Raw genomic sequence first — 230686 nt, forward strand, 5'->3', positions numbered from 1 at the left:
TAAACTCTTCGGGATAACGTTTACCGCTCATGGGCACCTCTCTTTAAGTCATCTTAAATGACTCCGAGGTGTCTGTTAAACCCGTGGCGATTCAGATGACATCGCTTCCACGGGTTAGGTAGTATTGGATCTTAGCCATAAATTTAATTTTCCATTTTTCCTATTAATGCCTCTGTTCGAGCGCAATAAAACGTAAAACATACCCCAGAAAGTAACTTGCACAGGTCCGCAAAGAGCGAAGAGCGGACATTCAGCCCATTCATATCCAGGCCGCCAATGAGTCAGACAGATGGCTGTTAAATGCCGCCTCTCAATATGTGTGTGGAATTAAAGTTGATATCATTACAAGGGAGAAAACCATGTTAGTACAATCAGAGAGTTGTAAAATAGTGGGAATTGAATACTGACATCACCTGCCCAACAGATATCAGGTGATGTCAGTATTAATTTATGATAAACATCCTGTGTGATATCCGAAATATCCTTACGTATTTCACCTTCTTAACCTTGACCTAGTTTCAGGCCTCCATCACAGATAATTGTCTGTCCTGTAACAAACGTATTCGTAATTAAGAAACGAATCACTTCAGCGATATCATCAGAGTTGCCCACCCTGCCTACTGGTGTTGATCCTGCATATTCATTAAACGCAGTTGATTTATCTTCTTCTGAAAGAAAATCCCACCAGGGGGTGTCAATCACCCCCGGCGACACACCGTTAACCCTCAGTGGCCGTAATTCGGAAGCCAGGGTAGGCACAAGTGCTGCGACAGCTGCATTTGCTGCACCAATCCCCGCTGTACCGGGCATGGCGGCATGTGCAGTTACCGCACTGACAAAAGTCAGACTTCCATTCTTACGAAGATAAGGGATTGCGGCCTGGGCTGTGGCAAAATGCGCGTAAAATTTCTCCTCAAACCCGGCCCTTACGTCAGCCAGTAAAACGGATGGAAAAGGCCCGGCTCCTTTGCTGCTTCCCATTGCCAGGACGAGGTGGTCAAAACTGCCAATACAGCTGAAAGCTTCCTGCAGTTCTTCCTCGTTAGCCGCATCGAGTCTCAGTGTATGAATTTCTCCTGTCAGCGATTTTTCTGCTTCTTCCAGCCGAGCAGAACTGCGTCCTGCGATGGTGACCTTGTGACCCTTGCTGAGAAGCTGACGGGCTGTGGCAAGGCCAATCCCGGATGAACCGCCCATAATTACGATGTGTTGCTGTGACATACTGATACTCCTTTTTTAGGATATTACAGTTTGTTAACCCTGTTGTTGCATCGGGTCCTGCAGGTTGGTAAGGACGAAACTTGTAGCCCTTAATGCCGTGCGTGCGGCCATGTCAAACGCTTGTCGATGCGGATGACCGGGTAAAAACCGGTCAAAATAAAGACCTGTTTGTCCTTCGGTACTGGATGAAATGGCAAGCTGAAGAATGGCATCAGCACCTTCTTCAACGCTGCTTAGAGCCGGCATGCCGTCATTTTTAACCATAGAGGTGTTCATATAGGTAGCAGGATGCAGAGCATTAACCACGATGTTGCTGTTACCGAGTTCCAGGGCAAGGTCACAAGTAAAAAGTATCAGGGCGAGTTTGCTTTGGCAGTACGCACGTTCCCCGCTGTAATGATGAGTCAGCATGATGTTTTCAAAGTCTATTTCTTGCTGACCAGCGGAGGACACATTGACAATACGTGCTTTTTCAGCAGAGAAAAGTGCAGGCAGCAGAAGGCGGGTTAGCAGAAAACTTGCAAGATAATTCACTGCAAAACGTAGCTCGAATCCGTCAACACTTTCTGTTCGTCCCGGCCAGTTTCCCGAAACACCTATTCCTGCATTGTTTATGAGTACATCAAGTTTGGAATGCTCCTGACGGACTTCAGCCGCAAGCTGTCTGACCCCATCAAGCGAGGAAAAATCTGCGTGAAAGAAGGTGGCGTCACCGCCCTGATTACGAATAAACTGAACGACATCCTCACCGCGTTGATGGTTACGTCCATGTATGAGTATTTTATTCCCGGAGACAGCCAGTCGTTCAGCCACCTTCCGGCCAACGCCGTCCGTTGAACCTGTAATCAAGATAATTTTAGATTCATCAGTCATGGTATTTGCTCCGATAGAGAGAAACTGATGAAGAGTTTAATCATCTCAAAGACGCTAACCAGTACTGGTATTATCCTGGTATCAGCACTACCCGGGGAAAGTAAATGTCGGATGCTAAAATTGACAAACACCGCTCACGGCTCAGGGAGTTCGGGAGTTTTCTGCAGTCCCGTCGGGCCAGGTTGTCGCCCGAGCAAGTCGGGCTGCCATCGGGGTTTCGGCGGCGCACCCCGGGGCTCCGCCGTGAGGAAGTTGCGCAACTTGCCGATATAGGGAGTACTTGGTATACATGGCTTGAGCAAGGACGCGATGTACGTCCCTCGGTTGAAGTGCTTGATGCCATCTCAAGTGCTCTTCAGCTTGACCCGGCAGAAAAACATCATCTTTTTACTCTTGCAGCAATATCCTCTTCCGAGGAAAAACCAAAAACAGAGGAACATGTCCCTGATTCTTTGACAAGAATGCTTAAGGCATTGGTCGGTCAACCTGCCTATGTGCTGGGTTGTCGGTGGGATATCCTGGCCTGGAATGATGATGCTGTCCGGGTGTTTGGTGATTTTGGCAGGCTGGAGGGGGACCATCGGAATTTAATGCATATGATGTTTACCAGTCAGTCGCACCGCCAAATCCTCGCTGACTGGGACACGCTGGCTCCCCTTTCACTCGCCATGTTCAGATCTGACTGTGCTCATTATGTTGGGGATCCTGACTTTGAGAGACTTATCTCATTGCTGAAAGAAGAAAGCCCGGAGTTTCGGGCCTGGTGGCCGCGTAATGACGTTTTACAACAACCTTCGACGATCAAACGTATTACGCATCCCGATGAGGGACATCTTGCTTTTGAATACTTAAGTCTTGCTGTCGAAGGGTGTCCCGGAATGCGTTTTATAGTCTGCACGCCATGCCAGCTATGAGCGAAAAGTGGATGTAATGAATCACCACAGGTATTAACAGCATTACCGTGTGTTAATCAGCGGGGAGCATGCCATATCTTTCCCTGTCAGTTCGGTCGCCATTTATTGGCGACCGATTTGCACAAAGACTACTCTTAATTACTTCCTCAGAATCTGTCCAACGTCTATTCGATTTCCATCGGGATCAGCGAAAACAAATGCCCGAATGCCGTAATCTTTATCTTGTATGCCTTTGATAATTTTGGCACCGATATTCTGACATTGGGTATAAAGTGCATTTGCGTCATCTACAAGAAGGTGCGCGACGGGAAAGGAAGGCGCTTTGTGCTGTGGCTGCAGAGTCAAATGTAGCTCCGCGTCTTCACGCTTTAATATCATGAAGCCCACAGGGTCTCCATTTGCAAAAACATCATTGAAACTCAGTCCATTGATGTAGAACTCACTGGAAATTTTGATGTTTTTTACGGGGATTACGGCTGCTATACGACCAAATTTAACGGGATGCTGCATGATCAACCTCGTGGTTGTTAATCAATAGCATAGCGATGGGCGGTGCCGTAGCTAAGCGACTGGACGGTGCCAGGTGATTGATAAAAGTATGATATTCTCGTCATAAATGGAAATGAAACTTTGAGTGCAGTGACAAATATTCACACGTTAATTTTCTATTGTGACAGGCACAGTAGGCTATGAGCGAAGAGCGGACGTTATCAATAAATAAAAATGCATCTCCATTTAAGGAGCCACTTTAGCGGCTCCCAATCAATAACCCATAATCAATCAGTATCTAAAGAGAGTGAAGAAGATAATTCACGTAAGGCATTAGCTTGATCATTAAGAGTTTTAGCTTTTGCTTCAAAAGTTTCTACTGCGTCAGCTCCGGCCGCAAAACGCGCCGGTGGGTGTTCAAGTTCAGCAAGCTGAATCAGTGCTTCGGCCAGTTTTTGGGGATCGCCTCCCTGCTTTCCGTCCATGCCCTGCCATGCTGTTTTTGTCGCCCTGGTATCGTCGGCATAATCATTGATTGAGAGTTCGGCATACTGAGTTGAATCATTGGATAACAACTCTGTACGGAAAAATCCGGGTTCAACAAGCATGCTGTTAATGCCAAATTTTTTCACCTCCAGTGCCAATGATTCCATCCATCCCTCCACACCAAATTTAGCGGCACAATAGGCACTGCAAAAAGCGATACCGCCGATCCCGGCCGTTGAAGACAACGTAATAATCAGACCTTGTTTCTGGCTTCTCATTTCCGGTAATACCGCGCGGGTGACGTTCATTGGGCCAAAGAGGAGCGTATCAATCTGGTTGCGTACCTGCGTTTGACTAAGTTCCTCAAAAAATCCGGCAAAAAAGTTCCCGGCATTATTAACCAGAACGTCAATTTTCCCGAATGTCTGTATCGCAACGGCAACCGCTATTTCAGCATCCTCGAAACAGGTGATATCGAGTTTTAAAATCAGCAGCGAGTCGTGTTGGCCTAGCGCACGGGTCACCTTGGCCGGGTCGCGGCCGGTGGCAATAACAATATGTCCGGCAGCCAGTGCTGCCCTGGCAAGATTAAGGCCCAAACCACGACCTGCGCCGGTGATCAGCCATACTTTTTTATCTGTCATAAGGATATCTCATTAAAATCAGGGATCAGGAACAGGTAGTCAGAGACTTTATTCAAATTGAGTCATCATCATACTTCCGGCTTCATTAAGAGATAATATGCTTAATTTAGCATGAGCTTAGAAGGCAGCTTTCTTAATGGTGCCATGGAGGATGGATATCAGCCTTTGTGGTAGCGCAGTGCTTCAAGTACTAACGTAAATGCCAGAGAATGCTGCCGGCGACTGGGATAATAAAGATGATAAGCCGGTCTGCGCGGGCACCAGTCAGCAAGAACCTGAATCAACTGGCCTTCCTTAATCAGGGTATCTACTGTGTCTTCAGGCAGGTAAGCAAGGCCCAGTCCATCAACAGCCGCCTGACGCATCATACTTATGGTGCTGAAGGTGCCTCTACCCTCGATACGAACGTTGATTTCACTGCCGTCCTTGTAAAACTCCCAGGAGTAAAAGCCACTATCTGTGGGGAGCTTTAGCCGGATACAACTGTGAGTACTGAGATCCCGAGGAGTAACCGGAAGTTTTTTACCGGAAAAGTAAGAGGGTGCGCCTACCACGGCAAACTGTGAATGTGACGCAAGTGGTAAGGAAATCATGTCCTGATCAATCTGCTCACCCAGCCTGACGCCAGCGTCGTAACGCTCAGCAACAATATCCTTGAGTCCGTATTCGCTCACGATCTCTATATTCAAATCAGGATATTCAAGAAGCAGCGGAGCCAGTCTGGGCCAGAGAAGCGTTTCTGCAGCATGCTCTACAGCGGTTATCCGTATAGTGCCAGCGGGTTTTTCACGCAATTCGCCAAGTGCCGTAATTTCATTTTCTATTTCGTCAAAGTGAGGTCCGATGCGGTTGAGCAGACGTTCCCCTGCTTCCGTGACAGAGACACTTCGGGTCGTTCGCGTGAGCAGACGCAGACCCAGTTGAGCTTCGAGAGTTCTAATTGTATAACTCAGCGCAGATTGGGAGATGCCCATTTGGGCGGCTGCCTTAGTGAAACTTTTCTCGCGCGCAACCGCAATAAAAGCCTGAATATCACTGATATTCTTCCGTCGCATTGATGAATCTCTCGTGTTAAACGAAGCTGACTATACCATTTTATGATTTAATTGTTAGTCAGGCCTAATGGTATGCAGCTGATCGTATTGAAAAAGGTAATGGCCGTGCTGAAAGAAAACTTTAATGAATTGCAGATGTTTCTTGTCGTGGCGCGAGAAAGAAGTTTTACCAAGGCGGCGAGTAAGCTTGATGTTTCGCAATCGGCCATCAGCCACGCGATAAAAGCGCTGGAAGAGCGTCTGAATATCCGTCTTCTGACGCGCACCACCCGCAGCGTGACGCCAACGGAAGCAGGTGATCGCATTATCGCCTGCCTCGAGCCACGTCTGGCAGATCTTGAGCAGGAGCTGGAAACGCTGCTGCATCTGAACGGCAAGACCTCGGGGAATATCCGTCTTTCGGCGGGAGAACACTCGGCGCGCAAATTGGTGTGGCCGAAGTTGAAGCCGTTTCTGAAACAGTATCCTGAAATCAGTATCGAGCTGGTCGTCGATAACGGGTTTGTGAATATCGTCGAGGGGCGTTATGACGCGGGCATTCGTCTGGGCGAAAGCGTCGATAAGGATATGATTGCGGTAAAAATCGGCCCGGACATCCGTATGGCGGTGGTCGGCTCCCCGGCCTATTTCGCGGAGCATCCCATTCCGCAGACGCCGCATGATTTGCAGAATCATCAGTGCATTAATATGCGTTTACCGACCGCCGGTGGCGTGTATCACTGGGAGTTTGAGAAGGACAGAAAACCGCTGCGCGTTCGGGTTGAAGGGCAGCTGACGTTCAACTTGCTGTCCGAAAGAATCGATGCCTTGCAGTCCGGTTTTGGTATTGCCTGCGTGCCGGAAGATATGATTACCGATCTCGTAAAATCGGGCGAGCTGGTGCAGATTCTGGAAGAATGGTGCCCGTTTTTCCCCGGTTATTATCTTTATTACCCGAGCCGGAAACAGCATCCACCTGCTTTCGCGCTGCTGATCGATGCGCTGCGTTATTCAGAATAGATAAATCCGCGACGCCTTTTGAGTGTCGCGGATTTTTTATAAACCGGTGATATCAGACATCCAGTTTTCGCGCCGTCAGCCATTCAACCATTGCCGGGTCACGGTGTGAGAAGAAAGCGCTGGTCGCCGTGTCCATCGCGCTGATTTTAATCATTTCGTCCTGACTCAGTTCAAAATCGAGCACATTGATGTTTTCTACAATACGCTCTTTGCGCACTGATTTTGCCAGCGAAACAATGCCGCGCTGGAATACCCAACGCAGAACCACCTGCCCCACGCTTTTGCCATATTTTGCGCCAATCGCCGCTAATACCGGATTCTGGAACAGGCCATTTTTGCCTTCCGCAAACGGTGCCCAGGCTTCAGGCTGGATCCCGCGGCTCTGCATCCACGGCACCGCGTGCAGCTGCTGGTTGAACGGGTTCACTTCAATCTGGTTGACCGCAGGAACGACGTTATTAAAGGCCATCAGGTCTGCCAGACGATCCGGCTGGAAGTTACTCACGCCAATCGCGCGGATTTTCCCCGCCTGATGTAATTCTTCCATCGCGCGCCACGCGCCGTGAACGTCACCATACGGCTGATGAATCAGATATAAATCGATGTAATCCAGTTGCAGCCGGTTCAGCGACCGCTCGAACTGCGCTTTTGCGCCTTCATAGCTTGCGCCCTGTAACCACAGTTTGGTGGTGACGAAAAGCTCGTCGCGCGCAATGCCGCTTTGTTTGAGCGCGTTGCCCACCTGCGTTTCATTCTGGTAAGACGCGGCGGTATCAATCAGGCGGTATCCGGTTTCAATCGCATCGATAACGGCACGCTCACATTCTGCGGCGTCCGTCATCTGGAAGACACCAAAGCCCAGCAGGGGCATTTCAATACCGTTGTTCAGATTCACTGTTTGCATGACGTTATCCTTGAGTGTTGTGCCTGAGATAAGCATAACGCAGAGCGATTAATCGGATTAGAGGCCCTAATACGATAGGGTTCATTAGCCAAATTCATTAATTCCCGCCCGCGCCCGACTCGAAGGCCACAATGGCTTTCACCTTGTTGTTTTTCATGGCGGTATACCAGCCGGGGCCGCCGCCATACCCAATACCCGTGTTTTTAAAAATGTCTTCACGGTTAACGCCTCCTTATCTGCGTTATCAGCTGCGCACAGTTTCCAGCCAGCTGGTGACGGTTTCTGTGGTTCTTCTTTCCTGACTGCCTTCAATGACCAGCGGTTTTTCGCGTTTTGCGTCCGCCGCCAGTCGCGCGAGGACGTCTTCACTGTCGCCCTTTCCGTAGCCGCCGTGGGTAATAAACGGGATGAGTAACTTACCGGCGAGATCGTGGGTGCTCAGGAAAGTCTGCACCACCGGCGGCACGCTGGTGCCCCAGACGGGAAAGCCCAGATACACCGTCTGATAACCCGCCATGTCGGGAACGGTATTTTTTAAGGCGGGCAGCGTTCCCCGGTCGTGTTCGCTTTTGGCCTGCGCGACGGTCTGGAAATAATCTTCCGGATAAGATTTCGCGGGTTCGATTTCAAACAGATCGGTTTTCAGGCTGCGGCGGCTAACGCCCCGACCGTTGCCAGTTCGCGGCTCTGCCAGTCCAGATTGTCGCGTGCAAAAATGTCGCCGAATAAATGCGTTTGCAGGAACTGATTAATCACCGGCGCAAAATCAAACAACGGGCCCTGCACTGGCGCACCGGAGATTTTGGTCTGATTGGCGGTTCCCGTACGGCGGAGTTCTTCCCCGACCGGGATCGGGCTTACCGGTTCCTGGCCTTCAGCGTCGTGAATGCCGCGCTGTTTGCGGGCTTCGACCACTTTCATGAGTTCGGTTAATGCGTTAAGGCTGCGCGGAAAACCGGTGTACGCGTAAAGCTGTACAAGGATTTCTTTGGTTTCGTTAACGGTCAGTCCGGCATCCAGCCCCTGATTCAGCGCGACGCTGAGTTTTTCCATCTGGCTGCCTGCCATAAACGCGGCGATTAAAGGAATGGCCTGCTGACGTGCAGACAATGTTTCGGAAACGCTGGATTGCGGGTTCATTGTTGAGGCTCCTGTTGTGACGGGCGGCGCGGCAAATGACATCTGGCCGGAACCTGAGCGGTGACAGAAAAAGTGATTCTTTGCGCGCAGGCGTTTAATCGCGACTTCAACCACGTTCGCGTCGCTGTTGAAATTCCTATCCCACCCCTGTTAGGCAATCATCATTTTGGAGAGGATCTCACCCTGAAGGCGCGACGCACATCGGGACGTACTGGGTGCCGCGTTATGTCGATCAGGCAATGACCAAACTCGATACCTTCTTTGATAAAAATATCTAACCCGCCGTTTTAGTCCCTCGCGTAGTCAGTGCCATCACGGCGCTGGCTACGGTAAATACCGCGATAATCCAGCCCATCGTCCACGGCGTCCCGTCACTGAGCAGCGCCAGCAACAATGAAGAGATAATCCCGCTGCCGTACTGCAACGACCCCATCAGCGCAGAGGCAGAACCGGCAACGTTCGGCACGGCGTCCAGCGCGGCGGCTGTTGAGGTCGCGGCAATAACGCCGTTCATCGCAAAGAAAACAAATACCGCCTCCGCAATCAGGCCGATCCCGCCGATCCCCGCGCCGGTGGCCAGCGCCAGCATCAGTGCGGCCAGCATCGCAATACACACGGCGAACCTGAGCAACGTCTCCAGCGGATAACGATGCACCAGACGCCGGTTGACCATGCTCACTGCCATCAGCCCGACGATATTGATGGCAAAAAGCCAGCCGTAATGCTGCGGCTCGACGCCGAAGTAGGTGATGTAAACGAAAGGTGAGCCGGTGATAAACGCATACGCCGCGATGTAATAGAACGTCAGGCATAACGTAAAACGCATGTACTGCGTGTTGCTCAGCAATATGTAGTAATTGCGGAAAGCGCTCCTCAGCGACGCTTTCACGCGCTTTTCTTCCGGTAAGGTTTCCGGCAACCAGAAGAGGGAAATCAGCATGAGTGTGCCGAACACCGCCAGCAGCCAGAAAATAGAATGCCAGGAAGTCACTTTGATCATCTGCCCGCCCAGCAGCGGCCCGGCAATCGGGGCGATCGCCATGATAATCATCAGCGTCGAAAGCATTTGCGCCGCGCGGGTGCGGCTGAACAGGTCACGGATCATCGCCCGCGCCAGCATCGGGCCGGTGCATGCGCCCAGCGCCTGAAAGACACGCCAGAAAACAATCTGTCCGATATCCGTGGATAACGCACAACCGGCAGAACCGATGACGAACAACACCATGCCGATAAACAGCGGCAGACGACGCCCAAAATGATCGCTTACCGGCCCCCAGATCAGCTGTGCAATACAAAAACCGATTAAAAATCCGGTGATGGTCAGTTCCGCGTCGCCCTGTAAATCCTTCGCCATCAGCGGCATGGCGGGTAAATAAATGTCGGTCGATAAAGACGTGAAAGCCATTAATGCGCTGAGAATAAGTACAAACGTGAGGCCGGTCGTTTTTCCGGTAGCGATCTGCGATCGTGCCTGAGAATCAGTCATGGTGTTCCATCGGGAAATAAGGAGAGGACTTTATACTAGCGGGTTCATGGCGCGAGATAATGGCAGGGGATCGGATAGAGATTATGAGCTGTATTCATGAATGCGGGCTGTTACCGCCCCGCCAGACGCAAAAATGCCCGCTCAGGAAAACCCGGCGGGCAGAGTATTTCTACGGCTTAACGGTTGATTTCAGGCAGTTCAGTCGCGCCAGCCCATGGCCGGTGCTACGTGTTTCAGGATTGATTCAATAACATGCACATTGTAATCCACGCCCAGCTGATTCGGCACGGTCAGCAATAACGTGTCCGCTTCGGCAATCGCTTCATCCTGTTTGAGCTGATCAATCAGCCTGTCCGGCGTCGCCGCGTAGCTGCGCCCGAAAATGGCGCGGGTTTTCTCATCAAGATAACCGACTTTGTCACCGTCGTTGCCGCCTCCGCCAAAATACATGCGGTCGCGGTCATCCATCAGCGCAAAAATACTGCGGCTGACAGAAACGCGTGGCGCGCGTGTATGCCCCGCTTCGGCCCACGCTGCGCGGTACGCCCGGATTTGCGCCGCCTGCTGAATGTGGAACGGCTCGCCGGTTTCATCATCTTTCAGCGTCGAGCTTTGCAGGTTCATGCCCAGCTTCGCCGCCCAGACTGCGGTTGCATTCGAACCCGCGCCCCACCAGATGCGGTCGCGCAGACCTTCAGAATAAGGTTCAGGCCGCAGTAAACCCGGCGGATTCGGGAACATCGGCTGCGGATTTGGTTTCGCGAAACCTTCACCACGCAGCACGTCCAGGAACTTTTCCGTCGTGCGACGCGCCATATCCGCCTCGGTTTCACCTTCTTCAGGCTGATAACCAAAGTAACGCCAGCCATCAATCACCTGCTCCGGTGAACCCCGGCTGATCCCAAGCTGCAAACGCCCGCCGGAAATCAGATCTGCCGCGCTGGCGTCTTCGGCCATATACAGCGGATTTTCATAACGCATATCGATCACACCGGTGCCGATTTCAATCTTGCTGGTCTTCGCGCCAATCGCGGCCAGCAGCGGGAACGGCGAACTCAGCTGACGCGCAAAGTGATGCACGCGAAAATACGCGCCATCCGCACCCAGTTCTTCAGCGGCGACCGCCAGATCGAGAGATTGCAGCAAAGCGTCAGCCGCCGAACGGGTGCCGGATTGTGGCGATGGCGTCCAGTGACCAAATGATAAAAATCCAATATTTTTCATCGAGTATTCATCCTCATATTCAGGGAGATAATCCGCAAAGAGGCCCTTTCCGCCAGGCCGCAATAATAGATTCACTCTACGCGATCCAGGATGAGAATAAATATCATTTGTTTAACATAAGGATTCAATAAATTTGAAGGAGAGCAGACTTTTTTGCTTGTTTTTTAATAACCTGAACAAATAGTCGCCATAAAAACGCAGATGTAAAAAATCCTTTGCCAACGACATCATCACCCGTTATTATGCGCCCCGTTCACACGATTCCTCTGTAGTTCAGTCGGTAGAACGGCGGACTGTTAATCCGTATGTCACTGGTTCGAGTCCAGTCAGAGGAGCCAAATTCTTGTTTTCATGCCGCTTTACGAATCCTTATGTGCTTCCGATTCAATGAGTTAGCGTGAAAAGTCTTCCCGATGCATTTTCATTTCCCCCTCCGCATCGGGAGAATGTAGTGGTCAGATTTGGGGTCATGCGGGTTCGATGACTTAGTGCCCCCCAAATGTCCCTAAAAGACTCAAAAATCCGCAATTAAAAACCATCCGAAAAAACTTCTAAGTCTCTGACTGTCATGGTCTATACACTTAAGAAAATACCCCTTCGATTCAATGCGCATAATAAACTCCTCGGGTAATCCCGGAAGCGAGAGCTTTTTTTAATTCACGCATGACCTGCCAGAAGCGCTGACTGGATGCGCTTAACTGGTGATTTTCCCAAACCTGAATCATGATTTCGTTATTCGATACGATTCGGTGACCCGACGTCTCCAGCATATAAATCAGCAAGCGCATCATTGTTGTTCTTAAAGTAATTGCCTGGATTTTTTCCGTGAATTATTCCAAAAACAATGTTCCTCTGGATATCAACAATGATGTTATTTCCTATGCTAAAACCAAAAAGCCTCTCCTTGTTAATCATTTCTCCCTCCTTACATTCAGAAACCATAAGCAATGAACATATTTCATATGAATAATGCCCCTGATTTCAGTGAGCGCATTCTATATCCGCAAAAAGACATTCGACAACGCAAGATAAAAAACACCTATGAAAAAAAATTAACTACATACCATCGTCCTGACCAGTATAGAAGCGGGTTAAGATTTTTATTAGAAAATTCAATACCAGTTTGAATATAAAAACATCCGGATAAGCCACAGGCATAAAACTTATTGTATTCACGTAACGTTAATAAATAACAGAATCTAATTAATAATGAAATGCATATGCAGTTACCTCTTCCCGTGTAGTTTTCAACCCCGAAAAGTAGGACTGATGCATTAAATCAGAGGGAGGTAGTAGTATTTCCACGAAAAGCAGAGTGATCACTCATTTATCTTCATTTTGTTTTTTCTTATTACGGAGGGTAAATACAGTGCGTGCATATCTTTTTTACATCTTTATGCTATTATTAAGAATGTCCCCGGAGAAATGTCAAACTTTTGCCTCACTCATTAGAGAAATGACAGATGACAGAGAAATCTTTTATTGAAAACATCACCAGAGCCAGGGGTTTTGATTTAAATCTTCTCTTATACTTTGAAGCCATCTATGCCTATAAAAGTGTTTCAAAGGCGGCGAAATTGCTTTGCATCAGTCCTTCCGCTGTCAGCCAGTCGCTGACAAAACTTCGCAGTTTCTTCTCTGATCCTCTTTTTCTGCGCGAAGGTTCAGGCCTTGTGGCAACGACGGTCGCAGAAAATTTACACAACCAGTTAAGTTCCGGATTCGGACAGTTGCTCAGTAGTCTGGACTATTTCAAAGACACAGCAGCGAAAAATAAATTTGTCATTCATTCCACTCCCTATGCAGCTATGCGCATTTTGCCCAAGCTGACATCTGAGATCCTCAATGAAAAACTTAACTGTGAAATCAGCCATATAAGTACGGATGGGTTGTTAGATACGATAGAAGATGCCCTGACCTACAGAAAAGCAGATATCGTTTTTGATACCAGGCCTTATTATAACTTTTCGACCGTTGTGGAACCTTATCTTATTGAGCATACCGTTCCTATTTGCAGGAAGGATCATCCAAGATTAGGGTCAACGTTGACGTTTGATGAGATGGCGATTGAATCATCAACCTTATTAAATGCAGGTTCCGAAAATGTAAAACGCACCCAGACGGGTATCATGGACTTTTTGGGGCAGCGTAACTTCTTCTTTAGCAGCAGTTCTATCATTGTGAATGCGGCGATCGTTGAAAACTCTGACGTCGTCAGTTTCGTGCCGGTCTGGTTTGCTGAAAAATTTGCATCAAGCTTTAATATTAAAATTCTGGACTGTGATTTTTGCCCGGAACCCGTCACGATGTATATCACTTACAATAAGGCTTCCTTAAAAAGCCCACACTTTCTGGAACTTTTAGCCATACTCAATAAGCATAAAGAAATCTAAAATCCACCAAAGTGGAAAGAATAGCCTGAGTATGTCACAGGGCTATTCTCGTCCACTGCTCAGTCATCAAAATTCATATCTTGAGGGTTAATGCATTTTTTCAATTTTCTTGAGCAATACGTCTTTATCTTTAATGCGTGTGGGGTCTTTCAAATAGTTTATATACAGGTAGGTTTTTTTGGTATTGACTTTGAATCTGTAACTCAGTGACTTAATATTAAAAGAAGCATGTAATTTCAAATAGATGTTAACAGGAATGACGCAAATGATATCACTCACTTCTACCATTGACAGCAGTACGAGATAATAATGGCTTGAGAAAAATACGTTATCTGTATTGCTTTCCTGGATTAAATTATCAAATCTGGATAAGCATCCGACGGCTGCTTGTTTTTCCTGATAAAACTCTTTCAGGGAAATGGCGTCTGAAAATCGCGGATGTTCTTTCCGGCAGACAATGGCATAATCTTCTGTGAACAATCTTTTAAAGTAAATATCGTCGTGCTGAACAGACGCATAATCAAAAATGACATCCGCCTTATTATTCAATAATAATTCGATTCTGGCCTCAGGCGTATCAGGGAGAGGCTTATGCTCCAGCGAGAATGACAGGGTTTCCTGCATCACCTGGTAGGTCAAAGGGATAACGGTCGCCGCAAGATGGGGGGCACATGAAAAAATAAAATGAGTACGGTGGGAGCTATCCGCACTAGCCTGCACCTTCGGCTGGGAATTGTGAAGTCCGAGCATTTCGGTATGCAGGCGCTTAGCAAACTCTGTCGGTAAAAACCCCTTTTTATCATGAACAAACAGTTCGTCGTTATATAATACCCGCAGCTTTTTGATTGCCATATAAACGCTGGAATGTGAAATGTTTAAGGCATGAGCCGTCTGGGTCATGCTTTTCGTTTCCATCACCGTGTTAAAAATAAGGATCCTGGCAATATCTGCTTTGCTTAATTTGAGATGCATCACATTGACCTTCCGTAATCAAATAATGTCTATTTGTAGTTTTTAAATGCTCGTTGCAGATCCCTGAACTGGTCAATCCTCGCCAGATATTTTTGCTGTTCAAGGCTTCCCTTCGGTAAGATTCCGCTGGCCTGAGTCAGAAGCTCAATGGCCTGTTCTAAATCTCCTTTAAGCGCCCTGCTCTCCGCCCAGGCGGCAAGCTCTTTACTTCTGTATCCTTCAAGAGCAGAGACCTTTCTTAACATCTCCCATCCGTTAGGTTCTGAAGGATGCGCAAAGGTATAAGCCGCTAAAAGGGGATCTGCTTTCGCATACATGCCGGATTCGATTTCGGCATTTGCCAGATTTAAGATCAGCACCGGATTATTTTTAGTTGCCGCATTCGCCTTTTCCAGACGTTGTGCAGCCTGCCCGGCTTTTTTACGGGCAATATCATTATCAGTGGCAATATCCAGAAACCAGGCGTTGCCGGGTGAAGCACTCAACAGTTTTCGAATGGCCACATCGGCCTGGTCGTATTTTTTTGCCTGATAACTCTGGATAGCAGAACCGTAAAGTGCGGCTAACACCTCGTCTGCCTGCCCTGCATTTAGGGTGTTTATATACTCGTCAGCGACTGTCTGATCTTCGCTATACATCGTCAGCACTCTGACTTTTGCCAGCATAAAATCTAATGAAGATGCACGTACCACTGCGGGCATCTGATTCGCCCGGTTACGCATATCGGACAAACGACTTTCAGGGAGCGGATGCGTCAGCAACATTTCAGGAGGTTTACTTGCGAAAGAGGATTTATCGGCCAGTTTTTGTAGAAACAATGGCATTGCCTGGGGATTAAAACCGGCGCGCTGAAGTACCTGAATGCCTATCCGGTCCGCTTCCTGTTCGTTGGCCTGAGTAAAACTGATCATCCCCTGTTGTGAACCTGCAAGGGTGGAAGTCAGGGCTGCCATTCCGGCCTGCGGACTGGCAGTCGCCAGTAAAATTGCACCAAACGCACCGCCCCATGTCAGAGGAGAATTCTTTTGCTGATCCTCCATTGCCCGTGCCAGATGACGTTGCGTGACGTGTGATATTTCGTGTGCCATGACGGAGGCCAGCTGTGATTCATCCTCTGTCGTGGCAAATAATCCGGTATGCAAAACCACATTTCCGCCAAAAAAGGCGTAAGCGTTAAGCTCATTATTATTTACCAGATAGAAATGAAACGGCGTCCTGACAGATTTAGCCTGACTCACTAAATTTTGCCCCAGATGATTGAGATATTCCACCAGCAGGGGATCGTCAATAATCGGTGTCGCTGCCCGCATCTGCCGGACATAATAGTCTCCCATCTTAATTTCCTGAGCCACACTGAGCGTGCTGCCAGCGGACGTTCCCATTTCCGGAAGTGTTTCCAAAACAGGTTGCCCTGCAAAATGAGAAGCAGGATCATCCTGATAATGGAAACTGCTGACCGTAGAGGTTGACGCGAAGGCACCGCCGGTACATAAGGCACACAGTATTGTCGCGTACGCCCCTGGTTTGAATACTTTAGTTTTCATTTTTTCCTGAGATGACTATTTACGACCAAAGGAGTATAAGAAAAGCCCGTCTGACCGAATAAGCGGGATATAAATATTATTTTCTGAGTCAATAGTAAAGTAATAATAACGCATTAATTGCGGTGATACCTTTTAGTTTTACTAAATGACTTATTAAGCAATTGTGAATTAAGATCTGCTTAAATAATCAATTCGGTTTGCTTGTTAATTAAGCCGATTCCTAATTTGTTTATCGTGATACTCTGTTTTTCGGGATATAAACCCTGTTTCATATATCGTTCTAAATGAAAGCCAAGCTTACCGGACATGTTATTCATGACGCTTATTAACATCGGTATGCCAATGACAAAACCTGACTCCCCTCTTTTTGGGCAGGGCAATGCCGTCTTTCATAACAGGCTGTTTAAGACGATGACTTCTCCGCAGAAATGGAAATTATCATGAATATGCAAAAGAAAATTCTTTCATTATGTATTGCCCTGGCGCTAGGCAATAACGCCTTTGCCGCACCTGAAGTAGAAAGTAAATTAAAAGTCGATGAAAAAACATGCCCGGCTAAAGGCACTGTTTTAACGAAAGAACAAAAGGCAAAACTGCCAAAAAAATGTCTTTCGGATGATGATGATAAATTGGCATGGGGCTGGATAGCCGGAGGTTCTGCTGTCGCGGTCGCTGGCATTCTGGCCCTTGCCAGCGGCGGCGGTGGTGGCGGTGGCGACGACCATCATTCGGATCCGATTCCCGACCCAATTCCTGACCCAATTCCTGATCCAATTCCGGACCCGATTCCGGATCCGGACCCGATTCCCGATCCAGAACCTACAACGGGAACCGTTACCTATCGAAATAACGCAGTCCTGGATAAAACGGCGAAAACCATTACGTTCAACGACGTCACGTACAGCTATGTTCCGGAGGGTGGCCGTTATGTTCTGACCGCGCCGGACAACTCCGTGCTGTATATCGAAAGTGACAAGTGGCTGGTGGACGACAGAAACGATCTGATCCTCAGAGGTGACGATGCCGAGGGTTTCTACTGGATCTACGATTCGGAAGCTAAATTTGTTCATGCCGACGACCATACCAATCTCATCGAAGGTGACGGCACCAGCAACAAAATTGACAACGGTTCCAGTGCATCCGGCGCATTTACCGCAGGGACGATTGTTGATGGTAACAATACTTCTACCGTTATCAACGGCGGCTCCGGCGCGACAGACGGCGGCAAAGGCACCTACATAAACGGGAACGGCTCTGTTGTCGATAACACCGGCGGCACCACGGCCAGCGGCGAGAAATCCACCGGTATCGATATCACCGGGAATAACGACAAAGTCATTAACGGCGGTGAAAGCACCATTACCAGCGGCGGCACCGGCATCAACATTGACGGTAATTATGGCCAGGTTGATAACAAAGGCGAAACCACTGTCTCCGGCGAAGGCTCCACCGGCACTAAAATCAAAGGCGACGATGCCGTTATCAACAACAGCGGTAAAACCGATGTGACCGAAAGCGCCACCGGCACAAAAATCAACGGCAACGGCGCAGACGTCGTTAACACCGGCGAGACCACTGCCAGCGGTTCCGGCTCAGCGGGTACTGTGATCACCGGCGACGGCGCCGTCGTAGATAACTCCGGCAAAACCGACGTCACCGAAGGCGGCACCGGTACCAATATTGACGGTAAAAATGCCCGGGTAGACAACAAAGGCGAAGCCACTGTCTCCGGCGAAGGTTCCACTGGCACTCAAATCAAAGGTGATGACGCCACCGTCAACAACAGCGGTAAAACCGATGTGACCGCAGGCGGCACCGGCACCAAAATCGACGGCAACGGCGCGAACGTCGTTAACACCGGCGAGACCACTGCCGGCGGTACGGGTTCTGCGGGTACTGTGATCACCGGTGATAACGCTAAGGTCAGTGATCAGGGGTCGACAACGGTGACCGATAACGCCACCGGCATCAAAATCGACGGTAACGGCGCGGACGTCACGATCAAAGGCGACAGCACCAACCCAGCAATCATTGATGTCTCCGGCGGCGGCAAGGGCGTGGTGATTAATGGCGACGATGCCAGCATCACGATTGAAGACGCCACCGCTACTGTGGACGGCGCTGGCTCGGCCCTGGCAATTATCACGGGTGATAACGCTACCGCTAACATTGGCGGTGACATTTATGTTAAAAACGCTGCACACGGCATTGAAATCGCGGGTGATAATTCCACGGTTAATACCACGGCGAGATTCTTCGTTCAGGATTTGAATTCCATCGGGATTAATATTACCGCGGTCAACGACGGCGCAGATGAGCACACCACCTTTAACAACACCGGTGATATTAATGTCACTAAAAACGCTACCGGGGCGATGATTGCGGGTGATAAAGCCAATGTGACTTTAGGCGGAAACATTAATGTTAACTCTGTTAAAGATGATGCCGGTGTTCTGCAACTGGGAACCGGCGTTAACGTTAACGGTAATAACGCCAGCGTTCAGATTGATGGCAATGTGAATTTAACCAGCGATGCTGTCAGTGCATCCGATATTACCAAAATCGCCAGCGGCTATATGGAAGGTGTCAAGGTCACAGGGGAAAATAATGACATCACCATTAAAGGTGCCATCAATGCTAATGCAACCGGAGCCATTAAAAGCGATGGTGCTAAATATGGTCTGGATGATAAATCCGCTGTGTGGGTGGGTGTGGAAGTCACCGGCCAGAATGACCATGTAAAACTGGATGGCGGTATCAATCTGACACTGGATACCGGCAGTGCTCCTTTATATGCTGAAGGCGTGCATCTGATTGGCTTAGATGTTTCGGGTAATAACACGGTTGATCTGGCTGGAACGTCTGTTATTAAAAACACCAGTGCCCGAGTTGATAACGTTATGTTAGCTAAAGTAGAGGGTGGCGCCCTATTAAACGTTGAGGAAGGCGCGGAACTAAAATATACAGCAGCTCTGAATTCAGGTACGCCAACTGATGGTGTTGCAGGAGAGGGAGTCTTAAATGCAGCAGGAAATGGGAGTAAAATAATTAATAACGGAACACTTTCATTTGACGGGAATTTTAGCGGATTTGCCGTAAATCTCACTGACGGAGCTTCATTCGAAAACAATGGTACTCTTCAGGCTGAATTTACTAATCACAATCAATCCGCACTTGTTTCAACCGATAATGCAGGTACAACAGCAATAAATAATGGTTTGATAAAAGTTATACAAACTGTCCAGCCGGTGTCCAGCGGTTTGTCCAAACTGATGCCTATAGGATCATATAGTAGTACCACCTATGCAATGTTGGCTTTAGATCCTTCGGAGATAACAAATAGTGCCACGGGGACTATTGATCTACAAGGTGCGGGAGTATTCGGCATGGCTTCCAATCTGGGGGGCAGTGTGGCAAATGCAGGCACAATTAACCTGGATGGTTTTATCCCCGTTACTGATGGCAGCGGAAATGTGACAAATAAAACAGCCTATACACCTGACCTGTTTTACCTGCGCGGTGCCGCAATGGTTGCAGGTTCGACTTCAACCCAACCAAACAATAGTGCACAGGCAATTAACACCGGCAATATTACCGTCAATAACTCGGGGTTTGGTATGCTGGCACTTAAAGGCGGTACCGTCACCAATCAGGGCACTATCACCCTGACAGCAGATGCTACCACCGTCAGCGACGGAAGAGATTCAGGGGCAACACAACTTGTCGCCATGGGCGCTTATAAAGGCGGTACAGCCATAAACGACACCACCGGTATCATTAATATCAACACCGATATTGGCCGCGCATTCTATAACGGCGGCTCAGGCAACGTGATTGTTAACAAAGGCACGGTGAATTATATGGGCAGCGCCATTGGTAATGGTGATGTGCATATGGGCAGCACACCACAGTCACAGGTGGCCGGTTCGCCAGTGCGTGTTCAGGGCTACAGGGTGGGCACCAACGCCGACGGTTCATCGGGTAAATTCTACGGCAATAACCTGGATGTTTCTGAAGTGACCGTCGATACCGGGTTCACCGAAGGAACAGATGCCAAAACCGCTACCCTCAACGATGTTGTTGTGGGTTCTGACATCGCCGGTGCGGAAAGTATTCAGGCTGATTCTGTGGTGTGGAAGGCCGAAGGGAAAACGGACGCCAGCGGTAACGTTGACGTGACCATGACCAAAAAAGCCTATACCGATGTGGTCACCGATTCCAGCGTGAACAGCGTCGCGGGCGCACTGGAAGCGGGTTACACCAATAATGCCCTGTTCCAGAGCCTGAACCTGAAAACGGCGAAAGACGTGACCAACGCCATGAAGCAGATTTCCGGCAGCAAAGCGACGACCGCGTTTAACGAAGCGAAAGTGCTGAGTAACCGTTTCACCATGCTGGCAGACAATGCCGTGGTGAATTCGAACGGCCTGGGCTTTAACGTGGTGGCAAAAGGCGACAAACGTTCTGAACTGGGTAACAACACCCAGTACGACATGATGGCACTTAGCCAGAAACTGAGCCTGACAGACAACCAGACCCTGAAATTGCAGTACGGTATTGCGCGTCTGGACGGTAACGGCGACGTGAAATCCGCAGGTGACAACGGCCTGACCGGCGGCTACAGCCAGTTCTTCGGTCTTGAGCACGAAATGGATCTGGGTAACAACCTGAGCTGGGACAACGCCCTGCGTTATGACAACCATCAGCTCAACAGCAGCCGCTCAATCCAGTACGGCAGCGTGAATGAAGTGGCGAACGCCAACAATTCACAGCAATACATGGAAATGAAGAGCCAGTTCAGCAAGGGTTATGACCTGAGCGAGACGCTGAAATTCAAACCGTCCATCGGTGCGAAAGTGCGTCATACCCGCGATGGCGGCGTGAGTGAAACCGGGGCAAGCGACTACAACCTGAAAATGGATGCAGGCAGCGAAACCGCCGTTGACGCCATCGCCGGAATGGAACTGACCTACGCCGGTAAGAACGGCTGGGCGGCAACCGCCAGCGTGGAAGGCGGCCCTAACCTCTCCTACAGCAAAAGTGCGCGTTCTGCGTCCCTGCAGGGGGCTGCGGGTCAGCACTTTAACGTGGATGACGGTCAGAAAGGCGGCGGCGTAAACAGCCTGTCTCAGGTAGGCGTCAGCTACAGCCAGGGTAACACCTCTCTGGGGATGGATGCGTATAACTGGAAAGAAGACGGTGCGTCTGATAAAGGCCTGAACCTGAATCTGAAAGTTAAGTTCTAAGCGTCAGTTCGTTAAATGAACAAACCCTGCTGATTGCACCAGCAGGGTTTTTTTATGCGTAAATGTCACTGTCACTTCTTTTTAGTCCTCAGTAAAACGCCCTCCCCGGTAATCATTCTGCAACTCAGTCAGACAACACATCTGAGTCAGTGAATTGCTGTCGCATCACCGCTACCGCTGTTCCCGGATTAAATCCGCAGCTGAGTGAAATATACTCTTCCCTGATGCGTGCTGATTCTTTGTTATCGGCTGACAGCACCCGCAGATCATGCGCATCAGACGTGGATGCGAAAGCCGGTACGCCTCACGTTAAGCTTAACCGGGGTGTCTCAAAGGGTGTGGTGGGTATAGCACTGAAATGGCGGAGAGCCTGCCGTACAGTGTAACGAGGGGAACAGTTGCTGAGATGTCTCTTTCCAGAGATGCAGGGGCACCTGCGTAGTTTGCCCGCGTTATACCGGTAGTAGCTAATTTCCCGGCCTGTGAGCAATCCATGATAATTCCCTGACTTTACCTTGTTTCAACTACGGTGGTGTCATCATGGCCGGAGTGCACCACTCTTCAGGTATTTATGGCGACGTGATGACTGGCAATAAAGTTTTCATTGCCCTGAGTAGTTTGGATATTACGAGTTACGCATGAGTTACAGAATTACCCCCTGCTCCGTCCCGATGGACAGGGGTTCTGTTTTGACAGCAGAAAGAGTAAGCGATGAAGTTGAGACCGGAACGGTCAACAGGGGGAATGACGGGGGGCTTAAAAAATTGCGGGGCTCATGATCTGTTCTTAACCACCGACGGCTGAACAAATCATGAACCCCTGAACCTGCAATAAAATTTCACTGTATGAAATTGTGCTCGTCAATAATGCTCAGTAATAGGTGATCGTCACATCGGCTTTCGCGGTGAAATTCCCCGTAAAATCGTTATTACTGGCATCGGTGACTTTTGCCGCCGTCTGGATTATCGCCGCCTGGAAATTAGCGGTGTTCTTGCCTTTTTGTCCGACACCAAGATTTTGTTTCACGCCCATTCTCACCGTATTCCCTTCGCTGTCAAAAAGTCCGACTTCCAGACCCTGCAATTTTTCACCGTTCTGAACGCTGGTGGTGGACAATGTGTCGCGTCCTTTAATCACGGTGTAGGGTTCGTCAAACGTAAACTCCACATTATTGGTGTAGCTGCTACAGGTAAAATCCATGCCGAAGCGGACCAGCGGCCCTTTCTGAGGAAAGGTGCCGCTGCCTGTTTTGCTGATATTGCCCAGATCCACGGTCTGATGTTTATTATCCAGCGAACATGACGGCGCGGCCATGTACACACCTGTACCTAACGGCACATCAACGGTGGCGATACCGCCCAGCCCGTCGATGGTAAAGGTTAAATGCGCGCCGGGAGGAATGACGGCCTGAGACTGATATTCCATCCAGCCGAATTTAATCAGTTCTGCACGCATCGATTCGATGGCGAAATTGTATTGTTTATCGTACTTGTAGAGCGTTTTTCCCGCATTGTACTGCGCGCCGAACTGCACCAGCGTGGTGTCGTCTTTACCATTAATAATCGGATATTCCACGCCGAGACGTTTTCCGCTGGCCATTTGCGCCGCGGGATAGCTGGCAGGCGGCGTTTCTTCACTGATCTGCACGGCTTTGATGTACATCTTCATCTTTATGCCGTTATTGGTGGTTTGCGCTTCACCCGCCCAGTCCAGCGCGCTGTCATTGACCGCGCTGAGACTCAGGCTGATGGTGCCGTCAAAGTTGGCCGGGGCTTCAAACTCATTGCCATCCGACGTACAGGTCAGGCGCATATTTGGCAAAAACTGGGCGTAATCGAGCGCAAGTACCACTGTGTAATCCGGCGTGTTCTGATCGACAGCCACCGGATTTTCACGCGTGTAAGGCGAGAATGGCGCTGCACCGCCGGAATCGATATCGCAGTGTAAAACCCCCGCCTGGCTGCAAACGGGAGCCAGAAGAGTCAGTAACAACGCAGGCCATATTTTCATGTGCGGCTGTCCGTCAGAAATTCAGGGACTGATGTAACACTGGGGATTCGCCACCGAAATCGTTGATGACTGAATAGTTCAGCGAGCCGGATTTACCACTCACACCGGCAGGCAGCGCATAACGCATTTCCCCTTTAGCAGGCACCATGCTGTTCTTACCGGCGACCGGCTGCGCTTTGCCGCCTGCGGTGACCGAAAGCTCAGAGAAACTGGCGTAATACTGCGTCGGGTTTTTCGCAATCAGCCAGGTTTTACCGCCTTCACGGCTGACCTGCCATTGCAATTTGTTCAGCGTGTCAGCCGGTTTCTCTGCCAGCGTCGTCGGGCGGATAAACACTTTCAGACGGGTGCGTACGGCCACCTGTAACTGGTTGCCCTGCGCTTTACTGACCGGCGGCACTTCCTGGATCCACAGCCAGTAAACCGATTCCCGATCCTGAGGGATTTTGCCCGGCACGATAACCATGCGTAACTTCCCTTCCCTTCCGGCACCGATTTTGAATAAAGGAGGCGTGAGGATCAGCGGCAGGTTTTTATCGTTACCTTTTAAATCTTCAATCCAGGACTGAACCAGATAATCCTGTGACTTATCATCGTTGATGAGTTTAATAGAGGTTTCTTTATCACTTTCCAGCGCGACCACACGGGTCAGCGCGGGACGGACAGCGGCGGAGGCCGCGTTTGCCAGAAGTAATAAACTCATGAATACGGGAACGGCAATTTTAGTGAATTTCATCTTTATCTCTGCTTAGCGACAAACCGCATTTATTTGCTGATACCAGGGTTCAGAAGACTCTTTGGCACCTGGTAAATCGAACTGGCACTGCGCGTTATTGCCCAGGTCCACATGCAGTGTTGTACCGCCATCGGCCAGAATGCCGTTGAGATACAACAGTCCGTTATCGGCCACCATGCCGACCTGCTCCTTGCCCTGCCATGCCGCCGCTCCGAATGGCGCAGGTTTGCCGTCTGAAAGCGATAACATCACTATAGCGCGGCGGCCTACTTTCGTCTGGAAACGGCGGACAACGACCGCTCCGTGAGTCGGGATCACGTTCTGGCCACCATCAACCAGCTCAACGTTATCCGCGGCATGTCTTGTATCGAGCGACAACGGATTGTCGCGGTAAGCTGAAACGGACGGCACCACGGCACGCCCGAAACGGTTGGTGCTGACACCCGGCTGACCGTCGACGCTGATACCCGCCGCCCCCGGTGTTTCAATAATGGCAATGGTGTCGCCGAGTTGCTGGGAAAGCACCACGCCGTGGCGATAAGCCACCACGCCGCCGGAAATCCCCGCCGAATACTGACGGCTGTCCTGACTGGTGCTGGCGCTCACATTCATATTCGCCATCGAATTGCGGTAAGCTAGCGCCGCCGACGGCGAGTAACCGGTGCTGTCATGCTGCGCGGAAAGCGAATAGTTCATCGCGCTGTCGAGTTCGGTTCCCGACACCGTCGCCATTTGTGAATCACCGGAACGGTTACTGCTGTTGGTGCTAAATGACAGATTACGGCTGCGCCTGTCGCCCATATCCAGCGGCACGGAGAAATTCAGTGAGAGCTGACGGTCAGGCGCGTTCTGGCCATCATTGCCCGAATTCGCCTGATAACTGTAATTCATGCTGATGTTGACGGCTTTAATGTTGAAGCTGTAACCGAGCGTCAGTGAGGTGTCGGTTGCGCTGCTGTCGTAATAGCTGTCGCGCTGTAACGTCAGATAACCGCTGCCGAAGTCACCTAAGCCCTGATTGATGGTCGCCTGCATTTCATTTTTGCGGTGGTGCTGCGTGTCATCATCGCCCCAGCGCCAGCCCGCGTATTCGGGAAAATCCATGAAATCTGCGGTCTGGTAGCGGTAAGCCATCAGTTGCAATGAGGTGTCAGAACCGTCAAACCGGCGGGCATACAGCAACCGCAATGCACGACCACTGTCGCCGATACTTTCTGCCTCAGTGGCTGCGTTGTCGTTAACCTGCTGATGTCTTTCCAGCGCCCAGTCCAGAGAAATGCTGCCCAGCGTGCCGAGATTAAACGCGCTGCTGAGCGCCATCGACTGATAGCCTTCGCCGGTGACCACCAGATCGCTGAGTGTGAATTTATCCCAGCCATATTGCAGGCTGCCCTGAGCGACCAGCGGCTGATAAGACAAACCGTCGTCGCGATACCGCCCGGCGCTCACACTGTAACGCCAGGTGCCGGGGCGCAGCATGTTGGGCAGTGAAGTATAGGGCACCGTAAAATGCTGCTGTGAGCCGTCGCTCTCTTCAACGGTCACCTCTAAGTCGGCCCCGATTTGTCCGTTGTTAAGATCGGTAATGGCAAAACTGCCCGGCGCGACCGTCTGGCTGTAGATAATGTTGCCGCGCTGACGGATAACCACGCGGGCATTGCTGCGCGCGACGCCGCGGATCACCGGAGAATAACTGAACGTGTCGGAAGGCAGCATCTGGGCGTTAGTTTCCAGCGTGACGCCGCGTACCGGTAAAATCCCCAGTACATCGCTGGAGGTGCTGGCGTACACATCGCCTGCTGTAAAACGCGAAACCAGAGACGCAATGTCCCGTTCTGCGTAGGCGCGGTCATGGTTCTGCTCCCAGCCGGTGTCAGATTTATTGAACGTATCGAAACTGTAGAACCGCCAGCTGCCGAGATTGACGCCGGAATTGAGGCTGAGATAGGCGTTATCGCTGGTGGAGGCATCCGCGTTATTGCCGCGGTTTTCGCTGTGATACACGTAACCCGAATAGCTCATACGCAAGGCGTTGACGCCGTTATCCCACAGCGAAGGGTCAATCATCTCGCTTTGTCCGGCGACGTTCATCGCCGCCTGAGGGGCGGTTATCACCAGTTGTTGCATGGCCTCGTCATAGCTGATTTTTGCATCAGGCCATTTGGTCGCAAAATCGTAGCAGGTTTCATTACCGGCTTTGGTCAGTTCATCCAGATGATGGTCGAGCCCCATCTGGTGCAGTAAAGCCTGAGTCAGACACGGCGTGGCACTTTCATTGCCCTTAACCGTAATAAAGTCGATTTTGGTTTTAAAAAGAGTATGGCCGTTCAGCACAATATCGACCGTTTTAATACCGGCTTCGGTCTGTTCGGGATGATAAAATTGTTTAGGGATTTCCTGGGTATCTTTACGCAGGAAATCAGCATCAAAGGCACTGTCATTTTCTGCTGCATGAGAATAAACAGAAAAAAAAGCAGGCGCAAAAATGAAAAATCTTATTATCAAAAACCAATAATTTATTTTCACAGTTGGCCTGCTTAATGTCGGGGTGGTTATTCGTTATTTATTTACGGGGATACAAAAATGTTAATTAATTGTATGTGATATCCACAAATGTCTTCGCGGTAACATTCCCTGCGGTGACAGCGGGTGTGGACGTATTCGCCTTATAAGCCACTTTAAATTTCAGTGATGTATCTCCGGTAGTTAATGCCTGTGACACGGAAGACTGACCGCCGTTGATATCCACCAGCGTTGTTCCGTTATTTTCTAAAACAGCCACGCCGACGCCGGTTGCCGGGGTCGCAGCATTGGTGTTTTTCAAAATGGAATTATCAACCGTATCGGGCGTGCCGCTGAAGGCAACACGGGCGTTTTTCATCGTTGAGGTATCACAGTCTTCGAGATCAATGGTGAAGTCAGTCATACCGGCATAGCCGCCAGCCCCGGAGAAAGAATCCGGAGTAACGTTAGGAAGCGTCATCAGGCCAGATGTGCTGGCAACGTTATTAAAACCTTTCAGAGAGCAGGCTGATGCCGTCACTTTACCGGTAAAGGTAATGTCACCATCTGATGCAAGAGAAGCCAGCGGGGTCAGCCCGAGGATGATAAGAGTGAGTGCTTTAATTTTCATAGCAATATTTCCTGGAAAAGAGAGAATGACATTCCGTTAAACAGAGGACGATTGATTCACGGCATGAATAACGGCGATGGGTGGATTGTAGTGGAATAAATAATTTAGGAAATACGCAATGTTTTAATTCGGCATTAAGAAAAACGAAATACCCCTGACAAATAACATAATCTTAACTTCACAGATATTTCTGAAAAGAGAACGTGTTTTCTAAAATAATTCATTAAGAAATATGAGATTGTCATTCATTCTTTAATCCCTGCATTATTGACCATTATTTTGCAGCTGGGCAACACGGAGAACGACAATGAATATCACCTTTCTGGGATGTCAGAAAGAGTATGAGGAATGGTACATTTTACTCATTAACGCCGGGGTAGATGACTTCCCTTCCCTGCTCAACCCTCAGGAAATTGAAGCCGCACTGGCTGAAAACATGCCAGCAGCCTTTCCCTGCATGGCTTACATCCAGAAAAACGAAACCAATTACCTTGATGAAGAAATTGTTTACGTTTATGAAGAAGAATTTTCAAAATGGATGCATCTGATGGGGGCAGACAAAAGATAACTAAGTCATTGGTGCTACAATTAGAATCACTCCAGATGTCAGCCAATGAGGTTGGAAATGAATGACACGAATCACAAGCGCCCTGTCTCCCTTAAGATCAGGAAATTCGATCTTAACCTGTTAATGGTCTTAGATGCGGTTTACACCACCGGCAGTGTTAAAAATGCGGCCACTTTGCTCAATGCCTCCTCACCCAGCATCAGCCAGTCCCTGCAAAAACTGAAAGATTACTTTGGTGATCCCCTGTTTTTGCGTGACGGGCAAAAGCTGAAAGCCACCACCATCGCCACCAGACTACATCTTACGATTAAGGACAGCCTGGAAACGCTAATCAGCAATATTGAAGATTTTGAAAATGATGAGTACCACAATCAGCTCGTCATTCAGTGCCCGGTATACTTATCGCTGAAAATCATTCCGATTATCAGCGAGTTTTTCGCTAAAGAAAAAATAAACTGTGAAATTGTCCATCGGGTCAGCGACAACATGGTTGACAGCTTTAGTGAGTCGTTATCACTTCGCCAGGTCGATTTAGTGTTTGGCGTCAGTAAAAACCTCGGGCTTTCTACTCAGTCCTTCCTGATTGGTCAGGAAGACCTGGTGTTTATTTGCAGAAAAAATCATCCACGCCTTCACACCGAACTTCGTGAAGAAGACATCCCGCAAGAAGTCTTTGGTTACATCCATACCGACGAATTACCGGCAATCACATCCCGCAAAAATATTGAAAATAACCTGATGTCAGGACGAAGCTTTTCTCTGAAAAGCCCTTCTTTCATGTCTATCCTCAGCCATGTTTCTTCTTCAGATTCGGTGGCTATTGTTCCCCGCTGGCTGGCTGAGCGTTTCATAGATGCCTTTGACATCAAAATTCTTACCAGTGAAATTCCCTTGCCCGTTGTGGAAATCGCCATGAGTTATAATAAAAACAATCTTAATAAAAAGATGAACAACCAGCTTTTTAATTATCTTAAAGAAAATTTCCGCGCCTGAGAGGGGATCTCAGATCTTTGAGACAATACGATTATTCGAACTGAGAGTTCAGCCACCATAAAAAGAAAATCTAAACACAGTTTCCGGCAGTCCGTTTTTGATTAAAAAAACGCGGACTGGCGCTGTGTGTAAGCAGTTCTGGCTATACTTATCCTGCCCGGCTCAGAGGCGTTATTCCTGGTGGTCATTCCCGTTTAGTCCCCGCGGTTTTCCGGAGTTATCAGCATGACCGAAATCGGAGTTGCTTTGCTGGTGTTCACGCTGTTGCTGGCCGCCACGCTGGTGGGCATGGTTGTCCGGCCCTTGTTGCCTGAGGAACATAAAGCGCACGAAACCGTACAGCTGGTGCAACTGGTCATCGGGATGCTGCTGACCTTCGCCGCGCTGGTGCTCAGCCTGATGACAGCGTCGGCGAAAAGTAACTTCGATACGCTGACCAATGATTTTCGCAGCTACGCCGCAGACCTCATTCAGCTTGATGTCACATTACGCGATTACGGGCCGGAGGCTGACGCTGCGCGGTTAAATCTGCGCCTTTATACCGCGGCCGCGATTGCCAGTACCTGGCCCGCAGATGTAAAACCCGCGGCCACCGTCACACAGAAAACAACACCGCCCGAAAATATTCAGGATCGGTTAGAGGATTATCGGCTTGGCGAAATGCTCAATATCGCGGAGCGACAGGTGCGTCAGTTACCGGCGCAGGATCCGTTGCAGAAACGTGTGATGGAAGTGGCGCTCAGCCAGTTTGACCGGCTGATTCAGGCGCGCTGGCGGCTGATTGAAGTCTCGCACAGTTCGATGTCACACCCGTTCTTTACCATGCTGACGTTCTGGCTGATGATCATCTTTCTGAGCTTTGGTCTGATTGCCCCGCGCAATGCGCTGGCGATTGTCACCATCACCCTTGGCGCGTTATCCATCGCTTCCGCTATTTACGTGATTGTCGATCTGGATTCACCCTTTACCGGCCCTATCATGATTTCCAGCCAGCCGATGCAGGAAGCTTTGCAGCATTTACTGCGCTGACAGGCTATACCAAACTTGCCATCGCCAGATACGCTGTCACCGCATTGCCCGGCTCCTGTACCCGGCTCACCATCACCAGATTGGCGGTCAGTTCGGGGGCGTTCAGGCTGCGGTAGACGAGGCCGGGAATATTCACCTGTTGCAGCGGCGCGGGGATCAGCGCCAGCCCGAGCCCTGCCGCCGCAATCGCCAGAACGCTCAGCGTGCTGTTTGAACTGTGCGCCACGTTAAAATTTTCTCCCAGCCGCTGCGCCAGCAAAATATACAGATTTTCATGCGTATCGTGGGCGTCATACAACACCAGCGGCTGTCCGGCGAGCATGTCCACGGTCAGCTGCGGATGCACGGCTAAAGGATGATCGTCGCACAGCGCCGCCATGATTTCCCAGTTTCCGGCCAGCTGTACCCTGATTTGCGGATCCGCCGTCGTGCTGTTATCCGGCGTATAACCGATATCAATGCGACCGGTCAGGATCGCCGTCACCTGCTGCTGTGGCGCGATTTCCTGAATAATCACTTCGGCATCCGGATGGGCCTGGCGGAAACGACGTAAATCGGCAATCATTTTGCCGCTGAAAATGGCGTTACCCGCAAAACCGACACGCACCCGCCCCGTCTCGCCGCGCATCGCGCGTTCCACCTCCAGCCGCGTATGTTCCACCTGTTCCAGCGTCAGCCTGGCCTGTGCCAGTAAAAGTGTTCCCGCTTCAGTCAGTTCCACCCGACGGCTGGTGCGGATAAACAGCGGGCCGCCCAGCTCCGTTTCCAGTGCTTTAATCTGCATGCTGAGTGCTGGCTGAACAATATTGAGCCGCCCGGCGGCGCGGCCAAAATGCCCTTCTTCAGCCACGGCCACAAAATAACGTAAGTGTCGGAGTTCCATTATTGCCTTATTCATCATTAAAAATGATTATTCAGTAAAATCTATCTATTTGAGTTTAACGCGGAACCCCGCCAGACTGAATCCCTCAACGTAAAAGGATCCCCAAAATGCACACTCAACCACTGCAAGACCGTCAGGCGCTGAACGACCTCATGAATGGCTGGATGCACCGCGATCTGGGCGAATGGGAACAGTTACGTAACCTGTTCCATCCGGACGGCACCATAGAAATCACCTGGTATGAAGGGCTGGCGAGCGGTTTTGTCGATGGCTCGATGCGGATGGGCGCGTCAGATTTACGCACCAAACACATGATCGGCTCACCCGTCGTGACCTTTAACGAACGTGGTGACAAAGCGATTCTTGAAACCAATGCGATGATCATCGCCGAAAACGTGAAACTGAATATCGGCTGCGAATGCCACAACCGCTTCTACGATCTGGCAGAAAAAAGAGACGGCGTGTGGAAGCTGTTTCACCGTCAGAGCGTCTACGATATGGGGACGTTCACCTTCCCGCTGGGGCCGGTAGAAATTGACGCAAGCATTGCCGCTAAATATCCGCGTGAATATGCGGCGCTGGCCTGTCTGCTGGAACTCAGCGGGTTCCCGCTCAGCCGCGTGTTTGCTACCCGTGGCAGTGAACTGGAATCAAAAATGAAAGCGGACGCTAAAAAGTGGCTGGCGGTCTGACTGTTCAGTCAGAATAAAAAAGCAAGGTGACAGACGCAGGTCTGCACCTTGCTGCGTTTCAGACCGGTAAACTCATCAGACCCGGATACGGTAAGTGTGTACGTTACCCGCCGCCTGTCTGATGGCATCGGCAAGTTGTTCGGTCAGATCTTTATGAGGCGAATACGCATATGGCGGTTTTTCGACGCCGGGCATAAATCCGCAACCATTTAAATCTCCGGTTTTCTGATTAAAGACAGAACCGGAATCCGCCAGAAACTCCCCGCCAAAACCTTTATATAATTTACAGTGGTCAGTCAGACCTTTGACATCGAAGACATTATACTCCGAGAGCGTGCGTGAATTTTTCCCGACGCCGAAGCTGTACTGATATTTATATATCGGATCAGAGGTATTGTTATCAAACACATTATTATAGAGATGGATATTACCAAAGCGGACGCGTGGCGTGCGCTGCACAATACGGCTGAAATTATTATCATGAAACGTCACGCGTAATTTGCCGGTATCTTCGGCGTCATTACTGTCGCTGTGGCCGATTAAAATCGTCTTATCATGTAATGTAAACAGGCAATTCGAGACGGTAATATAATCGGACGCCCGTTTGATATCGAGGGAGCCATCATGCTGAACGTATTTCCAGCCATCGACTTCTTTATACATGTCCATGGTGAAACGCCCGTCAGTGAAGGTCACGTGACTGACCCAGACGTGATCAGCGCGGATAATACTCAGCCCGTCCCATTCGGCATTCCAGCCATCGCCCTCCTCGAATTGCGGGTCAACATCTACCGGGTTTTCAATGAAAATATTGTGGATAATCACATTGCTGACATCCTGAACCAGCAGCGCGCTTTCGATAAATTTCGCGTTATGGTCTATGCCGATGAGTGTGGTGTTGCTGCCCAGAAAAATGCGGCCACGCCGGGACTGATCCTGCCGGTTCACGTAGGGTACGCCTGCGCTGGCATCAATCACACCGCCCACCCAGATGCGCTTTTTGCGGTCGCCTGATGCATCGATAGCCTGCCGGAGCTCTGCAATCGTCGTGACATAATATTCGAGTTCCGGTTTTTCTCCGCCGCCGGTGGTTCCCCCTGCCTGCGATGCCCATCCGTCAGGAGTTTGATACCAGGGTTCATGTGGTGGAATATGCGTGATGTTGTCCATAATAAATACTCCCTTTATTTTTCAGATAAAATGAGGATCCTGTTTCTTTATTGCTGTCATCTCTTTTATATGTTTTATATTCCCGGCGAGTCGTGCGTAAAGTCACAATTAACGAAATACAGATAATTTATTTCATTGGAAAACTCCCAACATATAACAACTAAGAATAAGCGTGCAATAAATAAGGACGCATCCTATGCCTGTGGCTTTATTCTGAAAATAAGGGTTTATCCGGATCTGTTTATTGACATTTAAATTCTGACCCCTGTATTCACGTCCCGGAATAAAAAAAGGCGCTACCCTAAGGATAACGCCTTTCCTTTCAGAAACAGTGTTTCTCAGTTTACCAGTTCACATCAATAGTCGCAGCGGCTGTCGCCGGGCCCGGTTCGGCGGTCGGACGCGGACACAATACCCATACCAGCGGATCTGACCACGACTGGGTGGAGGTCAAAGTGTGCAAACCAAACGCGCTGCTGTCCATGGGAACCGATGACGCTTTGTTGGTACATCCGGCATCGGTGGCAGCATTTACCCCGAGGAATCCGCGGATATCCCCCGACACGCTTGCATCTGCCATTGAGGTTATCGGCAGCGTGTACTGATCGCCAGCCTGTGATTTCGGCGTGAAGGAATAGCTGACATCCGTGCTGATCCCGGCGTCGTTGGTACAGTTCACATTCAGTGCCGACTGTACCGCAATCCCCTTCCCGCCGGTCGCCTGGCCCGGAGTGACATCACCGAAAGCGATCACCGCCGCGGTATCCAGCGCACATTGTGTACGGGCGATGGACAGGTTGCTGAAGTTGAGCACTGACTGCTGGTTGGTGCCGCTGGTTTTATGCAACTGGAGATACGTGGTCGGAAGCGCACCGGGTGCGGCGGTCGGTGAAACATAAATCCCGTAGGTGACATTCATCGCGGCGCTTCCCCCGGTCAGCGCGTAGAAATTACCGCTGACTGTACGCTTAAGCCCTGCACAATGGGACGTGGCGCCGGGGCTGAGCCAGTCGGCGGTGATCGCTCCCTTGCTGTCCCATGAGGCAGAGTAGTTATCCGTAGCAACGTTGGCGGTCGCGTTCGGGGTGCCCGTGGTTGTCGATGCGGCCAGGTTACCGGACAGGATAATCAGCACACCCGGCTGGATCTGGTATCCCGACCACCCGTCTACCGTCACATAGGGCTGACCGGCAATATTACACGTCGCGCCATTCGAATCCGTGGGGGTGGACTGCCAGGCCGCCAGTTTCCAGCCCCAGCTGTAGTTTAATGCCGTGTTCGCACTATAAGGTCCGTACTGGGATGTGCCTATTGATGGCGTCCAGGTGCCCAGCTTTGTGTATCCGTCGCCGATAACCTGCGCTGAAACCGGAGTACAAGGCACCAGTAAAATCGCAAACAGCCATTTTATCCAGGGTTTACCCGTAGCTTGAGTGAAAAAATGGAGCAGCGAGCCTGGGGCTCGCCTGGTCAGATTGCCGGTTTCAGGCCGGTTAACGATGTGAGAGAAATCAGACATACTTCTTTCCTGTATAAACATAATGTGGATAGGTGAGTAACAAAACCTGCCCTTCAAAAGTGGAGTCCCCACTCAGGTTCAGCGGCACTCGCCGTTAAGCTGGATAACCGGCATCTGCGCGGTTGGCTTCAGCCCTTCAAGGTTATAACTGACGCGGCACTGCTTATCGTTGCCCTTACCCCAGGTCACGGACAGCGCGCCTTTTTGCGGTAAGCCGGTCATATAAACCTGACCGTTATCACCGACGATGCCGGTCGTTTCGTCCTGGGCCGTTTTGTCCAGTAACGAGACGGTTGCGCCAAATGGCACCATGCCAGCCCCGGCAGTGCGGGTCAGGGTCATTAACACCTGATAACCGATACGGGTAGCAAAGTCGGCCTTCACCACCGCGCCGTTCGTCGGATACACGGTTTGCTGGTTTTGCGGCAAATCGACGTTGTCCGGCAATGTGCTCGGATCCAGACCCACGCTGTTACGGGTGTAATCGGACAGATAAGGCACTATCGCATAACCGCGTGAGTCGGTTTTTCCGCTGCCATTTGACAGATCTACGCCGCCGGCACCCGGTGCGCTGACCAGCGCGACAGAACTGCCGAGAGGACGTGACAATGTCACGCCTTCACCGTGTACCACCGCACCGCCGTTCATGTTGACGTTCATCGAACGCATGTCACCTGAGTAGCCGTAACCGGCTGACACATTGCCTTTACTGCCCTGATAGCCCAGATTCAGGTTGCTGTTACTGACCTGATCCTGATTTCCCCAGCCCTGCATCACGCTGTAGGAGAGCGCGCCATCTGCGTTACTGCCGGAAATTCCGGTCTGGTTCTGCGTGCGGCCTTTGTTGTCATGCGTCATCTGAGCGCTGGCGTAAGTGTTTTGCAGCGCGGAGGATGAGCTGAAGATGCTGAACGGCACGCTCAGGTTGAAGGACACCTGACGGTTCTCAGGCCAGTCGCCGTTGCCTTTCATCCGGTCAACGGTGTAATAAAGGCCGTAGCTGACGCCCCGGTAACTGCCGTTATACCCTGCCGAAAGGCTGGTCAGCGTTTTGGTCGATCCCCAGTAATCATCACGGTTGGCGCGCAAACTGACCGAACCATAATTGCCCAGTTGCTGAGTCACCTGCGTCTGGAAACTGCTGCGACGGCGGCTCAGCGTCCACGGCGAAACGTCATCCTTCTGCGCATATCCCATGCTGTTGTATTCCGCGAAACTGTAATAATTTCGGGTGGAATAGCGCAGCGCTGTCAGGTCAAAGGACGTGCCGGTAGTCAGCATGCTTTTGGAGTAACGCATACGCCATGACCCGCCGGTCTGGCGATCGCTGTCTTCAAACTTCGCCTCAGAGAATGTCCCGTCGGCGGAAAACGCCCCCATATCCCCGAGCGAAAGGCCGCTGCCCAGCGTCAGGGCACTGTAGTTTTGCGAGCCCAGCATGCCGCCGTACAACGTCAGGTTTTTAGGCAAACCGTAAATCAGCGTGGCGAGCACAAACTCTGACTCGCGCGAACCCTGCGTCATGCCGCCGTTATAACGACCGACAGTGACCTCATATCTGACGCCACCGGGGCGCAGCATCACCGGCAGTGAAGAATAAGGCACCACAAAACTGTGTACGCTGCCGTCGGCTTCGGTGACTGATACGTCGAGGTCTCCGGCGTTACCTGCCTGATAGACATCTTTAATTTCAAACGGACCGGGTGCGACGTACGTTTCATACACCACATAGCCGTTCTGACGCACGGTGACGCGGGCATTGCTGTTGGCGACGCCGGTGATCTGCGGAGCAAAACCACGCAAACGGGCAGGCATCATCTGCTCGGTAGAACTGAGCTGGATCCCGCGGAACGGCACCCCATCAATCACGTCGCTGCCGGTGCTGGATTCCCCCATCGTCAGACGGGAACGCCAGTCGCGGATATCGCGTGACAGATAGGTGTTAGAAAAACGCGTGCTGTCGCTGTTATTGCCGCCATCCGAGTCGGAATGGCTGTGCGTGACGGTACTGCGCAGACGCCATGCGCCGAGGTTTGCACCGGTCTGCACGTTGGCAAACAGGCTGTTGTTCACGCGGGTATCGCTGTTGAGCGTCTGTTCGTTACGACCGGCACTGAGGTTGTAGTTAAACAACATAGCCGGGATACCGTCATCCCATTGCGACGGATCGGTCTGGCTGTCCCTGCCCGGCTGCATCGCCACCTGCGGAATGCTGACATCCAGTCGCAGGCGCGATAAGTCAAATTTGACGGTGGATTGCGGGATCAACGCCGGAAGATCTTCCACCGGCTTCTCTTTCGGTAAGCCTTTGAACGCAGGCAACTGATCCACGTTGACGCCCAGCGTGTTGAGCAGCGCCGGCGTCAGTTCCGGTGCGATAGCGCCCTGCGCGTTTTTGCTAAACACCAGTGTTCGTGAAACCGCTTCGTGCTGGTTCACGAAAATAGTCACCGGATAATTCCCTTCAGCCACGCCGCCTGCCTCGGAAAACGCAGACAGATCGACATCCGATGCGCCGGTGCCCAGTGAAAGTAATTCAGGGTCAAAATAATCCGCCGCCCAGGTGTTCTGGCAACTCATTAATACAAACAGCGCAAGCGTTTTGCGCGGGAAGGCGCGGATGTGGCCTGCCATTCCGTTAGTCCCTAAACAGGATGTCAATGTCTTACTCAAGGTCGTTCCCTGCTCTGCAATAATTTATTAGCTGTTCCGGATATGCCGGTCATGCGATCTGATGGCTTACAATGTGTCTTTGCACAATCACTTGTTTTATAACGTTTTGCGCTGCACTGGCGTTGGCCGGCTGTCTTCTCCGATCACCTGCCATTCCACCTCATTACGCGCCCCTTTCGGCACCGGATAACGCTGCTGCCCTTTTGGCGGAACCAGCGTGCGCAGTGTGGCGGCAGGAAGCGCCTGGCCTCCCACTTTCAGCTGGCTGAAATTGAGGTAAAACGGCGTCGGGTTATCCACCACCAGCGCATCGCCTTGCAGACTGAAACGAAGCTGCTCTGACGCCTTTGTCACACCGCCTGCCGGTAAACCCGCCGGGCGATAAAACAGTTTCATGTTGTTCACCACGGCGACGACCAGCTGTCCCCCGGTCTGGCTGGCTTTATCCGGCGCCGACGGAATGCCTTTCACCGAAAGATAAAAAACGGATTCCCTGTCCTGCGGCAGCGACGAGCCGGTCTGGCGCAGTCGCAACGTCAGCGGTTCGCCGGGAGCGACGCGTTTGAGCGGCGGTGTCACCAGCAGCGGAAGCGCATCGCGCGGGCCTTTGTTGTCTTCTTCGGCCACCGGCAATCCGGTCGCCTGATCCAGCGGGCGTACCCACGACTGCATCAGATAGGCGCGGTGAGTGTTGTTGGTCATTGACCAGGTAATGCCTTTGGTTTCAGAAGCCGGATACACAATGCGGAACTGATTGATCGACAAGCCGTCAGGGTGTTCCTGCGCGGCCAGACACGGCAACGCCGCGGCCAGCATGGCGATGAGCAGCGGCACTTTCAGGAAACGCTTCATCATTTGCTCCCGCCCTGCACCGGCGCAGTGAACAGCGGGCTGTTACCGCCGTAATCATTGATCACCGTCCACTGCGCCTGCCGCACAGCCCCTGTTACCGGATAACTGGCCTGTGAAAAAGGCGCAATCATCGGCACAACATCGCGCACCGCGACATCACGACCGTCAAACGCCAGACGCGAAAACGTCAGGTAATAAGGCGTCGGGTTTTTCACCTCAACGCTGCCATCCTGAAGATGGAACGTCAGGCGCCCCTGCGCTTCTTCTGCCGTCATAGCCAGACCCACCGGGCGATAAAACAGCTTGATGGTGTTCTGAATGCCGACGGAAATACGCGCCGCCAGCGAGGCCTCTTGCGCGTCTTTCGGTTGCGTCATGGCCGGCACGGCGATCGCGGTGAAATAAAATACCGATTCACGATCGGCAGGCAGCGCGCCATCGCCCTTGCGCAAAATCCGCAGGCTGTTTTTGCTGTTTTCTTCCAGCCGGAACAGCGGCGGCGTGGTCATAAAGGGTGCCGCTTCACGCCCCTGCGGCGAACCGACAACCGCAGACTGCACCAGATAGGGCCGCGAACCGTGGTTTTGGATCGTCAGCGTTTGCGCACTGTCGGTGGACTGGAAAATGACCCGCGTCCGGCTGAGGCTGATCCCGTCACCGGCGGCGGCAGCGTTGTGAGTCAGCGTCATCATTAACCCGGCGCACAGCAGCACACGGCGTAAAAACAGAGGAATAAAATGCACAGGAAGCCCCTTACTGATAGACGAAATCGAAGGTGACGCTGGCATTTAACGTTCCCCCTTTGGTGGCGGCGTCGTTGCATTGGTTGCCACAGGACAACGCTGCTTTCAGCGCAATGCTGGCGCTGCCACCGTCAAAGCCGGACCCATCCAGCGCTACCGGCAGCACGGTGGTGTTATCCACCACGTCACCCTGAGCGGTGACAATGCGCACCCCGTAATTCACCACCTGAGAAGTCCCCGGTTGCAGGAACAAAAAATCTCCCGAAGCGGTGTTGCCGGTACCGGAGACTTTCACGCCCGGTTTTTGCACTGCACCGACAAAACCGGCGCATTGCGTGAGGGTGATCGTCAGCGGCAACGGATTCGCCAGGCTGTCTCCGCTGCGGATCCCGGATGACTGCACCGAACCGAAATCCAGCGCAGGGGGGGCAGAAACCTGACAGGTGGGCGCCTGAAACCTGGCGGTGAATTGCACATCTGCCGCCCCTGCGCGGGCGGTTATCGCCAGCAGACACAGACAAAAGGCAGCCCTCAGAGCGGTCAGGTGCCCTGATAAAATGTTGTGATTTTTCATTTTGTTTATCTGTAGAAAGCGTCAGGGAAAGATAAAGGCAAACGTGATTTTTGCGCTGACCGTTCCGGCATTCAGCTGCGGATCACCGGCGCCCTGCACAAGTCCCACGGAAAAGGGCTGCACAAAACTGCCGTTATCCTGCGTCAGGGCGACCGTGTCGCCGGGTGCTACTGTGCCTGTGGCGTTATAAAAATCTGTCAGGTTGTTCAGCGTGCCCTTTTTCAGCATGAAACCGACGAACTGCGCCGTCGAACTGGCCGCGCGGTACAGCCGGGTGTCACTAAGCTGCGAAGATTCACCGGTCACGGTCAGTGACGGGGCTTTGCCCTGCATCCCTTCGCAGTTTACGTTCACGCCCAGCGGAAGGATCGCTGCCGTACCGCTGCTGAATTGCGAAACGTCACGGTTCGGGAACGTGATGGTCGCGGTATCCACTGCGATCTGGCAATTGCCATCTACCACCGTGGCTTTCATGTCCGTGGTCGCCGCCTGTCCGCCAGAGATGCCGCATAGCATCAGCAAAATGCCGGATGCTAAAGGCTTAGTTAACCGTGCCATGGAACGTCTCCACTCCACCAAAATCGTTGATTGCTGCCCATTCTGCTTTGCCCTGCCCGGCGGTCACCGGATAGTGACTGGCAGAAAATGGCGCAATCATACTGGTGCCTTTAATGACATCGAGTCTGACTGCCTTACCATCCACCAGCAGTTTGTTCAGGGAAATATAATAAGGCGTCGGGTTTGTCACTTTGATGCCCTCACCCGCGCGGGAAAACTGTAATTTGCCCATGGCCGTTTTATGCGTCATCGGCAAATCAGCCGGACGGTTAAACAGCTTCAGCGTATTTCCGGTGGCAATTTGCAGCGTTCCGCCTACCGTATTGTCATTATTATCCTGTCCCGCTTTACTGGTCGGGATTGCCATAATATTCAGATAAAAAACGGACTCTCTGTCGCGGGGTAAATTATTTGTTTTTCTCAGGATACGGAGTTTATTGGTGGTATCCGGTTCAATACGAAATAATGCCGGCGCAGGCATAAAAGCGCTGTCCGTTGATTTAGCGGTCAGACTGTCTGAAATGCCGACATTAATAAGATAAGGTTGATTATGGGAACGGTTATTAATGTCAATGCTCTGACTGCTATCAGATCCTGCAAAAATAACGCGGGATGCACCGATGCCAATACTGGCTAATACCGGCTCGCTCAATAACAGACTCAGGCTTAATACAACGCCCAACTTGCGGTAAAACTTCATAATATTCTCTGTCCGTTAAATGAAAAAGAGAGGCTAAAAAGTCCCTCTCTTTTTTTACTCAGTGTCGTACCAGGGATCTAAACTCTTAGTTACTCACGTAAGAGATTTTGATCGGAGCGGTATATGCGCCTGGCATTACGTTGGTAGCATCCATGACGGCCATACCTGCGGTGAAGGTATAGTCCACTGCGCCGGTAGCGTCAGCGGTCAACGGAATGCTGGTGTTGTTTTTAACCTGAGTGAGGTTGTCTTTCTGAGTCAGCATGAAACCCGCTGTCTGGTTAACATCGCTCAGGAACAGGTTGTCAGTGCCAGTGGTAACAATGCCGGAAACCTGCAGTGCGCCTGTTTCGTCTTCGCTACAATTTTTCAGGGAAACCAGCAGCGGCTCCTGACCAACTTGTTGCTTAGCGGTAGTGAACGCAGATTTTGAGAAAGAACCCACGTTCAACGTTGCAGCACCATTATTTGCAGTCACTTCACAAGTGGTGTCTACAATAGTACCCTGCAACTGGACGTCAGCCTGAGTTGCAGCCTGAACCTGACCAGCCATACCCATAATCAGAGCAACGGGAGCAAGGGCGATAATTTTTTTCATTACAAAATCCTTCATTAGATATATGTGTTATTACAATGGAAATACTTAACTTCAGCCTGCCTTGGCTGATGCGGTAATAATACGTTTGCGAAGGGTTTCCGGATATCAGAGGGAGATTATTTTAATGAAGGTGCCAGACTACGGCTGTAGGATGAAGAATATTTCAAGGGGGTAATTGTTTGAAAGGGCTGAGGAGAAAAAAATATAACGGAATCATCAGATAAAATAAAGCCATCGTAAAAGGATGGCGTAAATTAAATAATAGGTTGTTGCCGTTTTACCGCGTAAGTACCCCAGTTGCCGTTCCACGCGTTTATTTGAGATTTCCAGTCTCTCAGCCGGTATTCTTCCGGCGTCAGGATATTCAGGGATTCATGGGGCCGCTCGTGGTTAGATTCTGCCCGCCGGTGTTCCGAGCATAAAATCAACCGACCAACTTTGGTTGAGTGCTTCCGGCGTTGCCAGAGGCGCTGAATCTAGAAAAGCCCGCTCAGGAGACTAAGCGGTTTTATTATTTTCCAGGGGCAGCCCTAAGCGGTAAACAGGAACCCGCCGCGTGGTGCCTGTCAGATTATCGAAGGCTTCGGCCTCAGCGGTGGAAATTCTCATACCGGACTTTCTCAGCGTTGAGATGTCAGCGGCGATGCGCTGCATACCAAACCAGAATAAACCATCAAGCGCGGTAACAGATAAACCGGCTTCCAGCGCCAGACGCAGACGTTCACGCGGCGCTTTAACCTGTTTTGCAATTTCCTGGTACGCGGCAGTGGTCACGCCATCCGCCGTCACGCGACGGATCCGGTGGGTGAAGCGGTAGCGAAAAGCATCGGGGACATTGTTCAGATCGGCCCTGATGCTATACACACAACCATACCGGCTTTCGCTGATGGTGACAGGTTTGCGGCCTAACGGCAGCGTTTTACGCAGTTGATCTATCAGCTGCGGGGCACGGATCAACTGGAGACGAAACGGTATTTCAAAGCTGGTAACGTAATCAACATTCAGCAACGCAATGTGCAGCCGCTCTTCACTTCCGGCTTTTATCTGCCGGCACTCTTCTGTCACCTCCGCCCACTGCTGCGTTAGCCGGGGGGATTCGTCTATTGCTGCAAATTGGTATTTTTCGATCTGATAGTCGATACGTTCACTCATCATTATTCCCCGCACATGTCTGTCATCAAACCGTATAAAACTAAATCACATACCGGTGTTTACGGGACAGAAATATCGTTTTTTTGCTCTTTTAACGGTAAAACGCCCTACCCGTTATATGCCCTGATTTACGCAGACCGGGACACCGTTTACTGCCTGCGTTTCCATTCATCCACAACATCGCCCAACGTCTTTGGAATATCATTGCGTATCCATGCCATGAAATCACGGTTGAACCGGAAGTCCTCTCCGCAATGTTCAGTCATGAAACGACGAACGTTTTGCGTGTTTTTATACTCTTTATCGACGATTGTAGCGGGTGTGAGTGATGCGCTGTGCCAGTCCGTTTTCATCGGTCCTGCTCCTGAAAAAGCCAATAAGGGGAAAGCCATTAACCTTAAATCAGCTGCTTTTTATTTTCCATATCACCGTAGTATTTTAACGTCCGCCTTAAACAGTCCAGTCAAACAACAAATTAAAGTTTTCTCCAAAAATGCCGATAACTTCCCTGAGAGTTCTTTTTTGCTGCATTAAACAGGAGAACGAAATGGATGTATCGCAAATTGCTTCACTGGCGACCGGGCTTGATAATTTGGATCTGAGCAACAAAGTTGACACCCTGATGTTGAAAAAGACGCTGGATAACCAGCAGTCAACCGCTGCCAGTCTCATCGAATCGATCCCGCAGCTACCTGCTAATCCGGCGATCGGGCGCAATATCAATATCACCGTCTGAACCCGCTTTTCACCTGTTCACTGTTGATGAATGCACCGCGTTTTCAGCAGTGTCAGTTTCTGACTCTCCGTCACACGCAGAGCATTGGGCGACTGCGCCGTTATGGGATATATTACGGTAATCTCTTTATGACAGGTAACATCGCCAATGGCTCTGATCCCAAAAAACTACGCGCGCTTAGAAAGCGGATATCGTGAAAAAGCCCTTAAAATCTATCCCTGGGTCTGCGGACGCTGCACGCGGGAATTTGTTTATTCAAACCTGCGGGAATTAACGGTTCACCACATCGATCACGATCACACCAACAACCCGGAAGACGGCAGTAACTGGGAATTGTTGTGTCTGTATTGTCATGACCATGAACATTCAAAATACACCGAAGCGGATCAGTACGGCACCCGCGTAGTCGCAGGCGAAGACGCACAAGATGATGTGGATGCGGCAACCTACAATCCGTTTGCCGATTTAAAGTCGATGCTGAATAAGAAGAAGTAGTTTTAGATCTGTCCGCTTCTGTGGCAAAACCGCCAGAGATAACACTCCGGGTATCTTGTCGTTGAGAAGCGGATGCTACAGAGGTAACGCTTTCAGGATAACAGCGAAATCTTCTAAAACTCCACAGTAAGTTAGCCGTCCCGAACTATTAAAGATTAATTACACAAGGAGGCCTGCGTAAATAGCCTCCTTTTATCATGCTGTGTGACTATCGTAATCAAATTATTCCAATAGTTCTTTAGGGTTTATTATTTTTTCTTTTCTTTCATTTAAGCCACCGTTGATGGCTATCCTGTTGAGATGATCTTCAATGAATTTTTGGCCTTGTTTTGACAGCATGCTTATGTCATTATTTAAAATCACAATATCCCTGTTAAGTTCCATTAAAAAATTATTCGCCGTGTTGATAATATTCGAAAGTTTTACATCTACGGCCTTAATGAGAATATTCTGGGCAGCCACATTATCACCGAACTTGTTTTCAATTTCGAGGAGTTCGCTCATGGCTCTATTCATGGCATCATCCTGGAGATCTCTATATTGCAATGTTTTACTATGGACGAGATCCTGAGCCTTTTTCTTGAGGTCAAGATGCATTTCACCAATAGCCTTTATTGTCTCCGTATTAAGAATAGTTAATTCCTTTTGATACTTTTTGATAGCATCGGTAGTCATCATCATGCGCTGGAAATCATTATCTTTTACAATTTCCTCAAGGTCAATTAACGCTTTTCTTACGCCCGTTTCTTCTTTAATCCTTAGCTCTACCTCAAGCTCTTTCATCCGTATTGTTCTTTCGTGATCTGAATTCCTTTCAGTTTCGTTGCGTTGATGTTCCCAACGTTTTGATGGTTCTCTGATCAGATCACTTACCGCATCTAACGGCGCTTTAACTAAATCTATAATAACGCTTCCAAATTTACTAAACATACTCATTTAAGTCTCCTTTTGTTCCTGTTGTTAGTCTTTCCATTTCTCTCTCAAAGAGTCGGTTATCTTTAATGATAAGGTACTTCAACTGAGATAGGTTGAGTGATGATTTCTCTTCCATATTTATAAGCAAGTCTAGAAATTCAATCTTCGTAGAAGCCAAATTTTTATAGAAAATAGAAGAGGATATACTTTCATGCACAGAAGATTCCTCTTCAGAGAGCAAACATATTAATCTTTTAATGGCTGAATTATAAAAATCAGAATGTATTGAACTGGTATCTTCTTCAGGAAAAAGAAAGTGAGTATTTATAAATTGCGTCTTCTCTTTTTCAAAGAGAAGTTTCAGACCCATTTCATTTTTCTCAAATAAAAAAAGATTTGAGAAAAAATCGACAGAGTGAGTTGTTGTTCTCAATATAAGTTTTTGTCTCGATTGACGCAAAAGTTCAAGAACTGATATCAATTCGCAATCAGCCATAAATTACCTCACTGATCTAACGTATCTTTTTCTTCTTTTGCCATATCTCGTATTTTACCAAGACTATTTAAGGTCCCTTCATCAACCAGTCCCTCACTGACATCTAAGCTTTTTGTATAGCTGCTTACCAGTTCTTTGATCCATGAAGCTGCGACCCTGTCATCAACCTGAGAGTTCTTTAACGTGTTAGAAACTTCATCAAGTACCCCGGAGAAGAATTTTGCACGTTCTTTTCTTAAGTCCTCCTGTAAAGTGCCGGCAAATTTTATTTCCTCTTTAAATTCTTTGAGTAATTCGAGGTAGTTTCTCTCGTACGTGTAAATGACATTCAGACGTTCCTTTAGAAACTCCAGACTCAGGGTGTTAGTTAACTCACTGACTAAATGGTTCTTAAAAAGTCTAAATTGATATTCATTTTCTTCATTCTCAAGATTGAAAAGGGTAATTATATCGGAGATGCTATTTTCAATTTTCTGCTCAATGTCTTCGCTCATTCCTTAACCTCTTAGTTGATAATTGACTGTTAACAAAACTTTGACGGCTTCAGGCTTTAAATAAAGTCAGAGCATTCAAATTAGTTTATGTAAAAGCTATTATCGGCATCCCCTTTGAAATCTTTAGTTTTTTTATCAAATATATCGTCGCGGCACTTCAAGCCCCCGAAACCCTGCGCCGGTTGCTGCAGGCTACAACGCCGGCTGGCTGGGAAAAACGGACTATCCGCAAGTAGCAGCGAGTTACGCTATGCGCTGGCGATTGATCAATTCCGTGCCAGGAATTACCCCCGGCGCTTTTCTATTCCATCATCATCCAGCCAAAAAACAAAAAAGCCCACCCAATCTTCCCGGCGGGCTTTCAACTTAATACTTCAACTCACCCCATCTCAAATATCAAAACGGTCCAGATTCATTACTTTGGTCCAGGCGGCGACGAAGTCTTTCACGAATTTCTCTTTCGCATCGCTGCTGGCGTAAACCTCGGCGCTGGCACGCAGAACGGCATTCGAGCCAAACACCAGATCGGCGCGGGTGGCGGTGAATTTGGATTCCCCCGTGACGCGGTCACGACCTTCGAAACGTTCACCGGTGGAATCAGTGGCTTTCCATTCGGTGCGCATATCGAGCAGATTGGTGAAGAAGTCCGCGTTCAGCTCACCGGTTTTATCCGTGAATACGCCGTGCTGGCTGCCGTCGAAGTTGGTTCCCAGCGCACGCAATCCGCCAATCAGTACCGTTAACTCCGGTACGGTCAGCGTCAGTTGCTGGGCCTTGTCGATCAGGAGATTTTCAGTCGAGGTTTTGCCGGTATCACCGCGATAGTTGCGGAAACCATCGGCTCTCGGTTTGAGCAAATCAAACGACTCAACATCGGTCTGATCCTGACGCGCATCCACACGCCCCGGCGTGAACGGGACGTCGGTGTCGACGTTAGCCGCTTTCGCTGCTTTTTCCACACCCACGACGCCCGCCAGCACAATCACATCCGCCAGCGACGCTTTCGGATGCGACTGCTGAATGGACTCCAGCACAGGCAACACGCGCACCGCTGCGGCGTTAACATCCCATTGTCTTTGCGGCAGTAACGCAAGACGCGCACCGTTTGCCCCGCCGCGTTTATCACCGCCACGGAACGTCGAGGCCGATGCCCACGCCACCGACGCCAGTTCGCCCGCCGTCAGGCCGGACGCCGCAATCTTCTCTTTCAGCACGGCGATATCAGCAACGGTCGGATGATAAACCGGCACCGGCAACGGATCCTGCCAGATTAAGTCTTCTTTCGGCACTTCCGGCCCGATATAACGCGCTTTCGGCCCCATATCGCGGTGGGTCAGTTTGTACCAGGCTCTGGCAAATGCTTCGTTAAAGGCCTGAGGATCGCTGTGGAACCGGCGCGAAATCCTCTCAAATTCCGGGTCAAATCGCAGCGTCAGGTCAGTGACCAGCATGGTCGGTTTGCGTTTTTTCGAAGTATCGAACGGATCAGGAATGATATCCGGCGCATCGGCCGCTTCAAACTGAATAGCGCCCGCCGGGCTGCGGGTCTGCACCCACTCATATTTGAACAGGTTTTCGAAGAAATAGTTGCTCCACTGGGTTGGCGTTTGCGACCAGATGACTTCCAGACCGGACGTGATGGCATCCGGCCCGGCACCGCTGCCGTAGCTGTTTGCCCAACCCAGACCCTGCGCTTCTATCGGAGCGGTTTCCGGGTCAACGTCCACATGGCTGGCTTGTGCGGCACCGTGAGTTTTACCCAGCGTATGGCCACCGGCGATTAACGCGACAATTTCTTCATCGTTCATGCCCATATTGCCGAACGTGGCGCGGATGGCCGGAGCCGCAGAGGCCGGATCACCGCTGTGGTTCGGGCCTTCAGGGTTGACGTAAATCAGCCCCATTTCGGTGGCGCCCAATGGAGATTTGGCAAGTTCTTCAGGATGACGATGTTCCAGCCAGGTGGTTTCGTCGCCCCAGTTCACATCCAGATCCGGTTCCCAGACGTCTTCACGCCCGGCACCAAATCCAAAGGTGCGGAAACCGGAATTCTCCAGCGCGACATTACCCGCCAGAATATAGAGATCGGCCCAGGAAATTTTTTGGCCGTATTTTTGTTTCACCGGCCACAGCAGGCGGCGCGCTTTGTCGAGGCTGACGTTATCCGGCCAGGAGTTCAGCGGTGCAAAACGTTGCTGACCACGGCCTGAACCACCACGGCCATCAACGGAACGGTATGTCCCGGCGCTGTGCCATGCCAGGCGAATAAAAAGACCAATGTAGCTGCCCCAGTCCGCAGGCCACCAGGGTTGCGACTCGGTCAGGACGCCTTTGATATCGGCTTTGAGCGCGGAGTAATCTAATTTGGCGAATTCTTTGCGGTAATCAAACGCCTCGCCCAACGGGTTTGAGCGGGCGGAATGCTGGTTCAGTAAATCGGTTCTGAGCTGGTTTGGCCACCAGTCGCGATTGCTTGTCCCGCCGCCAGACGTTTCATTCGTTTTTCCTGCATGAAAAGGACATTTACCGCCGGAGGCTTCACGCTCTGCTTCAACAATGGGTTTTGCGTCGTTTGCTTCTTCATCAATAGAACTGCTCATGCTCACACTCCTGTTATGTAGTCTCATTGCTACTCTATACGCGGATTTAAACCAGTCACATCTGGAACATCCTATGCATTTGATAGACCTTCCCTTCTGATCTCAGCGTTCGTTCTGTGAGTTTCCACAATTTCTGAATCCCGACACTGATTATAGAATAGCCAGTTAAAGTAAAAGGCTACTTTGCCGGTGTCGCAAAATGAAAAAAGCCCGCGCATGAGATTGAGCGGGCTTTGGGTTTTTTATCTTCACGCAGCGCCCTTAGCGCGCAGAGGCCACCGGCTCCGCAGGCAAAATGGCTTTCAGCAAATACCGTGTGTATTCATGCTGTGGCTGTGTGAAAAGTGCCCCGCTTTCCCCTTCTTCGACGATTCTTCCCTGATACATCACGCCGACCCGATCCGCGACGTGCCGCACAACATTTAAATCATGCGAGATAAACAGATAGGCCAGCCCGTATTCGCGCTGGAGCGACATCAGCAAATTGAGAATTTGCGACTGAATCGACACGTCCAGCGCGGAAACCGGTTCATCACAAACGATCAGCTTTGGACGCAGGATAAGCGCCCGAGCAATGCCGATACGCTGCCGCTGTCCGCCGGAAAACTGCTGCGGATAACGCCCGGCATCGGTGGCATTGAGCCCGACCTGTACCAGCATTTCCACCACAGCCTTCTTCCGTTGATTGGCATCTTTTACGCCATGAATAATCAGCGGTTCTTCGATGCTGTAGCCCACGGTACGTTTCGGGTCAAGCGTTGAAAGCGGATCCTGAAAAATGATCTGAATGTCTTTGCGCAGGCTCCGCCATTGTGCGGCGTTGCGCGTCAGCAGCGGCACGCCGTCAAACTCGACTGTTCCACCTGAGGCGGGCGTCAGCCCTAAAATTGTGCGTCCGGTGGTGCTTTTCCCGCTACCAGACTCCCCGACCAGCGCGTAGGTTTCCCCGGCATGGATCGTGAAACTGACACCCTGTACGGCGTGGACGCTGTGGCCGCGCCGGTGAAAGGTTTTCGACAAATTATCGACCCGCAGCAGTGGCTGGCTCATGACGGGGATCCTGTGTTTTCAGCGTACCAGCAGCGCACCTGATGGGGCGCGCCACCCAGCGTACGTAGCGGCGGCGAGTCTTCAAGGCACCGCGTAGTTGCCCGGGAGCAGCGTCCGGCAAAGGCACAGCCCTGCGGTAAAGCGTCAAGTGCCGGAACGCTGCCGCGAATTTCATCCAGCCGGGATTTGGGTTCCCGACCGGCAGATGGCCGTGCCGCCAGCAGTGCCCGCGTATACGGATGACGCGGATGTTGAAACAGCGTCACAACGTCCGTTTCCTCCACCACTTGCCCGGCATAGAGCACGACGACGCGCTGGCAAAGCCTCGCCACCACGCTGAGATCGTGCGTGATAATCACGATACCCATCGCAGACTGCCGTTTGATGTCATCGAGCAGATCCAGAATCTGCGCCTGAATGGTCGCGTCCAGTGCGGTCGTAGGCTCATCGGCAATGAGCAACGAAGGCGCATTGGAGACGGCTATCGCAATCATCACGCGCTGACGCATCCCTCCCGAAAGCTCATGCGGATAAGCGCTGGCGCAGCGTGCCGGTTCGGGGATCCCGACCTGTTCCAGCAGGCTGATAACTTTTTCCCGACGCTGCTGCCGCTTCAGTGACGTATGCAAACGCAGGCTTTCTTCAATCTGAAAGCCAATGGTGAAAACCGGATTTAAACTGGACAGCGGATCCTGAAAAATCATTGCGATATCACGACCGCTGCGCCGCCTGCGGGTTCCTGACGAAAGCACATCCAGCCGTTCGCCGGAAAGTATAATTTCGCCATCAACCCGGCTGGTTCGCGGCGTCAGTAACCCCATCAGCGCCTGCGCAGTGACGCTTTTACCGCAGCCGGATTCGCCGATAATGCCGAGTGTTTCATGGCGCCCAACGTCAAAAGAGACATCGCGCACCGGCGTCACCACGCCTTTTGGCGTCGCAAAGCTGACCTGCAAATTATTCACCCGCAGCAGGTGTGGTTCGTCGAGAGGATCAGCCACGCTGTGCTCCTTTTTTCAACTGACGCATGACGCGCACAGGCAGGGCTTTCAGGCCCGGTTCCGCGCCGTCACGCAAATCATCCCCGATGATATTGAGCGCCAGAATCAGCAGCACGATGGCGATCCCGGGAAAAAATGTCATCCACCACGCAGTGAAAATCACCGCTTTGCCTTCCAGTAATAAATTACCGAGGCTTGGCGTGGGCGCAGGCACGCCGGAGCCGAGAAAACTCAGCGCCGCTTCCGTCAGGATCGCCACCGAAAAGACCCACGTCACCTGCACAATTAGTGGCGAAATGACATTCGGTAGCAGGTGCAACCAGATGATGCGCCCGGACGACGCGCCCTGCGCCCGCAGCGCTTCAATGAAATTTTTCTCTTTGACCACCATCGCCGCGCCGCGGATAACACGGGCTATCGACGGCACATACACCAGCGATAACGCCAGCACCACATTGGCGATATTCGGCCCCAGCACGCCGACAATTGCGATCGCCAGCAGTAATGAAGGGAAGGCAAACAGGCCGTCGCACACACGCATCAGAATCAGGTCCAGCGGGCGGAACCAGGCGCACAGCAGCCCGACGGTCAGCCCCGTAAATCCGGCAATCAGCGCCACTGCCGCACCGACGGACAGTGAAACGCGTACCGCCACGGCAACGCGCACAAACAGGTCCCGGCCAAAATTATCTGTGCCAAACCAGTGCGCAGCATCCGGCGGTTTAAGGCGGCTTAGCGGGTCAATACTGTAGGCGTCGTAAGGGCTAAACAGGCTGCTGCAAAATGAGAGCAACACAATCGCCACCAGCACGCCGCACCAGAAAAACAGCCTGGTATTGTTATGCAGCATCAGTTTTCACTTCCTTCAACGGACAGTCGCGGATCGGCCAGATAACTGAGCACATCAACCAGCAAATTGATCAGCACGTAGCAGACGGTAATCAGCAGAACCACCCCCTGAATCACAGTAAAGTCGCGTCGTTCAATGGAGTCCACAATCAGTGAACCGATACCCGGAATACCGAATACACTTTCAATGACAATCGTTCCTGTGACCAGCGAGGCAAAAGATTCACCGCAAATAGTAAGCACCGGGATCAGCGCGTTTTTCAACGTGTGACGCAGCAAAACCAGAGATTCCGGTACGCCTTTGGCGCGGGCAGTATTGATGTAATTCTCCTGCAAAACGTCGAGCATCACCGCGCGTGTCATGCGCGAGATCAGCGCCGCAATGCGAAACCCCAGCGCAATCGCCGGAAGCGTCAGATACCAGAGGTTGAGCAACCCGTCATCGTTGGTGGAACGATAACCGACCACCGGAAACCACCGCAGCCTGACGGCGAAGACAAAGATCAGGAACAGCCCCAGCAGGAAACCCGGCACCGACATTCCGAACGTCGCCAGCGACCGGATCACCCTGTCTGCCAGCCGTCCATGTTGCCAGGCGCTGACCACGCCCCCCGCCAGCCCGAAAGTAAGCGCAATCGCCAGCGCGTATAATGCCAGCGACATCGTCGGCGCGAGGTGCTGCATAAACAGGTCGGTAACGCTGGCATTGAGAAACAAAGAGTGGCCGAGATCACCGGAAATCACCGCACCAAACCAGCGCACAAACTGCGCCAGCAGCGGCTGATCCAACCCCATCTGCTGGCGCAGCGTTGCGATATCCTGCGGGCTGGCATCGTTACCGAGGATCACCAGCACCGGATCACCCGGCGCCAGATGTACCAGGCAAAACACCACCAGCGATACCACAAACAATACGGGCAACAGCGCCATCAGCCGGTGAAACAGAAACCACTTCATAAATCTCTCCCGTCAGGGCTGGGTGACCGTCACATTCCACAGCACTGGCCCGATCAGGTCATGGTAACCGTGCACGTTTTTCTTAATAGCGACCGGCTCCGGCGTGGTTCGTCCAAGCACAATGACCGGCAGGTATTGCCACGTCAGCACGTTAAGCTTATCGACCAGCCCTCTGGCGTCTTTTAGCGAGTGTGCCTGCTTGATGCCATCCAGAACCGTATCGATTTCCGGGCTGTTGCTCAGGCCGGGAAATCTGGCGCGGGAATCCAGGAAAGGATACTGATGCAGAACCTGTCGCATTGAGAATTCCAGTGCGCAGAGGTCGAAGTTTTTCGGATCCTGACGGCGCTGCAATACGGTCGGCCAGTCGTAGACATCCAGACGAGATTTCACGCCGATTTGCTTGAGAACCTGCTGTGCAACAATCGCCAGGTTGTAAAGTTCGGCATATTCTTTAGTGGCGATAATCACCACCTCCTGACCGTTGTAGCCAGACTCTTTCACCAGTTTGCGGGCTTCTTCGAGGTTATGCTGATTCCAGTACGGTTTACCCGCTTCGCTGTACCAGTCCACCTGCTCCGGGAAACCTAACGACGGATCTTCGACAAAAAAGCGCGGATCGCTGTAGCCAGCCAGCAGGGTCTGATGCACGTCGAGCGCCAGATTAAAGGCCTGCCGCAGCTTAACGTTTGCAAACGGCCCCTGCTGCTTGTTAAACAAATATGTGATCAATGAACCGCCGCTTTCCGGCCGCGTCAGCGACAAATCCGGAAGATTGCTGAGTGCTTCAATATTGTCTTTTGGCAAATTGAAAACGATGTCGTATTCCCCGGTCATGGCACCCGCGAGGCGCGTTGACTCATCGGTGATATAACGGAACCAGATATCTTTGACGTCTGCTTTTTTCTCACCCGACAACCCGCTGGCCGGTTCTTTGCGTGAGACGTAATTGTCATTACGCGTCAGATGCAAATACTCGCCCTGCTTGAATTCCGCCAGTTTGTACGGCCCGGTGCCAACCAGTTCGGTGACCGGTTTTTTCGTGCTGTTCGCCTCGTCAATCAACCGTTCCGGCATGATAGCAGCGATATTTTTCACATCCGCCAGCACGTTAAGCGTGATCAGCGACGGCGCTGGCAGCGTCAGCTGCACCGTTTTATCGTCTATTTTGGTAAATTGCGCGCCGGGCAGATTGGCTTTACCTTGCGTGGAAACCGCCAGCCAGCGGTTCATCGAGGCCACCACATCGTCGGCCGTCAGCCGTTGCCCGTCATGGAAATGAATGCCATCACGTAAGACAAACGTGTAGGTTTTCCGGTCGTCGCTGAGGGTGTAAGACGCCACCAGTTCCGGTACCGGCTCAAACTTATCGTTAAGGGTAAACAGCTCTTCAAAGATGTTCCTGTCCACATCTGACGTTGCGTTATTGGTCGTCAGATAAGGGTCAAGTGTGCCAGGGCGGTTGCCGTAAGCAATGTTTAGCGTAGCGTTCCGGTTGACCGTTTCAGCCTGCGCGTTATCCCAGGGTAAAGCCGCCGCCAGCAACAGTGCGGCGGCAGAAAACATCATCTTCATTTTGTTGTAGCTCCGGTAAGATCAGGCGGCGTTTGAGCGATTTTTTTGCCCGGCAAATTCATCTTTAGCGTCCTGCAAAAGCGCAGGTTCGGTGAGCAGACGCAGCCCGGTGCGGGCCAGCACCAGCGCGCCGGTGATCAGTGCGTCATAACCCTGAACAGAGTTGGCGGCTTCGCGAAAAGCGACGGTGTGGCCGATAAGATCGTCAGGTCCGATTTTGATGTACGGGTGCGCAGTCGGTACGGCGTGGCTGATATCACCCGCATCCGTCGAGCCTTTGCCCTCTTTTTCGCTCAGATCAACGGTTTCACCGGCGGCCGTGAATTCTTCCAGCAGCACGCCATTGAGCACATGATTGATATTGAAATCCCGCGGCCCGACCTGATGCTCAATTTTGACCGTTGTGCCTGTCGCCAGCGCCACGCCATCGGCAATTGCGCGGATCCGTGGCTCAAGCGCCAGCACTTCTTCCCGCGTATCCGCGCGGATGTAATAGTGCGCTGAGGCGTATTCAGGAATAACGTTCGGTGCCTGCCCGCCGTTGGTAATTATGCCGTGAACGCGCACCCCGTCCGGCAGTTGCTGGCGCAAGACGCTGATACCGTTATAGAGCAACACCAGCGCATCCAGCGCATTAACGCCTTTATGCGGTGAGCTGCCGGCATGAGACGGCTTGCCATAAAAATGAAAATACAGATGATTATTTGCCAGTGACGGGCCGGAAAGCCGCGTTCTTCCGGACGGATGCACCATCAGCGCGACGTCCACATCATCCAGAAAACCGTGCTCGACAAAGCGCGCTTTTACGTTACCGTTCAGGCCGCCTTTGCCCTGCAATCCGCCTTCTTCAGCCGGCGTACCCAGCACCAACACTTTGCCGCCGGTTTCACTGAGCGTATCACTCAGCGCCACGGCGGCCGCAATGCTGCTCACGCCAATAATGTTGTGACCGCAGGCATGGCCGATATCGATCAGCGCGTCGTACTCCGCAAGATAGGCAATGGTCGGGCCGGGTTCACCGCTGTCTTTTACGGCGTAAAACGCGGTTTCATGCCCGGCAACGTTGGACGTCACGCTGAAGCCGTGTTTTTGCAGCAACGTCGTCAGCACGTCGTTGGCATAATATTCGTTATTCCCGGTTTCCGGATGCGCATGAATGTCCCTGGATATCGCAATATAGTCGTCACGGTGCTGATGAATACTCTGTTCCAGCCGGGCTTTTAATTCGCTATTGCTCATTGTTTTCACCTTTTATTGATGACAGTTAATTCATTTCAGAGGGTGTTCAGATGACGTTTCGCCTCCTGGCGGACGCGATGTAAAACGTGATGTTTGATTTCGCTGTACTGCGGATGCTCTGCAAGGGTTTCGATATCGCGTTCACGGCCAAAGGGAGAGACAATTTCTTCGACGATCTTGCCCGGTTTAGCCGACATCACCAGAATGCGGTCGGCAAGAAACAGCGCTTCCTCTACGTCATGCGTGACAAACAACAGCGTGGTGTCGGTTTCCAGCCACGCTGAGCGCAGCAGTTCCTGCATCATCAGGCGGGTCTGGGCGTCGAGCGCGCCAAAGGGCTCGTCGAGTAACAAGACTTCCGGACCGGGTAACCACGCACGGGCCAGCGCCACACGTTGTTTCATCCCGCCGGATAACTGCCACGGCGCATGATGCTCAAAGCCTTGCAACCCGACGCGCGCCAGCCAGTCCATGGCTTCGGCGTTAACGTCCTCCTTGCGATGCCTGCTCAGACGCGGGCCAAACGTGACGTTATCAAGCACCGACAGCCACGGAAATAAATTCGGTTGCTGGAAGATCATGCCCCGCGCCGGGCCGGGTTTTTGTACAATCTTGCCGCCGCAAAGCACACGACCGGTATCGGGCTGAAGAAAGCCTGCGACCAGATTAAGGATGGTGGATTTGCCGCAACCCGACGGCCCGAGCAAAACGACAAATTCGCCCTTTTGCAACGTTAAGGAGATGTCTTCCAGCACGGTGAAGGCGTGCGGTTTTGCGGTAAACTGCAACGACACGTCTTCAAGCGCAATTTGTTCAGCCATTATTCTTTTCCCGCCCAGGGCACAAACAGGCGTTGCAGCCCCAGAAGTAATAAGTCCAGCAAATACCCAATGCCGCCGAGCAGCAAAATGCCCAGCATGACAATATCCGTACGTAAATATGAACTGGCGTTGATGACCATCCAGCCCAGTCCCGAACTGGCGGCGACCATTTCAGCGGCAATCAGCGACGTCCAGCCGATCCCGACCGACAACCTGATCGTCGTGAAAAGCTCCGGCAGCGCATCGGGCAGCACCACGCGCAGGAAAATCTGCCTGCGTGATGCCCCGAGCGTCTGCGCCACCCGAATGCGCGAACGCCCGATGCGCTCGACGGCGGCATTCGCGCCAACCACAACGCTCAGAAATGTGGCGATAAAAATGAGGAAGAACTTGGAGGCTTCGCCGATACCCAGCCAGACGACGGCCAGCGGGATCAGTGCAATCTTAGGCAGAGGACGCAGAAACTGAACGAACGGATTAAGTACCGCCGACAGCCCTTCCGATAATCCCATCAGCAGCCCCAGCGGAATGCCTAAAATAACCGCCACCGAAAAAGCACTCAGCGCCCGTGCCAGACTGACCGCGACGTGCTGCCATAACGGCACCTGACGGTAACCGTCGGCCAGCAACTCTTCGGTAGTCAGGCCGATGTCGGTCAGCGAAGGCAGCAGCAACGGATCCACCCACTGCCTTGTGGCGGCGATTTGCCAGAGGGCAAAGAAAATCCCGACCGATATCACGCTGATCGTGATGTGTTGCCCCATCTTCATTTTGCGGTGGCTGCCGCATCACGGATGTATTGGGAGTTGATGGCATTGTCCCAGCTGGCCGGAATATCACGCTTACGCAGTTCGCCAATGCCTGCGAGGAAATCCGAGGTTTTCGTCAGCGCTTTGCCGATACCGCTGTCGCTGGTTTGCGTGCCGTTCCCCAACCACGCCGCCGTGCCCTGCTCCGCCAGCGTCGGATATTCCAGCCCGCCCAGCGTGTTGGCCGCCGTGGTCACCGGCGCGCCCACTTCTTTGGCCACGATGGCCGCCGCATGCTCCGGATCGCGTTTAAACTCGTCCACTTTTTGCTGATGAACGCGCAGGAATGCGGTGACAACTTCCGGATATTGCTGCGCAAAGGCTTTACGCACCACGTAGTTGTTGTAAATCAGATAACCGTCTTTTTGCAGATCTTTGGTCGCAAAGACCTGATGACCGCCGGAAGACTCCAGCTCCTGAGCGAACGGTGCCCAGACATAACCCGCATCAATATCGCCGCGTTTCCACGCAGCGACCATTTCTGCGGGACGCAGTGGTAATAACGTAATTTTGCTGCGATCCAGTTTGTTGACGCTGATTGCCGCTTCCAGCGCATATTGCGCCGTAGAATTCGGCGGATAAGCCACGCGCTTACCTTCAATGTCTTTAATATTATGAATGCCGTCTTTACCAATCAGCCGTTCATAAGTCGCAATTACGCCGGAAACACCAATAATTTCCACCGGTAATTTACGCACAATACCGGCAGTCGCCGGGCTTGAACCGAAGTTGGCGATATCGATGGCGTTGCTGGCGAAATACGTCAGCGCATCCGCACCGGTAGCAAACTGGACCCATTTCACTTTGCTGTTTAATGCTTTGTCTAAAGAGCCGTCAGCTTTCGCCAGTAATAAAACCTGAGAACCGCCGCTGTAGGCGACCCGTACTTCTTCCGGTGCTGCAGCAAACGTCGCGTGCGTCCATAAGCTACCCGCTGCGAGTAATAAGCAGAGACTTTTTTTCATTCTAATTATCCTGTAAATAAATTAAGCAATTAGCGCCGACCCAGTATATTCAGACCGGGCCGGTTTATTTAGATGGATTATTGCTAAGTATTTATTCGTGGCAAGATTAGGCGGGCGTTTAAATAACGTTATTTATTATTCGCAAAAATAATATAGCGCTTTCAGGTTAACGCGCGAATTTCCGTGACCCGGCCACGCAGGCAATGACGCCGAGTGTGACGGCGAGCATCAGCGGGTTGACGGTTTCATGCAAAATCGTGGCAGATAACGCAAGCCCGAAGAATGGCTGGAGTAACTGCAATTGCCCGACAGCGGCGATCCCGCCAATCGCCAGGCCCTTGTACCAGAACATAAACCCGATGAGCATGCTGAAAAGCGACACGTAACCCAGCGCAATCCAGGCAGAAACGCTGACAGCGCTGAAGGATGCGGGCCGCAGAATGACGGAGGCAACGAGCATAAACGGCAGCGAAATGATCAGCGCCCAGCTGATCACCTGCCAGCCGCCTAAAACGCGGGTGAGTTTTGCGCCTTCGGCATAGCCCAGACCACAAACGGCCACCGCCGCGAGCATCAGTAAATCGCCGGTCAGCGAAACTGAAGCACATTGCGAGAGGGCGAATCCGACAACCAGCAGGCTGCCGATCACTGAAAAAATCCAGAATGCGGCACCCGGCCTTTCTCCGCCGCGGATCACGCCAAAAATCGCCGTCGTGAGCGGCAGCAGCCCGAGAAAAACGATGGAATGGGCCGACGTAACGTGTTCAAGCGCCATCGCCGTCAGCAGCGGAAAACCTGTCACAACGCCCAGTGAAACGATGATCAGCGGTAAAATCTGCGATGCTTTAGGGCATTTCTCGCGGGTTACGTACACCAGTATCACCGCGAAAAAACCCGCAACCGACGCGCGGGCAAAGGTGAGGAAGAACGGGTCCAACTGCATCACGGCGACACGCGTGGCGGGCAGCGAGCCGCTGAAAATTATCACGCCCAGTAAACCGTTCACCCAACCGGATAACGCGCCCGGTTCTGATTTAATCCCCCCTGTCTTATTCACTTTTGTTTTAGGTACCCCTGAATTAACCACGCAGACCTCACTGTAGGAATTTGAGCAATGAACGCGGCGATGGTAGTCTCCTCAATCCGGTACAATCAAATTATTGTCATGGATACAATTCATGAAAGCCCGATACAAATCCCTCGTCGATAACCTCGCGAAAGCCATCCGTTCCGGCACGCTCGCAGCAGGTACAAGGCTGCCGACGCACCGTTTTCTGGCGGCGGAAGAGCACATTTCGCTGGCGACCGCGACCCGCGTGTATACCGAACTGGAAGCGATGGGACTGGTCAGCGGCGAAACCGGACGCGGCACGTTTGTGCGTGATATTTCCCTGCCTGCGGGGCACGGCGTCGATCAGCATGTTATCGCGACCGACGTAACGGATCTGAACTTCAACTATCCTGCACTGCCCGGTCAGGGTGAATTGCTGCGCGAAGCGCTGCGCCAGATGGCCACCACGGGCGATATCGAATCCCATCTGCGCTACCAGCCGCACGCCGGCAGGCTGACCGACCGCGAGATTATTGCCCGTCATCTGGCCGGAAACGGCTTCACGCCGGAAGCTGAAAACGTGCTGATCGTCAATGGTGCGCAGCACGGCCTGACGGTTACGGTGATGGGGCTGCTCCGCCCCGGCGATGTGGTGGCGGTTGATGCGCTGACGTACCCCGGATTCAAGGCGCTGGCGGCACTGTATCACCTGGAACTTGTGGCTATTCCGTCTCATCCCGATGGGCCGGATCTTGACGCACTGCGCCAGCTTTGTGCCAGACGGCATGTGCGTGCGGTGTACACCATGCCCACGCTGCACAATCCCCTCGGCTGGGTTCTGGATCGCAATCAGCGCAAAACGCTGGCGGAGATTGCCCGAGTGCATGATTTGCTGATTATCGAAGACACCGCGTATGCCTATCTCGTGCAGCGCCCGCCGCCGCCGGTCGCGTTTTATGCACCGGAACGCACCGTTTATGTCACCGGTTTTTCAAAAAATGTCGCGACCGGATTACGCGTCGGTACGGTGATCTGCCCTGCACAGCACCGGCCCGCGATTGAACGGGCAATCCGATCGACAACCTGGAATACGCCGTCGCTGATGACCGCACTGGTGTGCGGCTGGATTGAAAACGGGACCGTGTCGCGGTTTGAAGCGCTGAAAAGGCGAGATGCGCGGCAGCGACAGGGTGTGGCGAAGGAGTGTCTGGGCACGCTGACGTGCATCACACATCCGGTTTCGTACTTTCTCTGGCTACCGCTGGCGGAAGATGTCAGAGCCGAACGGGTGGTCAGTGCGTTAATGGACAGCAATATTTCTGTTTCGTCCGCCGCACCTTTTTGCACGTCGGTCAATGTGCCGCAAGCGCTGCGGCTCGCGCTCGGTTCAGTTTCCATCGAAGTCCTGCGCACCACGTTACACAAGGTTCGGGAAACCATTGAGTTCGAGCAATACCGGTGATCACAGGCATAAAAAAACCCGCTTGCGCGGGCATTTAAACTGTATTCCTAACCTACCCGTGAACGACTTTTTTCGCGTCCAGCGCTTTATGAATTGCGGCTTCGAGTTCGTTGATTTCGAATTTCGCCACATACCCGTCGGCACCGACTTTGCGGACGTGATCTTCATTGGCGCTGCCCGAGAGTGAGGAGTGAATAATCACCGGGATATTCTTCAGGAATTCGTCACGTTTGATATTGAGCGTCAGCGTGAAACCATCCATTTCCGGCATTTCCAGATCCGTCAGCACGAAGGAGATCTTGTCTGAAATTGGTACGCCAGCGGCTTTGCATTCTTCGGCCATTTTGCGGATTTTATTCCAGGCTTCCAGACCGGTTACGTGCATCTGCGCCGGGATTTCCATCATGTTCAGACCTTTTTCCAGCATCTGGCGCGCGACTTTGGAGTCTTCCGCAACAATCGCCACCGTGCCCGGTTTCATCTTGAACGAGCTGGTTTTCTTCTTGTCCATGTCGATATTGTTGTTCGGGATAATGTCGTGCAGGATTTGCTCGACGTCCAGCACCAGCGCCAGACGGTTGCTGGATTTATCGTTATCCAGACGCGCAATGCTGGTGATGTTACGGCTCTTCACACCGGATTCTGCCGCCAGCACCTGGCTCCATTCCAGACGAACAATGTCGTCCACTGATTCCACCGCAAACGCCTGCGTGCTGCGGGCATATTCGGTGACCAGCAAAATATTCAGCCCGGTTTTCGGCACGCAGCCGACGACCGCAGGCAGGTCTATCACCGGAATAATTTCACCGCGAATATTGGTCATCCCCATCATCGGCGATGACATTCCCGCCGCCTTGGTCAGCGTCGGCATAGGGACAATTTCACGCAGCTTGAAAACGTTGATGCCAAATAATTCTGACTGCTCTTCATCAGGCGATGAGCCCAGACGGAACAACAGTAATTCAAACCGGTTTGATGAAGTGAGATTTGTTCTTTCATCAATTTCTTTCTGAAAATTATCCATACTTTCCCCATGCCTTCGTTATTAGTTTTCGTGTGCGTTTGCCGTGCGCGTCATTCGGAAAAACAGGAAATTAATTTTCTTTTTTTCTCAGAGGGACGGCTTATTTATCGGCCCGGACGGGGAAATTCTTTAGTGCAGAGAAGAAATTGAGCAGGAGAAAGATATCCGGCACCCGGGAGATGCCGGAAAAAGCGGTTAACCGGCGATTTTCACCAGCGTTCTGCCCTGAATTTTATTATCGAGGAAATCCGCCGCCACGGCCGGAGCCTGTTCAAGCGTAATTTCAGTCGCCGCCTGCTCGTAGAAACTCTGCGGCAGGATTTTCAGCAGACGTTCCCAGACGGCAGTACGGCGGTCAGCGGGCACGGAAACAGAATCGACGCCCTGCAAACGCACGTTGCGCAGAATAAACGGCATTACGGTCGTCGGCAGACCAAAACCGCCCGCCAGCCCGCAGGCCGCCACGCAACCCCCGTAGTTAGTTTGCGCCAGCACTTTGGCCAGCACTTTGTCGCCGACGGTATCCACCGCGCCCGCCCAGATTTGTTTTTCCAGCGGACGGGTTTCGGCGAAATCATCGCGGGAGAGAATTTCGCTGGCACCCAGTTTACGCAGGTAATCGTGCGTGGACTCGCGGCCGGTTACAGCGGCAACGGTATAGCCGAGCGTATGCAACAAAGCGACAGCCGTACTGCCCACGCCACCGCTGGCACCGGTCACGACGACGGTTCCGCTTTCCGGTTTAACGCCCGCCTCCTCCAGCGCCATCACGCACAACATGGCGGTGAAACCTGCCGTGCCGATGATCATCGCATTACGCGCCGCCAGCCCCTCCGGCAAAGCCACCAGCCAGTCGCCTTTCACGCAAGCCTGTTCTGCCAGACCGCCCCAGTGTGTTTCGCCCACGCCCCAGCCGGTGAGAATGACCGGCTGGCCAGCAGTAAAGCGGGCGTCATTGCTGCGGCTGACGCGGCCGGAAAAATCGATCCCCGGCACCATCGGAAACTGACGGACGATTTTGCCTTTGCCGGTGATCGCCAGCGCGTCTTTGTAATTCAGACCGGACCAGCTGATATCCACCAGCACATCGCCTTCCGCCATTTCCGGCAGTGTGATCTCTTTAACTTCGGCCAGTGTGGCTTTGTCTTGCTGTTCCAGAACCAGTGCTTTCATTTTTTTCCCTTAATTATTCAGGAGTTCGAAGAGTTGTCGTTAGAAATGCGATGACTAACGTAATGATTGCAGGTGCTATTTTTGAATTTCTTATTGAATGTTTTTCTGAAAATATGCCCAAAACTGATTCAGGGGTTCGGCTGAACGGAACAGTTTGGCGCGCATCACTGCCCCTTCCCAGCCCGACCAGAAGATCTCCGCCAGTTGCGCAGGAGGCGTGCCGGAGTTTATGCCGCCCGCCCGCTGTGCTTCTTCCAGACAACGCGCCACGCGGCTTTCCCATTCCTGCAAAATCGCTTTCAGCTTTTCCGGGAAATCATCGGGAAGCAGGGGGGATTCCTGTAATAAATTGCCGACCAGGCAGCCCCGTTTAAATTCAAATCTCGCCATACTCTGACCAGCGTGATCGACAAATGCGCCGATGCGTTGCAGCGGCGCCAATGCGTCATTGAGTAAAAACTTGTCAAGCTTATGGGCGAAGAACGCACCGTAGGACGTTAGCACTGCCATGCCGAAATCCTGTTTGCTGGCGAAATAGTGATAAAACGATCCTTTGGGTACAGAGATGTTTTTAATCACCGCATCGATACCCGCCGACAGATAGCCCATCTCCGTGATCACTTCCAGCCCTGAGCGGATCAGCGCGTCACGCGTATCCGCAAACTCGCGTTCAGTTTTCGGCGGACGGCCACGGCGGGGCTTTTTAGCCGCTACGGGCGGGGCTTCGGGCGGGATTGTCAGTGCATCACTCATAATTTAGACCGATCGTTTTTTAATTGCCAAAAGCCTACCCCCAATTCTCTGCGCAGGCAACCCCGTCATTCCCTGAACAGCAAAAAGCCCGCCGCGGCTGAACCGGGCGGGCTGTTTTTAAAGATCAGTATGTTGTAACTATTTAGCGCTCACAGCCTCACGAACAGTTTCCGGCGTGCTGTAGCGATTGGTTTTGAACGGAATATCCAGCCGCTCGCGCAGCGTATGCGCCTCGGAAGGATGCCAGTAACCGCGCGCCGCCAGCACCGGCAGCACCAGACGGGTGATGTCGTCGAGCGCTTCGGTCAGCACCGGTCCGCTGATGATAAACCCGCTCGCACCGCCCTCCTCCACCCAGCGGATCAGGCGGTCGGCGACCTGTTCCGGCGTACCGAAAAACTCACCGCGCGGCAGCGTGGTCTGATACGCCACTTCACGCAATGTGAGGTTTTCCTCTTTCGCCTGTTTCTTGATGCTGTCGGTGGTGGAACGGAACGTATTCTGGCCTAAATCGCCCAGCTCAGGGAACGGGCCATCCGGCGGGTACTGGCTGAAATCGTGATGGTCAAAGAAGCGGCCGAGATACGCCAGCGCGTCGTCGAGGGAAAGCAGCGAAAGCAGGTACTGATATTTGGCTTCCGCTTCTGCTTCAGTTTTGCCGACAACCGGGCTGATGCCGGGGAAAATTCCCACCGGATGACGGCCATTTTTTGCTACCTGCGCCCGGAGTTTGGCGGAGTAATCCTGCGCCTCTTCCAGCGTGCGCGCATTGGTGAAGACTGCATCAGCAGATTTACCCGCCAGTGCGATACCCGCATCAGAAGCGCCCGCCTGGAAAATCACCGGCTGCCCCTGTGGCGAACGCTGGATATTCAGCGGGCCTTCGACCGAGAAAAATTGCCCCTGATGATTGAGTTTGTGCAGTTTGGCTGCATCGAAAAACACGCCGCTTTCGCGGTCACGCACAAACGCGCCGTCTTCCCACGAATCCCACAAACCCTGCACCACGTTGATGTACTCTTCCGCAATCTGGTAATGCAGCGCATGCTCGGGGTGATCTTTGCCAAAGTTTTTCGCCGAACCGGCCAGCGGCGACGTCACCACATTCCAGCCCGCACGGCCCTGGCTGATGTTGTCAATCGATGCCAGCTGGCGCGCCACTGTAAACGGATCGCTGTACGACGTTGAAATCGTCCCCGCCAGCCCGATGCTGTGGGTGGCGGACGCCAGTGCCGACAGCAGCGCAACCGGCTCAAAGCGGTTGAGGAAATGTGGCAGCGATTTTTCGTTGATGTGCAGACCGTCGGCCACAAACAGGAAATCAAAACCGGCGGCTTCAGCGCGCAACGCTAAATCGCGAAAATACGGAAAATTCACGCTGGCATCGGCAGGCGCTTTTTCGTGACGCCACGAATTCATATGCCCGCCTGCCCCGTGCAACATCAGACCGAGCTTGATACTTTTTGAATGGCTCATGAGATCTCCTTAAAGCTGGCCAGCCAGCAATTCGATGGACTTCAGACGCACGGCGGCATCTGTCAGTGGGGTATGAATGACAAATTCGTTAACGCACAGACGGCGCTGAATGTCGCGCAACTGTTCATGAATATCGGCGGGCGTGCCGTGCAGCACACTGATCTGCTGCTGTTCAATGCGGTATTGCGTCGCCCCAGCTTGCCGGACAAACGCTTCGGCCTGTTCGCGGGTGCCGACAGTCACATGTTTATCGCCAACGGTGACGCGGAAATTATGTTGCTCTGCCACCAGCGCGGCGGCTTGTTCCCGCGTTTCGGCGGCCAGCACCGCAAGGCTGACCAGCGCCTGCCCCTGTCCGGCAGAATATTCGTGGTACGCCAGCACCGATTCGGTCATCACTTCTGCTGACGTGTTGATGAAACCGGCAAAAACAAAATTCCAACCCAGCGAGGCCGCCAGGCGGGCGCTTTCTTTGCTCGCGCCCAGCAGGAAACGCTGCGGCGCAACCGGCGGCTGCGGCAATGCGCGGGCTTCGACACCGGCCAGATTGTCGTCGAGATGAGTCAGATAATGCGTCAGTTGCTGTAACTGCGCGGGGAAACCGGGTGCGGAATCTGCCGGAGCATGGCCCCGCAGCGCTTTGGTTGAAAGCGGTAAACCGCCGGGCGCTTTGCCGATGCCGATATCCACGCGATCGGGCGCCAGCGCTGAAAGCAGATGGAAATTCTCCGCGACTTTGTAGGGGCTGTAATGTTGCAGCATGACGCCGCCGGAGCCAATCCGCAGCGTCGAGGTCTGAGCCAGAAGCCAGGCAATCAGCACTTCCGGCGAGCTGCCTGCCAGCTTTTCAGTGTCGTGATGTTCAGAAACCCACAGGCGGTGATAACCGAGTTTTTCTGCCGTTTTCGCAAACGTCAGCGTGGCCTCCAGTGCCTGCTCCGCACGTTGTCCTTCATTTATCGGGCTTTGGTCTAATAAGCTCAGTCGGTAATTCACTCGGGGTATTCCTTTTATCCACAGATTTCAATTCATGAAAAGAATCAGTTCATGTTAAAAAGAGTTCCACGAAGTGAGGACAAAGCTAAATAATTAAATTGCGCATCGATAGCCATTATTTTGCTATGCGCCCTGAGAAGAAAAGTGCTTATAAAATATAGCCACAGAGTCTTTAGCGAAAAGGGGTTTCCTGTCTACGATGAAATGACTGCAACCACACCTTATAAAAGGCTACTTATAATGAGCATTTCACTTGCCAATGAAGAGCGCACCGGGACGCTGTCCGGTTCATCCTTATTAGAAAGCAAACTCATCGCCCATCGTCGTGAATTACATCAGAACCCTGAATTATCGAATCAGGAATTTGCGACCACGCAAAGAATTACCGGCTGGCTGAATGCGGCCGGAGTACGGATTTTGGATCTCGGGCTGAAAACCGGCGTCGTGGCTGAAATCGGCTCGCCGGATGGCCCGCTGGTGGCGCTGCGCGGTGATATTGACGCGCTGCCGATTGAAGAAGCGTCCGGCGTGCCTTTCAGCTCGCAACATCCCGGCGTGATGCACGCCTGCGGCCACGATTTTCACACGTCCGTTATTCTTGGCGCGGCGTATTTACTCAAAGCCCGCGAAGACCAGCTTCCGGGGCGCGTGCGTCTGTTTTTCCAGCCTGCGGAAGAACGGTTTGGCGGCGCATCGCAGCTGATTAAAGCCGGTGCACTGGAAAACGTTGACGTCATTTTCGGCCTGCACAATGCGCCTGAGCTGCCGGTCGGCACCTTTTCCACCAAAGGCGGCGCGTTCTATGCCAACGTTGACCGGTTCAGTATCACGATCACCGGCAAAGGCGCACACGCCGCGCATCCCGAGGAAGGCGTCGACAGTATTGTGACCGCCAGCCACATCATTTCGGCGCTGCAAACCGTGGTCAGCCGCAACGTCAGCGCGCAGGAAGCGGCGGTGGTCAGCGTCACGCGCATTGAAGGCGGCAATACCTGGAACGTGCTGCCGCAAACCGTTGAACTCGAAGGCACCGTACGCACACATAACGACGCTGTCCGCGAACAGATTCCGGAACGTATCCGTCAGGTAATTTCTGGCGTGGCCACGGCACTGGGTGCGAAAGCCGAACTGCACTGGTTTGGCGGGCCGCCGGCAGTGGTGAATACGCCACGCTGGGCGGATTTCAGCCTGGAAGCAGCGGCTGAATTTGGCTATAAAACGGAAGTCGCGACGGCGCAAATGGGCGGCGAAGATTTTGCTTTTTATCTGCATCACGTCCCCGGCGCGTTCGTCAGCATCGGTTCCGCCAGTGAATTTGGCTTGCATCATCCGCAATTTAATCCTGACGAATCCGCTATTTATCCGGCAGCCGCCTATTTCCAGCAACTGGCTGAGAAAGCACTGCGGGAATTAACCGAAAAATAGCCTTCTTTAATTTCATTCCTGTTGAAATGCCCGGTAATCCGGGCGTTTTGCGTGGCTATTTCAGGCAGGCCTTTATTTCCAATTTATCTCTTTCATTATTTAATTTTGTTGTTTTACATCCCTGTAACACTCGGGAATAGTGAAATTGTCGTCTCACTGTCATCACCACATACAATAAGAATGCAGGGTATAAAAATAATGATGAAACACAGCCTTAAATTAACCACCATCGCCGCTTTATTAAGTCTTTCTGCACTGGCACAGGCTGCACCGGGTATCGACCTGATTGCGAATGAAAAACCCATTAACGCGCCGAAAAGCCCGGAAGCTGTGGCAAAAATCCCGGCTAACTTTAAGTTTGTTGAACCCGGCACGCTGACCGTGGCGCTCGCCGTGCTGGGCAGCGCCCCGCCGTTTGGCCTGTATGCCCGCGATAATAAGACCGTGATCGGCAGTGAAGCGGATATCGCCCGTCTGGTCGCCGACGGTTTGGGCCTGAAACTGAAAGTGGTTCCGGCTTCCTGGGAAGACTGGCCGCTGGGCGTGACCTCCGGGAAATACGACGCCGCCATCTACAACATTACCGTCACGAAAGACCGCAAAACCAAGTTTGATTTCGCCACGTATCGCGAAGATACGCTGGGCTTTTACGTGAAATCCGACAGCAAAATCACCTCGATTCAATCCGCGCCGGACATCGCCGGGAAACGCATTATTGTCGGCTCCGGCACCAATCAGGAAGCCGTGTTGCTGGCGTGGGATAAAGAGAATCAGGCCAAAGGCCTACCGGCGCTGAAACCACAGTACGTCACTGATGACGCCGCCGCGACGCTGGCGATCCAATCTGGCCGCGCCGATGCGACCTTCGGGCCAAACGTCACCGGTGCCTACAAAGCGCTGTTAACCGGCAAAACCAAACTGGTCGGCACTGTGCCGGGCGGCTGGCCGAAAACCGCGAACATTGCCGTGACACTGAAAAAAGGCAACGGTCTGGTGGACGCGGTTCAGGCATCTCTTAACAGCGCCATTGCCAACGGCACCTATTTGCAGGTGCTTAACCGCTGGGGTGAAAGCGTTGAGAAAATCGACCACTCCGAAATTAATCCGCCAGGACTGGGCGACTGAGTAAAGAGGATTGCATCATGAGCGAAGACGTTTTTATCCAGACCGTGCCGGAAGACCCGCTGATTGCGCCGTTCATTCAGGGGCTGTTCGGTGAATACCGCGAGCGCTACGGTGAGTATTTCTCCAGCCAGCCGCCGGAAGATGACAGCGTATTTTCCAAACCGGACGGCACATTTATTGTGCTGCTGAGAGACGGAGCGCCCATTGCGATGGGCGCGTACAAACGCTACGACGAGAAAACGGCAGAGCTGAAACGCATCTGGACGCACCGCTCACTGCGGCGCCAGGGGCTGGCACAGAAGGTTTTACTCGAACTGGAACGCCGCGCCGCCGCTTACGGTTATCAGCAGGTTTTCCTCACTACCGGTTTCCGCCAGCCGGAAGCGGTCGGATTGTATTTGTCCCACGGTTATCAGCCCTTGTTTGACACGCGTCTCGACCCGGATGTCTATTCCCGCCCGCCGTACGACGGTCGTTTGCCGTTTACCAAGGCGCTGACCGCTGACGTCCCTGTTACCTGAAATTGCCAGAAGAAAGAGAACACCATGAGTGAAAACGCCCCGACTTCCGTGAATCATCCGCCGCTAAATGTGGTTCCTGCACGCTATCCGTGGCGGGTGGCTGGCGCGATATTTTCAGTTTTTATCCTGCTGGGCATCGTTGAGTCAATTGCGACCAACTCCCGCTGGGAATGGGGCGTTTTTCGCCAGTGGTTCTTTGACCCGGTCATCCTTTCCGGGCTGGGGAAAACGCTGCTGCTGACCTTACTGGGCACGCTTTTTGGCATTATTTTAGGGACGGCGCTGGCCCTCGCCCGCCTGTCAAAATCCTATCTGATGAATGCGCTGGCCTGGGGATATATCTGGTTGTTCCGATCCTTGCCACTGTTGCTGGTGTTGATCATCCTCTACAACTTTTCGTATCTCTACGACAGCCTGTCGCTCAGCATTCCGTTTACGTCCATTTCCTTTTTCAGCACGCCAACCGTGAATTTGCTGGATCAGTTCTCGGTCGCGGTTCTGGGGCTTTCGCTGGTGCAGTCGGCATATACCGCAGAAATCATCCGTGGCGGGATTTTAGGCGTCGAACACGGCCAGCACGAAGCCGCCGCCGCGCTCGGTTTACCGGCCTACCGCCGGACGTTCCGCATCATTTTGCCTCAGGCCCTGCGCTCGATTCTGCCGACCGGTTTTAACGAAGTGATCAGTCTGGCGAAAGGCACATCGATTGTTTACGTGCTTTCCATGCCGGAGCTGTTCTACACCGTACAGGTGATTTACAACCGCACGCAGCAGGTGATCCCGCTGCTGATGGTGGCGACCGTGTGGTATCTGCTGATTACCACCGTGCTGTCGGTGCTGCAATATTACGTCGAGCGTTACTTCTCGCGCGGCACCGTGCGCCAGGTTGCGCCTACGCCGTTGCAGCGTCTGCGCCAGTGGCGTATCGCCCGTTCATAATTCTGGAGAAATCTATGTCTGAAGCCTTTGATTTATTCGTAAAACCGCCTCATGACGCGTCCGTTGAACGGTTGTTTCCGCGCCAGCCACAGGCCGCCACCGTCGGGCGCATCGAGATCAATAACCTGAGCAAATACTATGGCGCGCATAAAGCGCTGGATAACGTCAGCCTGAGCATCGAACCCGGCACGGTAACGGTGATCCTTGGCCCGTCCGGCTCAGGGAAATCTACCCTGCTGCGCACCATCAATCATCTGGAACGCGTCGATGAGGGGTTTATCCAGATTGACGGCGATTACATCGGTTACCGCCGCAAAGGCGATACGCTGTACGAATTGAAAGAACGCGCAATCCTCAAACAACGCACCCACGTCGGGTATGTTTTCCAGAATTTCAATTTATTCCCGCACATGACGGTGCTGGATAACATCATCGAAGCGCCCGTCGTTCACGGCTTGCTGAACCGCAAACAAGCTATCGCCCGTGCTTATGAGTTGCTGGATACCGTCGGTTTACGCGAAAAAGCCCACGCCTGGCCGCGCCATCTTTCCGGCGGCCAGCAACAGCGTATCGCCATCGCACGCGCCTTAGCGCTCAATCCGAAAGTGATGTTGTTCGACGAACCCACCTCCGCGCTTGATCCGGAGCTGGTCGGCGAAGTGCTGGACGTCATTAAAAAACTGGCGCAGTCAGGTGTGACGCTGGTGGTGGTGACGCACGAAATCGGTTTTGCGCGGCAGGTCGCCGATCAGGTGGTGTTTATGGTGGATGGCGCCGTTGTCGAGAGCGGAAGTGCAGCGCAGGTGCTGGACAGGCCGGTGCATAAGCGGACAAAAGCCTTCCTGGAGAAGGTGCTTTAAGATTGGCAAATTTATTCACTTGCGGTGAGGGTCAGGACCTTGGGGTTACAGCCCAGACTGGCTACAAGGAGCGCCTTTCGCCGCGCCCCTTGAAAATCCCGGGCTTTTTTACTGCGAGCAAAAGCGCGCAGTAAAAAAGACGCGGAGATTCAAAAGAGGGCTCGCCATAGCCCTCTTTTGTCGGTTTAGGCACAGGGAGTTAAGTGTTCACAGTGATTGAGAAACCGAAACTTTCTCGGCCACTTGGGTGATTGAACACCCACCCGTTCTGCCTACTTCACACTCGCCATCGGCGGATCCATCGCCACTTTGCCTTTCACGGCTTTATTCTTCACTCTCCGCGACCACATCGCGGTCAGAATCGGCACCAGTATTGAGGTGACAATCACTGACGTGGCGACCAGCGCCGTGGCGGCCGGGGCGACGGGTTTGAACGCTGGCACCATTTCGGCAATCAGTACCGGCGTGGCCACCGCGGCACCGGCTGAACTGGAGGCAGCAATGCCTGCGGTACCGTCGCCACCGCCGATGAATTTATCGGCCAGTATCAGCGGAATGCCGGTCAGGATAATCACTGACACGCCCAGCATCACACCCAGCAAACCGGTTTGTGCGATAACGCTCAGGTTGATGGTGTTACCCAGTGCGAATGCGAAGAACGGGATCAGCGTCTGAACGGCTTTACTGAAGAATTCGCGTAATTCCGGGTCGAGGTTCCCCAGACCAAATCCAATCAGGAACGGCAGGACGGCGCCGACGAAAACATGCGGTTCAAACGAGGCAATTCCCGCCGTACCGAGGATGATCATGGTCATCAGCGGTCCGGATTCCAGAGACATCAGCACGAAGGCGCCGGCCTCTTCTTTTGTACCGTATTGCTGCATGACCGAGGCATATAGCCCGCCGTTGGTCATGTCCATGGACGCGACCAGCGCCAGAACGGATAGTCCGGCGAAGAAGCCAAACTCGACGCCGTTTTCCGGCATAAAGCGCGAAGCCACTGCCGCGACAATCCAGGCGACGGCAATTTTTGTGACAACCAGCGTGCCGGATTTACGCAGAACCGTCCCGGTGGCGCTCAGTTTGATGGATGCCCCCATGCAGAAAAACCAGACGGCCAGAATCGGCACCGTGCCGGTGATCAAACCGTTGGTGAAGGAGCCAAAATACTTACCGGAATCAGGCGCAAAGGTATGACACAAGGCACCGATGAAGAGAGGCACTAACATCATCCCGCCAGGGATTTTTTCTATCGCTCGTTTAATGTGCATTATTTTTCACCTGATTTAAAAGGAACGGACTTCCGAATGCCGCTACGTTATCCATTTCTCAGGGCTATAAAAGTGATGCAACTCATAAATTGAAACGTTGTTTCTATTTTATAGATCTGTAGTTTTAATAAATATTCCGTCAATATTTAATTTCGGAGAGAAATCACAATTCCGGATTTTTCTGCCGCACAAAAACAAAAAAAACCCGCAGCAGTTGCCTGTGCGGGTTTCTGAAATGCCGGGAATTTTTAACTTATGGACGTTGTGCCGAAAGCCTGCTGCCAATCAGCGTCAAACTTTTGCACCGCCGCCTGAACCGCTGGCGTACCGAGAAGTTGTTCAGCAACATCCACCGGTAATGTAATCGACTGGCAGCCCGCCAGCAGGCAATCCACCGCCTGACGCGGCGTTCTGAAACTGGCCGCCAGCACTTTTGAGTGCGGCGCGTGCAGACTCAGCAGCGTCTGTAATTCTCTGACCATCGCAATGCCGTCGCCGCCCTGCGCGTCCAGACGGTTCACGTAAGGCGCAACGTATTCAGCACCCGCCAGCGCGGATAAGAGCCCCTGACCTGCGCCGTAAACAGCCGTGCCGAGCGTTGGTATATTCATGCTTTTTAAGGCTTTAATCGCCGCCAGCCCCTCCGCCGTGACGGGGATTTTCACCACTAAACCGGGCACCCGCTGCGACAGTAGCAGGGCTTCGGCGATCATCTGTTCTGCATCCGCCGCCATCACCTGGGCAAACAATTTCCCGGTTCCGCCGAGGGCGTCACGCAGGGCAGGCAACACTTCCCAGAGGGATTTTCCTTCTTTCGCCACAATGCTCGGGTTCGTCGTGACCCCCTGCAACGGCAGAATGCGCGAAAGACGTTTCACCGCAATAACATCGGCAGTATCGAGATACAGCTCCATAACCTTCTCCTTAAACCTGTGAGCGAATGCAAAGTATCGGAGAGTGTACCTCTGCAAGCGGCGGGTTTATTGATCGTTATCAAAATGACTTTCGAATGAAAGTATTTAAATTACGAAAGAAGAAACTTAAGGGAGCGCCGCGATGATTTTTAATGTGCAACGTTATTCCACCCATGACGGGCCGGGGATCCGCACGGTTGTTTTTCTCAAGGGCTGCTCACTGAGTTGTACCTGGTGCCAGAACCCGGAAAGCCGTTCAGAAAAACCCGACGTATTGTTTGATTCGCGGCTGTGTACCGCCGGGTGTCAGCATTGTGCGCAGGCATTTCCCCGTGCAGTGACCGCAGAAAATGACGGGATCTGCCTGCGTCGCGAGGCATTCTCTGCGCAAGATTTATGTCAGATGGAACAGGTTTGCCCTTCCGGTGCGCTGAGCGTTTGCGGCGAAGACGCAGATATGGAAAGCCTGATGCAGCAAATCCTGCGCGATAAGCCGTTTTATCAGCGCACCGGCGGCGGCGTTACGCTTTCCGGCGGCGAGCCTTTTATGCAACCACAGACGACGCTGAATCTGCTGCAACGCTGTCACCACGCGGGTTTACATACGGCGGTGGAAAGCTGTCTGCACGTCCCCTGGAAATATATCGAGCCTTCTCTCTGCGCGCTGGATTTGCTGCTGGCCGACTTGAAGCACGTCGCCGACGCGCCGTTCAGACGCCTGACCGGTGGCTCAGCAAAACGGGTGATGGACAATTTTCGCCGTCTGGCGGCTGCCGGTCAGAAGCTGATTGTCCGCGTGCCGCTGATCCCTGATTTCAACGCCGACCGGGCGTCCATCCGCCAGATTGTGGATTTCGCTGCGGCGGAAACCGGTTGTGATGCCATCCACTTTTTGCCTTATCACACGCTGGGTATCAATAAATATGTCCTGCTCGGCGAACCCTATCTGGCCCCGCGCCAGCCATTAAATGACCCGGACCTGCTGACGTTTGCTGAAGAATACGCCGCCGAGAAAGGTCTTTGTGCACAGTTAAGAGGATAAAAATAATGACGACATTGAACCTGAATACCCTCTCCGCCCGCATTCGCGCCCATAAAGACGCGCTGATCCACATCGTAAAACCGCCGGTGTGTACCGAACGCGCACAGCACTACACGCAGGTTTATCAGCAACATGCGGATAAACCCCTGGCCGTCCGCCGCGCGCTGGCACTGGCAGAACATCTCAGGCAGCGGACTGTCTGGATCAAACATGACGAGCTGATCGTCGGGAATCAGGCCAGCGAAGTGCGTGCCGCGCCGATTTTCCCGGAATACACCGTCAGCTGGATTGAAAACGAAATTGATGCGCTGGCCGACCGGCCGGGAGCCGGTTTCGCGGTGAGTGAAAAGAATAAGAATGTTCTGCACGAAATTTGCCCGTGGTGGCGCGGGCAGACGGTGCAGGATCGCTGCTACGGCATGTTCACTGATGAGCAGAAAGCACTGCTCGACAGCGGCATCGTAAAAGCCGAAGGCAATATGACGTCCGGCGATGCCCATCTGGCGGTCAATTTCCCGCTCCTGCTCGGGCTGGGGCTGGACGGACTGCGCCATAAAGTCGATGAACGCCGCAGCCGCGTTAATCTGACCGACTGGGAAGATTTGCATAAAGAACAGTTGCTGAAAGCCATTGATATCACGCTGGCTGCCGTCAGCGATCATATCGTGCGCTTTGGCGATCTGGCGCAGGAAATGGCCGCCGCCGAGCCGCGCGAGAACCGTCGCGATGAGCTGCTGGCGATTGCCGCAAACTGTCACGCGATCGCCCATCAGCCACCTTCCAGCTTCTGGCAGGCGTTACAGTTGTGCTATTTCATCCAGCTGATTTTGCAGATCGAATCCAACGGGCATTCCGTTTCATTTGGCCGCATGGATCAGTATCTTTACCCGTTCTACCGCCGTGACGTCGAACTTGAGCAAACGCTGGATCGCGGTCACGCCATTGAGTTGCTGCAAAGCTGCTGGTTGAAACTGCTGGAAGTGAACAAAATCCGCTCCGGTACACACTCCAAAGCGTCGGCGGGCAGCCCGTTGTATCAGAACGTCACCATCGGCGGCCAGAAGCTGCATCTCGGCGTGGCGTCCGACGCGGTTAATCCGCTTTCCTACGCCATTCTTGAATCATGCGGTCAGCTGCGTTCCACCCAGCCAAACCTCAGCGTGCGTTATCACGCAGGCATGAGCAGCGATTTTCTGGATGCCTGCGTGCAGGTGATCCGCTGTGGTTTCGGGATGCCCGCGTTTAATAACGATGAAATTGTGATCCCTGAATTCATCAAACTCGGCGTCGAGAAAGAAGATGCCTACGATTACGCCGCCATCGGCTGCATCGAAACCGCCGTCGGCGGAAAATGGGGCTACCGCTGCACCGGCATGAGTTTCATCAACTTTGCCCGCGTTATGCTGGCTGCGCTCGAACAGGGGCAGGACGCCAAAAGCCATACGCAATTTCTGCCGCAGGAACGCGGGCTGTCTAAAGGCAACTTTGAAAACTTCGGACAGGTTTTCGCGCAGTGGGATGAGCAAATCCGCTATTACACGCGTAAATCGATTGAAATCGAATGTGTTGTCGATACCGTTCTGGAAGAAAATGCGCAGGATATTCTGTGTTCTGCGCTGGTCGATGACTGTATCGAGCGCGGCAAAACCATCAAACAAGGCGGCGCGAAATACGACTGGGTTTCCGGCTTGCAGGTCGGGATTGCCAATCTTGGCAACAGTCTGGCAGCGGTCAAAAAACTGGTCTTCGAACAGGGTTCCGTCGGGCAGCAGGAACTGGCGGATGCGCTGGCTTCCGACTACGCGGGGCTGGACGGCGAGCGTTTACGTCAGCGGCTGATCAACGGTGCGGAAAAGTACGGCAACGACCATGACGGCGTGGATAATCTTCTGGTACGCGCCTATCAGTGCTACATCGACGAGCTGTCGAATTATCACAACACGCGTTTCGGGCGCGGCCCGATTGGCGGAACGTACTACGCCGGAACCTCGTCGATTTCCGCTAACGTGCCGTTTGGCGCAGCGACCACAGCGACACCTGACGGACGTAAAGCGTTCACGCCGCTGGCCGAAGGCGCAAGCCCGGCTTCCGGTACAGACCATCTGGGGCCAACGGCGGTGTTTAATTCGCTGGGGAAATTACCGACGGAAGCGATCCTCGGCGGCGTACTGCTAAATCAGAAGCTCAATCCGGCATCGCTTGAAAATGAAACCGACCGCCAGACGCTGATGCTGATGTTGCGGACGTTCTTTGAGGAGCACAAAGGCTGGCACGTACAGTACAATATTGTGTCCCGCGAGACGTTGCTGAAAGCGCGCGAGGAACCGCAAAACTATCGGGATCTGGTGGTGCGTGTGGCCGGTTATTCGGCCTTCTTCACCGCTTTATCGCCGGAAGCGCAAGATGATATTATCGCGCGAACGGAACATACGTTGTAATCTTCGGGACAGAATTCACTTCAGCTGACGGGCAGCCTGCGCTGCCCGTATTTTTGGGCACTTATGAACGACAGACAGCAAGTCATTTTGCAATGGGTAAACGATAAACAGCGGATCAGCGTAAGTGAGCTGTCGCAGATTTGTCAGGTTTCAGAAGTGACGATCCGTCACGATCTCAATCAGCTGGAGCAACGCCATTATCTGCGCCGCGCGCACGGTTTTGCCGTCGCGATCCAGACCGATGACGTCGATACCCGAATGATGTCGAACTTCGCACAGAAGCAAAAACTGGCAAAATTCGCGGCGTCATTAATCCAGGATGGCGAAACCGTATTTTTCGAAAGCGGCAGCAGCATTGCCCTGCTGGCACAATATCTGGCGGACAAAAAGAATCTCACGGTGATTACCGTCAGCAGTTATGTGGCGTCGTTGCTGAAAAGTATGCCGTGTGACGTGGTGCTGCTCGGCGGGATGTACCAGAAGACCAGCCAGACAGTGGTCGGTCCGCTGACAAAATTGTGTTTGCAGCAGATGAATTTTAGCAAAGCCTTTATCGGGATTGACGGATTTACTGACACCACCGGTTTTACCGGCCGTGACATGTTGCGTGCCGACGTGGTGAATACGGTCGTGGCGAAGGGCGCGGAGAATATCGTCCTGACGGATTCCTCGAAATTCGGCCAGATCAATCTCAATCCGCTCGGCCCTGTCAGCGCTTTCAGTCATGTCATTACTGACGAAGCACTGCCGGATACGTTCCGCCAGCAACTGACGAACTCAGGCATAAAAGTCAGCCTCGTAGGCTGACTTTTCTCATGTGATATTTGAAGTTCGACGTGGATTACTGCCCGTAGTAGGCATTCTTGCCGTGCTTGCGCAGATAATGTTTATCCAGAAGTTGCGGCTGCATATCCGGCAACTGCGGCGTTAACTGGCGGGAGAAAATGCCCATGTAGGCGATTTCTTCCAGCACCACCGCGTTGTGTACGGCATTATCGGCATCTTTTCCCCAGGCAAAAGGCCCGTGCGAATGCACCAGCACCGCCGGAATATCCGCGGGATCGAGGTTACGTTCCGCGAACGTTTTAACGATCACTTCCCCGGTTTCCCACTCGTAGCGCCCGGCGATTTCGGCTTCGGTCATTAAGCGCGTGCAGGGGATGTTGCCATAAAAATAATCCGCATGTGTGGTGCCCCAGGCCGGAATATCAATGCCTGCCTGTGCCCAGATGGTCGCATGGCGGGAATGGGTATGCACAATGCCGCCCGCCTGAGGGAAGCTGAGGTAGAGCACGCGGTGCGTGTCGGTATCGGAAGACGGTTTCTTGCTGCCTTCCACGATTTTCCCGGTTTCCAGCTCCACCACCACCATGTCATCGACGCCCATATGATCGTATTCCACGCCCGACGGTTTGATGACGACCAGCCCTTGCTGGCGATCCACGGCGCTGACATTTCCCCATGTAAAGGTCACCAGATTATGGCGCGGCAGTGCCAGGTTGGCCTCCAGTACCTGCTCTTTCAGTTGTTTAAGCATCTCGGTTTCCTCATGTATCGATGCTTTATTGTCTGGTCGGCGGGCGGGTGCCGGTATGGGGCAAATCGCTAAAGAGTGCGTACGGATCTGCTGCAAACGCAAAAGTGCCTGTTTATGCCACATTCAGGGCACGCAGGTGCAACGCTTTAGTTAATTGTGTGGTGAGACTGCGGCTTGATGGTGAATTAAGATTATTCACCTAGTGAATGGATACTAATTTCACTATTTTTAGTTAACGGATGCAAAAGTGCGTCCGGATGAGTCGAATTATGAATAAAGGTTCGGAACAGCTCAAAAATTCATAAGTTGCGTGAAGGATCACCCGGTGAAATACAGTGATAACGCTGCATGTTGCCTATACTTATCGATGATGCTGAACGTTAATCCTTTGAGGAAGATAACTATGATGCTCGTAAATAAACGCGTTGCCAGTATTGCACTGGTTTTGACTCTTGCGATGTCTGTTACCGCGTGTGGTAACTGGTCTAAACGTGACCGTAACACGGCGATTGGTGCCGGTGCCGGTGCACTTGGTGGTGCGGTTCTGACTGACGGAAGTACTTTAGGTACGTTAGGCGGCGCAGCAGTAGGTGGTATTGTGGGTCATCAGGTCAGTAAATAAGAACAGATAAAAAAAACAGTAAGACGCTGCGCTTTTCATAGGCGCAGCATCTTGTTTTATCAGCCACCCGCCAGTTTGACTTTCATCCCTTTAGCTTCAAGCAGCTGTTTCAGTAAATCACGTTTATCGCCCTGAATTTCAATCACGCCGTCTTTCACCGCGCCGCCGCAACCGCATTTTTTCTTCAGTTCGGCCGCCAGTTTTTCCAGTGCAGCATCGTCCATATCGACGCCAGTAATAAGACAAACACCCTTCCCTTTGCGCCCGCTGGTCTGACGCGCAATACGAACAATCCCATCACCTTTCGGGCGTAAGACGACGGCTTTCTGCTCATCGATTCTGCCGGTATCAGTGGAATACACTAACCGGCTGTTGTTGTCATTAGGCATAAATTCCCCCTGCTTATCGCAGTGATGCACGGATATCACGCAGCGTCTGCGCCGGATCGGCGGACTGCGTAATCGGTCGGCCAATCACCATGTAATCCACACCCGCCGCCAGCGCTTCCTGCGGGGTCATCACGCGGCGCTGATCGTCGGCTTTGCTGCCTGCCGGGCGGATCCCCGGCGTGACCAGTTTGAACGCTTGCCCCAGCGCCGATTTAAAGCGCGTCGCTTCCTGCGCGGAACATACAACCCCGTCCAGCCCGCAGTCACGGGTCAGGCGCGCCAGACGTTCGGCGTAATCTGCCGGAGATAACGTGATGCCCAGATCGGCCAGATCGCTGCCTTCCATGCTGGTCAGCACGGTGACGGCAATCAGTAACGGCGCGTCTTTACCAAACGGCAGCAACGCCTCTTTTGCTGCGGTCATCATGCGCGCACCGCCGCTGGCATGTACGTTGACCATCCACACGCCCAGCTCCGCCGCTGCGGCAACTGCATGCGCCGTGGTGTTCGGGATGTCATGGAATTTCAGATCCAGAAAGACGTCAAAACCGCGAGTCTGCAAATCTTTTACCATCTGCGGGCCGAAATGCGTGAACATCTCTTTACCAATTTTCAGACGGCAATCACGGGGATCGATTTTATCTGCAAAAGCCAGCGCGGCAGATTTATCGGCATAGTCGAGAGCGACAACAATAGGTGAGGAATTTAAGTCGTTGTTGTTAATGTTATTTTCTGACGTCATGTCTTCAGCCTCTTGTGTTTTTTCATTTCAGGAAGGGAAAGCCTGTTTTCTGCCGCCCGCATTTTACATGGCAAAAGGCTGAATTCACAGCTACACATAATGTGACAGTTTTATTAAATTTTTGTGAAGCACTAGACGCCGACACAACGCAGGCATAGTTTGTAACTTTACTCTAAGGAAAGGCTGAAAAATGAGTGAGATAACAACCCTGACCGTCAAAATTCCGGTTGAATTGAAGGAACTGATCAAGAACGCCGCCGCTGAGGCTGAGCATTCTTTAAGTGCGGAAGTGGCAGCACGTCTGGAAGAGAGCTTTAATCCGGCAGCACCCAAGGGGAAAAAGGCGGCGAAAGCCACCGAGCATGAAATTGATAACCAGCATCTTGCTGAAGATTCTGAACCGGCGCTGACAGCAAAAGAAATCAAGAAACTGCGTACGTTACTTAACGCCCGCAAAACCACCGGTAAGAAGAAGTAATTCCTCTCTCCTTTCCCTGAATAATTCGCGTTGCAACAAGATGATAAATACATCTGCAACGCGAAGTATGTCGGGAATATTACTGACCGTCGAGACCCCGTATAGGTTTGATCGTTGCCCAGCCACGGCATGACGGACAATGCCAGTACAGCGAATGTGCAGTAAATCCGCATTTGTGGCAGCGGTAACGTGGTTTTGTGCGGATCTGCTCACCCACCATGTCCCGCAGTAAAACCAGACTCTCTTTCGCCCTGCCTTCTTCTGCATCGGCCAGATGGTAATCCATGAGGTGATGGAACACACGCATGGTCGGATGACGTTGCAGCTGGCGGTTAATGTAGTTCTGCGCCGTTTCACGCCCTTCTTCCTGCTGGATGATTTCCGCCAGCATCAGTTCTGCCGTCGCGCCGGTGTTTTCATCGACACAACGCTTGAGGAACTCTGCCCAACCCAGCGTATCTTTCAGGTTCTGGTAGCATTCCTGCATCATCGGCAGCGCTTCGCTGACCAGTTCTTTGTCCTGCTCAAGCACGCGTTGCAGCGCATCAACCGCTTTACGGTATTCGCCCTGCGCCAGAAAAATGCGCCCCTGCATGATAGACACGCGGGCACAAAGTTTATCTGCCGCCGCGGCCTTTTTCAGCAGGCCTGTGGCCTTATCGAAATCATCAGAAACCATCGCCAGCAGCGCCAGTTCACACCAGAAATGCGCGATTTCCTTGCGGCGGTTTTCTTTGCCCAGCTTGACCAGACGCTCGGCCACATCGATAGCATTCTGCCAGTCGCTGGTCGCCTGATGGATGATCAGCAACTGTTCCAGCGCAAACAGCTGGTAGTCCTGCTCCTTCACCAGCTGATTAAACATGTCTTCCGCGCGGTCATAAAAACCGGCAGCCATGTAATCGCGTCCTAACTGCTGCACGGCAAGCAAACGCTGTTCGAAGGTCAGCGAGGCACTTTCCATCAGCGACTGGTGGATACGGATGGCGCGATCGACTTCGCCACGGGAGCGGAACAGGTTCCCCAGAGTCAGGTGTGCTTCGACCGTACTGCTGTCCTCTTTCAACATTTCAAGGAATAGGTCGACCGCTTTATCCTGCTGGTTGGAAAGCAGGAAGTTAACCCCTGCTACGTATTCACGCGACAGGCGGTTAGCATTTTCCTGTTTATCCTGCTGAGAACTTCTGCGCCCCATGTACCAGCCATAGGCGGCCGCAACGGGCAACAACAGAAACAGCAGTTCTAACATAGAGGGTTATTCCTTGCTGACATCATAAGATGCTGCTGGCGGCGTAACGGCAGCCGCGGGTTCAATTTGTTGTTCAAGGCGTTTGATTTTCCGCTGGGCACGCCCGAGAGATAAGCGGACACGCAGGTAAAACAAACCGCAGATGACCCAGCCCAGAATAAAACCGGTAGCAAAGAGCACGGCAAGCAGTGTGGAAACACGATAGTCGCCCTGCGCCAGCAAATAATTGAAGGTCACAGTCTGATCATTATGGGCACCCAGAGTGATAGAAATCACCACGATGACCAGCAAAAATAAAAAAATCAGCAGATATTTCACATTCATTCCTGTAATGCCGGATGTACCGGATGAATTATGCCAAAAACTCTCGTCCCGACCTAATAAGTTAGCATTTCCAAACAAAGCTGGGAAACATTGCGGAGGCTTTAAATGCAGGTTGTTGGAACTTCGTGCAACTTTAGCAGTGTGTCGCAAATATCGCTGCAATTTACGATATGGAAGAGATATGGGGGCGGAAAGCGATGAATTAAAGGGGTTTTGTTAAACCCCTTTGAAATTGCCAGTGTTTATTCTCCGTCACGTTCAGCGATTTCCTGATTTTCCGCCGGCGGCGGCGTCAGCGGTCCGACATAACGCTCAGTCAGCCAGCAGGCCAGTGTCACCAGTATCCAGCTGATACCCACGGACGCCAGCAGGTCACGCGGCCAGTGCATTCCCAGAACCAGACGGCTGCCCATCACGGCGACTGCCCACACCATCAGGAACGTAACCGTTTTGTAGTGTTTACGACGCCATAACAGCCCGATGCCTAACAATGCCCAGGTAGCGGCAAACATAGTATGACCGGAAGGGAATGCGTAACCGGTGTCGTTCTGCCAGCTTTTATTCAGCCAGTGAGGTATCTGCGTGTCCTCGCCGAGTATTTCTTTGACCTGTTTGCCACGCAATTTGCTTTTCTGCGCATAAAACTCACCCACGTTCATCTGATGATCGGTTCCCAGCCACGCCACGTAGGGCCGCGGCTCACGTACTTCACCTTTGATGAAGTCTTTCGCGTATTGCCCGACCAGCAGCGCGGCCACAATAATCACACCCAGCCCGATGGCCGGTTTAAGACGAAAGCGCAGGCACCACAGGAACCAGCCGCCAAGAATCACCGTTGTGAGGATACCCCAGGGCTCGCTCACCGTTTCCGTCACCCAGAACAGCGGGCGCAAAATGGACGGATTTCCTCCCGGTGCCCAAAGCCAGCCGCTTATCCATACCGCTGCGGGCATCAGCATTAAAAGTACAGCCCCGAGTGCGGTGCGTTTGGCGATATCAAACATAGTCGTCCCTTCCGTCATTTATAAAAGAGTTGGAGTGTAGCAACGTTGTCATCGCTTCACATTCCCTAAGCGGGGATTGTTGAAGAAGCGGTTATAATTCATAAGTTATGAACTAATCGTTCAAATATTCGCGCTAAAAACTGCGCCAATCTGTGGCAAAATACCGCCCTGTCGTGATGGAAAGGCACCGATTCCCTATCCAGAGGCCGCATCTGAACGTAGGATGCGCATCAACAAGTAAAATACTCACTGTAAATAAAGACACTTTGTGGTTTTTTTGGAGCGTAAAATGCAGCTGAAACGGGTGGCAGAAGCCAATCTGCCAACACCTTGGGGCGATTTCCTGATGGTGGGTTTTGAAGAATTGGCCACCGGGCACGACCACCTGGCGTTAGTTTTTGGTGACATCAGCGGTGAAACACCGGTTCTCGCGCGTGTTCACTCGGAATGTCTGACCGGCGATGCCTTATTCAGCCTGCGCTGTGACTGTGGTTTTCAGCTCGAAGCCGCACTCAATCACATCGCCGAAGAAGGCCGTGGCATCCTGATGTATCACCGCCAGGAAGGCCGTAACATCGGTTTGCTCAACAAAATCCGCGCTTACGCTTTGCAGGACAAAGGCTATGACACCGTCGAAGCCAACCATCAGCTCGGTTTTGCAGCTGATGAACGCGACTTCACCCTGTGCGCGGATATGTTCAAGTTACTGGGCGTTGATTCGGTCCGCCTGCTGACCAACAACCCGAAAAAAGTCGAAATCCTGACTGAAGCCGGCATTAATATTACCGAGCGCGTGCCGCTGATCGTGGGCCGTAATCCGGAAAATGAACGTTACCTGTCGACCAAAGCCGCCAAAATGGGCCACCTGCTCGATAAGTAATTTTTTCAGGATATGACAGAAATATTAAGGGCACCTTAACGGTGCCCTTTTTCATGGAGTTTTGACGGGAAAAAGATTCAGAGCATTTTGCGGATCACGTAATGCAGAATGCCGCCGTTCTGGAAATACGTCAGCTCATTGCCCGTATCAATACGGCAGCGCGCGTTCACCGTTTCCGTATGCCCGTCGGCAAAGGTGATGTGTACCGCGACATCTTGTCCCGGCGTCAGGGTTTGCAAACCCCGGACGCTGATCTGCTCATCGCCGGTCAGTTTAAGCGTTTTGCGCGTCACGCCCTGCGGGAATTCCAGCGGTAAAATCCCCATGCCGATCAGGTTGGAGCGGTGAATACGTTCGAAGGATTCCGCAATCACCACGCGAACACCCAGCAAACGCGGCCCTTTCGCCGCCCAGTCACGGCTTGACCCGGAACCGTACTCTTTACCGGCAATCACCGCCGTCGGCACGCTTTCATGCTGATAGCGCATCGCCGCATCGTAAATCGCCAGTTGATCCTGCGACGGAATATGGCGGGTAAATCCACCCTCCACGCCTGGCACCATTTCGTTTTTGATACGGATATTGGCGAACGTCCCGCGCATCATCACTTCATGGTTACCGCGCCGCGAACCGTAAGAGTTAAATGCCTTAGGCTCTACACCGTGCTGTTTCAGATACAACCCCGCCGGGCTTTCGGCTTTGATATTCCCGGCTGGCGAGATGTGGTCAGTGGTAACGGAATCCGCCAGAATGGCCAGAATTCGCGCATCGTTGATGTCTTGCAGCGCGTCCGGCTCCGCTTTCATGTCGCTAAAGAACGGCGGATGGCGGATGTAGGTCGAATCTTCCTGCCAGGTGTAGGTCGGCGTGCCTTCAACCTGAATCGCCTGCCAGCTGGCGTCACCGTTAAAAACTTCCGCATATTCTTTATGGAACATCGCGGTGGTGACCTGCCCGACCGCATGTGCAATTTCTGTCGCCGACGGCCAGATATCTTTCAGATAAACCGGTTTACCGTCTGCATCTTCCCCCAGCGGATCGTGGGTAAGATTGACGTTCATGTTCCCGGCCAGCGCGTACGCCACCACCAGAGGTGGAGACGCCAGCCAGTTAGTTTTGATCAGCGGATGAATACGCCCTTCGAAGTTTCGGTTGCCGGAAAGCACCGCGCCGACGGTTAAATCCCCGGATTTAATGGCGGATTCAATCGGTTCCGGCAGCGGCCCGGAGTTACCGATACAGGTGGTACAGCCGTATCCCACCAGATTGAAACCGAGCTGTTCAAGGTATGGCATCAGACCGGCAGCATTCAGATAATCGGTCACCACTTTGGAACCCGGTGCCAGCGAGGTTTTCACCCACGGTTTGCGGGTCAGCCCCTTCTCTGCGGCATTTTTCGCCAGCAAGCCGGCTGCCATCAGCACGCTGGGGTTTGACGTGTTGGTACAGGACGTAATGGCGGCAATCACCACTGCACCGGTCGTGAGCGCGTAATGCTGGCCTTCGAGCGTGAAGGTTTCCTTGTCGCTACGCCCCGGTTTACTGTTTCCCAACTCCAGTTCAGTGGCCGCTTTAAACGCTTTCGGCACATCCGGCAGCGCCACGCGATCCTGCGGACGTTTCGGGCCAGCCAGACTCGGTTCAACGCTGCCCATATCCAGCGACAGCGTACTGGTGAATACCGGCTCGTCGCCCGCATTGCGCCATAACCCCTGAGCCTGCGAATAAGCTTTAACCAGTTCGATCTGCTCGTCGCTGCGGCCGCTGAGTTTCATATAACCGAGCGTGACGTCATCCACCGGGAAGAACCCGCAGGTGGCCCCGAACTCCGGCGACATATTGGCGATCGTGGCGCGGTCGGCCAGCGGTAAATCCGCCAGCCCGTCGCCGTAGAATTCAACAAATTTGCCAACCACGCCGTGCTTACGCAGCATCTGCGTGACGGTTAAGACCAGATCGGTTGCGGTGATGCCTTCGCGTAATTTGCCGGTCAGCTTGAAGCCAACGACGTCGGGGATCAGCATAGAAACCGGCTGGCCTAGCATCGCCGCTTCCGCCTCAATCCCGCCGCAGCCCCAGCCCAGGATCCCCAGACCGTTAATCATGGTGGTGTGCGAATCGGTGCCGACCAGCGTGTCCGGGTAGGCGACCGTTTTACCGTTCTGTTCTTCGTACCAGACGGTCTGCCCGAGATATTCCAGGTTAACCTGGTGGCAAATTCCGGTGCCCGGCGGCACAACGCGGAAACGATTGAACGCTTTCTGGCCCCAGCGGAGGAACTGATAGCGTTCGTTGTTGCGTTCCATTTCCAGCCGGACGTTTTCATCAAACGCTTCGTCATCACCAAATTCATCTACCGTCACCGAGTGGTCGATAACCAGATCGACAGGCGATAACGGGTTCACCTGGTCGACATTACCGCCGAGACGTTTTACCGCCTGCCGCATGGCGGCTAAGTCCACCACTGCCGGTACACCGGTAAAATCCTGCATCAGAACGCGCGCAGGCCGGTAAGCGATTTCACGATCGGCGTGGCCTGTTTTCTGCCAGCCAACCAGTTCGCGCAAATCACTTTCCGTTACGGTGTCGCCATCCACGTGGCGCAGTAAATTTTCGAGTAAAACTTTGAGGGATTTTGGCAGGCGCTGGAGTTCACCCAGCGTTTGGGCTGCGAGCGGCAGGCTGTAGTAATGAAACTCCTTGTTCTGGACTGCCAGTTTATCCAGACTTTTCTCACGAATATCGGACGACATAGCTTCTCCTTTTACTGCTCATTTCTCGCGCCTGCGTGGCTATCAGGGAATAACCCGCAAGCTTATAAGTGCATAGTTAAACATAACACAAAATTCAATTAACATTTTAATAACAACACGAAGTGTTCATCAGGCAAAAAAAATCCCGCGGCATCGTAAGACGGCGCGGGACAGAGATTTTCAGCAAAGCGTGGCGGTTTATTTCACCGGCAACTTAATGTCTTTGAACATCTCTTCGATATCTTCATTCGAGCGCAGAGAAATGGCGGTGTCCACCACGTCGCGCGTCAGATGTGGCGCAAAGCGTTGGATAAAATCGTACATGTAGCTGCGCAGGAAAGTACTGCGGCGGAAACCGATTTTGGTGGTGCTGTACGTGAAGATATCACGCGCATCGACCGTCACCAGGTCCGGATCCTGAATCGGATCTACTGCCATGCTGGCGATAACGCCGACGCCTAAACCAAGACGGACATAGGTTTTGATCACGTCAGCATCAGTGGCGGTAAAGACGATCCGCGGCGTCAGCCCGGCGCGGTTAAACGCGGTATCCAGCTCAGAACGGCCGGTGAACCCGAACGTGTAGGTGACAATCGGATACGCCGCTAACTCTTCGATGGTGACTTTATCTTTGCCCGCCAGCGGATGATCCGGCTGAACCACAACCGCACGGTTCCAGTGGTAGCAAGGCAGCATAATCAGGTCGTCGTAAAGATGCAGCGCTTCGGTCGCAATCGCGAAATCAGCATTACCTTTGGATACGGCCTCGGCGATTTGCGTTGGCGAACCCTGATGCATGTGCAGTGAAACGCGCGGGTAGCGCTCGATGAAACCTTTAATGACATTTGGCAGTGCGTAACGTGCCTGAGTGTGTGTCGTGGCGACGTACAGTGACCCTTTATCGGGATACGTGTGCTCGCCCGCGACGGCTTTAATGGCGTCAACTTTAGACAGCACTTCACGCGCGATACGGATAATTTCCTGCCCGGCGGGCGTGACCTGCGTCAGATGTTTACCGCTGCGGGAGAAAATCTGGATACCCAGCTCATCTTCGAGCATGCGCACCTGCTTACTGATCCCTGGCTGCGACGTGTACAGGCCTTCTGCCGTCGAACTGACGTTCAGATTGTGATTAACAACCTCTACGATGTAGCGCAGTTGCTGCAATTTCATATCTCATACCACCCTGGTTTCAAACCCTGTCACCATCCCTGTTCACCCGCTGGCTGAACAGACTGGAAATGATTTTTATTGAATGCCCGAAGTCTGTATTGCGTCGTCTTATGTCACTGACGCATTAGCTTATTACAAATGTGAATAAAAACAAATTTTATATAACAATTATATCAAAAGCTGACACATTGTATAGCCAGATAACATAAGGATTACAGCAGGCAGCCCTGCCCTGAGAAGATATTCGCGAAGAACTTGTCGATGATAGATCTTAATACAATAAAAAAACCAGCCCGAAGGACTGGTTTTTTACAATCGAATAACAATGGGTTCCGGCTAAATAATACTATTTCTTCCCTTCTACCCATTTACCGTCAACATAAAATGCCGTCCAGCCGGTGGCTTTACCGTCTTTTTCTGAAGACACGTACTGCTGCTTCGTTTTACGGCTGAAACGCACCATCGATTTATTGCCTTCCGGGTCAGCCACTGGCGCATCGGCCAGATAGCTCAGTTTTTCCGGCAGACGATCTTTAAAGCGCTTCAGCTCTTCCACCAGCGGCGCACGGGTTTCGCGCGATTTAGGGAAAGTATTGGCCGCCAGGAAAACACCTGCCGCGCCATCACGTAAAACGAAATAGGCGTCAGACTTTTCACATTGCAGCTCCGGCAAGGGAACCGGATCTTCTTTCGGCGGCGCAACATCACCGTTACGCAGGATCTTACGGGTATTTTTACACTCATCGTTGGTACAGCCCATGTACTTACCGAAACGTCCCATTTTCAGGTGCATTTCAGAACCACATTTCTCACACTCAACGATCGGGCCGTCATACCCCTTGATACGGAACTCGCCTTCTTCGATTTCGTAGCCGTCACATTCCGGGTTGTTACCGCAGACATGCAATTTGCGCTGGTTGTCGATCAGGTAACTGTCCATCGCCGTGCCGCATTTGCCGCAACGACGTTTGGCGCGCAGCGCATTGGCTTCCGCTTCATCACCTTCAAGGATGTTCAGAACTTCAGCATCCGCAATCAGGTTGATGGTGGTTTTGCAGCGCTCTTTCGGCGGCAACGCATAACCGGAACATCCGAGGAACACCCCGGTGCTGGCGGTACGGATCCCCATCGGGCGGCTGCACGTCGGGCATTCGATGCTGGTCAGAACCATCTGATTCGGGCGCATACCGCCTTCTTCAGGGTCTTTCTCGGCCGTTTCGAGCTGCTTGCTGAATTCGGTGAAGAACTCATCCAGAACGGCTTTCCATTCTGCTTTATTGTTCGCGACCTGGTCCAGCCCGTCTTCCATGCGTGCGGTGAAATCATAGTTCATCAGTTCGCGGAAATTATCTTCCAGACGATCAGTGACGATTTCACCCATTTTTTCCGCATAGAAACGGCGGTTTTCAACGTGTACGTAGCCACGATCCTGAATGGTCGAAATGATCGACGCGTAGGTAGACGGACGGCCAATACCGCGTTTTTCCAGCTCTTTCACCAGTGACGCTTCGCTAAAACGTGCAGGCGGTTTGGTGAAATGCTGAGTTGGCAGCAGCTGTTGCAGTTCGAGTTCGGTGCCGACTTCAATCGCTGGCAGCGTTCTGTCTTCGTCGCCTTTACGCAACGCTGGCATAACTTTCGTCCAGCCATCGAAACGCAGCGTACGGCCTTTGGCACGCAGGGAATAATCGCCCGCTTTCACCGTCAGCGTAGTGGAATCATACTGCGCCGGTGTCATCTGGCAGGCCACAAACTGGCGCCAGATCAGCTGGTAGAGACGCTGCGCATCTGCTTCCATATCTTTGAGCTGCTCAGAAACCACGGCAACATCAGAAGGACGGATCGCTTCGTGCGCTTCCTGAGAATTCTCTTTGTTGCTGTACTGCAACGGCGCTTTCGGCAGGTATTTATCGCCAAAGTTTGTGCCAATGTAACCGCGAACCATTTCTACAGCGTCCTGGCTCAGGTTGGTGGAGTCAGTACGCATGTAGGTGATGTGACCGGCTTCGTAGAGACGCTGCGCCATCATCATGGTTTTCTTCACGCCAAAGCTCAGACGCGTACTTGCCGCCTGCTGCAATGTGGAGGTAATAAAAGGAGCACCCGGTTTGCTGCTGGTCGGTTTATCTTCACGATCCACCACCTGATAACGCGCTTTTTCAAGCAGCGAAACAGCCGCGTGGGTTTGTTCTTTATTGACCGGTTTGAACGGTTTATCGAGGTGATGCGTCACTTCCATTTGCAGGGCGGTTTCTTTCTTCGCCAGCAAATCAGCGTGCAGCTCCCAGTATTCTTCCGGCACGAACGCTTTGATTTCTTTTTCGCGCTCAACCACCAGACGAACCGCTACGGACTGAACACGGCCTGCGGATAAACCACGGGCAATTTTCTTCCACAGCAGCGGGGAAACCATGTAACCCACCACGCGGTCCATAAAGCGACGCGCCTGCTGAGCATTCACCCGATCAATATTCAGTTCGCCCGGTTCTTTAAAGGCATTCTGAATCGCGTTTTTGGTAATTTCGTTAAATACCACGCGGCTGAAACGTTTGTCATCACCACCAATCACTTCCCGCAAATGCCAGGCAATCGCCTCTCCTTCGCGGTCAAGGTCGGTTGCGAGATAGATGTGGTCAGCTTTTTCCGCTAACGCTTTTAACTCAGCAACGACTTTTTCTTTACCGGGAAGTATTTCGTACTGCGCTTCCCAACCATGATACGGATCGACGCCCATGCGATTAACCAGCGCGGTTTTCTCATCCTTTTTTACTTTTTTCTTTGTTTTTTCTTCGGTTGAGTCGGCGGTCTTTTTAGCAGCGGATCCACTGGTTGGTAAATCACGGATATGACCGACGCTGGACTTAACCACGTAGTCATTTCCTAAATATTTATTAATCGTTTTGGCTTTTGCCGGGGACTCAACTATTACGAGAGCTTTACCCATAATTACCTTTACCTGAATGATTCTTCATCATCTGAAGAAGATTTTGTCTAGTTATGCCGCGGCACAATATCACGTCTTTTTTTATATTGCGGCAGTGAGTCAGAACGTCAACTTATTTCTTTAAAAGAACAAGCGAACTGACTTCCAGAGGTTCAAAACACTGATTCTGCGAGGGATTAACCAGACAGGATTCAGCAGAATGTGCTCTTTCCTATGTCAAATAATGACCAAGCGTAAACAAAACATTCCACCTGAAGCCACAAAATCCCACACTCTACCTGATTAAAATCGTCACGCAAACTAATTAACACGGAAACGCCCTTTTCGCCAATGTGTTCAGTCCTTTCGGCGAATCGTTCAAATAATAACCACAATGTAAAGCCATTACCCACAGCCGATTTGCGGTTTTAACAACGGCAGGATTACAATAACGTCAGCAATTATAGTGGGGAGTAAATATCATGCACGAAAATACATCGGCAATAAGTCGCGAAGCTTTACTGGCAGAAGCGAATAAGGTTATCCGTGAGCACGATGAGTATCTTAGCGGAATGGCTGCGACAGAAGTTGAACAGAAAGGCAATGTGCTGGTTTTCCGTGGTGAATTCTTCATGGATGAAAACGGTTTACCGACCCGAAAAACCACTGCGGTATTTAATATGTTTAAACACCTGGCTCATCTTTTTTCAGAAAAATACCATCTCGAAGATTGAGATAAAAAAGCCGCTATAAAAGAAGACGCAACCGGTTAGCTTTCCGGGAAAACTGAGCCGATAAAAAAAAGGGACCGAAGTCCCTTTTTCTTTGCGCTTTTAATGAGGCAAAGCGTTTACAGCAACGGCTTCTGACTGCGCTGCAGCCAGCGCAGGAACAGACGGTCAGCGCTTTCTGCCGCGCTGCCTGTGAATCTGTCCATCATGCGTTTACGTCGGGCATAACGCACCGCAATCACTTCATGATTTTTCATTTCCGCAATCAGTAAATCATCACTGGTGCCGATGGCGTCAATCAGGCCATTTTCACGTGCCTGCGTACCAAACCAGTGTTCACCGGTTGCCACGGCATCAATATCCAGAGACGGACGATTCTGATGCACAAATTCCTTGAACAGCACGTGCGTTTCGTTGAGATCTTCGCGGAATTTCTCGCGCCCTTCTTCGGTGTTCTCACCGAGCAGCGTCAGGGTGCGTTTGAATTCCCCCGCCGTATGCAGTTCGATATCAATATCGTTCTTTTTCAATAAGCGGTTGAAGTTAGGGATCTGCGCAACCACGCCTATTGAACCGATAATGGCAAAAGGCGCGGCGACAATGCGGTCAGCTACGCAGGCCATCATATATCCTCCACTGGCGGCGACTTTATCTACCGCCACCGTCAGGCGGATCCCGCTCTGCCGCAGACGAACCAGCTGCGAAGCGGCCAGACCATAACCGTGAACCACGCCGCCAGGGCTTTCCAGGCGTAACAGCACTTCGTCTTCCGGCGTAGCCACCGCAAGCACTGCTGAAATTTCTTCGCGCAGCGAAGTCACTTCATGCGCGTCCATACTGCCTTTGAAGTCGAGAACATACAGGCACGGTTTGGATTGGGTTCCCCCCGCTTTGGCCTGTAGTTTTTTCTGTTTAGCTTCAGCTTTATCCTTTTTCTTCAGTTCTTTACTGCGGATTTTCAACTCCGCAGGACTCAGACGCGCGCTGCGCATTTCACGCTGCATTTCGCGGTACTGCTCCCCTAAATCGACCAGCTGCAACTCACCTTTTCCGTGAGATTTGCGATGACGAAGGCCGACCACCAATACCACCAGCGCACCAATGGCGATCACTACGGTCACTACTTTGGCCAAAAACAGCCCATAAAGAGAAAGTAAATCCACACAAACCGCCTTTTCGATGTGGTAATAAAACCGTTATGAAAGATGCTGAACATTCTAGACAATCGGCGCTGCGGCGTCTTGTTCGAAGATGACATCATGCCAGAGACTAAAAGTGAGTGCGCCATTGTTCCAATTTTGTTACAAAAGAGCTGTCTGTTTTTGGGTTAATCATTGAAACTCCTGCCCATTTAAGGCATATAACCGGTGATCAACTCCGAAACACCCCAAATTCACACCAAAATGTCGGACTCCGGTCGAGCGCAACTTCTCCCGTACCCGGCATTTTTGATACTCAGCGCGCCTGATGTGAAGACGGCCATCGCCGCCACATCCCGCCCCGACCTATGAGGACCGCCCATGCATTACCATCCGAAATCTGACCTGCTCAACAACCGTATTATTCTGATCACCGGCGCAGGCGATGGCATCGGGCGCGAAGCGGCGCTGACCTACGCCCGCTTTGGCGCGCAGGTCATTTTACTTGGACGCACCGAAAGCAAACTGGCCAGCGTTCAGCAGGAAATTGCCGCTAAAAACCTGCGGCCTGCGTTCATTTATGCGCTCGATTTACTGACCGCCAGCGAGCAGGATTGCCAGCGCGTCGCCAGCCAGATTGCCGGATGGGTGCCACATCTCGACGGCGTTTTACATAATGCCGGGCTGCTGACAGAGATTACACCGATGGCCGAAATCAGGCTGCCGGACTGGATGAACGTGATGCAGGTGAATGTTAACGCGACGTTTATGCTGACGCAGGCCTTGCTGCCACTGCTGCTCAAATCCGCCAGCGCGTCGCTGGTGTTCACAACGTCCAGCGTCGGGCGCGAAGGCCGCAGCGGCTGGGGCGCGTACGCGGTATCGAAATTCGCCACCGAAGGCATGATGCAGGTGCTGGCCGAAGAACATAAACACACCGGTCTGCGGGTGAACTGCATTAATCCGGGCGGAACCCGCACCGGCATGCGCGCGTCGGCGTTCCCTGATGAAAACAAAGATAAACTCAAAACACCGGCTGACATCATGCCGCTGTATCTCTACCTGATGGGCGATGACAGCCGTCGTAAAACTGGTATCAGCTTTGATGCCCAGCCAGGCCGTAAAGCCGGTCCAGCCGAATAACGGAGCCAAACATGACTGAAGATCGCCACAAGCAGCGCCAGCAAAAGCTGAAAGAACAGGTTGATGCGCGCATTGACGCGGCAAAAGAGCAGCGCGGGATTTTGATTGTGTTTACCGGCAACGGCAAAGGTAAAACCACCGCGGCTTTCGGGACAGTCACCCGCGCCGTCGGGCACGGAATGCGCGCAGCGGTGATCCAGTTTATTAAAGGCGAATGGCCGAACGGCGAGAAAAATCTGCTCGAGCCACACGGCGTGGAATTTCAGGTGATGGCGACCGGTTTCACCTGGGAAACGCAAAATAAAGAAACCGACACTGCTGCCTGTCAGGCCGTCTGGCAACATGGAAAACGGATGCTGAACGATGCCACCCTGGATCTCGTGGTGCTCGATGAACTGACGTATATGGTCAGTTTCGGCTATCTGGATTTGCAGGAAGTGGCTGATGCGCTGAATGCCCGTCCGGCGCACCAGACGGTGATTATCACCGGCCGCGGGTGTCATCGGGATCTGCTGGAGCTGGCCGATACCGTCAGCGAACTGCGTCCGGTGAAGCATGCTTTTGATGCGGGCATTATGGCGCAGCAGGGCATTGACTGGTAACACCCTGCTTTACTTTGAAACGTAAGCTTTAAAATTTAAGTTTCAAAGCGTTATCTGACACTCCGCCAGTGTTGCCATTTCATTATGGACAGCGCAGGCAGCATCGATCAGCGGTAACGCCAGCGCGGCACCGCTGCCCTCGCCCAGACGCAAATTCAGGTCAAAATACGGCTGCAAACCCAGCGCCTCAAGGGCAATTGTCGCACCCTGCTCCGCAGAAATATGTGACGGAATAAGATACGGTTTCAGGGCCGGTGCAATCTGGCAGGCCGCCAGCGCCGAGGCGTAAGACAGGAAACCGTCCAGTACCACCGGAATTCCGGCCGCCGCCGCACCAATCATTGCGCCCGCCATACCGGCAAGCTCAAACCCGCCGACTTTCGCCATGACATCCAGCGCATCCGAAGCATCCGGCTGATTTACCGCAATGGCTTTTACCACCACGCTGATTTTATGGGCCAGCCGCTCCGGCGGAAGATTTGCGCCCAGCCCGACCGTTTGCGCAGGCGCTGCCCCGGTCAGCACCGCCACCATCGCCGCCGCGGGCGTGGTGTTTGCCATACCCAGCTCACCGACCGCCAGCAGAGACAACCCGCTTTCCGCTTTCGCAATCACACGTTCTGCGCTCCAAATGAGCAGCGATTCTGCCTGTTCACGGGTCATCGCCGGGCCGGTCGCAATATTGCCGGTGCCTTGCGCGACCTTGTGGTTCAGGGTGCCGGGAATATCCGGGCCCAGTATCCCGCAGTCGACCAGCGTCACCTGCGCACCGGCGTTACGCGCCAGCACGGAAACTCCGGCTTTTCCCTGCACAATATTCACCGCCTGAATTGCGGTGACGACCTGCGGCGAAGGCGTTACGCCTTCGTGCCATACACCGTGATCGGCAGCCATCACCAGAATTTCTTTGCTGGGGAATTTTAGCGGTGCTTTACCGCGGATAGACGCCAGCTGAACAGCCAACTGCTCCAGACGCCCGAGACTGCCCAACGGTTTAACCAGGCTGTCCAGACGTTCTTCGGCAGCCCGTGCGGCCTCTGCGTCGGGTTCAGCAATCTGACGGATGATATTTGCCAGCGAAGCCATCGGTGTTCCTTATCGTGATTTAAAAATTAAATACCGCTCTCGTTGAAACGTTGGATAACGCAGGCTCCCGGGCTTAAATCGATCTCACACAGGCAGCCTTGTTTAAACGGAAAGCGCCACATGTCAGCAGGCGCGAGTTTCAACATCATCGCCAGCAACAGGCTGAGTGAACCCTGATGCGCCACAATAGCCACGCAGCTTCCCGGCGGACGCAGGTGAATTTGCTGCAACGCCTGACGGATCCGCCCGGTGAATTCGGTGAAGGATTCGCCCTGAGGCACTGCCGCTTTTTGCCAGTCCTGACACCACTGCTGATAACCTTCTGCCTCCGAGGCTTCAAGCTCTTTGTGATGGCGCATTTCCCATTCGCCGAATCCCATTTCTCTGAGCAGAGGCTGGCTTTCTACCGCGATTTCGCGCCCTTTAACGATAAATTCAGCCGTGGCCTGGCTGCGCCGCATGCCGGAGTGGATCACGCAATCGAGCGGTGTTTCTGCCAGCTGACGGGCGACGTGCTGCGCCTGAGTTTCGCCTTGCGCGGTCAGCGCGATATCGCTGCTGCCGCAGAAAACGCCGTCGACGTTTGCCTGAGTTTGTCCGTGTCGTATCAGATACAGTTTCATTTATTTTTCCGGGTCTCAGTGCCATAAAAAGAAGAAAAGAAAAACCAGTTCGCTTAATTCGCAGGCCGCACCCAACGTGTCACCCGTTTGTCCGCCTATACGGCTGGCGACAAAACGGCGGAAGGCGAAGGTAAAGCACAGCGTCACCAGCAGGGCAAACAGCGTGGAGAAACCGGCGATAAACAGAACCAGGGCGGCCATCAGCAGCAGCGTCGCATAAAAGCGCCCTTCGCTGATTTTGCCGATAAACAGATTGCCCATGCCCGATTCACGGGCGTATGACTGTCTGAACATCATGACGGACATCATTCCCCGCCCGATAACGGGCGTTACGACCAGCACTGCAAATACTGCCAGCCCGTCGGCACTTAGCTGATAAATCAGCGCCGTTCGCAGTAAAACCGCGACAATCAGCGCCAGTGCGCCGTTGGTGCCAATGCGGCTGTCACGCATAATCTCCAGAATGCGTTCCCGGCTGCGCACCGAAAACAGCCCGTCGCAGGTGTCCGCCAGCCCGTCAAGGTGCAGTGCGCCGGTCAGCATAATATGAGCGATAACCGCGGCAACCGCCGCCGGAAATGCGCCAACGTGCTGAACCAGAATCCCCCAGACCAGCGCAGAAAGCAGGCCGACAACCAGCCCGACCAAAGGGAAACACACAATCCCGCGCGGGTAATCATTCATCTCAACACCGTCGCACCAGCGTTCTTTTACCGGTATGCGGGTGAGGAACTGCAACGTTGCGAGAAACAGACGCCAAGTCATCATCGTAATATCCTTCTTTACGCAGACGTTTTTACCGGCACCGGGATCCCGGAAACCACCAGATATACGTCATCCGCCGCAGCCGCCAGTTGCTGGTTCACCCGCCCGGCGATGTCACGAAAGCGCCGCGACAACAGGTTATCCGGCACAATCCCCATACCGACTTCATTGGTGACGATAATCACTTCCGTTTCACAATGCTGCGCGGCATCCGCGAGTTCAGTGATTTGCGCCAGAATATGTTCTTCGATAGCGGTGAAATCCATCGCTTCCGGCTCAGTTTCACCGGCCATATCAAACAGCAGATTTGTGATCAGCGTTGTGATGCATTCAATCACGATCGTCGGGAATTCAGTCTGCTTCAGGCGGACAACGTCGCCTAAATCACGATGACTTTCGAACGTGTGCCAATGCGCCGGACGCTGCTGCTGGTGGAAGCGGATCCGCTCGGCCATTTCCGTATCCGTCACCGCCGACGTGGCGATATACAACACGTCTCCGCCCCGTTTTTCTGCGATCTGTTCAGCAAAACGGCTTTTGCCGCTGCGCGCACCGCCGGTAATCAGCATCATAATCGGCTCCCTTTGGGTTAAGCGAACAATCACGTTTCGCCCTGATTTTTGAGCAAAAAAAACCGCAGCCGGTGAGAGCTGCGGTTTATGAGCATAACGGTTAGCCGTTCGCTTGTCAGCGATTAACCCCGTTTAGCCGGTCCGGTGGTACGACGTGCCGGAGCCACAGAGGTGTGGCGCTTCACGGCGCGACGGATCTGGTTAGCTTTAACACGACGACGATCGCGCTCAACCGGCAGTTTGCTGACGGTTTCTTCGGTCATGTCAACAAGTGTGCGCAGATAGTTGATGTCCGGCAGATCCAGCTCTTTATAGCCGCCGCGAGGCAGGCCTTTAGGCAGATTCAGGTCACCGTAACGCACGCGGATCAGACGGCTCACCTGGACGCCAACGGCTTCCCACAGACGGCGAACTTCACGGTTACGCCCTTCTGTCAGGGTCACGTTGTACCACTGGTTCAGGCCTTCGCCGCCCTGGAATTTGATGGAGCGGAAAGCGGCAGGGCCGTCTTCGAGCTGTACGCCACGGCTCAGTTGTTTGATTTTTTCATCATCAACCTGACCGAATACACGTACCGCATACTCACGTTCCACTTCACGGCTCGGGTGCATCAGGCGGTTAGCCAGTTCACCGTCGGTGGTGAATAACAGCAGACCGGAGGTGTTTACGTCCAGACGACCCACGGCAATCCAGCGTGAACCGCGCATTTTCGGCAAACGGTCAAAGACGGTCGGACGCCCTTCCGGATCACTGCGCGTACACAGTTCGCCTTCCGGTTTGTAGTACGCCAGCACGCGGCAGACGGTATCCTGAGACTCCATCACCGACAGGATGTGGCCGTCGAGACGGATTTTTGTCCCGCCGGTGACTTCAACACGATCGCCCAGCGTTGAGATTTTACCGTCAACGCTGACGCGGCCAGCCTGGATCATCGCTTCAACTTCACGACGTGAACCGTGGCCCGCACGCGCGAGAACCTTTTGCAGTTTTTCAGTTTGCCCTTCGGTGCTGTCCAGCGCATTTTTCGGCTTCTGGTACTTCACTTCTTCTTCGTCACCGTTTTCATCAAACAGTGCTTCAGCTTTAGGCTTGGTGCCACGCGGTTTCAGCGGACGCTTTTTATCATCGCGCGCGTTGTCCGGACGTGCCGGTTTGCCCATGCGGGGTTTTTCAATTCGGGACTCAGAACGTGAATCGCTGCGACCCGCATCAGCACGTGGTTTATCGGTACGCGGTTTGTCAGAACGTGGCTTATCGGTACGTGGCTTATCGGTACGTGGCTTTTCGCCACGCTTTTCAGCCCGCGACGGTTCCGGACGGCTTTTCGCTGCGCCGGAATTTCTGCCGCTTTTAGGCTTGTCACCAGACGAACGTGCCGGTTTGGATTTATCGCTGGTGTGCTTCTGGGAATTATACTTCTCGCTCATTGAGCAGCCTCATTTGTCGCCTTCACAGGCGTCGGGGGGAGCCGGCAGCACAATGTGACCCATTGTCTGCCCGCCAAAATTCGTTTATTGCGCTTTAATACAACGACTTACAAAAAAGTCAGCCCGCCATTATACACATTTATCCGCAATTTGTATCCTGCCAGAGGATTTGCGGGCTGATTATTTTTCAAACAGCACTTACCGGAACGGCGTCGGATCACCCGCGCCTTCGCGGACGACTTCCGGCGATGGCTCGGTCAGATCGATGACCGTGGTCGGCTGCTGGCCCAGCGAACCGCCGTCAATGACCAGATCGACCAGTTTACCCAGGCGATCTTTGATATCTTCCGGATCAGATTCCGCAAAGTCATTGCCCGGCAGCATCAGCGTGGTGGACATCAGCGGTTCACCCAGCGCGTCGAGCAGTGCAATCGCAATCGGGTTCGACGGCACACGTAAACCGATCGTCTTACGCTTTTCGCTCATCAGACGGCGCGGCACTTCTTTCGTCGCTTTCAGAATGAACGTGTAGTTGCCCGGCGTATTATTTTTGATCAGACGGAAAGCTTGGTTATCCACGTAAGCGTAAGTGGAAAGCTCGGACAAATCGCGGCAGACCAGCGTGAAGTTGTGGTTGCCGTCCAGCTGACGGATACGGCAAATGCGCTCCATCGCGTTCTTTTCTTCCAGGCGGCAGCCCAGCGCGTAGCCCGAATCGGTCGGGTAAACGATCACATTCCCTTTGCGCAGCAATTCAACCGCCTGACTGATCAGACGTGGCTGCGGATTTTCAGGATGAATATAGAAATATTGACTCATTGTTCCTCTCAATTCTTTTCAGGTCTGTCCTCTGTGATGTCAGCGTAAAAAATGACGTCATAAAGCAGGGTTCAGACCCGTTCAATTTCTGGCTTTTTTTCTGTGACCGGCCAGTTTTTCCACACCGGTTCCACACCTGCGGGAAGCCAAAGTTTGCGCCCCAGTTCAATCCACGAGCAGGGCTGATGGAAATCAGAACCTTGCGAAGCCAGCAGTTGATAATCGCGGGCAAAGGCCGCCAGCTGCGCGCGTTCGTTCGGCGCCTGCTGACACTGCGCGACTTCCATCGCATCACCGCCGTGCTCAGAAAAATAAGCCAGCAGGCGTTTCAGCCATTTTGCCGACAGGTCATAACGTCCCGGATGCGCGACGACGGCCTGCCCGCCAGACTGATGAATAGCTTCAATAGATTGTTCTATTGTACACCACTGTGGCGGAACGTAGCCGGTCTTGCCTTTGGCGAGGTACTTTTTGAAGACCTGCGCAATGTTATCCGCCGCACCAAATTCGACCAGATACCGGGCAAAGTGCGCGCGTGTGACTGCACCGCCCTGCGCCAGACGCAGCGCCCCTTCCCACGCCCCTTCGATGCGTGCTTTCGCCAGCCGGCGCCCCATTTCCTGCGCGCGCTGCTGGCGGAGTTCAGCCTGACTTTTCAGCAGACTTACCATCGCCGGATGTTCAGGGTCGATGCCTAATCCGACGATATGAATCTCATGGTTTTCCCACAGCGTCGAAATCTCAACGCCGTTCACCAGTTGCAGCGGAAGTTGCTGGCTGGCTATCGCCCGCGCCGCACGCGCCAGCCCTTCGGTGCTGTCGTGATCGGTGATCGCCAGAACGCCAACCCGCATTTCAACGGCGCGGACCACCAGCGCTTCGGGCGTTAAATAGCCGTCCGATGCGGTCGTGTGGCTGTGGAGATCGTAGATCCTGAATGCAGTGCCGGAAGTCTGATCGTCTGCTGAGGGTGAAGCTGTTGTTGGCGAAGTCATCGTCACGTCGGGGGTTTAACCTGTTTCTGAATGCAGCACTTATCATAACGCGTTAGCGCTGTGCACGTTAGGGATGATTTCACCCGGTTTTTACGCACGGTTACGGTGCGATAACAATCTGAACGCACTAAAGGTGTGAAATCAGACAAATTGAGGGTTGACTTTGCCTTCATGAACTAGTTAACTAGTACGCAAGTTCACGGGATGATTCAGTAATGAACGGCGTGACAAACGAATTCAGAAAGCTTAGGTTTTAAGAACGCGCAGTTCTTATAAACACTAACTTTCCCAAACTTAAAAAGAGTGTCTGATGATGAAAACTCACATGATGGCGGTTCTCAGCTGGTGGCGTACTTCCCCTTGTCGGGCGGAGTAATCACGCATAGCTGTCATCAGACGCTGCAAGATTTCCGAAGCCCGCTTAACGCGGGCTTTTTTGTGGCCGTCTGTTTGAAAACGTTCAGAAAATTTCAGGAAGCAAAATGACTATTCAAAAACCACGTTTAGAATTGCTGACCGCACAAGGATGTTACCGCGGCGATCCAACGGCCATCTTTCATCAGCTGTGCGGCGCGCGTCCGGCGACCCTGCTGCTGGAATCCTCAGAAGTCACCAGCAAGGAAAACCTGAAGAGCCTGTTGATTGTCGACAGCGCCCTGCGCATCACCGCGCTGGGTTCCCGGGTTTCCATTCAGGCACTGACCCCGAACGGTGCGTCGTTGCTGCCGCTGATTGACAGCGCGCTGCCGTCTGAAATTCGCAATGACGTTCGCCCGAATGGCCGCGAACTGACTTTCCCGGCGATCGACCAGATGCAGGATGAAGATGCCCGTCTGCGTTCCCGCTCTGTTTTCGACGCCCTGCGCAGCATTCTGACCTCGGTAGAATCTCCGGCACACGAGCGCGAAGCGATGTTCCTCGGCGGCCTGTTTGCTTATGACCTGGTTGCCGGTTTTGAAGATTTGCCGCAGTTAGCGTCCGACCAGCGTTGCCCGGATTTCTGCTTCTATCTGGCAGAAACCCTGCTGGTGCTGGATCACCAGAACCGCACCTGCCGTTTGCAGGCCAGCCTGTTTACGCCGTCCTCTGAGGAAAAACAGCGTCTGCACGAACGTCTGGAACAGCTGCAACATCAGCTGCAATTGCCGCCACATACCATCCCGCACCAGAGCGTGCCGGAAATGCAGCTGAGCGTGAACCAGACCGATGAAGTGTTTGGTGCCGTGGTTGAGAAAATGAAAGTGGCAATCCGCGCCGGTGAAATCTTCCAGGTTGTGCCGTCACGCCGTTTCTCCCTGCCATGCCCTGCACCGCTGGCGGCCTACGAAACGCTGAAAAACAACAACCCAAGCCCGTACATGTTCTTCATGCAGGACAACGATTTCACACTGTTCGGCGCATCGCCGGAAAGCGCACTGAAATATGACGCGTCTAACCGTCAGATTGAAATTTATCCGATTGCCGGTACCCGTCCGCGCGGTCGTCGTGCTGACGGTTCACTGGATTTGGATCTCGACAGCCGCATCGAACTGGAAATGCGGACCGACCATAAAGAGCTGGCCGAGCATCTGATGCTGGTGGATTTAGCGCGTAACGATCTGGCGCGTATCTGCGAACCGGGCAGCCGTTATGTCGCTGACCTGACTAAAGTTGACCGTTACTCTTTCGTGATGCATCTGGTTTCCCGCGTTATCGGCACGCTGCGTGCCGATCTGGACGTGCTGCACGCTTATCAGGCCGTCATGAATATGGGCACGCTGACCGGCGCACCAAAAGTCCGCGCCATGCAGCTGATTTCAGCATCTGAGCAAACCCGTCGTGGCAGTTACGGCGGCGCGGTGGGCTATTTCACCGCACACGGGGATCTGGATACCTGCATCGTGATCCGCTCCGCGTATGTGGAAGACGGCATTGCTACCGTTCAGGCGGGCGGCGGCGTGGTGCTCGATTCCGTACCGCAAGCCGAAGCTGACGAAACCCGTAATAAAGCCCGTGCCGTGCTGCGTGCCATCGCCACTGCCCACAATGCGAAAGAGGTATTTTAAGATGGCCGACATTTTACTCATCGATAACGTGGATTCTTTTACGTACAACCTGGTCGATCAGCTGCGTTCCAGCGGCCATAACGTGGTGATCTACCGTAATCAGATCCCGGCTGACGTGATTATCGAAAAACTCAGCCAGCTGGAAAAACCGGTGCTGGTGCTTTCTCCGGGACCGGGCACGCCGTCAGAAGCGGGCTGTATGCCGGAACTGCTGAAACGTCTGCGCGGTCAGTTACCGATTATCGGTATCTGTCTCGGACATCAGGCAATTGTGGAAACCTACGGCGGTTTCGTCGGTCAGGCAGGTGAAATCCTGCACGGTAAAGCCTCTTCTGTTACGCATGACAACGAAGCGATGTTCGCGGGCATGAATAACCCGCTGCCGGTAGCGCGTTATCACTCGCTGGTCGGCAGTCAGATCCCTGAAGGGCTGACCGTTAACGCCCGCTTCGGCGACATGGTGATGGCGGTGCGTCACGAAGAAGATCGCGTTTGCGGCTTCCAGTTCCATCCGGAATCCATTTTAACTTCACAGGGCGCTCGTCTGCTTGAGCAGACACTGGCCTGGGCTTTGGCGTAAGGAGAACTGTCATGAAAACGCAAACTATCCCCGGCATTCTCGAAAATCTGTATCAGGCTCAGGCGATGACGCAGGAAGAAAGCCAGCAGTTATTTACCGCCATCGTGAACGGTGAGCTGGAACCCGCGCAGTTAGCGGCGGCGCTGATCAGCATGAAAGTGCGCGGCGAGCAGCCCGCTGAAATCGCCGGTGCCGCAAAAGCCTTACTGGCACACGCCGAACCGTTCCCGCGCCCTGATTATCCGTTCGCGGATATCGTCGGTACCGGCGGCGACGGTACCAACAGCATCAATATTTCCACCGCCAGCGCCTTTGTGGCCGCGGCCTGTGGCGCACGCGTGGCGAAACACGGCAACCGCAGCGTGTCCAGCCGTTCAGGTTCATCGGATCTGCTGGCCGCTTTCGGCATCCGTCTGGATATGACAGCGGAAGAATCCCGCGCAGCGCTGGATGATTTGAATGTGTGCTTCCTGTTCGCACCGCAATATCACACCGGTTTCCGCCATGCGATGCCGGTGCGTAAAGCGCTGAAAACCCGCACGCTGTTCAACGTGCTCGGCCCGCTGATTAACCCGGCGCGTCCGCCGCTGGCACTGATTGGCGTGTACAGCCCGGAACTGGTGAAGCCGATAGCAGAAACCCTGCGCGCCCTTGGTTACGAGCGTGCGGCGGTGGTTCACGGTGGCGGAATGGATGAAGTGGCGATTCACTCGGCAACACAGGTTGCTGAACTGAAAGACGGCGAAATCACCACCTATGAAGTGACACCGCAGGACTTCGGGCTGGACAATTATCCGATCGAATCCCTGCTGGGCGGCGAGCCGGAAGAAAACCGTGACATTCTGGCACGCTTATTACAAGGTAAAGGTGATCCGGCCCATGAAGCTGCGGTAGCCGTGAATGTGGCGATGTTACTGCGTCTTTTCGGTCAGGAAGATTTGAAGCAAAACGCTCAACAGGCTTTAGATGTCATGCGCAGCGGTGAACCCTACCAGCGCGTGATTGCATTGGCAGCAAGAGGATAAGTGATGCAGCAGGAAACCGTGCTCCACAAAATTGTTCGCGATAAGGAAGTTTGGGTCGCGGAACGTAAAGAACAACAACCGCTGGCCAGCTTTCAGAACGAAATAACGCAAAGCCAGCGCAGTTTTTACGACGCACTTCAGGGTGCAAGAACGGCTTTTATTCTCGAGTGCAAGCAGGCGTCTCCTTCCAAAGGAAAGATCCGCGAGAACTTTGATCCGGTAGAAATTGCCGGTGTTTACAAAAACTACGCATCGGCCATTTCCGTTCTGACGGACGAAAAATACTTCCAGGGCAGCTTTGATTTTCTGCCGCTGGTGAGCAAAACCGTCACGCAGCCGGTGTTGTGCAAAGACTTTATTATTGACCCGTATCAGATTCATCTGGCGCGCTTTTATCAGGCCGATGCCATTTTGCTGATGCTGTCCGTACTCAGCGATGAACAATACGTGCAACTCGCCGCCGTCGCGCACAGCCTGAATATGGGTGTGCTGACCGAAGCCAGTAATGAAGAAGAGCTGGAACGTGCGGTGAATCTGAAAGCGAAAGTGGTCGGTATCAATAACCGTGATCTGCGCGATTTGTCGATAGACCTCAACCGCACCCGTGAACTGGCGCCCCGCGTGCCGCACGGCGTAACGGTCATCAGCGAATCCGGCATTAATACCTACGGCCAGATCCGCGAACTCAGCCGTTTTGCTAACGGTTTCCTGATTGGCAGCGCGCTGATGTCAGAGCCCGACCTGAATACCGCCGTCAGCCGTGTGCTGCTTGGCGACAACAAAGTGTGCGGCCTGACCCGTGCGCAGGATGCGAAAGCCGCCCATGACGCCGGCGCGATTTACGGCGGGCTGATTTTTGTCGACGCCTCTCCGCGTTTCGTAACACACCCGCAGGCGAAAGAAGTGCAAAACGGCGCACCGCTGAAATACGTCGGCGTGTTCCGCGATGCGCAACTGGCTGACGTCTCGCAAACCGCTCAGGCGCTGAATCTCACCGCCGTGCAGCTTCATGGCGATGAAGATCAGGCGTATATCGACGCCCTGCGCAGAGAGTTGCCTTCTGCGGTGCAGATCTGGAAAGCGCTGAGCGTGAAAGACACGATGCCGGCACGCAATCTGAATCACGTTGACCGTTACGTTCTCGATAACGGTAAAGGCGGAACAGGGCATCGTTTCGACTGGAGCAAACTGGCCGGACAAGACCTGAGCAATGTTCTGCTGGCCGGTGGCCTGAGCGCAGATAATTGCGTCGAGGCCGCGCAGCTCGGTTGTGCGGGTCTGGATTTCAATTCAGGCGTCGAGAGCGAACCGGGCATTAAAGATGCGGGTAAAATTACCGCCGTATTCCAGACATTGCGGGCTTATTAATTTCCCGCAGTGACGCAAAAATTGACAGACAGGATGGAATCACATGACTTTACTTAATCCCTACTTCGGCGAATTTGGCGGCCAGTACGTCCCGCAAATTCTGATGCCTGCGCTGGTGCAGCTGGAAGAAGCTTTTGTCAGCGCGCAGCCTGACCCGGCGTTTCAGGCTGAATTCATCGATTTACTGAAAAACTATGCAGGCCGTCCGACGGCGCTGACATTGTGTAAAAACCTGACCGCAGGCACTAAAACCAAGCTGTATCTCAAGCGTGAAGATCTGCTGCACGGCGGCGCGCACAAAACCAACCAGGTGCTGGGTCAGGCGTTGCTGGCAAAGCGCATGGGCAAGACCGAAATCATCGCTGAAACCGGTGCCGGTCAGCACGGTGTGGCGTCCGCTCTGGCCTGTGCCCTGCTCGGCCTGAAGTGCCGGATTTATATGGGCGCGAAAGACATTGAACGCCAGTCACCGAACGTGTTCCGTATGCGTCTGATGGGCGCCGAAGTGATCCCGGTTCACAGCGGCTCTTCCACGCTGAAAGATGCCTGTAACGAGGCATTGCGCGACTGGTCTGGCAGCTATGAAACCGCTCACTATATGCTGGGTACCGCGGCAGGTCCGCATCCTTATCCGACCATCGTGCGTGAATTCCAGCGCATGATTGGCGAAGAAACCAAAGCGCAGATGCAGGAACGCGAAGGCTGTCTGCCGGATGCGGTGATCGCCTGCGTCGGCGGTGGATCTAACGCCATCGGTATGTTTGCTGATTTCATCGATGACACCAGCGTGAAGCTGATTGGTGTTGAACCGGGTGGCCTGGGTATCGAAACCGGGCAACACGGCGCGCCGCTCAAACACGGTCACGTCGGTATCTATTTCGGGATGAAAGCCCCGATGATGCAAACCTCAGAAGGCCAGATTGAAGAATCTTATTCCATTTCTGCCGGTCTGGATTTCCCGTCTGTCGGGCCGCAGCATGCTTTCCTGAACAGCATCGGCCGCGCGGAATATGTATCGATTACCGATGACGAAGCACTGGACGCCTTTAAAGAATTGTCCCGCCATGAAGGGATTATTCCGGCACTGGAATCTTCACACGCGCTGGCTTACGCGCTGAAACTTATCAAGGAAACGCCAGAGAAAGAACAAATTCTGGTGGTGAATCTTTCTGGCCGCGGCGACAAAGATATTTTCACCGTACATGACATCCTGACTGCCCGGGGAGAAATTTAATGGAACGTTATCAGCAATTATTTAAGCGTCTGGAAAGCAAAAAAGAAGGTGCCTTTGTTCCCTTCGTGACGCTGGGTGATCCGGGCGTTGAGCTGTCCCTGTCCATCATCGATACGCTGATTGAAGCCGGTGCCGACGCGCTGGAGCTGGGCATTCCGTTCTCTGATCCGCTGGCAGACGGCCCGACGATTCAGAACGCCAACCTGCGCGCGTTTGCCGCCGGGGTGACGCCAACACAATGCTTCAATATGCTGGCGCGCATTCGCGAAAAACATCCGGATATCCCGATCGGCCTGCTGATGTACGCCAACCTGGTGTTCCATAACGGCATTGAAACTTTTTACCAGCGTTGCGCTGAAGTGGGCGTGGACTCCGTGCTGGTCGCCGACGTGCCGTTTGAAGAATCGGCCCCGTTCCGCGCGGCGGCGCTGCGTCACGGCATCGCGCCGATCTTCATCTGCCCGCCGAATGCGTCAGACGATCTGCTGCGCGAGATTTCCTCTCATGGCCGCGGCTACACCTATTTGCTGTCACGCGCTGGTGTGACCGGGACGGAAAAACGCGCCCTGACGCCGCTGAATCATCTGGTGGATAAACTGCGTGAATATAACGCAGCGCCGCCTTTGCAAGGCTTCGGAATTTCTGAGCCTTCACAGGTGAAAGAAACGCTGGCCGCCGGTGCGGCGGGGGCTATTTCCGGTTCCGCGACGGTACGCATCATAGAGAATAATCAGCATCAGCCTTCAGAAATGCTGGCTCAGCTTTCCCGTTTCGTCAGTGAAATGAAAGCCGCCACCCGCACGTAATCGCGTGCGCTTCTGCAAACAGAACCTTATTCAATACCTGACTAAGGTTCTGTTTCTTTTAAATTCTTACGTTTTTTTTCTCCATTCGATTTGTATAAACCCCGCCAATAATCCAAACTAAAATCACTCGGCAAATCAATAACAATACGGGTGCTCGAAGTATTGTTTGCCTGAGTCTGAATCGGGTGACTTTTGGTTTTATAACAAAGCATGGAGAGTTATTTATGAAGCTATTCAAGACATTGTCTGCTTTCTGCATGGCCGCAGTGGTCGTCATGGCCGTGGCTGCCTGCGCACCGACAAAAAAATCTGAAGGCACGGGTGGTTACATCGATGACACCGTAGTCACCACGAAAGTCAAATCCGCCCTGCTGGCCGATAAGACCATCAAATCACGGGAAATCAGCGTTGAGACCTTCAAAGGTCGCGTTCAGTTGAGTGGTTTCGTGACGTCAACGGCAGATGCAAACCGTGCGGTAGAAGTCACGCGTGGCGTGGCGGGTGTACGCTCCATCGAGAACGATATGCGACTGAAATAATCAGAGATCTTTCTGATGAAATACGAAGAGGCGCCAAAGCGCCTCTTTTTTTTGCAACGTAACAGGCAATATCAGAAACGATAGCCGACGCCAAACATAAAGACCCATGGATCAATCCGGGTGTTGATGTTTTGCTGCTCGCCGCCTGCTTTGAATTTAACTTCTGTATCGATATCCATCCACCAGACCGACATGTTGATCAGCCAGTTATCATCGAGATTGTAATCCAGGCCCGCCTGCGTGGCCACGCCCCAGGAGTCTTTTACGCTCAGATCAGAAAGCCCGGCATCGCGCCCGGTCTGGTTGAAATTCGTATCGTAGAAGGTGGTGTAGTTGATACCCAAACCGAGGTACGGACGCAGTTTGTCGCGCTTATCCCCAAAGTAGTATTGCGCCATCAATGACGGCGGCAACTGTTTCACTTCAGCAATTGTTCCGGTGCTTTTCAGACCGATTTTATGCTGGAATGGCGTCGCGGCTAGCAGTTCCATCCCGATGTTGTCGGTAAACATATAGCCGAGCGTCAAACCCATCTGCGTGTTGTTATTGATGTTAAAAGAACCCAGCCCCAGTACGTTGTCTGAACCTTCGGTTGGACGAACGGTTGCTGTCCCTACACGAACAATCACATCCCCTGCTTCATGTGCGCTCGCGATTGCCGGAAATGCCGCTGCTGCCACTAATGCCCAATATGCTGCTTTCATTGTCCCTTCCCTTTGTGTGGTTTATTTATTGGCCGCGCGAATGATACCTACTCTTTGGTACGGTTTGATCAAAGCGGGATCACATCTTTAAAACAATTTTTCATAAATTGCATCTTTCTCAATCCGATCTAAATCTCTAAAAACAAAGGAATTGATCTGCATCAAAAACGAGGGGATTTTGCTGTTTCATTAAAGCCCAAAAATTTCAGTTGCTAAAAAAAATGCCGCTGCGTAATTTGCCTGAACCCTGTTGGTTTTGGTTTGGTGCCGTAAGGAGTCGGTAGCTTCCCAAGATGAGCGAAATTAATAATCCTTGTATGACCTGTGGCGCGTGCTGCGCCTATTTCCGTGTTTCATTTTATTGGGCTGAATCTGAAGAAGCTGGCGGCGTTGTTCCGCAGGCACTGACAGAACAAGTCACGCCTTTTTTGAGCTGCATGAAAGGCACCAACAGCAAGTCGCCTCGCTGTGTGGCTCTGGAAGGGGAAGTGGGACAATCGGTTTCCTGTTCTGTTTACCTTAACCGCCCGACACCCTGCCGCGAGTTTGATCAGTCGGGGCTGAACGGTGTCGCCAATACGGCCTGCGATCGCGCACGTGCGCGTTACGGCCTGCCGCCGCTGGATGTGGATTTACCGATGATTGATGTCGGGTCTTTCACGCCAGAGCTGGCAGAGGTTCATCAGGCTGACTGACAGGAAGTCAGCGCAAAAGTATCGGCGGGGGCCTATTACAGGTTACAATCCCCGCCTTGTTATTTTTAGCTTGTGCCAAGGAGCGTCCATGTCTATCACGGCCAGTACATTGTACCGTGACAGTTATAATTTTTTGCGTAATCAGCTGAGTAGCGTTTTCGCGCTTTCCCTGCTGGCCGCATTAATTACCGTCATATTGAGCTGGATTTTAAGCCCGTCAGCCGATCAGCTTGATGCTATCGGGCAACTTATGAACAACATGGCGGGCATGAGCGTCGCCGATATGATGGGTTTCATTGAACAACAGGTCACGCCGGAACAACAAAGCGCCATTTTCCGCTACAGCATTGCGGCGCTGTTCTCGACGCTGGCCGGAAATGTGATTCTGGTTGGCGGGATCCTGACGCTGATCCAGCTGGTTTCACAGGGCGTGCGCGCCAGCATAACCCAGGTGGTGACCGCTTCTTTGCCGGTGTTGCCGCGCTTAATCCTTTTGCTGTTCGTCTTCAGCGTGATGTTCCGTCTCGGTCTGGCGCTGCTTTTCGTGCCTGCGTTTCTGATTGCCATTGCCTGGTCAATGTCGCCAATCATCGCCTGTAAAGAGCAGGTCGGGATGTTTAAAGCCATGCGTCTGAGCACCCGTCTGGCCTTCAGCCATGTGCGCCTGGTTGCGCCGGGTGTTTTGATGTGGATTCTGGCGCAGGTGGTTCTGATGCTTTTCGTCGGCGCGTTAAGTGCGTTGAATCCGATGATAAGCGCGGTGATTTTCGGCGCGCTCAGCAATGTCATCACGGCATTTATCCTGATTTATCTGTTCCGTCTTTACATGAAATTACATGTTTAATAGTGACATAACTTTTTCAGGGGCGCTCCGGCGCCCTTTTCTTTTGTCCGGTAAATGATTCCGGTATAGTCATCCCATACATAAAACATGGAATGAAGTATGAAGCAGCTCCTCGATTTTCTTCCCCTGATTGTCTTTTTTGTGGTTTATAAGCTTTACGACATTTTTGTCGCATCAGGCGCGTTGATCGCTGCCACTGCGCTGGCGTTAGTCATCACCTGGGTGATGTATCGCAAAATTGAGAAAATGACGTTAATCACCTTCGCCATGGTGGCTGTTTTTGGCACCCTGACGCTGGTCTTCCATAATGATGAATTCATTAAATGGAAAGTCACTGTCATTTACGTTCTGTTCTCCGGCGCTTTACTGATAAGCCAGCTGGTTCTGAAAAAGCCTCTGATTCAGCGCATGTTGGGCAAAGAGCTGACGCTTCCCGACCACGTCTGGAATAAGCTGAATGTCAGCTGGGCGATTTTCTTCCTGCTGTGCGGTCTGGCAAATATCTACGTGGCTTTCTGGCTGCCACAGAATGTCTGGGTTAACTTCAAAGTGTTCGGACTTACCGTTCTGACGCTGGTCTTCACGCTACTCAGCGGCATCTATATTTACCGGCATATGCCGGATGATGAAAAAAAATAAGCATTCTTCTGCACGGGCCTTCTTTTGAAGGCCTTCGTTGTTTTGAATAAAACATTGATCACTGTGAAGCAATCAAACATGAACGAAAAACAGAGTTTACCCAATGGTGAAATGGTATTGCGTACGCTGGCCATGCCGGCGGACACCAATGCAAACGGCGATATCTTTGGCGGATGGCTGATGTCACAGATGGACATGGGCGGCGCGATCCAGGCGAAGGAAATCGCTAAAGGCCGCGTAGTGACCGTTCGTGTGGACGGCATGACGTTCCTCAAGCCGGTCGCTGTGGGTGATGTGGTGTGTTGTTATGCACGCTGTATTCGTACCGGCAACAGCTCGATCACCATCAACGTTGAAGTGTGGGTGAAGAAGGTCTCCTCTGAGCCTATCGGACAGCGCTACAGAGCCACTGAAGCAGTGTTCACGTACGTTGCGGTGGATGAATCTGGAAAATCCCGGCAGTTGCCTGACGGGCGCAGCAATTTCAGTGTTGATTCTGGTGGTGTTTCTCAGGATTAAACAGAACGCGGCAGTATGAAAGACAAAGGTCGCCCTGAAGGCGACCTTTTTTATGGAGCAAGGGGCACGATGCCGCTTTATTCGACGGTGGTGCCGCCTTTGATTTTGAACACCAGGTTAACCACTAAGTTGCTGGCGGCCTTCGGTTCGTAACGCCATTTCCCCATCGCCTGTTTCACTTCACGCTCAAACATGTTGCGCGGCTCTGCGGAAAGTACGCGGATATTTTGTACGCGGCCATCACCGTCGACATCAAACTGCACACGGACACGTCCTTCGATACGCAGCGCCAGCGCACGCGCCGGATACATCGGTTCACCACGTTGCAGCGGTCGCGGCCCGGTGTTGCTCTGGGCATTGGTGGACGCAGGTGGCTGGCTCACTGGCTTAGTGACCGGCTGATTGCTGGTGACGGGCGCGGTTTGTACCGTTTGCGTTGGTTTTTCCACCGGACGTTCTACTGGTTTCACTTTTGGCTTCACGACCGGTTTTTTCACCGGCTTAGGTTTAGGCTTCGGCGGTTCCGGGATCACAACCGCTTCCGGCGGCGGCGGAGGCTCTGGCACCACTTCCGGTTCAGGCTCAGGTTCCGGCGGTGCTGGCTCAGGCTGTGGCGGCGGCGGAGGTGGCGCAAAGTCAGCCGGGTTGACCATCGTCACACTCATGACTTTTTGTTCCTGCGTCGGCAACTTGATTGACTCACCGACTGCCATGTACAAAACACCCGCAATAACAGCAATGTGCAAAGTGACAGAAAGAACGGCAGGCAATGTAACCTTGCGGATAAATCTAAACTTTTTTAGCGGCATAATGATTCATTTTCCCCGTGAAGCCGCAAGTTTAAATGTAAATAGCAATCATATTCAACACCGAGATGACAACTATTCTCAAATAACCTTTGCTTTGATCCCACGCAAAGCACTTTCCCCGGGCTTCAGGTTTAGCTATGTTAATTCTGCAAAATGATCTGACTGCCGATGGCGGCCTGAAATTGCTCAATAAAAACCCATTAAAGGTGACTCATGCTTTACGTTATTTATTCTGAAGACGTTTCCGACTCACTGGAAAAACGCACACTTGCGCGCCCGGCGCACATCGAACGTCTGAAAAAATTGCAGGAACAAGGCCGCGTCCTGATTGGCGGCCCGACACCGGCCATCGACAGCGAAGACCCGGGCGCTGCGGGAATGACCGGTTCCCTGCTGGTCGTCGAATTTGAAACGCTTGAAGCCGCCAAAGTGTGGGCTGACGCTGATCCGTATGTCGCCGCAGGTGTTTATAAATCGGTGACGGTGAAACCGTTCAAACGCGTATTCTGATTTCCGACGGGCAGTCTCAGGCTGCCCGCCTTTTGCTTATCTGCACTTCATCCCTGCCGCGGCCCTTGTTTTAAGCAACTTTACTTTTGCTTACAGCAATTGATTGTCTAAATATCCGGTTACCTGAACATTCACTGCATCACTTATTAATCAATACCGCGCGGAGAGACCGATATGCAATGTCCTGTATGCAAAGAAAGTCAGCTGGTTATGTCAGAACGTCAGGGTATAGAAATCGACTATTGCCCGGATTGCCGTGGCGTCTGGCTCGACCGGGGAGAGCTGGATAAAATCATCGAGAAATCCGCCGTGATCCAGCAGACGGAACGTCCTTCCGCACCACGCTATGCAGAAGCCGCACGCCGCGACGATCACCGTCATCACAGCGGGCATGACAATCGCGACCATTATTCCTCACAAAAACCGTATAAAAAGAAGAGTTTTCTTTCAGAGCTTTTCGACTGAATAACGGAAAGCGCGCGCCGTAGCAGAAACGCTCTGGCGCCATTTCTCCAAAGCCGTCACATTGCTTTCATCCGTTGTGTGTTAGGATGACTACCCCTGCCCACGAGGTAAGCACTATGTCATTCTTCGACGGATTGAAGTTTCTAACCAGTACGACCACGAAGGTCACCTGCCCGGAATGCGGTTACGTTTCTGAACAGATGAGCGCAAAAGTGCGCAAAAACTCCACGCTGGTTTGTAAAAAATGTGGCGCGCTGTTTCAGCCTAAATCCCGATAATCACGCATTCCATTCGTAGTTCACGGCATACAATGACAAACGCTGATGTTGCTGATGATGAATCTGACGAATTCGGTAGATGTGACGATAGCGTCTCGACTGACCTTCCAGCCAGCGGCTTCTCCGGCGCTGAGTCTGGCGTAACATGCGCCAGCGGCCGACTTCATTTTTACTGCGTTTCATTCACCTATGTCCCGTGATGACCGTTATTAACGGAAGCGTTTCTTAGCCGGAAAATTTCTCATCGTAAAAAACTGCGGGGACATTATAGGCCGATGACGTTGTGATCCAAGTCTTGTTTTTCCCTTATTCAGCGTTATCAGCTAACCTTGATGTCAGGACAGTGAAACTTTTATTAATCGGATACATATTTAAGAGGTAGCTGATTGATTGGTGGGATAAAGTTGGTTAAAAGTCCCCCTCTTTCCCGTACACTCACTTCGACAGCTTGCGAACAGGATTTTTCGCCTTTATGACAACATTTTATACGGTAATCAGCGGACTTCTGGTTTTCGGTTACTGGTTACTGATTGCCGGCGTGACCTTGCGTATTTTGATGAAACGCCGCGCGGTGCCTTCCGCCATGGCGTGGCTGCTGATTATTTACATCATTCCGCTGGTCGGTATTATTGCCTATCTCTCATTCGGTGAACTGCATTTAGGTAAACGCCGCGCCGAGCGCGCAAAAGCCATGTGGCCTTCAACGGCGCGGTGGCTGAACGATCTCAAAGACTGCAAACGTATTTTTGCCACTGAAAACAGCGAAATCGCCGCGTCGCTTTTCCAGCTCTGCGAACGCCGTCAGGGCATTGCGGGCGTCAAAGGCAATCAGTTGCAATTGCTGACCACCAGTGACGACGTGCTCAAAGCCATGATGCGCGATATCGGGCTGGCACGCAGTAATATCGAGATGGTGTTTTACATCTGGCAGCCAGGCGGGCTGGTAGATCAGGTTGCAGAATCGCTGATGGCCGCATCCCGTCGCGGTATCCACTGTCGTCTGATGCTGGATTCCGCAGGCAGCGTGGCGTTCTTCCGCAGCCCTTATCCGGCCATGATGCGCAATGCCGGTATTGAAGTTGTGGAAGCGTTGCAGGTGAACCTTTTCCGCGTGTTCCTGCGCCGTATGGACTTACGTCAGCACCGTAAAGTCGTGCTCATCGACAACTATGTTGCTTATACCGGCAGCATGAATATGGTCGATCCGCGTTTCTTTAAACAAAATGCCGGCGTGGGTCAGTGGGTTGACCTGATGGCGCGTATGGAAGGCCCGGTCGCCACTACAATGGGTATTGTATATTCCTGCGACTGGGAAATTGAGACCGGGAAACGTATTCTGCCGCCGGAACCTGACCTGAATCAGATGCCGTTCGAGCAGGAAAGCGGCCATACCATTCAGGTGATCGCCTCCGGGCCGGGCTTCCCGGAAGATATGATCCACCAGGCATTGCTGACCGCTACCTATTCTGCCCGCGAGCAGCTGGTGATGACCACGCCGTATCTGGTGCCAAGCGATGACCTGCTGCATGCCATCTGCACGGCGGCACAGCGTGGAGTCGATGTCAGTATCATTCTGCCAATGAAAAATGATTCGATGATGGTGGACTGGGCGAGCAAAGCTTTCTTTGGCGAGTTGCTGGAGGCTGGCGTAAAAATCTATCAGTTTGAAGATGGCCTGCTGCATACCAAAAGCATTCTGGTCGACGGTCAGCTCAGTCTGGTCGGCACCGTGAATCTCGATATGCGCAGCCTGTGGCTGAATTTTGAGATAACACTGGTCATTGATGACGCCGGATTCGGTGACGACCTGGGCCGTGTGCAGGAAGATTACATTGCCCGCTCTCATCTGCTGGATGTTGAAGCCTGGCTTAAGCGCCCGTTCTGGCATCGCATCGTCGAACGTTTGTTCTACTTTTTCAGTCCGCTGCTGTAAAAGCCGCGTCGGGCGTGATGTAATACACGCAGTACCGGCTTGCATAAGCCTGAACACATTCATCTGTAAACGAGAATTAATATGGACCTGAATAATCGCCTGACCGAAGACGAAACGCTTGAACAAGCCTATGACATCTTTCTGGAGCTGGCCGGAGACAACCTGGATCCTGCAGATATCCTGATCTTCAATCTGCAATTTGAAGAACGCGGCGGCGCTGAATTATATGATCCGGCGGAAGACTGGGTTGAGCATGTTGATTTCGACTTAAACCCGGATTTTTTCGCTGAAGTCGTCATCGGTCTGGCCGATGCGGAAGACCAGCCGATTAATGATATTTTCGCACGTGTATTATTGTGCCGCGAGAAAGATCACAAGCTGTGTCACATCCTCTGGAAAGAATAATCTCACCCGTCATCCTTTAAGCTGTCCCTGCGTTGGCTGCCTTCATTCACCCCGGTCACACAATTATGTATGCTGCCGGGGATTTATTCAGTTGCCGCCTTGGTACCGCTCGAATGATTTAGGGTTAGTTGAATGTTGAAAAAGAAAAACCTGCCAATGGCAGGTTTTTTTATGCGTCAGGTTTACCGCACGTTAATCAGAGCGGATCAACTTTCAGGCAGGAAACCGCATGGCGGAAACTGCCTTCCAGCAACGGGCGGGTTATCGCACATTCCGGCCCGGCAATCGGGCAGCGCGTACGGAACACGCAACCTGATGGCGGGTTGATCGGCGAAGGTAACTCCCCTTCAAGCAGCTGAATGGTTTTGTTGCGCTCTTTGTCCGGGTCCGGAACCGGCACCGCAGACATCAGCGCGCGTGTATACGGATGCTGAGGATTGTTATACACCTCGTCATACGTACCCAGCTCAACCGCGTGGCCCAGATACATCACCAGAACACGGTCAGAAATGTGTTTAACCACCGCCAGATCGTGCGCGATGAAAATCAGTGACAGGCCCATTTCACGCTGCAATTGCTGCAACAGGTTGACGACCTGCGCCTGAATAGAAACGTCCAGCGCTGAAACCGGCTCGTCACAGATAATCAGTTTTGGCTCAAGGATCAGCGCGCGGGCAATACCGATACGCTGGCACTGGCCGCCCGAAAATTCGTGAGGGTAACGGTTGATCAGGTTAGGCAACAGCCCGACCTTCAGCATCATCGCCTTCACTTTTTCTTTCACCTCGGAACGAGGCATTTTCGGGTTATAGGTTTTCAGCGGCTCAGCGATGATTTCGCCGATAGTCATACGCGGATTCAGGGACGCCAGCGGATCCTGGAAAATCATCTGGATATCGCTGCGCGTGTGACGCCATTCGCTGTCAGACATGTTGAGCAGATCTTTGCCCAGCCATGCCACCCGCCCGTCTGTAGCTTTCACCAGGCCAATCAGTGCGCGGGCAAACGTCGATTTGCCGCAACCCGATTCGCCTACCACGCCCAGCGTTTCGCCTTCGTAAAGACGCAGCGTCACGCCGTCTACTGCTTTCAGCGTTTTGGACGGTTGCCAGAACCATTGTTTGCCGTCTTTGATGTCGAAATGGACTTTAAGATCCGCCACTTCGAGCAGAACTTTTTTCTCGGGCGCGAACGAATTCATAGCCGCACTGTTCATTACTGTGTTGTCTGTCATACCAGTTCCTCCAGCGGCTTGTAGCAGGCACGTAAGCGACCATCACCGAAACGCTCAAGCGGCGGTGCAGAGGCACAAATATCCATGGCATGCGGGCAACGTGGCTGGAACGGGCAGCCTTTTGGCAGACGCAGCAGGTTTGGCGGATTTCCCGGAATGGTCAGCATCGCACCCCCCTCGGCATCCAGACGCGGAACTGCATTGAGCAGGCCGATGGAATACGGATGGCAAGGCTCGTAGAAGACATCGCGTGCACGGCCATATTCCATGGTACGACCGGCGTACATCACCAGCACTTTGTCGCAAATACCGGCGACCACACCCAGATCATGGGTAATCATGATAATGGCAGTATTAAACTCAGCTTTCAGCTCATTGAGTAACGTCATGATCTGCGCCTGAACGGTCACGTCCAGCGCCGTTGTTGGCTCATCGGCAATCAGCAATTTCGGACGACACAGCAAGGCCATTGCAATCATCACGCGCTGGCGCATGCCACCGGAGAATTCATGCGGGTACATTTTCATGCGCTTGCGGGCTTCCGGCATTTTTACAGCGTCCAGCATGCGCACGGACTCTTCAAACGCTTCACGCTTGCTAAGTTTTTTATGCAGGATCAGGACTTCCATCAGCTGTTCCCCAACGCGCATGTACGGGTTGAGGGACGTCATCGGATCCTGGAAAATCATCGAAATCTGTTCTGCACGCAGCTTGTTCAACTGGTTTTGTGGCAGGTTCAGGATTTCGCGACCGTTGAATTTCGCCGTCCCGCCGATGCGGCCGTTACTGGCAAGCAACCCCATCAGGGCGAAGGCAGTCTGGGATTTACCGGAACCAGATTCCCCGACAATACCGAGTGTTTCACCAGCACGCAGATCGAAGTTAAGGTCGTTAACGGCGGTAACATCACCGTCCGGTGTCGCGAAGGTCACGCGCAGGTCTTTGACATCTAAAAGAATCGGCGACGCTGTGCCCTCAGTTGCGGCAGGTGCTGCAAATGTGGAATGTTCAATTGTGCTCATGGTCGCACTCCTTAACGATCTTTCGGGTCGAGGGCATCACGCAGGCCATCGCCGATAAAATTGAAACAGAACAGAGTGACAACCAGGAAACCTGCCGGGAACAGCAGCAACCAAGGTGAAACTTCCATCGAGTTGGCGCCGTCGCTCAGCAACGCGCCCCAGCTGCTCAGTGGCTCCTGCGTACCCAAACCTAAGAAGCTCAGGAAGGATTCGAACAGGATCATGCTTGGAACCAGCAGTGACGCATACACCACCACGACACCCAGCACGTTAGGGACGATGTGACGCAAAACGATATTGCGCGTGTTCACACCACTCACCAGCGCAGCTTCGATGAATTCTTTGCGTTTCAGGCTGAGGGTCTGACCGCGAACAATACGCGCCATGTCCAGCCAGGACACCATCCCGATTGCCACGAAGATCAACAGGATATTCTGCCCGAAGAACGTTACTAGCAGGATAACGAAGAACATGAACGGGAAGGAGTTAAGGATTTCCAGCAGGCGCATCATGGCGGAGTCGATTTTACCGCCCAGATAGCCGGACAAAGATCCGTACAGCGTACCGAGGATCACCGCCACCAGGGCCGCAGCCACACCGACCATCAGGGAAATGCGCCCGCCGATAGCCACACGCACCAGCAAATCACGGCCAGAAGAATCGGTGCCGAAATAGTGATGAGAGGCGAAATCAGGCGCGCCAGACATCATGTTCCAGTCAGTATCGTCGTAGGCAAACTGTGACAACATCGGCGCAAACGTAACGAAAAGTGCGATAAAGGCCAACACAATCAGGCTGGTGACCGCAGCGCGGTTATGCATAAACCGGCGTCGCGCGTCCTGCCACAAACTGCGGCCTTCAACTTCCAGCTTTTCGCTGAAGTTTTCGACGACGTCGCTATTTTTTTTACTTAAGATCATTGACGTACTCCGGCATTAATAACGGATTTTCGGGTCGATGACGGCGTACAGCACGTCGACGATTGCATTGAACAGAATGGTCAATGCGCCCACCAAAATGGTCAGGCTGAGAACCAGCGAGTAGTCACGGTTTAATGCTCCGTTAACAAACAGCTGGCCAATGCCCGGCAATCCGAAAATGCTCTCGATAACCATAGAACCGGTGATGATCCCAACAAAAGCTGGCCCCATATAGGACAGTACCGGCAACAGCGCGGGCTTCAGTGCGTGACGCAGAATAATGCGACGCAGCGGTAAACCTTTGGCGCGAGCCGTACGGATGAAGTTAGAGTGCAGAATTTCAATCATAGAACCGCGGGTGATACGCGCGATACTGGCAATATACGCCAGTGAGAGTGCGACCATCGGCAGGATCATGTATTTCGCTCCGCCGCCATTCCAGCCACCGCCCGGCAGCCATTTCAGGGTAATCGCAAATATCAGCACCAGTAACGGCGCAACCACGAAACTGGGAATAACTACCCCGGTCATCGCCACGCCCATCACGGTATAATCCCATTTCGTGTTTTGATTCAGCGCAGCAACAACACCCGCCGACACACCAAAGAAAATCGCCATGATAAATGCCGCCAGCCCGAGTTTCGCTGAAACCGGGAACGAGGCCGCAACCAGATCATTAACGGTGTAATCCTTGTATTTGAACGACGGGCCGAAATCGCCTTTCGCCAGCTGTTCTAAATAGTGGAAATACTGCTTATACATCGGGTCATTGAGGTGATATTTCGCCTCAATGTTCGCCATCACTTCTGGCGGAAGATTACGCTCACCCGTAAAAGGGCTGCCCGGTGCGAGACGCATCATAAAAAACGAAATGGTGATCAGAATGAATAGCGTCGGAATCGCTTCCAGACAGCGGCGTAAAATAAACTTTAACATTGCCCGTACCTGTTTCTAAGCCTGTCACTACAGCTTGATAGTTTATGGCTTGATCACGACGGCCATCGGGTGATTACCGTCATGGTGGCTCTTTGCTTCAGCACGAAAATTTCGCGCTAAAAACTTTACCTTCATCAAAATACAACGAGCAGGGCAGCTCGGGGATGCCCTGCTCTGCACTATTTAATTAGTGTTTGATGATGTACAGATCTTTCACGTAGACGTTGTCTTGTGGATCTTTACCGGTGTAACCACCGACGTAAGGTTTCACCAGACGGGCGTTCACGTAGTAATAAACAGGCACGATAGCAGAGTCTTTATCGAGCTGAGCTTCCGCTTTCTGATACAGCGCAGCGCGTTCTTCGTCAGTTTTCACATTCAGAGTATCAGCGATGTCTTTATCAAACGCCGGGCTCTTATAGTGCGCAGTGTTGTTGCTGCTGTCAGACAACATGGTGTTCAGGAAGGAAGAAGGTTCGTTGTAATCAGAGCACCAGCCTGCACGTGCAACGTCGAAGTTGCCCTGATGGCGGCTGTCGAGGAAGGTTTTCCATTCCTGGTTGACCAGTTTAACGTCAACGCCCAGGTTTTTCTTCCAGATAGCGGCAGCAGCGATAGCCAGTTTTTTGTGCAGATCAGAGGTGTTGTACAGCAGATCAAACGTCAGAGGCTTAGCGGAAGTGTAACCTGCTTCGGCCAGCAGTTTTTTCGCCTGCTCGTTACGTTGTTCCTGCGTTTCTTTGAACCAGGCCGGAGGCGTCAGTTTTGCGCCATCGGTGTAAGGCGGTGTGTAGCCGTACGCTGGCAGATCGCCCTGCGCTTTCACTTTGTTCACGATGATGTCGCGATCCAGACCCAGTTTCAGAGCTTCACGAACGCGGGAATCGGTGAATGGCGCTTTCTGGTTGTTGATTTCGTAGTAGTAAGTACACAGATACGGGTCAACATGAACCTCAGCCGGGATTTCTTTTTTCAGTTTCTGGAACAGTTCGATCGGCATGTTGTTGTAAGTCATGTCGATTTCGCCGCTGCGGTAGCGGTTTACGTCTGTCACTTCAGAAGAGATTGGCAGGTAAGTCACCTGGTTGATCACAGTTTTCGCGTTGTCCCAGTAAGTCGGGCTACGTTCCAGAACGATACGTTCGTTGACGGTCCAGGCTTTCAGGGTGTACGCGCCGTTGCTCACGTAGTTTTCAGGCTGAGTCCATTTGTCGCCAAATTTTTCAACCACTTTTTTGTTTACCGGCTTCATCGCGGTGTGAGACAGCATTTTTACGAAATACGGAACAGGTTCGGTCAGTGTCACTTGCAGGGTATGGTCATCAATCGCCTTCACACCCAAGGTATCAGGGCTTTTTTTGCCGCTGATGATGTCATCGATGTTTTCGATGTGACCGTATTGCAGATAGCTCTCATATGGAGAAGCGGTTTTCGGGTCAGCCAGGCGCTGCCAGCTGTAAACGAAATCTTCTGCAGTGACAGGATCGCCATTTGACCATTTAGCTTCCGGACGCAGGTGGAAGGTCCAGACTTTAAAATCTTTGTTATCCCAGCTGGTTGCTACGCCGGGGATTACGCTGCCGTCTTTGCTGTCGGTATTAACCAGGCCTTCAAGCAGGTCACGGATTACGTTTGATTCCGGCACGCCTTCAACTTTATGCGGGTCAAGTGACTGAACTTCAGAACCGTTATTACGCACCAGTTCTTGTTTAGCCGCCAGAGTTACGCCGGCAGGCACATTGGCCGCAACTGCGTTATTGATAGAAATTGTTCCCACCGCAGCCATGATGCATGCAGCCAGCAGATTTTTTTTTGTGATGTTGGTCATTTTTATTTAACTCCAATTTTTATTATGAACTTGCACGCCCGGGTGCAAGATAAACCCTTGCTGGGTCAATGGGTTTCAAAAGCAGGAACGAATTGCTCGAGAAAGGCCCCCCATGTAGTACCACCCGCAGATGGCTGTCCCCTATTACTGCATGTTGCTACATCTCAGGTTTGATGAAACGTCAGGCTGTATTCGCCGTGCGGTTTCCGGGATCGTTAAGGATGATCCCACTCCATTTGATAACCCCGTACGTAACTTCACAATGTTCAGTCGCACACCAGGCAATCACATTCTGTTATTTCTGTACTTCACCCGATTATTTTCTTCTAACCCGAATTAAAGCGATAGAAAATCCGTCGCAGTTAAGCGCTGTCATTCATTTTAATCAGAAGAAGTACTGAAGATTTGTTTTGTTGAATCGGGAGAGTCAACGCAAGGTTGTTAATTGTCGTCATCTCAATGCCTGACTTTCTTTTCACGGAAAGCGAGCGAGGATAATTTTGTGATACGCATGATGACACGACACTCTCCAAAACAAATGAAATTGCTTCAATCTCTCTACGCCTGGCAAGATTCATTCTCACTCAGAGCATGACTCTAAACAAAATTCCATTTTTGAAGACGATTTGAAAATTATCAGAAGCCTGATACGGGCGCCAATAAATTTTGCAAATTTGTTACGTAATTCTCTTTTATACGTTAAGTGTGCCAGAAGGACACCCGCGACCTCACATCAAAAATAGCACTTAACCCATTGTTATATATCGAGTTAATACGGTATTTTTCACACCTTTTTGTAAAGACGGTTGTTCAGGAATTGCTCTGACACAATCAGTTAACAATCGGATGATTTCAAGGATAAAGCGCTGTTAACTGCTGTGTTAACACTAATAACATCTCGGTACGGCCTGCACAAGCCTTACAGAATGATGTGGGTAAATTAACGGCAATACGGGCAATAAATAACGGTATTTAGCGAAGAATTAGCTAAGTTTATTAGAATAAATGGAGACTTGGATTAAAAAGGAAGGTGAAATGTTGATTTACGCCACATTAGGGTGCAAATGCTCTCAATTAAGTCATTAGCTGCACTGTAATAATGCACAGGATTATAAGAAGGAGTAATAATTCTCACGGATAAGGTTAATGTATCCGCGAGAATTTGCAGGCTAAGAATCAGAGCAAACCGGGGAAAATAGCTTTAATACCGGTGACGATAAACTCAATACCCAGTGACATCAGTAAAAGACCCATGATACGGGTAATGACGTTGATGCCGGTTTGCCCTAACAGGCGGACTAATAAAGGTGCCGCACGGAACAGCAGCCAGCAACAGAATGCAAAGAAGATGATTGCAACGGTCAACCCCAGCAGATTCTGCCAGCCGTTGTACCGTGAACTCCAGACAATCGTCGAGCTTATCGCACCCGGTCCGGCCATCAGCGGCAAGGCCAGCGGAACCACGCCGACATTTTCACGGATTGCCGTTTCTGATTTCTCCTGCTTGTTCTGCTTATCTTCACCCAGCTTTCCGCTGATCATCGACATCGCTATCGTCACCACCAGGATCCCGCCGGCAATACGGAACGAATCAATGGAAATCCCGAACAGGTGCAAAATCGCGTCGCCAAGGAAAAGCGCCGTCGACAATATAATGGCCACTGACAGGTTGGCTGTCATGTTGGTCTTATTACGCCCCGCCGCTGCCTGATAGCTGGTCATGCTGATAAAAACCGGCAAAATCCCTACCGGGTTGACCAGTGCAAACAGGCCGACGAAAAATTTGATATACCCTGAAAAATCTAATAAAGATTGGCTCACGCAGAACTCCGCACAAATATGCCAGCAGAAGAAGGTTTTGATGGGCGCTAATGTACTGGAATCCCCGTAAAGGCGCCACGCCGTTTCATAGTTTTTATCACCAGATTTAGAAATAAAGGCAGTGAATAAGGCTTTTGTTAAAAATGAGTTTTTTTATTGATAACTTTAGCTACTAAACTGTATTATCCATGGGTAAATTTGATAATCATTCTCAACAACACACTGCTGAATGGTGTCAGCATCGGTATTCAGTGATCCAGATCAAATTCACCTTGCCTACAAATAGGTAAGCTCAGTACATAGTCACTCAGCGTTACTTGAAGACAAAACGTTCAGTGATAGAGGCGATTTAAAAGATATCGACTTTACCCGGTGCTTCACAACTGAAAGCTCTTTGAGCAAATAAAGAGACAAAGACAACACATTGAGATCTTTAGCATTAATTAGTTTCTCACGGTGACTGATAGCAGGTCTATACTAGTCTTTGGCAGATTATTTACTAAAAGAGTTTAACTTTATCAGGAGAGCATTATGGCTGTAACAAATGTCGCTGAACTAAACGCACTCGTAGCACGAGTCAAGAAGGCACAGCGCGAATATGCCAACTTCAGTCAAGAACAAGTAGATAAGATTTTCGCTGCCGCCGCCCTGGCTGCTGCCGATTCTCGAATTCTCCTTGCCAAACTGGCTGTTGAAGAATCCGGAATGGGTATCGTCGAAGACAAAGTGATCAAAAACCACTTCGCCTCTGAATATATCTACAATGCTTACAAAGATGAAAAGACCTGTGGCATTCTGGGTCAGGATGATACTTTCGGTACCATCACTATCGCTGAGCCAATCGGCCTGATCTGCGGTATCGTTCCAACCACCAACCCAACTTCTACTGCGATTTTCAAAGCGCTTATTAGCCTGAAAACCCGTAACGGCATCATCTTCTCCCCGCACCCACGTGCAAAAAATGCGACCAACAAAGCTGCTGATATCGTGCTGCAAGCCGCTATCGCTGCAGGTGCACCAAAAGACATCATTGGCTGGATTGATGAACCAAGTGTAGAACTGTCTAACCAATTAATGCATCACCCTGACCTGAACCTGATTCTGGCAACCGGTGGTCCTGGCATGGTTAAAGCCGCATACAGCTCTGGTAAACCAGCGATCGGTGTAGGTGCAGGTAACACCCCAGTTGTTGTTGACGAAACTGCCGACATCAAACGTGTTGTCGCTTCTGTTCTGATGTCTAAAACCTTCGATAACGGCGTAATCTGTGCTTCTGAACAGTCCATTATCGTCGTTGATTCTGCTTATAATGCAGTTCGTGAACGTTTTGCTTCCCACGGCGGCTACATGCTGCAGGGCAAAGAGCTGAAAGCGGTTTCTGATATCATCCTTAAAAATGGTGGTCTGAACGCTGCTATCGTAGGTCAGCCAGCAGTGAAAATTGCTGAAATGGCCGGCATCAAAGTTCCTGCTAACACCAAAGTGTTAATCGGCGAAGTCAGCGTTGTTGACGAATCTGAACCGTTTGCACACGAAAAACTGTCCCCTACCTTGGCAATGTACCGTGCTAAAGATTTCGAAGATGCGGTAAACAAAGCTGAGAAACTGGTAGAAATGGGCGGTATCGGCCACACATCTTGTCTGTACACAGACCAGGACAACCAACCAGAACGTGTGAATTATTTTGGCAACAAAATGAAAACCGCACGTATCCTGATCAACACCCCGGCTTCACAGGGTGGTATCGGTGACCTGTATAACTTCAAACTTGCTCCGTCTCTGACGCTGGGTTGCGGTTCATGGGGTGGTAACTCCATCTCTGAAAACGTCGGTCCTAAACACTTGATCAACAAGAAAACTGTAGCGAAGCGAGCAGAAAACATGTTGTGGCATAAACTTCCGAAATCAATCTACTTCCGCCGTGGCTCACTGCCAATCGCGCTGGAAGAAGTGGCAACGGATGGAGCGAAACGCGCTTTCATCGTGACTGACCGTTACCTGTTCAACAACGGCTATGCTGACCAGATCACCAGCGTTCTGAAAGGTCACGGCATTGAAACTGAAGTGTTCTTCGAAGTTGAAGCGGATCCAACTCTGAGCATCGTTCGTAAAGGTGCTGAGCAAATGAATTCCTTCAAACCAGACGTTATCATCGCTCTGGGTGGCGGTTCCCCAATGGACGCCGCGAAGATCATGTGGGTTCTGTACGAACACCCGGACACTCAGTTTGAAGATTTGGCGCTGCGCTTTATGGATATCCGTAAACGTATCTACAAATTCCCGAAAATGGGCGTGAAAGCGAAAATGATTGCCGTCACCACCACTTCCGGTACAGGTTCTGAAGTGACTCCGTTCGCTGTTGTCACCGACGATGCAACCGGTCAGAAATATCCACTGGCTGACTATGCGCTGACACCTGATATGGCTATCGTTGACGCAAACCTCGTCATGAACATGCCTAAATCACTGTGCGCCTTCGGTGGTCTGGATGCGGTGACTCACGCACTTGAAGCTTACGTTTCTGTACTGGCTAACGAATATTCTGACGGTCAGGCTCTGCAGGCCCTGAAATTGCTGAAAGAAAACCTGCCAGCCAGCTACAAAGACGGTGCTAAAAACCCAGTTGCTCGTGAACGTGTTCACAATGCGGCAACTATCGCGGGTATCGCGTTTGCCAACGCCTTCCTGGGGGTTTGCCACTCAATGGCCCACAAACTGGGTTCTGAGTTCCATATCCCGCACGGCCTTGCTAACGCCATGTTAATTTCTAACGTGATTCGCTATAACGCCAACGATAACCCAACTAAACAGACTGCTTTCAGTCAGTATGACCGCCCGCAAGCGCGTCGTCGTTACGCAGAAGTCGCTGACCATCTGGGTCTGGGTGCTCCTGGTGACCGTACTGCACAGAAAATTGCAAAACTGCTGAACTGGTTGGATGAAATCAAAGCGGAACTCGGCATCCCAACGTCTATCCGTGAAGCTGGCGTTCAGGAAGCAGACTTCCTGGCTAAAGTAGATAAACTGTCTGAAGATGCGTTCGATGATCAGTGTACCGGTGCTAACCCACGTTACCCTCTGATTGCAGAACTGAAACAGATTCTGATGGATACCTACTACGGTCGCGAATTCAGCGAAGAAGTTGCTGAAGAAGTGGTTGTTGCAGCGCCTAAAGCTGAGAAGAAAACCAGCAAAAAATAATCTGCTGAGATTCTGAAATAAAAAACCCGCCGGAAGGCGGGTTTTTTATTTCAGGGAACAAAGTTGGCTAAACGGTTTATCCTGACGACATCACCCTTTCCAGACGAGCTGTAATGGCCTCAGACGGACGTTAGGTCATCCTTCGTGTCAATAGCTGCCATCGCCTCTTTGTAATGCTTACGGCACACTGAAACGTAACTTTCATCCCCGCCAATAACAACCTGCGCGCCATCGTGAAGCGCGTTGCCATTTTCATCTAAACGCAGATTACGGTTTGCCTTACGGCCACAATGGCAAATCGTTTTGAGCTCAACCAGCTTGTCCGCCCAGGCCAGTAAATATTCACTGCCCTCAAAAAGCTCGCCACGGAAATCCGTCCGCAGCCCATAACAAAGCACAGGAACATCCAGATCATCTACAACGTCTGTGAGCTGCGATACCTGCGACTTGGTAAGGAACTGGCACTCATCTATCAAAACGCAGCTCAGACGCTGTGAGCGGTTCTCCTGCGCTATCAGATTAAAGAGCTCAGTGTCTTTATTATAAAGCTCTGCATCGGACGACAGCCCGATACGGGAGCTGACTTTCCCGACGCCAAAACGATGATCTAATTCAGCAGTCAGTACCAGCGTACGCATACCACGTTCTTGATAATTATATGAAGATTGCAACAACGAGGTAGACTTACCGGCATTCATTGCCGAGTAATAAAAATAAAGCTGAGCCATGAAACAGTGACCCCATATTGTATTGGATGGCATAAAATTTCGGCGGCTATTGTACCACACGCCAGCCAGCCTATAACAATAAGTAGAAAGGGATTCTCCCCTTCCGGTCGATGTGACATTGCATTTGAAAAAAACACAGAAACTTACAAACAGAGATTATAAAAGCATTAGATGATAATTAGTTAACGTTACTCATTACCGGCGGATGTACTCCTTATATGTTACAGGATCGGCATAATTGAATTGTCTATACATTAATGGGTGATCCCATGGAGATCCAATGTATTGATCATTCACCGCGCAGGATCTTCGCGCTCTCTTTTGCCATATCTTTACATTGAATGTCTTCACTTATCCTTTAATTTTGTGAACAATCGCATGCTTATAAAACTCCTTATGAAAAGCAACAATAACCCCTGGCAAAGTATTGAAACGCGGGTTATGACCCCCAGATAAATAGCCGGTCTGGCCCCAACTATATTTTGATACGATAAACATTGTTTGCTTTAAATGCGTAAATTAAGGTCAGGCAAACAAATTGGCTATTGCAGAATAGCAAAGAGCATTCTATTATTAACCAAACGCCCCCCACCAATATAATTCGAGACTAGTATAATGAGCGAAGCATTAAAGATTCTGAACAACATCCGTACTCTGCGTGCGCAAGCAAGAGAATGCACTCTGGAAACTCTGGAAGAGATGCTGGAAAAATTAGAAGTTGTTGTGAACGAGCGTCGCGAAGAAGATTCTCAGGCAGCTGCTGAGATTGAAGAGCGCACACGTAAACTGCAACAATATCGCGAAATGCTGATTGCTGACGGTATTGATCCTAACGAATTGCTGCAAACTATGGCTGCTACTAAAGCAACCGGTAAAGCAAAACGTGCAGCACGTCCTGCTAAATACAAATACGTTGATGAGAACGGCGAAAACAAAACCTGGACCGGCCAGGGCCGTACTCCTGCTGTAATCAAGAAAGCAATCGAAGAGCAAGGTAAATCACTGGACGATTTCCTGCTGTAATTGCCCTTATTAACAGCAATGTTAATACAAAAAGCCCGTCATCACTGACGGGCTTTTTTTACTTTTAAAATCGCGCGTTTTCTCATTCGCAATTCACGCTTTTAAAACTATGCTAAGCAGTAAATTAGGATGATTAAATAACCATCAGAATAAGCTGAATTCATAAAAAAGGCCGCCCGCGGGCAGCCTTCAGTGAAAAAACATACTCAGACCTGATAGAACCCGCGATACCAATCGACAAAATTCTGCACGCCCTGCTCTACCGGTGTTTCAGGCTTAAAGTTAATAGCCTTATACAACGGCGCTGTATCAGCGCTGGTGTCTTTTACATCACCTGGCTGCATTGGCAGCAGGTTTTTATCCGCCGCCGTGCCCAGAGCCTTCTCCAGCGCGCTGATATACGTCATCAGCTTAACCGGATTGTTATTACCGATATTATAAACAGCGTATGGCGCAGAGCTGCTTGCCGGAGAACCGTCTTCTACCGTCCACTCTGCATCAGGCTGCGGGATAACATCCTGCAAGCGCACAATCGATTCGGCGATATCATCGATATAAGTGAAGTCACGGTACATTTCGCCGCGGTTATAAACATCAATGCTCTGCCCGGCTATCATGGCTTTGGTAAATTTAAACAATGCCATATCCGGCCGGCCCCACGGACCGTATACGGTAAAGAATCGTAATCCGGTCGTAGGAATGCCATAAAGATGTGAATAAGTGTGAGCCATTAATTCGTTGGCTTTTTTGGTCGCGGCATATAATGAAACCGGATGATCTACAGAATCTTCCGTCGAGAAAGGCTGTTTTTTGTTCAGGCCATAAACCGAGCTGGAAGAGGCATACAACAAATGCCCGACGTTATTATGACGACAACCTTCAAGAACGTTAACAAAACCGATGAGGTTAGAATCGGCATACGCTAAAGGGTTTTCGATGGAATATCGGACACCAGCCTGCGCAGCCAAATGAATAACGCGCTCAAAACGCTGTTCTGCAAACAATGCCGCCATACCTTCACGGTCAGCCAAATCCAGCTTAATAAAGGTAAAGCCGTCTTTATTCTCAAGCTGAGCGAGCCGGGCAAGTTTGAGATTGACGTCATAATAGTCATTCAGATTATCAAGACCGACAACTGAATGGCCTGCCGCCAGCAAACGTTGTGACACAAAGAACCCAATAAAGCCCGCTGCGCCGGTTACCAGATATTTCATGAAGTCTCCTTACAAAACGGGATTGATTGATGCACCACGGCCAATGCCATAGTAAGTAAATCCACGTTTTTCCAAACGTTCCGGATCGTATAAATTACGACCGTCAAAAATGACCGGCTCTTTCAATGCCTTTTTAATGGCATCAAAGTCTGGCGCGCGGAAATTCTGCCACTCGGTACAAATAATCAACGCATCGGCATTTTGTAATGCGGACTCTTTTGTCCCCATCAATTCCAGATCGTCACGCTGACCGTAAATACGCTGAGTTTCATTCATCGCTTCCGGGTCATACGCTTTGATTTTTGCACCGGCAGCCCAAAGCTGTTCCATTAATACACGGCTGGATGCTTCACGCATGTCGTCGGTATTTGGTTTGAATGACAGGCCCCAAAGCGCAAATGTTTTGCCTTTCAGATCATCACCAAAGTGGCGCTGAATGAACGTTGGCAATTTATATTTTTGCTGATAATTGACCTGCTCAACGGCCTGAAGCAGTTTTGGCTGGTAGCCAATGTGTTCAGCTGTACGGATCAGCGCCTGAACGTCTTTCGGGAAACAGGAACCGCCGTAACCGCAGCCAGGATAAATAAAGTGGTAACCAATGCGGGAATCAGAACCAATGCCCTGACGCACTTTTTCGATATCTGCACCCAACATTTCGGCCAGATTGGACATCTCATTCATAAAGCTGATTTTGGTTGCCAGCATACAGTTTGCAGCGTATTTGGTCAGCTCTGCGCTGCGGATATCCATCAGGATCATACGATCGTGATTGCGGTTGAACGGCTCGTACAGCTCGCGGATAGGGTCAATGGCATCCGGATTATCCGTGCCAATAACGATACGCTCAGGTCGCATACAGTCAGCCACTGCCGCGCCTTCTTTGAGGAATTCAGGGTTGGACACCACGTTAAAATCGATATCAACACCGCGTTCTTTTAGTTTCTCCGTCATCACGGCGCGAACTTTATCGGCGGTGCCAACAGGAACGGTGGACTTATCAATGACCACTTTAGGTTCAGTCATGTGCTCGGCAATGGTGCGCGCCACAGCAGTCACATATTTCAAGTCTGCGGAGCCATCTTCATCCGGAGGTGTACCGACAGCAATAAACTGAACCGTTGCGTGCGCCACGCCTTCAGCCGCATTGGTGCTGAACAACAAACGCCCCGCTTCATAGTTCTGCTGAACCAGCGGCGTTAAACCTGGTTCGAAAATTGGGATCTGCCCATTTTTCAGGTTTTCTACCTTTTTAGCATCAACATCGATGCACAATACTTCATGCCCGACTTCAGCAAGAACCGCCGCCTGAACAAGTCCGACGTAACCGATACCAAAAACTGTTACTTTCATCAGCGAATTCCTATTTGTTATTTATAATCAACGCAAAATAGACAGCCAAAATTCCGAACAGGATTATACCAGTTTCAGCCGCGCGTGCCGCTGGAAAGGCATATTTTGCATAAGATAGGTCTTAGAAGAAGGGGATAAAATAGAAAGGCAAAATAACCTGCGGAAAAAATACTCAATATTATGAAGGCATTGTTATTAATGCGTCAGAATTTGCTCACTCAACTGAGAGCATTAATCTCAGACGTCCACCCGATCCCCACACCTGACACTGCCACGCCTCACAACGCTGACTGATCTGATTGGAATACGTTGCGCCGGTGGTGCCCAGCGGAACGCCATTACTGAGCTGTATCATATTTGTCCCGGTATTTACGTTAGCGTGTAATCCTGCAGACACCAGAATGAGGTTTTTTTGTTCAGCGTGATAATAACCCAGCAATAACGGAAATTGTCCGTCGAGATTGGCTTGTTTGAATACATGATTCACTTGTTTGAGTAACGTCGACATTTGCGGTAAACGCTGATGCTGATTACTCAAATGTTCCCGCAACAAACTGTTGAAAATAGCGCGCAGTAATAATGCCGCGAGAACGCCATTTTCATTTGCACGCGTCACATCCAGGCAATAAAAACCCAAATCTTTCGAAGACAGCGCCGCAATATCGAGCACCAGACCCGGTTTATCCGCCGTGGTCAGTTGCCGGTAATTAATCCGGCAATGCGCCAGCGTTTGCTGAACCGGTGGCTGCAGCTCCTGCAATAAACGCTGTGCCTCGTTGGGATTACGGCACAGCGCTTCCCAGTCCTGGACCAGCGAACTCTCCTCCATCGCCTGCGAAGAAAACAGTTTGGGATATAAAGAAGAGAGCAGCGCCTCGCGTAAACGCTGAAGATCGTTAATCGGTTTGAGCAGAACATCTTCGACGCCAAGCCGCAGCATCGACGCCACGTCGGTCATTTTATCGGTCGCGGAGATCACCAGAACGGGGATTTTATTGCCCTGCAATCTTAAGTTTTCGACAAACTCCATGCCACCCATTTCGGGCATCGCTAAATCGCAGAGGATGAGATCAGGGGGATAATCTTCGACCAGAGACAACGCCTCCAGCCCATTTTGCGCTTCTGTAAAGGTGGCACCCAGGGAACTTACATAACCAGCAAGGATAGATCGAAAAACCGCTTCGTCTTCAACGATGAGAATATGCTTGCTTGTAAGTGGCTTGTCCATCAGGGTCCCCCAGAATTTCTTATTCTAATAGTGGCTCATAAAGCCTGTTTCTGCTTGGCAGAATTGTCAGATTCCGGCAATCACATTTTAAACCATTCAGAACTGTCTATTTTTTATCAGGGGCAGCAAATGCTCTCTTTGCTTTTCAACGGCGAGGCGTCCGGCCTCAATCGCTTCTTCAGCGCGGTGAAAATCCAGCGTCGAGATTTGCGGACAATAAGGCTGGATCAGCACATCCGGCGGATCCCCTGCCATACGGTTACGTTTGAGCCGGTTTTCCAGCACCTGAATGGAGGTGGACATAATCTCCATCGCCGACGGGCTGACATTCGGTTTTCGCGCGTTTGGCCGGGTCAGGCGCTGACGAATTCTGTCACGCCAGCTCAGATCTTTCTCAGTATCCAGTGCTTCGCCCGTAGGTTGTACGGTCAGTAAATCTTGCTGCATCAGATGGGCGTCATGCTGCAAATCGACGGCAATCACAATATCCGCCCCCAAAGCGCGGGTCAGCGAGATTGGCACCGGATTCACCACCGCGCCATCGACCAGCCAGTAACCGTTATGCCACACCGGTGCCAGCAGGCCTGGCATGCTACAGGACGCGCGAACTGCCTCAGGCAAATCCCCTTTGGTCAGCCACAGTTCTCGCCCGGTGCTCAGATTTGTCGCCACCGCGCCGAATTTCTTCGAACACTTTTCGAAATCCGTGATGCGGATAATCTGCCCGACGGCGTTAAACACACGTTCGCCGCGCAACAGGCCACCGCGTTTCCAGGAGAAATCCATCAGCCGCAGTACGTCCCAGTAACTGAACGAACGCACCCAGCTTTCCATCGACGGCAACCGGCCACTGACATACGCCGCGCCCACCAGCGCACCGACGGAACATCCGGCCACCACATCGACTTCGATATCCATGTCTTTAAGGGCATTGATCACCCCGATATGTGCCCATCCTTTTGCTGCGCCGGAGCCTAACGCGAGGCCAATGGTGACTTTTCTGCTCATCTGATGACCTTAATATTACGCAATAGTGAAGAATCGGCCGGGAAGCGCGTTGTCACCCGGCAAGTTTGTTAGGTAACATATCACTTTGGTGCATTCAATAGCGCAACCTGCGCACCGGCAGCCGATTCAGGAGTTCCCGTGTCACAACTTTGCCCTTGTTGCAGCAACCTTTCCTATGAAGAATGCTGCCAGCCATACCTTTCCGAGACAAAAGTGGCGCCCACTCCGTCTGCCTTGATGCGTTCACGGTACACTGCGTATGCAATGCAAAATGCGAGTTATCTGATCGCCACCTGGCATCCGGACTGTCAGCCCGAACAATGGCGCAGCAGTTTACAGGAAGGCTTCGCCAATACGCACTGGCAAGGATTGCAGGTTATTGCGTCGCAGGACGGACGTGATGAAAACGAAGGCTTTGTCGAGTTTGCGGCGCGTTTCACCGAGCCCGATAATGAAAAAGTTCATCTCATCCATGAACGCTCGCGATTTCTTCGTTTGAAAGATCGCTGGTACTATATCGACGGAATTAAACCGCAGACAGGCCGCAATGACGCCTGCCCGTGCGGATCGGGTAAAAAATATAAGAAGTGCTGCGGTAAATAAACCGGCTGCTTAATTAATACGAGAATTCGACAGGATCCACACCCTCATGCCGCAACAGAACGTACAAACTAAGGTGTTACGCACCATTTGCCCTGACGCAAAAGGTCTGATCGCCAAAATCACCAACATTTGCTATAAACACGAACTCAACATCGTGCAAAACAACGAATTTGTGGATCACCGCACCGGACGCTTCTTCATGCGTACCGAGCTGGAAGGGATCTTCAACGACAACACGTTGCTCGCCGATCTGGACAGCGCGCTGCCTGCCGGTTCAGTGCGTGAACTCAACAGCACCGGGCGTCGCCGCATCGTGATTCTGGTCACCAAAGAAGCGCATTGTCTGGGTGACCTGCTGATGAAAGCGGCTTACGGCGGTCTGGATGTGGAAATTGCCGCGGTTATCGGTAACCACGATACGCTGCAAACACTGGTTGAGCGTTTTGATATTCCGTTCCATCTGGTCAGCCACGATGGCCTGACCCGCGAACAACATGACAGCGCCATGATTGCGCAAATCGATCAATACCAGCCTGATTATGTGGTTCTGGCGAAATACATGCGCGTCCTCACGCCAGGTTTCGTCCAGCATTACCCGCATCAGGTGATCAACATTCACCACTCGTTCCTGCCGGCGTTTATCGGTGCACGTCCGTATCATCAGGCTTACGAGCGTGGCGTGAAACTGATTGGTGCCACGGCGCACTACGTTAATGACAATCTGGACGAAGGTCCGATCATCATGCAGGACGTTATCAACGTCGATCACACCTATACCGCTGAAGATATGATGCGTGCTGGCCGGGACGTTGAGAAAAATGTGCTCAGCCGCGCGTTATACCGCGTGCTGGCGCAGCGGGTATTTGTTTACGGTAACCGCACCGTTATTCTGTAATCCGCGCGCCTGACGGTGCTTTTCGCTCAGAGAAGCACCGTTAAGGGCAAAAAAACCGCAAACGAACTTTTTTATCGCTTTCAGCGCTTTACACATCCGTTTCATTTGGTATTATGCGCCCCGTTCGCAGCTAACCGCTGTAACGAGAAATCATCCATGTAGCGCATGATGATTTTAAAAGAGTAAATACCACGAAAATTGTGGTGGGGTTCCCGAGCGGCCAAAGGGAGCAGACTGTAAATCTGCCGTCATCGACTTCGAAGGTTCGAATCCTTCCCCCACCACCATCTCAAGTAGTTCGCTTTGCCTTCCGGTAAAAACCAAAAATCAAATAAAGCACAAGCCGGGAAGGATAGAGAATCTTCGACCCGAAGGTTCGAGCCGAGCGAAGCGAGACAACGTTGCGCAGCAACGGCCCGAAGGGCGAGGCCGCAGGCCGAGTCATCCTTCCCCCACCACCATCTCAAGACTCATCCCTGAGTCTCTTCTCCCAAAAGCACCTTTCCAGATTCCAATTCAAACCTGAACAAAATGTCCTGCTGATACTTCCTGATACTGCCTTTGCGGCGGAATAAAACCATTATCGCGCACCGGGCTTTTCAGCTCATCGACCTGCATCTGCCGTTTCAAAATTCTGCGCGACGGATCCGGCACCGGCACTGACGCCATCAGTTTGCGCGTATACGGATGCTGTGGATTATCGAATATCGCCGCACGCGGGCCGATCTCAACAATTTCCCCCAGATACATGACCGCCACGCGATGACTGACCCGTTCCACCACCGCCATATCGTGCGAAATAAACAGATACGACAGATTCATGCTTTCCTGCAAATCGAGCAGCAGATTAACCACCTGCGCTTTCACCGACACATCCAGCGCGGAAACCGACTCGTCGGCCACAATCACTTTGGGATCCAACGTCAGCGCACGGGCGATACAAATTCGCTGACGCTGACCGCCGGAAAATTCATGCGGAAAGCGACGCAACATATCCGGCGACAACCCGACTTTTTGCATCAGCGACGCCGCTTTTTCCCGCGCATCGCTGCGGTTATGCAGTTTGTGTTGCAGCATTGGTTCGATCAGCGCGTCGCCAATGCGCATACGCGGATTCAGGCTGGCAAACGGATCCTGAAAAATCATCTGGATGCGCTGACGCATTTGCAAAATATCGCGTTTACCCAGATTCATCACATCAAAACCGTCGAAATTAATCGCGCCGCTGTGCGGCTTCAGCAAACGCGTCACGGCGCGGCCGGTCGTCGATTTTCCGCAGCCGGATTCCCCGACCAGTGAAAGCGTTTCGCCCTGGAATAATTCGAAGCTGACGTTTTCAACCGCGTGAACCGCGCCGACCTGACGGCTGAATACGCCCCCATATACGGGAAAACGCGCGCTCAGATTCTTCACCGATAGCAGCGGCGTCAGCCCGGCATCGACCGTTCCGGCCACTTCCTGAGGCGTATTCGCCTCACCGGTTTGCAGATTGATTTGCGGGAAACGCAGCGGCCAGTCGCGGCCGCGCATCGATCCGAGTTTGGGCACGGCGGCCAGCAGCGCACGGGTATAAGGATGTTGCGGGCGATGGAAAATATCCTCCGTCGCCCCGCTTTCCACCGCTTCGCCGCGGTACATCACCAGCGTCCGGTCGGCGATTTCCGCCACCACGCCCATATCGTGCGTGATAAACAAAACGGCCATGCCCTCTTCTTCCTGCAACGTTTTGATCAAGTCCAGAATCTGTCCCTGAATCGTCACGTCCAGCGCCGTTGTCGGTTCATCGGCAATCAGCAGTTTGGGTTTCAGCGCAAGCGCCATGGCAATCATCACGCGCTGACGCATCCCGCCGGAAAACTGATGCGGATACTCATCAAACCGTTTTGCCGCATTGGGAATGCGCACCTTCTCCAGCAGTTTCAGCGTTTCCGCCCGTGCCTGAGAAGAGGACATTCCCCGGTGACGTTTCAGGCTTTCGGCAATTTGCCGCCCGATGCTGAACGTCGGATTGAGCGACGTCATTGGTTCCTGAAAAATCATCGCCATCTCATTGCCGCGAATATCACGCATCTCCTTATCCGATAACGCCAGCAAACTGCGCTGATTCAGCCGTACTTCTCCTTCAATCTGGCTGCTTTGCGCCTTGAGCAAACGCATCACCGACAGCGATGTAACGCTTTTTCCCGAGCCGGATTCGCCGACAATCGCCAGCGTTTCGCCGGGATAGACGTCAAACGACAAATCGCGCACCACCGGCAGCCAGTCGTCTTCCCCGCGAAAGGACGTGGTCAGATGCTTAACGCTCAGCACGGGCTGACGGTTTTGCGGCTCGTTCATCTTATTTGCTCCTTGCCGACAGCTGAACCTGCGGCACATAGCTGAAATCGCGGTCGAACGGGAAAGTTTTACGCGCCTTGCGGTTACGCGGAAGACGTTCGACGAACTGATCGACCACGCCGTTTGACAGCGCCATCAGATTCGGGCTGGCAATCGGCGCCAGCTCCGGCGACAGATAACCGGATTTCACCACCACGATATCCGCGGTATGCAGATCCAGCTCCAGGACTGTGAAATCGCTGATGTTGTGATACGGACGACGGCGCGCCGACACGACCACGTCAATGCCGCCAGTTCGCAATACCGCCTGACGGTCAGCCGGTGCCAGCGCATCGAGCAGGAAAATCACCTCAAACTCGCCTTTCACCTGCGGGCTGGAGTGATCCAGCGAAGCGCCCAGCGTCAGCGTTAATACCGATCCCACACCGGCGTTGAACGCCGCGTCGGTCGCAGGCGCGTCAGCAATCCCGGCTACCACCACATTTTGCGCATACTGTTTGATCAATTCCTGCAACACGTCCGCACGATCACCGACGCCGCCGCCGGTCGGGTTATCGCCGGAATCTGCCAGCACCACCGGACGGGTTTCACAGGCAATCGCTTTGCGCACGCAGGCTTCCACCGTATCGGTTTCACAACCGAACACGAAATCTTCACGCGCATCCCAGTAAGCCTGCGCCAGAGTTGTTGCCTGAACTTCGAGCGCAGCACGGTCAGTACCGGTCATGATCACCGCCGCCGTCGCACGCGGTTCATCGGCCCAGACGTAACCGACCATCAGCGAACTGTCCCACACGCCGTCCACTTCATCCATTTCCGGCAGACGGGCATACAAACTTTTCGCCGGTTCATCTTCCGTGCTGGTGCGTTCGCCCGGCAGCACAACCGGCACCGGCACCCACAGCAGCGTCGGTTTTTCGCCGGTTTGCAGATGTTTCACTAACATGGCAACCGAGCGGCGCATGGTTTCTTCCACGTCGATGTGTGGCGCGGTGCGGTACGTCGAAAACATATCAATCGCATCGATAATTCGCTGCGAAACATTGCCGTGCAAATCGTAACTGACGCTGATCGGGCAGTCCGGCCCGACGGCTTTGCGCGCAGCGGCAATCCAGTCGCCTTCCGCATCTTCCAGCCCCTCGACATACATCGCGCCGTGCATCGCCAGATACAGGCCATCAAACGGTTTTTGCGCTTCCAGCCCGGCCAGCATTTCCGCTTTGAATTTGTCGTAAGTCGCCCGCGCGACCGGCCCGCCGGCAATGGCGCGGGCGTGGATTGTCGGCAAAAACGTCGCCGGATAATCTTGCAGGAAACGAAAACGCGGCGACGCCAGCAGCTGCGCGTCACGAACAACAGTGAAATCCTTTTCCTCGTTGAGAACCGGGTTGTAAGTGCTGCATTCAATATGAATACCGCTGACAGCTATACGCATGTTGATGATTCCTCAGACTGGCTTCAGGCCGACAAGAAAGCGGTGCGCAGCAATGCTTGCCGCCGCGCGCGCCCAGGTGTCGTCGTTTAGGGTGAAAGTGCGAACCGGCGTTTTCCCGGCGTTACCCGGCAACACGTTGGCTTCGATAGATTGCTGAACCACGGTGCCAAACAGGCCGGAAAAATCCGCGTCCTGATGGGCAATCAGGATCATGTCCGGGTCGATAATCTGAATAAGATGGGATATCGCCAGGCCGAGCGCAGAACCGGCGCGATGCAAAATGCGGATCGCCGCGCTGACGCCCTGCATCGCCTGTTGTTCCAGCCCGCCGATGGTGGTGGCATCCAGCCCTTCGGATCTGGCCATTTCAGCAATCGCATTGAGTGAAGCCAGCGTGTCCAGACAACCGCGCTTTCCGCAGCGGCACGGCGAACCGTTGAGCTCCAGCGTGCAGTGGGCAATTTCCCCGGCACCGCCGTGCAGCCCGCGGTGCAGTTTTCCGGCAATGAAATGCGCGCTGCCGATCCCCGCACCGTGGCTGACCAGCGTAAAACTGCTCAGATCACGCGCCTGACCGAAGTTTTTCTCACTCACCGCCAGCGCTTTGGCATCGTTCTCAATCGCCACATCCATGCCGGTGGCCTGCGAAATCAGCTTCGCCAGCGGCACATCGCGCCAGCCCAGCAGCGCCGACTGCACGCAGGTGGACTGATGTTCATCAATCAGGCCCGATAACGTCACCCCGAGCCCGACCATTTTTTTGGCCGCTTCAGGATGCGGTTCAAGCAAGTCCGGCAGCGCCTGTGCGATGTTTTCTGCCAGCCGCTGCGGGTCGGAATCAGCCGCAAATGACACCCGTGAGAGAATTTCACCGTGCAGATTGATCAGCGCCATCTGCGCCGGATTTTGCAGCAAAGAAACCCCCGCAAACCACGCGCCGTCCGGGTGAACCACTAGGCGCACCGACGGCCTTCCCTGCCCGCTGCCGGGCACCGTTTCGGCTTCATGCAGAAAACCGGCGTCGATCATCTCGCGAACAACGCCGCCTATCGCCGCCTTGCTCATTCCCGAAAGCTGCGCCAGCTCTGTGCGGCTGATGCCGCCGGAGGCATTGACCGCCCCCAATATCTGACGTTGCAAAGTTGTTAGCATATTCGTTTCGCTGCTCTCAGTTTTGGCTCATCTGCATTGACATTAAACGGTAAAAATGGATATATCAATGCCAATTAGTTCACAAAATAAACTAAATGTTTCGATATAAGTATTTCATATGAACTATTTGTTAAAAAATGTCTTGTAATGTGACCTGTCGAATAACGCAATAAAACGACGTAGCCAGAGCCACTTAATCCGATTTTTCACGCAGAGGGCAGAACATGAAGATTACCCGTTACATCCGGCGTCCCGTGCAGTTATCACTGCTGAGCAGCGCCCTTCTCGCCGCGTTTTCGTTGCCGGTTGTCGCCGCCACGCTGAACGTGATGCAAAACGAAGCGCCGCGCAGCATGGACCCGGGCAACCAGACCGCCACGTTTACCGGCACGGTGCTGGATCCGATGTACGAAGGTCTGCTGCGCATGTCGCCTCAGCTGAAACCGGAAGCCGCGCTCGCCACCTCATGGAGCAGCGATGAAAGCGGTCTGGTCTGGACATTCAAACTGCGCAGCGGTGTAACATTCCACGACGGCACGCCGTTTAATGCCGACGCTGTGGTCGCCAACTTCGCCCGCCATCTCGACACCAAACGCGGGCTGGCCGCCAGCGGACGTCTGCGCACCTTCCTCGAGAGCGTGACCAAAACCGACGAATCCACTGTTGTCTTCAAACTCAAAAAACCGTATCCGGCCTTCCTGAATTTACTCACCACCGGCGCGTGTCTGATGGTCAGCCCGGCGGCGGATAAAACCGGCACGCTCGACAGCAAAGCCGTCGGCACCGGCCCGTACAAAATGGTGCAGTACAAAACCGGCGAATTCGTGCTGGAAGAAAAATATCCGGGCTACTGGGGTGATAAAGCCGCCGGGCCGGACGACATCAAATGGACGTGGAGCGCCGAACCGTCAGTCATGAACATGGCGTTGCAGGCCGGTGAAACCGACGTCATCAACCCGGTGCCGCCGCAGTTCGCCCGCGTACTGAAAAACAATCCGAAATTCAGCCTGCACGAAAGTCCGGGTGCCGCCGTGTTCTGGGTCGCGCTCAACACCGATCTCAAACCGCTTAGCGACGTTCGCGTCCGTCAGGCGCTGAACTACGCCACCGACCGCGACGGGCTGGTGCGCGCCATCATGTCCGGCTTCGCGCAACCGGCGAATTCCCCGCTGGCACCGGTTACCGCCGGTTATGATAAAACGCTGAACCCGTATCCTCTGGATCTCGCCAAAGCCAAAGCGCTGTTAAAAGAAGCCGGTGTCGCTGACGGATTCAGCATGTCGATTGCGGTGCAAGGTCAGGACGCGCGGATCGGCCAGGTGCTGCAAAGCATGTGGGCGAAAATTGGCGTGAAACTGGACGTGCGCATTATGGAAAGCGGCGTGTGGACCAAAGCCGCATTTGCCGATCAGGCCGGAAAAAAAGCCGATAACACCGGCGCAATTCTGGCGTCATGGTCTTCCGGCGCGAACGGCGCAGATCTGCAACTTCGTCCGCTGTATTACAGCAAAAGCTTTGCACCGGGCGGCGCAAATCTCGGCTTCTTTAATGATCCGAAACTCGATGAAATGTTAGATAAAGCCGCGTCAACGCTGGATGAAAATACCCGCAATGCGATTTACGTGGAGGCGCAGAAAGAAATCAACCAGCAGGCGCCGCAGGTCTTGCTGTATTACCAGAATGATTTGTACGCCACCGGCACCGGGATTTCCGGCGTGACGATGATTCCGGGCGGTCAGATCGTGGTCAAAGACGCACAGAAAAAATAACAGCGTCATTTACGGTGGAAATGAGTGATGAAAGCCTATCTTGCCAAAAAACTTATCGCTTTCCCGATCATTCTGATCGGGGTGTCGATGCTGATTTTTGTGTCCATCCGTGCGCTGCCGGGCGATCCGGCACGCCTGATGGCCGGGCCTGAAGCCACACAGGAAGCGGTGGACGCCATGCGCGTGCGCCTCGGACTGGATCAGCCGCTGGTCACGCAATATCTGCATTTTGCCGGTAACGTGCTGCACGGCAATCTTGGCGTCTCGTTGCAGTCGCAACAACCGGTGACGCAGGAAATCGGCGAGCGTATGCCGTACACCCTGATGCTCGCCGTGCTGTCATATTTTCTGGCGGTAGCGATTGGCGTTCCGGCGGGCATGACAGGCGCGGTTTACCGCAACCGCTGGCCGGATTTTGGCGTGATGCTGCTGGCGATTGCCGGTGCGTCTGTCGCCAACTTCTGGCTCGGTCTGATGGCAATGAATACCTTTTCGGTGAATCTCGGCTGGCTGCCGCTGCTCGGCGCCACGTCGTGGAAAAGCTATATTTTGCCCTCGGTCACGCTGGCGGTTTTACCAATGGCCGTGATGGCACGCATGACACGTTCGAGCATGCTCGACGTATTGTCGGAAGATTACATCCGCACCGCGCGCGCCAAAGGGTTATCCGCCACCACGGTTTATTGCAGCCACGCCTTTCGCAACGCACTGATCCCGATTGTCACCATTGTGGCGCTCAATTTCGGCAGTCTGATTGGTGGCGCGGTGGTCACGGAATCCGTCTTCAACTGGCCGGGCATTGGCCGTTTGCTGGTCGATTCCGTGCGCTATCGAGATTATCCGGTGATCCAGGGTGTCGCGCTGGTGGCCGTTTGCGGCGTGGTGGTGATGAACCTGCTCGGTGAATTACTGATAGCCTTCCTGAATCCAAAAATAAGGTTCGACTAATGTCTGCCATTATCACGCAATTACCCCGTCGCAAACCGCGCACGCTGCGGTTGTTTCGCTGGTGCTGGCGTCATCCTGCGGTGATGCTCGGCGGCCTGATTGTCGGCCTGGTCGTCCTGATGGGGTTATTCGCGCCGCTGATCGCCCGCCACGATCCTTATGCACAGGATCTGATTGATACCCTGCTCGCGCCGAACGCCGATCACTGGTTTGGCACCGACGATTATGGCCGCGATATCTTTGCCCGCGTCATTTACGGCGCGCGGATTTCCATTGTCGAAGTGGTGCTGAGCGTCGGGCTGGCAATGATTATCGGCATTCCGTTAGGGATTATTGCCGGTATGGCCGGTCGTTATACCGACATGATCATCATGTGGTTTATGGACATGCTGTTTGCGTTTCCGGGCATCGTGCTGGCGATTCTGGTGGTCAGCATTCTCGGCGGCGGGCTGGTCAATCTACTGATCGCCATTTCGCTGTTCGCCATTCCGGTCTATGCGCGTCTGAGCCGTAACCTCACGCTCGGTTTAAAGCAGATGGAATACGTCGAAGCCGCGCAGGCGCTGGGGTTGTCGAATTACCGGATTATTGTCCATTACATTCTGCGTAACGCCATCGGCCCGATCATTGTGCAATCGACGCTGACCGCGGGCACCGTCATTCTCGCCGCCGCCAGCCTCTCATTTCTGGGTCTGGGCGTGCAGCCGCCGATGCCGGAATGGGGTACCATGATGAGCGATGGCCGTAACTTCCTCGGCATAAATATTTACCTTTCGCTGTTCCCGGGTCTGGCCATTATGCTGACCGTGCTTGGTTTTAACGTACTGGGCGACGGGCTGCGCGACTTACTGGACACACGCTCATGAGTTCTGCAGTTTTCTGCGCCGATATCGGCGGTTCATTTATTAAGTTTGGCGTTTCACACACTTCCGGCGAAGTGGAAGAATGCGGCAAAGTGCCGACACCCGTTTCGTCGTGGGATGATTTCGTGACGGCGATGCAAAACTTCATTACGCAGTTTGGCGGTAATTTACCCGCATCAACCCCGCTGGCGATCTCCACTGCCGGGCTGGTTTCTCCGCAAACCGGCGAACTGCTGGCGACCAATATTCCGGCCTTCACCGGACGCTCGCTGGCGAAAGACCTGAGCGCGGCGCTGAACCGCCCGGTCACCGCCGCCAACGACGCCGACTGTTTTGCACTGGCCGAAGCCCACGCCGGAAACGCGCAAAATCATGCGGTGGTTGTGGCGATTATTCTGGGTACCGGCGTCGGCGGCGGCGTGGTGATTAACGGCCATCTGGTTCGCGGCCACGGTGGCGTCACCGGCGAATGGGGACACGGCGCTATCACGCGCACCGAAGTCATGATTGACGGAGAAACCTACGCCGTTCCGCGTCTCAAATGCGGCTGCGGTCAGACCGGTTGCCTCGACATGCTGGGTGCCGCGCGCGGCCTTGAGCGCCTGCATAAGCATTTCCATCAGCAGGATAAAACCAGTCTGGAGATCGTCAGCGGCTGGCAAACCGGTAATGCGGACTGCGGGCTGACGGTAAACGCCTGGCTGCAAATCGTATCCGAACCGCTGGCGCTGCTGGTGAATATTCTCGGTCCTTCACGGATTGTCGCGGGCGGGGGCCTGGCGTCTGCGACGGCGCTGATTGCGGCGCTGGATCAGGCTGTGCGTAAAGGTGTTTTACATAATTATGCGGAGACACTGCTGGTACCGGGGAAATTTCTGACAGCTGGCGGGCTGGTGGGGGCATCGGTGATGGGAAGGATCGGGTCTTAAGTCAAGACCCCGGGTTGCCACCCAAACTGGCCTAAAGAGGCGCCAGCCGCCGCGCCTCTTTAGAATCTCCGGCTCTTAAACAACGTGCTATCGCTGGGACGACGGACATGTTCTGGCAAATTTGCAGGTGGCGCAAATCCAGGCACTGCGTGCTTCCTTCGCCCGGTCTTCAAGCCATAGGTCTCGAAGCCGCTCCGCTCAGCAGGATTTTGAGCGCGCCATTTTTAGATCGCTGGTGGGTCATGTCCTTTCTTATTTTTTATAAACTTAATGCATCACGCATGCGGTTTTCGACGGTTTGTTTTTGTTCCCGGGTCAGTGCGCGCAGCGGAAGGCGCGGGTTGCCGGCGTCGATGCCGTGCAGTTTCATCGCGGCTTTGCCTGCGGCGACACCGCCGAATTCCACCAGTACGCGAATCAGGGCTACAACGCGATCCATGCCCTGACGGACGGCGGTCTGATTTCCGGCGTTAAAGTCATCAATGATTTTATGGAACAGCGGCGCGGCGTAGTTATAGGTGCTGCCGACTGCGCCGATGGCACCGACAGCCAGACCGCCGGGGAGGTGTTCGTCGACGCCAAACGGGATATCGAATTTACCGCCACTCACACGCTGGCAGCGCTGGAATTCATACAAATCTGCGCTGTTGAATTTAATGCCAGACAGGTTCGGGATTTTGGATCCGCCTTTGATCAGGAACTGTTCCATATCCAGATTCACGCCAGACATGCCGGAATGGTAATAATAGAAACCTTTCGACGGTGCCGCCGATGCTATCGCCTGACAGTAATCAATCAGGTCATCCACGTTTGCCGGTTTAAAGAAGCACGGCCCGATAACCGACGTGGCAAAAATGTCCAGCGATTCGGCGTGACGCGATAATTCCACTGCGTCTTTAATACTGAGTGCGCCGGTGTGCAGCGTAATGCTTAATTTTCCCTGCGCCGCTTTTACCCAACGTTCGGCGATTTTTTTGCGTTCTTCAACTGAACAGTGAATACCTTCACCGGTGGTTCCGCAGACGTAAACGCCCTTCACGCCATCGTTCACCAGATGTTCCGCTATCTGATCGATGACCGGAAAATTCACCTCACCCTGCGCATCAAATGGCGTGTGTGGAGCAGCAATCAGACCTGTTAATTTTTTCATGTGCTTTCTCATCAATGGGAAGTTAAGGGAATCAGTCCGTTTTCTCAGAAACCGGTCAGTTTGTTCTGTTCATTTTGCGCAATGGCTTTACAAAACCAGCCGCAAATATGTTCGATACGCGTCACGGCAGAACCGACGGTAACGGCGTAAGCGCCCGCTGCCATTACTTCAGCGGCCAGCGCGGGGGAGTTATAACGACCTTCGGCAATCACCCGGCATCCGGCCTGCGCCAGTGCGCGGACCAGCGCAATATCCGGTGCTTCGGGCACTGCCGTTTGGGTATAGCCCGAGAGCGTGGTGCCGATAAAATCACAGCCCAGTTTTTGCGCCAGAAGACCATCTTCGAGACATGATGCGTCGGCCATCGTCAGGCATCCGGCTTCGCGGGCGCGCTGATACAACGCCTCAACCGGCACGGGGCGAAAACGCTGTGTGACGTCAAAAGCAATAATGTCGGCTCCGGCGGCGCTCAGCGCGTCAACATCTTCCAGCCACGGCGTGATCCGCACGTCAGAATCCGGCAGGTCACGTTTGATGATGCCGATAACCGGCGCATCCGTGGCCCGGCGCACCGCTTCAATGTTGCGGATGCCTTCAATGCGCAGCGCCACCGCCCCGCCGTCGAGCGCCGCACACGCCATCGCGGCGACGATTTCCGGTTTGTCCATGGCACTGCCGGGCACCGGCTGGCAGGAAACGATCAGCCCTTTGTCCAGCAGGATCAGGAGATCATTCATGTTGCGCACTTTTGTCTTTACCATGAACCTAAAACTCCAATATTAAATTTTAAATGAAGTATAACTCCAATCATGGTAGATCTTTTGTTCTCAGGGCGCAATGACGCAAATCGCCGTTACCGCTTCATGTTAGTGACCGGCATTCAGTTTTATGAGGAAAACGCAGATGGGAAACGTGTTAGCACTGGATATTGGCGGGACAAAAATTGCGGCGGCCATAGTAGCGCAAGACGGCACGCTGTCGGAACGTCAGCAGATCGCCACTCCCCACGGTGATGCCGCCGGGTTAGCCGGCGCGCTGGAAAAGCTGATTACCCCGTGGCGTAACCGGGTGGATCTGATTGCCGTCGCCTCGACCGGCATCATCAGTCAGGGGCGGCTGACTGCGCTGAACCCGAGGAATCTCGGCGGGCTGTCAGGGTTTCCTTTACAAGCCTGCATCCGCGCCGTAGCGGATTTACCGAATGTGGTACTCAATGACGGACAGGCTGCGGCGTGGGCGGAATATCAGGCCGTGCAGGAAACCTGCGATAACGCACTGTTTGTCACCGTCTCAACCGGCGTGGGCGGCGGAATTATCTGGAACAGAAAATTATTAACCGGCCGCAACGGGCTGGCCGGGCACATCGGCCATACCGCGTTTGATCCGCAAGGCGGGCTGTGCGGCTGCGGGCGTCGCGGTTGTGTCGAAAGCGTCGCATCGGGTACCGCCATCGGCCATGCGATGATGGAGAACGCCAGACCGCTGGGCGCGGAACAGGTTTTCGAACGCGCCCGCGCGGGAAATGGCGACGCGCAACGGGTGATCAGCCGTTCGGCGGCCGCCGTTGCGTCAATGCTGGCTGATATGCATATTTCGCTGGATCTGGACGTCGTCATGATGGGCGGCAGCGTCGGGCTGGCGGAGGGGTATCGGGAAAAAGTGGCGCATGCGCTTAACCAGTTACCGGCGATTTACCGGGTTGCGCTGCGCTCTGCGCATCACCGGCAGGACAGCGGTTTAATCGGTGCAGCGTTATGGGCCAGAGCCACATTGTAGCCCCGTACGGCGGTAATCAGGCTTCACGGAGTCAGCCAACTATGTAATGATGTGCACCGGTTAAATCATTGTTTCTGTCACTCTTTCCCCCGAGGTGTCCACGTGAAAACGGGTGCTCAACATTTCAAACCAGGTAAAATTCTTGATGCTCTGGGGGCGATGCAAAACAGCCTGACCCGCTCCGCGCAGCGCATTGCGGTTTATATTCAGGCCGAACCTTCCAAAGTCACGCAACTTTCCCTCGCTGAACTTTCCACCCTCACGCAGGCCGGTGAAGCCACGATTATCCGTTTCTGCCGCACGCTGGGTTACAAAGGGTTTCAGGATTTCAAAATGGATCTGGCGATCGAAGTGGCGACGCGTCCGGATCCCGAAGAAAGCCTGCTGGACGCCGATGTTCAGGACGCCGACAGCCCGCAGGCGATTGCCGGAAGATTGCAGTCAGCGATCAATAACGTGCTGACCGAAACCATCAATCTGCTGTCGCTGGAAAACGTTGAACAGGTGGTGAAGCTGATGCGCCCCGCCGACCGGATTTGTATTTTCGGGCTGGGCTCTTCAGGCATTACCGCTGAAGACGCGAAAAGCAAGCTGATGCGTATCGGACTGCGTGTTGACGCAGCGACCAACAATCACTTTATGTACATGCAGGCTTCGCTGATGAAGCCCGGCGATGTCGCCATCGGCATCAGCCATTCCGGCACCTCCGCCGAAACGGTACATGCGCTGAAACTGGCGAAAGAAGCCGGTGCGGCCACCGTCGCGCTGACTCATAATGTCGGTTCTCCCATCACCGACATGGCCGATTACGTGCTGATCAACGGCAACAAGCAGGGTCAATTGCAGGGCGACTCCATCGGCACCAAAATCGCGCAACTGTTCGTTCTCGACCTGATTTACGCGCTGCTGGTGAAAGCCGATCCTGTGCAGGCGGAGCAAACCAAACGTAAAACCACGCAGGCCATCAGCCAGCACGGTGCCCGCTAAAACCATTTCCTGCCGCATTTTCAGGCTTTCATCGCGCTGATCCTTTTTCAGCGCGCCTTGTGACCTCTCCATCCTGCTGCTTATCTTTCCCTGTTCAGCATTTCACCTTCTTTATCACACTTTTCTCAGTCAGTGATTGAAATGCCGGAGCGATCTAATACACTCAAATGGAGTTTTACTCCTAATTAATATTTAACTTGGAGCGAAACGCGAAAAAAGCTGAAACGAAAACAGAGACGATGAGCGACCCCCGACAACAATTTTGCCCGTGACCGACGGGATGTGGAGAGAGCGACGATATGAGCAATTCATTACGGCCTCGTGCTGACAGGCCAGAGACTAAAGCGCCCCGCTGGTACAAACAATTGTCACCTGCGCAATGGAAAGCCTTCGCCGCCGCCTGGGTCGGTTACGCCCTGGACGGGTTTGATTTTGTGATTATCACGCTGGTGCTGACGGACATTAAACAGGAGTTTGGCCTGACGCTTCTACAGGCCAGCAGTCTGATTTCCGCTGCCTTTATCTCCCGCTGGTTTGGGGGATTAGTGCTCGGCGCGATGGGCGACCGGTATGGCCGCAAACTGGCGATGATCACCAGCATCGTCCTCTTTTCCTGCGGCACGCTGGCCTGCGGGCTGGCACCGGGTTACACCACATTATTTATCGCGCGCCTGGTTATCGGCATCGGCATGGCAGGCGAATACGGTTCCAGCTCCACGTACGTGATGGAAAGCTGGCCGAAAAACATGCGTAACAAAGCCAGCGGATTTCTGATCTCCGGCTTCTCAATCGGTGCCGTGCTGGCGGCGCAGGCGTACAGTTATATCGTTCCGGCTTTCGGCTGGCGGATGCTGTTTTACATCGGATTGCTGCCGATCATTTTCGCGCTGTGGCTGCGTAAAAACCTGCCCGAAGCCGAAGACTGGAAAGAATCTCAGCGCAAAAACCAGCAAAGCAAACAGCACAGTGACCGCAACATGGTCGATATTCTCTATCGCAGCCGCCTCAGTTATCTCAACATCGGGCTGACTCTTTTTGCCGCCGCGGCGCTCTACGCCTGTTTCACCGGCATGGTATCTGCGCCTTTCGTCGCCGTGCTCGGGATTTCCTGCGCTGCCATTTTCATCTGCTTCATGGTGCAAACCAGCGGTGAACGCTGGCCGACCGGTGTGATGCTGATGCTGGTGGTGTTCTGCGCCTTCCTGTATTCGTGGCCGATTCAGGCATTGTTACCGACATACCTGAAAATAGATCTGGGTTATGACCCGCATACCGTTGGCAACGTCCTGTTTTTCAGCGGGTTCGGCGCGGCAGTCGGCTGTTGCGTCGGCGGCTTCCTCGGCGACTGGCTGGGCACGCGCAAAGCCTACGTCACCAGCCTGCTGATCTCTCAGTTGCTGATTATTCCGCTGTTCGCCATCAAAGGTTCGGACATGCTTTTCCTCGGCGGACTGCTGTTCTTACAACAAATGCTCGGTCAGGGCATCGCGGGATTACTGCCTAAAATGCTCGGCGGTTATTTTGATACCGAACAGCGCGCGGCCGGTCTGGGTTTCACCTATAACGTCGGGGCGCTGGGCGGCGCACTGGCACCGATACTGGGCGCGTCGATTTCCCAGCATCTCAGCCTCGGCACTGCGCTGGGTTCGCTGTCATTCAGCCTGACGTTTGTCGTTATTCTGCTGATTGGTTTTGATATGCCTTCCCGCGTACAGCGTTGGATCCGTCCTTCCGGCCTGAGAATGCACGACGCCATCGACGGTCAGCCCTTCAGCGGCGCAGCGGGGGTAAAACCGGCGTTTCAGAAACCGGGATGCGCGCGCAGTTAAACCGGCACACAGCAAAAAGGGCCACTCTGGCCCTTTTCTTTAAGTGAGATCCCCCCGTCTGAGCCGGTACAGGCAATGCTCCTCCAGCCAGTTTCCCTTCTCCACGGCCGGATGGTTGAAGTTTTCACTGATATCACACGTCATCCCCATTTTCTTCATCACCGCCTGCGAGCGCCTATTCGGCAAGGCTGTAAAGGCCACGATTTCATCCAGCCCGAGCTGTTCAAATCCGGCATTCAGTGCTGCTCGCGCCGCCTCGCTGCAATAGCCCTTTCCCCATACGTCCGCACGTAGCCGCCAGCCGATTTCCACACACGGCGTAAACGGCAAATCATAGCCGGGCGTATGCAGACCCACAAAACCGATAAACTCACCGGTGTCACGCAGCTCCACCGCCCAGATCCCCCAGCCGCGAACTGCAATCAAATCCCGGCAACGGGCGAGCATCTCGTCGCTTTTTTCCCGGGTCATTGTGGACGGAAAAAACTCCATCACCCGCGGGTCAGCATTCATTTCAGCAAACGGACCGGCATCGCTGTCGCGCCACTGCCGCAGCGTCAGTCGGGGCGTCACGATTTTCAGTGGTGGAAAGGCCACCGGAACGGTAAAGGTTTCCATGAATAACTCCTTGTTGTGGCTCGCGCAATAACCGGCGAAAGTGTTTATTACCACACGCGGCGCGAATTTTACATTCGTGAACTCATCAGCCTGGAAATCCGCGGAGTTAATCCCGTCAAAATAAAGCTGACAAACCGCCGCTTTCCCATTACATGTATTCATATCATTGATGAATATATTGGGATCACAAACATGCTTTTTCACCGCTATCACGGGCTGGGTAACGATTATCTGGTCTGCCACCACAGCGTCGCAAGCCTGCTGACAAATCAGCAAATTCAGCGCATCTGCGACCGCCATTACGGCATCGGTTCTGACGGATTACTGATCGACTTCGATGACGCAGAAATCCCGACATTACGCATCATCAATCCTGACGGCTCCGAGGCGGAGAAAAGCGGCAACGGCCTGCGTATCTACGCCCGATATCTGTTTGATATTGGCCGCGTCGGGCATACGCCGTTTCTGGTGAATACGCTGGGTGGTCAGGTGCGTTGCGAAGTCACAGAAGGCGCGCATCAGGTGATTGTGGATATGGGGCAGGCAAAATTTGCGCCGTCGGCATTACCGGCGAGCGTCGAAGGCAACGAAGCGCTGGCGTTGCCGCTGGTCGTCGGTGGCCATCAGCTCAGCGCCACACTGGTGTCGATGGGCAATCCGCATTGCGTGATTTTGGTGAAGAAGCTCGACCTGGATTTAGTCAGACAACTGGGCGCAGAAATCGAAACGCTGGCAATTTTCCCGAAACGCACCAACGTTCAGTTTGTTGAAGTGCTGGACCGCAACAACATCAGCGTCGGGATCTGGGAACGCGGCGCAGGTTACACGCTGGCGTCCGGCAGCAGCAGTTGCGCTGCCGCCAGCGCCATGCGCAAACTTGGATGCGTGGACGACAACGTTACGGTGCATATGCCGGGCGGCACACTGGCGATCAGCTTCAGCGGTGATTTTCAGGTCAACATGCGCGGACCGGTGCAAAAAATCGCCTCCGTCGTGCTTGATGACGACTGCTTTTGGGACATGCCGGAATAAATTTCCTCGCACTTTTCTCCCCGCCCTCTTTTCATTTTCACCTTAACGTTCCCCCGACGGCAGCCTGTCTGCCGTTCTTCGATTACCTATCGTTATAAACAAAACTCATACCTGCATAATGATTTTATGGCAGACAGCGCGCTTTCCAGCCCCTAAGTTGGTTATCAGGAAGCACCACAATGAATAACCAACTCATTGTTTAATAAATAAAATAATTTTAATAAAACCCCATCACGGCACGCCGGTGTGATCCGGAAGTCAGTGAGTATTTTTTCAAAGTTTTAATCCGATCACATATTAATAAAAAAAACAGAGAGCGTACCCTATGAGCAACAACACCATCGTGGATGTTAAAACGTGGATAGACGAACGCCCGATATCAAAATATCAATGGGTGGTTCTGGGGCTGTGTTTCATCATCATTATGTTCGACGGCTACGACGCGGCGGTGATGGGTTTTATCGCCCCGGCGCTGATTGAAGACTGGGGCATCAGCCGTGCGGAAATGGGGCCGATCCTGGGTGCAGCCATGTTCGGCGTCGCCATCGGCGCGCTGATTGCCGGGCCAAACGCCGACCGTTTCGGGCGAAAACGCGTCCTGATGTGGTCCATTCTCTGCTTCGCCCTGTTCAGCCTGCTGAGTACCTTCGCCCGCACGCCGGTGGAAATGGCCATTTTACGTTTTCTCACCGGCCTCGGTTTAGGCGCGGTCATGCCCAACACCGTCACACTGGTCTCGGAATACATGCCGGAGCGCCGCCGCAGCCTGATGATCACCGTGATGTACAGCGGCTTTAACGTCGGCTCCGGTGCCGGAGGCTTTGTCGCCGCCGGTTTGTTACCGCATTTTGGCTGGAAAGCGGTGATCTTCGCAGGCGGCATTGTGCCGCTGCTGATGCTGCCATTGCTGATGTGGATCCTGCCGGAATCGGCGATGTACATGGTGGTGCGCAACGTTGCGAAAGAGAAGATTGCCAAAGTGCTGACACGCGCCGGTGGCCTGTTCAGCGCGGAAACCAAATTCGTCCTGAAGGCGCCGGTCATTCAGAAAAAAGCCAAAGTCTTCCAGCTGTTCACCAACGGTTATGCCAAAGGCACGATTGTTCTGTGGGTCACGTATTTCATGGGGCTGTTCGTGATTTACCTGCTCAACGGCTGGCTGCCAACCATTATGCGTAACGGCGGTTTCTCGCTGGAACGTGCCGCTATCGTCGCCGGTTTATTCCAGCTCGGCGGCACCTTCGGCGGCCTGATGGTCGGCGGTCTGATGGATAAATTCACCGCGAAACGCGTCATCGCCGGTTTCTACATCATGGGCATGATAAGCCTGCTGTCGCAGGGTATCGGCAACTTCGGCCCGGACGTGCTGGCGCTTCTGGTCTTCATCAGCGGCGTGTGTATTAACGGCGCACAGACCGGGCTTCAGGCGTTCTCCCCGGCCTTCTACCCGACCGAAATGCGTGCCACCGGTGTCTGCTGGATGCACGGTATTGGCCGCAGCGGCGCGATTATCAGCTCGTCAATGGGCGGCGTCCTGCTGGGCATTTTCTCCGGCCAAAACATGATCTTTATTATTCTGGCGTTGCCTGCCCTGCTGGCCGGCCTGAGTATTCTTTTGCACCGCGCGGCACACCCGGCCGAGATGATCAAAGGCGTTGATATTACTGACATCCCGGAGTTGTCGCGCACCATGAACATCCGCTAACCTTACGTTAGCCTCCTTATAATTAGAAACATAAATATACTGACGCAGCGGCTGCGCTGCGATTACCCTACAAAAAGTTCAGAGGATTTAAGATGGCTAAGATCATAGGCGGTTTAGCGGTTTCACATACCCCGACTATCGGTTTCGCAGTGGATCACAACAAACAGGACGAAAGCGCCTGGGCGCCGATTTTCGAGAGTTTTGCACCGATGCAAAAATGGCTCGAAGAAAAGAAACCCGACGCGCTGGTGTACATCTTCAACGACCACGTCACATCCTTTTTCTTTGATCACTATTCGGCATTTACGTTAGGCATTGATGACCACTATGAGGTCGCGGATGAAGGTGGTGGCCCGCGCGACTTGCCGCCAGTGAAAGGCCATGCGGCGCTGTCTCAGCACATCGGAGCCAGCCTGATGGCAGACGAATTTGATATGTCGTTCTTCCAGGACAAACCGCTGGATCACGGCCTGTTTTCACCGCTTTCCGCGCTGATGCCGCATGAAGGCGGCTGGCCGACGCAAATCGTTCCGCTGCAAATTGGCGTGTTGCAGTTCCCGATCCCGACGGCGCGCCGTTGCTACAAACTCGGTCAGGCGCTGCGTCGCGCCATCGAAAGTTTCCCGGAAGATCTGAACGTGGCGATTGTCGCCACCGGCGGCGTTTCCCATCAGGTTCACGGCGAACGTTGCGGTTTTAACAACCCGCAGTGGGACGAACAGTTTGTCGATATGATTGTGAACGACCCGGAACGTCTGACCGAAATGACGCTGGCGGAATTCGCCACGCTCGGCGGGCTGGAAGGTTCGGAAGTCATCATGTGGCTGGTGATGCGCGGCGCGCTGTCTGCCAACGTGAAGAAACTGCATCAGGCCTATTATCTGCCGTCGATGACCGGTATCGCCACGCTGATCCTCGAAAACCAGTCCCGCGAAGCGCCGGTGGACGTGCAGCAGCGTCAGCGCGATAAAATAGCACAACAGCTGGCGGGCGTGGAAAAACTGGCGGGCACCTATCCGTTTACGCAGGCGCGCAGCCTGAAAGCATTCCGGATGAACCGGTTCCTGCATCGTCTGATCCAGCCCGCATGGCGCGAGCGTTTCCTCACTGACCAGAATGCGATGTTTGCCGAAAACAAACTGACCGCTGATGAACAAAAACTCCTGCGCGAACTCGACTGGCGCGGGATGATTCATTACGGCGTGAGCTTCTTCCTGCTGGAAAAACTCGGTGCCGTGGTGGGCGTGTCTAACCTACATATTTATTCCGCGATGCGCGGTGAAACGCTGGAAGAATTCCAGAAGACCCGCAATCAGCAAGTTCTCTACTCAGTAGCAGGTAAAGCGAAAGCATGACGATATTTGAGCAACCCAAGATCGACACCCATCATCACGTGTTTGATCCGGCGCGCTTCCCGTACCTTCCGGACACGCCGTACCGTCCGGAAGGGCACGAGATTGGCACCGCCGATTATTACCGTGCGGTGATGCAAGCCTACAACATCCGCCACTCCCTGATTGTCGGCCCGACGTCAGGGTATAACACCGACAGCTCATGCCTGCTCGATGCGCTGGAAAAAGGTAACGGCCGCTTCAAAGGCATCGCCGTGGTGCCTTTTGATATTTCGCTGGAAAGACTCGCCGCGCTCAAACTGGCCGGCGTGGTCGGTATCGCGATGAATGTGGCGATGCTCGGCACCGCACCTTTTTTACACCTCGACGCCCTGATGGGACGCCTGACCGAACTGGACATGTTCGCCGCCATTCAGGTACAGGACGACCAGCTGCTGGCACTTTTGCCGCTGATCAACCGCACGAAAACCCGCCTGCTCATCGATCACTCCGGCCGCCCGGATGTGACGCAAGGTTTGCAGCAACCGGCGTTTCAGGCACTGTTGCAGCTCGCGAGCCAGCAACGCGTCTGGGTGAAACTGTCCGGCTTATCGAAATTCAGCCGTCAGCCTTTTCCGTATCAGGACGGCCACGCTTATCAGCACGCGCTGCTTGAAGCATTCGGCGCAGAACATTGCATGTGGGGATCAGACTGGCCGTTCCTGCGCGCAGAACACCGGATGGATCTCGGCACATTACTGATGCTGGTGGAACAGTTATTCCCGGATGAGAAAACGCGGCACCAGATCCTGTGGCAGACGCCTAAAGACCTGTTTGGTTTTGCAGATTACTGAAGAAAGGAAGACCCTATGAACTACAAAATTGCCGTCTTTAACGGCCCGAACCTGAATCTGCTCGGCACCCGCGAACCGGAAACTTACGGTTATGACACGCTGGCAACCCTCGAAACCTTGTGTCATCAGACAGGGAAAAGCTGCGGTGCGGAAATCGAATTTTTCCAGACCAATCATGAAGGCGATTTAATCGACCGTATTCAGGCCTGCCGCGGCACCACCGACGCCATCGTGCTGAACGCCGCGGCCTGGACCCACACGTCTGTCGCCCTGCGCGACGCCGTCACCGCCGTCAGCCTGCCGCTGTACGAAGTCCATATCACCAACGTGCATAAACGCGACGCCTTCCGCCACCACTCATTCCTCTCCGACGTTTCCGTCGGTGTGATCTGCGGTTTCGGCATCCAGGGATACGAATATGCCATCCGCCAGGCTGTGGTGAATTTGAGTAAGTAAACCGCCAGCCAGATAAAGTGTAAAAACCCTAACATGCCCCGGTCCATTCCCTTTCCTGCGAGGAATAACATAGCCAGTGGCCACTTTACTCTTCCGGATTACGTAGTTATTGGCCGCTTTCAAAAATCACGCAGAAAGGAGAGGTGGAAAAACGTGTATCTTTTCTCGCGGTTTGTAATCCGACTGGAAGGAACCGCGCGCAGCGGCGGGATTTTGCGGCACGAGCAGAAGTTGCTGAAACAGTGCCAGCGAGCGGCAGCGCGTGTTGAAAAAGCGGGGAGAAATCCAAAAGAGGGAAAGCACTTCCCTCTTTTGGTCGGTTTTGGCGCAGGAAGCTAAGTGATCACAGTGATTGAAAAACCGAAGCTTTCCCGATAAGCAGTTGAAAAATCGTTCAAGCTATCCGGTGGCTCACCGGTAATTCACAATCACCTGATTGCCGATGACCCGTAGCGGCGTATTCATCGCCCCATTTCCCGTGACGAAATACACAAACCGCAGCGGGGAGCGGGCGGTCTGGCCGTAAAACGAACGCGTCGAACCGCTGTCCGCATCCAGCTCCACGCAGTGATTCAGGGTGTTGCAGAGTTTCACCTGTAATCCTGCCGGTCTTGCGCCGAGCACTTCATATTTCCAGCTGACCGTGGTGATCGTCGCCGAACTTTTTTGCCTGACCGGCGCGGAATCTGCGGCGGCCAGCGGCGGTGACGACATCATCACGCCCCGGTTTTGCAGCGTTACGCCGCGCTGAGTATCCGACCAGGAACCTGATGCGGCAACGGCAGGCAGGCTTATCAGGCTGAGGACGAGCAGCACGGTGCGAAGCATCTTATTCACCACCAATGGTGGCGGTCATGCGGATCTGGCGGCTGTCGGTCATTTCGAGATTCGACATCACCACAATCTGCGGCAGTGAGCGGCGCAGGAAGCGCGACAACAGCGGGCGCAGCGCGTGATTCACCAGCAGGACCGGTGGCGCGCTGAGCATATCCTGACGCTGTAACGCGGCTTCAGACTGGGTTAACAGACGATCGGCCAGCCCCGGTTCTAGTCCGCCGCCGCTTTGCAGCGCCTGTAACAGCAGACGTTCAAGCGCCGTATCCAGCCCGATAACCTGTACTTCGCCATTACCCGGGAACCATTGCTGAGTAATCGCCCTGCCCAGCGCGACGCGAACTACCGCCGTCAGTTCGTTTGGATCAGGCTGGTTTGGCGCGTATTCCGCCAGCGTTTCAACAATCGTGCGCATGTCGCGAATCGACACACGTTCGGACAACAGATTTTGCAGCACCTTGTGCATGTTGGTCAGGGAAATCACGCCCGGAATGAAATCTTCCGTCAGCTTCGGCATTTCCTTGGTGACGCGCTCCATCAGTTCCTGCGTTTCCTGACGGCCAAACAATTCTTTGGCGTGCAGGCTGATCAGGTGATTGAGGTGCGTCGCCACCACGGTACTGGCTTCGACCACGGTGAAGCCCTGAATTTGTGCCTGTTCGCGCATCGCCGGTTCAATCCATACCGCCGCCAGCCCGAACGCCGGATCGACCGTCGGTTCACCCGGCAGTTCGCCAATGGCGTTACCCGGGTTGATCGCCATCCAGCGCCCCGGATGTGCGGTCCCTGTACCGATTTCGACGCCTTTCATCAGGATGCGGTAACCGGCAGGCGGCAGTTCGAGGTTGTCGCGGATGTGGATCACCGGCGGCAGATACCCCATCTCCTGCGCGAATTTCTTACGGATACTGCGGATACGCCCCAGCAGTTCGCCGTTTTGCGCAAAGTCCACCATCGGAATCAGGCGGTAGCCCACTTCCATGCCCAGCGGATCTTCAAGCTGTACGTCTGACCAGCTGGCTTCCACCAGCTGTTTGCCGCTGTCGGCTGCCGACGGTGCCGCTTCTTTTGCCGCAGGAGCTTTCTGCTCCTGACCGCGCGTCCACCACGCCAGCGCCAGCAAAGCGCCGGTGAACAGCAGGAAAACCAGATTTGGCATGCCCGGCACCATGCCGAGCAGCCCGAGAACACCGGCACTCAGCATCATGACGCGCGGATTGCGGAACAGCTGGGTGACCATCTGCTCGCCGACGTCCTGATTGGTGCCGACGCGGGTCACGATGACACCGGCAGCGGTGGAGATCACCAATGCAGGGATCTGCGCGACCAGACCGTCACCGATGGTCAGCAAGGTGTAACTTTCTGCGGCGTGGCCGAGATCCATACCGTGTTGCAGCACGCCCACCAGCAGGCCGCCGACCACGTTGATGATCATAATCATCAGACCGGCGACAGCGTCACCGCGCACGAACTTACTCGCACCGTCCATCGAACCGTAAAAGTCTGCTTCCTGCGTGACATCGCTGCGGCGTTTTTTCGCTTCGTCTTCGCCAATTAAACCGGCGTTGAGGTCGGCGTCGATCGCCATCTGTTTACCCGGCATCCCGTCGAGGACGAAACGCGCGCCAACTTCGGCGATACGCCCGGCGCCTTTGGTGATAACCATAAAGTTAATCAGCACCAGGATGATAAACACCACGATACCGATGGCAAAATTACCGCCGACCAGGAAGTGGCCGAATGCTTCAATAACCCGCCCCGCCGCCGCGCCGCCGGTGTGACCTTCCAGTAAGATCACGCGCGTGGAGGCGACGTTGAGCGACAGACGTAATAAGGTTGAGAACAGCAGGATGGTCGGGAAAGCCGCAAAATCGAGCGTCCGCTGGGTGAACATCGCCACCAGCAACACCATGATAGACAGCGCAATGTTGAACGTGAACAACAAGTCGAGAAGGAATGGCGGCAAAGGCAGCACCATCATCGACAGGATCATCAGGATGAGGATTGGGCCTGCCAGAACCTGCCATTGTCCGGACTTAAAGTTGGCGGGTAAACGCAGCATCGCGGCCAGATTAGCCATGGGTATCACTTTCTCCTGCAAAATCCAGACCGTCAGGCACTGGCAAATGTTGAGGTTTTTTCGGGATCAGTCCGCCTTCGCGCTTCCAGCGTTTAAGCTGATAAACCCAGGCCAGAACTTCGGCAACCGCGGCATACAGCGCGGTCGGGATTTGCTGACCAATTTCACTGTGCCGGTAAAGCGCACGCGCCAGCGGCGGCGCTTCCAGCATCGGAATTTTGTGTTCGGCACCCAGCTCTTTAATGCGCAGCGCCACATCACCTGCGCCTTTCGCCAGCACTCTCGGTGCGCTCATTTTGTTTTCGCTGTACTGCAATGCGACGGCGTAGTGCGTCGGGTTGGTCACAATGACGTCGGCTTTCGGCACATCGGCCATCATGCGGCGGCGTGCCATGGCGCGCTGTTGCTGGCGGATACGGCCTTTAACATGCGGGTCGCCTTCCTGACTTTTATGTTCGTCGCGGATATCCTGCTTACTCATGCGCAGTTTTTTCAGGTTGCTCCAGATTTGCCAGAACACGTCGAACGCCACCATCGGCGTTAACCCGAGAACCACCATCAGCCCGCAGAACGCCACCATGTTCAGCGCTTCGCCGAGTGCGGGGATCGTCGGTTGCGCCATCAGCCGCATCATGTCCGGCCATTTGTGCCACACATAAAAACCGGCGACAGAGCCGACCAGCAGCGCTTTCAGGATGGCCTTGAGCAATTCGGCCAGCACCTGACCGGAGAACAAACGCTTAAATCCGGCAATCGGATCCATACGACTGAATTTCGGTGCAAAAGATTTCCCGCTGAACATCAGCCCGCCGAGCAACAGCGGCGCAGCCAGCGCGATCAGGATCAGGCCGCCGATAACCGGCAATAATGCCCAGACAGCGCGGCCCAGCAGTGTCGCCATTTGCTGCAATACCTGGCGGTCATCGCTGACCATGCCGTGATCAAATTTCAGCCCCTGCGAAATCATCACCCCCAGCTGACGCGCCATCGATTCACCGGAAACCCACAACAACGTCAAACCGCCCCCGAGCATCAGCATCGAGGTCAGTTCGCGCGAACGCGGGATTTGCCCTTCTTCACGGGCTTTTTCCAGCCTGTGGGATGTGGGGGCTTCTGTCTTTTCGAGATCGCTGTCTTCAGCCACCGGTGTTTCCTGTCAGCATTTACCCGGCGCAAAGAACGACGGGCACAATTTCATGCATAGCATGACAAAAGCGGCCAAGTCTTATGGATGGAAAAGAGGCAGGTTTTGAGGTCTGTTTACTAAATCAAATGAACAAATTTCTCGAAGATCCTTACGCTGCGGGACGCTACTTTAGGAATTCACTGACTTTTCGTGGGTTTATTCTTATGGAATGATCAAAAAATAGCATATGTGGCCTTCCTTTTTGAGAAGTTTAGACGTTAGAATTCCTCCGCCAAACTGATCAGTTTTTATTTTGTGGATAGCACTGCTGTGTAAAATTCATTGCCTGAAATCACCGTTAATCGCCCTGAAAAAATGAGTTTTCTTTCACGTTGACTTCAGGCGATATTATTACATTACCGTTTTTTCTGATATTTCCCTGAACATGCATGACTGACATTTGTGGAACTCTCTGCGAAAAAGCTCGCCGGTGATCAAAATAACATCCCTTAGCCTGTCTTTGTTCCGGGACTTAAACAGTCCCGTAAGAACATAAATCATCTGCAATTAATCAAGGAAAGAAAAAATATGAGCGGGAGAAAGTACTTAACTCAGGTTGAGATGGAGAGACTCGTCGGTACGGTTTCGACAGGAATTAACAAAACTCGCGATAAATGCATGTTATTAATGTGTTTTATTCATGGCCTCCGGGTCAGCGAGCTGGCTAATTTACGGGTTAAGGACGTTGAACTTTCGACACAAATAATTTATATCAACCGGCTTAAAAACGGGTTTTCCGTTCAACATCCCATTCAGGACAGGGAAATGATCGTTATTAAGGAGTGGCTTCAAATACGCGCACAATATCTTGACTCTGACTCGGAATGGTTATTTCTTTCACGTCACGGCGGGCAACTGTCCCGGCAACAACTCTATCGTTTGTTCCGTAAATACGGCGAGGAGGCGGGAATTAACGTGGCGGTTCACCCGCATATGCTCAGGCACGCCTGTGGTTATGCGCTGGCAGATACCGGCTGCGACACCCGGCTGATTCAGGATTATCTCGGCCACAGAAATATTCAGAACACGGTTATTTATACCGCCAGTAATGCCGGACGATTCAGGTCAATCACCATATAACGGGCACGTGTCCACCCGTCAGGTGCCGCTGTGTGCGGCTCACCGGGCTTATCCATTTAGCGGGGATTGCAAAATCCCCCACAGTTCACAGGCCATTTTTAAGCAGCAGGAACAATTCCGCATCGGTGGTGATGTGCAGCTTGCGCATGACATTACACTTATGCGCACTGACGGTTTTGATGCTGAGATTTTTCATTTCTGCAATCTGGCTGAGGCTCATGCCGTTGAGGAGGTATTTAATAATCTCATTTTCACTTTGCGTCAGCCGGAACCCGGTGCGCTGACTGGCCGCATCCTGCTCTGCTAACGTGCAGCAAATCAACGGGCTTAACACTTTTTTTTTCGCCAGCGCGTGGCGGAATAAGTCGTCGGTAATCACCGGCGACTCTCCGCGCGCAATCAGGCTGATATTGCTGAATTTGAGCAATCTTTTCAGTTTGTCGGCGTCGTGACAAAGCGTATAGACCACTATGATCAGCTGCGGAAATTGCAGGCTCAGGCGCTGAAGAATTTCCTGCCCTTCCTGAATACTTTCCTGATAACCATGAAGATCAGTGATGAGAATGTCCACCGACTGGTACATGAGGCCTTCTGCAATGCGGCCCAGACTGGTCTCTTCCATCCGGATATCACAGGTCTCGTCGATGGAGTTAACCAGATAGGACAGCCCGGAAAGCGTCAGCGGATGGCTGTCCATCAGGGCGATTGTCCGGGGTTTGATGTGGGCGTGAATCATGGTGTAGCTCCCTGACTTGACGGGAATAAATTCCCGGCTCGTGGCTCAGTCATCTGAAATTACATGATCGCGGACGGGCCGATTTTGGCCATCCACGTCCCCTGGGCAAAGAGCTCGCTGTCATTGTGAAACCCCAGTTTCATCATTGCATTGCGCTTATGCGTGCTGACGGTGCGGATATCCCGGTGGAGTCTTTGCGCGACCCGCGAAACGCTCAGGCCGGAGAACAGATACGCGAGCACGTCCAGCTCACGCGCGGTGAGCGGTGTCGTGGTTTGTCGGGTACCGGAGAGGATTTGCCGCGCACGCGGGCTTAACCACTGTGTTGCACCAGCCAGCACTTCTGTAACGCATTGCTCCAGCGCCAGTACCGGCTCATTTTTGAGCAACAGGCCGTGAGCCCCGGAAGACGCTAAAAGTTCGAGGATCCGGTGGTCACTGTAGTCAGTACAAATCACAATTTTCATGGCCGGACTGGACGTCACGATCTGGGAAAGCAGGCGTAACCCGTCGAGCACGGATTCCTTTTCACCGCAAATATCCATAATCAGCAACGCGGGCGGCGCGTCGGCAATTTTCTCCGGGATAGCGGCAAGTGACTGAACATAGGTAAAAGGTCCGGTGATCCCGGCGGATTCGACCAGCATTTTTTTCACACCCAGCGCGGTAACCGGGCAGGCATCCATAATAAACGCCCCTTGCGGATAGGCGGCCGCGGCCGCCGAAATGAAGGCATGCTGATGAAATCTGACGCTGTTTAAACTGTTCATAATGTCTTCCTTGTATTTTCAGTGATCCTTCCCGTGCCCGATGGCACGAAACGAATTCCCTTCTGGTGAACAACATCCATTGTTCACCGCTTTATGAATGCCCTTTCCCGCCAGCCCCTCCGGTAGCAGACAGGAAAGAAGGCGATGCTACTGATAGGTAAAGTTAATTTGTGTCAGGCTCACCAGTGAGCCGGGAGTCACCTCGCCGCTCGTGGTGTAAGGCCGCGCGGCCAGCTCGTATACCGCGCTTCTCTGCGCATCGACATCAGCGCTTAACTGACTGCCGGGCGCCAGTACTACCGTTTTATCGACATCGGTGACCAGTTGTACGCCAACGTGGGTGGCCGTTCCGCTGTTGCTGTAAAGCGTCGCGTCTTCCTGCGCCGGTGTGCCGGTGAAATTAGCGATGACGCTGGAAACCGTCGCAGGGCAATTGTTCAGCCTGACCTCAAAGGATTTCCAGTCCCCGCCTGCCCCCGCCGTCGCCAGATCCTTTTTGATAATGAGCTGACCAAAATCCACATCGCGGCTGACTGACGCGGTATCCACAATGCACGGGCTGCTGACGACCTTCCCGTTGATATTCAGATCTGTAGCGCTAGCAGCAGACGCGCTGACCCCCGCTGCCAGCAGCAGAACGCCCTGAATACTTTTTATTGGTTTCATTGAATGTCTCCCATGACGGCCCGTGCCCGCCCGCCGTTACTGGTAGGTGAAGGTGGCTTGTACAGAACCGATGATCGTTCCTGGCATGACAGAACCGGCGGTCGTGAACGCGCGGGCCTGCAACGGGTAGACCACTTCATGGGTGCTGGCATCAACATCTACCGCGTACGTCGCGCCGTTACCCAGCTGCTTACCTGCCGTGTTTTGCAGTTCCACTTCTACGTTGGTCGCAGTACCGGTATTGGTGTACAGGTTGGCGTTCGCCGTGGCAGGCGTACCGGCGAAAGTCGCGGTGCTGACGGTAGTGGTTGCCGGGCAGTTAATCAGCTTCAGATCAAACGTTTTCCATCCACCTGATTCGCCCGCGGTCGCCAGCGCCGTGGCTTCCAGCGTATCGAGCGTCACCTGCACCGGAGCACCGGCATTATCAACGGTACAGGCAGAGGCCACGACCGTGCCGTTAATGTTGATTTGTGTCGGATCCGCAAAGCTGCTCTGGCTCAGGCCAGCAAAAATGACCAGCGCCAGCGATGAAGTTTTCATAAGTCCTTTCATGTTATTTCCTGTTTTCACGTTAATAAAAGTCATGTTGGAAATTGTGTTTAGTGAACGCGCCGTGCGACGTTATTCGTAGATAAACGTCGCCAGCAGCACACCGTTTATCGTTCCCGGCGTCACATTGCCGTTAACGGTATACGCGCGGGCTTGCAGATCGAATTCAGCGCCACGGCTGGCCGCATCAATATTTTTTGTATACTGAACGGCGTTACCCAGACGCGTTCCCTCGCTGTTTTGTACTTCGATTTGCGCGTTTCCCGCCGTACCGGCATTGGCGTACAACGTGTTGTCAGCGTCATCCTGCGTACCGTTCATCGTCAGGGTCACCGTCGCTGTTGACGTCGGGCAGGCGGTCAGCGCGATGGAAAATGATTTCCAGTCCGACGCTGCGCCCGGTGCCACCAGACTGGCCGCCTGGATGTTTTGCCCCAGATCGACATTCAGCCCGCCGGCTGGCACGTTGATCGTGCACGGCGACGCCTTGATGTTGCCGGTAATATTCATGATGGTGTCGGCTTTCGCGGCCTGTGAGGCCAGGACAAAAGCCGCACCCAGCACCAGCGCCGTCACAATCTGCTGTTTATTCCGTTGAGAGTTCATCGTACTCATCTCCTTATCTTTACTCTGTCAGTCACGCTGCGCTTCGGGCGCAGGCATTACTGAATTTCAGCGCGGATCGTGGCCGTTGCCGTGAAGTTCCCGGTATCTGGCATATTCCCCGTGGTGTTAAAGGGATATAAGTTGATTTCCGATGTTCCCACCTGAGACGTGTAATCCATGTTCAGCGGCAGGAAACCACTCACTGGCGCAACGGTTTTGCCCGCCGCATCCTGAAGTCGCACCGCCACATCACTGTTCGTCGTCGCCAGCGCAGTCGGATCGTTTCCATCCGGTGTGCCCTGGAAGGAAAGGCTGACCTGAACCCCGTCTGAGATGTTGGTACAGGCGACGTTGAAAGCGACATTCTTCGGCGTGAAGTTTTTCGCCATCTCGCCTTTGGTTGAAATATCACCGGACATGATGTCGCCGAAAGGCACGGTGATCACACCGCCGCCGTTGATCACACAGGACTGGGGGACGGTGACCGTTCCGCTCATCCAGACCGTGGATACCGGCGTCGGGGACTGCGTCGTGGCATCGGTCGCGATATACACATCAACAATTTTCGTCAGAGGGATGTTTTGAACACCGACAAAAGGACGACGGAAGTAAAGTGACACCGAGCCTCTGGACCCTGTCGCATACGGGTATTTATCGCAACTGGTCGCCGTATTGAGATTGCTGCGCCCGTCAAAAGGCGTCGCGATAAAGTCGTTCACCTGCCCGGCGATGTACACCTTACTGGCCACCGCGAGGTAGTCGTTGATCGCATAATAGTTCAGCGTTCCGTCGCTGTAGACCATGCCGGTATCCGGCACTTTAGCGGTCGCATATGCGCCGGTGTAGCTGCCGGTACAGGAACAGGTGACGTTATAGTTTCCGCTCAGGTTCCAGGTAAACGCGTCCGGCTTCACCATTCCGGCGGTGTTTTGCGCCGGGTCACTCAGCAGATAATCCATGCCGAAGTTATAGGTTTTGGTGCCGTCCGTTGGCTGACAGCTCGCCGCCTGCGCAGTACTGCTCATCGCCCAGACCGACAGGCTAAAACAGACCAGCGCGCAGGTTTTTCCCCAGAGAGAGATGCGGGGATGAATGATTTCAGACGCCATTTGTACGTTTTCCCTTTCCACTGACTGTTCAGGATGTTGATTATTCATTTCCATATTTCCCCTCACCGGCAGGCTCCGTTAATCATCTGAATCCCAGAACCGGCAGGCTGCTCAGACAGGGTGTAATTCACCTGACACGCTTGTGACGCGCCGCTGCCCCATTTCACGTCCAGCTTGCCCGCGTCGGCCAGACCGGACAGATACACTTGTCCGCTATCGCCCACGATGCTGCTGTTGCCGTTTTTACCGGTGCTGTTGGTCGCCATTGCACCAAACGGAACCGGCTGGCCATCGGCACGGGTCAGGGTCATCAGGACACGCTGGCCGACGTTAGGATCGAAGTCCGCACGCACCACCGCGCCGCGGGTGGGGATAACGGCCGTACTGGTCAGCGTCATGTCGACGTCGTCCGGTAACGTTGCGGTATCGAGTGAAATCTGGTTGCGACGGTACGCCGTGGCATACGGCACCACCGCATAACCGCGCCAGTCGGTTTTTACACCGGTGTTGCTGGCAATGCTGACGCCATCCGCTCCCGGCGCTTTCACCAGAACAATGGTTTCGCTCAGCGGTTGCGATAGCGTCACGCCGTTTTCATGCACCAGAATGCCGCCCTGCAGGCCGTAATCCATGCGCCGCTGGCTGTTGTCGTAACCGTAACCGGCGTTAACTTCGCCATAACCGCCTTTGTAGTCCGCACTCGCGTACCCGTTGGAACCCTGCCCCTGACTGCCATAACCCTGATTGATGCTGTAGTTCAGGTTGTTATCCGCCAGTGTGGTTCCGCTCAGACCGACGTTTTGCGTGGTGTTGCCGTTCTTGCTGGTGTTGAGGTTGTACGTGGCATAACTGCCTGCCAGCCACTGACCCAGCGGGACGCTGATATTGACCGCGACAATCTGGTCGGTGTAATACGTGCGGTTGCCGTTACTGTCAGTGCCGTTGCGGTTGTAGGTGTAGTTGAGGCCATAAGAAACGCCTTTCCAGGTGTTGTTGTAACCCACGCTGGCAGACTCGGCAGAACGGTTGTTATTCCAGTATTCCTCTTTCACCAGGCTCAGGGACATCGCACCGGCTTTTTCCCATAAGTTCTGGCTCAGCGTCAGTTCTGCGCGGCTCTTCTTATGGTCGGAGTAATAGCCGTTGCCGCCGGAATAGCTTTCCAGCGCCTCTTTCAGGGTATAGAAGCCCTGCGTGGAATAACGGTAACTGGCCAGGCTGAAGTTCGTGCCCGATTCAACGAAGCTTTTACCGTAGCGCACACGGTATGACTGACCGCTGTCTTTCGGGTTATCTTCCTGCCTGGTCCAGGCCTGCGTCACGTCCGCCGACAAGGCACCGATGGCCCCGAGGTTTTGCCCGAGTCCCATCGCCAGCGACTGATATTTACTCGCTGCCTGCAAACCGCCGTACACCGTTGCGCCGTGGGGTAAACCATAAATGGCCGTGCCCTGCGTGAACGGCGTTTTCTCAACATCGCTGCTGTAAGAACGGTACTGACCGCTGGTGAAGCTGTATTTCAGATGGCCTTCACGCTGAAGCACCGGCACCGAGGCGAACGGCACAACCAGATTCTGCTCACTGCCGTCGGCTTCTTTAATAGTCACGTTCAGGTCACCACTGCCCGCCGTCGGATACAGGTCGGAAATCGCAAACGCACCCGCGGGCACGTAGCTCTGGTAAATGACGTATCCGTTCTGGCGGATCGTGACCTGTGCGTTACTGCGCGCAATCCCGCGCACGACCGGCGAATAGCCTTTCATGCTGTCGGGTAACATGTCGTCATCCGTTGCCAGCTGAACCCCACGGAATGGCACGGTATCGAAAACTTCCGTCGGTGAGTTGCTGTCACCGAGCGTCAGCTGGCTTTTAAGCACCTGAATATCGCGCTGTAAATACGTATTAATGGAATCCCAGTGATCGGTCCCTTTGCTGTCTCGGTTCCAGGTCGAATAGTTACGCAAACGCCAGGCACCCAGATTCGCGCCGGAACGCAGATTCAGGTAATACGTATCGGAATTACGGGTGTCGCTATTACGCGCTTCGGTATTCGCCCCGCTGAAACTGTAATTCATCAGGAACGCCGGAATGCCCGAATCCCATTTGTCAGGAGAAACGTAACCGCGCGCCTGAGAATTGAGTGAGGCCTGAGGAATGCTAAGATCCAGCCGCTGCTGATCAAAACGCAGTGCCGCAGAAGACTGAGGGATTTCGGCGGTAAAGTTGGCGCACTCATCCGTGGCTGCAATGCCCGGATACATCCCTGTTCTGACGCCCATCTCTTTGAGCATTTCGGTGCTCAGACAAGGCTGAAGGCTCTTTTTACCCGAGCTGTTTGTGACGAGTGAAAATACGACGTCTTTGGTATCGACCATCGAACCATTGAGATAAATATCAACGCGGTACGTACCCGGTGGCTGCAAGTCCCCTTCTTCAAAAACAGAAAGATCGGCTTTCCCCTGTGCGGGATTATCAATTTCCAGTAATGCCGGGTTGAAATATTCCGCCGCACTGGCCATTCCTGCACCGCCCATTAACATTGCGAACTGACAGGAAACCAGCCAGGCAATCCGGGAGCGTTTAAAGCCGGTCGAAGTCTTATTCTTCGGTTTTTTGTTCATTCGTATAATTCCATTTTTCAACGCAACCAGACTGACTGGTGCACCCTCCATCCCTTGTCCTGCCCGCACAGCAAAGCTTATCCGGCGACGGCGCAGATCAGAGTGTTGCCACTAACGGCTTGCTGGTACCGCCGTAGTCGTTAATGAACTGCCAGCTCAGTGCGCCGCCGTTCAATGCAGGAACGGCAAAGGTGACGCTTGATTGCGGTGCAACCATCGTGGCTTCTTTCACGGCAGTGCCGTTAATCTTCACATTGAAGAAAGTGATGTAATGTGCAGAAGGGTTGGTCACCTGCAGGCTGTTACCGACGCGTTTCCAGGTCAGCGTTTTAGCGGCGTCTTCCAGCGAGTCCTTGACGGCCGCCGGGCGGTAAATCAGTTTGATGCGTGTTTTCACCGCAATTTGCAGGGTGTTTTCTTTTTTCTCCGCTGAAGGAATCGATTTAATGTTCAGCCAGTAGAGCGATTCTTTGTTTTCCGGCAAATTGCCGCCCGCGCGAACGACTCGCAGGATATTTTGCTGGTTGCCATCAAGACGGAACAAAGGTGGCGTGACGATAAAAGGCGCCTTTTCACCCTGCGCACCCGTTTCGGTCAGGGCGCCATCGACCCAGGACTGAATGAGATACGGCGTGTGATCCGGGTTACTGATATTGATCGACGCTTCTTTCTTTCCGCCGTCATAAATCAGACGTGTTCCGCCCACGACGATGCCTGCCTGCGCCGCAGACGCGAATGTCATTAATAGTGCTGCCACCGCTGTGACGCGCCATTTATTCATGGTGATTCAACCTGTCTTTGGGATTCATGTAGACCAAGGGTTCAAACAGACCAGAGGCTCTGGAGCCCCTGGTCTGACTTATCTGATCGCCAGGCGATCAGTAAGACTTATTGATAAACAACGGTGAACTGAGTCACGCCGTTTGCATCACCGACAGTTACAGCGTCAGTCAGGGAGATGTAACGTGCAGAGAAGTCCAGGTTGTTAGCGCCGGTGCTGACCAGCGGGTATACAGAGGAGTCTTCGTACAGTGGGACCACTTTGTTCTGGTTGTCAGAAATCTGGATACCTACGCCAGTAGCGGTAGTGTCGCCAGCGGTCAGTGCCAGAATGCTGTTATCACCAGAAACCTGGTTGCCGTCGAAACGTACGGTTGCACCAGTTACAGTGTCCGGGCAGTCAGTCAGAACCAGAGTGAACTTCTTAGGTGCAGCCAGGGTGCCTGCAACCGGGAAAGCTGTACGTGCGATATTGCCCAGGAAGACGTTCTGGTCTTTAGAAGCTGTATCAACAGTACAAGCTGCATCAGTGATGGTGCCGGTGAAGTTTACTGCGCCATCAGCGGCGAAAGCTGAAGAAGCAAAAGCGGAAGCAGCCATCAGGGCAACAACAAGAAGATTCTTTTTCACGATATTTTTCCTATTAACATATTGCTGTCGATACACCTTCAGGGTGTAATCGAATTGTTTTTGACAAAACCATCTGCCATTCCTTTATTTAGTTCATGGAGTTCCACTCCATTTAATAAAGCGTTTGGTCAGGTTAACGTCCTAAACCAAACGATTCATTTTGAACTAAAGTGACTCCTTTGGTGGTAACCACCAAAAATCACACGATTAAAAGTCATTAAAACCAGATAATTTAATTTTTATAGTGTTTTAATCTGGTTAAATTGAGAGGTGTCGCAGACAAGGAATAGCCTCAGCAACGGGATATAAGAAAAAACCGAGAGATAAAAATGGGGAGAAAATAGTTTTTACGGCAGTAACTTATTGAAAAAACGTTAATTAATGTGAATTTTGGCGGGGAGGGATTTACAGTATTGACAGAGATTTACGCTCTCACTAGGATAGGCTCCAATTTAGTTCAAAATGACTCCATTGTAATAATTAATTACATGTTATTTACCACACTTCTTTAAACCGCTGAGCATTGCTGGCGGTATATAAAACGGTGTTCTGAATATTCCGGTGACCTAAATAATCCTGGATTAACCGGGTATCTATTCCGCGATCGGCAAGCGCAAATCCGCAGCCATGTCTTAACATATGAGGATGGGCATTAATAGTGAGATTAGCGGCCTCACTATAATTACGAATTAACCAGTAAATTCTCTGTCGTGATAATTTCGCGCCACGGTTTGATAAAAACAACCAGTCTGAATCCGCGCCCCGGTATTGCTTCCTTTTATTGAGCCAAAGCCGGAGAGATTTCCTTTCTCTCATATAAAGAGGATGAACCGTAGAAAAACCATTTTTTAAACGGTGGATATAAATATTATTGCCCTCCATATCGATGTCGGACAGCCGCCAGTTGCTGATCTCACTGACCCGGCAGCCGTGGATAAAGCACATCCAGATCAGGCAATAATCACGCTCCGCGTGCCTGCCATGCAGCGTGGCCTCGAGCAGTTTCTCCACTTCGGACGGGGTCAAATATTTACGATTTTTCATAGTGCCTGTTCCTCTGTATGTTATCTGAGATAAGGTTATCGTTCACCCAACCCAACAAATAAAGTCTGTTAACATTTATTTGTTTTCAGGCCAATCCTTGCAAGTGAAAGGTTAACTTCTGCTCCTTGTTTAAATACCCAATGTCACTAATAAGACGCTCGCACCTCCTGCAAAAAAATTAATAATGTTCAAAAAAACATCTAAACCTGTTGCCCTGTATATATGCGACTCGCTCACCTCACGAAATGAAACCAATAATAAAAACCCCCTGAATCTGAGTATAGGTGAGGTTGGTTATATAATCATAAGGAAAATAACACAGGCAGAGTAAGTAAATAATAAACCGCACGGGAATATAAGGAATTTACCGGTCTTACCGATAGCTTTGAATGATTAATCGCTAAAAAACATCCTAAAAACTTACATATTTGTCTGTTTTTTATCAGGTTTTATTGGCGAAAAAACGCTGTAAGCGGTAAGGAATTTTCTTAGCCTTATTCGGGGGTTTTTCATTGTGTGAACATTTATTTTTCATTGTGCAAACAAACAGGCAAACAAATGGAGGTCGCTGATCACGCAATGGACAGAATGTGGCAAGGCAGAGGGAAATCTGACAGAGAGCGGCAAGACGTGGACGGGAAATCAAACAAAATCAGGACGCAGAGCGTCCTGATTACACAGCGGAAACAGGCGGAGAAAAACTCAGGCGGAAAGACCGCCGTCCAGAACCAGCGTCTGGCCGGTCATATAGGCACTGTCATCACTGACCAGCCAGGATACCGCGCCAGCCACTTCTTCCGGCTGACCAAAACGTTTGAGCGGAATCGTTTTACGGATCCCCGACAACACGTCTTTCGGCACGGTATCGAGAATTTCCGTGCGGATATAACCCGGCAACAGGCAGTTAACCCGAATGCCGAAACGCCCCAGCTCGATGGACAGCGTCCGGCTGACGCCGATCATCGCGGCTTTGGTGGCGGCATACGCCGTCTGGCCGCTGTTGCCTTTAATGCCGGTGACGGATGACATCATCACCACCGATCCGCCTCCCTGCAACATCATCGGTTCCAGTAATTGCTGGTTCCAGTAGAAGATGGCATTCAGGTTGGTATCCATCACTTTGTGCCAGTTTTCGCGGGTCTGATGAATATGCAACGCATCAAGCGTAATCCCGGCATTGTGAACTACCGCATGCGGTGCGCCCAGACGCGCCAGCAGCTCAGCGGACAACGCCGCCACCGCCTGTTCATCGCGGCCATCGCACTGATGCCCTTCTACCGAACCCGGCAATCCGGCACATGCCTGCTCCAGCTCATCGCTTTCCTTTTGGCTGTTCTGCCAGGTGAAAACGACATTCCAGTCTTTTGCCAGCCTCATCACCGTGGCACGACCGATGCCACGGCTTCCGCCGGTCACGAGGATCCATTTATCCTGCATGGCTTATTTACTGTTATCGCTGAGGTACTGGCACAATTCGCGCAGCGAAATTTGCGGATTATTGACGAACAATTCGGCTTCCACCGACACGCCAAATTCCTTTTTCGCCAGCACCATCAGCTCAACATAATCCAGACTGTCCAGCTTGAGCTGGTGAAGCGGCGAGTCAGGCGCTAAGGCATCAGGTTCCAGATCTTTCGCATCGCACAGCATCTCGCTGACTTTTTCATAAACTTCATCGTATTGAGCCATTTTTAGTCCTTTAATATCATTATGTTATTGTGTGTGTTCAAAGATTGAATAATGAATCAGTGTTTTTATTCAGGCCGTCAGCGGCCCGGTTTTGAGTGTTACGGTCACCGTCATGCGCGGTTCCTCGCCGCGCCATGCCTGGAGGCTGGCGAGCAAAATCAGCCCCGAATGCTTATCGCCGGTCACCAGCGTCGGCAGCACGGCGTAATCGAAGGCTTCGCAGCACCCCGTTTCTGTGCCCGCCGCCAGCAGCGAACGTGAAAAACGGGTCTCATGATGCGTTTGCACCACCTGAACCTGGCTGAACACTTCGCTCAGGCAGGTTGCCCTGACTTCCGGCAAAATACTGCGCACGGTGTCGAGCGTGCCGGACGACTGAACCAGCTGGCGAAACAGCACCGCGTCCATAAAATTCCAGACCGCCACCGGTTTTCCCCCGTGCGGGAAATCCTGATAAAACGACCTCAGGGTTTGCGCAGAAAGTGAAAACGTCTGCGTCACCGGCGCTAAATTTACGCCACCGGTGCCGGTCAGTTTGCTGCTGATACTGGCCTGCGCGGAGGCCTCTTTGCCCAGCAGATTGCCGCTTATCTGCATACGTCCCCGGCGCACCGTTTCACTCAGCGCCAGCTGATACGGCTCATCGCAAAGCACCGGTTCGCGCAGGCGGCTGACGAAACTGAAACCGTCCGCGCCGGACGCATCGTTTTCCATCCGGGCGCTCAGCGCCGTTTTGATATCGAGCATCGCGCGCATGCCGTGAACGCATAAACCGTCCAGCCCCAGCCGTTTAGCTTCGGCGTGATCAAAATGAATCGGGTTGTAATCACCGGAAAACTTCGCCCACGTTTTGGCATCGCGCAGGCTGTAAATAAACGACATTATTGCCCCCGGCTGATTACCAGCGCCGCGTTCGCCCCGCCAAAACCAAAGCTCAGGTTCAGGGTGGTTTTCATCTGCGCCGGACGATGCTGGTTCGGGATGTAATCCAGATCGCACGCCGGATCCGGGTTATTCAGATTGCAGGTCGCCGGCATAATCTGGTGCGCCAGCGCCTGGAGACAGACGATGGTTTCAAAACTGCCCGCCGCGCCAATAAGATGACCGGTATAGGATTTGGTGCTCGAACACGGCGTGGCGTAAGCCACTTCATCGCCCAGCGCCATTTTGATCGCTTCGGTTTCGTTGAGATCGTTAAGCGGCGTGGACGTGCCGTGCGCGTTGATGTAATCGAGCTGGCTGGCCGCGATGCCCGCCTGATCCAGCGCATGCCGGATGGTCTGCACCCGCGCAATTTTGTCGGCTGCCGGTGCGGTAAAGTCAAAGGCGTCCGAGAAATTTCCGTATCCGCAAATCTCGCCGAGGATAGTCGCGCCCCGCGCCAGCGCGGTTTCGCGATCTTCCAGACACAGCACCGCCGCGCCTTCGCTGAGCACAAACCCGTTGCGGTCGAGGCTGAACGGGCAGCAGGCGCGGGCGATTTCTCCCTGTTCGCTGGCCAGCGCGCCAAGTACGTCGATATTCCAGACCGCCGAATCCGAGCGCAGCGATTCCCCCGCCCCGGCGAGCATCATTTTTGCCCGCCCGTTGCGGATCAGTTCAAACGCATCGCCGACCGCCATGGTGCCAGTGGCACAGGCCGCGATTGTCGTATTCTGATAGCCACGCAGCCCCCACAGCAGGCTGACCGCCGCCGTGGCAGAACTTGGCATCGAGAAGAAACAGCCAAACGGCGAACCCATACCGGTACGCAGGAAATCGTCGTAATGCACCTGCGTTTCATCCTGCCCCGCCCAGCCGGTGCCCATAATTGCGCCGCAGTCCAGCAGGTCATAATGCTGTTCCGGATGTTCATCACCGAAGGCCATTTTCATGGCTTCTTGCGCCGACGCGAGTGTCAGACGTGCATAACGCGGCAGGCGGCGGCGGATGGCCGCCGGTACATTTTTTAATACCGGCTCGTTTTCAATCAGCCCGTAGAAGCGCGATTTGATTCCGGCCGCTGATTTGTCGCAGTACTGATAACCCGGTTTGTACGCCATGATCGCCGCCCAGCTTTCTGCGGCATTCATGCCCAGCGGCGTGACGGCGCCGTAACCGGTCACCACGACCCGACGCGGGGCGTTAGCGCGTTCAGACAGTTCCTTTTCCATTACTTATCCTTTCTGATTCATTGTGTTGTCTTCCCCGCCGCCCAGCGCCAGCCAGAGTTTCATGGTGGAGTAGAGATAATTGTATTGGGTGGTGATCAGCGTATTTTCGCTGTCCAGCAGCGAATCCTGCGCATCGAGTAATGTCTGGAAGGTCACCGACCCGTTGCGGTACTGGCTGTCTACCAGCGTCAGCCGCTGACGACTCAGTTCCAGATTCTGCAACTGACTCTGTTTTTGCTGCTGATACGTCTGGCGTTGCGACTGGGCGTTATCCACATCCTGCAACGCGCTGTAAACAGTGCTGCGGAACTGGATTGCGGCGGTCTGCACATCCAGCCCGGACTGTTCCACCGTCATCTGCACTTTGTTCCACTGGATAAACGGCAAATCGAGCGCCGTGCCCAGCGTACGTGCCGGATTGCTGAACCACTGCCGGAACACCGCCGCGCCTGCATTCAGCGATCCGTTCAGCGAGAGCGACGGATAAAAGCTCAGCCGCGAAACATCAGACCCCGCCAGCGCGGCGCGTAAACTCATTTCGGATGACTGCACATCCGGCCTTCTGGCGATCACCTCAACCGGCAAGCGGCTGGCGACCGGTACGGTCTGGTGGAAATCCAGCGAACGGCGTTCAGCGGCAAACTGTCCGGCGGGCCGGTTAAGCAAAATCGCCAGCGCATTGCGCGATTCTTCGCGCTGCTGGATCAGATCCCGCAGGCTGTTTTCCCGCGTCAGTACCGTTTGCTGCGCCTGCAAATAATCCAGCTGACCGAGATCACCCGCACTGAAACGGGAGGTGACCATCTTCAGCGTCTCCTGCGCGATCCTCAGGCTTTGCTGCAATGTCGTGATCTGCTGATTCAGGCTGGCAATCTGCCAGTAAAGCTGCGCCGTGTTGCCAATCAGCGTGAGCGCGGTCGCCTGCAAATCTTCGGCAGACGCTTGCGCCAGCCAGTCCGACTGCTCACGGGTTCGCGCCAGTTTTCCCCACAAATCCAGCTCATACGACGCCGACAGCCCGTTGGCATAACTTTCCACCGGCGTGGTGGACTTGCGCATATTTTTGGTATTGCTGGCCGACGCGTTCGCCGTGAAATCGGGCGTCAGATTGGTATCCGACAATCCGGCAGTCAGCCGCGCCTGTTTAAGTTTGATCCCGGCAAGCGCCAGATCGTTATTACTTTGCAGCGCGGCATTGATCACCCGCGACAACTGCGGATCGTCAAAGTTATCCCACCAGTGCGGTGTGAATTTCGCGTAGGCGGATCCCGTTTCCTGAAAGCGCCAGGCGTCAGGCACAGAGAGCATGGGCCTCTGGTAATCGCTTTTAAGCAGTTGCCCGCAGCCGCTCAACATCAGCGTGACGGCGATAAGAGTCAGTTTGTTCATTCGCGTGCCAGCGCCTCCGTCGGGTGCAGACGGGCGGCATTCCGTGCCGGGAAAAAGCCGAACCCCAGCCCGATAAGCGCGGAGAATCCGCAAGCCAGCAAAATAGGCGGCCAGGTGAAAATCATGGTGAATTCCTGCGTAACCTGAGAAAAAATCAGCCCGGCAAGGCCGGAGCCCGCAATACCAATCAGCCCGCCGAGCGTACAAATCACCATCGCCTCAATCAGGAATTGCCGCATGATGTCCGCCGGGCGTGCGCCCACGGAAAGGCGGATACCAATTTCATGCGTACGCTCTGTGACCGACACCAGCATGATATTCATCACCCCGACGCCGCCGACCAGCAGGGAAATCCCGGCAATGGCAGTGATCAGCAGCGTCATAGATTCCGACGTTTTGCGGATCGTTTTGGTCATCTGATCATTGGTCATCGTGAAGAAATCGCGTTTCCCGTGCGCAGAATCCAGCAACCGCTCAACGTCTTTCTGCGCATCCTCAATCGGGAAATTGTCGGCAATACGTAGCGTGATCGATTGCAGGGGCGTATCCCCGGACATGCGTTCCATCAGCGACGTATAAGGGATCCAGGAACTCAGCTGCTCGCCGATGTATTTCGGGCCTTTTCTGTCCGCCACGCCAATCACGCGGTAAGGCACGCCGGAAAGCTGAACAATCTCGCCCATCGGATCTTCGCCGCCGGGAAACAGCGTGCTGCGCACACTCTGATCGATGATGACGACCGGCTCGCGGTCGTCGAGGTCACGGCGGGTAAAATGATTTCCCGACGCAAAATTCAGCCCCTGCACGCGGAAAAAACCATTGCTGACGCCGGACAACGAAACCAGCACCTGCCGACCGCCGCGTATCGCGATGACCGTTTTACTGACCACCGGCGACAGACTGTCGATAAAAGGCTGACGGCCGAGCAACTCAACGTCGTCCAGCGTCAGCGAACGTTCAAAATCCGGACGCGGTTTATCCCAGCCCAGACCGGGCTGAATTTCGATGGTGCTGGTGCCGAGCTGGCTGATCTGACTCAAAATGCTCTGCCGGGCGCCCTCGCCGACCGCCATGGAAGAGACAACCGACGAGATGCCGATAATGATGCCCAGCATGGACAAGAACGCGCGGACGCGGTGTCCGAGCAGCGATCGCCACGCCATACGCACGGCTTCTTTGATGCCCTGCCAGGCCGGTGAACGGCCCGTTGCGGTGGTCGCCGGTAAGCCCTGCGGTTGCTCCTGTTCAGCCACCGGATTTTCGCTGTCGGCAACAATCGCCCCGTCGTGGATCTCCACAATGCGCTGGCACTGGCTGGCGATATTGCGGTCGTGCGTCACGATGATGAGGGTATGCCCGGCCTGATGCAGACCGTGCAAAATCGCCATCAGCTCCTGCCCGCTGCTGCTGTCCAGTGCGCCCGTCGGCTCATCCGCGAGAATAATCTGCGCGCCGTTCATCAGTGCACGGGCAATACTCACGCGCTGCTGCTGGCCACCGGAAAGTTGCGCCGGACGATAATCCAGACGACTGCCCAGCCCGAGGCGCGTCAGCAAATGTGTCGCGCGGCTCTCACGTTCAGCCGCAGGCATATCGGTGTAAAGCGCCGGTATGGCGACGTTTTCCGTTGCCGTCAGATACGGCATCAGGTGATAACGCTGGAAAATAAAACCGATGTACTGGCTGCGCAGCTGCGCCAGCTGTTCGTTGCTGGCCACGCCCGTCGGCACATCCATAATGCGCATGCTGCCTTCTGACGGCTTATCCAGGCAGCCCAGAATGTTCATCAGCGTGGATTTCCCGGAACCCGATGCGCCGATGATGGCCAGCATTTCCCCGGCATGCACGCGCAGGGAAATATCTTTGAGCACGGTAACGGCCGCATTTCCTGTGCCAAAATGCCGGTAAATATGCTCAAGCTCGATTAACGGAGAATCAGCCATTGACGGCTCCTGAACTGCCCTGCAACGCCACGACGCGTTCGCCTTCCTTCAGCCCTTCTTTAACTTCCGCAAACTGGCGGTCATTAATCCCGACGCGGATCAGGCGTTGTTCAACGTTTTTCCCGTTCACGACCTGCACCTGATACTGGTCTTTCCCCTGCGGTTCGCCGAGCGCGACAACCGGCAGACGCAGCACGTTTCTGGCCTGCTCAGTGACAATAAACACCTGAGCCGTCATCGATGTGCGCAGCACATGGTCGTGATTGGGCACGCTGAAAACGCCGTTGTAATAGACGGCAGACGGCTGCTGTGATGACGTTGTGCTGGCGGTATCGTCCTGCAAAGCGTCATTCGGTGCGTCCTGCAAGGTACCCATCACACTTTCATAACGATGTTTCGGATCTGCCACCACGTAGAACCACAGCGGTTGTCCGGCGTGAACTTTCAGAATGTCCGTTTCTGAAATACGGGTCTGTACGGTCATGGTATCGACATTCGCCAGCACCAGAATGGTCGGTGCGGTTTGTGAGGACACCACGGTTTGCCCTTCCTTGGTGACAATGCCCAGAACCTGACCGTCAACCGGCGCGAGGATCCGCGTATAGCCGAGATTGGCTTTCGCCGTTTCCAGCGACATCTGTGCCTGCACAATCTGCGCTTCATTCACTTTGACCTGCGCCACCTGCGTATCGACTTTCGCCTGCGCCTGCTCCAGCGTGCTGCGGATCCCGGAACCTTCACTGTCCATCTTCCGCTGGCGTTTCAGCTCCAGCTGGTATTGTTTGAGGGTAAAAAGTGACGCCTGTTTCTGCGCCACGGCGCTGTCCAGTTCGGCTTCGGATTTACGCAGTTCGCTTTGCTGTAAGGTCGGGTCGATTTCGGCCAGCAGCTGGCCTTTCGTCACCTTGTCACCCGCACGGACGTACAGTTTCTTAAGCTGACCGTTAACCTGCGCGCCCACGTTGACCTGCACGGACGGCTTGAGGATGCCGGTGGCCAGCACCGTTTTTTCGATGTCGCCGCGGCTGACTTCTTCCGTCACCAGCGGAACTTCGGTGCGGTTCAGCGCCTGCCAGAGCAAGAAACCGGCGACGACCAGAACAATCACCAGCGCGCCGGCCAGCGCAAAAACCGCCCTGCGCTTTCTGACCGGCAGCGCATTTATTTTTTTTAATCCGGACATCACGCTTCATCTCCCTGAGGGATCCGGCGGCTGCCAGCCGCGGTACCGTAAGATTCCACGCGACGCTGGTCCATCCGGCAAATGCGGTCAAACATCGTCAGGGTGGTTTCGCTGTGCGTGACGGTGATGAGCGTTTTCTGATACTGGCGGCAATGTTCAATCAGGGTGTGCATGACCTGCAACGCGGTGACTTCATCCAGATTCGCCGTCGGTTCATCCAGTACCAGCACAGGACAATTGCTGTACATCGCACGCGCCAGCATCAGGCGCTGCCGCTGGCCGAGGGATAACGCCGGATGACTTTCGCGGATCAGCGCATTTTGTTTCCCCGGCAGACGGTCTATGACGTCTTTCAGGTTCAGCCCCTGAAAAGCCTGATCAACGCGCAGCTGTTTTTGTGCATCGAAATGCGGATCAAACAGCGTGATGTTTTGAACAACTGAGGCATTGAACAGGATGTCCTCCTGGCTTTGCAGGAAGAACAGTTTCTGCGCCTGACGGCTGCTCACCCGCTGACCGTCTGCCAGAATTTCGCCTGACTGCGGTTCAATCAGCCCGGTGATCACTTTCAGCAACGTGCTTTTGCCCGCGCCGCTTTGCCCGACGATCGCCAGCGCTTCGCCGCGACGCAGTACCACCGACAGGTTTTCCAGCACCGGTTTGCCGGGTTCATAGGCAAAGCAGATATCGCGGTAAGTCAGTTGCTCATTGAAATGCGCCACCGGCGGCAGCGTCTCGCTGTGCCCTTCTTCACTGACCGGCGCGGACGGAAACAAATCCTTCGCGCGGGTATCGATGACGTGCAGCTGATTTTTCTGCAAAACGGAGAAGAAAATCTGCGTGATGTACGCGGTAAAAATCTGGCGAACAAAGCTGTAGGCGAAAAACTCACCGAGAGAAATCAGGTTATCTTTCAGCAGCGGCAGCGCCAGCAGCATGAAAAACACCATCTCGAGGCTGCCGATCAGCTGATACAGACTGCTTTTGACCTGTTCGTAAACGTTCTGCTTCTGGCGGCAGTCAAACAGCGACAGCGCGTATCCGGCAAAAACGCCCTGACGCTGGCTGCTCAGCCCTGCCGATTTTATCGTGGCAAAACCCTGGATAGTTTCGAGCAGGAAATCACTCTGCTCGGCGCTTTTTACCTGAATTTGCTGGGTGTAATAACGATCGCGGAAAATCGCCCAGACGCTGACCAGCCCCATCAGGGTGACGCCCACGGCAGAAATGGCGGCCAGCATCGGGCTGATGTAACACATCACGCCGAGCGCGATTGCGCCGACAATCCAGTTCACCCGCAGGCCGTTGTCCAGCTCGATTTTTCGGGCGGCGGCCAGTTGCCAGTTAGAGAAACGGCTGTAGATTTCGCCGGGGCTGCGTTTCTCAAAATAGGCCAGGGAATTCGTCATCAGCCGCGAAAAACCGCTGACACTTTGTATCACTACGAAGCGCTTGATGAACCGCTCGGTCACGCTGCGCACGGCAAAAGCCAGCAGCGTGGAAATCACGAAGGCCAGCAGATAGTAGAAGTAAGGGAAATCGGTTTTCCCGCCGGACGAGAACACATTATTGATGGCGCTGCTGACCATCACCGGCATGATAAACAGCGTGAGGGACACCAGAAATGCCAGCATCATCAGGCTGTAAATGCCCGGAATACCGGCGGTTTCTTTCAGGCTCATGCATTCGAGCGCACGGAAACGGCGGGTTTTCTTCACCTTTTCAGGGACGGCTTTTGCCGTTGCTCCGTCTTTATCGAGCACCAGCGCATAGCCGCTGATTTCAGATTTCAGCGCTGCTACCGGCAAAAGCTGTTCGCCAATCGCCGGGTTCATAACGCAGACGTAACTGCCCTGCCGGTAAGCCAGCAGGACATAGTGACTCGCGCCGTAGTGCAAAATCGCCGGCAGCGGCAGTTCGGACAACTCTTCCAGATCGAAGGCGACAGGATACGCAGGGATCGACAGTTCATTTAAAATGTCGCAAAGCGTGGACAGCGCAGTGCCATGCGCTGATGCGGGGAAACGTTCACGCAGCACATCGAGCGGCGCGTCGATGCCCTGCGTTTCGGCCAGCATGGAAATACAGGCCAGCGCACATTCATTGGTTTCAGCCTGATAAACCAGTCTGGGAATAATATTATCCATAAACAAACGACCTCAACATCCTATTCTTATCAGTAATATCCCTGCACGCACTTTGGTTTATTCATTAATAAAAAAGAGTGAGTGTGAATGCCACAGCATCCAGTCAGTGGAATGTTCGCTTATACTTCGTTCAATAATTCCCGGCATTTCGGTTTTTAGCTTTTTGGCCGGCACCGGGTCATGCACCGCTATTTTCAATCCTTTATCGTAATAAAGGTGATAAAAAACGACCTGTGCCGACATCATTCTTGCCAGACGAATAATTCCGCTGTGCAGATGGGCCGGACGTCCAAATATCCGGCACGGAAACTTTTCGCTTTTATCCTTGCTCGCAAAGTTGGTGAAATCAGGTGTAATGTCAGGAAAGAGAATAATATTTCGCTTATTCTCAGCCGCTTCCATTACCGACGTCATCATGTTGCCCGCCAGGGTTTTGTTATTGTCATGAATTGAACAGTAGGTCAGATCGACACCGCCCAGCTGCCGTTCAGCTTCATCATGCGCATTGGCGCTTCTTGATGTGATGACCGTTGCTTTTCCCGGATACGCCGCCGCGCCCACCATGGTGGAAAGCACGTCTGACACCATGTGCAGCGGCGCCAGAATGACCGGCTGCCCGGCGCGCTGCAACGGCTCAACCACCGCATTCAGCGCCGCCGAACAGGCTGCCAGTTCGCGCAACGCACGGCGGCTTTGCCCGTACGTCACCGCCTGAATCAGCAGCTCGCGACGCCGGGTTTGCCAGATATAATTAAACGTCTTTTTATCATCAAGCAGGCACTTCCTGTTTGAATGGGCGACCGCAGCACGCAGTTTAACCGGGCGTGGCGTCAGCCCCAGAAAGCGCCCGAACCGTGACAAACCAAAAATAATACGGTAATCAATGTGACGAAATAATAAACAATGCGCCCTGTAACCGATAAGCCGGAGTTTATAGAAAAACCACATCAGCCTGACCGACAGGTTTTTCCAAAACAGAGCGCACCACAGGGCGAAGAATTTCATTATTTCTCCAGCGCCTTGTCATGCTCTAATAATGACAGCAAATTATCAGAGAAAGCCGGGAACTCGCGATCCTGAATAGCAACCCATTTTTTATTCACAATAAAGACCGGCGTGGCATTAATATCGTAGTACTGAGTGACTTTCGTCATGTAGTCCAGCAGTTCTTTCACTTCAGGTGTCTGGCTGACTTTATTATATTCATCAACGCTGATCTTGTTTTCCTGAAGCCATGCAGTGCGTTTCTCTGCATCACCTAAATCAATTTTGTTTTTGAGTACGGCCTCATAAGCACTCTCGCGGTGCGCCTCTTCAATGCCCATGACCTGAAGTGTCGCAAATACCGGCGCAAAGCGTGCCAGCCCGCCCTGGTTGTCGAGGCTGAAATGCAGGCGCACCAGCTTTTTACCTTCCGGCATACGCTTTTCCAGCGCTTCTATGTTCTTTTCATTCAGCGCGCAGAAATGACAGCCGTAAGAGAAAATTTCGATAATATCCTGCCCGTCTTGGATCGGACTTTTTGATAATTTACCGGCGCTCAGGGAAGTCAGAACCTGCTGTTCTTCCGGACTGTCGCTATTCTGGTTTAAGACGAAATAATGGAACCAGGCGGTAGTAATAAGCGCTGAAATAACCGCAACAAAAACGGTATAAGCCAGAATGGGGAGTATTCTTTTTTTCATGGGAGGCTTTCATCCTGAAAATTAACGCAATGCTTTGACGGCTCCCTGTTAATAAATACCTTCAGTTGTGATTATTTCACAGGAGCCAGGTGGGCGTTGTATTACTGCAATACAACGCCCGGTCAGAATAAATATGACTACCTGGATTTATTCCAACTTACAGAGAGAATATTTACTCTCAGCCTACGCTACCGCAGTTGATGATTGCAGCAGCAGTAAAGGTTTTAGTCACAACGCCGTTTTTGTCAGTACACGTTTTAACAGCGTTACAAACTGTGGCATTACCCACCAGGTTCAGTTCGAAGCTGTTAACGCAAGTCGTGGTGCCGCCAACGATTGTGCTTGCTTCAGTCATGTTGATCTTTTTCATGTGATATCCTTATTTAAGTACCTGTTAAGAGTTAATTGAGCGTGACTCACTTTATAAACATAATGTTTATAAAAAACAGTTTTTGCCCGGCATAGAAAATACATTTATATATTTCCATAATTCACAACCGCCTGATGGAATTATTATTTCCCGTCAGTTCAGTGGCGAATGCGGCGTATTGTAGCGACGGTTTTTTAATTGGGCAATACACCACAAAGGCAACTTTCTGCCCAATATTTACCATCGACCCACAGCAGAACCAGGATATTTCTTATTAAATATTAAGAGCAAAAGATAACGGATAATTTCCCCCTCCCCCGTAGACAGATCTGGATTAATTTGTTTCCAGGATTTTTCCCGGATAAGCGTAGGAGTCCAGGATCCTGCGACATGAAATTTTTTTAAAAAAATTTCAAAAAGAACGCAGCACTGCATCAAGGTTCATAAAAAGAGGAGAATTACTGGACAGAGAGGCGTGTTTTTATCCATTTTCTAAGGAACGAGAAGGCCCTGATGCGCTGACTTTGCGTTAGCGATTGGAACCACCGGACTTCGATAACGTGGCTGCAACTTCATTATCTCAGAGACAGTATGAACAAACGGCTCAACATTATGGAGGTGACAAAGAGGAGAAATTTGCGGCGATACAACTTATAAGAACTTGTTACTCGCCCTTTTCATCTCAGATAAAAATCGCACGTCTAAGGTATTTTTGATAATTCATCATAGCGAGCATGATATACTGCCCCCCCAAAATCTCTTTTATTCATTTATATCTTTCCGGAAAGGAAACAAGACGGTATGGGGAATGCTGCCTTTTATCAGTGTTTTTGTTCTCAGCTCACAACATATTTGAAAAAACGTTAATAACATACGGACTCATTCAACATACGTATTTTTCAAATTCAGTTATATTTTTTATTTGTCAGCACAGCTTAAATAATACATTCATTAAAACTATATTTCAGGAGTGATTATGGATAATCAGAATAGTGGTTTTAACATCCAAATTAACGACACCCTTAATAGATACCTATTATTATTTCAGCATCACGATTCAATAACATCCGATGTACTCTCTTTTACTGCCACTGAGTCTTTAAGTCATCCCTACAGGTACGTGATTAAATTTACGAGTCCCAGCCTGAATATCCCTCTTGATCAAATTCTCAATTGCTACGCCAGTTTCATTATGCGTGCGCCTGGCTCTGACAATTCCTGGGAAAGTCAGCCGAAATGGCATCAAATCAAACAGATAAATGGCGTTATTACATCATTCTCCCGTATTAGTTCATCGGCTGATGAAACACTCTATGAGTGCGTACTCGAGCAAGAGATGGCGTTACTAGACCGCACCCGAAAATCTGCGGTGTACCTGAATGTTACCGTTCCTGACCTGGTAAAAAAGGTCCTGCTGGAACACCAGGAAATTAAAGGGTATCAGGTCGATTTAGAAAAACTGACGCTCACCTACCCGCTGCGGGAAATGGTGATCCAGTGGCAAGAAACCGATCTGACTTTTATCCGGCGTTTACTTGCCGAAGTCGGTATCTGGTTTAGATTCGAAAACCACCCAGACGTGATAACCGAAACAGTTACTGTTTTCGGCGATTCAGGAAGTGCTTATCTTTTCAGCGACAAGTTGCTTTCGTACGTCCCTGATTCGGGCATGGCGAGTGACGGTGAATATATCACTCAGCTTCAGGAGTTCTATTCTGTCATCCCGGAAGGCGTTCAGAGTCGTAATTATAACTATCGTGAAGCCCTTTCTCCTGATGCTAAAAAATCTGTCTACGTGCACAACCTGCCGGATAAGATTTCATCAGGTCGCGATTATATTTATGCGGATAACCCTCTGGAAAAAGGAAGCTCAGACGGTAAAAGTAGTGAAACAGCGACTTTTTATGCCAGGGTGCGCCATGAATATCACCTGAATAATCAGAGCATATTAAGTGCTGTAACGAATACGCCGGAGATGAGCCCCGGCGTCCTTTTCAATCCGCAGGGGGATGTTCCTGAGGGGTTCAAAGGCGGTTTTGTTGTTTGCGTGATAGAAATAAGTGGCAGCCGCGGCGAACATTTTTTGGCGAAATTACGCGGTATACCGTACAGCGAAAGTTATTGTTACCGGCCCGAGCGTCTTCACCGCCCGGTGATTGCCGGGACAGTGCCCGGACGGGTGACCATCCGTGGAGAAAATGCCACGTATGCCAGCACCGACATGTTCGGCCGCTACACCGTAAAATTTGATTTTGATCTGGAGGCTAAGAAAAAAGGTTATGAAAGTGCATTGATCCGACTGGGCAGGCCTTATGCGGGCGACACATATGGTTTTCATTTCCCTTTAATAAATTCGACTGAAGTCGCCATTGCATTTGAAGGCGGCGACCCAGACAGACCCTTTATATCCCATGTCATGCACGATGGCGCACATCCTGACCTTGTGAATATGCGCAATGACACACGCAACATTATTCGCACTCCTTCACAGAACAAAATACGGCTTGAAGATAAAAGAAATCAGGAACATATAAAGATTTCGACGGAGTACGGTAAAAGTCAGGTTAGTGCCGGGCATCTGGTGGATGCAGAAAGAAAAATGCGGGGTGAAGGCCTTGAGGCCAGAACCGATCACTGGATAGCTGTCCGTGCAGCCAAAGGGCTCATGCTGACAACAGAGCCACAGCCCAAAGCGCAGGGGCAGCAGCTCGATATGACCGCTGCTGTCGCTGCCCTCGAAAGTGCTTTATCGCTTGCGCGAACGCTTCAGCAATGCGCCACGACCGCCGGAGCCAGCGCCGCGGAGTCTGAGCCTCAGGAACAGTTGAAGCAGGCATTGGATAAATTGCAGGCTCCCGGCCTTTTAGCCTATGCCGCAAAGGGGCAGGCTTTTGCCACACCGGAAAGCTTACAGCTTTCAGCCGGTGCAGACCTGATTGCCACGGCAGGAAGCAATGCAAGCGTAAACGTGCTTAAAAAATTCTCACTGGCCGTGGGAGATAAGCTCTCGCTCTTTGCCCGAAAACTCGGGATCCAGATGATTGCCGGTGAAGGCAATATTGATGCGCAGGCTCAGCGCGGTGAAATGCATTTCCTTTCTCAGAAGGATTTCACCCTGATGAGCACCGACGGCAAAGTGAATGCCAGTGCGAAACAGGGAATTCAACTTTCCTGCGGCGGAGGCGGTATACGCATCAACGCCGATGGTTCAGTTGAGATTTTCTCACCCACGGCTATCGACCTGAAAGGACCTAATCTGGCCTTCAAAGGCCCGGAAAGTGTGAAAACAACCGTCCCTGCATTCGAGAAAGGAACATTCAAACGTCGCTTCCAGCTTCACGCGCAGGACGATGCGGAACAAACATTACCGAATCAAAAATTCCGACTCACCAGTTCGACCGGTAACGTCATTGAAGGTGTCACCGACGCCAAAGGACAATCCTCACTGCTCGACAGTGACGATATAGAAACATTTAAGATGGAGCTTATCCATGACTGATACTAAAGCCAGTCCTTACCAGCCAAAAATCGTGGCGAAAAACGAGATGGGGGTTCATCAGTCACTGGGCGAAGTGGCTCAAACCTGCAAAGTCTCAGTTCCCCGCCCTATGCCCTGCATCGTCATTTTGGTCCACGGCGTCAATGATGTGGGCGAAGCGTACCAGAATCAGGAAACGGGCATTATTGAGGGATTGAGAAAACGCCTCGACCGCAGCGATCTTTATGCACATGAGTGGAAAGACTTCATTGCAATGCACAATGAAGATGCCCAGACCAAAATCACCGCCCCGGGACGTTCACCGGTCATCCCTTTTTACTGGGGTTACAAACCCGTAACCCGCGATGACTGGAAAGCCGACCAGAAACGCTACCGTGACGAAGTCACTACCCTGAAAGATGGCGCAAAAATTCCTTATGACAGCTATCAGGAAAACGACCCCAAAAAGATGGCGGAAAACGGAAATGACGGCAGTAATGGCATTAAGTTTCAGAATGACAGTTTTAAAAATGCCCTTGATGTGAATTTTGCCAAAGGCGGCGGCACGTTTGCCAATGCCACGACCAATATCCCGGATATGCTGGGGCCGGGGTCAAATGGCCTGGTCGTGGCCGCCGCCGGGTTCGGTACCTTGTATATGAACGGCGGGAATTATACCCACCCGATCTATCACAACCCGCACCGTATCTATCAGTTCTTTGCCGCGCAAAGACTCGCAGACCTCATTTTACAAATACGAAGTAACCCGACAACAGCAAAAGATGTGATAAATATTGTCGCCCACAGCCAGGGGACAATCATCACCATGCTGGCAAATATGCTGGTGAAACAGGCCGGTCTCAATCCGGTAAATTGTGTGATTCTCAATCATTCACCCTATTCACTGGAAAGCCGTTTTAATGAGAATTTACAGGAAGGACATCATCAGACGGACAAAGCAAGGCAGGAAACGTTCAGTAATTTCTGCAAGCTAATGGCCACGCAATATCAGGGAGGGCAACTGTCAGAAGGTGAAATTAAGAACCTTGAAGATTTATGTACACTGCCTTCTGCCAGCAAGAACAAGTGGCACAGCGATCCCCGCTACAGCAGAAATAATAACGGCAAAATATACAATTACTTTTGCCCGGTGGACGGCACCGTTTCACTTCAAAACGTTAAAGGATTTGGCTGGAGAGGCGTTTCTGAAGATATAGCCAAAAATATCCCTAATCTTTTTCAAAGAGTTTTTTATCAGCATGGCGTAGTCGGGAAAAAACCTACCGATGAACCATTTGTATTACCTTGGGCCGGGGAAGATGACTTCACGACCACCTTTGGAATGAATTCTTATTACTCCTACCGTGATGTCATCGTTAATGGCGAAGAACTTCCGGAAACGTTCATATTTAAACTGATGGGCGAAGATAATCACCCGGATAACGATCCGTCGACGTGTGATACCCCTTATGAGACAGATATTGATGAAGACAGCCCGGATAAAGTGATTTCCTATTCGGCTAAAGCCAATGCCATCAGCAGAACAGATAAGGCCGTCTATTCCCTTGATAAATACAGTTACCCGGAACTCCGGCCGGGCTCAGTTCTGAACGATAGCCAGCTGGCCATAGAAAGTATTGATCGCAAAAAGCAAATCATCTACGGCGTAATTACCGGAACGGTATCAGACAGAGGCATACAACTGACCTGGCTCAAAACACGTGAAGAATTAGAAAAGGAATGGGAGAAAACGGACCCTGTTGGATATAGCCAACATTCCTCTATTGTTGCGAGCAAATATGCACCATCCCATGCAATGGCCTTTGACCTGGCGATTGGTCAATGTAAGTCATTCGATTATCAGTCAGGAAAATTTTGGGAAGCATTACTGCATCGGGCTGATTGGCGCGATTCACAAACGGGAAATATAGCTGCTAAAGATTATTACCTAAAAGGTAAACTCGATGAACCCCAGACCAAATGGTTTATGAATAAACCAGATGAAATACTGCCCAAAGGTGAGTTCGGGGTAGTTAATGATTACGGGAAGAGAGAAAGGCCACTCAATATGGGGGAATTGGATATTTTGTTAGGCGGAGATAAGCAAACTGCCACTGTAACTCAATGGGCAATGCCACGCCCCCTTAACAATAAAGAACTGGAGTGATTCAACAATGAAAGGACTACTATTTTTGGCTAGTTTTTTTCTTACGCTTATAACGACAATGGTTTACGCCAAAGAGCCGCCTGTGCAGGTGGTTTATCGCTTTGATGACCACCGCTATCTGGAACTCAAAGGCTGGGATTGCGAGGGCGAGCTTTGGTACACAGACACGAAAAAAAATATCCATACAGAACCTGTCAGCCAGTTTTATCGGATTTTCACCCGTAAATTTGTGCATCCTTCGGAAAAATATATTGCTATTACAGGTTGGGGAGCCGGAGGATTTATCGTTTCAAAAGACCACGGACAGACATGGAACAGCGTTAGATTTTCGCCAGCCCATAATGAGCCAAACGGTGATGACTATGCGCCATACGATGATGTAATTTCTTTCACCGTCGTCAACGATCAGGGATTTTTGCTCACCAAGAACAGTCTGTATATGTCGTCAAAGCCTTTTGATGACCCACGAGTATCCCCAAATGGCCCGGGAATACCGTACAAACTTGAAGATGGGACGATGGAAACACTTGAGCCCAGTAATTCTGGTTGGCCATGGGGGTTAGTTTATATGACCAAATCAGGGCTATCTGAATCTACACAGCAATTCAAAACTAACTGGCAGGATTTGCCCGATAAGGTTCCTGAGGTCAAAAACTATCAGGGCTGGGACCATATGCGTTGTGATATGGATGCGGGCAGATAAGGGATAACGCGCGCACGCGATTCGTTAAATAACAGGGATTGGATTATGAAGAATCTTAGAATCATCACTGGCTGGCTGCTGATGCTTGCCGTTATAGAATGTCAGGCTAAACAGCCGCCGACGCAGGTGGTTTATCGCTTTGATGACCACCGCTATCTGGAACTCAAAGGCTGGGATTGCGAGGGCGAGCTTTGGTACACAGACACGCAGCGTCAAATACATTCGATCATTGCCAGTCAGTTTTATCGCATATTTACGCGTCAGTATGTTCATCCTTCTAAGCGTTATATTGCTATTCCCTGGTGGGGGAAGGTGACAACGGGTTTCTCCGCATCTAAAGATTACGGACAGACCTGGGAAATAGGTGGAGCAAGGATTTCTCCCGGGCCGAATGAACCTAATGGTGACGATACTCCTTATTACGATGATGTAATTTCTTTCACCGTCGTCAACGATCAGGGATTTTTGCTCACTAAGAACAGCCTGTATATGTCGTCAAAGCCTTTTGATGACCCACGTCTCGCAACTGGAGGCCCGGGAATTGACTATCAGATAAACGGTGACCATCACCACATTAAACCCGAGTTTCCCGGTCCTGCCTGGGGTCTGGATTACATCACTAAACGAGGTCTTGCTGAAGACACGGCTCAATATCATACCAATTATCAGGATTTACCCGATAAGGTTCCTGAGGTCAAAAACTATCAGGGCTGGGACCATATGCGTTGTGATATGGATGCGGGCAGATAAGTTTTGTGATTATAAAAGACACTTTGAAAACATGCTGACTGCCAGACGCTATTATTTATAAAAGGAATTTTATGCAAGGTGTAATTCGCTTAAATGATCCGCTGATTTCAGGCGGACATGTCAATCAGGCATCAGGCTCTGAATTCATGGGGATTGCTGTAGCGCTTAAAGGTGACACGGTTATTTGCCCTGAGCATAAAGGCGTATTTCCGATAACCGAATGCCACGAAACCTGGACGATGAACGGGCGAGGTGTTGTTGTGAATGGATGTAAAGCCGCCTGTGGATGTAAGATCATCACAACATTACCCATTGCAGGTGTTGCATAATGGAATGGAGACTCTATCCACCTCAAAAGGAGCCGCAAGGAATAAAACCACACTGGGGCCTGATATTATTTTTATACACTATTGCATGCAGTATTTCACTGGCTATCAGAACGTTTAGCTGGCCGGAGGGAAAACACGTTGATAGTACGTTTCTCTATTACGGAATTATCATCCCCATAGTAATTATCTCAATAATTTTAAGTTTTATCGCTATGTTTATCAGTGCGAATTCCTTTTATCTGGATGTCAGGAAAAACATTGCTGACAGGAAACTGTATCACATTAAAAAATATGCAAGGGAATATCTGACCATCGCGGCTTGGTCTACTGTTGCTCCGGTTGATGATATTTCTTTGAAGATGTTGAAACTTGAAGGTGAGTTTCCACTTGGACAGAAAACCCCGCACAAACTAGAGATGGATGATGAATTTGTTATGTCCCGAACACAGCAGTTACTCGAAAAACTGCTGAAACCTATTTCTGTTAAATTAAGGCAACATCCGGACCTCAATATAACCTGCTGGATGAGAGGAGAAAATGAATCAGCGAAATCAGAGCTTATCGAAGTTCTTGCGAAGATGAATATTTCCTGCCGTGAGGAAAGCATAACTTCCCTGGACGAATGTCCTGCATATAATATTCTTACCGACATAATCTATCAATCCGGAATTACATATCAACCCTTACATCTCATTATCATTGCAGATCTCCATGGAGATGATAGCCGGTATATGGAAAACGCCAGTGCGTTTTTTATTTGCGAAAACTATATTGCGCAGGAAAAACCTGAACCCGTTTACCTTTTCCAGCCATTAATGAGTGAAATGGAATTAACAAAATCAGTTCCTGTTTTTCTCGCTGCTGAACAAGCAAAACCTGCAAAAACGCTATGGCATACTGGTTTATCGAAGAGCGAAAAATATCCTCTGCTGAACGCGCTAAGCGAATCTAAAACAGGTCAGGACAGGTTATCGTTAGAAACATCACTCGGAGAGTATTCAGCCAGCTATCAGTGGCTTGCGCTTGCTTTTGCCTCTGATGCTGTGATGTACGGCCAGGGTTCACAACTGGTTGCCACCTCAGAAAAAAACCGACCTGCACTCGCTATTTTGTCTTCAGAAATACCCAAACTTCCGGCAGAACCTGAACACAGCGAGGTTTTAACACCCATACATTATGCATTTCCCGCCATGGTATTTTCGCTGATGATGTTGACATTTTTAGTACTAGAAAACACCGGGGATCTTTCGATTTATCTTATGATTACGGGTGCGGTCCTTGTCATTCTCGTCACTTTTGGGCTTGGTTTTGCTCTGTCAAAAGCCTCTGCAGACCAGGCCTGGTCAGATATGGACGATCTAATTTGACGAGGGTATTAAAAATATTCGTTATTTTGCGATATAAATGAGCTATACCTGCCCGGCGATAAAGAACGATAACCGGGCAGGTATTCAAACCAACACATCAGAAACCTAACGAATCCAGCAGGTCGTCGACCTGTTCTTGCGAAGCGACAACACCGACGCCGTTGGCGTCGAGTTGCGGGCCGTTAAGCAGACTGTCGTTTTCACGCTTGGCTTTAACCTGCTGCTCAGGAATGTTTTCCATCAGCACCATCAGCAGCTGATTTTCAATTTCCTGAACCACAATCATCATGCGCTTGATCACCTGACCGGTGAGATCCTGGAAGTCCTGCGCCATCATGATTTCCATCAGCTGAGCATTGGTAAAGCTGGTGTGCTCAGGGACTTCTTTCAGGTAGCTGCGGGTATCCGTGACCAGTTCGCGCGCGTCCGATAACTCAATCGGGTTTTCGAACCATTCATCCCAGCGCTTATCCAGCTTTTTCGCGCCTGACTCAAGTTTGTTCTGGCGTGGCTGTGCGGCTTCAACGCTGTTCAGGGCGCGTTCTGCGGCCTGAGCGGTCATAGTGACGACGTAATCGAGACGGTCGCGCGCGTCAGGAATGGCTTCAGCCGCCTGAGCAATGGCCTGATCCAGGCCAAGTTCACGCATACTGTCACGCAACATACGGGTCAGTTGCCCAATGCGGGCGATAATCTCGCCCGCGGTTGCCGCATCATTTGCAGGCATTGGTATCTCTGCCATAAATCAGCTCCTACATGCCCAGTTTTTCGAAGATTTTGCCCAGTTTTTCTTCCAACGTGGCCGCAGTGAAAGGTTTCACAACATAACCACTGGCACCGGCCTGTGCGGCTGCCACAATGTTTTCTTTCTTCGCTTCTGCCGTCACCATCAGCACCGGCAGCTTGGCTAATGCGCCATCAGCGCGGATGGTTTTCAGCAGATCCAGACCGTCCATGTTTGGCATGTTCCAGTCGGATACCACGAAGTCGAAACCACCGGCACGCAGTTTGTTCAGTGCATCGACACCATCTTCTGCTTCTTCAACGTTGTTGAAGCCCAGCTCTTTCAGCAGGTTGCGCACGATACGACGCATGGTAGAGAAATCGTCAACTACCAGAAATCTCAGATTTGGATCGGCCATGTTTTATCTACTCCTAAGGTTTGGTGCTAAGCCGCGAGGCTGAAAAATTAAATACGTAATGCCTGACCGGCTGATATTTGTGCCAGCATCCGCTGACTGATTTGACTGAGATCCACCACTTCGTTTACGCCACCGGTCGCGATCGCCTCACGAGGCATACCGAATACCACACAGCTGGCTTCGTTTTGTGCAAGGGTATACGCCCCTGCGCGGTGCATCTCCAGCATGCCGGCGGCCCCGTCATTGCCCATTCCCGTCAGGATCACCCCAACGGCATTGCGTCCGGCATACTGCGCCACCGAACGGAATAACACGTCGACCGACGGACGATGGCGGTTCACCGCGGGCCCGTCGTTCAACTTAACCTGATAGTTGGCGCCACTGCGCGCCAGTTCCATATGTCTGTCGCCCGGTGCGATATACGCATGACCCGGCAGAACGCGCTCGCCGTCCTCGGCCTCTTTCACGGTGATCTGACACAGTTTGTTCAGACGTTCGGCAAAAGAGCGGGTAAAACCCGGTGGCATATGTTGCGTAATCATCAGCGCCGGACAGGTCGGCGGCAGTGGTTGCAACACGTGACGAATCGCTTCGGTGCCGCCGGTCGACGACCCGATGGCAATCAGCTTTTCACTGCTCAGAAGCGGCGTATGGCTGAGAATGCGTGGCTGCTCAACGTTGACGTTTTTGTTGAGACGCGCTTTTGACGCCGTACGAATCTTATCGGCAATCATTTCGCTGTAGGCCAGCATCCCTTCGCGGATACCGAGCTGCGGTTTGGTGACGAAATCGATCGCCCCCAGTTCCAGTGCGCGCAGCGTAATTTCTGAGCCTTTACCGGTCAGCGACGACACCATCACCACCGGCATCGGGCGCAGACGCATCAGCTTTTCCAGAAAATCCAGACCGTCCATGCGCGGCATTTCGACATCCAGCGTCAGAACATCCGGATTAAATTTCTTGATGAGGTCGCGCGCCACCAGAGGGTCCGGCGCGGTCGCCACCATTTCCATATCCGGATGGCTGTTGATGATTTCCGTCATCAGCTGACGCATTAACGCCGAGTCATCGACGCTCAACACTCTGATTTTATTCATTACCTCTCCTTGGCGAGGCCGTAGACGGTCTGGCCGCGCAAATAAAATTCCCGGCTGATTTGGCTGAAGTTTTCGGAGTGTCCGGCGAACATCAGGCCACCCGGTTTAAGTAACGGAACAAATCGGCGTAAAATTTTCTCCTGTGTTTCTTTATCGAAATAAATCATCACATTGCGGCAGAAAATTGCATCAAACGGACCGTTCAGCTGCCATTGGCTTGCCAGCAGATTCAGTTGCTGGAAAGCCACCATCTGCGCCAGTTCGGGACGTACACGCACCAGGCCACTGTGCGGACCGGTGCCTTTGAGGAAGAATTTCTGCAACTGCTGCGGGCTGAGCGTGCGCAGCTCTTCCAGCCGGTAAACGCCCGCCGTAGCTTTCTCAAGTACCTGCGTGTCGATATCGCTGGCCTGAATGCGGCAGTTTGCCATCCGCGGCCCCAGTGCTTCGCTGAGCGTCATGGCGATGGAATACGGCTCTTCACCGGTCGATGCCGCCGTACTCCAGACGCTGTAATTATTTGGGCGCGAACGGGCATGCTCCGCCAGAATAGGGAAATGATGCGCCTCGCGGAAAAATGCCGTCAGGTTGGTGGTCAGCGCATTGATAAACGCCTGCCACTCCGGGCTGTTGCTGTCACTCTCCAGCAAAGCCATGTAACTGCTGAAGTCATTAAGCCCGAGGATCCGCAACCGCCGGACAAGCCGGTTGTAGACCATTTCGCGTTTATGGTCCGCCAGTACAATTCCCGCCCGCTGATAAATCAGCTCACTGATCCGGCGGAAATGCGTATCTGACAGCGGTAAACGCTGGATCATCTGTGCCATGATCGAAGAGTTATCAGCACTCATTGGCGAGCCTGGTTGATTCATGGTGCAGCTCCATTAATGGACAGGTGGTGTGACGGAAACCCCATTGACGCTTCATCCAAATTAGCCTGTCAGAAGGTTTCCCAGTTATCTGCCGAACCCGCTCGCGCGGTAGCCGGAAGTAACGTGGGTTGAGCCACCTGGCGTGGTGTAAAGGCCTGCGACTGGCCACTGCGGCGTTGCAACACGCCCCCGGCGGTGGCGAGGCGGAACACCGATACTGCGCGGGTCAGATTCTCAGATTCAATTTCAAGCGCGTGCGTGGAAGCAGCAGCCTGCTGAACCAGCGCGGCGTTTTGCTGAGTCACCTGATCCATTTGTGTCACGGCAATCGAAACCTGTTCGATTCCGCGGCTTTGTTCGTCTGACGCCGAGGCGATTTCGCCCATGATGTCGGTAACGCGGGTCACGGCGCGCACGATGTCATCCATCGTGTTACCGGCGGATTCCACCAGAACAGAACCCTGACTGACGCGGCTGACAGATTCATCTATCAGCGCCTTAATTTCTTTGGCAGCCTGCGCACTGCGCTGTGCCAGACTGCGAACTTCACCGGCCACGACCGCAAATCCGCGACCCTGCTCACCGGCACGCGCCGCTTCGACTGCGGCGTTCAGCGCCAGAATGTTGGTCTGGAAAGCGATGCCGTCAATCACGCTGGTGATTGCGCTGATTTTCTTCGAGCTTCCGGCGATATCATTCATGGTTCTCACCACGTTGCCGGTCAGTTCGCCGCCTTTTTCTGCGGTATTGGATGCATCACGCGCCAGCTGTGTGGCCTGACGGGCGTTCTCGGCGTTCTGTTTCACGGTCGCGGTCAGCTCTTCCATGCTGGCCGCGGTTTCTTCCAGCGCCGAAGCCTGTTGCTCGGTGCGTGAAGACAAATCTGTGTTACCGGCTGCAATGCCTTTCAGGCCGGAGAACATCGTGTCAGCGCCGTGGCGTACGGTGCGGACGGTTTCGGCCAGCGACTGCTGCATCTGTTGCAGGCTTTCGAGCATCACTTTAATTTCGTAGCGCCCTTCCACCGTGATTGGCGCGGAAATATCCCCGGCACCGATACGGTCAAAATGGCCGCGCATGATAGTCAGCGGAGTGAACAGAATGCGACGGGTTACGACCAGCGCCAGCGCCGTCAGTACCAGCAACAGCACCGTGACGATGGTGGTGTTGATCATCACGCTCTGATAAGAATCCGCAGTTTGCGTTTGCGCCTGCTGGAAACGTCCGCCCACATAAGCGGTGTAATTACCCACTTCTTTCTGGAACAAATCCTGATATTTCTGCGTCGGGCTGGCGAGGAATCCGTCCATGTCGCCGCGCGATAACGAATCAATCAGAACCTGCAACATACCGTGCAGCGCTTCGTAGCTGGCTTTATTCACGGTCGTCAGTTCAGCGGCTTTTTCAGTTCTGCGAGGCAGAGCCAGGAAAACAGCGTAAGAATCTTCAGCACTTTTCAGGCTGTTTTTAGCGTCACCCATCAGCTGCGTTACGGTGTCCTGCGGCTGTTTCAGCGCCAGACGCGTCGCCGCGCGGTTCAGGGTATTACGGGTTTGCAGCAAATATGACCAGGTCTGGCTGAGCGCATCACGCTGTTCAGCGGTGTTGGATATCTGCTCAAAATTCAACTTATCCGTGTGGGCAGCTTGCAGCGATAAACCGCTACTAACCAGTTGCATAACGAAAAAAACTAACAATAACAAAAACATGCAGGTGGACACACGGATGTGCTTAAACATGGATAACCTCGTTGGGTGACAGCCCTGACCGTCACCTTCTTTCTTATATAATTATGCGATGTACGTGACTCAGAAGGTTTCCCAGTTTTCGGTTAAATCTGTACTTTGCGCTCCACCTGAACCGGCTTTAGAACCTGAAAGGTTCGGAGTCAACAGAGGCAGTCTTGCCGAAGTGCCCGGGTTCTGGCGCACGCTGTTATTTGCGGTCTGGCTCAGCGTAAACACCGCTACAGATTGCGTCAGCAGGCTTGCCTGCTCTTCCAGGGCCGCCGAAGCGGACGCGGATTCTTCAACCAGTGAGGCGTTCTGCTGCGTCACCCGATCCATTTCAGTGATAGCTTGTGCGACCTGCTCAATGCCGCGGCTCTGTTCATCAGAAGCCGAGGTGATTTCGCCCATAATGTCGGTCACACGCGTAACGGCGTTCACCATGTCGTGCATGGTTTCACCGGCACTTTCAGCCAGCACTGAACCGGTATTAATACGGCTGACAGAATCATCTATCAGCCCTTTAATTTCTTTTGCTGCCTGCGCGCTGCGTTGCGCCAGCGTACGAACTTCACCGGCCACAACCGCGAACCCGCGGCCCTGCTCACCTGCGCGCGCGGCTTCTACGGCGGCGTTCAGCGCCAGAATGTTGGTCTGGAACGCAATCCCGTCGATTACACCGGTAATGTCGGTGATTTTCTTCGAGCTGCTGGCGATGTCATTCATGGTATCGACCACGTTTGCCACCACTTTCCCACCCTTTTGTGCGGTTTCAGACGCGCTCAGTGCCAGCTGGCTGGCCTGACGGGCGTTTTCGGCATTCTGTTTCACCGTGGCGGTCAGCTGTTCCATGCTGGCGGCGGTTTCTTCCAGCGCGGACGCCTGTTGCTCGGTGCGCGAAGACAAATCGCTGTTACCGGCAGAAATTTCGCTCGCTCCGCTGTAAATGGCATCGGCGCCGTGACGCACGCCAGATACGGTGCGAATCAATTCGTCCTGCATGTACTTGAGACTATCGGCAAGCTGGCCGATTTCATTACGGCTTTTCACGACTATTTCGTGCGTCAGGTCACCAGTTGCAATTTTGCGGATGGTCTCGACAATATTTTTCAGCGGATGGACCAGAATTTTCTGCACGCCCAACCAGGCCAGAACCATGAAAATAATCAGCACAGCCAGCACGGTGCCCAGCATCCACAAGGCGTGGGTGAAGGAGTTATCACTGATCTGAACGGCGTCGTTGTACAGGCGATCGTTCTGATCGATATACGTGACGAAGGCTTTTTCGAAGTTGTCCTGATACTGCTGCGTGGGTTGTTCGAAGAAATCATTGATACGGCCCAGACCAATCAGTTCGATCAGTTCAGAAAGCGCGTCGTGCAGAACCTGATATTGCTTTTTAGCGTCTGCCGCGTATTCCGGGTTCTGGCTGGCATCGACAGGAATCTTTTGATAATTGGCAAAATGCTGATCGGCGATTTGCAGATCTTTCGTCGCGGTATCAATGAGTTCCTTAACCGTCGCACCGCTGCCCATCTGATTAGCGTCAAGCATGAAACGGATGCCTGCGCGGTTAAGCGTGTTGCGGGTTTGCAGCAGGTAAATCCAGCTGGCGTTGAATTCCGCCTGTTGTAAACGGATCTCCTGCGAAGTGGTGAAGTTGTCTTTGTCTGTCTTTAAGGATTTAAAGAACAGGCCGCCGGATACCAACTGTAAAGCACCGAAGACCACCAGTAAGATCACGATACCCGTGACCACTTTCATACGGTTAAACATGTTGTTCCTTTTTAAATGGGATTTATCTGGAACAGTTATCGGCAGAAAGTGCGGGAACTTTATGTGATGAGGATCAGATTTTTTTGGAGGAGTCAGGGGGGTCAGGCAACGGTGGCGACAAAACTCTTTAACAGCGCAATGCGTTTCGCGTCAGGGTTCACCAGAAGGTCGTTGTAGATGGTCAATACTACGCCTTTGAGTAATTCGGTGGTGTTATCGATTTGGGAAAGGGTTTTAAGTTTATCAATATCATTGCCAATTTCACGCCCCTTCAGGGAAAGGCGTTTATTGGCCAGACCGGTCGCCAGTTCTGACGTCAGCAACGTCACCAGACGCCTGGCCGCTTGCGGATTTGATGCCAGCTGATGAATGTAATACTTGAGCAGCAACGGGACGAAATCAGGCGTTGCACCGAGTTCCGCACTCGCCAGATTGAGCAGGTCAATCATGTGCGCAGGCACACGACTTTCCACAGCCTTGCGCTGTATCTGCAACTGCTTTCTGATGGCGGGCACAGACTGAAAAGGGATTACCGCAACGTTATCGCAGGTTTTACAGACGCCCGCGATGATATTTTTCACCCTACCACTGCCATCATCAAACGGCACATCGCGCAGCTGATAACTTACGGTTCGTAAGGCCTCACAGACGCTACACACCGCCTTTTTCTCATCCCCGACTTTATAAATAATCATAATTTTCCTTAATGATGAACGCTGATAAAAACGCTGGTTGGATCTGTGAAATACCATTTTATGTACCAGTGAATTCCGGCACTCGTGACAGTGATAATGTGGACATCAATGCTGCTGTCGTAATGGTACGGACGAACCTGATGATTATCCCCGGATGCCCTGCCGATCAACGCAGCGACTTCAAAGGGCGTGATGTCACCCGTGCTCAACAAATTCTTAAGATGAATCTCGCGCCTTGCCTCAAATTCAATATTTCCGTTCTTTAAACATTCGATCACCTTCCATTTGATCTCTCTGAAACTCATGTGGCCTCAATGTACGCCGGTTGTCGTACTTAATCAAATTATTATTTTGCCTCACGTCTTTATCCGTAAAGCCCCTTCTGCAGGGCTATCACGCCATAATGGGTAAAAAGATGCGCAGAGAAAATGATTGTTTTTCAAGCAAATGGAAGACATTACGCAAAAATGCGCTGCACAGTCTGCAACGCGGGTTTTGAACGTCAGTAAGGCTCGCAGGATGCGGTCTTGCCCCGCCCTCTCACGTTAAACAATAAATAACTCATCAGCGCCAGGATCCACACGCCAATCGCGCCGTACAGTAAGACGCCCGAAAAACCTTCTGTCAGTGCCTGTGCCGCTATACCGCCAGCCAGCGAAACTTCGCTGCCACCGGCGATGTGTTCGGCGATTGCCGGTAAATTTTCTCCGGCGGGCAACAATGCTTTCAGGCTGGCGGCGATGCCCGTAACCAGCAGGCTTCCCATCAGCGCGATGTTGATTGCCAGCGTGATAAGCCGCGCGCTGATATCAATGCCCGACGCCATTCCTGCGCGGTCGCCGGGGACGGAACCGGTTGTCGTGTTGGTCACCGGCGTATTGGTCAGGCCCAGCGCGGCACCGGCAATCAGTGCGCCCGGCAGCAGGCTGGTATGCGTTACGACGGCGATGTTCATCAGCATAAACCCCGCGCCGATAGTGAATAAACCCAGTGGGATCAGCCGTGCTGCACCGAATCTGGCGGTCAGCTTTTCACCCAGCGGCGGCATCAGCAACGTCGGTAATGTGTAAGCAAGAAGCGCCAGCCCGGTTGCAACGCTGGTATAGCCCAGCCCGCTCTGATAATAAACCGGCAGATAAATCATCAGCGGCCAGAAACTGAAGTTCATGCCCACAGACCCCATCAGCGCGCCGGAAAATGGCCTGATGCGGAACACCGAAAAATCAAACATCGGGTGCGGATGACGTTTCTCCGTCCAGACAAACAGCACCGCACTCAGCGCCGTTACCGCAATAATGCTTCGCGCCAGCGTGCTTTCCCAGCCCAGACTGCTGCCCTGCGTAATCAAATACGTTGCGCCCATCACTGTCACCGACAGCGTCAGCAATCCGCCGAGATCGAGTTTTTTGACCCGCCCGTCGCGGGATTCCACCACGTTATTCAGCGCCAGAATCAAGGTGATCACCGCGATAAAACAATGCACCAGAAATACCCACTGCCAGCTCAGCCATGCCACCAGAAGCGCGCCGATAATCGGCCCGAACCCCAGCCCGAAACCGAAGGTAATCCCCCACGCGGCGAATGCCTGGCTGCGCGCCTTGCCCTGCGGAAATTGTGTGGAAAGAATGGCGATGAGACACGTCAGCATCGCGCCGCCGCTCAGGCCCTGAAGGAAACGTCCGGCAATCAGCCACGCGGCGCTGCCGGATAATCCGCACATCAGCGATGTCAGCCCGAACGCGGCGATACTGATGATGAAAACGCGTTTGCGTCCGAAACGGTCGGCCAGCGTGCCGGTTGCCATCAGCACGGTTGTGCAGGCCAGCGTGTACGCGTTCATGATCCACTGAAGTTCGCGGAAACTGGCGTGCAGCTGTGCTTCAAGAACCGGCGAGATAACCGGTACGCTGGAGATTTCCAGCCCTGACATCAGGGCCGCGAGGCACACAGCCATCAGTGCCAATGTGTTTTTCATGCGTAAATCCTGCAAACGTTGAGAGGCGTTCAGCATGGAAGATTGGCGGCGCAGTGGAAATCAGCGGATATGCCATGTATCGTCAAGATCATGCCAAACTGATGGTGACCTGTTATGCAAAAAATCGAAGCTACACGCGTTTCTGCGCCGCAAAACCGGCGGCTGGTTTTGCTCGCCTACGAATGCTTATGCACGTTTGAATTTGGAACAGCGGTCGAGGCGTTTGGCCGCGCCGATGAACTGACCGGCGAACCATTGTATGAGTTGTCCGTCGCCTCCGTTGAAGAAGGAAGCTTTGGCGCACAGGGCGGTGTCCGGCTGGTGGTGGATGGCGGGCTGGAGCTGCTCGAAGGCGCGGGCACGATTGTTATCCCCGGCTGGCGAAGCATTCACGAACCGGCACCTGACCGGCTGATTGCGGCACTGCAAAATGCCCATCGTAACGGCACGAGAATTGTGTCGATCTGCGCGGGCAGCTTTGTGCTCGGCGCTGCCGGTTTGCTCAACGGCAAACGCGCCACCGCGCACTGGAACAGCACCGACGTACTGGCACAAAGGTTCCCTGAGGTTCAGGTTGAGCACGGTATGATTTACGTCGATGAAGGCAGCATCATCACCTCCGCCGGGGGTGCGGCGGGCGTTGACTTGTGTCTGCATCTGATCCGCCGCGATTACGGTATTGAAGTCGCAAACCGCACGGCGCGCCGGATGGTGACACCGCCGCTGCGCGAGGGCAATCAGGCGCAGCTTATTCAGCAACCGGTGCCGCGCTATCAGACCAGAACGCTCGCCCCTCTGCTGGATGATTTGCGCAGCCATCTCAATACGCCGCTGGTCATTGAGCAACTCGCCACACAAGCAGGGATGAGCCGCCGCACCTTTTTACGACGTTTCCATGATGCAACCGGCACCACGCCGGGCGAATGGATGCTGGGTGTCAGGCTGGAAAAAGCCTGTGCCCTGCTGGAAAACGGCAGTCTGAGTATTGACCGTGTCGCAGAACAGGCAGGATTTGGCTCACCGGAAACCCTGCGCCATCACTTCCGCCAGCGGCTGGGAACCACACCAACAAAATGGCGTAAAACGTTTCTGGAAAGAAGTCTTAAAGAGCGTGGAGCCCGGATGCCCGCGTGATTGCAGGTCTCCGGGCCAGTGAGCCCACGACCTTGACCTTAAACTTGCGCTTAAGCTTAAGCTTAAAACCAGGGTACGGTCGCCACCGCACTTAATCCGTATGCCCCAAACGCCCCTTCCACAGGGTCAGGCTGCAACACTCCACGCCGGATAAACAATCTGAATGATTCGCCGGTCGAGAGACTTTTCACCTGAATAAACGGCAGTTGTGTCATTTGTGATTTGCTCTCGGGAATACGTTCGAGGGCTTCCTCTTCGCTTAACCAACCTTTTTTCACTGAACGACGGCGTAACCTTTCCGCGCTGCTTTTTACCTGTACGCGACTAAAGCAGCAGTGTTTCGCCCCCGCCGGAACATCACGAATTTCGGTGATATCCACATGATCATTCAGTCCTTTTAACCATGACGTCTGGCTCAACACGTTCAGCATCGCCGCCGTGCTGTGCAGACGGATGACATTTCCCGGCTTCTTAGCGTAATGCGGAAAACTGACGCCAATCTTCCCTGCTGCATGTTGCCCGAGCGCGCGGTGTAATTTAGCAAACAACGCGGCCATCAGCAGTTCAGTACCAAATTCCGGATCGGGAAGAATGCGGATTTCCTGATAACTTTCCATGTGTGCCCCTTACTCGCCTTTGGCACCAAATACGCCGCCGCGTATCAGCGTCGCCATCACGTAATGTTGCTGCCCGGCATCCGGCTTTTTGTCTTTTGTCACCCAGTTATCCAGCAAGGTGTAGAAATCCATTTTCTGACCGGGCTGGCGACAGGCTTTACCTTTGCTGGTCACCGAACCATAAGGCTCGACGGCTATCGGTCCGAGTTCCAGTTCAGATGCCTGCGGATACCAGTCATCAATGGTGCGCAGCGCATTGCCAATTTTCTGCGAATGCAGGGCCGCGACACCGCCGGTCTGATAGAGAATTTTACTTTTCTTATTGTCACGGCTGGCGTCCAGCACCAGTTCCTGCGAAGGAAACACCTCCTGCCCCTCACCGAGCCGCACAAAGGCTTCAACGGTAAGCAGCACAGAAGCATTGCCGCTCAACCCTTCTTCAATCACAGCGGCCAGTTGTGCCAGGTCTCCTGCTGGCTGACCGAACTCGCGCAAACTGTAGTCATCTGCCCTGAACACCCAGCAGCGATTATTGTGCGTAACGTGTACGGCGATATCTTCTGCACCAATTCGGTTACGCCAGAGAAAACGGCCATTAGCGAGGTTTTCTGCATATCGCGCCGCCAGCGTGCCGAACCCCTGTTCGGTACGATATCCGTCAATCACGGCTGCCATCGCCGCCTGATAAACCTGATCGTTACACACCGAGGGAGAAGAAAGATTGCCTAATACGCGCAGGGTGAACCGGAGTTTTAGCGTATCGGCATTAAAGGGTAGCGCGGCGACATCCACGCGTTGCAGGTTAGGTTTCTGAATTTCCGCGTCCAGTTTGGCGGGGTCCGTCGTTGAACCGGTTTTCATACGATTGGAGATTGTGCCCCGCACAGCCTTTTCTTTGACTTCCACAGGCACCCATTTTGCCGGTTCATTAATTTCATGCCAGTTCCCGGCAAACATCTGTGCATCCGAGTTCGCCAGTTTGCGTTCAAAAGCCAGAACCGAGGCGGTCGTAACAGTCGTTTTGGTCATTGTGCTTTCCTTGTTTCAATGATTAGAAATCGGAGTGATCTTGTTCAGTTAAGTCGGCTTCCTGCAGCGGTTTTGCGTGGCTGCAGATATAGTGTTCAGTGCTGACCGGGTAGCGCCAGATGAGCTGATGAATGTCCGTAACCCGGTGCGGGCTGCGCCATTCGCCGACGCCATAGGCGGCTTCGACAAAACGGAATGGCGACGTGGTATCACGGGTTCTGACAACATCACCGGCGGCATATAACGGCGAAATGGGGGTAAATCCCACCATCAGCGGCACCAGATAACCTTTCGCGGGTTTCGGCTGATATTGCCATTGCGCAGAGCCCTCTTCCTGCTGTCCGGCACGGTAAGTAATCGTTGAGAAATCCAGCCAGGCGTCGATCATTTCCACCTGAGGATCCTGCGCCCGGCGTTCCGCAACGTGCTGCGCCAGCAGTTCAGAGCGGTCAACCAGCGCGAAACCCGGTAATGCGCGATACATTTCACGACGGGTGACGTTTTGTAACTCATCGCCATTTTGTGGCAACGTCATGACCCGCACCGGTTTCATGGATGTCACCGTACCGCCCGCCAGCCGCTGAGTGACGCACAACGATTGCAGATGTTGCTCCAGTTCTCTGGCTCCCGCATCGCCATGCAAAATGCTGCCTTCACATTCAATGAACAGCGTGACGGTCATGTGCATCCGCCCTTCTTCATTGAAGGGCGCGGTTTTCGCTTCTTTGGTCAGCGGGATCCGCGTCAGCGAAAAATAATAGTCGCCGCGCTCGCTGGCACGATGCGCCTGAACCTGATGCTTATGGCACACCACGCCGCAGCCGTTGAAGCTCAGTCCGTGACTCCGCTGGACGTTTCGCGAAAGCGCATGGGTAAAGCCCAGAAAATGCGTGATTCCCGGAAAACCGTAGGTCAGGCCGGAAATCGCATTGGCGTTCTCAACCTGAATGTGTGGCAGAACAATCAGATAACTCATTGCCAGTTCTCCTGCTGAGCGGCATCAAATTCCCGCAGACGCCTGCGCATTAACACCGACCATTCACGGAATTCGTCGGCACCGGTACTGAGCTTTTCATCCTGATTCAGACGGGTATTCAGCCAGTGGGCAAAATCCTCAGCAATGTCACTTATCCACTCACCGGCTTCGCGCCGGAGTTTAAAATCAGGGTCGCTATGCTGACGTAGCGGATCGAGCCAGAGCTGGTGCGCCGCTTTCAGAACGCAATCCTCGGCCTGACTCCAGCCCTGAAGATCTGTCAGTGACTGAATTTCAGCGGCATAGCTGAAGATCATACCAATCAGTTCGTCCACGTATTCGGCGCGTTGCTGGCGGATTTCCCTCGTATTTTCGAGGTTATAAACGCTGTGCAGATAACGACGCAGATCGGCTACCACCAGGCTGACTTTAGGCGAAACAGCCGTCAGAAAAGTTTTATGCGAAACAGGTGGCTTAAGGGTTTGCTGCCACTGCGGCGGCGCACAGCGCAGTAAATGATTTTTACCGCCACGGGCGCTGTTCAGATAAGAGATATTTTGCGGTTTGGTGCCACCCACATTTTGCACAGCAAGATCAGGGAAGAACTGCACAAGATCGGGACTCCAGACCTTTTCGCGGCGTGCCTTACGTGCAGCCACCGATTCATCGCTGTAACGGGAATGGCTAATGCGTTTATGCAACGCGTGCGCCAGTGAAGAAGAATAAAGCGGGCTGAGCAGATGGTAACCGGCCTCACCAGAAACGGGGAAATACAGCTGTTTGGCAAGCGGGTGCGAAGAGAGAGTTTTATCCGACAATGCCTGCATAAAACCGTTAACCCATTGATCGCATTGTGCTTCATTTTCCGCCAGCGCTTTCAGGGCGCAATAGTCGCCCCGTTTAAGGCTGTCGAGCAGAGAATCACCTTCATGCCCGGTTTGCAGGAGTTTTGCGACATCCAGTGCAGCCGAATTCCCGACAGCATCAACGGCAGGAGAGTGTAATGTTGACGTTGAGAGATACACCGCCCCCTCGCTTTTCACCGTGCTGTAAAAGCTGCTGCCTTTCGCATCGCCATGAAAATATTTTACCGCGTGCGTGACCAGACTGATTTGCCCCGCGCGCGCGGCGGCATCGGTCAGCCAGGTACGGACGTCATACTTCTTTTCCAGCTCACGGCGTTGTTCAAATAGCTGTTGCTCAAGCGCGGCTTTCTCATGCGCACTGGCAGCGGAAATTTGCTTATCGGCGGCTTTGTTGAAGGCTTCCAGTTTGAACTGGCAGCGGTCGTGAATGTAACCGGTTATAAACTGACTTAATCCATGTGTTTCCATGTTCTCTCCTTGATTAATGGGGTGCACCAAACACTCCTAACGCTTCGTGACAGTGCCATCGGGTGTTTTCGTCGTCGGCTAAACAGACTTCTCCAAACGTTTTACTGACGCGATTAAGTTCCCAGCCGAAACTCTCTGCCAGACTCTGATAGAGGGTTTCGCAATTCATTTCCATCCACTGGCTGACGCCTTCGGCATAATCCAGAGCAATAGCCTTAAATCCGCTGCTGTCTTTCCACCCTTCGCTCCCGTCGTCCGGCTGCCGGAAGCGCGGCTTGTCGCCCTCTTCTTCCAGCCACAGATAATATTGTCTGTCTGGCGCTGACTGACGAAACGGGGTGCGCGCCTGCAATTCGCCGCACCATTCGGCCTGATCACGCCACCAGCGGGCAGCGTAGATGTCACCGCAGGGTTTTCGTCCGAGCAACTCCGGCCATAAACGCCCGTGTTCCATATCAGACATGCTCATCTGAGGATCCGGTGTTTCCCGCTCTTGTATACGCGGAATGGCGCTGAGGATTTCGTATTCTTCAGGGCGCAGTAAATCGTGCAAATCATGGCTGGCAAAGGCATTGCCGCCGCTTTCAAAACCCGGTTTGCAGTAGGCGGGCGCTTTCTTTTCCAGGGCCTTAACGTTTTTATGCAGAATATGGATATTAGGAAATTGCGGAGCGAACTGCCGGTGCCGTTGTACACGACCGGCAAGCTGGATAAGGGAACGCATGGAACTCGGCTCCGCGATCGCCCAGTCATAATCATGGTCACGGCCTATTTCGGCAACGGAGGTAGCGAGCACCACGAAGATGTGATGTTTTTCAGGATGAACAGCCAGCACTTTGCGGACTTCTTCCACCTGCCAGATAGCGTCTTCGTCATGTCGCGCCAGCATGACATCCAGCCGGTTTTCAATGTGAGCGCGCAATGCCAGCGGATACTGACTGTGATAAACGCAATAATGTATTTGCACATCTGCCGGAGACGACGTTGCCATCAGGCGTTGCGCCACGCCAACCAGCGGGTTGATATTTGCCATACGCACGAGACCGACAGTCAGTTTTTTGCCGTGGTGATGCGCATTATGCAGTTCGATTAATGACTGATGCAGACGTGCTGACACCGCATTCAGCACGTCGGGCTCGCGTGCTGTTGCCGGGGATACTGTGACCAGAGAAGCCCGTCGCAGCGGGCTGCCCTGTTGCAGCAAAGGCACCCGCTTCTTCACAAACTCACGGTGCTGCTCGCCAAACGATTTACCGGTCATATGCTGGCTTTCAGACACATTAAATTCGTCGAACCACGCGCAGCAGACATTCAGTGGTAAATCAGGCTGGCCGCAGGCTTGCTGATAATCTTTGCGTCCGGCGACATAAGCACTGAATAATGCCTGAACCAGCGCCGGGGCCAGCGTTGCCGAAGAAAGTAACACCCGCGAACCGAGCATTCCCGCCCAGTTCACCAGCCGGCACAGCGCAGGCAAATCGGCCATATCAAAATCATCGGGCTCATCAAGCACCAGATCAGACGTGAGTAACCTGAGCATCGGCGCAATTTGATGACCGCCACGCAGACTTTCACAGGCGGGGATAAGATTATCTATCGTCGTCACCAGAACGGGCGCGCTCAGCAATTTATGCAGCGCTTCTTTGCCTTTAAGCCACTGTCCCAGGCGACCCGTATCCAGCATTCCTTCATACCGCACATACTGATGTTCAGCAAAAAGTGCATCTGCTGACTGGCTGCCGGTACTCTTTATCAGCTTGTCATCCTGATTCAGCTGATGCAGTTCCTGAACCGCCTGCGAGCCGATCAGGATCGCCAAATCTTCTTTATCGAGATGCAGTTTTTCGCCCAGCGCATCACCGGTTTGCAGGGTCAGCGTTCGAAGCCCGAGCGCGACCGAGAAACGGCAACCGATTTTATCCTCCGCCAGTCCGTACATGACCCGCGCATTCGCCAGCGTTTTGCCGCAACCGGTCGAGGCCATATTCACGCCAAAAAATCCGTGCCGCCGGGCGTTTTCACGCAGCCCGCAGGCTAAATCGAAGGCTTTATCCTGCCAGCGAAACTTCTCTTGCTGTACGCGTTTCCTGAACCCTTTATGGCGTGAGATTGCCGGTAAGGTTTCACGCATACCGGGCAGACTGCGTGCCAGCAGCCAGGCATTCTGGCTGACACCAATATTGTGCTCATCAAGATGCTGTTTGGGTTTACCGGTCTTTTTGTCAGTATTGGCGATGGCGGGATATTGCGTATCCTGCCAGCCTGGCGTCGCTTCAAGCGAGGAGGTCAAATGGTCGGAGAGCATCAGCACCAGCCGGGCGAGATGGCGGGTAAATCGTTGTTCTGCTTCCATATAAGGCGAAGCAAACAGCGGCAGCTGAAGCGCCCGTGTGGCAAATTTTTGCGCTTTGCTGCGCCACGTTGCACTTAGCACCGGCGTGCCGTGCGGAAACTGCCAGACAGCCTGCTGCTCACGGGGCGTCCATGGCGCATCCATATTGGTGGAATTCCAGCAGGGCGCGAACTGTTGATCCTGCCAGTGACGGATGTCGGTAAGCTGCGGCGGGTTGTTATAGTTAGCGTTGTGGCGCGGATAAACCGGCAGGCGGTGATGCGATACAATCAGCCACGCAACCAGCCGCGCGACAGGGGGCAAACCTTCGAGCGGGCTGTTATGAGTGTGACTGAGATTATTACTGGCCAGATTTTGTATCATGGCTTTTTCATCTTTAGCACTGACATTCTGCAAAGCGGTCAGCCATTGTTCATCCGTCTGCTGACCGACAAACGCCTGAAATAGCCGTACAGAAATCCACTCATGCCGGTAAGGTTCAAAGCTTTTCCCCTGCCCTCTGAGTTTATTCTGGAATAACGTATTGGCCTTGCCAAAATCATGAAAAAGGCCACTGATGGCAGCCAGCAGTCCGATGGTGCTGATACTGTGAAAAGGATGTTCGCTGCCTGATTTTACAATATCCCGCTGAGTTGAATGGGTGGCTACAGAACCTTTTTCGTTAAACTTACGAATATTCCCCACGATCCAAATGACTTCAGTCTGGTTATTCGATTTAATCCAGTGACAGGCAATTGCCGTATTTCTGCGGGCGGTTTTCTTTAATATTCGCCGTAATGTATTCAGCCCTTCCAGGGTTATCGCGGTTTGCCACGTCCGTTCTCCCTTGCGTTCGGCAAACTGATCGATAATACGCCGCGTTTCCGTCAGCGCTTTTTTACTGCATTCCGAAACCAGCAATATATTCATTTCTGCTGACTTATTTCTTGTGCGACGCATTGCACCGTTTCAATCATAATATCCAGCGCATCTGCACGCTGAAGATGACTTACACAACGATGTCGAAATTCCTGTTCATCTTCACCTTTCATCGCAGCAATAAATGCCTGCGGCAGGATCAGGGCATCTTTAATTAAATCGGCGACATCAAACACCAGCCCGCCACGCCGTGTTTTGCCATGCATCACCGCCAGTCCGTGTGGCAGGCCGATAACCCAGACTGCCGTGGCCGCCAGCCCGTAAGCCATATAGTTACCGTGGTCGAGATAACGATTGGCCACATCAATGCCTGCGCCGCGTTTCGCCCGCGTGAAGTCACCGTAACGGGCGGCAGTGGCGGCCAGTTTATACAGACCTTTGGTCAGCACAGCTTCGTGTGCCATCAGTTCGTTGATGTTATTGCACTGCGGCAAACTTTGTTCAAACCGCTGTAACACTGCCTCTGCTTTTAACGCATCCAGCTTAAAACCGTCTTCCTGCGTCATCACCGGGTGTAACCAATTTTTACGAATTTGCTGGCTTCGCACTTTCTGAAACGCCATCGCCGCAGCCAGTCTTTTCTGTTCATCGAACCAGAAGCTGACCCACTGCTGAAGATATTCTGTCGGGCGGTATTCACTTTGCGACGTCAGCCAGGAGACATTCACTTCCACTTCATTTGCGGCATAAAGCGGTGTTCCTCCGCCACCGCAGAAACCGACCAGCACACCCGCTCTGGCAAATTCACGCATCGCCGCCTGAGTGACCGACGTACCTGTACCGAGCATGACAACCGTGGTATTAGCAATGGGGATATTCCAGTACAGCGATTGTTTCCCCTCTTCCGTAACATATTCAACCCGACCGCCATTGACCAACACACGGCAATATTGCAGGTAATAAATATTAGAACGCTTCGAGTGCAGAATAGTTTTCAGCTCAGAGGGTATCAATGCGTCGGCCATGTTGAATTCCTTTCAATGGAAATTGACGGAAACTAAAATAAACCTATTTCCCTTAACATCAACGATTAAATACATATGTTTTTTGTATAAAGTTAATAAGAGATATTGATATTTATATATTGGTAATACGTTAATAACGGGTTCAATAAGTCACATGGCTAATTTAATATTGTCTGCTTGTTCGGTATTGAACATGGCCAAATGCCCGGAGCGCGAAGCCATCATTTTCTAAGCTGCCTGTACGGCAGTGAACAAGCAAGAACTGATAAAACGCCTCACCTTTGATTTCTAAGCTGCCTGTACGGCAGTGAACGAATACCTCCGGGCCGAGTGGTGCGCCCGTCCTTTCTAAGCTGCCTGTACGGCAGTGAACGTCTGAGAATACTGCACTGAACGACTGTCTCCTTTCTAAGCTGCCTGTACGGCAGTGAACCTTTGTTCCGTTCATTCTGCGTATCCCAGTCGTTTCTAAGCTGCCTGTACGGCAGTGAACTGTTGGGTTTCGATGTTTAGGCTTTGAACTGCCAAAGATTATTCCTCTTTAGGAAGAAATACCCTCTTTTTTTGACGGGGTTGGCGATTCATTAAAATCAAGGAGTTAGGGAAAGTGCGAAAAAGAGGGTCATTTTGGAGAGGGCATTGATACCCCACTTTCCTTAACGGAGAGCGGGGCCGAACGGGCTTTTTTGCTCATCCCCCTGCGAAGGGGAAGGCGCCGTTCTCAGTTATATTTAATTTCGGTATATCTACTCGGCCAGATGGTTTCTGCTTTTACGCCGATGGCTTCTGCAATCAACCTTTCGCCTTTCGGCCATTTGCGGGTTAATGCGTTCGAGAGCGTTGAAGAACTCAGCCCGGCGTTACGTGAAACCGCCGCCATCGTAGTGCCCTTCTTTTTAATTGCCGCAATAATATCGGCCTGATGCCAGTCTTTGTTCATGCGATCACCTCACCGGAGGCATACAGCGAGCAGCGCAGCATCTCGAACCGTTCCCACAAGATATACGTGATGATCTCTTTTATCTTTCTGTCATGCAGCGTCATCAGGGTGAAATTCAGCGCCATGCACTGATCGCAAAGTTCATCGGGTTCGGGATCGGCGTAATCAAATAAGCCGTCGTCCATCGGGATCCCCAAATTCTTGCGGTGCTCGGGAATGGGTTGCGATAACGTCGCTTCAAGGTATTCGAGCTCGTTTTGCAGCATGATACAAAGTCTGTCCTGCGAAGCTCTGTTTTGCGGATTCACCAGCGCATTCGCCAGCAAACGGCAGCGATCGGTGAGTGTCCATGAATCGGGGGATGTTTCGGGGGTATCTAATGTCTTCATTAAAGAAACCTATGGCAGATTGCATTTCTGCTACCACGTTAGCTCCTACGCTAAAGGTGGTAACCCAGGCGGGAGTAGGAGATCGGTCTACCTTCCGACCAGCCCGAAGGCTGCCCCGCCTGAGTCACCTGAACAATATACGTTATAAAACGTTTTATAAAGGTAATACAAAGCGATAGCACATAATGCGGTGCTACGGCAGATAACCGGGCTCCTACACCCGACTGCGGATTTTGCCGCAGCGGGCAAACAATAACGGGATAACCACACATTAAAAATGGGCAAAACGCAGGGATGAGATACTGATTCCAAGGAGTTTTTATGGTTTGCAGTAAGTTACATGGGGCTGCCTGTGCGGCAGTGAACCGAGATTGAGTATCTGACCGAGATTGAATTGCTTTCTAAGCTGCCTGTGCGGCAGTGAACCAGCAAACCATCAGCCATTGGTTTTCAAAGCATTTCTAAGCTGCCTGTACGGCAGTGAACGCGATGCCTATCGCCACGCGATGCAGCATTGCTTTCTAAGCTGCCTGTACGGCAGTGAACTCGGCGCATTGCATGCGGTGTGGTGTCTTTTTTTTCTAAGCTGCCTGTACGGCAGTGAACCATCAGCTTGGCATTAGCGCCGCCTGACCAGCTTTCTAAGCTGCCTGTACGGCAGTGAACGCTTCTAGTTCACGCATCGGGTCGCTCATGTTTTTCTAAGCTGCCTGTACGGCAGTGAACTGTTGGGTTTCGATGTTTAGCCTTTGAACGGCAAAAGATTATCCTTGTTTGGGGAAAAAAACCCTCTTTTTTATGGGATAAATTGGCTAATTAAAATCAATGAGTTAGCGGATGAGTAAAAAAGAGGGTGAGTTCTGAGATGGCATTAATACCCCATCCCAGACTTCCCCTTCGCAGGGGAAGGAGCAGGACAAAACCGGCTTATGGCTCTGGCTCTGGCTCTGGCTCTGGGAAGGAGCAAGACAACACCCTTCTGCATTGGATTTTGCAAAAGAATCAGAACGAAGGTTTTATTCGATCGGGAATGGCGTGATCAAAAATCTTGCTGAACGGAGCGGCTTCGAGACCTATGGCTCGAAGACCGAGAGAAGGAACCGCGCAGCGGCAAGATTTGCGCCACAAGCTGATGTGCCAGAACATGTCCGTCGTTCCAGCGGCAGCGAGCAGTGAAAAGAGCGTGGAGTCCAGAGGCCCGCGCGATTGCGGGTCTCTGGGCCAGTGTGGGCGGCGAGCCCACGACCTTGACGTTAAAGACTTAAATCTTAGTCACGCTATCAACCAGTGCCATTTCTTCACTGCTCAGCAGCTTCTCAATATCCACCAGAATCAGCATACGGTCACCGAGCGATCCCAGACCGGTCAGGTACTCCGTCGACATGGTTACGGCGAATTCCGGTGCCGGACGGATTTGATCCTGGCTCAGCGACAGCACGTCAGAAACGCCATCAACCACAATCCCCACCACACGGTTTTCGAAGTTCAGGACGATCACCACGGTGTTTTCATTATAAATCACGTCTTCCTGCGCGAACTTTACCCGCAGGTCGAGGATTGGCACGATCACGCCGCGCAGGTTGGTGACGCCTTTAATAAATGCCGGGGTGTTGGCAATGCGGGTTACCTGGTCGTAGCCGCGGATTTCCTGCACTTTCAGGATATCGATGCCGTATTCTTCATCGCCTAAAGTAAAGATCAGGAATTCCTGACCTACCGTTTCGCCCGCAATTTTAGACACGGTTGCAAGTCCTGCCATGTTGTTCACCTTTGCTTTTTATCTTTAAATCGGCCTGAGTTCTTCACACCCGGCGACGGTTCAGGTCGCCGGAAGCTTTGCTTGTTATGCGGCGGTTGCGCCTGTTGCTAATTTATCGCGGTTCAGCGACTGCAAGGCAGACACGTCCACGATGAGGGCCACACTACCGTCGCCCAAAATGGTGGCGGCAGAAATGCCCGGCACTTTGCGATAGTTGCTTTCCAGGTTTTTCACCACCACCTGATGCTGACCAATCAGCTGATCAACCAGCAACGCGTAGCGACGCCCCGCACTTTGTAAAATCACCACGATGCCCTGCGTCGCTTCAGTTTTCGCGTCTTTAACATCGAAGACGTTATAAAGCTCGACCAGCGGCAGATATTCGCCGCGCACTTGCAGAACACGCTCGCCACCGGCCAGCGGGTGTAAATCTTCCGACAGCGGTTGCAGCGATTCCATGACCGCATTCAGTGGCAGAATGAAGACTTCTTCACCGACTTTCACTGACATGCCGTCGAGGATCGCCAGCGTCAGCGGCAGCAGGATGCGGATAGTGGTGCCTTTACCTTGCTGGGAATGGATTTCAACGTGACCGCCCATTTCCTGAATGTTTCGTTTCACCACGTCCATGCCCACGCCACGGCCTGAAACGTCGGTGACTTTTTCTGCCGTCGAGAACCCGGCGGCAAAGATCAGCATGCCGACTTCTTCGTCACTCATGTTGTCGTTGACGTTCATGCCCTGCGACGCGGCTTTCGCCAGAATACGTTCGCGGTTTAGACCGGCACCGTCATCAATCACTTCGATGCAGATGTTGCCGCCCTGATGTTCCGCGGACAGCGTCAGGTTACCGGTCGCATCTTTGCCGTTGGCGATACGCACTTCCGGCGTTTCCACACCGTGGTCGAGGCTGTTACGCACCAGGTGCGTTAACGGGTCAATAATGCGTTCGATCAGGCTCTTATCAAGTTCGGTTGAGCTGCCCAGCAACGTCAGTTCGATTTGCTTGTTCAGCTTGCTCGCCAGATCACGCACCAGGCGCGGGAAGCGGCTGAACACGAATTCCATCGGCATCATACGGATCGACATCACCGATTCCTGCAAATCACGGGCGTTGCGTTCCAGCTGCCCCATGCTGTTGAGCAGGTCGCTGTGGATCACCGGATCCAGCAGGTCAGAACGCTGCGCCAGCATGGACTGGGTGATGACCAGTTCGCCTACCAGGTTGATGAGCTGATCCACTTTTTCAACCGCGACGCGGATGCTGGTGGATTCCGGCGCTTTTGGCGCACGGGCTTTTGCCACTTCGGTGTTCGGCACAGCGGCCAGAACCGGCGCAGTACGCGGCGTGGCCGGAACCGGTGCAGCTTCAGCGACGACAGACACGGCGGCCGGCGTTTCGACAGCCGCTGGTGCCGCGGCGGCGGCATGTGTGAAGCTGATTTGTTCCGGTTCGAGCACGAAGCACAGAACAGCAATAATGTCGTCTTCGGTCACGGTGTTGACCAGCGTCGCTTCCACGCTGTCTGCGGTCTGAACCGGATCTTTAATTTCGCCAAGATTACCCAGTTCTTCCAGCATGACCGGAACTTCCTGGGCTTTCAGACCGGAGAGGCGTACGCGCAGGTCGCCTTTGCCTGCGGCAGGTGCGGCCGGTGCAGCTTCCGGGGCATTCGCCGCCGGGACGGATTCGACGACGTGAAGATCCGGAGCAGGCTCCCGCTCTTGTTGCGCGTCGAGGGCCAGTTGTCTCAGGGCTGCACAGATGTATTCAAAGCTGTCTGCATCGGGATCCCGGGATGATTTATAGGCGTCGAGTTGCTCCTGCATAATGTCTTTGGTTTCCAGAAACAGGTTGATGATGTCAGTGCTCAGGCTCATTTCAGCACGACGAGCACCGTCGAGCAGGTTTTCCAGTAAGTGAGTCGTTTCCTGCAAAACCGTAAATCCAAAGGTCGCTGCGCCACCCTTAATTGAGTGCGCGGCGCGGAAAATCGCGTTGAGCTGCTCAATATCGGGCGCTTGCGGATCAAGCAACAACAGATGTTGTTCCATGTCCGCCAGCAACTCGTCTGCTTCATCAAAAAATGTCTGATAAAAATCAGTAATATCCATGCTCACGTGATCACCTCTGCTGTGAATCGCGGCTTGTTGATGTGGTCGCAGGTGCCGTGACCGTCGCAGCGGCCGGAGCCGATGTTGCAGGTTGGGCGCCCGCCGATGGTGTCACTGGCGTCTGCGTAGTAATCCCGGGTATTGATGGTACCTGTACTGGTGCTGCTGATGATTCTGGTGTCGCTGGCACGGCCGGAGCCGGGCTCATTTTCGGCGCGAGTGCCGGGGCAGTCTGACGTCCAGGGACCTGTCTTTGCAGTTCACCGGCGTCATTGATTGTGATCGCTTCGCCCTCACTGTTTTCCCGCTCAATCGCTTCTTCTGCGTGTTTATTGAGAACTAAAATACTGATGCGACGGTTTATCGCGTCTCCGGCCGGATGATTTTTAAGCTGCATGGTGGAACCCATGCCCATCACCCGCAGAACCTTCCCTTCGCTCAGGCCGCCGATAATCATTTCACGGCGCGAGGCGTTGGCGCGATCGGTCGATAATTCCCAGTTGCTGTAACCACGTTCGCCCTGCGCATACGGCATGTCATCGGTATGACCGGCCAGGCTGATTTTGTTCGGGAAATCGTCCAGAACCGGCCCGATAGCGCGCAGGATATCGCGCATGTAAGGCTCAACAATGGCGCTGCCAAGCTGGAACATCGGGCGGTTTTTGCTATCGATGATCTGAATACGCAAACCCTGCTCAGTGAGGTTAATCATCAGATGCGGACGTAAATCCTTAAGCCGCGGATCGGATGCCAGCATGTCTTCCAGCTTCTGCTGCAGGCGTTGTAAATCTCCGGCCTCACGTTTGCTCTCGCCCTGCGACTGATCCATTTTGTGGACTTCACCGTCCTGCACCGTCGGGTCAGCGCCACCACCCGGGATCGGGCTGGTGGCATCGCTGCTGCGTGGCCCGCCGGTAATGGCCACCGCCAGTGGCGTACGGAAGTATTCGGCAATTTGCACAAGTTCTTTAGGGCTGGAGATCGAAATCAGCCACATCACCAGAAAGAAAGCCATCATCGCTGTCATAAAGTCAGCGTAAGCAATCTTCCACGAACCACCGTGATGCCCTCCGCCGTGCCTATTCTTTTTCTTGCGTACAACAACGATTGGATGGCTCTGATGCTTCATACTTTTTCTTCTTCAGTTTGTTTCTGGCCCGGTGATTTGACCTGACGAACGTGTTCCTCCAGCTCGATGAAGGAAGGTCGTTCGGAGGTGTAAAGCGTTTTACGGCCAAATTCGACGGCTATTTGTGGCGCGTAACCGTTGATACTCGACAGCAAAGTCACCTTGATGCACTGCATCATTTTGGCGTTTTCTGCGCTTTTTTGTCGCAGTACGCTGGCCAGCGGGGAAATAAATCCGTAGGCCAAAAGGATACCGAGGAAGGTCCCCACCATCGCATGGGCAATCAGTGCCCCGAGCTCTGCGGCCGGACGATCCGCCGCTGCCAGGGTATGTACGATCCCCATGACCGCCGCCACGATACCGAAAGCAGGCAGTGAATCGCCGACCAGCGCCAGGCTGTTTGCCGGGACTTCACTTTCATGCTCGTAGGTTTCGATTTCCTCATCCATCAGTGCTTCGATTTCAAAAGCGTTCATGTTGCCGCTGACCATCAGGCGCAGATAGTCCGTGAGGTATTCGACTAAATGCTTATCGGCAAGGATGCGGGGATAATTAGCGAAAATGTCGCTTTCAGCCGGATTGTCGATGTCATTTTCCAGCGACAGCATCCCCTGCTGGCGCGATTTGGCTAACAGGCGGTACAGCAGCGCCATCAAATCCATATACAACGCTTTGTTGTATTTCGACGCGCGAAACAGCTGCGGTAAGGCACGCATGGTGGATTTAATCGCTTTGCCGTTGTTACCGACGAAGAAGGCGCCAATGCCGGCACCACCGATAATGAGTAATTCTGCGGGTTGGTATAATGCGCCCAGTTCACCGCCGACGAGCAGGAAACCGCCAAACACTGAGCCCATGACCACGAGGTAACCTAATATTACTAGCACGATGAATCCTTAATTCTATGTGGTTTTAGGGCGAGGAAAAGCGCGAGGCTGTGCCACCTTGCCCGATGTTACGCAGCTCAAACGTGCATAAAAGGGGCCAGATTATGGCGGAGACGTTAGGGGGAAATGATGAGCGGTGCTACCACCGCTCCGGACGACATACTGCAACCTAACAATCTCAGACAGCGCGCTTGACCTGTTCGTCCAGCTCTTGAGATGTTATATCGGCAACCTGCGGGGAAAGTTTACGTTTTTTTACTGCCCGGGATGGGGGTTGGCAAAGACTGCATACAAACCCGTGGCGCGGTTGGTGTGCATGGGTAATGAATGAACCTTCACAGCAGTTGCAGGCAGAGAGCTGCAGCATTCCGCTGTCGACAAAACGGACCAGCGTCCATGCGCGGGTCAGAGCAAGAATCGGCGCCTCGCCGGGCTGCTCCGGACATTGCTCCAGATAAAGACGGTAAGCCTTAATTACGGCTTCCACGCCATTACAATGTCCGCTCTTTAAGAGAAACGAGTACGCGTTGTAAAACATGGAAGAGTGGATGTTCTGTTCCCAGGTCATAAACCAGTCCGTCGAGAACGGTAACATCCCTTTTGGCGGCGGGCTGCCGCGCAATTCTTTGTACAGTTTAATCAGTCGGCCACGACTCAATTGCGTTTCGCTTTCCAGCATCTGCAATCTGGCACCCAGCGTAATCAATTCCATGGCAAGCTGAATGTCCCGTGCTTCCTGGACGATACTTTTTTCTGCCGGTTTGGTTGACGCATCTTTCCCTGACATAGCTACGCCCTTTTCTTCATCGCGCCGCTGTCTTTCGCAGCCAGGCCTTTAAGCAGGTGGCTGGACAACAGGATGCCGGTGTGGATTTGTTGTAAGTCATCCACACGCGATTCCTGAGTCAGTCGTTCAATTGTCTTACTGTCGTCAAAGCGGAACTGACATAAAAGCTGGTTCGTTTCAGCCAGCTTCACCATCTGTGGCAGCGTCAGTTGCCCCAGGGTTTCTGCCATTACGTCATCAATCCCCAGGCGAAACATCGCTGAGGCCTTTTCGTCGTTAATCAAGCGCTGTGCCAACAATAGATATGACAGGTTGATATCATATATGTGCTTTAGCAATTCGGACATTCTGTTCTACCCCATTACCGATGCCACTTTTTTAAGGTGGCGGATTGATAGACATATTCCATGCAGCAAGAGTTTCACCCGGCGTGACAGGAGTATTTTTTACTATCAAAACAATTGGATCATTGGCTGATTAATAAATCTCACGTTGGAAATAGATTTATCCTGCGGTATTTACTTCACCGCCAATACAAAGTTGTTCCTGATGTAAACTAAATTAATTGTGACAATTGCACTGCTAAGTAATCGTGAAACACTTCAGTTTTGGTGTACTGGCAGGGTCCGTTGCTGTGATGGCGTCTCATTCAGTGAAACGCTTTTACATACATTATTAGGAATAATCTTACTACGACGCAACTCTAACCCCGTTCCCTTTATACATACAATCTGGGCGTTGCCGAATTTTGAATAAAGTGTGACGCACATCACACTTTTAAAACTTATTTTGTCCCCAAAAGTGCAATTTATCGTAAAAATTTGCGCAGTTTTAAACCAAAAGTAAAAAAGCGTCTAAAAAAGGGGGCTGTGGCTGTCTTTTTTCGCCATTTTGAGATCATTTTGTACAAAGACCAATTAAAGCCAAATGATTAGCACACACGCCAATCAATCATAGTTCACCCAGTTTTTTATGCTGTAAATTTCCAATAGCGTGATCATTGTGCTAATTCTGCGCAACCCAGTCACCACAAGGCTTACAGGGGAACGAGTCCTAAAAGTTTTGGTTAAATTTAGTTCAAAAAGTAGGGGAAACGTGAGCAACCACGCTATTTCAAAAGCAAAAAGACAATGATTGTAAGAATTTGTTACAAGGCGAGCGCAGACATCCAGTCATCAGACTAGATTGATAAGAAGAAATAATGAGACGGCGGACTTAGGCCGTACAAACGTATCGGCATCTCTTCAGGAAAACTTTAATGATTGTGCTTAAAAAAGTGGTTTATGCCGCTCAATGGCAAATTGAAAGCTCAAGAATAGGAATTTTATTACTCAACCAGCATCCCGCGCCACTTTCTGCGTGTAAAAAGCGAATAAAGCACATCGCTAAATGCATTTATTAAGAGGATTCTTGAATAGTCACGGGGATTAACCTGTTATTAAGCAGGCTAATTAGCGGGGGAAATAAAAATTTAATAATACACGGCACATAATCTGACCAGACAAGGGTGCGGTGTTGTTACTGAACAATAAAAGACCAAATAAAAAACCTGCCTGAATTTCAGGCAGGTCATAACGTAATATTATGGAATAAGGTTTTGTACGTTAAAAAGGCATGTTTCGTGGGTCCGTATGTTGATATTCGAACCCCAGCTCTTTGCAGATCCGGTCGCCATCGACGATTTTGCCCTTCCCTGCTGAAGGTTCTTCAGCAAACGTCGGAGGCACCAGCCCCATCTGCCGCGCCAGTGCCGGATAGAATTCGGCTTTTGCCGGATGCGAAGGCGCACAGAGATTATAGGTATGGCCACCTTTTGGCAGGCTGAGCAGCAAGGTGATGGCAGCAACCACGTCATCCTGATGAACCAGGTTGACGCCGTGCTGACCGCCTTTTACCTGCGTTTTTCCGGCCATGAATCGCCCCGGATGGCGATCGCCGCCCACCAGCCCGGCCAGGCGCAGGACATCGACCGACGTATTCGGTAAACCGTGGAACCAGTTTTCCAGCTCTTTGAGCACAATGCCGCTGCGTGAAACCGGCAGCAGCGGCGCGTCTTCTTTCATTACACCTTCATGGTCGCCGTAAACGGACGTCGAGCTGGTAAAGATGATGCGCCGGACGTTATGCGCCAGTGCGCTGTCCGTCAGCTGTTGTACTGCCTGGAAATAGAGTTCGCTGCCTTCCGCCGTTCTGCGCGCAGGCAGCGTGATGATTAAAGCATCGACGTTGAGCAACTTTTCGAGATCGTCCGATTCGCATTCCATTTCCGGCGTGAAGACCAGCGGGAAACATTCAATGCCGATCATTCTGGCGGCATCGACACCGTCGGGCGTCGTTTTGCTCCCGACCACGTCGTACCCTTTTGAAGCCAGCGCCATTGCCAGCGGCATGCCCAGCCAGCCCAGTCCGATAATCGAAATCTTTTTCATACATCGCTCCGTTTGTTCTCTGGCATGATTTCACCAGTTGCAGATATCTCTCTTTATACTAGCAAAATACGCCTTTTCCCTTTTGTGGAGCGTAATGATTTTTCAGCGTCTGTTAGCAGATCATTCATTTATTTGATGAAAACCCTGCTGCGGATAAGAAAAACTCATCATCAGAAAAAAAGGTTGCGCAGTTGCCGCCCGATAGTTTAGTTTTATTGGCAACGAATTTGATACGTGTGGCGGATGATTCAGTTTTGAATCACGCGGCGCTGAATGAACAAAACGAGACACTGACATGACAAACGTTCTGATTAACCACCATCATCACCATCACCCTGACTAGTCTTTCAGGCGATTGGTGCTGGGAGACTGTTTAGATCTTCCAGTGGCGCAGAACGCAGAGAGAGCCCCCGGAAGATTTCTTCCGGGGGCTTTTTTTATGGCCGAAGGAATTGAAGTAAAAGAATCTGACGAACTGAATTTACGATAAATAATTGAGAAACTGAGGTCATCATGCTGGATAAAACACGTTTACGGATAGCAATGCAGAAGTCAGGTCGCCTGAGCGATGAGTCGCGCGAACTGCTGGCCCGCTGCGGGATTAAAATCAACCTGCAGGAACAGCGTCTGATCGCATTCGCCGAAAATATGCCGATCGACATCTTGCGTGTTCGTGATGACGATATCCCTGGGCTGGTGATGGACGGCGTAGTTGACCTGGGCATTATCGGTGAGAACGTGCTGGAAGAAGAGCTGCTGAGCCGCCGCGCTCAGGGCGAAGACCCGCGTTACTTCACACTGCGTCGTCTGGATTTCGGCGGTTGCCGTCTGTCACTGGCTACGCCGCTGGACACCGAATACACCGGTCCGCAAAGCCTGCAAAATGCCCGTATCGCCACCTCCTACCCACACCTGCTCAAACAGTATCTCGATAAAAAAGGCGTTGATTTCAAATCCTGCCTGCTGAACGGCTCCGTTGAAGTGGCACCGCGCGCGGGTCTTTCGGACGCAATCTGCGATCTGGTGTCTACCGGTGCGACGCTCGAAGCCAACGGCCTGCGTGAAGTTGAAGTAATTTACCGCTCCAAAGCCTGCCTTATTCAGCGCGACGGCGAAATGCCACAGGCAAAACAGCTTCTGATCGACAAAATGATGACCCGTATTCAGGGCGTTATTCAGGCCCGCGAATCCAAATACATTATGTTGCACGCGCCAAGCGAGCGTCTGGACGAAATTGTCGCGCTGCTGCCGGGGGCTGAACGTCCGACTATTTTACCGCTTGCAGGCGATCAGCAACGCGTTGCCATGCACATGGTTAGCAGCGAAACGCTGTTCTGGGAAACCATGGAGAAACTGAAAGCGCTGGGCGCCAGCTCTATTCTGGTTCTTCCAATCGAAAAAATGATGGAGTAATGCCATGAAGCCTGACGCGTTCTCTACGCCTATTGACTGGCAGCAATGCGACGCACAGCAGCGTCGCGACCTGCTGACCCGCCCGGCGATTTCTGCCTCCGACCGTATTACTGAATCGGTGAGCGAGATCCTGCGGCGTGTCCGCAGTGAAGGTGACAGTGCGCTGCGCGAGTTTTGCGCCCGCTTTGATAAAACTGAGGTGCAGGATCTTCGTGTCACCGCGGAGCAAATTGCAGCAGCCGCGGCGCGTCTTGGCGATGATGTTAAACAGGCGATGGCGCACGCGGTGCGTAACATCGATACTTTCCATCAGGCACAGAAACTGGCCGTGGTGGATATCGAAACGCAGCCGGGTGTCCGTTGTCAGCAACTGACCCGCCCGATTCAGTCCGTCGGGCTGTACATTCCGGGTGGTTCCGCACCACTGGTCTCCACCGTATTAATGTTAGCGACACCGGCACGTATCGCAGGCTGCCAGAAAGTGGTGCTCTGTTCGCCGCCGCCGATTGCCGACGAAATTCTGTATGCCGCACAGTTATGTGGCGTGGAAGAGGTGTATCAGTTGGGTGGCGCGCAGGCGATTGCGGCGCTGGCGTTCGGCACGGAAAGTGTGCCCCGCGTGGCGAAAATCTTCGGGCCGGGCAATGCGTATGTGACCGAAGCAAAACGTCAGGTCAGCCAGAGTCTGGACGGCGCGGCGATCGATATGCCCGCCGGGCCTTCTGAAGTGCTGGTGATCGCCGACAGCGGCGCAACGCCGGATTTCGTGGCGTCTGATTTGCTTTCACAGGCGGAACACGGCCCGGATTCCCAGGTTATTTTACTGACGCCGGATGTGAAAATGGCGCAGGCCGTCGGCGAAGCGGTTGAACGTCAGCTGGCGACGTTATCGCGCAGCGACATTGCGCGTCAGGCGCTGGAAAGTAGCCGTCTGATTGTCGCGAAAGATCTCGCGCAGTGTATCGAAATCAGCAACGCCTACGGGCCGGAACACCTGATTCTGCAAACCCGCGAGCCTGAGCAGTTGGTCGATAGCATCACCAGCGCCGGTTCGGTTTTCCTCGGCGACTGGTCACCGGAATCCGCAGGCGATTATGCGTCGGGCACTAACCACGTTTTACCGACTTACGGCTACACCGCGACCTGTTCAAGCCTGGGTCTGGCCGATTTCCAGAAACGGATGACCGTACAGCAGTTAACGCCGGAAGGGTTGCTGGGGCTGGCGGAAACGATTGAAACACTGGCACAGGCTGAACAACTGACTGCGCACAAAAATGCAGTCACCCTGCGTGTAAATGCCCTGAAGGAGCCGCGTTGATGAGTAATGAAATGAATCTCAGCGTTCAGGCGCTGGCCCGTAAAAACGTGCAGGAACTGACGCCTTATCAGTCCGCCCGTCGTCTGGGTGGCAACGGTGATGTGTGGCTCAATGCCAATGAATACGCCATCGCACCAAATTTTGAACTGACGCAGCAGACGTTTAACCGTTATCCGGAATGTCAGCCAGCACGGGTGATCAACCGCTACGCCGCTTACGCCGGTGTGGATCCGGAACAGGTGCTGGTCAGCCGTGGTGCGGATGAAGGCATCGAGCTTTTGATCCGCGCATTCTGCGAACCGGGCAAAGACGCTATCCTTTATTGTCCGCCGACGTATGGCATGTACAGCGTCAGTGCTGAAACCATTGGTGTGGAAGGCCGTACGGTTCCGGCAAAAGCCGACTGGTCTCTGGATCTTCCGGCGATCGAAGCCGCGCTGAACGGTGTGAAGCTGGTTTACGTGTGCAGCCCGAATAACCCGACCGGCAATATCATTGACCCGGACGAAATCCGCGCCGTACTGGAAATGACCCGTGGCCGCGCGATTGTTGCGGTGGACGAGGCGTATATCGAATTCTGCCCGCAGGCGAGCGTTTCCGGCTGGTTGCAGGAATATCCGCACCTCACCATTTTGCGAACGCTGTCGAAAGCTTTTGCGCTTGCCGGCTTGCGCTGCGGCTTTACGCTGGCGAACAGCGAAGTCATCGGCTTATTAATGAAAGTGATCGCGCCTTATCCAATATCTACGCCGGTAGCAGATATCGCCGCACAGGCACTGAGCCCGGAAGGACTGGCGCTGATGCGTCAGCGTGTGGCCGAAGTGACTGAAAACCGCGTCTGGTTGCAGGAAGAGCTGGAGAAATGCGCCTGCGTAGAAGCAGTTTTTGCCAGCGATACCAACTATGTATTGGCGCGTTTTACCGCATCTGCCGCAGCATTTAAAAACCTCTGGGATCAGGGCATTATCTTGCGTGACCAGAATAAGCAACCGGGGCTTTCCGGCTGCTTACGTATTACTATCGGCACCCGGGAAGAGCTCCAGCGCGTCATTACCGCATTGCAGGCGCTACCCGGTGCCGCTGCCGCCTCCATTAATGAAAAACAAAATAGCCCCCGCAAGGAGCACATGTGAGCCAGAGTCCACAATTTCAAAAAACGCTCTTTATTGACCGTGACGGCACCCTGATTTCTGAGCCGCCGGAAGATTTCCAGGTCGACCGTCTGGACAAACTGGCGCTGGAGCCCGGCGTTATTCCGGCCCTGCTGTCCCTGCAAAACGCTGGCTTTAAGCTGGTGATGATCACCAATCAGGACGGTCTGGGCACAGCCAGTTTCCCACAAGAAACGTTCGATCCACCGCACAATCTGATGATGCAAATCCTGACTTCGCAGGGCGTGGTTTTCGATGATGTGCTGATTTGCCCGCACCTGCCTGCGGACCACTGCGACTGCCGCAAGCCTAAAACCAAACTGGTGCAGGCTTATCTGGAAAGCGGCGTCATCGATACCGCCAACAGTTATGTGATTGGCGACCGTGATACCGACATCCAGCTCGCCGCCAATATGGGTATCGCCGGGCTGCGTTATCAGCGCGATACGCTGAACTGGGCCAATATTGCCGGGCAACTGACGAAACGCGACCGCCATGCCAAAGTGAACCGCGTGACCCGTGAAACCGCAATTGACGTGGATGTCTGGCTGGATCGCGAAGGCGAAAGCAAGATCCGCACCGGCGTCGGCTTCTTCGACCACATGCTGGATCAGATTGCCACCCATGGCGGTTTCCGCATGAACATCGAAGTGAAAGGTGATTTGTATATCGACGATCACCACACCGTTGAAGACACGGCGCTGGCGCTGGGTGAAGCCATTAATAAGGCGCTGGGCGATAAACGCGGCATTGGCCGTTTCGGGTTTGTATTGCCGATGGACGAATGTCTGGCGCGCTGCGCACTGGATATCTCCGGCCGCCCGCACCTGGAATATAAGGCAGAGTTTAACTATCAGCGCGTCGGCGATCTGAGCACGGAAATGGTCGAGCACTTCTTCCGTTCACTGTCCTACGCAATGGCCTGTACCCTGCACCTGCGCACCAAAGGTAAGAACGATCACCATCGCGTCGAGAGCCTGTTCAAGGCATTCGGGCGCACGCTGCGTCAGGCGATTCGTGTCGATGGCAATACATTGCCGAGCTCGAAAGGAGTGCTGTGATGAACGTCGTTATCCTTGATACGGGCTGTGCCAACCTTTCTTCCGTGAAATATGCGGTTCAGCGTCTGGGTTTTGAACCGACGGTGAGCCGTGATCCGGAAATTGTTTTGCAGGCAGATAAGCTCTTTTTACCGGGTGTCGGCACCGCACAGGCGGCAATGGAACAACTCGAACAGCGCGAACTGATTGCGCTGATTAAAGCCTGTACACAGCCGGTGCTGGGGATTTGTCTCGGTATGCAACTGCTGGCGTCTTCCAGTGAAGAAAACGGCGGGATTGATACGCTGGGGATCATTGAAACGCCGGTGCGCCGTATGCCCGATCTCGGTTTACCTTTGCCGCATATGGGCTGGAATCAGGTGACAGCGAACGCTGACAGCCATTTATTCCGTGGCATAGATGAAAACGCATACTTCTATTTCGTCCACGGATTCGCCATGCCGGTTTGCGAAAACACGATCGCGCAGACGCTTTACGGTGAGCCTTTCAGTGCTGCCGTGCAAAAAGACAACTTCTTCGGTGTGCAGTTTCACCCCGAACGCTCCGGTGCGGCGGGCGCACAGTTGCTGAAAAACTTTCTGGAGATGTAAACAGGATGATTATCCCGGCTTTAGATTTGATCGAAGGCAGCGTGGTGCGTTTGCATCAGGGCGATTACGGCCAGCAGCGTGATTATGGCAACGATCCGCTTCCACGTTTGCAGGATTATCAGCAGCAAGGTGCAGAAGTTTTGCATCTGGTTGACTTAACCGGCGCGAAAGATCCGGCGGCTCGTCAGATCCCATTGCTGACAAAATTGCTGGCGGGCGTGTCTGTACCAGTTCAGGTCGGTGGCGGTGTCCGCACCGAACAGGACATTGAAGCCTTGCTGAATGCCGGTGCAACCCGCGTCGTCGTGGGTTCGACGGCGGTTAAAGAACCGCAGAAAGTTCAGGGCTGGTTCCAACGTTTCGGCGCAGACGCCCTGGTTCTGGCGCTCGATGTCCGCATTGCTGCCGATGGCACTAAAAACGTTGCCGTCAGCGGCTGGCAGGAAAATTCCAGTTCCACGCTTGAAGAGATCGTGGAACTGTTTCTGCCTTTCGGCCTGAAACACGTTTTGTGCACGGATATTTCCCGCGACGGCACGCTGGCAGGTTCAAACGTTGAGTTGTACCGTGAAGTGACCGCGCATTTTCCGCTGGTTGCTTTTCAGGCTTCCGGCGGTATCGGTTCATTGCAGGACATCGCCAATCTGCGTGACAGCGGCGTGAAAGGCGTGATTGTCGGGCGGGCATTACTCGACGGTAAATTCAATGTGACGGAGGCAATTTCATGCTGGCAAAACGGATAATTCCCTGCCTCGACGTTAAAGACGGCCAGGTCGTAAAAGGCGTGCAGTTCCGCAATCACGAAATCATCGGTGACATCGTGCCATTAGCGAAGCGTTATGCTGAAGAAGGCGCAGACGAACTGGTGTTTTACGATATCACCGCTTCCAGCGATGGCCGTGTGGTCGATAAAAGCTGGGTGTCGCGCGTGGCAGAAGTCATCGATATCCCGTTTTGTGTCGCTGGTGGGATCAAAAGCCTGGAAGATGCGGGGCAGATTTTGCAGTTTGGCGCCGATAAAATCTCCATTAACTCCCCTGCTCTCGCCAACCCGACGCTGATCAGCCGCCTCGCCGACCGTTATGGTGTACAGTGCATCGTTGTGGGTATCGATACCTGGCACGACGCGGCGACCGGCACTTATCAGGTCCATCAGTTTACCGGCGACGAAGCACGCACCAAAGTGACCACCTGGCAGACAATTGACTGGGTGAAGGAAGTGCAGGAACGCGGCGCGGGCGAAATCGTGCTGAACATGATGAATCAGGACGGCGTGCGTAATGGATACGATCTGGAACAGCTGAAGATGATCCGCGAAGTTTGCCATGTTCCGCTCATCGCTTCCGGCGGTGCGGGCACAATGCCACACTTCCTCGACGCTATCCGCGAAGCACGCGTTGATGGCGCACTGGCCGCATCGGTGTTCCACAAACAAATTATCAATATTGGCGAGCTGAAAAGCTATTTAGCTGAAAATGGCGTGGAGATCCGCTTGTGAGTAATCAGGAAGTAAAAACCGGTCTGCTGACCGGCGAACAAATCAGCCAGCTCGACTGGAAAAAAGTCGATAACCTGATGCCGGCAATCATCCAGCATGCAGTGTCTGGCGAAGTGCTGATGCTCGGTTACATGAATCAGGAAGCCCTGAACGTTACGCAATCTTGCGGCAAAGTGACGTTCTATTCACGCACCAAAGAACGTTTGTGGACCAAAGGTGAGACCTCAGAAAATTATCTGAACGTGGTCAGCATTACGCCTGATTGCGATAACGATACGCTGCTGGTGCTGGTCAATCCGGTGGGTCCGACCTGCCATAAAGGCAACAACAGTTGTTTCCACCCTGCCGAAACCGACTGGGCATTTCTGTATCAGCTGGAAGAGCTGCTGGCTTCGCGTAAAACCGCCGATCCGGAAAGCTCCTACACCGCCAAATTGTATGCCAGCGGCACCAAACGTATCGCACAGAAAGTCGGTGAAGAAGGTGTGGAAACCGCGCTTGCTGCCACTGTCAACGACCGCTTTGAGCTGAAAAACGAAGCGTCAGATTTGGTCTATCACCTGCTGGTGTTGTTGCAGGATCAGGATTTGAACCTGAGTGCGGTGATTGATAACCTGCGTCAGCGTCATAAGAAATAACGTCAATTCTAAGACGTAAAAAAGCCGCCTTTGCTGATGCATTGGCGGCTTTTTTTATGACGCAAGCAACGGCGCGCTTTTCAGCACACCGTTAAACGAATTAATCCAACCATTCGGTATGGAATACGCCATCTTTATCAGTGCGTTTGTAAGTATGTGCACCGAAATAGTCACGCTGTGCCTGGATCAGGTTAGCCGGCAGAACCGCTGAACGGTAGCTGTCGTAGTAGTTGATCGCAGCAGAGAACGTTGGTGTCGGGATACCGTTCTGAACAGCATAAGACACAACATCACGCAGCGCTTGCTGATATTCGTCAGCGATGTTTTTGAAGTACGGAGCCAGCAGCAGGTTAGCAATGGACGCGTTTTCAGCGTAAGCATCCGTAATTTTCTGCAAGAACTGAGCACGGATAATACAACCCGCACGGAAGATCTTCGCGATTTCGCCGTAGTTCAGATCCCAGTTGTTCTCGTCAGAAGCCGCTTTAAGCTGTGAGAAGCCCTGCGCGTAAGAGACGAGTTTACCCAGGTACAGAGCACGACGAACTTTCTCGATGAACTCAGCTTTGTCGCCAGTGAAAGGTTTAACAGCCGGGCCGGACAGCACTTTAGAAGCCGCAACGCGCTGATCTTTCAGAGAAGACAGATAACGCGCAAACACAGACTCGGTGATCAGAGTCAGTGGTTCGCCCAGATCCAGAGAGCTCTGGCTGGTCCATTTACCGGTGCCTTTGTTCGCCGCTTCATCCAGAATCACGTCGACCAGGTATTTACCTTCTTCGTCTTTCTTGGTGAAAATGTCTTTGGTGATATCAATCAGGTAGCTGCTCAGCTCGCCTTTGTTCCACTCAGCGAAGGTGGTTGCCAGCTCTTCGTTGCTCAGGTTCAGGGACTGTTTCAACAGGGAATAGGCTTCTGCGATCAGCTGCATGTCGCCGTATTCGATACCGTTGTGAACCATCTTGACGTAATGACCTGCGCCATCAGCGCCGATGTAAGCGACGCAGGCGTCGCCATCTTCAGCACGTGCTGCGATTTTTTCAAGAATTGGCGCCACCAGTGCGTACGCTTCTTTCTGACCGCCAGGCATGATTGACGGGCCTTTCAGCGCGCCCTCTTCACCGCCGGACACGCCGGTACCGATGAAATTGAAGCCCTGCTCAGACAGTTCGCGGTTTCGGCGAATGGTGTCTTTATAGTAGGTGTTGCCGCCATCGATCAGGATGTCGCCTTTATCCAGGTGCGGAGTCAGGGATGCGATGGTTTTGTCAGTTGCTTCACCGGCTTTCACCATCAGCAAGATACGACGTGGTTTTTCCAGCGAGTCAACAAACTCTTCGACGGTGTAGTGCGGAACCAGATTTTTACCCGGATTCTCTGCGATGACTTCGTCAGTCTTGTCGCCAGAACGGTTAAAAATGGAAACGGAATAACCACGGCTCTCGATGTTAAGCGCGAGGTTACGGCCCATGACCGCCATACCGACAACGCCGATCTGTTGTTTGGACATTAGCAACTCCTGTCTGAAATAGTTGATCGCCCAGTTTTTAGTCTAAACCCCTGTTAACAGTGAGTTTAACTGCACTGAGCTATACAAATGAACACAAGCATTGTACATGAGAATGGCAAAGGGTGAACCTATTGCAGCCATAACAATATTCTGATCGCACATACCGGCAACCACCAGCCTCGCCTTTCTCAGAGGCCGACTTCACTTTACCGGTAACATGTGGGGAATGCAGGTGAAAAAGAGCTTTTGCAGGCACACTTTAACGACTTGTTGATTAACTTCGATTCTTAGTCGGTAACTGCCTAAGACATTTCTGGTTAAGCCGTGCTCTCTCCTTATCGCAGAACCAGCCCCATTTATTGAAATATTTAATTGCAGAAACAACGTGATAAATCATAAATTTTTTATTTTGATATGAGGAACGCTGAGCCTCATGTACGACAACAGAGTTAGGGCAATATCGTACAGAGAATTCTGATTGGCTGACCCTTCGAGATAAATCGACATCTTCCAAATAAAGGAAAAAACGGGGATCAAAACCTTTTGTTACTCTCAATGCATCCCTGCTTATGAGCATGAAGCATCCGGATAATGAGGGGGCGAAAAATGCTTGAGTGAGATCAGCCTTATGGAGTTCATAAGTCTCGTTAATACCGCTGGAAAGGCGAGTAAAAAAACGTCTTACAAAAAGCTGATACGGTGTCGGCAATAGTCGACAGCAATGCTGCAAGGAACCATCTGGGTAAGTGACTTTAGGGATGCTCAATCCGATCTTATTAATAGCACTGTAATGATAGAGTTTGTCAACTTCGCCGGATTTGAAAGCAATGTCCGGATTACAGATCAGGGTAAACTCATACTTGTCTGCATAACGCCTTAATACTTCATTATGACCAGTCCCAAAACCGCAATTGGTCTTTAAAATTAGGATTTCAATTTTAGGGTGAATATAGTCTTTTAACCAGCGGCATTCCCCGCCATTATCGACAATGACAATTTTTGAGATAGTTTCCTCATTAATCAATGAGTTAATCGTTGGCTCAATATCCGCATACTGGTGTTTATAGAGCACTAAGGAAGCGATGATTTTCACTATTTATACCAGTCTTATATTTTATTCAGCAGCACATAAGTCAGTGTGGTGAAGTAGCCGATGGCCTGTTGATGATAGATACCGGAACTTTTCATCAGTTTTAACCTCATTGAGAGGC

At 52.7% G+C, this 230686-nt stretch carries 207 protein-coding genes, 2 tRNA genes, 1 other RNA gene, 5 pseudogenes, 2 CRISPR repeat arrays and 2 other annotated features (1 of these 219 cut by a window edge); of the genes and pseudogenes, 75 read left to right on the plus strand and 140 right to left on the minus strand.

Translation table 11 applies throughout. The features are described from left to right. Positions 1-501: 501 nt before the first annotated feature. Entirely contained in the window at positions 502-1221 is a 720-nt protein-coding gene (locus M2403_RS00005; RefSeq protein WP_259227979.1) for an SDR family oxidoreductase, read from the minus strand. Positions 1222-1254: 33 nt separating this feature from the next. Next, positions 1255-2094 carry an SDR family NAD(P)-dependent oxidoreductase gene (locus M2403_RS00010; RefSeq protein WP_259227981.1) on the minus strand — a complete coding sequence of 280 codons (840 nt, stop codon included), beginning with the start codon at positions 2092-2094 and terminating at the stop codon, positions 1255-1257. A gap of 104 nt (positions 2095-2198) precedes the next feature. Here M2403_RS00010 and M2403_RS00015 point away from each other — a divergent pair, with 104 nt between their 5' ends. Then, on the plus strand, positions 2199-3008 hold the full coding sequence (locus M2403_RS00015) for a helix-turn-helix transcriptional regulator (protein WP_259227983.1): 810 nt from the start codon (positions 2199-2201) through the stop codon (positions 3006-3008). A gap of 138 nt (positions 3009-3146) precedes the next feature. On the opposite strand, the gene M2403_RS00020 is transcribed toward M2403_RS00015, so the two are convergent. The 3 genes from M2403_RS00020 to M2403_RS00030 all read right to left on the minus strand — a co-directional run bounded on the left by M2403_RS00020 (position 3147) and on the right by M2403_RS00030 (position 5682). Further along, positions 3147-3518 (minus strand): VOC family protein, encoded by a 372-nt coding sequence (locus tag M2403_RS00020; RefSeq protein WP_152326011.1) that lies wholly within the window; start codon positions 3516-3518, stop codon positions 3147-3149. Positions 3519-3784: 266 nt separating this feature from the next. Further along, positions 3785-4627: an SDR family oxidoreductase gene (locus M2403_RS00025; protein WP_259227990.1), complete on the minus strand. Its 843-nt coding sequence runs from the start codon at positions 4625-4627 to the stop codon at positions 3785-3787. A 158-nt stretch (positions 4628-4785) separates the two neighbouring features. Then, a complete protein-coding gene (locus M2403_RS00030; RefSeq protein ID WP_259227991.1) occupies positions 4786-5682 on the minus strand; it encodes a LysR family transcriptional regulator in 897 nt (298 codons plus the stop codon). Between the two features lie 105 nt (positions 5683-5787). Between M2403_RS00030 and M2403_RS00035 the strand changes: the two genes are divergently transcribed. Beyond that, positions 5788-6681 carry a LysR family transcriptional regulator gene (locus M2403_RS00035; RefSeq protein WP_259228642.1) on the plus strand — a complete coding sequence of 298 codons (894 nt, stop codon included), beginning with the start codon at positions 5788-5790 and terminating at the stop codon, positions 6679-6681. Between the two features lie 52 nt (positions 6682-6733). Here the strand turns inward: M2403_RS00035 and M2403_RS00040 are convergent, their stop codons facing one another. The 6 genes and pseudogenes from M2403_RS00040 to M2403_RS00060 form a co-directional block, all read right to left on the minus strand. Beyond that, positions 6734-7585, minus strand: a complete 852-nt coding sequence (locus M2403_RS00040; RefSeq protein ID WP_259227993.1) for an aldo/keto reductase — start codon at positions 7583-7585, stop codon at positions 6734-6736. Between the two features lie 244 nt (positions 7586-7829). Further along, positions 7830-8267: pseudogene (locus M2403_RS00045) on the minus strand (flavodoxin); the annotation flags it as partial. Beyond that, positions 8237-8767 (minus strand): annotated as a pseudogene (locus tag M2403_RS00050) (carboxymuconolactone decarboxylase family protein); the annotation flags it as partial. The pseudogenes M2403_RS00050 and M2403_RS00045, both read right to left, overlap by 31 nt. A gap of 36 nt (positions 8768-8803) precedes the next feature. Continuing rightward, positions 8804-8920: pseudogene (locus tag M2403_RS24895) on the minus strand (winged helix-turn-helix domain-containing protein); the annotation flags it as partial. Between the two features lie 79 nt (positions 8921-8999). Then, the gene (locus M2403_RS00055; protein ID WP_259227995.1) at positions 9000-10211 is read right to left on the minus strand and encodes a multidrug effflux MFS transporter; all 1212 of its coding nucleotides are present in this window, start codon (positions 10209-10211) and stop codon (positions 9000-9002) included. A 198-nt stretch (positions 10212-10409) separates the two neighbouring features. Continuing rightward, positions 10410-11435, minus strand: a complete 1026-nt coding sequence (locus M2403_RS00060) for an LLM class flavin-dependent oxidoreductase (protein WP_259227997.1) — start codon at positions 11433-11435, stop codon at positions 10410-10412. Between the two features lie 262 nt (positions 11436-11697). Here M2403_RS00060 and M2403_RS00065 point away from each other — a divergent pair. Further along, positions 11698-11773 (plus strand) — tRNA-Asn (locus M2403_RS00065). A 394-nt stretch (positions 11774-12167) separates the two neighbouring features. Here M2403_RS00065 and M2403_RS00070 read toward each other — a convergent pair. Further along, positions 12168-12350 (minus strand): hypothetical protein, encoded by a 183-nt coding sequence (locus tag M2403_RS00070; RefSeq protein ID WP_193333142.1) that lies wholly within the window; start codon positions 12348-12350, stop codon positions 12168-12170. A 548-nt stretch (positions 12351-12898) separates the two neighbouring features. Here M2403_RS00070 and M2403_RS00075 point away from each other — a divergent pair. Further along, positions 12899-13828 (plus strand): LysR family transcriptional regulator, encoded by a 930-nt coding sequence (locus M2403_RS00075; RefSeq protein WP_152326002.1) that lies wholly within the window; start codon positions 12899-12901, stop codon positions 13826-13828. 87 nt (positions 13829-13915) lie between these two features. Here M2403_RS00075 and M2403_RS00080 read toward each other — a convergent pair whose 3' ends face one another. Beyond that, positions 13916-14800 carry a LysR family transcriptional regulator gene (locus M2403_RS00080; RefSeq protein ID WP_259228643.1) on the minus strand — a complete coding sequence of 295 codons (885 nt, stop codon included), beginning with the start codon at positions 14798-14800 and terminating at the stop codon, positions 13916-13918. A gap of 29 nt (positions 14801-14829) precedes the next feature. After that, positions 14830-16344, minus strand: coding sequence for a M48 family metalloprotease (locus M2403_RS00085; protein ID WP_259228004.1), 1515 nt, complete (start codon positions 16342-16344; stop codon positions 14830-14832). Between the two features lie 440 nt (positions 16345-16784). On the opposite strand from M2403_RS00085, the gene M2403_RS00090 reads away from it, so the two are divergent. Next, positions 16785-21590: a hypothetical protein gene (locus M2403_RS00090; protein WP_259228007.1), complete on the plus strand. Its 4806-nt coding sequence runs from the start codon at positions 16785-16787 to the stop codon at positions 21588-21590. 870 nt (positions 21591-22460) lie between these two features. Here M2403_RS00090 and M2403_RS00095 read toward each other — a convergent pair. The 4 genes from M2403_RS00095 to M2403_RS00110 all read right to left on the minus strand — a co-directional run bounded on the left by M2403_RS00095 (position 22461) and on the right by M2403_RS00110 (position 27469). After that, a complete protein-coding gene (locus M2403_RS00095) occupies positions 22461-23600 on the minus strand; it encodes a fimbrial protein (protein ID WP_259228008.1) in 1140 nt (379 codons plus the stop codon). A gap of 13 nt (positions 23601-23613) precedes the next feature. Further along, entirely contained in the window at positions 23614-24336 is a 723-nt protein-coding gene (locus M2403_RS00100) for a molecular chaperone (protein WP_217152634.1), read from the minus strand. Between the two features lie 12 nt (positions 24337-24348). Further along, positions 24349-26841 (minus strand): fimbria/pilus outer membrane usher protein, encoded by a 2493-nt coding sequence (locus M2403_RS00105; RefSeq protein WP_259228010.1) that lies wholly within the window; start codon positions 26839-26841, stop codon positions 24349-24351. Positions 26842-26926: 85 nt separating this feature from the next. After that, the gene (locus M2403_RS00110) at positions 26927-27469 is read right to left on the minus strand and encodes a fimbrial protein (RefSeq protein WP_152325996.1); all 543 of its coding nucleotides are present in this window, start codon (positions 27467-27469) and stop codon (positions 26927-26929) included. Between the two features lie 307 nt (positions 27470-27776). Here M2403_RS00110 and M2403_RS00115 point away from each other — a divergent pair, with 307 nt between their 5' ends. From M2403_RS00115 to M2403_RS00125, 3 genes are all read left to right on the plus strand, one after another. Continuing rightward, positions 27777-28037 (plus strand): hypothetical protein, encoded by a 261-nt coding sequence (locus M2403_RS00115; RefSeq protein WP_152325995.1) that lies wholly within the window; start codon positions 27777-27779, stop codon positions 28035-28037. 57 nt (positions 28038-28094) lie between these two features. Next, positions 28095-29030 (plus strand): LysR family transcriptional regulator, encoded by a 936-nt coding sequence (locus M2403_RS00120; RefSeq protein WP_259228014.1) that lies wholly within the window; start codon positions 28095-28097, stop codon positions 29028-29030. Positions 29031-29255: 225 nt separating this feature from the next. Next, positions 29256-30059, plus strand: coding sequence for a hypothetical protein (locus M2403_RS00125; protein WP_259228015.1), 804 nt, complete (start codon positions 29256-29258; stop codon positions 30057-30059). A gap of 4 nt (positions 30060-30063) precedes the next feature. On the opposite strand, the gene M2403_RS00130 is transcribed toward M2403_RS00125, so the two are convergent. Beyond that, positions 30064-30942 carry a LysR substrate-binding domain-containing protein gene (locus tag M2403_RS00130; RefSeq protein WP_259228017.1) on the minus strand — a complete coding sequence of 293 codons (879 nt, stop codon included), beginning with the start codon at positions 30940-30942 and terminating at the stop codon, positions 30064-30066. Between the two features lie 107 nt (positions 30943-31049). Here M2403_RS00130 and M2403_RS00135 point away from each other — a divergent pair, with 107 nt between their 5' ends. Further along, the gene (locus M2403_RS00135; RefSeq protein WP_152325991.1) at positions 31050-31634 is read left to right on the plus strand and encodes a nuclear transport factor 2 family protein; all 585 of its coding nucleotides are present in this window, start codon (positions 31050-31052) and stop codon (positions 31632-31634) included. Positions 31635-31709: 75 nt separating this feature from the next. On the opposite strand, the gene M2403_RS00140 is transcribed toward M2403_RS00135, so the two are convergent. The 11 genes from M2403_RS00140 to M2403_RS00190 form a co-directional block, all read right to left on the minus strand. Further along, complete coding sequence (locus M2403_RS00140; RefSeq protein WP_259228019.1) at positions 31710-32804, minus strand: polysaccharide lyase family 1 protein; 1095 nt, start codon at positions 32802-32804, stop codon at positions 31710-31712. 343 nt (positions 32805-33147) lie between these two features. Next, on the minus strand, positions 33148-34323 hold the full coding sequence (locus M2403_RS00145) for a hypothetical protein (protein ID WP_259228021.1): 1176 nt from the start codon (positions 34321-34323) through the stop codon (positions 33148-33150). Positions 34324-34401: 78 nt separating this feature from the next. After that, positions 34402-36996 carry a fimbria/pilus outer membrane usher protein gene (locus M2403_RS00150; RefSeq protein ID WP_259228022.1) on the minus strand — a complete coding sequence of 865 codons (2595 nt, stop codon included), beginning with the start codon at positions 36994-36996 and terminating at the stop codon, positions 34402-34404. A 96-nt stretch (positions 36997-37092) separates the two neighbouring features. Further along, positions 37093-37851 (minus strand): molecular chaperone, encoded by a 759-nt coding sequence (locus M2403_RS00155; protein ID WP_152325988.1) that lies wholly within the window; start codon positions 37849-37851, stop codon positions 37093-37095. Beyond that, the gene (locus M2403_RS00160) at positions 37848-38636 is read right to left on the minus strand and encodes a molecular chaperone (protein WP_208950747.1); all 789 of its coding nucleotides are present in this window, start codon (positions 38634-38636) and stop codon (positions 37848-37850) included. The genes M2403_RS00155 and M2403_RS00160 overlap by 4 nt, the downstream gene beginning before the upstream one ends. After that, a complete protein-coding gene (locus tag M2403_RS00165) occupies positions 38602-39066 on the minus strand; it encodes a fimbrial protein (protein WP_259228029.1) in 465 nt (154 codons plus the stop codon). The genes M2403_RS00160 and M2403_RS00165 overlap by 35 nt, the downstream gene beginning before the upstream one ends. A gap of 120 nt (positions 39067-39186) precedes the next feature. After that, positions 39187-39723, minus strand: a complete 537-nt coding sequence (locus M2403_RS00170; protein WP_254302937.1) for a fimbrial protein — start codon at positions 39721-39723, stop codon at positions 39187-39189. Further along, positions 39707-40423 carry a molecular chaperone gene (locus tag M2403_RS00175; protein WP_217152628.1) on the minus strand — a complete coding sequence of 239 codons (717 nt, stop codon included), beginning with the start codon at positions 40421-40423 and terminating at the stop codon, positions 39707-39709. The genes M2403_RS00170 and M2403_RS00175 overlap by 17 nt, the downstream gene beginning before the upstream one ends. Before the next feature lie 85 nt (positions 40424-40508). Then, the gene (locus M2403_RS00180) at positions 40509-41021 is read right to left on the minus strand and encodes a fimbrial protein (RefSeq protein WP_208952352.1); all 513 of its coding nucleotides are present in this window, start codon (positions 41019-41021) and stop codon (positions 40509-40511) included. A 498-nt stretch (positions 41022-41519) separates the two neighbouring features. Beyond that, the gene (locus M2403_RS00185; protein WP_208952354.1) at positions 41520-42173 is read right to left on the minus strand and encodes a helix-turn-helix domain-containing protein; all 654 of its coding nucleotides are present in this window, start codon (positions 42171-42173) and stop codon (positions 41520-41522) included. Between the two features lie 149 nt (positions 42174-42322). After that, entirely contained in the window at positions 42323-42526 is a 204-nt protein-coding gene (locus M2403_RS00190) for a DUF6434 domain-containing protein (RefSeq protein ID WP_208952351.1), read from the minus strand. Between the two features lie 194 nt (positions 42527-42720). Here M2403_RS00190 and M2403_RS00195 point away from each other — a divergent pair, with 194 nt between their 5' ends. Next, on the plus strand, positions 42721-42909 hold the full coding sequence (locus M2403_RS00195) for a YjfB family protein (RefSeq protein ID WP_152325981.1): 189 nt from the start codon (positions 42721-42723) through the stop codon (positions 42907-42909). Between the two features lie 147 nt (positions 42910-43056). Continuing rightward, the gene (yajD, locus tag M2403_RS00200) at positions 43057-43404 is read left to right on the plus strand and encodes an HNH nuclease YajD (protein ID WP_152325980.1); all 348 of its coding nucleotides are present in this window, start codon (positions 43057-43059) and stop codon (positions 43402-43404) included. A gap of 222 nt (positions 43405-43626) precedes the next feature. Here yajD and M2403_RS00205 read toward each other — a convergent pair whose 3' ends face one another. From M2403_RS00205 to M2403_RS00270, 14 genes are all read right to left on the minus strand, one after another. After that, entirely contained in the window at positions 43627-44340 is a 714-nt protein-coding gene (locus M2403_RS00205) for a hypothetical protein (RefSeq protein ID WP_259228039.1), read from the minus strand. Continuing rightward, the gene (locus tag M2403_RS00210) at positions 44327-44815 is read right to left on the minus strand and encodes a hypothetical protein (RefSeq protein ID WP_259228041.1); all 489 of its coding nucleotides are present in this window, start codon (positions 44813-44815) and stop codon (positions 44327-44329) included. Before M2403_RS00210 ends, M2403_RS00205 begins: the two co-directional genes overlap by 14 nt. A gap of 8 nt (positions 44816-44823) precedes the next feature. Next, on the minus strand, positions 44824-45309 hold the full coding sequence (locus M2403_RS00215) for a nickel transporter (RefSeq protein ID WP_152325977.1): 486 nt from the start codon (positions 45307-45309) through the stop codon (positions 44824-44826). A gap of 389 nt (positions 45310-45698) precedes the next feature. Next, positions 45699-47909: a catalase/peroxidase HPI gene (katG, locus tag M2403_RS00220; protein WP_259228044.1), complete on the minus strand. Its 2211-nt coding sequence runs from the start codon at positions 47907-47909 to the stop codon at positions 45699-45701. Positions 47910-48170: 261 nt separating this feature from the next. Beyond that, positions 48171-48959: an ABC transporter ATP-binding protein gene (locus tag M2403_RS00225; RefSeq protein ID WP_217152310.1), complete on the minus strand. Its 789-nt coding sequence runs from the start codon at positions 48957-48959 to the stop codon at positions 48171-48173. Next, a complete protein-coding gene (locus tag M2403_RS00230) occupies positions 48956-49960 on the minus strand; it encodes an ABC transporter ATP-binding protein (protein ID WP_152325975.1) in 1005 nt (334 codons plus the stop codon). The genes M2403_RS00225 and M2403_RS00230 overlap by 4 nt, the downstream gene beginning before the upstream one ends. Further along, positions 49953-50810, minus strand: a complete 858-nt coding sequence (locus tag M2403_RS00235) for an ABC transporter permease (RefSeq protein ID WP_259228047.1) — start codon at positions 50808-50810, stop codon at positions 49953-49955. The genes M2403_RS00230 and M2403_RS00235 overlap by 8 nt, the downstream gene beginning before the upstream one ends. Beyond that, on the minus strand, positions 50810-51766 hold the full coding sequence (locus tag M2403_RS00240) for an ABC transporter permease (protein WP_208950442.1): 957 nt from the start codon (positions 51764-51766) through the stop codon (positions 50810-50812). Before M2403_RS00240 ends, M2403_RS00235 begins: the two co-directional genes overlap by 1 nt. Positions 51767-51778: 12 nt before the next feature. Then, a complete protein-coding gene (locus tag M2403_RS00245; protein WP_217152311.1) occupies positions 51779-53341 on the minus strand; it encodes an ABC transporter substrate-binding protein in 1563 nt (520 codons plus the stop codon). 21 nt (positions 53342-53362) lie between these two features. After that, on the minus strand, positions 53363-54580 hold the full coding sequence (locus M2403_RS00250) for a M20 family metallopeptidase (protein WP_259228048.1): 1218 nt from the start codon (positions 54578-54580) through the stop codon (positions 53363-53365). Positions 54581-54615: 35 nt separating this feature from the next. Continuing rightward, positions 54616-55401: an ABC transporter ATP-binding protein gene (locus M2403_RS00255; protein WP_217152312.1), complete on the minus strand. Its 786-nt coding sequence runs from the start codon at positions 55399-55401 to the stop codon at positions 54616-54618. Further along, positions 55401-56171 (minus strand): ABC transporter permease, encoded by a 771-nt coding sequence (locus M2403_RS00260; protein WP_259228051.1) that lies wholly within the window; start codon positions 56169-56171, stop codon positions 55401-55403. The genes M2403_RS00255 and M2403_RS00260 overlap by 1 nt, the downstream gene beginning before the upstream one ends. After that, positions 56168-57175, minus strand: coding sequence for a glycine betaine ABC transporter substrate-binding protein (locus M2403_RS00265; RefSeq protein ID WP_152325968.1), 1008 nt, complete (start codon positions 57173-57175; stop codon positions 56168-56170). The genes M2403_RS00260 and M2403_RS00265 overlap by 4 nt, the downstream gene beginning before the upstream one ends. 166 nt (positions 57176-57341) lie before the next feature. Then, a complete protein-coding gene (locus M2403_RS00270; RefSeq protein ID WP_259228053.1) occupies positions 57342-58232 on the minus strand; it encodes a DMT family transporter in 891 nt (296 codons plus the stop codon). Positions 58233-58353: 121 nt separating this feature from the next. Between M2403_RS00270 and M2403_RS00275 the strand changes: the two genes are divergently transcribed. Continuing rightward, entirely contained in the window at positions 58354-59688 is a 1335-nt protein-coding gene (locus M2403_RS00275) for a PLP-dependent aminotransferase family protein (protein ID WP_259228056.1), read from the plus strand. Positions 59689-59740: 52 nt separating this feature from the next. On the opposite strand, the gene M2403_RS00280 is transcribed toward M2403_RS00275, so the two are convergent. From M2403_RS00280 to M2403_RS00300, 5 genes are all read right to left on the minus strand, one after another. Next, positions 59741-60712 (minus strand): chemotaxis protein, encoded by a 972-nt coding sequence (locus M2403_RS00280; RefSeq protein WP_208950448.1) that lies wholly within the window; start codon positions 60710-60712, stop codon positions 59741-59743. Positions 60713-60907: 195 nt separating this feature from the next. Further along, positions 60908-61885: an oxidoreductase gene (locus M2403_RS00285; RefSeq protein WP_217152314.1), complete on the minus strand. Its 978-nt coding sequence runs from the start codon at positions 61883-61885 to the stop codon at positions 60908-60910. 90 nt (positions 61886-61975) lie between these two features. Beyond that, on the minus strand, positions 61976-62638 hold the full coding sequence (locus M2403_RS00290) for a TetR/AcrR family transcriptional regulator (RefSeq protein WP_259228059.1): 663 nt from the start codon (positions 62636-62638) through the stop codon (positions 61976-61978). Positions 62639-62776: 138 nt separating this feature from the next. Further along, complete coding sequence (locus M2403_RS00295) at positions 62777-64114, minus strand: LLM class flavin-dependent oxidoreductase (protein ID WP_259228060.1); 1338 nt, start codon at positions 64112-64114, stop codon at positions 62777-62779. A gap of 9 nt (positions 64115-64123) precedes the next feature. Beyond that, the gene (locus tag M2403_RS00300) at positions 64124-65110 is read right to left on the minus strand and encodes an MsnO8 family LLM class oxidoreductase (RefSeq protein ID WP_218521139.1); all 987 of its coding nucleotides are present in this window, start codon (positions 65108-65110) and stop codon (positions 64124-64126) included. Positions 65111-65350: 240 nt separating this feature from the next. On the opposite strand from M2403_RS00300, the gene M2403_RS00305 reads away from it, so the two are divergent. The 5 genes from M2403_RS00305 to M2403_RS00325 all read left to right on the plus strand — a co-directional run bounded on the left by M2403_RS00305 (position 65351) and on the right by M2403_RS00325 (position 69980). Beyond that, entirely contained in the window at positions 65351-66535 is a 1185-nt protein-coding gene (locus tag M2403_RS00305; protein WP_259228064.1) for a M20 peptidase aminoacylase family protein, read from the plus strand. Positions 66536-66736: 201 nt separating this feature from the next. After that, on the plus strand, positions 66737-67660 hold the full coding sequence (locus M2403_RS00310; protein WP_195812951.1) for an ABC transporter substrate-binding protein: 924 nt from the start codon (positions 66737-66739) through the stop codon (positions 67658-67660). Positions 67661-67677: 17 nt separating this feature from the next. Then, a complete protein-coding gene (locus M2403_RS00315) occupies positions 67678-68181 on the plus strand; it encodes a GNAT family N-acetyltransferase (RefSeq protein WP_208950451.1) in 504 nt (167 codons plus the stop codon). Positions 68182-68205: 24 nt separating this feature from the next. Beyond that, positions 68206-69120: an amino acid ABC transporter permease gene (locus tag M2403_RS00320; protein ID WP_259228067.1), complete on the plus strand. Its 915-nt coding sequence runs from the start codon at positions 68206-68208 to the stop codon at positions 69118-69120. Between the two features lie 14 nt (positions 69121-69134). Continuing rightward, positions 69135-69980, plus strand: a complete 846-nt coding sequence (locus M2403_RS00325) for an amino acid ABC transporter ATP-binding protein (RefSeq protein WP_259228069.1) — start codon at positions 69135-69137, stop codon at positions 69978-69980. 272 nt (positions 69981-70252) lie between these two features. On the opposite strand, the gene kdgT is transcribed toward M2403_RS00325, so the two are convergent. Continuing rightward, on the minus strand, positions 70253-71251 hold the full coding sequence (gene kdgT, locus M2403_RS00330; RefSeq protein WP_152325956.1) for a 2-keto-3-deoxygluconate transporter: 999 nt from the start codon (positions 71249-71251) through the stop codon (positions 70253-70255). Between the two features lie 248 nt (positions 71252-71499). Then, positions 71500-72165 (minus strand): fructose-6-phosphate aldolase, encoded by a 666-nt coding sequence (gene fsa, locus M2403_RS00335; RefSeq protein WP_165057160.1) that lies wholly within the window; start codon positions 72163-72165, stop codon positions 71500-71502. 142 nt (positions 72166-72307) lie between these two features. On the opposite strand from fsa, the gene M2403_RS00340 reads away from it, so the two are divergent. The 3 genes from M2403_RS00340 to M2403_RS00350 all read left to right on the plus strand — a co-directional run bounded on the left by M2403_RS00340 (position 72308) and on the right by M2403_RS00350 (position 76452). Next, positions 72308-73207, plus strand: coding sequence for a glycyl-radical enzyme activating protein (locus M2403_RS00340; RefSeq protein ID WP_259228074.1), 900 nt, complete (start codon positions 72308-72310; stop codon positions 73205-73207). Between the two features lie 5 nt (positions 73208-73212). After that, entirely contained in the window at positions 73213-75645 is a 2433-nt protein-coding gene (locus M2403_RS00345) for a formate C-acetyltransferase/glycerol dehydratase family glycyl radical enzyme (protein ID WP_259228076.1), read from the plus strand. A gap of 63 nt (positions 75646-75708) precedes the next feature. Then, positions 75709-76452, plus strand: a complete 744-nt coding sequence (locus tag M2403_RS00350) for a DNA-binding transcriptional regulator YciT (protein ID WP_208950456.1) — start codon at positions 75709-75711, stop codon at positions 76450-76452. A 34-nt stretch (positions 76453-76486) separates the two neighbouring features. On the opposite strand, the gene araD is transcribed toward M2403_RS00350, so the two are convergent. Then, positions 76487-77182, minus strand: coding sequence for an L-ribulose-5-phosphate 4-epimerase (araD, locus tag M2403_RS00355; protein ID WP_152325951.1), 696 nt, complete (start codon positions 77180-77182; stop codon positions 76487-76489). Between the two features lie 403 nt (positions 77183-77585). Here araD and osmB point away from each other — a divergent pair, with 403 nt between their 5' ends. Next, on the plus strand, positions 77586-77804 hold the full coding sequence (gene osmB / locus M2403_RS00360; RefSeq protein WP_056780657.1) for an osmotically-inducible lipoprotein OsmB: 219 nt from the start codon (positions 77586-77588) through the stop codon (positions 77802-77804). Between the two features lie 59 nt (positions 77805-77863). Here the strand turns inward: osmB and yciH are convergent, their stop codons facing one another. Together yciH and pyrF are read right to left on the minus strand one after the other, a co-directional pair. Continuing rightward, a complete protein-coding gene (gene yciH / locus M2403_RS00365; protein WP_259228082.1) occupies positions 77864-78193 on the minus strand; it encodes a stress response translation initiation inhibitor YciH in 330 nt (109 codons plus the stop codon). Between the two features lie 13 nt (positions 78194-78206). Beyond that, positions 78207-78935: an orotidine-5'-phosphate decarboxylase gene (pyrF, locus tag M2403_RS00370; protein ID WP_152325949.1), complete on the minus strand. Its 729-nt coding sequence runs from the start codon at positions 78933-78935 to the stop codon at positions 78207-78209. Positions 78936-79125: 190 nt separating this feature from the next. Here pyrF and M2403_RS00375 point away from each other — a divergent pair, with 190 nt between their 5' ends. Beyond that, positions 79126-79413 (plus strand): Arc family DNA-binding protein, encoded by a 288-nt coding sequence (locus tag M2403_RS00375; protein WP_152325948.1) that lies wholly within the window; start codon positions 79126-79128, stop codon positions 79411-79413. Between the two features lie 79 nt (positions 79414-79492). Here M2403_RS00375 and lapB read toward each other — a convergent pair whose 3' ends face one another. The 3 genes from lapB to pgpB form a co-directional block, all read right to left on the minus strand. Beyond that, a complete protein-coding gene (gene lapB / locus M2403_RS00380; RefSeq protein WP_195824565.1) occupies positions 79493-80662 on the minus strand; it encodes a lipopolysaccharide assembly protein LapB in 1170 nt (389 codons plus the stop codon). Between the two features lie 6 nt (positions 80663-80668). Further along, on the minus strand, positions 80669-80980 hold the full coding sequence (locus tag M2403_RS00385) for a LapA family protein (RefSeq protein WP_152326349.1): 312 nt from the start codon (positions 80978-80980) through the stop codon (positions 80669-80671). 248 nt (positions 80981-81228) lie between these two features. Then, positions 81229-81990, minus strand: a complete 762-nt coding sequence (pgpB, locus tag M2403_RS00390) for a phosphatidylglycerophosphatase B (protein ID WP_208950458.1) — start codon at positions 81988-81990, stop codon at positions 81229-81231. Positions 81991-82279: 289 nt separating this feature from the next. Between pgpB and ribA the strand changes: the two genes are divergently transcribed. Then, on the plus strand, positions 82280-82870 hold the full coding sequence (ribA, locus tag M2403_RS00395; protein WP_101076876.1) for a GTP cyclohydrolase II: 591 nt from the start codon (positions 82280-82282) through the stop codon (positions 82868-82870). Between the two features lie 77 nt (positions 82871-82947). On the opposite strand, the gene acnA is transcribed toward ribA, so the two are convergent. The 3 genes from acnA to topA form a co-directional block, all read right to left on the minus strand. Next, positions 82948-85623: an aconitate hydratase AcnA gene (gene acnA, locus M2403_RS00400; RefSeq protein WP_259228093.1), complete on the minus strand. Its 2676-nt coding sequence runs from the start codon at positions 85621-85623 to the stop codon at positions 82948-82950. Positions 85624-85821: 198 nt separating this feature from the next. Then, on the minus strand, positions 85822-86796 hold the full coding sequence (gene cysB, locus M2403_RS00405; RefSeq protein ID WP_152325944.1) for an HTH-type transcriptional regulator CysB: 975 nt from the start codon (positions 86794-86796) through the stop codon (positions 85822-85824). Positions 86797-87142: 346 nt separating this feature from the next. Beyond that, complete coding sequence (gene topA / locus M2403_RS00410) at positions 87143-89740, minus strand: type I DNA topoisomerase (RefSeq protein WP_152325943.1); 2598 nt, start codon at positions 89738-89740, stop codon at positions 87143-87145. A gap of 461 nt (positions 89741-90201) precedes the next feature. Here topA and M2403_RS00415 point away from each other — a divergent pair, with 461 nt between their 5' ends. Beyond that, entirely contained in the window at positions 90202-90453 is a 252-nt protein-coding gene (locus tag M2403_RS00415) for a YciN family protein (RefSeq protein ID WP_152325942.1), read from the plus strand. A gap of 116 nt (positions 90454-90569) precedes the next feature. Here M2403_RS00415 and sohB read toward each other — a convergent pair whose 3' ends face one another. Further along, positions 90570-91613: a protease SohB gene (gene sohB, locus M2403_RS00420; RefSeq protein ID WP_217152674.1), complete on the minus strand. Its 1044-nt coding sequence runs from the start codon at positions 91611-91613 to the stop codon at positions 90570-90572. Positions 91614-91970: 357 nt separating this feature from the next. On the opposite strand from sohB, the gene M2403_RS00425 reads away from it, so the two are divergent. Together M2403_RS00425 and cobO are read left to right on the plus strand one after the other, a co-directional pair. Continuing rightward, on the plus strand, positions 91971-92732 hold the full coding sequence (locus tag M2403_RS00425) for a YciK family oxidoreductase (RefSeq protein ID WP_208950461.1): 762 nt from the start codon (positions 91971-91973) through the stop codon (positions 92730-92732). Between the two features lie 11 nt (positions 92733-92743). Further along, complete coding sequence (gene cobO / locus M2403_RS00430; protein ID WP_259228104.1) at positions 92744-93334, plus strand: cob(I)yrinic acid a,c-diamide adenosyltransferase; 591 nt, start codon at positions 92744-92746, stop codon at positions 93332-93334. Between the two features lie 42 nt (positions 93335-93376). Here cobO and cobT read toward each other — a convergent pair whose 3' ends face one another. The 7 genes from cobT to M2403_RS00465 form a co-directional block, all read right to left on the minus strand. Further along, a complete protein-coding gene (cobT, locus tag M2403_RS00435; protein WP_217152676.1) occupies positions 93377-94420 on the minus strand; it encodes a nicotinate-nucleotide--dimethylbenzimidazole phosphoribosyltransferase in 1044 nt (347 codons plus the stop codon). A 26-nt stretch (positions 94421-94446) separates the two neighbouring features. After that, positions 94447-95043, minus strand: a complete 597-nt coding sequence (cobC, locus tag M2403_RS00440) for an alpha-ribazole phosphatase (RefSeq protein ID WP_259228108.1) — start codon at positions 95041-95043, stop codon at positions 94447-94449. 15 nt (positions 95044-95058) lie between these two features. Further along, entirely contained in the window at positions 95059-95811 is a 753-nt protein-coding gene (gene cobS, locus M2403_RS00445; RefSeq protein ID WP_259228110.1) for an adenosylcobinamide-GDP ribazoletransferase, read from the minus strand. A gap of 14 nt (positions 95812-95825) precedes the next feature. Continuing rightward, entirely contained in the window at positions 95826-96380 is a 555-nt protein-coding gene (gene cobU, locus M2403_RS00450) for a bifunctional adenosylcobinamide kinase/adenosylcobinamide-phosphate guanylyltransferase (protein WP_152325935.1), read from the minus strand. Positions 96381-96502: 122 nt separating this feature from the next. Continuing rightward, positions 96503-97423, minus strand: coding sequence for a 23S rRNA pseudouridine(2605) synthase RluB (gene rluB, locus M2403_RS00455; protein ID WP_259228644.1), 921 nt, complete (start codon positions 97421-97423; stop codon positions 96503-96505). 582 nt (positions 97424-98005) lie between these two features. After that, positions 98006-98626, minus strand: a complete 621-nt coding sequence (locus M2403_RS00460; RefSeq protein ID WP_259228113.1) for an L-threonylcarbamoyladenylate synthase — start codon at positions 98624-98626, stop codon at positions 98006-98008. A 71-nt stretch (positions 98627-98697) separates the two neighbouring features. After that, positions 98698-99621: an RNase RNM gene (locus tag M2403_RS00465; RefSeq protein WP_244370389.1), complete on the minus strand. Its 924-nt coding sequence runs from the start codon at positions 99619-99621 to the stop codon at positions 98698-98700. A 337-nt stretch (positions 99622-99958) separates the two neighbouring features. Continuing rightward, positions 99959-100061: a sequence feature (Trp leader region), on the plus strand. 42 nt (positions 100062-100103) lie between these two features. On the opposite strand from M2403_RS00465, the gene M2403_RS00470 reads away from it, so the two are divergent. From M2403_RS00470 to M2403_RS00495, 6 genes and pseudogenes are all read left to right on the plus strand, one after another. Further along, positions 100104-101666 (plus strand): anthranilate synthase component 1, encoded by a 1563-nt coding sequence (locus M2403_RS00470; protein ID WP_165057133.1) that lies wholly within the window; start codon positions 100104-100106, stop codon positions 101664-101666. A gap of 1 nt (position 101667) precedes the next feature. Further along, positions 101668-103271: pseudogene (gene trpD / locus M2403_RS00475) on the plus strand (bifunctional anthranilate synthase glutamate amidotransferase component TrpG/anthranilate phosphoribosyltransferase TrpD). A 3-nt stretch (positions 103272-103274) separates the two neighbouring features. Further along, a complete protein-coding gene (trpCF, locus tag M2403_RS00480) occupies positions 103275-104639 on the plus strand; it encodes a bifunctional indole-3-glycerol-phosphate synthase TrpC/phosphoribosylanthranilate isomerase TrpF (RefSeq protein WP_259228122.1) in 1365 nt (454 codons plus the stop codon). Positions 104640-104682: 43 nt separating this feature from the next. Continuing rightward, positions 104683-105873: a tryptophan synthase subunit beta gene (gene trpB / locus M2403_RS00485; protein ID WP_259228126.1), complete on the plus strand. Its 1191-nt coding sequence runs from the start codon at positions 104683-104685 to the stop codon at positions 105871-105873. Further along, the gene (trpA, locus tag M2403_RS00490; RefSeq protein WP_259228128.1) at positions 105873-106679 is read left to right on the plus strand and encodes a tryptophan synthase subunit alpha; all 807 of its coding nucleotides are present in this window, start codon (positions 105873-105875) and stop codon (positions 106677-106679) included. Before trpB ends, trpA begins: the two co-directional genes overlap by 1 nt. Before the next feature lie 224 nt (positions 106680-106903). Next, a complete protein-coding gene (locus tag M2403_RS00495) occupies positions 106904-107218 on the plus strand; it encodes a BON domain-containing protein (protein ID WP_152325925.1) in 315 nt (104 codons plus the stop codon). 71 nt (positions 107219-107289) lie between these two features. Here the strand turns inward: M2403_RS00495 and ompW are convergent, their stop codons facing one another. Beyond that, positions 107290-107922, minus strand: a complete 633-nt coding sequence (ompW, locus tag M2403_RS00500) for an outer membrane protein OmpW (RefSeq protein ID WP_152325924.1) — start codon at positions 107920-107922, stop codon at positions 107290-107292. Positions 107923-108215: 293 nt separating this feature from the next. Here ompW and M2403_RS00505 point away from each other — a divergent pair, with 293 nt between their 5' ends. From M2403_RS00505 to yciA, 4 genes are all read left to right on the plus strand, one after another. After that, positions 108216-108617: a YkgJ family cysteine cluster protein gene (locus tag M2403_RS00505; RefSeq protein WP_165057126.1), complete on the plus strand. Its 402-nt coding sequence runs from the start codon at positions 108216-108218 to the stop codon at positions 108615-108617. 88 nt (positions 108618-108705) lie between these two features. Then, positions 108706-109461: a YciC family protein gene (locus M2403_RS00510; RefSeq protein ID WP_165057124.1), complete on the plus strand. Its 756-nt coding sequence runs from the start codon at positions 108706-108708 to the stop codon at positions 109459-109461. A gap of 99 nt (positions 109462-109560) precedes the next feature. Then, positions 109561-110100 carry a septation protein A gene (locus M2403_RS00515; RefSeq protein ID WP_208950466.1) on the plus strand — a complete coding sequence of 180 codons (540 nt, stop codon included), beginning with the start codon at positions 109561-109563 and terminating at the stop codon, positions 110098-110100. A 78-nt stretch (positions 110101-110178) separates the two neighbouring features. Further along, complete coding sequence (yciA, locus tag M2403_RS00520; protein WP_104921632.1) at positions 110179-110619, plus strand: acyl-CoA thioester hydrolase YciA; 441 nt, start codon at positions 110179-110181, stop codon at positions 110617-110619. A gap of 77 nt (positions 110620-110696) precedes the next feature. Here the strand turns inward: yciA and M2403_RS00525 are convergent, their stop codons facing one another. Then, positions 110697-111428, minus strand: coding sequence for an energy transducer TonB (locus M2403_RS00525; RefSeq protein ID WP_165057122.1), 732 nt, complete (start codon positions 111426-111428; stop codon positions 110697-110699). Positions 111429-111641: 213 nt separating this feature from the next. Here M2403_RS00525 and M2403_RS00530 point away from each other — a divergent pair, with 213 nt between their 5' ends. From M2403_RS00530 to M2403_RS00540, 3 genes are all read left to right on the plus strand, one after another. Then, positions 111642-111938, plus strand: a complete 297-nt coding sequence (locus M2403_RS00530; protein WP_104921630.1) for a YciI family protein — start codon at positions 111642-111644, stop codon at positions 111936-111938. Between the two features lie 174 nt (positions 111939-112112). After that, complete coding sequence (locus M2403_RS00535; protein ID WP_152325918.1) at positions 112113-112403, plus strand: zf-TFIIB domain-containing protein; 291 nt, start codon at positions 112113-112115, stop codon at positions 112401-112403. 116 nt (positions 112404-112519) lie between these two features. Continuing rightward, a complete protein-coding gene (locus tag M2403_RS00540; protein WP_015697086.1) occupies positions 112520-112681 on the plus strand; it encodes a YnfU family zinc-binding protein in 162 nt (53 codons plus the stop codon). On the opposite strand, the gene M2403_RS00545 is transcribed toward M2403_RS00540, so the two are convergent. Next, positions 112682-112864, minus strand: coding sequence for a YciY family protein (locus M2403_RS00545; RefSeq protein ID WP_015697085.1), 183 nt, complete (start codon positions 112862-112864; stop codon positions 112682-112684). A gap of 289 nt (positions 112865-113153) precedes the next feature. Between M2403_RS00545 and cls the strand changes: the two genes are divergently transcribed. Both cls and M2403_RS00555 read left to right on the plus strand, forming a co-directional pair. Beyond that, positions 113154-114614 (plus strand): cardiolipin synthase, encoded by a 1461-nt coding sequence (gene cls / locus M2403_RS00550; RefSeq protein ID WP_152325917.1) that lies wholly within the window; start codon positions 113154-113156, stop codon positions 114612-114614. A gap of 75 nt (positions 114615-114689) precedes the next feature. Further along, positions 114690-115019 (plus strand): HI1450 family dsDNA-mimic protein, encoded by a 330-nt coding sequence (locus M2403_RS00555; RefSeq protein ID WP_195812954.1) that lies wholly within the window; start codon positions 114690-114692, stop codon positions 115017-115019. A gap of 196 nt (positions 115020-115215) precedes the next feature. Here M2403_RS00555 and oppF read toward each other — a convergent pair whose 3' ends face one another. The 6 genes from oppF to M2403_RS00585 all read right to left on the minus strand — a co-directional run bounded on the left by oppF (position 115216) and on the right by M2403_RS00585 (position 122780). Continuing rightward, complete coding sequence (gene oppF, locus M2403_RS00560) at positions 115216-116220, minus strand: murein tripeptide/oligopeptide ABC transporter ATP binding protein OppF (RefSeq protein WP_208950472.1); 1005 nt, start codon at positions 116218-116220, stop codon at positions 115216-115218. Positions 116221-116249: 29 nt separating this feature from the next. Continuing rightward, positions 116250-117275 carry an ABC transporter ATP-binding protein gene (locus M2403_RS00565; RefSeq protein WP_165057118.1) on the minus strand — a complete coding sequence of 342 codons (1026 nt, stop codon included), beginning with the start codon at positions 117273-117275 and terminating at the stop codon, positions 116250-116252. An 11-nt stretch (positions 117276-117286) separates the two neighbouring features. Next, entirely contained in the window at positions 117287-118195 is a 909-nt protein-coding gene (gene oppC, locus M2403_RS00570) for an oligopeptide ABC transporter permease OppC (protein WP_152325915.1), read from the minus strand. A 15-nt stretch (positions 118196-118210) separates the two neighbouring features. Next, a complete protein-coding gene (gene oppB, locus M2403_RS00575; RefSeq protein ID WP_152325914.1) occupies positions 118211-119131 on the minus strand; it encodes an oligopeptide ABC transporter permease OppB in 921 nt (306 codons plus the stop codon). Between the two features lie 187 nt (positions 119132-119318). Further along, positions 119319-120959 carry an oligopeptide ABC transporter substrate-binding protein OppA gene (gene oppA / locus M2403_RS00580; protein ID WP_152325913.1) on the minus strand — a complete coding sequence of 547 codons (1641 nt, stop codon included), beginning with the start codon at positions 120957-120959 and terminating at the stop codon, positions 119319-119321. A 1176-nt stretch (positions 120960-122135) separates the two neighbouring features. Beyond that, positions 122136-122780: a YchE family NAAT transporter gene (locus M2403_RS00585; protein WP_104921625.1), complete on the minus strand. Its 645-nt coding sequence runs from the start codon at positions 122778-122780 to the stop codon at positions 122136-122138. Positions 122781-123311: 531 nt separating this feature from the next. Between M2403_RS00585 and adhE the strand changes: the two genes are divergently transcribed. Beyond that, positions 123312-125981 carry a bifunctional acetaldehyde-CoA/alcohol dehydrogenase gene (gene adhE / locus M2403_RS00590; RefSeq protein ID WP_152325912.1) on the plus strand — a complete coding sequence of 890 codons (2670 nt, stop codon included), beginning with the start codon at positions 123312-123314 and terminating at the stop codon, positions 125979-125981. A 119-nt stretch (positions 125982-126100) separates the two neighbouring features. On the opposite strand, the gene M2403_RS00595 is transcribed toward adhE, so the two are convergent. Further along, the gene (locus M2403_RS00595) at positions 126101-126709 is read right to left on the minus strand and encodes a thymidine kinase (RefSeq protein ID WP_165057117.1); all 609 of its coding nucleotides are present in this window, start codon (positions 126707-126709) and stop codon (positions 126101-126103) included. Positions 126710-127324: 615 nt separating this feature from the next. On the opposite strand from M2403_RS00595, the gene hns reads away from it, so the two are divergent. Next, the gene (gene hns / locus M2403_RS00600) at positions 127325-127732 is read left to right on the plus strand and encodes a histone-like nucleoid-structuring protein H-NS (RefSeq protein ID WP_013575950.1); all 408 of its coding nucleotides are present in this window, start codon (positions 127325-127327) and stop codon (positions 127730-127732) included. 206 nt (positions 127733-127938) lie between these two features. Here hns and M2403_RS00605 read toward each other — a convergent pair whose 3' ends face one another. The 4 genes from M2403_RS00605 to rssA all read right to left on the minus strand — a co-directional run bounded on the left by M2403_RS00605 (position 127939) and on the right by rssA (position 132535). After that, positions 127939-128946, minus strand: coding sequence for an NAD-dependent epimerase (locus M2403_RS00605; RefSeq protein ID WP_165057115.1), 1008 nt, complete (start codon positions 128944-128946; stop codon positions 127939-127941). A gap of 9 nt (positions 128947-128955) precedes the next feature. Then, complete coding sequence (locus M2403_RS00610) at positions 128956-130299, minus strand: UDP-glucose/GDP-mannose dehydrogenase family protein (protein WP_152325909.1); 1344 nt, start codon at positions 130297-130299, stop codon at positions 128956-128958. A gap of 214 nt (positions 130300-130513) precedes the next feature. Next, the gene (rssB, locus tag M2403_RS00615) at positions 130514-131527 is read right to left on the minus strand and encodes a two-component system response regulator RssB (protein WP_152325908.1); all 1014 of its coding nucleotides are present in this window, start codon (positions 131525-131527) and stop codon (positions 130514-130516) included. A gap of 96 nt (positions 131528-131623) precedes the next feature. After that, complete coding sequence (gene rssA / locus M2403_RS00620) at positions 131624-132535, minus strand: patatin-like phospholipase RssA (protein WP_152325907.1); 912 nt, start codon at positions 132533-132535, stop codon at positions 131624-131626. A 138-nt stretch (positions 132536-132673) separates the two neighbouring features. On the opposite strand from rssA, the gene M2403_RS00625 reads away from it, so the two are divergent. From M2403_RS00625 to M2403_RS00640, 4 genes are all read left to right on the plus strand, one after another. Continuing rightward, on the plus strand, positions 132674-133138 hold the full coding sequence (locus M2403_RS00625; RefSeq protein WP_259228163.1) for a YchJ family protein: 465 nt from the start codon (positions 132674-132676) through the stop codon (positions 133136-133138). A gap of 46 nt (positions 133139-133184) precedes the next feature. Next, positions 133185-134033, plus strand: a complete 849-nt coding sequence (gene purU / locus M2403_RS00630; RefSeq protein ID WP_101076920.1) for a formyltetrahydrofolate deformylase — start codon at positions 133185-133187, stop codon at positions 134031-134033. 202 nt (positions 134034-134235) lie between these two features. Further along, positions 134236-134320: transfer RNA gene (locus M2403_RS00635), tRNA-Tyr, on the plus strand. Positions 134321-134364: 44 nt separating this feature from the next. Further along, a non-coding RNA gene (locus M2403_RS00640) (RtT sRNA) lies at positions 134365-134494 on the plus strand. A gap of 55 nt (positions 134495-134549) precedes the next feature. Here M2403_RS00640 and M2403_RS00645 read toward each other — a convergent pair. The 3 genes from M2403_RS00645 to M2403_RS00655 are packed head-to-tail and all read right to left on the minus strand — an operon-like array spanning position 134550 to position 138957. After that, positions 134550-136370: an ABC transporter ATP-binding protein gene (locus tag M2403_RS00645; protein ID WP_259228167.1), complete on the minus strand. Its 1821-nt coding sequence runs from the start codon at positions 136368-136370 to the stop codon at positions 134550-134552. A 1-nt stretch (position 136371) separates the two neighbouring features. Then, the gene (locus M2403_RS00650; protein WP_259228169.1) at positions 136372-137805 is read right to left on the minus strand and encodes a M81 family metallopeptidase; all 1434 of its coding nucleotides are present in this window, start codon (positions 137803-137805) and stop codon (positions 136372-136374) included. Between the two features lie 12 nt (positions 137806-137817). Beyond that, positions 137818-138957: an ROK family transcriptional regulator gene (locus M2403_RS00655; RefSeq protein ID WP_259228171.1), complete on the minus strand. Its 1140-nt coding sequence runs from the start codon at positions 138955-138957 to the stop codon at positions 137818-137820. A 224-nt stretch (positions 138958-139181) separates the two neighbouring features. Between M2403_RS00655 and M2403_RS00660 the strand changes: the two genes are divergently transcribed. The 4 genes from M2403_RS00660 to M2403_RS00675 are packed head-to-tail and all read left to right on the plus strand — an operon-like array spanning position 139182 to position 143466. Then, complete coding sequence (locus tag M2403_RS00660; protein WP_208951347.1) at positions 139182-140726, plus strand: ABC transporter substrate-binding protein; 1545 nt, start codon at positions 139182-139184, stop codon at positions 140724-140726. Between the two features lie 27 nt (positions 140727-140753). After that, a complete protein-coding gene (locus M2403_RS00665) occupies positions 140754-141674 on the plus strand; it encodes an ABC transporter permease (protein WP_259228182.1) in 921 nt (306 codons plus the stop codon). Then, entirely contained in the window at positions 141674-142540 is an 867-nt protein-coding gene (locus tag M2403_RS00670) for an ABC transporter permease (protein WP_259228184.1), read from the plus strand. Before M2403_RS00665 ends, M2403_RS00670 begins: the two co-directional genes overlap by 1 nt. After that, entirely contained in the window at positions 142537-143466 is a 930-nt protein-coding gene (locus M2403_RS00675; RefSeq protein ID WP_259228186.1) for an ROK family protein, read from the plus strand. Before M2403_RS00670 ends, M2403_RS00675 begins: the two co-directional genes overlap by 4 nt. Before the next feature lie 259 nt (positions 143467-143725). Here M2403_RS00675 and M2403_RS00680 read toward each other — a convergent pair whose 3' ends face one another. Next, positions 143726-144616, minus strand: coding sequence for a dihydrodipicolinate synthase family protein (locus M2403_RS00680; RefSeq protein WP_165057106.1), 891 nt, complete (start codon positions 144614-144616; stop codon positions 143726-143728). A gap of 44 nt (positions 144617-144660) precedes the next feature. Further along, positions 144661-145377, minus strand: a complete 717-nt coding sequence (locus tag M2403_RS00685) for an N-acetylmannosamine-6-phosphate 2-epimerase (protein ID WP_405047800.1) — start codon at positions 145375-145377, stop codon at positions 144661-144663. Between the two features lie 142 nt (positions 145378-145519). Here M2403_RS00685 and M2403_RS00690 point away from each other — a divergent pair, with 142 nt between their 5' ends. From M2403_RS00690 to M2403_RS00700, 3 genes are all read left to right on the plus strand, one after another. Beyond that, on the plus strand, positions 145520-146392 hold the full coding sequence (locus tag M2403_RS00690; RefSeq protein ID WP_152325898.1) for an N-acetylmannosamine kinase: 873 nt from the start codon (positions 145520-145522) through the stop codon (positions 146390-146392). A gap of 102 nt (positions 146393-146494) precedes the next feature. Further along, on the plus strand, positions 146495-147379 hold the full coding sequence (locus tag M2403_RS00695) for a MurR/RpiR family transcriptional regulator (RefSeq protein WP_165057103.1): 885 nt from the start codon (positions 146495-146497) through the stop codon (positions 147377-147379). Between the two features lie 299 nt (positions 147380-147678). Next, a complete protein-coding gene (locus M2403_RS00700) occupies positions 147679-149208 on the plus strand; it encodes an MFS transporter (RefSeq protein ID WP_165057102.1) in 1530 nt (509 codons plus the stop codon). A 39-nt stretch (positions 149209-149247) separates the two neighbouring features. Here the strand turns inward: M2403_RS00700 and M2403_RS00705 are convergent, their stop codons facing one another. Further along, on the minus strand, positions 149248-149826 hold the full coding sequence (locus M2403_RS00705; protein ID WP_152325895.1) for a GNAT family N-acetyltransferase: 579 nt from the start codon (positions 149824-149826) through the stop codon (positions 149248-149250). A 192-nt stretch (positions 149827-150018) separates the two neighbouring features. On the opposite strand from M2403_RS00705, the gene dapF reads away from it, so the two are divergent. The 5 genes from dapF to aroQ all read left to right on the plus strand — a co-directional run bounded on the left by dapF (position 150019) and on the right by aroQ (position 155204). Next, positions 150019-150858: a diaminopimelate epimerase gene (gene dapF / locus M2403_RS00710; protein ID WP_244370611.1), complete on the plus strand. Its 840-nt coding sequence runs from the start codon at positions 150019-150021 to the stop codon at positions 150856-150858. Positions 150859-151183: 325 nt separating this feature from the next. Continuing rightward, positions 151184-152563 carry an aromatic acid/H+ symport family MFS transporter gene (locus M2403_RS00715; protein ID WP_165057100.1) on the plus strand — a complete coding sequence of 460 codons (1380 nt, stop codon included), beginning with the start codon at positions 151184-151186 and terminating at the stop codon, positions 152561-152563. A gap of 92 nt (positions 152564-152655) precedes the next feature. After that, positions 152656-153918 (plus strand): gallate dioxygenase, encoded by a 1263-nt coding sequence (locus M2403_RS00720; protein WP_259228200.1) that lies wholly within the window; start codon positions 152656-152658, stop codon positions 153916-153918. Then, the gene (locus M2403_RS00725) at positions 153915-154748 is read left to right on the plus strand and encodes an amidohydrolase (RefSeq protein ID WP_165057098.1); all 834 of its coding nucleotides are present in this window, start codon (positions 153915-153917) and stop codon (positions 154746-154748) included. The genes M2403_RS00720 and M2403_RS00725 overlap by 4 nt, the downstream gene beginning before the upstream one ends. A 15-nt stretch (positions 154749-154763) precedes the next feature. Next, positions 154764-155204, plus strand: coding sequence for a type II 3-dehydroquinate dehydratase (aroQ, locus tag M2403_RS00730; RefSeq protein ID WP_152325890.1), 441 nt, complete (start codon positions 154764-154766; stop codon positions 155202-155204). A 411-nt stretch (positions 155205-155615) separates the two neighbouring features. Here the strand turns inward: aroQ and M2403_RS00735 are convergent, their stop codons facing one another. From M2403_RS00735 to flhB, 3 genes are read right to left on the minus strand one after another with little or no spacing between them, the layout of a single operon-like run. Next, positions 155616-156032 carry a flagellar protein FlhE gene (locus tag M2403_RS00735; RefSeq protein WP_152325889.1) on the minus strand — a complete coding sequence of 139 codons (417 nt, stop codon included), beginning with the start codon at positions 156030-156032 and terminating at the stop codon, positions 155616-155618. A 1-nt stretch (position 156033) separates the two neighbouring features. Beyond that, positions 156034-158118, minus strand: coding sequence for a flagellar biosynthesis protein FlhA (gene flhA, locus M2403_RS00740; RefSeq protein WP_152325888.1), 2085 nt, complete (start codon positions 158116-158118; stop codon positions 156034-156036). Then, positions 158111-159262, minus strand: coding sequence for a flagellar biosynthesis protein FlhB (flhB, locus tag M2403_RS00745; RefSeq protein ID WP_152325887.1), 1152 nt, complete (start codon positions 159260-159262; stop codon positions 158111-158113). The genes flhA and flhB overlap by 8 nt, the downstream gene beginning before the upstream one ends. 552 nt (positions 159263-159814) lie before the next feature. On the opposite strand from flhB, the gene M2403_RS00750 reads away from it, so the two are divergent. Further along, positions 159815-160384, plus strand: coding sequence for a tyrosine-type DNA invertase (locus tag M2403_RS00750; RefSeq protein ID WP_259228647.1), 570 nt, complete (start codon positions 159815-159817; stop codon positions 160382-160384). An 85-nt stretch (positions 160385-160469) separates the two neighbouring features. Here the strand turns inward: M2403_RS00750 and M2403_RS00755 are convergent, their stop codons facing one another. From M2403_RS00755 to M2403_RS00855, 22 genes and pseudogenes are all read right to left on the minus strand, one after another. Then, positions 160470-161120, minus strand: coding sequence for a response regulator transcription factor (locus M2403_RS00755; protein WP_259228206.1), 651 nt, complete (start codon positions 161118-161120; stop codon positions 160470-160472). 59 nt (positions 161121-161179) lie between these two features. Then, complete coding sequence (locus M2403_RS00760) at positions 161180-161890, minus strand: response regulator transcription factor (protein ID WP_235937302.1); 711 nt, start codon at positions 161888-161890, stop codon at positions 161180-161182. 147 nt (positions 161891-162037) lie between these two features. Further along, positions 162038-162556, minus strand: a complete 519-nt coding sequence (locus tag M2403_RS00765) for a fimbrial protein (protein ID WP_152325884.1) — start codon at positions 162554-162556, stop codon at positions 162038-162040. A gap of 36 nt (positions 162557-162592) precedes the next feature. After that, entirely contained in the window at positions 162593-163111 is a 519-nt protein-coding gene (locus M2403_RS00770; RefSeq protein ID WP_165057092.1) for a fimbrial protein, read from the minus strand. 69 nt (positions 163112-163180) lie between these two features. Then, a complete protein-coding gene (locus M2403_RS00775) occupies positions 163181-163714 on the minus strand; it encodes a fimbrial protein (RefSeq protein WP_259228216.1) in 534 nt (177 codons plus the stop codon). A gap of 56 nt (positions 163715-163770) precedes the next feature. After that, positions 163771-164871 (minus strand): fimbrial protein, encoded by a 1101-nt coding sequence (locus tag M2403_RS00780; RefSeq protein WP_165057090.1) that lies wholly within the window; start codon positions 164869-164871, stop codon positions 163771-163773. 14 nt (positions 164872-164885) lie between these two features. Then, positions 164886-167444 carry a fimbria/pilus outer membrane usher protein gene (locus tag M2403_RS00785; protein ID WP_259228220.1) on the minus strand — a complete coding sequence of 853 codons (2559 nt, stop codon included), beginning with the start codon at positions 167442-167444 and terminating at the stop codon, positions 164886-164888. 97 nt (positions 167445-167541) lie between these two features. Further along, positions 167542-168225: a molecular chaperone gene (locus tag M2403_RS00790; RefSeq protein ID WP_259228221.1), complete on the minus strand. Its 684-nt coding sequence runs from the start codon at positions 168223-168225 to the stop codon at positions 167542-167544. Positions 168226-168332: 107 nt separating this feature from the next. After that, the gene (locus tag M2403_RS00795) at positions 168333-168854 is read right to left on the minus strand and encodes a fimbrial protein (protein WP_152325878.1); all 522 of its coding nucleotides are present in this window, start codon (positions 168852-168854) and stop codon (positions 168333-168335) included. Positions 168855-169349: 495 nt separating this feature from the next. Further along, positions 169350-169898, minus strand: a complete 549-nt coding sequence (locus M2403_RS00800) for a tyrosine-type DNA invertase (protein ID WP_152325877.1) — start codon at positions 169896-169898, stop codon at positions 169350-169352. A 702-nt stretch (positions 169899-170600) separates the two neighbouring features. Next, the gene (locus M2403_RS00805) at positions 170601-171335 is read right to left on the minus strand and encodes an SDR family NAD(P)-dependent oxidoreductase (RefSeq protein ID WP_152325876.1); all 735 of its coding nucleotides are present in this window, start codon (positions 171333-171335) and stop codon (positions 170601-170603) included. A 3-nt stretch (positions 171336-171338) separates the two neighbouring features. Then, positions 171339-171587, minus strand: coding sequence for an acyl carrier protein (locus tag M2403_RS00810; RefSeq protein ID WP_152325875.1), 249 nt, complete (start codon positions 171585-171587; stop codon positions 171339-171341). 69 nt (positions 171588-171656) lie between these two features. Further along, positions 171657-172469, minus strand: coding sequence for a MaoC/PaaZ C-terminal domain-containing protein (locus tag M2403_RS00815; protein ID WP_259228231.1), 813 nt, complete (start codon positions 172467-172469; stop codon positions 171657-171659). Further along, positions 172469-173740: a beta-ketoacyl synthase gene (locus tag M2403_RS00820; RefSeq protein WP_259228233.1), complete on the minus strand. Its 1272-nt coding sequence runs from the start codon at positions 173738-173740 to the stop codon at positions 172469-172471. The genes M2403_RS00815 and M2403_RS00820 overlap by 1 nt, the downstream gene beginning before the upstream one ends. Positions 173741-173743: 3 nt before the next feature. Beyond that, on the minus strand, positions 173744-175129 hold the full coding sequence (locus M2403_RS00825; protein WP_259228236.1) for an efflux transporter outer membrane subunit: 1386 nt from the start codon (positions 175127-175129) through the stop codon (positions 173744-173746). Continuing rightward, a complete protein-coding gene (locus M2403_RS24900) occupies positions 175126-175560 on the minus strand; it encodes an FtsX-like permease family protein (RefSeq protein WP_405047808.1) in 435 nt (144 codons plus the stop codon). Before M2403_RS24900 ends, M2403_RS00825 begins: the two co-directional genes overlap by 4 nt. Positions 175561-175611: 51 nt before the next feature. Then, a pseudogene (locus M2403_RS00830) lies at positions 175612-177072 on the minus strand (ABC transporter permease); the annotation flags it as partial. Continuing rightward, positions 177065-178255: an efflux RND transporter periplasmic adaptor subunit gene (locus M2403_RS00835; RefSeq protein ID WP_259228239.1), complete on the minus strand. Its 1191-nt coding sequence runs from the start codon at positions 178253-178255 to the stop codon at positions 177065-177067. The gene M2403_RS00835 and the pseudogene M2403_RS00830, both read right to left, overlap by 8 nt. Then, positions 178255-180402 (minus strand): peptidase domain-containing ABC transporter, encoded by a 2148-nt coding sequence (locus M2403_RS00840; RefSeq protein WP_259228240.1) that lies wholly within the window; start codon positions 180400-180402, stop codon positions 178255-178257. Before M2403_RS00840 ends, M2403_RS00835 begins: the two co-directional genes overlap by 1 nt. Positions 180403-180459: 57 nt before the next feature. After that, positions 180460-181407, minus strand: coding sequence for an ABC transporter (locus tag M2403_RS00845; RefSeq protein ID WP_152325868.1), 948 nt, complete (start codon positions 181405-181407; stop codon positions 180460-180462). Beyond that, on the minus strand, positions 181407-182087 hold the full coding sequence (locus M2403_RS00850; RefSeq protein WP_259228242.1) for a DsbA family protein: 681 nt from the start codon (positions 182085-182087) through the stop codon (positions 181407-181409). Before M2403_RS00850 ends, M2403_RS00845 begins: the two co-directional genes overlap by 1 nt. A gap of 178 nt (positions 182088-182265) precedes the next feature. Beyond that, positions 182266-182457 carry a DUF4762 family protein gene (locus tag M2403_RS00855; RefSeq protein WP_104922336.1) on the minus strand — a complete coding sequence of 64 codons (192 nt, stop codon included), beginning with the start codon at positions 182455-182457 and terminating at the stop codon, positions 182266-182268. Between the two features lie 976 nt (positions 182458-183433). On the opposite strand from M2403_RS00855, the gene M2403_RS00860 reads away from it, so the two are divergent. The 6 genes from M2403_RS00860 (at position 183434) to M2403_RS00885 (ending at position 191251) form a co-directional block, all read left to right on the plus strand. Then, the gene (locus M2403_RS00860) at positions 183434-185956 is read left to right on the plus strand and encodes a type VI secretion system tip protein VgrG (protein ID WP_259228245.1); all 2523 of its coding nucleotides are present in this window, start codon (positions 183434-183436) and stop codon (positions 185954-185956) included. Continuing rightward, positions 185949-188102 (plus strand): DUF3274 domain-containing protein, encoded by a 2154-nt coding sequence (locus M2403_RS00865; protein WP_259228247.1) that lies wholly within the window; start codon positions 185949-185951, stop codon positions 188100-188102. Before M2403_RS00860 ends, M2403_RS00865 begins: the two co-directional genes overlap by 8 nt. A 7-nt stretch (positions 188103-188109) precedes the next feature. Then, positions 188110-188805, plus strand: coding sequence for a hypothetical protein (locus tag M2403_RS00870; RefSeq protein WP_259228249.1), 696 nt, complete (start codon positions 188110-188112; stop codon positions 188803-188805). Positions 188806-188850: 45 nt separating this feature from the next. Continuing rightward, the gene (locus M2403_RS00875; protein WP_259228250.1) at positions 188851-189555 is read left to right on the plus strand and encodes a hypothetical protein; all 705 of its coding nucleotides are present in this window, start codon (positions 188851-188853) and stop codon (positions 189553-189555) included. Positions 189556-189626: 71 nt separating this feature from the next. Beyond that, a complete protein-coding gene (locus M2403_RS00880) occupies positions 189627-189884 on the plus strand; it encodes a PAAR domain-containing protein (protein WP_259228252.1) in 258 nt (85 codons plus the stop codon). Beyond that, positions 189884-191251, plus strand: coding sequence for a hypothetical protein (locus tag M2403_RS00885; protein ID WP_259228255.1), 1368 nt, complete (start codon positions 189884-189886; stop codon positions 191249-191251). Before M2403_RS00880 ends, M2403_RS00885 begins: the two co-directional genes overlap by 1 nt. Before the next feature lie 97 nt (positions 191252-191348). Here M2403_RS00885 and cheZ read toward each other — a convergent pair whose 3' ends face one another. From cheZ to M2403_RS00930, 9 genes are all read right to left on the minus strand, one after another. Then, positions 191349-191993: a protein phosphatase CheZ gene (cheZ, locus tag M2403_RS00890; protein WP_104922337.1), complete on the minus strand. Its 645-nt coding sequence runs from the start codon at positions 191991-191993 to the stop codon at positions 191349-191351. 10 nt (positions 191994-192003) lie between these two features. Then, positions 192004-192393: a chemotaxis response regulator CheY gene (gene cheY, locus M2403_RS00895; protein WP_104922338.1), complete on the minus strand. Its 390-nt coding sequence runs from the start codon at positions 192391-192393 to the stop codon at positions 192004-192006. Between the two features lie 47 nt (positions 192394-192440). After that, entirely contained in the window at positions 192441-193490 is a 1050-nt protein-coding gene (locus M2403_RS00900; protein ID WP_152325862.1) for a chemotaxis response regulator protein-glutamate methylesterase, read from the minus strand. Beyond that, complete coding sequence (gene cheR / locus M2403_RS00905) at positions 193490-194362, minus strand: protein-glutamate O-methyltransferase CheR (RefSeq protein WP_152325861.1); 873 nt, start codon at positions 194360-194362, stop codon at positions 193490-193492. The genes M2403_RS00900 and cheR overlap by 1 nt, the downstream gene beginning before the upstream one ends. Positions 194363-194430: 68 nt before the next feature. Beyond that, positions 194431-196101, minus strand: a complete 1671-nt coding sequence (locus tag M2403_RS00910) for a methyl-accepting chemotaxis protein (protein ID WP_165057063.1) — start codon at positions 196099-196101, stop codon at positions 194431-194433. A 69-nt stretch (positions 196102-196170) separates the two neighbouring features. After that, positions 196171-197865: a methyl-accepting chemotaxis protein gene (locus M2403_RS00915; protein WP_152325859.1), complete on the minus strand. Its 1695-nt coding sequence runs from the start codon at positions 197863-197865 to the stop codon at positions 196171-196173. Between the two features lie 101 nt (positions 197866-197966). Next, positions 197967-198560, minus strand: coding sequence for a hypothetical protein (locus tag M2403_RS00920; RefSeq protein WP_165057061.1), 594 nt, complete (start codon positions 198558-198560; stop codon positions 197967-197969). 8 nt (positions 198561-198568) lie between these two features. Beyond that, the gene (locus M2403_RS00925) at positions 198569-198865 is read right to left on the minus strand and encodes a hypothetical protein (RefSeq protein WP_152325857.1); all 297 of its coding nucleotides are present in this window, start codon (positions 198863-198865) and stop codon (positions 198569-198571) included. A gap of 197 nt (positions 198866-199062) precedes the next feature. After that, entirely contained in the window at positions 199063-200535 is a 1473-nt protein-coding gene (locus tag M2403_RS00930) for an MFS transporter (RefSeq protein WP_259228268.1), read from the minus strand. Between the two features lie 114 nt (positions 200536-200649). Here M2403_RS00930 and ftrA point away from each other — a divergent pair, with 114 nt between their 5' ends. After that, positions 200650-201669 (plus strand): transcriptional regulator FtrA, encoded by a 1020-nt coding sequence (gene ftrA, locus M2403_RS00935; protein WP_259228269.1) that lies wholly within the window; start codon positions 200650-200652, stop codon positions 201667-201669. Between the two features lie 62 nt (positions 201670-201731). On the opposite strand, the gene cas6f is transcribed toward ftrA, so the two are convergent. From cas6f to M2403_RS01010, 15 genes are all read right to left on the minus strand, one after another. After that, a complete protein-coding gene (cas6f, locus tag M2403_RS00940; protein WP_259228270.1) occupies positions 201732-202286 on the minus strand; it encodes a type I-F CRISPR-associated endoribonuclease Cas6/Csy4 in 555 nt (184 codons plus the stop codon). A 9-nt stretch (positions 202287-202295) separates the two neighbouring features. Continuing rightward, a complete protein-coding gene (gene csy3 / locus M2403_RS00945) occupies positions 202296-203315 on the minus strand; it encodes a type I-F CRISPR-associated protein Csy3 (RefSeq protein WP_259228271.1) in 1020 nt (339 codons plus the stop codon). Between the two features lie 22 nt (positions 203316-203337). Next, positions 203338-204291 (minus strand): type I-F CRISPR-associated protein Csy2, encoded by a 954-nt coding sequence (gene csy2 / locus M2403_RS00950; RefSeq protein WP_259228273.1) that lies wholly within the window; start codon positions 204289-204291, stop codon positions 203338-203340. Beyond that, a complete protein-coding gene (csy1, locus tag M2403_RS00955) occupies positions 204288-205625 on the minus strand; it encodes a type I-F CRISPR-associated protein Csy1 (RefSeq protein WP_259228275.1) in 1338 nt (445 codons plus the stop codon). The genes csy2 and csy1 overlap by 4 nt, the downstream gene beginning before the upstream one ends. Before the next feature lie 13 nt (positions 205626-205638). After that, on the minus strand, positions 205639-208887 hold the full coding sequence (gene cas3f, locus M2403_RS00960; protein WP_259228276.1) for a type I-F CRISPR-associated helicase Cas3f: 3249 nt from the start codon (positions 208885-208887) through the stop codon (positions 205639-205641). Beyond that, a complete protein-coding gene (cas1f, locus tag M2403_RS00965) occupies positions 208884-209861 on the minus strand; it encodes a type I-F CRISPR-associated endonuclease Cas1f (RefSeq protein ID WP_259228278.1) in 978 nt (325 codons plus the stop codon). The genes cas3f and cas1f overlap by 4 nt, the downstream gene beginning before the upstream one ends. Positions 209862-210086: 225 nt before the next feature. Then, a CRISPR array of direct repeats spans positions 210087-210355; the repeat unit is 28 nt; unit sequence TTTCTAAGCTGCCTGTACGGCAGTGAAC. 227 nt (positions 210356-210582) lie between these two features. Beyond that, positions 210583-210801 carry a helix-turn-helix transcriptional regulator gene (locus M2403_RS00970; RefSeq protein ID WP_259228279.1) on the minus strand — a complete coding sequence of 73 codons (219 nt, stop codon included), beginning with the start codon at positions 210799-210801 and terminating at the stop codon, positions 210583-210585. Further along, positions 210798-211190, minus strand: a complete 393-nt coding sequence (locus M2403_RS00975) for a hypothetical protein (protein WP_259228281.1) — start codon at positions 211188-211190, stop codon at positions 210798-210800. The genes M2403_RS00970 and M2403_RS00975 overlap by 4 nt, the downstream gene beginning before the upstream one ends. A gap of 398 nt (positions 211191-211588) precedes the next feature. After that, positions 211589-211916: a CRISPR direct-repeat array (repeat unit 28 nt; unit sequence TTTCTAAGCTGCCTGTACGGCAGTGAAC). Positions 211917-212451: 535 nt separating this feature from the next. Further along, entirely contained in the window at positions 212452-212949 is a 498-nt protein-coding gene (gene cheW / locus M2403_RS00980; RefSeq protein ID WP_095922337.1) for a chemotaxis protein CheW, read from the minus strand. Positions 212950-213033: 84 nt separating this feature from the next. Next, a complete protein-coding gene (gene cheA / locus M2403_RS00985) occupies positions 213034-215064 on the minus strand; it encodes a chemotaxis protein CheA (RefSeq protein ID WP_259228648.1) in 2031 nt (676 codons plus the stop codon). A 10-nt stretch (positions 215065-215074) separates the two neighbouring features. Continuing rightward, positions 215075-216193, minus strand: a complete 1119-nt coding sequence (gene motB / locus M2403_RS00990; protein WP_259228286.1) for a flagellar motor protein MotB — start codon at positions 216191-216193, stop codon at positions 215075-215077. After that, positions 216190-217080, minus strand: coding sequence for a flagellar motor stator protein MotA (gene motA, locus M2403_RS00995; protein ID WP_152325852.1), 891 nt, complete (start codon positions 217078-217080; stop codon positions 216190-216192). Before motA ends, motB begins: the two co-directional genes overlap by 4 nt. 178 nt (positions 217081-217258) lie before the next feature. Then, positions 217259-217867, minus strand: a complete 609-nt coding sequence (flhC, locus tag M2403_RS01000; RefSeq protein ID WP_101078668.1) for a flagellar transcriptional regulator FlhC — start codon at positions 217865-217867, stop codon at positions 217259-217261. Between the two features lie 2 nt (positions 217868-217869). After that, a complete protein-coding gene (gene flhD / locus M2403_RS01005; protein WP_120508226.1) occupies positions 217870-218214 on the minus strand; it encodes a flagellar transcriptional regulator FlhD in 345 nt (114 codons plus the stop codon). Between the two features lie 1257 nt (positions 218215-219471). Then, entirely contained in the window at positions 219472-220296 is an 825-nt protein-coding gene (locus M2403_RS01010) for an SDR family oxidoreductase (protein ID WP_152325851.1), read from the minus strand. Between the two features lie 318 nt (positions 220297-220614). Beyond that, positions 220615-220736 (plus strand) — a sequence feature (His leader region). 73 nt (positions 220737-220809) lie between these two features. On the opposite strand from M2403_RS01010, the gene hisG reads away from it, so the two are divergent. From hisG to hisIE, 8 genes are read left to right on the plus strand one after another with little or no spacing between them, the layout of a single operon-like run. Further along, positions 220810-221709 carry an ATP phosphoribosyltransferase gene (gene hisG / locus M2403_RS01015; RefSeq protein ID WP_101078671.1) on the plus strand — a complete coding sequence of 300 codons (900 nt, stop codon included), beginning with the start codon at positions 220810-220812 and terminating at the stop codon, positions 221707-221709. Between the two features lie 4 nt (positions 221710-221713). Beyond that, the gene (gene hisD / locus M2403_RS01020; RefSeq protein WP_259228296.1) at positions 221714-223027 is read left to right on the plus strand and encodes a histidinol dehydrogenase; all 1314 of its coding nucleotides are present in this window, start codon (positions 221714-221716) and stop codon (positions 223025-223027) included. After that, complete coding sequence (gene hisC, locus M2403_RS01025; protein WP_259228297.1) at positions 223027-224160, plus strand: histidinol-phosphate transaminase; 1134 nt, start codon at positions 223027-223029, stop codon at positions 224158-224160. The genes hisD and hisC overlap by 1 nt, the downstream gene beginning before the upstream one ends. Further along, positions 224157-225239 (plus strand): bifunctional histidinol-phosphatase/imidazoleglycerol-phosphate dehydratase HisB, encoded by a 1083-nt coding sequence (gene hisB / locus M2403_RS01030; protein WP_208950657.1) that lies wholly within the window; start codon positions 224157-224159, stop codon positions 225237-225239. The genes hisC and hisB overlap by 4 nt, the downstream gene beginning before the upstream one ends. Beyond that, positions 225239-225829 carry an imidazole glycerol phosphate synthase subunit HisH gene (gene hisH / locus M2403_RS01035; RefSeq protein WP_152325847.1) on the plus strand — a complete coding sequence of 197 codons (591 nt, stop codon included), beginning with the start codon at positions 225239-225241 and terminating at the stop codon, positions 225827-225829. The genes hisB and hisH overlap by 1 nt, the downstream gene beginning before the upstream one ends. Positions 225830-225834: 5 nt before the next feature. Next, entirely contained in the window at positions 225835-226572 is a 738-nt protein-coding gene (gene hisA / locus M2403_RS01040; RefSeq protein ID WP_259228302.1) for a 1-(5-phosphoribosyl)-5-[(5-phosphoribosylamino)methylideneamino]imidazole-4-carboxamide isomerase, read from the plus strand. Continuing rightward, positions 226554-227327, plus strand: a complete 774-nt coding sequence (gene hisF / locus M2403_RS01045) for an imidazole glycerol phosphate synthase subunit HisF (protein ID WP_259228304.1) — start codon at positions 226554-226556, stop codon at positions 227325-227327. Before hisA ends, hisF begins: the two co-directional genes overlap by 19 nt. 23 nt (positions 227328-227350) lie before the next feature. Then, positions 227351-227965, plus strand: coding sequence for a bifunctional phosphoribosyl-AMP cyclohydrolase/phosphoribosyl-ATP diphosphatase HisIE (gene hisIE, locus M2403_RS01050; protein WP_165058661.1), 615 nt, complete (start codon positions 227351-227353; stop codon positions 227963-227965). 100 nt (positions 227966-228065) lie between these two features. Here hisIE and gndA read toward each other — a convergent pair whose 3' ends face one another. The 3 genes from gndA to M2403_RS01065 all read right to left on the minus strand — a co-directional run. Further along, positions 228066-229475: an NADP-dependent phosphogluconate dehydrogenase gene (gndA, locus tag M2403_RS01055; protein WP_165057033.1), complete on the minus strand. Its 1410-nt coding sequence runs from the start codon at positions 229473-229475 to the stop codon at positions 228066-228068. Between the two features lie 274 nt (positions 229476-229749). Beyond that, positions 229750-230568, minus strand: a complete 819-nt coding sequence (locus M2403_RS01060; RefSeq protein WP_259228306.1) for a glycosyltransferase — start codon at positions 230566-230568, stop codon at positions 229750-229752. Between the two features lie 14 nt (positions 230569-230582). Next, on the minus strand, positions 230583-230686 hold the 3' portion of the coding sequence (locus M2403_RS01065; protein WP_259228309.1) for a glycosyltransferase family 2 protein. 817 nt of this gene lie beyond the right edge of the window; only the last 104 of its 921 coding nucleotides appear in the window; its start codon lies off the right edge, out of view — the gene reads right to left on this strand; its stop codon occupies positions 230583-230585.

The sequence above is a fragment of the Rahnella sp. BIGb0603 genome (assembly GCF_024808755.1).
Taxonomy (GTDB): Bacteria; Pseudomonadota; Gammaproteobacteria; order Enterobacterales; family Enterobacteriaceae; genus Rahnella; species Rahnella contaminans.

Coding starts and splice junctions, on each gene's coding strand:
- M2403_RS00510 (WP_165057124.1), top strand. CDS start 108,706: ATGTCTATCACGGCCAGTACATTGTACCGTGACAGTTATAATTTTTTG.
- M2403_RS00880 (WP_259228252.1), top strand. CDS start 189,627: ATGCAAGGTGTAATTCGCTTAAATGATCCGCTGATTTCAGGCGGACAT.
- M2403_RS00225 (WP_217152310.1), bottom strand. CDS start 48,959: ATGAGCCAGCCACTGCTGCGGGTCGATAATTTGTCGAAAACCTTTCAC.
- M2403_RS00875 (WP_259228250.1), top strand. CDS start 188,851: ATGAAGAATCTTAGAATCATCACTGGCTGGCTGCTGATGCTTGCCGTT.
- ribA (WP_101076876.1), top strand. CDS start 82,280: ATGCAGCTGAAACGGGTGGCAGAAGCCAATCTGCCAACACCTTGGGGC.
- M2403_RS00310 (WP_195812951.1), top strand. CDS start 66,737: ATGAAACACAGCCTTAAATTAACCACCATCGCCGCTTTATTAAGTCTT.
- csy3 (WP_259228271.1), bottom strand. CDS start 203,315: ATGACCAAAACGACTGTTACGACCGCCTCGGTTCTGGCTTTTGAACGC.
- M2403_RS00160 (WP_208950747.1), bottom strand. CDS start 38,636: ATGCCAGCGTCACCTTCGATTTCGTCTATCAGTAAGGGGCTTCCTGTG.
- cobC (WP_259228108.1), bottom strand. CDS start 95,043: ATGAAACTGTATCTGATACGACACGGACAAACTCAGGCAAACGTCGAC.
- M2403_RS00215 (WP_152325977.1), bottom strand. CDS start 45,309: ATGAGCGAAGACATTGAGCAGAAAATTGAAAATAGCATCTCCGATATA.
- ompW (WP_152325924.1), bottom strand. CDS start 107,922: ATGAAAGCAGCATATTGGGCATTAGTGGCAGCAGCGGCATTTCCGGCA.
- M2403_RS00350 (WP_208950456.1), top strand. CDS start 75,709: ATGAACGACAGACAGCAAGTCATTTTGCAATGGGTAAACGATAAACAG.
- M2403_RS00175 (WP_217152628.1), bottom strand. CDS start 40,423: ATGAAGTTTTACCGCAAGTTGGGCGTTGTATTAAGCCTGAGTCTGTTA.
- trpCF (WP_259228122.1), top strand. CDS start 103,275: ATGCAGCAGGAAACCGTGCTCCACAAAATTGTTCGCGATAAGGAAGTT.
- M2403_RS00040 (WP_259227993.1), bottom strand. CDS start 7,585: ATGCAAACAGTGAATCTGAACAACGGTATTGAAATGCCCCTGCTGGGC.
- yajD (WP_152325980.1), top strand. CDS start 43,057: ATGGCTCTGATCCCAAAAAACTACGCGCGCTTAGAAAGCGGATATCGT.
- M2403_RS00845 (WP_152325868.1), bottom strand. CDS start 181,407: ATGAAATTCTTCGCCCTGTGGTGCGCTCTGTTTTGGAAAAACCTGTCG.
- M2403_RS00080 (WP_259228643.1), bottom strand. CDS start 14,800: ATGCATCTCAAATTAAGCAAAGCAGATATTGCCAGGATCCTTATTTTT.
- cas6f (WP_259228270.1), bottom strand. CDS start 202,286: ATGGAAAGTTATCAGGAAATCCGCATTCTTCCCGATCCGGAATTTGGT.
- hns (WP_013575950.1), top strand. CDS start 127,325: ATGAGCGAAGCATTAAAGATTCTGAACAACATCCGTACTCTGCGTGCG.
- M2403_RS00245 (WP_217152311.1), bottom strand. CDS start 53,341: ATGAAGATGATGTTTTCTGCCGCCGCACTGTTGCTGGCGGCGGCTTTA.
- M2403_RS00345 (WP_259228076.1), top strand. CDS start 73,213: ATGACGACATTGAACCTGAATACCCTCTCCGCCCGCATTCGCGCCCAT.
- M2403_RS00925 (WP_152325857.1), bottom strand. CDS start 198,865: ATGAGTTTCAGAGAGATCAAATGGAAGGTGATCGAATGTTTAAAGAAC.
- M2403_RS00250 (WP_259228048.1), bottom strand. CDS start 54,580: ATGAGCAATAGCGAATTAAAAGCCCGGCTGGAACAGAGTATTCATCAG.
- cls (WP_152325917.1), top strand. CDS start 113,154: ATGACAACATTTTATACGGTAATCAGCGGACTTCTGGTTTTCGGTTAC.
- M2403_RS00725 (WP_165057098.1), top strand. CDS start 153,915: ATGACGATATTTGAGCAACCCAAGATCGACACCCATCATCACGTGTTT.
- cobT (WP_217152676.1), bottom strand. CDS start 94,420: ATGGCTTCGCTGGCAAATATCATCCGTCAGATTGCTGAACCCGACGCA.
- M2403_RS00185 (WP_208952354.1), bottom strand. CDS start 42,173: ATGAGTGAACGTATCGACTATCAGATCGAAAAATACCAATTTGCAGCA.
- trpB (WP_259228126.1), top strand. CDS start 104,683: ATGACTTTACTTAATCCCTACTTCGGCGAATTTGGCGGCCAGTACGTC.
- yciA (WP_104921632.1), top strand. CDS start 110,179: ATGAACGAAAAACAGAGTTTACCCAATGGTGAAATGGTATTGCGTACG.
- M2403_RS00110 (WP_152325996.1), bottom strand. CDS start 27,469: ATGAAAATTAAAGCACTCACTCTTATCATCCTCGGGCTGACCCCGCTG.
- cobO (WP_259228104.1), top strand. CDS start 92,744: ATGACTGAAGATCGCCACAAGCAGCGCCAGCAAAAGCTGAAAGAACAG.
- gndA (WP_165057033.1), bottom strand. CDS start 229,475: ATGTCCAAACAACAGATCGGCGTTGTCGGTATGGCGGTCATGGGCCGT.
- M2403_RS00885 (WP_259228255.1), top strand. CDS start 189,884: ATGGAATGGAGACTCTATCCACCTCAAAAGGAGCCGCAAGGAATAAAA.
- M2403_RS00305 (WP_259228064.1), top strand. CDS start 65,351: ATGAGCATTTCACTTGCCAATGAAGAGCGCACCGGGACGCTGTCCGGT.
- cheW (WP_095922337.1), bottom strand. CDS start 212,949: ATGGCAGGACTTGCAACCGTGTCTAAAATTGCGGGCGAAACGGTAGGT.
- M2403_RS00720 (WP_259228200.1), top strand. CDS start 152,656: ATGGCTAAGATCATAGGCGGTTTAGCGGTTTCACATACCCCGACTATC.
- M2403_RS00155 (WP_152325988.1), bottom strand. CDS start 37,851: ATGATGAAGCGTTTCCTGAAAGTGCCGCTGCTCATCGCCATGCTGGCC.
- M2403_RS00015 (WP_259227983.1), top strand. CDS start 2,199: ATGTCGGATGCTAAAATTGACAAACACCGCTCACGGCTCAGGGAGTTC.
- oppA (WP_152325913.1), bottom strand. CDS start 120,959: ATGACCAACATCACAAAAAAAAATCTGCTGGCTGCATGCATCATGGCT.
- M2403_RS00805 (WP_152325876.1), bottom strand. CDS start 171,335: ATGCAGGATAAATGGATCCTCGTGACCGGCGGAAGCCGTGGCATCGGT.
- M2403_RS00735 (WP_152325889.1), bottom strand. CDS start 156,032: ATGCTTCGCACCGTGCTGCTCGTCCTCAGCCTGATAAGCCTGCCTGCC.
- motB (WP_259228286.1), bottom strand. CDS start 216,193: ATGAAGCATCAGAGCCATCCAATCGTTGTTGTACGCAAGAAAAAGAAT.
- M2403_RS00755 (WP_259228206.1), bottom strand. CDS start 161,120: ATGATTCACGCCCACATCAAACCCCGGACAATCGCCCTGATGGACAGC.
- M2403_RS00715 (WP_165057100.1), top strand. CDS start 151,184: ATGAGCAACAACACCATCGTGGATGTTAAAACGTGGATAGACGAACGC.
- hisC (WP_259228297.1), top strand. CDS start 223,027: ATGAGTAATGAAATGAATCTCAGCGTTCAGGCGCTGGCCCGTAAAAAC.
- M2403_RS00835 (WP_259228239.1), bottom strand. CDS start 178,255: ATGTCCGGATTAAAAAAAATAAATGCGCTGCCGGTCAGAAAGCGCAGG.
- M2403_RS00240 (WP_208950442.1), bottom strand. CDS start 51,766: ATGAAGTGGTTTCTGTTTCACCGGCTGATGGCGCTGTTGCCCGTATTG.
- M2403_RS00505 (WP_165057126.1), top strand. CDS start 108,216: ATGAGCGAAATTAATAATCCTTGTATGACCTGTGGCGCGTGCTGCGCC.
- cobU (WP_152325935.1), bottom strand. CDS start 96,380: ATGATGCTGATTACCGGCGGTGCGCGCAGCGGCAAAAGCCGTTTTGCT.
- M2403_RS00670 (WP_259228184.1), top strand. CDS start 141,674: ATGTCTGCCATTATCACGCAATTACCCCGTCGCAAACCGCGCACGCTG.
- M2403_RS00815 (WP_259228231.1), bottom strand. CDS start 172,469: ATGTCGTTTATTTACAGCCTGCGCGATGCCAAAACGTGGGCGAAGTTT.
- flhA (WP_152325888.1), bottom strand. CDS start 158,118: ATGGCTAATCTGGCCGCGATGCTGCGTTTACCCGCCAACTTTAAGTCC.
- M2403_RS00375 (WP_152325948.1), top strand. CDS start 79,126: ATGAGTGAGATAACAACCCTGACCGTCAAAATTCCGGTTGAATTGAAG.
- M2403_RS00705 (WP_152325895.1), bottom strand. CDS start 149,826: ATGGAAACCTTTACCGTTCCGGTGGCCTTTCCACCACTGAAAATCGTG.
- M2403_RS00070 (WP_193333142.1), bottom strand. CDS start 12,350: ATGATTAACAAGGAGAGGCTTTTTGGTTTTAGCATAGGAAATAACATC.
- M2403_RS00020 (WP_152326011.1), bottom strand. CDS start 3,518: ATGCAGCATCCCGTTAAATTTGGTCGTATAGCAGCCGTAATCCCCGTA.
- oppF (WP_208950472.1), bottom strand. CDS start 116,220: ATGAATTCGTTCGCGCCCGAGAAAAAAGTTCTGCTCGAAGTGGCGGAT.
- oppB (WP_152325914.1), bottom strand. CDS start 119,131: ATGTTAAAGTTTATTTTACGCCGCTGTCTGGAAGCGATTCCGACGCTA.
- M2403_RS00685 (WP_405047800.1), bottom strand. CDS start 145,377: ATGGTAAAGACAAAAGTGCGCAACATGAATGATCTCCTGATCCTGCTG.
- M2403_RS00195 (WP_152325981.1), top strand. CDS start 42,721: ATGGATGTATCGCAAATTGCTTCACTGGCGACCGGGCTTGATAATTTG.
- M2403_RS00915 (WP_152325859.1), bottom strand. CDS start 197,865: ATGTTTAACCGTATGAAAGTGGTCACGGGTATCGTGATCTTACTGGTG.
- M2403_RS00775 (WP_259228216.1), bottom strand. CDS start 163,714: ATGAACTCTCAACGGAATAAACAGCAGATTGTGACGGCGCTGGTGCTG.
- pgpB (WP_208950458.1), bottom strand. CDS start 81,990: ATGTTTGATATCGCCAAACGCACCGCACTCGGGGCTGTACTTTTAATG.
- M2403_RS00970 (WP_259228279.1), bottom strand. CDS start 210,801: ATGAACAAAGACTGGCATCAGGCCGATATTATTGCGGCAATTAAAAAG.
- csy2 (WP_259228273.1), bottom strand. CDS start 204,291: ATGAGTTATCTGATTGTTCTGCCACACATTCAGGTTGAGAACGCCAAT.
- yciH (WP_259228082.1), bottom strand. CDS start 78,193: ATGCCTAATGACAACAACAGCCGGTTAGTGTATTCCACTGATACCGGC.
- M2403_RS00470 (WP_165057133.1), top strand. CDS start 100,104: ATGACTATTCAAAAACCACGTTTAGAATTGCTGACCGCACAAGGATGT.
- M2403_RS00315 (WP_208950451.1), top strand. CDS start 67,678: ATGAGCGAAGACGTTTTTATCCAGACCGTGCCGGAAGACCCGCTGATT.
- M2403_RS00180 (WP_208952352.1), bottom strand. CDS start 41,021: ATGAAAAAAATTATCGCCCTTGCTCCCGTTGCTCTGATTATGGGTATG.
- M2403_RS00545 (WP_015697085.1), bottom strand. CDS start 112,864: ATGAAACGCAGTAAAAATGAAGTCGGCCGCTGGCGCATGTTACGCCAG.
- M2403_RS00860 (WP_259228245.1), top strand. CDS start 183,434: ATGGATAATCAGAATAGTGGTTTTAACATCCAAATTAACGACACCCTT.
- topA (WP_152325943.1), bottom strand. CDS start 89,740: ATGGGTAAAGCTCTCGTAATAGTTGAGTCCCCGGCAAAAGCCAAAACG.
- hisD (WP_259228296.1), top strand. CDS start 221,714: ATGAAGCCTGACGCGTTCTCTACGCCTATTGACTGGCAGCAATGCGAC.
- M2403_RS00085 (WP_259228004.1), bottom strand. CDS start 16,344: ATGAAAACTAAAGTATTCAAACCAGGGGCGTACGCGACAATACTGTGT.
- fsa (WP_165057160.1), bottom strand. CDS start 72,165: ATGGAGCTGTATCTCGATACTGCCGATGTTATTGCGGTGAAACGTCTT.
- M2403_RS00865 (WP_259228247.1), top strand. CDS start 185,949: ATGACTGATACTAAAGCCAGTCCTTACCAGCCAAAAATCGTGGCGAAA.
- cysB (WP_152325944.1), bottom strand. CDS start 86,796: ATGAAATTGCAGCAACTGCGCTACATCGTAGAGGTTGTTAATCACAAT.
- M2403_RS00785 (WP_259228220.1), bottom strand. CDS start 167,444: ATGAACAAAAAACCGAAGAATAAGACTTCGACCGGCTTTAAACGCTCC.
- ftrA (WP_259228269.1), top strand. CDS start 200,650: ATGCAAAAAATCGAAGCTACACGCGTTTCTGCGCCGCAAAACCGGCGG.
- M2403_RS00125 (WP_259228015.1), top strand. CDS start 29,256: ATGACCGAAATCGGAGTTGCTTTGCTGGTGTTCACGCTGTTGCTGGCC.
- cobS (WP_259228110.1), bottom strand. CDS start 95,811: ATGATGACTTGGCGTCTGTTTCTCGCAACGTTGCAGTTCCTCACCCGC.
- M2403_RS00235 (WP_259228047.1), bottom strand. CDS start 50,810: ATGCTGCATAACAATACCAGGCTGTTTTTCTGGTGCGGCGTGCTGGTG.
- M2403_RS00205 (WP_259228039.1), bottom strand. CDS start 44,340: ATGAGTATGTTTAGTAAATTTGGAAGCGTTATTATAGATTTAGTTAAA.
- M2403_RS00210 (WP_259228041.1), bottom strand. CDS start 44,815: ATGGCTGATTGCGAATTGATATCAGTTCTTGAACTTTTGCGTCAATCG.
- M2403_RS00265 (WP_152325968.1), bottom strand. CDS start 57,175: ATGAAAAAAAGTCTCTGCTTATTACTCGCAGCGGGTAGCTTATGGACG.
- M2403_RS00920 (WP_165057061.1), bottom strand. CDS start 198,560: ATGATTATTTATAAAGTCGGGGATGAGAAAAAGGCGGTGTGTAGCGTC.
- cas1f (WP_259228278.1), bottom strand. CDS start 209,861: ATGGCCGACGCATTGATACCCTCTGAGCTGAAAACTATTCTGCACTCG.
- M2403_RS00770 (WP_165057092.1), bottom strand. CDS start 163,111: ATGAAAGGACTTATGAAAACTTCATCGCTGGCGCTGGTCATTTTTGCT.
- M2403_RS00825 (WP_259228236.1), bottom strand. CDS start 175,129: ATGAACAAACTGACTCTTATCGCCGTCACGCTGATGTTGAGCGGCTGC.
- acnA (WP_259228093.1), bottom strand. CDS start 85,623: ATGTCGTCCGATATTCGTGAGAAAAGTCTGGATAAACTGGCAGTCCAG.
- dapF (WP_244370611.1), top strand. CDS start 150,019: ATGCTTTTTCACCGCTATCACGGGCTGGGTAACGATTATCTGGTCTGC.
- M2403_RS00820 (WP_259228233.1), bottom strand. CDS start 173,740: ATGGAAAAGGAACTGTCTGAACGCGCTAACGCCCCGCGTCGGGTCGTG.
- M2403_RS00190 (WP_208952351.1), bottom strand. CDS start 42,526: ATGAAAACGGACTGGCACAGCGCATCACTCACACCCGCTACAATCGTC.
- lapB (WP_195824565.1), bottom strand. CDS start 80,662: ATGTTAGAACTGCTGTTTCTGTTGTTGCCCGTTGCGGCCGCCTATGGC.
- M2403_RS00005 (WP_259227979.1), bottom strand. CDS start 1,221: ATGTCACAGCAACACATCGTAATTATGGGCGGTTCATCCGGGATTGGC.
- M2403_RS00810 (WP_152325875.1), bottom strand. CDS start 171,587: ATGGCTCAATACGATGAAGTTTATGAAAAAGTCAGCGAGATGCTGTGC.
- M2403_RS00260 (WP_259228051.1), bottom strand. CDS start 56,171: ATGAAGATGGGGCAACACATCACGATCAGCGTGATATCGGTCGGGATT.
- M2403_RS00850 (WP_259228242.1), bottom strand. CDS start 182,087: ATGAAAAAAAGAATACTCCCCATTCTGGCTTATACCGTTTTTGTTGCG.
- M2403_RS00840 (WP_259228240.1), bottom strand. CDS start 180,402: ATGGATAATATTATTCCCAGACTGGTTTATCAGGCTGAAACCAATGAA.
- M2403_RS00765 (WP_152325884.1), bottom strand. CDS start 162,556: ATGAAACCAATAAAAAGTATTCAGGGCGTTCTGCTGCTGGCAGCGGGG.
- M2403_RS01010 (WP_152325851.1), bottom strand. CDS start 220,296: ATGAAAAAGATTTCGATTATCGGACTGGGCTGGCTGGGCATGCCGCTG.
- araD (WP_152325951.1), bottom strand. CDS start 77,182: ATGCTTAAACAACTGAAAGAGCAGGTACTGGAGGCCAACCTGGCACTG.
- oppC (WP_152325915.1), bottom strand. CDS start 118,195: ATGATCTTAAGTAAAAAAAATAGCGACGTCGTCGAAAACTTCAGCGAA.
- M2403_RS00100 (WP_217152634.1), bottom strand. CDS start 24,336: ATGAAATTCACTAAAATTGCCGTTCCCGTATTCATGAGTTTATTACTT.
- M2403_RS00460 (WP_259228113.1), bottom strand. CDS start 98,626: ATGAGTCAATATTTCTATATTCATCCTGAAAATCCGCAGCCACGTCTG.
- M2403_RS00030 (WP_259227991.1), bottom strand. CDS start 5,682: ATGCGACGGAAGAATATCAGTGATATTCAGGCTTTTATTGCGGTTGCG.
- M2403_RS00675 (WP_259228186.1), top strand. CDS start 142,537: ATGAGTTCTGCAGTTTTCTGCGCCGATATCGGCGGTTCATTTATTAAG.
- M2403_RS00780 (WP_165057090.1), bottom strand. CDS start 164,871: ATGAATAATCAACATCCTGAACAGTCAGTGGAAAGGGAAAACGTACAA.
- M2403_RS00115 (WP_152325995.1), top strand. CDS start 27,777: ATGAATATCACCTTTCTGGGATGTCAGAAAGAGTATGAGGAATGGTAC.
- adhE (WP_152325912.1), top strand. CDS start 123,312: ATGGCTGTAACAAATGTCGCTGAACTAAACGCACTCGTAGCACGAGTC.
- M2403_RS00930 (WP_259228268.1), bottom strand. CDS start 200,535: ATGAAAAACACATTGGCACTGATGGCTGTGTGCCTCGCGGCCCTGATG.
- purU (WP_101076920.1), top strand. CDS start 133,185: ATGCCGCAACAGAACGTACAAACTAAGGTGTTACGCACCATTTGCCCT.
- M2403_RS00075 (WP_152326002.1), top strand. CDS start 12,899: ATGACAGAGAAATCTTTTATTGAAAACATCACCAGAGCCAGGGGTTTT.
- M2403_RS00610 (WP_152325909.1), bottom strand. CDS start 130,299: ATGAAAGTAACAGTTTTTGGTATCGGTTACGTCGGACTTGTTCAGGCG.
- M2403_RS00280 (WP_208950448.1), bottom strand. CDS start 60,712: ATGGATAATTTTCAGAAAGAAATTGATGAAAGAACAAATCTCACTTCA.
- M2403_RS00700 (WP_165057102.1), top strand. CDS start 147,679: ATGAGCAATTCATTACGGCCTCGTGCTGACAGGCCAGAGACTAAAGCG.
- M2403_RS00595 (WP_165057117.1), bottom strand. CDS start 126,709: ATGGCTCAGCTTTATTTTTATTACTCGGCAATGAATGCCGGTAAGTCT.
- cheR (WP_152325861.1), bottom strand. CDS start 194,362: ATGAATCAACCAGGCTCGCCAATGAGTGCTGATAACTCTTCGATCATG.
- M2403_RS00975 (WP_259228281.1), bottom strand. CDS start 211,190: ATGAAGACATTAGATACCCCCGAAACATCCCCCGATTCATGGACACTC.
- M2403_RS00790 (WP_259228221.1), bottom strand. CDS start 168,225: ATGAATAAATGGCGCGTCACAGCGGTGGCAGCACTATTAATGACATTC.
- pyrF (WP_152325949.1), bottom strand. CDS start 78,935: ATGACGTCAGAAAATAACATTAACAACAACGACTTAAATTCCTCACCT.
- M2403_RS00660 (WP_208951347.1), top strand. CDS start 139,182: ATGAAGATTACCCGTTACATCCGGCGTCCCGTGCAGTTATCACTGCTG.
- M2403_RS00055 (WP_259227995.1), bottom strand. CDS start 10,211: ATGACTGATTCTCAGGCACGATCGCAGATCGCTACCGGAAAAACGACC.
- M2403_RS00060 (WP_259227997.1), bottom strand. CDS start 11,435: ATGAAAAATATTGGATTTTTATCATTTGGTCACTGGACGCCATCGCCA.
- M2403_RS00120 (WP_259228014.1), top strand. CDS start 28,095: ATGAATGACACGAATCACAAGCGCCCTGTCTCCCTTAAGATCAGGAAA.
- M2403_RS00645 (WP_259228167.1), bottom strand. CDS start 136,370: ATGAACGAGCCGCAAAACCGTCAGCCCGTGCTGAGCGTTAAGCATCTG.
- M2403_RS00135 (WP_152325991.1), top strand. CDS start 31,050: ATGCACACTCAACCACTGCAAGACCGTCAGGCGCTGAACGACCTCATG.
- csy1 (WP_259228275.1), bottom strand. CDS start 205,625: ATGGAAACACATGGATTAAGTCAGTTTATAACCGGTTACATTCACGAC.
- M2403_RS00800 (WP_152325877.1), bottom strand. CDS start 169,898: ATGAAAAATCGTAAATATTTGACCCCGTCCGAAGTGGAGAAACTGCTC.
- M2403_RS00095 (WP_259228008.1), bottom strand. CDS start 23,600: ATGAAAATATGGCCTGCGTTGTTACTGACTCTTCTGGCTCCCGTTTGC.
- M2403_RS00325 (WP_259228069.1), top strand. CDS start 69,135: ATGTCTGAAGCCTTTGATTTATTCGTAAAACCGCCTCATGACGCGTCC.
- M2403_RS24900 (WP_405047808.1), bottom strand. CDS start 175,560: ATGACCAATGATCAGATGACCAAAACGATCCGCAAAACGTCGGAATCT.
- M2403_RS00425 (WP_208950461.1), top strand. CDS start 91,971: ATGCATTACCATCCGAAATCTGACCTGCTCAACAACCGTATTATTCTG.
- M2403_RS00465 (WP_244370389.1), bottom strand. CDS start 99,621: ATGACTTCGCCAACAACAGCTTCACCCTCAGCAGACGATCAGACTTCC.
- M2403_RS00900 (WP_152325862.1), bottom strand. CDS start 193,490: ATGAATAAAATCAGAGTGTTGAGCGTCGATGACTCGGCGTTAATGCGT.
- flhD (WP_120508226.1), bottom strand. CDS start 218,214: ATGTCCGAATTGCTAAAGCACATATATGATATCAACCTGTCATATCTA.
- M2403_RS00140 (WP_259228019.1), bottom strand. CDS start 32,804: ATGGACAACATCACGCATATTCCACCACATGAACCCTGGTATCAAACT.
- M2403_RS00255 (WP_217152312.1), bottom strand. CDS start 55,401: ATGGCTGAACAAATTGCGCTTGAAGACGTGTCGTTGCAGTTTACCGCA.
- M2403_RS00025 (WP_259227990.1), bottom strand. CDS start 4,627: ATGACAGATAAAAAAGTATGGCTGATCACCGGCGCAGGTCGTGGTTTG.
- M2403_RS00680 (WP_165057106.1), bottom strand. CDS start 144,616: ATGAAAAAATTAACAGGTCTGATTGCTGCTCCACACACGCCATTTGAT.
- M2403_RS00415 (WP_152325942.1), top strand. CDS start 90,202: ATGCACGAAAATACATCGGCAATAAGTCGCGAAGCTTTACTGGCAGAA.
- M2403_RS00275 (WP_259228056.1), top strand. CDS start 58,354: ATGAAAGCCCGATACAAATCCCTCGTCGATAACCTCGCGAAAGCCATC.
- M2403_RS00760 (WP_235937302.1), bottom strand. CDS start 161,890: ATGAACAGTTTAAACAGCGTCAGATTTCATCAGCATGCCTTCATTTCG.
- M2403_RS00870 (WP_259228249.1), top strand. CDS start 188,110: ATGAAAGGACTACTATTTTTGGCTAGTTTTTTTCTTACGCTTATAACG.
- M2403_RS00010 (WP_259227981.1), bottom strand. CDS start 2,094: ATGACTGATGAATCTAAAATTATCTTGATTACAGGTTCAACGGACGGC.
- M2403_RS00130 (WP_259228017.1), bottom strand. CDS start 30,942: ATGGAACTCCGACACTTACGTTATTTTGTGGCCGTGGCTGAAGAAGGG.
- M2403_RS00145 (WP_259228021.1), bottom strand. CDS start 34,323: ATGTCTGATTTCTCTCACATCGTTAACCGGCCTGAAACCGGCAATCTG.
- cas3f (WP_259228276.1), bottom strand. CDS start 208,887: ATGAATATATTGCTGGTTTCGGAATGCAGTAAAAAAGCGCTGACGGAA.
- cheZ (WP_104922337.1), bottom strand. CDS start 191,993: ATGGCAGAGATACCAATGCCTGCAAATGATGCGGCAACCGCGGGCGAG.
- M2403_RS00910 (WP_165057063.1), bottom strand. CDS start 196,101: ATGTTTAAGCACATCCGTGTGTCCACCTGCATGTTTTTGTTATTGTTA.
- M2403_RS00535 (WP_152325918.1), top strand. CDS start 112,113: ATGCAATGTCCTGTATGCAAAGAAAGTCAGCTGGTTATGTCAGAACGT.
- hisF (WP_259228304.1), top strand. CDS start 226,554: ATGCTGGCAAAACGGATAATTCCCTGCCTCGACGTTAAAGACGGCCAG.
- hisA (WP_259228302.1), top strand. CDS start 225,835: ATGATTATCCCGGCTTTAGATTTGATCGAAGGCAGCGTGGTGCGTTTG.
- rssB (WP_152325908.1), bottom strand. CDS start 131,527: ATGGACAAGCCACTTACAAGCAAGCATATTCTCATCGTTGAAGACGAA.
- aroQ (WP_152325890.1), top strand. CDS start 154,764: ATGAACTACAAAATTGCCGTCTTTAACGGCCCGAACCTGAATCTGCTC.
- M2403_RS00515 (WP_208950466.1), top strand. CDS start 109,561: ATGAAGCAGCTCCTCGATTTTCTTCCCCTGATTGTCTTTTTTGTGGTT.
- M2403_RS00340 (WP_259228074.1), top strand. CDS start 72,308: ATGATTTTTAATGTGCAACGTTATTCCACCCATGACGGGCCGGGGATC.
- M2403_RS00320 (WP_259228067.1), top strand. CDS start 68,206: ATGAGTGAAAACGCCCCGACTTCCGTGAATCATCCGCCGCTAAATGTG.
- M2403_RS00855 (WP_104922336.1), bottom strand. CDS start 182,457: ATGAAAAAGATCAACATGACTGAAGCAAGCACAATCGTTGGCGGCACC.
- M2403_RS00290 (WP_259228059.1), bottom strand. CDS start 62,638: ATGAGTGATGCACTGACAATCCCGCCCGAAGCCCCGCCCGTAGCGGCT.
- flhC (WP_101078668.1), bottom strand. CDS start 217,867: ATGTCAGGGAAAGATGCGTCAACCAAACCGGCAGAAAAAAGTATCGTC.
- M2403_RS00295 (WP_259228060.1), bottom strand. CDS start 64,114: ATGAGCCATTCAAAAAGTATCAAGCTCGGTCTGATGTTGCACGGGGCA.
- M2403_RS00285 (WP_217152314.1), bottom strand. CDS start 61,885: ATGAAAGCACTGGTTCTGGAACAGCAAGACAAAGCCACACTGGCCGAA.
- cheY (WP_104922338.1), bottom strand. CDS start 192,393: ATGGCCGATCCAAATCTGAGATTTCTGGTAGTTGACGATTTCTCTACC.
- M2403_RS00565 (WP_165057118.1), bottom strand. CDS start 117,275: ATGAGCACAATTGAACATTCCACATTTGCAGCACCTGCCGCAACTGAG.
- M2403_RS00605 (WP_165057115.1), bottom strand. CDS start 128,946: ATGAAATATCTGGTAACCGGCGCAGCGGGCTTTATTGGGTTCTTTGTG.
- M2403_RS00530 (WP_104921630.1), top strand. CDS start 111,642: ATGCTTTACGTTATTTATTCTGAAGACGTTTCCGACTCACTGGAAAAA.
- kdgT (WP_152325956.1), bottom strand. CDS start 71,251: ATGCACATTAAACGAGCGATAGAAAAAATCCCTGGCGGGATGATGTTA.
- trpA (WP_259228128.1), top strand. CDS start 105,873: ATGGAACGTTATCAGCAATTATTTAAGCGTCTGGAAAGCAAAAAAGAA.
- osmB (WP_056780657.1), top strand. CDS start 77,586: ATGATGCTCGTAAATAAACGCGTTGCCAGTATTGCACTGGTTTTGACT.
- M2403_RS00540 (WP_015697086.1), top strand. CDS start 112,520: ATGTCATTCTTCGACGGATTGAAGTTTCTAACCAGTACGACCACGAAG.
- hisG (WP_101078671.1), top strand. CDS start 220,810: ATGCTGGATAAAACACGTTTACGGATAGCAATGCAGAAGTCAGGTCGC.
- M2403_RS00495 (WP_152325925.1), top strand. CDS start 106,904: ATGAAGCTATTCAAGACATTGTCTGCTTTCTGCATGGCCGCAGTGGTC.
- M2403_RS00525 (WP_165057122.1), bottom strand. CDS start 111,428: ATGCCGCTAAAAAAGTTTAGATTTATCCGCAAGGTTACATTGCCTGCC.
- M2403_RS00655 (WP_259228171.1), bottom strand. CDS start 138,957: ATGCTAACAACTTTGCAACGTCAGATATTGGGGGCGGTCAATGCCTCC.
- M2403_RS00090 (WP_259228007.1), top strand. CDS start 16,785: ATGAATATGCAAAAGAAAATTCTTTCATTATGTATTGCCCTGGCGCTA.
- M2403_RS00690 (WP_152325898.1), top strand. CDS start 145,520: ATGGGAAACGTGTTAGCACTGGATATTGGCGGGACAAAAATTGCGGCG.
- M2403_RS00170 (WP_254302937.1), bottom strand. CDS start 39,723: ATGGCACGGTTAACTAAGCCTTTAGCATCCGGCATTTTGCTGATGCTA.
- cheA (WP_259228648.1), bottom strand. CDS start 215,064: ATGGATATTACTGATTTTTATCAGACATTTTTTGATGAAGCAGACGAG.
- katG (WP_259228044.1), bottom strand. CDS start 47,909: ATGAGCAGTTCTATTGATGAAGAAGCAAACGACGCAAAACCCATTGTT.
- M2403_RS00665 (WP_259228182.1), top strand. CDS start 140,754: ATGAAAGCCTATCTTGCCAAAAAACTTATCGCTTTCCCGATCATTCTG.
- M2403_RS00650 (WP_259228169.1), bottom strand. CDS start 137,805: ATGCGTATAGCTGTCAGCGGTATTCATATTGAATGCAGCACTTACAAC.
- hisH (WP_152325847.1), top strand. CDS start 225,239: ATGAACGTCGTTATCCTTGATACGGGCTGTGCCAACCTTTCTTCCGTG.
- rssA (WP_152325907.1), bottom strand. CDS start 132,535: ATGAGCAGAAAAGTCACCATTGGCCTCGCGTTAGGCTCCGGCGCAGCA.